The organism is Stenotrophomonas sp., from assembly GCF_035634915.1.
GTDB lineage: Bacteria > Pseudomonadota > Gammaproteobacteria > Xanthomonadales > Xanthomonadaceae > Stenotrophomonas.
In genome coordinates this window covers 1-224017 of the sequence record NZ_DASQCB010000009.1, presented here as the reverse complement: position 1 = coordinate 224017, position 224017 = coordinate 1, and the positions used below count along the sequence as shown (strand labels likewise).

Annotated in this window: 213 protein-coding genes, 1 tRNA gene and 5 pseudogenes; 126 read left to right on the top strand and 93 right to left on the bottom strand. The window is 66.2% G+C overall.

The genetic code is table 11. The features are described 5' to 3' along the window. Nucleotides 1–319 precede the first annotated feature (319 nt). Nucleotides 320–1690: a magnesium transporter gene (gene mgtE, locus VER16_RS07305; protein ID WP_324806735.1), complete on the top strand. Its 1371-nt coding sequence runs from the start codon at nt 320–322 to the stop codon at nt 1688–1690. Between the two features lie 157 nt (nt 1691–1847). Next, the gene (locus VER16_RS07300) at nt 1848–4568 is read left to right on the top strand and encodes a bifunctional acetate--CoA ligase family protein/GNAT family N-acetyltransferase (RefSeq protein WP_324806733.1); all 2721 of its coding nucleotides are present in this window, start codon (nt 1848–1850) and stop codon (nt 4566–4568) included. A 63-nt stretch (nt 4569–4631) separates the two neighbouring features. On the opposite strand, the gene VER16_RS07295 is transcribed toward VER16_RS07300, so the two are convergent. Further along, nucleotides 4632–5012: a YbjQ family protein gene (locus VER16_RS07295; RefSeq protein WP_108754558.1), complete on the bottom strand. Its 381-nt coding sequence runs from the start codon at nt 5010–5012 to the stop codon at nt 4632–4634. Between the two features lie 167 nt (nt 5013–5179). On the opposite strand from VER16_RS07295, the gene VER16_RS07290 reads away from it, so the two are divergent. After that, on the top strand, nt 5180–5887 hold the full coding sequence (locus tag VER16_RS07290; RefSeq protein WP_324806730.1) for an alpha/beta hydrolase: 708 nt from the start codon (nt 5180–5182) through the stop codon (nt 5885–5887). A 576-nt stretch (nt 5888–6463) separates the two neighbouring features. Here the strand turns inward: VER16_RS07290 and dkgB are convergent. Both dkgB and VER16_RS07280 read right to left on the bottom strand, forming a co-directional pair. After that, the gene (gene dkgB / locus VER16_RS07285; protein ID WP_324806728.1) at nt 6464–7273 is read right to left on the bottom strand and encodes a 2,5-didehydrogluconate reductase DkgB; all 810 of its coding nucleotides are present in this window, start codon (nt 7271–7273) and stop codon (nt 6464–6466) included. Nucleotides 7274–7360: 87 nt separating this feature from the next. Then, nucleotides 7361–8575 (bottom strand): MFS transporter, encoded by a 1215-nt coding sequence (locus VER16_RS07280; RefSeq protein WP_324806726.1) that lies wholly within the window; start codon nt 8573–8575, stop codon nt 7361–7363. A 105-nt stretch (nt 8576–8680) separates the two neighbouring features. Between VER16_RS07280 and VER16_RS07275 the strand changes: the two genes are divergently transcribed. Next, a complete protein-coding gene (locus tag VER16_RS07275) occupies nt 8681–9583 on the top strand; it encodes a LysR family transcriptional regulator (protein WP_324806724.1) in 903 nt (300 codons plus the stop codon). A gap of 72 nt (nt 9584–9655) precedes the next feature. On the opposite strand, the gene VER16_RS07270 is transcribed toward VER16_RS07275, so the two are convergent. Further along, nucleotides 9656–11779, bottom strand: coding sequence for a methyl-accepting chemotaxis protein (locus VER16_RS07270; protein WP_324806721.1), 2124 nt, complete (start codon nt 11777–11779; stop codon nt 9656–9658). 180 nt (nt 11780–11959) lie between these two features. Between VER16_RS07270 and VER16_RS07265 the strand changes: the two genes are divergently transcribed. Next, nucleotides 11960–12415, top strand: coding sequence for an Rrf2 family transcriptional regulator (locus tag VER16_RS07265; RefSeq protein ID WP_324806719.1), 456 nt, complete (start codon nt 11960–11962; stop codon nt 12413–12415). Continuing rightward, nucleotides 12405–13310, top strand: coding sequence for an NAD(P)/FAD-dependent oxidoreductase (locus tag VER16_RS07260; RefSeq protein WP_324806717.1), 906 nt, complete (start codon nt 12405–12407; stop codon nt 13308–13310). Before VER16_RS07265 ends, VER16_RS07260 begins: the two co-directional genes overlap by 11 nt. 104 nt (nt 13311–13414) lie before the next feature. On the opposite strand, the gene VER16_RS07255 is transcribed toward VER16_RS07260, so the two are convergent. Then, nucleotides 13415–14371, bottom strand: coding sequence for an aldo/keto reductase (locus tag VER16_RS07255; protein WP_324806714.1), 957 nt, complete (start codon nt 14369–14371; stop codon nt 13415–13417). A gap of 170 nt (nt 14372–14541) precedes the next feature. On the opposite strand from VER16_RS07255, the gene VER16_RS07250 reads away from it, so the two are divergent. Beyond that, complete coding sequence (locus VER16_RS07250; protein WP_324806712.1) at nt 14542–15399, top strand: methyltransferase; 858 nt, start codon at nt 14542–14544, stop codon at nt 15397–15399. A gap of 147 nt (nt 15400–15546) precedes the next feature. Then, nucleotides 15547–16086, top strand: coding sequence for a pseudouridine synthase (locus tag VER16_RS07245; RefSeq protein WP_324806710.1), 540 nt, complete (start codon nt 15547–15549; stop codon nt 16084–16086). 109 nt (nt 16087–16195) lie between these two features. Here the strand turns inward: VER16_RS07245 and VER16_RS07240 are convergent, their stop codons facing one another. Both VER16_RS07240 and hrpB read right to left on the bottom strand, forming a co-directional pair. Further along, complete coding sequence (locus tag VER16_RS07240) at nt 16196–16585, bottom strand: hypothetical protein (protein ID WP_108770423.1); 390 nt, start codon at nt 16583–16585, stop codon at nt 16196–16198. Between the two features lie 137 nt (nt 16586–16722). Then, nucleotides 16723–19227, bottom strand: a complete 2505-nt coding sequence (gene hrpB / locus VER16_RS07235) for an ATP-dependent helicase HrpB (RefSeq protein ID WP_324806707.1) — start codon at nt 19225–19227, stop codon at nt 16723–16725. Nucleotides 19228–19294: 67 nt separating this feature from the next. On the opposite strand from hrpB, the gene VER16_RS07230 reads away from it, so the two are divergent. Then, nucleotides 19295–20092, top strand: a complete 798-nt coding sequence (locus VER16_RS07230) for a TatD family hydrolase (protein WP_324806705.1) — start codon at nt 19295–19297, stop codon at nt 20090–20092. Nucleotides 20093–20184: 92 nt separating this feature from the next. Here the strand turns inward: VER16_RS07230 and VER16_RS07225 are convergent, their stop codons facing one another. From VER16_RS07225 to VER16_RS07210, 4 genes are all read right to left on the bottom strand, one after another. Then, entirely contained in the window at nt 20185–21099 is a 915-nt protein-coding gene (locus VER16_RS07225) for an NAD-dependent epimerase/dehydratase family protein (protein WP_324806703.1), read from the bottom strand. Next, a complete protein-coding gene (gene panE / locus VER16_RS07220; protein WP_324806701.1) occupies nt 21099–22040 on the bottom strand; it encodes a 2-dehydropantoate 2-reductase in 942 nt (313 codons plus the stop codon). The genes VER16_RS07225 and panE overlap by 1 nt, the downstream gene beginning before the upstream one ends. Nucleotides 22041–22437: 397 nt before the next feature. Beyond that, nucleotides 22438–23247, bottom strand: a complete 810-nt coding sequence (locus tag VER16_RS07215; RefSeq protein ID WP_324806700.1) for an ABC transporter permease — start codon at nt 23245–23247, stop codon at nt 22438–22440. After that, the gene (locus VER16_RS07210) at nt 23244–24212 is read right to left on the bottom strand and encodes an ABC transporter ATP-binding protein (RefSeq protein WP_324806698.1); all 969 of its coding nucleotides are present in this window, start codon (nt 24210–24212) and stop codon (nt 23244–23246) included. Before VER16_RS07210 ends, VER16_RS07215 begins: the two co-directional genes overlap by 4 nt. Before the next feature lie 84 nt (nt 24213–24296). On the opposite strand from VER16_RS07210, the gene VER16_RS07205 reads away from it, so the two are divergent. From VER16_RS07205 to VER16_RS07185, 5 genes are all read left to right on the top strand, one after another. Beyond that, entirely contained in the window at nt 24297–25046 is a 750-nt protein-coding gene (locus VER16_RS07205) for a ferredoxin--NADP reductase (RefSeq protein WP_324806696.1), read from the top strand. Between the two features lie 355 nt (nt 25047–25401). After that, on the top strand, nt 25402–26562 hold the full coding sequence (locus tag VER16_RS07200; RefSeq protein ID WP_324806694.1) for a GGDEF domain-containing protein: 1161 nt from the start codon (nt 25402–25404) through the stop codon (nt 26560–26562). A 118-nt stretch (nt 26563–26680) separates the two neighbouring features. Then, nucleotides 26681–28219, top strand: a complete 1539-nt coding sequence (locus VER16_RS07195; RefSeq protein ID WP_324806692.1) for an alpha/beta hydrolase — start codon at nt 26681–26683, stop codon at nt 28217–28219. After that, entirely contained in the window at nt 28216–28962 is a 747-nt protein-coding gene (locus VER16_RS07190) for an ATP-binding cassette domain-containing protein (protein WP_324806689.1), read from the top strand. Before VER16_RS07195 ends, VER16_RS07190 begins: the two co-directional genes overlap by 4 nt. Further along, nucleotides 28959–30143 carry an ABC transporter permease gene (locus VER16_RS07185; protein WP_324806686.1) on the top strand — a complete coding sequence of 395 codons (1185 nt, stop codon included), beginning with the start codon at nt 28959–28961 and terminating at the stop codon, nt 30141–30143. Before VER16_RS07190 ends, VER16_RS07185 begins: the two co-directional genes overlap by 4 nt. Nucleotides 30144–30248: 105 nt before the next feature. Here the strand turns inward: VER16_RS07185 and VER16_RS07180 are convergent, their stop codons facing one another. After that, complete coding sequence (locus VER16_RS07180) at nt 30249–31037, bottom strand: helix-turn-helix transcriptional regulator (RefSeq protein WP_324806683.1); 789 nt, start codon at nt 31035–31037, stop codon at nt 30249–30251. A gap of 77 nt (nt 31038–31114) precedes the next feature. Here VER16_RS07180 and VER16_RS07175 point away from each other — a divergent pair, with 77 nt between their 5' ends. After that, nucleotides 31115–31369 (top strand): hypothetical protein, encoded by a 255-nt coding sequence (locus tag VER16_RS07175; RefSeq protein WP_324806681.1) that lies wholly within the window; start codon nt 31115–31117, stop codon nt 31367–31369. A gap of 76 nt (nt 31370–31445) precedes the next feature. Here VER16_RS07175 and VER16_RS07170 read toward each other — a convergent pair whose 3' ends face one another. Continuing rightward, nucleotides 31446–32450, bottom strand: coding sequence for a TonB family protein (locus VER16_RS07170; protein WP_324806679.1), 1005 nt, complete (start codon nt 32448–32450; stop codon nt 31446–31448). Nucleotides 32451–32648: 198 nt separating this feature from the next. Further along, complete coding sequence (locus VER16_RS07165) at nt 32649–33275, bottom strand: TIGR00645 family protein (protein ID WP_324806677.1); 627 nt, start codon at nt 33273–33275, stop codon at nt 32649–32651. Nucleotides 33276–33386: 111 nt separating this feature from the next. On the opposite strand from VER16_RS07165, the gene VER16_RS07160 reads away from it, so the two are divergent. The 17 genes and pseudogenes from VER16_RS07160 to VER16_RS07090 all read left to right on the top strand — a co-directional run bounded on the left by VER16_RS07160 (nt 33387) and on the right by VER16_RS07090 (nt 50944). Then, entirely contained in the window at nt 33387–34076 is a 690-nt protein-coding gene (locus VER16_RS07160) for a glutathione binding-like protein (RefSeq protein WP_324806675.1), read from the top strand. A 218-nt stretch (nt 34077–34294) separates the two neighbouring features. Next, on the top strand, nt 34295–36520 hold the full coding sequence (locus tag VER16_RS07155) for a S9 family peptidase (RefSeq protein ID WP_324806673.1): 2226 nt from the start codon (nt 34295–34297) through the stop codon (nt 36518–36520). Nucleotides 36521–36545: 25 nt separating this feature from the next. After that, entirely contained in the window at nt 36546–37061 is a 516-nt protein-coding gene (locus VER16_RS07150) for a cytochrome c oxidase assembly factor Coa1 family protein (RefSeq protein WP_324806671.1), read from the top strand. Between the two features lie 360 nt (nt 37062–37421). Then, the gene (locus VER16_RS07145) at nt 37422–38828 is read left to right on the top strand and encodes a DUF6531 domain-containing protein (protein WP_324806669.1); all 1407 of its coding nucleotides are present in this window, start codon (nt 37422–37424) and stop codon (nt 38826–38828) included. Between the two features lie 154 nt (nt 38829–38982). Next, a pseudogene (locus tag VER16_RS07140) lies at nt 38983–41799 on the top strand (RHS repeat-associated core domain-containing protein); the annotation flags it as partial. Nucleotides 41800–42308: 509 nt separating this feature from the next. Continuing rightward, the gene (locus VER16_RS07135) at nt 42309–42686 is read left to right on the top strand and encodes a DUF6869 domain-containing protein (RefSeq protein ID WP_324806668.1); all 378 of its coding nucleotides are present in this window, start codon (nt 42309–42311) and stop codon (nt 42684–42686) included. A gap of 246 nt (nt 42687–42932) precedes the next feature. Next, nucleotides 42933–43781 (top strand): annotated as a pseudogene (locus tag VER16_RS07130) (RHS repeat-associated core domain-containing protein); the annotation flags it as partial. A 921-nt stretch (nt 43782–44702) separates the two neighbouring features. After that, nucleotides 44703–44787, top strand: a pseudogene (locus tag VER16_RS19410) (RHS repeat protein); the annotation flags it as partial. Between the two features lie 216 nt (nt 44788–45003). Then, nucleotides 45004–45210 carry a hypothetical protein gene (locus VER16_RS07125; RefSeq protein ID WP_324806666.1) on the top strand — a complete coding sequence of 69 codons (207 nt, stop codon included), beginning with the start codon at nt 45004–45006 and terminating at the stop codon, nt 45208–45210. A gap of 379 nt (nt 45211–45589) precedes the next feature. Further along, nucleotides 45590–46009 carry a hypothetical protein gene (locus VER16_RS07120; RefSeq protein ID WP_324806664.1) on the top strand — a complete coding sequence of 140 codons (420 nt, stop codon included), beginning with the start codon at nt 45590–45592 and terminating at the stop codon, nt 46007–46009. A gap of 231 nt (nt 46010–46240) precedes the next feature. Continuing rightward, complete coding sequence (locus VER16_RS07115; protein ID WP_324806662.1) at nt 46241–46735, top strand: hypothetical protein; 495 nt, start codon at nt 46241–46243, stop codon at nt 46733–46735. A gap of 181 nt (nt 46736–46916) precedes the next feature. Next, complete coding sequence (locus VER16_RS19405) at nt 46917–47213, top strand: hypothetical protein (RefSeq protein WP_414716030.1); 297 nt, start codon at nt 46917–46919, stop codon at nt 47211–47213. After that, nucleotides 47191–47643: a hypothetical protein gene (locus VER16_RS07110; RefSeq protein WP_324806660.1), complete on the top strand. Its 453-nt coding sequence runs from the start codon at nt 47191–47193 to the stop codon at nt 47641–47643. Before VER16_RS19405 ends, VER16_RS07110 begins: the two co-directional genes overlap by 23 nt. 65 nt (nt 47644–47708) lie before the next feature. Continuing rightward, the gene (locus VER16_RS07105; RefSeq protein WP_324806658.1) at nt 47709–48173 is read left to right on the top strand and encodes a hypothetical protein; all 465 of its coding nucleotides are present in this window, start codon (nt 47709–47711) and stop codon (nt 48171–48173) included. Between the two features lie 32 nt (nt 48174–48205). Continuing rightward, nucleotides 48206–48568 (top strand): hypothetical protein, encoded by a 363-nt coding sequence (locus VER16_RS07100; RefSeq protein ID WP_324806656.1) that lies wholly within the window; start codon nt 48206–48208, stop codon nt 48566–48568. A 64-nt stretch (nt 48569–48632) separates the two neighbouring features. Further along, nucleotides 48633–48971: a hypothetical protein gene (locus VER16_RS07095; RefSeq protein ID WP_324806655.1), complete on the top strand. Its 339-nt coding sequence runs from the start codon at nt 48633–48635 to the stop codon at nt 48969–48971. A 170-nt stretch (nt 48972–49141) separates the two neighbouring features. Next, nucleotides 49142–50944: a DUF885 domain-containing protein gene (locus tag VER16_RS07090; RefSeq protein WP_324806653.1), complete on the top strand. Its 1803-nt coding sequence runs from the start codon at nt 49142–49144 to the stop codon at nt 50942–50944. 95 nt (nt 50945–51039) lie between these two features. Here VER16_RS07090 and VER16_RS07085 read toward each other — a convergent pair whose 3' ends face one another. After that, complete coding sequence (locus tag VER16_RS07085) at nt 51040–51498, bottom strand: hypothetical protein (protein ID WP_324806651.1); 459 nt, start codon at nt 51496–51498, stop codon at nt 51040–51042. A 183-nt stretch (nt 51499–51681) separates the two neighbouring features. Between VER16_RS07085 and VER16_RS07080 the strand changes: the two genes are divergently transcribed. The 4 genes from VER16_RS07080 to VER16_RS07065 all read left to right on the top strand — a co-directional run bounded on the left by VER16_RS07080 (nt 51682) and on the right by VER16_RS07065 (nt 54309). Next, the gene (locus VER16_RS07080; RefSeq protein ID WP_324806649.1) at nt 51682–51930 is read left to right on the top strand and encodes a hypothetical protein; all 249 of its coding nucleotides are present in this window, start codon (nt 51682–51684) and stop codon (nt 51928–51930) included. Between the two features lie 152 nt (nt 51931–52082). Next, nucleotides 52083–52997 (top strand): bestrophin family protein, encoded by a 915-nt coding sequence (locus VER16_RS07075; RefSeq protein ID WP_324806647.1) that lies wholly within the window; start codon nt 52083–52085, stop codon nt 52995–52997. A 19-nt stretch (nt 52998–53016) separates the two neighbouring features. Further along, nucleotides 53017–54006, top strand: a complete 990-nt coding sequence (gene hemB, locus VER16_RS07070; protein ID WP_324806645.1) for a porphobilinogen synthase — start codon at nt 53017–53019, stop codon at nt 54004–54006. Between the two features lie 33 nt (nt 54007–54039). Then, complete coding sequence (locus VER16_RS07065) at nt 54040–54309, top strand: SHOCT domain-containing protein (protein WP_324806643.1); 270 nt, start codon at nt 54040–54042, stop codon at nt 54307–54309. A 102-nt stretch (nt 54310–54411) separates the two neighbouring features. On the opposite strand, the gene VER16_RS07060 is transcribed toward VER16_RS07065, so the two are convergent. Beyond that, nucleotides 54412–55284 (bottom strand): hypothetical protein, encoded by an 873-nt coding sequence (locus tag VER16_RS07060; RefSeq protein WP_324806642.1) that lies wholly within the window; start codon nt 55282–55284, stop codon nt 54412–54414. A gap of 48 nt (nt 55285–55332) precedes the next feature. Between VER16_RS07060 and aroE the strand changes: the two genes are divergently transcribed. From aroE to dinG, 3 genes and pseudogenes are all read left to right on the top strand, one after another. Further along, a complete protein-coding gene (gene aroE, locus VER16_RS07055; protein WP_324806640.1) occupies nt 55333–56178 on the top strand; it encodes a shikimate dehydrogenase in 846 nt (281 codons plus the stop codon). 3 nt (nt 56179–56181) lie between these two features. Then, a complete protein-coding gene (locus VER16_RS07050) occupies nt 56182–56547 on the top strand; it encodes a hypothetical protein (RefSeq protein ID WP_324806638.1) in 366 nt (121 codons plus the stop codon). Between the two features lie 336 nt (nt 56548–56883). Then, nucleotides 56884–58941, top strand: a pseudogene (dinG, locus tag VER16_RS07045) (ATP-dependent DNA helicase DinG); the annotation flags it as partial. A 57-nt stretch (nt 58942–58998) separates the two neighbouring features. On the opposite strand, the gene VER16_RS07040 reads toward dinG, so the two are convergent. After that, nucleotides 58999–59610, bottom strand: coding sequence for a hypothetical protein (locus tag VER16_RS07040; protein WP_324806635.1), 612 nt, complete (start codon nt 59608–59610; stop codon nt 58999–59001). 123 nt (nt 59611–59733) lie between these two features. On the opposite strand from VER16_RS07040, the gene VER16_RS07035 reads away from it, so the two are divergent. After that, nucleotides 59734–60024, top strand: coding sequence for a hypothetical protein (locus VER16_RS07035; protein ID WP_324806633.1), 291 nt, complete (start codon nt 59734–59736; stop codon nt 60022–60024). 55 nt (nt 60025–60079) lie between these two features. Here VER16_RS07035 and ilvD read toward each other — a convergent pair whose 3' ends face one another. After that, complete coding sequence (gene ilvD / locus VER16_RS07030; RefSeq protein WP_324806631.1) at nt 60080–61918, bottom strand: dihydroxy-acid dehydratase; 1839 nt, start codon at nt 61916–61918, stop codon at nt 60080–60082. 448 nt (nt 61919–62366) lie between these two features. Here ilvD and VER16_RS07025 point away from each other — a divergent pair, with 448 nt between their 5' ends. Genes VER16_RS07025 through VER16_RS07015 form a run of 3 tightly spaced genes read left to right on the top strand, consistent with a single transcriptional unit; the run spans nt 62367 to nt 64778 of the window. Further along, the gene (locus tag VER16_RS07025; protein ID WP_324806629.1) at nt 62367–62936 is read left to right on the top strand and encodes a DUF1190 domain-containing protein; all 570 of its coding nucleotides are present in this window, start codon (nt 62367–62369) and stop codon (nt 62934–62936) included. 7 nt (nt 62937–62943) lie between these two features. Then, complete coding sequence (locus VER16_RS07020; protein ID WP_324806627.1) at nt 62944–64122, top strand: glutathionylspermidine synthase family protein; 1179 nt, start codon at nt 62944–62946, stop codon at nt 64120–64122. Then, on the top strand, nt 64122–64778 hold the full coding sequence (locus VER16_RS07015) for a hypothetical protein (protein ID WP_324806625.1): 657 nt from the start codon (nt 64122–64124) through the stop codon (nt 64776–64778). The genes VER16_RS07020 and VER16_RS07015 overlap by 1 nt, the downstream gene beginning before the upstream one ends. Nucleotides 64779–64863: 85 nt before the next feature. Here the strand turns inward: VER16_RS07015 and VER16_RS07010 are convergent, their stop codons facing one another. The 10 genes from VER16_RS07010 to VER16_RS06965 all read right to left on the bottom strand — a co-directional run bounded on the left by VER16_RS07010 (nt 64864) and on the right by VER16_RS06965 (nt 76564). Further along, nucleotides 64864–66162, bottom strand: coding sequence for a DUF58 domain-containing protein (locus tag VER16_RS07010; protein WP_324806623.1), 1299 nt, complete (start codon nt 66160–66162; stop codon nt 64864–64866). Then, the gene (locus tag VER16_RS07005; RefSeq protein WP_324806621.1) at nt 66159–67145 is read right to left on the bottom strand and encodes a MoxR family ATPase; all 987 of its coding nucleotides are present in this window, start codon (nt 67143–67145) and stop codon (nt 66159–66161) included. Before VER16_RS07005 ends, VER16_RS07010 begins: the two co-directional genes overlap by 4 nt. Beyond that, nucleotides 67142–68332 carry a DUF4350 domain-containing protein gene (locus VER16_RS07000; RefSeq protein ID WP_324806619.1) on the bottom strand — a complete coding sequence of 397 codons (1191 nt, stop codon included), beginning with the start codon at nt 68330–68332 and terminating at the stop codon, nt 67142–67144. Before VER16_RS07000 ends, VER16_RS07005 begins: the two co-directional genes overlap by 4 nt. Next, nucleotides 68329–69969: a DUF4129 domain-containing protein gene (locus tag VER16_RS06995; protein ID WP_324806928.1), complete on the bottom strand. Its 1641-nt coding sequence runs from the start codon at nt 69967–69969 to the stop codon at nt 68329–68331. Before VER16_RS06995 ends, VER16_RS07000 begins: the two co-directional genes overlap by 4 nt. Further along, complete coding sequence (locus VER16_RS06990; protein ID WP_324806617.1) at nt 69959–70951, bottom strand: stage II sporulation protein M; 993 nt, start codon at nt 70949–70951, stop codon at nt 69959–69961. Before VER16_RS06990 ends, VER16_RS06995 begins: the two co-directional genes overlap by 11 nt. Next, complete coding sequence (locus VER16_RS06985) at nt 70948–71637, bottom strand: RDD family protein (protein WP_324806615.1); 690 nt, start codon at nt 71635–71637, stop codon at nt 70948–70950. Before VER16_RS06985 ends, VER16_RS06990 begins: the two co-directional genes overlap by 4 nt. Nucleotides 71638–71760: 123 nt before the next feature. Then, nucleotides 71761–72291, bottom strand: coding sequence for a gamma carbonic anhydrase family protein (locus VER16_RS06980; protein ID WP_324806613.1), 531 nt, complete (start codon nt 72289–72291; stop codon nt 71761–71763). A 228-nt stretch (nt 72292–72519) separates the two neighbouring features. Next, nucleotides 72520–73338 carry a nucleotidyltransferase domain-containing protein gene (locus tag VER16_RS06975; RefSeq protein WP_324806611.1) on the bottom strand — a complete coding sequence of 273 codons (819 nt, stop codon included), beginning with the start codon at nt 73336–73338 and terminating at the stop codon, nt 72520–72522. Nucleotides 73339–73573: 235 nt separating this feature from the next. Next, nucleotides 73574–75463 carry a tRNA uridine-5-carboxymethylaminomethyl(34) synthesis enzyme MnmG gene (gene mnmG, locus VER16_RS06970; protein ID WP_324806609.1) on the bottom strand — a complete coding sequence of 630 codons (1890 nt, stop codon included), beginning with the start codon at nt 75461–75463 and terminating at the stop codon, nt 73574–73576. Between the two features lie 600 nt (nt 75464–76063). Then, nucleotides 76064–76564 carry a hypothetical protein gene (locus VER16_RS06965; RefSeq protein ID WP_324806607.1) on the bottom strand — a complete coding sequence of 167 codons (501 nt, stop codon included), beginning with the start codon at nt 76562–76564 and terminating at the stop codon, nt 76064–76066. Nucleotides 76565–76721: 157 nt separating this feature from the next. Here VER16_RS06965 and VER16_RS06960 point away from each other — a divergent pair, with 157 nt between their 5' ends. Next, nucleotides 76722–77684 (top strand): pyridoxal-phosphate dependent enzyme, encoded by a 963-nt coding sequence (locus VER16_RS06960; protein WP_324806605.1) that lies wholly within the window; start codon nt 76722–76724, stop codon nt 77682–77684. Beyond that, nucleotides 77669–78313 carry a YdcF family protein gene (locus tag VER16_RS06955; RefSeq protein ID WP_324806926.1) on the top strand — a complete coding sequence of 215 codons (645 nt, stop codon included), beginning with the start codon at nt 77669–77671 and terminating at the stop codon, nt 78311–78313. The genes VER16_RS06960 and VER16_RS06955 overlap by 16 nt, the downstream gene beginning before the upstream one ends. Nucleotides 78314–78615: 302 nt before the next feature. Here VER16_RS06955 and bioC read toward each other — a convergent pair whose 3' ends face one another. The 5 genes from bioC to bioB form a co-directional block, all read right to left on the bottom strand. Next, a complete protein-coding gene (bioC, locus tag VER16_RS06950) occupies nt 78616–79500 on the bottom strand; it encodes a malonyl-ACP O-methyltransferase BioC (RefSeq protein WP_324806602.1) in 885 nt (294 codons plus the stop codon). Nucleotides 79501–79512: 12 nt separating this feature from the next. Beyond that, nucleotides 79513–80292, bottom strand: a complete 780-nt coding sequence (locus VER16_RS06945) for an SDR family oxidoreductase (protein ID WP_324806600.1) — start codon at nt 80290–80292, stop codon at nt 79513–79515. 29 nt (nt 80293–80321) lie between these two features. Continuing rightward, nucleotides 80322–81101 (bottom strand): pimeloyl-ACP methyl ester esterase BioH, encoded by a 780-nt coding sequence (gene bioH / locus VER16_RS06940; RefSeq protein WP_324806598.1) that lies wholly within the window; start codon nt 81099–81101, stop codon nt 80322–80324. A gap of 18 nt (nt 81102–81119) precedes the next feature. Continuing rightward, the gene (gene bioF, locus VER16_RS06935; RefSeq protein ID WP_324806595.1) at nt 81120–82343 is read right to left on the bottom strand and encodes an 8-amino-7-oxononanoate synthase; all 1224 of its coding nucleotides are present in this window, start codon (nt 82341–82343) and stop codon (nt 81120–81122) included. 67 nt (nt 82344–82410) lie between these two features. Next, nucleotides 82411–83454: a biotin synthase BioB gene (gene bioB, locus VER16_RS06930; RefSeq protein ID WP_324806593.1), complete on the bottom strand. Its 1044-nt coding sequence runs from the start codon at nt 83452–83454 to the stop codon at nt 82411–82413. Between the two features lie 160 nt (nt 83455–83614). Between bioB and VER16_RS06925 the strand changes: the two genes are divergently transcribed. The 4 genes from VER16_RS06925 to VER16_RS06910 all read left to right on the top strand — a co-directional run bounded on the left by VER16_RS06925 (nt 83615) and on the right by VER16_RS06910 (nt 85806). Continuing rightward, nucleotides 83615–83923 (top strand): hypothetical protein, encoded by a 309-nt coding sequence (locus VER16_RS06925; RefSeq protein ID WP_324806591.1) that lies wholly within the window; start codon nt 83615–83617, stop codon nt 83921–83923. 55 nt (nt 83924–83978) lie between these two features. Then, complete coding sequence (locus VER16_RS06920) at nt 83979–84524, top strand: CbrC family protein (protein ID WP_324806589.1); 546 nt, start codon at nt 83979–83981, stop codon at nt 84522–84524. 411 nt (nt 84525–84935) lie between these two features. Next, nucleotides 84936–85253 carry a hypothetical protein gene (locus VER16_RS06915; protein ID WP_324806587.1) on the top strand — a complete coding sequence of 106 codons (318 nt, stop codon included), beginning with the start codon at nt 84936–84938 and terminating at the stop codon, nt 85251–85253. A 4-nt stretch (nt 85254–85257) separates the two neighbouring features. Then, nucleotides 85258–85806 (top strand): HAD family hydrolase, encoded by a 549-nt coding sequence (locus tag VER16_RS06910; protein WP_324806585.1) that lies wholly within the window; start codon nt 85258–85260, stop codon nt 85804–85806. A gap of 44 nt (nt 85807–85850) precedes the next feature. Here VER16_RS06910 and VER16_RS06905 read toward each other — a convergent pair whose 3' ends face one another. Continuing rightward, nucleotides 85851–86600 (bottom strand): SDR family NAD(P)-dependent oxidoreductase, encoded by a 750-nt coding sequence (locus VER16_RS06905; RefSeq protein ID WP_324806582.1) that lies wholly within the window; start codon nt 86598–86600, stop codon nt 85851–85853. A gap of 126 nt (nt 86601–86726) precedes the next feature. Here VER16_RS06905 and VER16_RS06900 point away from each other — a divergent pair, with 126 nt between their 5' ends. The 5 genes from VER16_RS06900 (at nt 86727) to VER16_RS06880 (ending at nt 90161) form a co-directional block, all read left to right on the top strand. Continuing rightward, nucleotides 86727–87638 carry a LysR family transcriptional regulator gene (locus tag VER16_RS06900; RefSeq protein ID WP_324806580.1) on the top strand — a complete coding sequence of 304 codons (912 nt, stop codon included), beginning with the start codon at nt 86727–86729 and terminating at the stop codon, nt 87636–87638. Nucleotides 87639–87718: 80 nt separating this feature from the next. Then, on the top strand, nt 87719–88183 hold the full coding sequence (locus VER16_RS06895; RefSeq protein ID WP_324806578.1) for a DUF4265 domain-containing protein: 465 nt from the start codon (nt 87719–87721) through the stop codon (nt 88181–88183). A gap of 75 nt (nt 88184–88258) precedes the next feature. Further along, nucleotides 88259–88936, top strand: a complete 678-nt coding sequence (locus tag VER16_RS06890) for a ComF family protein (protein ID WP_324806576.1) — start codon at nt 88259–88261, stop codon at nt 88934–88936. A gap of 197 nt (nt 88937–89133) precedes the next feature. Next, on the top strand, nt 89134–89694 hold the full coding sequence (locus tag VER16_RS06885) for an HdeD family acid-resistance protein (RefSeq protein ID WP_324806575.1): 561 nt from the start codon (nt 89134–89136) through the stop codon (nt 89692–89694). Beyond that, nucleotides 89691–90161: a SecDF P1 head subdomain-containing protein gene (locus tag VER16_RS06880; RefSeq protein WP_324806573.1), complete on the top strand. Its 471-nt coding sequence runs from the start codon at nt 89691–89693 to the stop codon at nt 90159–90161. The genes VER16_RS06885 and VER16_RS06880 overlap by 4 nt, the downstream gene beginning before the upstream one ends. Before the next feature lie 52 nt (nt 90162–90213). On the opposite strand, the gene VER16_RS06875 is transcribed toward VER16_RS06880, so the two are convergent. The 6 genes from VER16_RS06875 to VER16_RS06850 all read right to left on the bottom strand — a co-directional run bounded on the left by VER16_RS06875 (nt 90214) and on the right by VER16_RS06850 (nt 97532). Beyond that, nucleotides 90214–91992 carry an MFS transporter gene (locus VER16_RS06875; RefSeq protein ID WP_324806571.1) on the bottom strand — a complete coding sequence of 593 codons (1779 nt, stop codon included), beginning with the start codon at nt 91990–91992 and terminating at the stop codon, nt 90214–90216. 155 nt (nt 91993–92147) lie between these two features. After that, a complete protein-coding gene (gene nagA, locus VER16_RS06870; protein ID WP_324806569.1) occupies nt 92148–93275 on the bottom strand; it encodes an N-acetylglucosamine-6-phosphate deacetylase in 1128 nt (375 codons plus the stop codon). Continuing rightward, on the bottom strand, nt 93272–94048 hold the full coding sequence (locus tag VER16_RS06865; protein WP_324806567.1) for a DeoR family transcriptional regulator: 777 nt from the start codon (nt 94046–94048) through the stop codon (nt 93272–93274). Before VER16_RS06865 ends, nagA begins: the two co-directional genes overlap by 4 nt. 34 nt (nt 94049–94082) lie before the next feature. Further along, entirely contained in the window at nt 94083–95417 is a 1335-nt protein-coding gene (locus tag VER16_RS06860) for a D-tagatose-bisphosphate aldolase, class II, non-catalytic subunit (protein ID WP_324806565.1), read from the bottom strand. A 17-nt stretch (nt 95418–95434) separates the two neighbouring features. Beyond that, complete coding sequence (locus VER16_RS06855; RefSeq protein ID WP_324806563.1) at nt 95435–96373, bottom strand: ROK family protein; 939 nt, start codon at nt 96371–96373, stop codon at nt 95435–95437. After that, nucleotides 96366–97532, bottom strand: a complete 1167-nt coding sequence (locus VER16_RS06850) for an SIS domain-containing protein (protein WP_324806561.1) — start codon at nt 97530–97532, stop codon at nt 96366–96368. The genes VER16_RS06855 and VER16_RS06850 overlap by 8 nt, the downstream gene beginning before the upstream one ends. Nucleotides 97533–97855: 323 nt before the next feature. Here VER16_RS06850 and VER16_RS06845 point away from each other — a divergent pair, with 323 nt between their 5' ends. The 4 genes from VER16_RS06845 (at nt 97856) to VER16_RS06830 (ending at nt 106411) form a co-directional block, all read left to right on the top strand. Then, nucleotides 97856–101215: a TIM-barrel domain-containing protein gene (locus VER16_RS06845; RefSeq protein ID WP_324806559.1), complete on the top strand. Its 3360-nt coding sequence runs from the start codon at nt 97856–97858 to the stop codon at nt 101213–101215. Nucleotides 101216–101346: 131 nt separating this feature from the next. Continuing rightward, nucleotides 101347–104322 carry a TonB-dependent receptor domain-containing protein gene (locus VER16_RS06840; protein ID WP_324806557.1) on the top strand — a complete coding sequence of 992 codons (2976 nt, stop codon included), beginning with the start codon at nt 101347–101349 and terminating at the stop codon, nt 104320–104322. A gap of 65 nt (nt 104323–104387) precedes the next feature. Next, complete coding sequence (locus VER16_RS06835; protein WP_324806555.1) at nt 104388–105743, top strand: Gfo/Idh/MocA family protein; 1356 nt, start codon at nt 104388–104390, stop codon at nt 105741–105743. A 332-nt stretch (nt 105744–106075) separates the two neighbouring features. Continuing rightward, nucleotides 106076–106411, top strand: a complete 336-nt coding sequence (locus VER16_RS06830) for a hypothetical protein (protein ID WP_324806553.1) — start codon at nt 106076–106078, stop codon at nt 106409–106411. 62 nt (nt 106412–106473) lie between these two features. On the opposite strand, the gene VER16_RS06825 is transcribed toward VER16_RS06830, so the two are convergent. From VER16_RS06825 to VER16_RS06790, 8 genes are all read right to left on the bottom strand, one after another. Further along, nucleotides 106474–106550: transfer RNA gene (locus VER16_RS06825), tRNA-Arg, on the bottom strand. A 127-nt stretch (nt 106551–106677) separates the two neighbouring features. Beyond that, nucleotides 106678–107844: a nucleotide sugar dehydrogenase gene (locus VER16_RS06820; RefSeq protein WP_324806552.1), complete on the bottom strand. Its 1167-nt coding sequence runs from the start codon at nt 107842–107844 to the stop codon at nt 106678–106680. Between the two features lie 98 nt (nt 107845–107942). Further along, nucleotides 107943–108428 (bottom strand): glycosyltransferase, encoded by a 486-nt coding sequence (locus tag VER16_RS06815; RefSeq protein ID WP_324806550.1) that lies wholly within the window; start codon nt 108426–108428, stop codon nt 107943–107945. Beyond that, nucleotides 108425–108880 carry a hypothetical protein gene (locus VER16_RS06810; RefSeq protein ID WP_324806548.1) on the bottom strand — a complete coding sequence of 152 codons (456 nt, stop codon included), beginning with the start codon at nt 108878–108880 and terminating at the stop codon, nt 108425–108427. The genes VER16_RS06815 and VER16_RS06810 overlap by 4 nt, the downstream gene beginning before the upstream one ends. Continuing rightward, nucleotides 108873–109832, bottom strand: coding sequence for a hypothetical protein (locus VER16_RS06805; RefSeq protein WP_324806546.1), 960 nt, complete (start codon nt 109830–109832; stop codon nt 108873–108875). Before VER16_RS06805 ends, VER16_RS06810 begins: the two co-directional genes overlap by 8 nt. Nucleotides 109833–109846: 14 nt before the next feature. Continuing rightward, a complete protein-coding gene (locus tag VER16_RS06800; protein WP_324806544.1) occupies nt 109847–110386 on the bottom strand; it encodes an acyltransferase in 540 nt (179 codons plus the stop codon). Next, nucleotides 110383–111768, bottom strand: coding sequence for a hypothetical protein (locus VER16_RS06795; RefSeq protein WP_324806542.1), 1386 nt, complete (start codon nt 111766–111768; stop codon nt 110383–110385). The genes VER16_RS06800 and VER16_RS06795 overlap by 4 nt, the downstream gene beginning before the upstream one ends. Further along, nucleotides 111761–113023 (bottom strand): oligosaccharide flippase family protein, encoded by a 1263-nt coding sequence (locus VER16_RS06790; RefSeq protein ID WP_324806540.1) that lies wholly within the window; start codon nt 113021–113023, stop codon nt 111761–111763. Before VER16_RS06790 ends, VER16_RS06795 begins: the two co-directional genes overlap by 8 nt. A 776-nt stretch (nt 113024–113799) precedes the next feature. Between VER16_RS06790 and VER16_RS06785 the strand changes: the two genes are divergently transcribed. Continuing rightward, entirely contained in the window at nt 113800–116028 is a 2229-nt protein-coding gene (locus VER16_RS06785; RefSeq protein WP_324806539.1) for a polysaccharide biosynthesis tyrosine autokinase, read from the top strand. Between the two features lie 68 nt (nt 116029–116096). Here VER16_RS06785 and VER16_RS06780 read toward each other — a convergent pair whose 3' ends face one another. After that, entirely contained in the window at nt 116097–117299 is a 1203-nt protein-coding gene (locus tag VER16_RS06780; RefSeq protein WP_324806536.1) for an alginate lyase family protein, read from the bottom strand. A gap of 115 nt (nt 117300–117414) precedes the next feature. Between VER16_RS06780 and ubiA the strand changes: the two genes are divergently transcribed. Then, nucleotides 117415–118308 (top strand): 4-hydroxybenzoate octaprenyltransferase, encoded by an 894-nt coding sequence (gene ubiA / locus VER16_RS06775; protein WP_324806534.1) that lies wholly within the window; start codon nt 117415–117417, stop codon nt 118306–118308. 234 nt (nt 118309–118542) lie between these two features. Beyond that, nucleotides 118543–119934 (top strand): short-chain fatty acid transporter, encoded by a 1392-nt coding sequence (locus VER16_RS06770; protein ID WP_324806532.1) that lies wholly within the window; start codon nt 118543–118545, stop codon nt 119932–119934. A 142-nt stretch (nt 119935–120076) separates the two neighbouring features. Here VER16_RS06770 and VER16_RS06765 read toward each other — a convergent pair whose 3' ends face one another. Continuing rightward, nucleotides 120077–121738: an AMP-binding protein gene (locus VER16_RS06765; RefSeq protein WP_324806530.1), complete on the bottom strand. Its 1662-nt coding sequence runs from the start codon at nt 121736–121738 to the stop codon at nt 120077–120079. A gap of 306 nt (nt 121739–122044) precedes the next feature. On the opposite strand from VER16_RS06765, the gene VER16_RS06760 reads away from it, so the two are divergent. Then, a complete protein-coding gene (locus tag VER16_RS06760) occupies nt 122045–122212 on the top strand; it encodes a hypothetical protein (protein ID WP_174208973.1) in 168 nt (55 codons plus the stop codon). Between the two features lie 57 nt (nt 122213–122269). On the opposite strand, the gene VER16_RS06755 is transcribed toward VER16_RS06760, so the two are convergent. Further along, nucleotides 122270–122893: a YiiX/YebB-like N1pC/P60 family cysteine hydrolase gene (locus VER16_RS06755; protein ID WP_324806526.1), complete on the bottom strand. Its 624-nt coding sequence runs from the start codon at nt 122891–122893 to the stop codon at nt 122270–122272. 156 nt (nt 122894–123049) lie between these two features. On the opposite strand from VER16_RS06755, the gene VER16_RS06750 reads away from it, so the two are divergent. From VER16_RS06750 to VER16_RS06740, 3 genes are all read left to right on the top strand, one after another. Continuing rightward, complete coding sequence (locus VER16_RS06750; protein WP_324806524.1) at nt 123050–123571, top strand: hypothetical protein; 522 nt, start codon at nt 123050–123052, stop codon at nt 123569–123571. A gap of 94 nt (nt 123572–123665) precedes the next feature. Next, nucleotides 123666–125501, top strand: a complete 1836-nt coding sequence (locus VER16_RS06745; protein WP_414716028.1) for a M3 family metallopeptidase — start codon at nt 123666–123668, stop codon at nt 125499–125501. A 22-nt stretch (nt 125502–125523) separates the two neighbouring features. Then, nucleotides 125524–126903, top strand: coding sequence for a TPM domain-containing protein (locus tag VER16_RS06740; RefSeq protein ID WP_324806522.1), 1380 nt, complete (start codon nt 125524–125526; stop codon nt 126901–126903). Between the two features lie 81 nt (nt 126904–126984). Here VER16_RS06740 and VER16_RS06735 read toward each other — a convergent pair whose 3' ends face one another. After that, nucleotides 126985–127653 carry a VOC family protein gene (locus tag VER16_RS06735; RefSeq protein ID WP_324806520.1) on the bottom strand — a complete coding sequence of 223 codons (669 nt, stop codon included), beginning with the start codon at nt 127651–127653 and terminating at the stop codon, nt 126985–126987. A gap of 224 nt (nt 127654–127877) precedes the next feature. On the opposite strand from VER16_RS06735, the gene VER16_RS06730 reads away from it, so the two are divergent. The 6 genes from VER16_RS06730 to VER16_RS06705 all read left to right on the top strand — a co-directional run bounded on the left by VER16_RS06730 (nt 127878) and on the right by VER16_RS06705 (nt 134463). Next, nucleotides 127878–130283, top strand: a complete 2406-nt coding sequence (locus tag VER16_RS06730; RefSeq protein WP_324806518.1) for a TonB-dependent receptor — start codon at nt 127878–127880, stop codon at nt 130281–130283. Further along, nucleotides 130283–131584, top strand: coding sequence for an aminotransferase class V-fold PLP-dependent enzyme (locus VER16_RS06725; RefSeq protein WP_324806516.1), 1302 nt, complete (start codon nt 130283–130285; stop codon nt 131582–131584). The genes VER16_RS06730 and VER16_RS06725 overlap by 1 nt, the downstream gene beginning before the upstream one ends. Before the next feature lie 222 nt (nt 131585–131806). Beyond that, complete coding sequence (locus VER16_RS06720; protein WP_324806515.1) at nt 131807–132133, top strand: DUF7668 domain-containing protein; 327 nt, start codon at nt 131807–131809, stop codon at nt 132131–132133. A 9-nt stretch (nt 132134–132142) separates the two neighbouring features. Beyond that, nucleotides 132143–132469 (top strand): DUF2185 domain-containing protein, encoded by a 327-nt coding sequence (locus VER16_RS06715; RefSeq protein ID WP_324806513.1) that lies wholly within the window; start codon nt 132143–132145, stop codon nt 132467–132469. A gap of 250 nt (nt 132470–132719) precedes the next feature. Beyond that, nucleotides 132720–133160 carry a DUF2231 domain-containing protein gene (locus tag VER16_RS06710; protein WP_324806511.1) on the top strand — a complete coding sequence of 147 codons (441 nt, stop codon included), beginning with the start codon at nt 132720–132722 and terminating at the stop codon, nt 133158–133160. Next, nucleotides 133153–134463: a sorbosone dehydrogenase family protein gene (locus tag VER16_RS06705; protein WP_324806509.1), complete on the top strand. Its 1311-nt coding sequence runs from the start codon at nt 133153–133155 to the stop codon at nt 134461–134463. The genes VER16_RS06710 and VER16_RS06705 overlap by 8 nt, the downstream gene beginning before the upstream one ends. 174 nt (nt 134464–134637) lie before the next feature. Here the strand turns inward: VER16_RS06705 and VER16_RS06700 are convergent, their stop codons facing one another. Then, on the bottom strand, nt 134638–135300 hold the full coding sequence (locus VER16_RS06700; RefSeq protein ID WP_324806507.1) for an exopolysaccharide biosynthesis protein: 663 nt from the start codon (nt 135298–135300) through the stop codon (nt 134638–134640). A gap of 166 nt (nt 135301–135466) precedes the next feature. Here VER16_RS06700 and yidA point away from each other — a divergent pair, with 166 nt between their 5' ends. The 4 genes from yidA to VER16_RS06680 all read left to right on the top strand — a co-directional run bounded on the left by yidA (nt 135467) and on the right by VER16_RS06680 (nt 139902). Then, nucleotides 135467–136300 (top strand): sugar-phosphatase, encoded by an 834-nt coding sequence (gene yidA, locus VER16_RS06695; protein WP_324806922.1) that lies wholly within the window; start codon nt 135467–135469, stop codon nt 136298–136300. Between the two features lie 361 nt (nt 136301–136661). Then, nucleotides 136662–138968: a TonB-dependent receptor gene (locus VER16_RS06690; protein ID WP_324806505.1), complete on the top strand. Its 2307-nt coding sequence runs from the start codon at nt 136662–136664 to the stop codon at nt 138966–138968. A gap of 191 nt (nt 138969–139159) precedes the next feature. Then, on the top strand, nt 139160–139543 hold the full coding sequence (locus VER16_RS06685) for a hypothetical protein (protein WP_324806503.1): 384 nt from the start codon (nt 139160–139162) through the stop codon (nt 139541–139543). A gap of 62 nt (nt 139544–139605) precedes the next feature. Then, nucleotides 139606–139902, top strand: coding sequence for a hypothetical protein (locus VER16_RS06680; protein ID WP_324806502.1), 297 nt, complete (start codon nt 139606–139608; stop codon nt 139900–139902). 403 nt (nt 139903–140305) lie between these two features. Here VER16_RS06680 and VER16_RS06675 read toward each other — a convergent pair whose 3' ends face one another. From VER16_RS06675 to VER16_RS06665, 3 genes are read right to left on the bottom strand one after another with little or no spacing between them, the layout of a single operon-like run. Next, nucleotides 140306–140782, bottom strand: a complete 477-nt coding sequence (locus VER16_RS06675) for a hypothetical protein (RefSeq protein WP_324806500.1) — start codon at nt 140780–140782, stop codon at nt 140306–140308. 52 nt (nt 140783–140834) lie between these two features. Further along, nucleotides 140835–141881 (bottom strand): hypothetical protein, encoded by a 1047-nt coding sequence (locus VER16_RS06670; protein WP_324806498.1) that lies wholly within the window; start codon nt 141879–141881, stop codon nt 140835–140837. After that, nucleotides 141878–142933: a radical SAM/SPASM domain-containing protein gene (locus VER16_RS06665; RefSeq protein ID WP_324806497.1), complete on the bottom strand. Its 1056-nt coding sequence runs from the start codon at nt 142931–142933 to the stop codon at nt 141878–141880. Before VER16_RS06665 ends, VER16_RS06670 begins: the two co-directional genes overlap by 4 nt. Nucleotides 142934–143439: 506 nt before the next feature. On the opposite strand from VER16_RS06665, the gene VER16_RS06660 reads away from it, so the two are divergent. From VER16_RS06660 to VER16_RS06645, 4 genes are all read left to right on the top strand, one after another. Beyond that, nucleotides 143440–143793, top strand: coding sequence for an aldehyde dehydrogenase family protein (locus VER16_RS06660; RefSeq protein WP_324806921.1), 354 nt, complete (start codon nt 143440–143442; stop codon nt 143791–143793). A gap of 157 nt (nt 143794–143950) precedes the next feature. Then, complete coding sequence (locus tag VER16_RS06655; RefSeq protein ID WP_414716029.1) at nt 143951–144469, top strand: DUF6622 family protein; 519 nt, start codon at nt 143951–143953, stop codon at nt 144467–144469. A gap of 224 nt (nt 144470–144693) precedes the next feature. Further along, nucleotides 144694–144996, top strand: a complete 303-nt coding sequence (locus tag VER16_RS06650; RefSeq protein ID WP_324806495.1) for a hypothetical protein — start codon at nt 144694–144696, stop codon at nt 144994–144996. Between the two features lie 124 nt (nt 144997–145120). Further along, nucleotides 145121–145444: a hypothetical protein gene (locus VER16_RS06645; RefSeq protein ID WP_324806493.1), complete on the top strand. Its 324-nt coding sequence runs from the start codon at nt 145121–145123 to the stop codon at nt 145442–145444. A gap of 155 nt (nt 145445–145599) precedes the next feature. On the opposite strand, the gene VER16_RS06640 is transcribed toward VER16_RS06645, so the two are convergent. After that, a complete protein-coding gene (locus tag VER16_RS06640) occupies nt 145600–146508 on the bottom strand; it encodes an AraC family transcriptional regulator (protein WP_324806491.1) in 909 nt (302 codons plus the stop codon). A gap of 137 nt (nt 146509–146645) precedes the next feature. Here VER16_RS06640 and VER16_RS06635 point away from each other — a divergent pair, with 137 nt between their 5' ends. The 5 genes from VER16_RS06635 to VER16_RS06615 are packed head-to-tail and all read left to right on the top strand — an operon-like array spanning nt 146646 to nt 149667. Continuing rightward, on the top strand, nt 146646–147389 hold the full coding sequence (locus VER16_RS06635) for an SDR family oxidoreductase (protein ID WP_324806489.1): 744 nt from the start codon (nt 146646–146648) through the stop codon (nt 147387–147389). A 19-nt stretch (nt 147390–147408) separates the two neighbouring features. Then, nucleotides 147409–147813: a VOC family protein gene (locus tag VER16_RS06630; protein WP_324806487.1), complete on the top strand. Its 405-nt coding sequence runs from the start codon at nt 147409–147411 to the stop codon at nt 147811–147813. Then, on the top strand, nt 147806–148159 hold the full coding sequence (locus VER16_RS06625) for a nuclear transport factor 2 family protein (RefSeq protein ID WP_324806485.1): 354 nt from the start codon (nt 147806–147808) through the stop codon (nt 148157–148159). The genes VER16_RS06630 and VER16_RS06625 overlap by 8 nt, the downstream gene beginning before the upstream one ends. Nucleotides 148160–148177: 18 nt before the next feature. Beyond that, nucleotides 148178–149185, top strand: coding sequence for a saccharopine dehydrogenase family protein (locus VER16_RS06620; RefSeq protein WP_324806483.1), 1008 nt, complete (start codon nt 148178–148180; stop codon nt 149183–149185). A gap of 11 nt (nt 149186–149196) precedes the next feature. Beyond that, nucleotides 149197–149667 (top strand): nuclear transport factor 2 family protein, encoded by a 471-nt coding sequence (locus tag VER16_RS06615; RefSeq protein WP_324806481.1) that lies wholly within the window; start codon nt 149197–149199, stop codon nt 149665–149667. 99 nt (nt 149668–149766) lie between these two features. On the opposite strand, the pseudogene arsH reads toward VER16_RS06615, so the two are convergent. Continuing rightward, a pseudogene (gene arsH / locus VER16_RS06610) lies at nt 149767–150496 on the bottom strand (arsenical resistance protein ArsH). Nucleotides 150497–150513: 17 nt separating this feature from the next. On the opposite strand from arsH, the gene VER16_RS06605 reads away from it, so the two are divergent. From VER16_RS06605 to VER16_RS06590, 4 genes are all read left to right on the top strand, one after another. Further along, nucleotides 150514–150843, top strand: a complete 330-nt coding sequence (locus tag VER16_RS06605) for a metalloregulator ArsR/SmtB family transcription factor (protein WP_324806479.1) — start codon at nt 150514–150516, stop codon at nt 150841–150843. A gap of 37 nt (nt 150844–150880) precedes the next feature. Continuing rightward, nucleotides 150881–151384, top strand: coding sequence for an arsenate reductase ArsC (locus VER16_RS06600; protein WP_324806477.1), 504 nt, complete (start codon nt 150881–150883; stop codon nt 151382–151384). A 14-nt stretch (nt 151385–151398) separates the two neighbouring features. Further along, a complete protein-coding gene (arsB, locus tag VER16_RS06595; RefSeq protein WP_324806475.1) occupies nt 151399–152430 on the top strand; it encodes an ACR3 family arsenite efflux transporter in 1032 nt (343 codons plus the stop codon). Between the two features lie 138 nt (nt 152431–152568). Beyond that, on the top strand, nt 152569–153783 hold the full coding sequence (locus VER16_RS06590) for a GAF domain-containing sensor histidine kinase (protein ID WP_324806473.1): 1215 nt from the start codon (nt 152569–152571) through the stop codon (nt 153781–153783). Nucleotides 153784–153822: 39 nt separating this feature from the next. Here VER16_RS06590 and VER16_RS06585 read toward each other — a convergent pair whose 3' ends face one another. After that, nucleotides 153823–155328, bottom strand: coding sequence for a YifB family Mg chelatase-like AAA ATPase (locus tag VER16_RS06585; RefSeq protein ID WP_324806471.1), 1506 nt, complete (start codon nt 155326–155328; stop codon nt 153823–153825). 206 nt (nt 155329–155534) lie between these two features. Between VER16_RS06585 and VER16_RS06580 the strand changes: the two genes are divergently transcribed. Then, on the top strand, nt 155535–156089 hold the full coding sequence (locus VER16_RS06580; RefSeq protein ID WP_324806469.1) for a hypothetical protein: 555 nt from the start codon (nt 155535–155537) through the stop codon (nt 156087–156089). A 34-nt stretch (nt 156090–156123) separates the two neighbouring features. On the opposite strand, the gene VER16_RS06575 is transcribed toward VER16_RS06580, so the two are convergent. The 3 genes from VER16_RS06575 to VER16_RS06565 all read right to left on the bottom strand — a co-directional run bounded on the left by VER16_RS06575 (nt 156124) and on the right by VER16_RS06565 (nt 158674). Next, a complete protein-coding gene (locus tag VER16_RS06575; RefSeq protein ID WP_324806468.1) occupies nt 156124–156903 on the bottom strand; it encodes a hypothetical protein in 780 nt (259 codons plus the stop codon). Between the two features lie 260 nt (nt 156904–157163). Continuing rightward, nucleotides 157164–158063, bottom strand: coding sequence for a hypothetical protein (locus tag VER16_RS06570; protein ID WP_324806466.1), 900 nt, complete (start codon nt 158061–158063; stop codon nt 157164–157166). A 2-nt stretch (nt 158064–158065) separates the two neighbouring features. Continuing rightward, nucleotides 158066–158674: a helix-turn-helix transcriptional regulator gene (locus VER16_RS06565; RefSeq protein ID WP_324806464.1), complete on the bottom strand. Its 609-nt coding sequence runs from the start codon at nt 158672–158674 to the stop codon at nt 158066–158068. A 275-nt stretch (nt 158675–158949) separates the two neighbouring features. On the opposite strand from VER16_RS06565, the gene VER16_RS06560 reads away from it, so the two are divergent. Continuing rightward, entirely contained in the window at nt 158950–160053 is a 1104-nt protein-coding gene (locus VER16_RS06560; RefSeq protein ID WP_324806462.1) for a hypothetical protein, read from the top strand. A 299-nt stretch (nt 160054–160352) separates the two neighbouring features. Here VER16_RS06560 and ubiK read toward each other — a convergent pair whose 3' ends face one another. Continuing rightward, the gene (gene ubiK / locus VER16_RS06555; protein ID WP_324806460.1) at nt 160353–160604 is read right to left on the bottom strand and encodes a ubiquinone biosynthesis accessory factor UbiK; all 252 of its coding nucleotides are present in this window, start codon (nt 160602–160604) and stop codon (nt 160353–160355) included. A gap of 135 nt (nt 160605–160739) precedes the next feature. Here ubiK and VER16_RS06550 point away from each other — a divergent pair, with 135 nt between their 5' ends. After that, on the top strand, nt 160740–161078 hold the full coding sequence (locus VER16_RS06550) for a P-II family nitrogen regulator (RefSeq protein ID WP_079223976.1): 339 nt from the start codon (nt 160740–160742) through the stop codon (nt 161076–161078). Nucleotides 161079–161206: 128 nt separating this feature from the next. Here VER16_RS06550 and VER16_RS06545 read toward each other — a convergent pair whose 3' ends face one another. Together VER16_RS06545 and VER16_RS06540 are read right to left on the bottom strand one after the other, a co-directional pair. Continuing rightward, nucleotides 161207–161866 carry an RIO1 family regulatory kinase/ATPase gene (locus VER16_RS06545; protein ID WP_324806457.1) on the bottom strand — a complete coding sequence of 220 codons (660 nt, stop codon included), beginning with the start codon at nt 161864–161866 and terminating at the stop codon, nt 161207–161209. Nucleotides 161867–162052: 186 nt separating this feature from the next. Then, nucleotides 162053–163024, bottom strand: a complete 972-nt coding sequence (locus tag VER16_RS06540; RefSeq protein WP_324806455.1) for an alpha/beta hydrolase — start codon at nt 163022–163024, stop codon at nt 162053–162055. A 222-nt stretch (nt 163025–163246) separates the two neighbouring features. Between VER16_RS06540 and VER16_RS06535 the strand changes: the two genes are divergently transcribed. Beyond that, nucleotides 163247–164152: an aspartyl/asparaginyl beta-hydroxylase domain-containing protein gene (locus tag VER16_RS06535; RefSeq protein WP_324806919.1), complete on the top strand. Its 906-nt coding sequence runs from the start codon at nt 163247–163249 to the stop codon at nt 164150–164152. A 91-nt stretch (nt 164153–164243) separates the two neighbouring features. Here the strand turns inward: VER16_RS06535 and speE are convergent, their stop codons facing one another. Further along, the gene (gene speE, locus VER16_RS06530; protein ID WP_324806454.1) at nt 164244–165098 is read right to left on the bottom strand and encodes a polyamine aminopropyltransferase; all 855 of its coding nucleotides are present in this window, start codon (nt 165096–165098) and stop codon (nt 164244–164246) included. Nucleotides 165099–165277: 179 nt separating this feature from the next. Here speE and speA point away from each other — a divergent pair, with 179 nt between their 5' ends. After that, entirely contained in the window at nt 165278–167167 is a 1890-nt protein-coding gene (gene speA, locus VER16_RS06525; RefSeq protein ID WP_324806452.1) for an arginine decarboxylase, read from the top strand. A gap of 43 nt (nt 167168–167210) precedes the next feature. Further along, nucleotides 167211–167531, top strand: a complete 321-nt coding sequence (locus tag VER16_RS06520) for a DUF6122 family protein (RefSeq protein ID WP_324806451.1) — start codon at nt 167211–167213, stop codon at nt 167529–167531. 142 nt (nt 167532–167673) lie between these two features. Here the strand turns inward: VER16_RS06520 and VER16_RS06515 are convergent, their stop codons facing one another. From VER16_RS06515 to VER16_RS06505, 3 genes are read right to left on the bottom strand one after another with little or no spacing between them, the layout of a single operon-like run. Continuing rightward, nucleotides 167674–168993: a sensor histidine kinase gene (locus tag VER16_RS06515; RefSeq protein ID WP_324806449.1), complete on the bottom strand. Its 1320-nt coding sequence runs from the start codon at nt 168991–168993 to the stop codon at nt 167674–167676. Further along, nucleotides 168990–169649, bottom strand: coding sequence for a response regulator transcription factor (locus tag VER16_RS06510; protein WP_324806447.1), 660 nt, complete (start codon nt 169647–169649; stop codon nt 168990–168992). The genes VER16_RS06515 and VER16_RS06510 overlap by 4 nt, the downstream gene beginning before the upstream one ends. Then, entirely contained in the window at nt 169649–169945 is a 297-nt protein-coding gene (locus VER16_RS06505) for a PepSY domain-containing protein (protein ID WP_324806445.1), read from the bottom strand. The genes VER16_RS06510 and VER16_RS06505 overlap by 1 nt, the downstream gene beginning before the upstream one ends. Nucleotides 169946–170093: 148 nt before the next feature. Between VER16_RS06505 and VER16_RS06500 the strand changes: the two genes are divergently transcribed. After that, a complete protein-coding gene (locus tag VER16_RS06500; RefSeq protein WP_324806444.1) occupies nt 170094–170528 on the top strand; it encodes a PepSY domain-containing protein in 435 nt (144 codons plus the stop codon). Between the two features lie 73 nt (nt 170529–170601). On the opposite strand, the gene VER16_RS06495 is transcribed toward VER16_RS06500, so the two are convergent. From VER16_RS06495 to VER16_RS06485, 3 genes are all read right to left on the bottom strand, one after another. Beyond that, nucleotides 170602–171090 (bottom strand): hypothetical protein, encoded by a 489-nt coding sequence (locus VER16_RS06495; RefSeq protein WP_324806443.1) that lies wholly within the window; start codon nt 171088–171090, stop codon nt 170602–170604. A 210-nt stretch (nt 171091–171300) separates the two neighbouring features. Beyond that, the gene (locus VER16_RS06490; protein ID WP_324806441.1) at nt 171301–172512 is read right to left on the bottom strand and encodes an FAD-dependent oxidoreductase; all 1212 of its coding nucleotides are present in this window, start codon (nt 172510–172512) and stop codon (nt 171301–171303) included. Nucleotides 172513–172521: 9 nt separating this feature from the next. Next, nucleotides 172522–173016, bottom strand: coding sequence for a lipocalin family protein (locus VER16_RS06485; RefSeq protein WP_324806439.1), 495 nt, complete (start codon nt 173014–173016; stop codon nt 172522–172524). 182 nt (nt 173017–173198) lie between these two features. Between VER16_RS06485 and VER16_RS06480 the strand changes: the two genes are divergently transcribed. Further along, on the top strand, nt 173199–173447 hold the full coding sequence (locus tag VER16_RS06480; RefSeq protein ID WP_313437170.1) for a hypothetical protein: 249 nt from the start codon (nt 173199–173201) through the stop codon (nt 173445–173447). A gap of 241 nt (nt 173448–173688) precedes the next feature. Then, nucleotides 173689–176067 carry a DUF3772 domain-containing protein gene (locus tag VER16_RS06475; protein ID WP_324806916.1) on the top strand — a complete coding sequence of 793 codons (2379 nt, stop codon included), beginning with the start codon at nt 173689–173691 and terminating at the stop codon, nt 176065–176067. 457 nt (nt 176068–176524) lie between these two features. Here the strand turns inward: VER16_RS06475 and VER16_RS06470 are convergent, their stop codons facing one another. Continuing rightward, complete coding sequence (locus VER16_RS06470) at nt 176525–178630, bottom strand: phosphoglycerol transferase I (protein WP_324806436.1); 2106 nt, start codon at nt 178628–178630, stop codon at nt 176525–176527. Between the two features lie 232 nt (nt 178631–178862). After that, complete coding sequence (locus VER16_RS06465) at nt 178863–180506, bottom strand: ABC1 kinase family protein (protein WP_324806915.1); 1644 nt, start codon at nt 180504–180506, stop codon at nt 178863–178865. 225 nt (nt 180507–180731) lie between these two features. On the opposite strand from VER16_RS06465, the gene VER16_RS06460 reads away from it, so the two are divergent. Next, nucleotides 180732–181658, top strand: coding sequence for a DUF808 domain-containing protein (locus VER16_RS06460; protein ID WP_324806434.1), 927 nt, complete (start codon nt 180732–180734; stop codon nt 181656–181658). Nucleotides 181659–181780: 122 nt separating this feature from the next. Here the strand turns inward: VER16_RS06460 and VER16_RS06455 are convergent, their stop codons facing one another. Continuing rightward, entirely contained in the window at nt 181781–183319 is a 1539-nt protein-coding gene (locus VER16_RS06455) for a diguanylate cyclase domain-containing protein (RefSeq protein WP_324806432.1), read from the bottom strand. 105 nt (nt 183320–183424) lie between these two features. Between VER16_RS06455 and VER16_RS06450 the strand changes: the two genes are divergently transcribed. The 6 genes from VER16_RS06450 to VER16_RS06425 all read left to right on the top strand — a co-directional run bounded on the left by VER16_RS06450 (nt 183425) and on the right by VER16_RS06425 (nt 187603). Next, on the top strand, nt 183425–184060 hold the full coding sequence (locus VER16_RS06450; RefSeq protein WP_324806430.1) for an NAD-dependent dehydratase: 636 nt from the start codon (nt 183425–183427) through the stop codon (nt 184058–184060). Further along, complete coding sequence (locus VER16_RS06445) at nt 184060–184767, top strand: YafY family protein (RefSeq protein ID WP_324806428.1); 708 nt, start codon at nt 184060–184062, stop codon at nt 184765–184767. The genes VER16_RS06450 and VER16_RS06445 overlap by 1 nt, the downstream gene beginning before the upstream one ends. A gap of 178 nt (nt 184768–184945) precedes the next feature. Next, on the top strand, nt 184946–185332 hold the full coding sequence (locus VER16_RS06440) for a VOC family protein (RefSeq protein ID WP_324806426.1): 387 nt from the start codon (nt 184946–184948) through the stop codon (nt 185330–185332). 287 nt (nt 185333–185619) lie between these two features. Beyond that, nucleotides 185620–185961: a hypothetical protein gene (locus tag VER16_RS06435; protein ID WP_324806424.1), complete on the top strand. Its 342-nt coding sequence runs from the start codon at nt 185620–185622 to the stop codon at nt 185959–185961. A gap of 3 nt (nt 185962–185964) precedes the next feature. After that, nucleotides 185965–187020: a hypothetical protein gene (locus VER16_RS06430; RefSeq protein WP_324806423.1), complete on the top strand. Its 1056-nt coding sequence runs from the start codon at nt 185965–185967 to the stop codon at nt 187018–187020. A 25-nt stretch (nt 187021–187045) separates the two neighbouring features. Continuing rightward, complete coding sequence (locus VER16_RS06425; protein WP_324806421.1) at nt 187046–187603, top strand: hypothetical protein; 558 nt, start codon at nt 187046–187048, stop codon at nt 187601–187603. 77 nt (nt 187604–187680) lie between these two features. Here the strand turns inward: VER16_RS06425 and VER16_RS06420 are convergent, their stop codons facing one another. Genes VER16_RS06420 through pdhA form a run of 4 tightly spaced genes read right to left on the bottom strand, consistent with a single transcriptional unit; the run spans nt 187681 to nt 191569 of the window. Continuing rightward, nucleotides 187681–189075, bottom strand: coding sequence for a dihydrolipoamide acetyltransferase family protein (locus VER16_RS06420; protein WP_324806419.1), 1395 nt, complete (start codon nt 189073–189075; stop codon nt 187681–187683). Further along, nucleotides 189072–189425 carry an SH3 domain-containing protein gene (locus tag VER16_RS06415; protein ID WP_324806417.1) on the bottom strand — a complete coding sequence of 118 codons (354 nt, stop codon included), beginning with the start codon at nt 189423–189425 and terminating at the stop codon, nt 189072–189074. Before VER16_RS06415 ends, VER16_RS06420 begins: the two co-directional genes overlap by 4 nt. 1 nt (nt 189426) lies before the next feature. Further along, complete coding sequence (locus tag VER16_RS06410; protein WP_324806415.1) at nt 189427–190494, bottom strand: alpha-ketoacid dehydrogenase subunit beta; 1068 nt, start codon at nt 190492–190494, stop codon at nt 189427–189429. Next, nucleotides 190487–191569 carry a pyruvate dehydrogenase (acetyl-transferring) E1 component subunit alpha gene (gene pdhA, locus VER16_RS06405; protein ID WP_324806413.1) on the bottom strand — a complete coding sequence of 361 codons (1083 nt, stop codon included), beginning with the start codon at nt 191567–191569 and terminating at the stop codon, nt 190487–190489. The genes VER16_RS06410 and pdhA overlap by 8 nt, the downstream gene beginning before the upstream one ends. Nucleotides 191570–191904: 335 nt before the next feature. Here pdhA and VER16_RS06400 point away from each other — a divergent pair, with 335 nt between their 5' ends. The 4 genes from VER16_RS06400 (at nt 191905) to VER16_RS06385 (ending at nt 196390) form a co-directional block, all read left to right on the top strand. After that, complete coding sequence (locus VER16_RS06400) at nt 191905–192780, top strand: tryptophan 2,3-dioxygenase (RefSeq protein WP_324806411.1); 876 nt, start codon at nt 191905–191907, stop codon at nt 192778–192780. Between the two features lie 180 nt (nt 192781–192960). Next, nucleotides 192961–194460 (top strand): oligopeptide:H+ symporter, encoded by a 1500-nt coding sequence (locus VER16_RS06395; protein WP_324806409.1) that lies wholly within the window; start codon nt 192961–192963, stop codon nt 194458–194460. Between the two features lie 18 nt (nt 194461–194478). After that, the gene (locus VER16_RS06390; protein WP_324806408.1) at nt 194479–195090 is read left to right on the top strand and encodes a thioredoxin family protein; all 612 of its coding nucleotides are present in this window, start codon (nt 194479–194481) and stop codon (nt 195088–195090) included. Between the two features lie 172 nt (nt 195091–195262). After that, nucleotides 195263–196390, top strand: a complete 1128-nt coding sequence (locus VER16_RS06385; protein WP_324806406.1) for a hypothetical protein — start codon at nt 195263–195265, stop codon at nt 196388–196390. A gap of 78 nt (nt 196391–196468) precedes the next feature. On the opposite strand, the gene VER16_RS06380 is transcribed toward VER16_RS06385, so the two are convergent. Both VER16_RS06380 and VER16_RS06375 read right to left on the bottom strand, forming a co-directional pair. Further along, nucleotides 196469–196705: a hypothetical protein gene (locus VER16_RS06380; protein ID WP_324806405.1), complete on the bottom strand. Its 237-nt coding sequence runs from the start codon at nt 196703–196705 to the stop codon at nt 196469–196471. Between the two features lie 362 nt (nt 196706–197067). Continuing rightward, on the bottom strand, nt 197068–197562 hold the full coding sequence (locus VER16_RS06375; protein ID WP_324806403.1) for a MarR family winged helix-turn-helix transcriptional regulator: 495 nt from the start codon (nt 197560–197562) through the stop codon (nt 197068–197070). 129 nt (nt 197563–197691) lie between these two features. Between VER16_RS06375 and hppD the strand changes: the two genes are divergently transcribed. Next, nucleotides 197692–198804 (top strand): 4-hydroxyphenylpyruvate dioxygenase, encoded by a 1113-nt coding sequence (gene hppD / locus VER16_RS06370; RefSeq protein WP_324806401.1) that lies wholly within the window; start codon nt 197692–197694, stop codon nt 198802–198804. A gap of 101 nt (nt 198805–198905) precedes the next feature. Next, the gene (gene hmgA, locus VER16_RS06365; protein WP_324806399.1) at nt 198906–200204 is read left to right on the top strand and encodes a homogentisate 1,2-dioxygenase; all 1299 of its coding nucleotides are present in this window, start codon (nt 198906–198908) and stop codon (nt 200202–200204) included. A 42-nt stretch (nt 200205–200246) separates the two neighbouring features. Here the strand turns inward: hmgA and VER16_RS06360 are convergent, their stop codons facing one another. Beyond that, entirely contained in the window at nt 200247–200786 is a 540-nt protein-coding gene (locus tag VER16_RS06360) for a hypothetical protein (RefSeq protein ID WP_324806397.1), read from the bottom strand. Nucleotides 200787–200909: 123 nt separating this feature from the next. Between VER16_RS06360 and VER16_RS06355 the strand changes: the two genes are divergently transcribed. Both VER16_RS06355 and VER16_RS06350 read left to right on the top strand, forming a co-directional pair. After that, nucleotides 200910–201548: a hypothetical protein gene (locus VER16_RS06355; RefSeq protein ID WP_324806395.1), complete on the top strand. Its 639-nt coding sequence runs from the start codon at nt 200910–200912 to the stop codon at nt 201546–201548. Between the two features lie 74 nt (nt 201549–201622). Next, entirely contained in the window at nt 201623–202576 is a 954-nt protein-coding gene (locus VER16_RS06350) for a sodium:calcium antiporter (protein ID WP_324806394.1), read from the top strand. Between the two features lie 48 nt (nt 202577–202624). On the opposite strand, the gene VER16_RS06345 is transcribed toward VER16_RS06350, so the two are convergent. The 8 genes from VER16_RS06345 to VER16_RS06310 all read right to left on the bottom strand — a co-directional run bounded on the left by VER16_RS06345 (nt 202625) and on the right by VER16_RS06310 (nt 210450). After that, on the bottom strand, nt 202625–203014 hold the full coding sequence (locus VER16_RS06345; RefSeq protein WP_313205588.1) for a Na+/H+ antiporter subunit G: 390 nt from the start codon (nt 203012–203014) through the stop codon (nt 202625–202627). Beyond that, on the bottom strand, nt 203011–203295 hold the full coding sequence (locus tag VER16_RS06340) for a K+/H+ antiporter subunit F (protein WP_006399171.1): 285 nt from the start codon (nt 203293–203295) through the stop codon (nt 203011–203013). Before VER16_RS06340 ends, VER16_RS06345 begins: the two co-directional genes overlap by 4 nt. After that, entirely contained in the window at nt 203292–203798 is a 507-nt protein-coding gene (locus VER16_RS06335; RefSeq protein WP_324806388.1) for a Na+/H+ antiporter subunit E, read from the bottom strand. The genes VER16_RS06340 and VER16_RS06335 overlap by 4 nt, the downstream gene beginning before the upstream one ends. Then, entirely contained in the window at nt 203795–205330 is a 1536-nt protein-coding gene (locus VER16_RS06330) for a monovalent cation/H+ antiporter subunit D (protein WP_324806386.1), read from the bottom strand. Before VER16_RS06330 ends, VER16_RS06335 begins: the two co-directional genes overlap by 4 nt. Beyond that, nucleotides 205327–205704, bottom strand: a complete 378-nt coding sequence (locus VER16_RS06325; protein ID WP_108766605.1) for a Na+/H+ antiporter subunit C — start codon at nt 205702–205704, stop codon at nt 205327–205329. Before VER16_RS06325 ends, VER16_RS06330 begins: the two co-directional genes overlap by 4 nt. Further along, nucleotides 205704–208532 (bottom strand): monovalent cation/H+ antiporter subunit A, encoded by a 2829-nt coding sequence (locus tag VER16_RS06320; protein WP_324806383.1) that lies wholly within the window; start codon nt 208530–208532, stop codon nt 205704–205706. Before VER16_RS06320 ends, VER16_RS06325 begins: the two co-directional genes overlap by 1 nt. A gap of 353 nt (nt 208533–208885) precedes the next feature. Beyond that, nucleotides 208886–209371, bottom strand: a complete 486-nt coding sequence (locus VER16_RS06315; RefSeq protein ID WP_324806381.1) for a DUF962 domain-containing protein — start codon at nt 209369–209371, stop codon at nt 208886–208888. A gap of 152 nt (nt 209372–209523) precedes the next feature. Beyond that, nucleotides 209524–210450, bottom strand: a complete 927-nt coding sequence (locus VER16_RS06310) for a phosphoribosylaminoimidazolesuccinocarboxamide synthase (protein ID WP_324806380.1) — start codon at nt 210448–210450, stop codon at nt 209524–209526. 141 nt (nt 210451–210591) lie between these two features. On the opposite strand from VER16_RS06310, the gene VER16_RS06305 reads away from it, so the two are divergent. The 10 genes from VER16_RS06305 (at nt 210592) to VER16_RS06260 (ending at nt 219310) form a co-directional block, all read left to right on the top strand. After that, nucleotides 210592–210921 (top strand): J domain-containing protein, encoded by a 330-nt coding sequence (locus VER16_RS06305; RefSeq protein WP_079223907.1) that lies wholly within the window; start codon nt 210592–210594, stop codon nt 210919–210921. Nucleotides 210922–210951: 30 nt separating this feature from the next. Further along, nucleotides 210952–211626, top strand: coding sequence for a ribulose-phosphate 3-epimerase (gene rpe / locus VER16_RS06300; RefSeq protein ID WP_108766603.1), 675 nt, complete (start codon nt 210952–210954; stop codon nt 211624–211626). Nucleotides 211627–211687: 61 nt separating this feature from the next. Then, nucleotides 211688–212170 carry a GNAT family N-acetyltransferase gene (locus VER16_RS06295; protein WP_324806376.1) on the top strand — a complete coding sequence of 161 codons (483 nt, stop codon included), beginning with the start codon at nt 211688–211690 and terminating at the stop codon, nt 212168–212170. Nucleotides 212171–212518: 348 nt separating this feature from the next. Beyond that, entirely contained in the window at nt 212519–213469 is a 951-nt protein-coding gene (gene yegS, locus VER16_RS06290) for a lipid kinase YegS (RefSeq protein WP_324806374.1), read from the top strand. A 290-nt stretch (nt 213470–213759) separates the two neighbouring features. Beyond that, a complete protein-coding gene (trpE, locus tag VER16_RS06285; RefSeq protein WP_324806372.1) occupies nt 213760–215235 on the top strand; it encodes an anthranilate synthase component I in 1476 nt (491 codons plus the stop codon). 67 nt (nt 215236–215302) lie between these two features. Further along, complete coding sequence (locus tag VER16_RS06280) at nt 215303–216073, top strand: SIMPL domain-containing protein (protein WP_324806370.1); 771 nt, start codon at nt 215303–215305, stop codon at nt 216071–216073. A gap of 19 nt (nt 216074–216092) precedes the next feature. Next, entirely contained in the window at nt 216093–216680 is a 588-nt protein-coding gene (locus VER16_RS06275; protein ID WP_049448425.1) for an anthranilate synthase component II, read from the top strand. 16 nt (nt 216681–216696) lie between these two features. Then, nucleotides 216697–217728, top strand: a complete 1032-nt coding sequence (gene trpD, locus VER16_RS06270) for an anthranilate phosphoribosyltransferase (RefSeq protein WP_324806366.1) — start codon at nt 216697–216699, stop codon at nt 217726–217728. Nucleotides 217729–217802: 74 nt separating this feature from the next. Beyond that, nucleotides 217803–218597: an indole-3-glycerol phosphate synthase TrpC gene (trpC, locus tag VER16_RS06265; RefSeq protein WP_049443903.1), complete on the top strand. Its 795-nt coding sequence runs from the start codon at nt 217803–217805 to the stop codon at nt 218595–218597. Then, nucleotides 218594–219310: a haloacid dehalogenase-like hydrolase gene (locus VER16_RS06260; protein ID WP_324806363.1), complete on the top strand. Its 717-nt coding sequence runs from the start codon at nt 218594–218596 to the stop codon at nt 219308–219310. Before trpC ends, VER16_RS06260 begins: the two co-directional genes overlap by 4 nt. 75 nt (nt 219311–219385) lie before the next feature. Here VER16_RS06260 and VER16_RS06255 read toward each other — a convergent pair whose 3' ends face one another. Both VER16_RS06255 and crp read right to left on the bottom strand, forming a co-directional pair. Continuing rightward, nucleotides 219386–220147, bottom strand: coding sequence for a sulfite exporter TauE/SafE family protein (locus tag VER16_RS06255; protein WP_324806361.1), 762 nt, complete (start codon nt 220145–220147; stop codon nt 219386–219388). A 76-nt stretch (nt 220148–220223) separates the two neighbouring features. Then, on the bottom strand, nt 220224–220913 hold the full coding sequence (crp, locus tag VER16_RS06250) for a cAMP-activated global transcriptional regulator CRP (protein ID WP_324806359.1): 690 nt from the start codon (nt 220911–220913) through the stop codon (nt 220224–220226). Between the two features lie 149 nt (nt 220914–221062). On the opposite strand from crp, the gene speD reads away from it, so the two are divergent. Together speD and VER16_RS06240 are read left to right on the top strand one after the other, a co-directional pair. Then, nucleotides 221063–221857, top strand: coding sequence for an adenosylmethionine decarboxylase (speD, locus tag VER16_RS06245; RefSeq protein WP_006473908.1), 795 nt, complete (start codon nt 221063–221065; stop codon nt 221855–221857). 165 nt (nt 221858–222022) lie between these two features. Continuing rightward, a complete protein-coding gene (locus VER16_RS06240; RefSeq protein WP_108747533.1) occupies nt 222023–222343 on the top strand; it encodes a DMT family transporter in 321 nt (106 codons plus the stop codon). Between the two features lie 56 nt (nt 222344–222399). Here the strand turns inward: VER16_RS06240 and coq7 are convergent, their stop codons facing one another. Beyond that, complete coding sequence (gene coq7, locus VER16_RS06235; RefSeq protein WP_324806353.1) at nt 222400–223044, bottom strand: 2-polyprenyl-3-methyl-6-methoxy-1,4-benzoquinone monooxygenase; 645 nt, start codon at nt 223042–223044, stop codon at nt 222400–222402. 197 nt (nt 223045–223241) lie between these two features. Between coq7 and rplM the strand changes: the two genes are divergently transcribed. Both rplM and rpsI read left to right on the top strand, forming a co-directional pair. Further along, the gene (gene rplM, locus VER16_RS06230) at nt 223242–223670 is read left to right on the top strand and encodes a 50S ribosomal protein L13 (protein WP_005414692.1); all 429 of its coding nucleotides are present in this window, start codon (nt 223242–223244) and stop codon (nt 223668–223670) included. Nucleotides 223671–223672: 2 nt separating this feature from the next. Then, nucleotides 223673–224017, top strand: a 345-nt coding sequence (gene rpsI / locus VER16_RS06225) for a 30S ribosomal protein S9 (RefSeq protein ID WP_324806352.1), incomplete at its 3' end; no start/stop codon positions are given.

The following is a 224017-nucleotide window of genomic DNA, read 5'->3' as shown; positions in this document are numbered from 1 at the left end:
CGGCGGGGGGAAGCGCGGCCGTGCAGGCCGCCCCTGCATTATGCGCCCCCCGGGGTCAGTTCCCCTTGCGGCGCAAGGGGAACTGACCCCACGGGCGCCTGACTGCGAGCCCACGCCAGGGTTGACCCGGCGTGCCGGCAGGTCCAGACTGCCCGCCGCTGCCGGCGCGTCTGGCAGTACACCCATCCGGAGTCCCCAACCCATGTCCAGCGACAGTAGAAGTCGACCTCGTTCGACGCCAGCGATGGCCACCGCCTGACATCGGGACGGTTTGCCTGCGTTGGCGTTGCGCGAGGTCGCACCCCCACAAGGCAAGCCCATGAACCAGAAGCAATTGCTGCGCCCGGTGGCAGACGCCGCAGCGTTGGCCGCACCCTTGGCCAACTACAACACCGCCGACGCGGTGGAATTCCTCAACACGCTCGACCTGGAGCGCGCCGCTGAAACGCTGGCCGCGCTGTCGCTGCCGCGCGCGGTGAAGATGCTCGAAGCACCCGAACTGCATCGCAGTGGCGAGCTGGTGGCCGCCTTGCCGCCGGCCCGCGCCGCCGCGCTGCTGGGGCTGATGGCCGACGACCGCGCCACCGACATCGTCCACGAGCTGGACGAGGAGGAACGCGCGCGGCTGATCCCGCTGCTGGGCAGCGATGCCCGCCAGGCCATCCAGACGCTGCTGAGCTACCCGCCCAACACCGCCGGCGCGCTGATGACCACCGAGTTCGTCGCCGTGCCCGCCACCTGGACCGTGGCCCAGACCCTGCAGCACATCCGCCAGGTCGAACGCACCCGCGAGACCGTGTACGCGATCTATGTGCTGGACCCGGCCAGCCAGCAGCTGCAGCAGGTGGTGACCATGCGCCGGCTGATCACCGGCCTGCCGGAGGAATCCATCCTCGACGTGGCCCAGGTCAATCCTCCGGTAACGGTGGATGCCCTGCTGGACCAGGAAGAAGTGGCGCGGCTGATCCGCCGTCACGACCTGCTGGCCATTCCGGTGGTGGACGCGCAGCAGCACCTGCTGGGCATCGTCACCGTCGACGACGTACTCGATGCACTCATCGAGGAATCGACCGAGGACGCGCACAAGTTCGGCGGCATGGAAGCACTGGACAAGCCGTACATGCAGATCGGCTTCTTCGAGATGCTGCGCAAGCGCGCCGGCTGGCTGAGCGTGCTGTTCCTCGGCGAAATGCTCACCGCCAGCGCGATGCAGCACTACGAGGACGAGCTGGCACGCGCAGTGGTGCTGACCCTGTTCATTCCGCTCATCATGAGTTCGGGCGGCAACTCCGGCTCGCAGGCGACCTCGCTGCTGATCCGCAGCCTGGCCCTGCGCGAGCTGCGCCTGCGTGACTGGTGGCGCGTGGCCCTGCGCGAGGTGCCCACCGGCATGGTGCTGGGCGCCATCCTCGGCTGCCTGGCCATCGTGCGCATCGTCATCTGGCAGCTGGGCGGCCTGCACGACTACGGCGAGCACTGGATCCTGCTGGCCATCACCATCGGCGCGGCCCTGGTGGGCATCGTCACCTTCGGCTCGTTGTCCGGCTCGATGCTGCCCTTCATCCTCAAGCGCCTGGGCTTCGACCCGGCCAGCGCCTCGGCACCATTCGTGGCCACGCTCGTGGACGTGACCGGCCTGGTGATCTATTTCAGCATCGCCGCCCTCATCCTGCACGGCACGCTGCTGTAACAAAAATGTGTGGGCCGGGGTCGGATCCCCGTGCTCTGGTAGGTGCCCACCTTGGTGGGCACACAAGGGTCATGCCGGGGTCAGAGCCCTTTCCTGCGGAAAGGGATCCGACCCCGGCCCCAACCCCATCGCCACGGAATTTGGGTACCGTAGGCGCATGAGCACCTACCACCTGCAGTCCGTGTTCCGTCCGCAGTCGGTCGCGGTGATCGGCGGCAGCCCGCGCGAGCGCTCGGCCGGCCGCGCGGTGATGCGCAACCTGCGCGGCACCGGTTTCCCCGGCAAGGTGGCGTGGATCAACCCGCGCCACGCCGAGATCGATGGCATCCGCACGGTCAAGCGGCTGAAGGACCTCGACTGGGTGCCGGACCTGGTGGTCATCACCGCGCCCGCGGCGATCGTGCCGCAGGTGGTGCGTACCGCTGCCGAGCGCGGCGTGCAGGCGGCGATCATCCTCACCGCGCATCTCGGCGAAGGCCCGGGCTCGCTGTCCGAACAGGTGGAAACGGTGGCGCGCAAGCACGGCCTGCGCATCCTCGGCCCGCACTGCCTGGGCGTCATCGCGCCGCATGCGAGGCTCAACGCCAGCATCGCCGCACACTTCCCGCAGGCCGGTGACCTCGCGCTGATCTCCGAATCCTCGGCCATTGCCGCCGCGCTGGTGGAGTGGGGCGTGGCACGTTCGGTGGGTTTTTCCGCCGTGGTTTCGCTGGGCGACACCATGGACGTCGACTTCGGCGACCTGCTCGATTACTTCGCCACCGACTACCGCACCCGCGCCATCCTGCTCTACGTCGAACACATCAAGGACGCGCGCAAGTTCATGTCGGCCGCCCGTGCCGCCGCGCGCGCCAAGCCCGTGGTGGTGGTCAAATCCGGCCGCGCCGAGCGCGTGCAGCCCGGCAGCGCCGACACCCACGTGCAGGCGCTGGCCCGCGCCGATGATGTCTACGGCGCCGCTTTCAACCGCGCCGGCCTGCTGCGCGTGAATGCACTGGACGAACTGTTCACCGCAGCGGAGACCCTCGGCCGCCTCGGTACTTTCCCCGGCCGCCGCCTGGCCGTGCTCAGCAACGGCGGTGGCGTCGGCCGCCTGGCGGTGGACCAGCTGGTCGCGTTGCGTGGCACCCTCGCGCAACTGTCCGACAGCACGGTGGAGACGCTGGACAAGGTGCTGCCGCAGGGCTGGTCGCGCAGCAACCCGGTCGACATCGTGGTCGACGCCGATGGTGATCGCTACGCAGCTGCCATCGAGGCGCTGCTGGCCGACAACGAGAATGATGCGGTGATGGTGGTCAACGTGCCCACCGCATTCACCTCTTCGGCCGATGCCGCGCAGGCACTGACCCGCACCCTGGGCCTGCGCCCGCGCCACCACCGCGACAAGCCCGTGTTCGCGGTCTGGCTGGGCAACGATGACCAGGCCACCGCCACGCTCAACGCCGCGCGCGTGCCGACCTATCCGACCGAGGCTGAAGCCGTGCGCGGCTTCCAGCATCTGGTGCGCTACCGCGAGGCGCAGAACGCGCTGATGGAAACGCCGCCCAGCCTGCCGCAGGATTTCAGCGTGGATACCGCGCGTGCGCGCGCGCTGGTCGACGCCGCACTGGCCAATGGCCAGCAGTGGCTCGATCCGTTGGCCACCCACGATCTGCTCAAGGCCTACGGCATTCCGTCGGCGCCGGTGATGCATGCGCGCGACGCGCACGAGGCGATGGACCTGGCGCAGCCGCTGCTGGAGCGCGGTGCCACGGTCGCGTTGAAGATCCTGTCGCCGGACATTCCGCACAAGTCCGAAGTGGACGGCGTGCGCCTGAACCTGGCGACGCTGCCGGCGGTGCAGAGCGCGGCCAACGCCATCCTCGAACGCGCCCGCCAGCTACGCCCGGATGCGCGCATCGACGGCCTGCTGGTGCAGCCGACCATCATCCGCCCGAAGGCGCGCGAGATCATCGTCGGCATCGCCGATGACGCCACGTTCGGCCCGGTCATCGTGGTCGGCCGCGGCGGCACCGCAGTGGAAGTGATCAATGACAAGGCGCTGGCGCTGCCACCGCTGGATCTTCGCCTGGCCCACGAACTGATCGGCCAGACCCGCGCTTCGCGCATCCTCAAGGCCTATGGCGATGTGCCGGCCGCCGACGAGCGCGCGCTGGCGCTGGCCCTGGTGAAGCTGGCGCAGCTGGCGGCCGACATTCCCGAAGTGCGCACGCTGGACATCAACCCGCTGCTGGTGGACGGCAAGGGCATCCTCGCCCTCGACGCACGCGTGGCCATCGCGCCCTCGCGCATCCTGCACAAGGGCCGCGGCCATCCGCGCTTCTCGGTGTTCCCGTACCCGAAGGAGTGGGAGCGCACCCTCGAGCTGTCCGATGGTGGTCGCGCCTTCGTGCGCCCGGTGCGGCCGGAGGACGATGCGCTGTTCCGCGCGTTCTTTGCCCGCGTCAGCGATGAAGACCTGCGCCTGCGCTTTTTCCAGTCGGTGAAGCACTTCAGCCACGAGTTCATCGCGCGGCTGACCCAGCTCGACTACGCGCGCTCGATCGCGCTGGTGGCGATCGACCCGCGCAACGGCGACATGCTCGGTGCGGTGCGCCTGCATGCCGACGCCGACTACCATCGCGGCGAGTACGGCATCCTGATCCGCTCCGACCTGAAGGGCCACGGCATCGGCTGGCGCCTGATGGCGATCATGATCGAGTACGCCAAGTGGCTGGGGCTGGATGTGGTGGAGGGCCAGGTGCTGCGCGAGAACAGCACCATGCTGGCGATGTGCCAGAGCCTGGGCTTCAAGACCCGGCTGGACCCGGACGACCCGACCGTGATGATGGTGACCCTGCCGGTGCAGCAGGTCGAAGTGCCTGCCCCGTCTGCGTAGAGTCGAGCTTGCTCGACTGTCTCCATCGCAAAGCAGTCGAGCAAGCTCGACTCTACGGCCAGATTACCGCAGCGGTTCCACCACCACCGCCGTGCCATAGCACAGCACTTCGGTCAGCCCGGTCATCACATCGGTGGCGTCATAGCGCATGCCGATGATGGCATTGGCCCCCAGCTGCCGCGCGTGCTTGACCATGTCGCGGTAGGTTTCCTCGCGGGCCTGCTCGCACAGCTCGGTGTAGATGGTGATGTTGCCGCCGAAGATCGTCTGGATGCCGCCGAGGAAGTTGCCGACGATCGAGCGCGAGCGCACGGTGATGCCCCGCACCACGCCCAGATTGCGCGCCACCCGGTAGCCGGGCAGCTCGAAGGCAGTGGTGACCAGCGAATCCTCGAAGCGCAGCGCCGGAGGGGAGGGGATACCGCTGTTGTAGGGGTCTGCCATGATCGCGTCCGTGTCCTTGCCTTCTGTAGAGTCGAGCTTGCTCGACTGGTCTTTGTAGAGTCGAGCCATGCTCGACTGGCTGTGTGGCGGTCGAGCAGGCTCGACTCTACAGCGCAATCGCCCGTTGCGGCATGGCCTGACCCACCCCGCCGCGCGACAATGCCCCCATGACCGAACGCATCCCCCTGCTGCTGCTCCCCGGCCTGCTCAACGATGCCGAGCTGTGGCGCGCGCAGCTGGCCGACCTGGCCGACATCGCCAACTGCACCGTAGGCGACCAGACCCGCGGCGAGACCCTGCAGGCGGTGGCCGACGACGTGCTGGCGCAGGCGCCGGAGCGCTTTGCCCTCGCAGGATTCTCGTTGGGCGGCTTCGTCGCCCAGCAGATCCTGCGCACCGCGCCCGAGCGTGTGCTGCAGCTGGCGCTGATCGATACGTCCATCCATGCCGACTCGCCAGAGCGTGCCGAACAGCGCCGCAGCCAGCGCGCCAGCGTGCGCCTGCCCGGCAAATTCCATGGCTTTGGCGATGCACTGATGCGCAGCTACATCGATGCCTCGCGGCTGGACGACTACGTGCTGGTGCAGCGCGTGCGTGACATGACCGCACGGTTGGGGGCGGAAGTATTCCTGCGCCAGAGCGGGCTGGAGCGCGCTGATGGCCACGACGTACTGGCGTCCTACCGCGATCCGCTGCTGATCGTGTGCGGTGCCAACGACCGCATCACGCCGCTGGCAGTGAGCGAGGAAATGCACGCGCTGGTGCCGCACTCGCATCTGGTGGTGGTGCCCGATTGCGGGCACTTGGCACCGATGGAAAAGCCGGATGAAGTGAGCGCGGCGATGCGCGGCTGGCTGTTGCACAGCAGGGGGTGAACCCCGCTTCTGGTAGGTGCCGACCTTGGTCGGCACGGTGTTTCAACGATCGATCAGAGGCCAGTGCCGACCAAGGTCGGCACCTGCCGACTCCAGTCCCTAACCGCAGTCGGGATCAATCCCAGGCCGGGGCAATGCCTTCCGGATTGGCCAGGCGCTGGCCACGCAGGGCGTGAACCCCGCTTCTGGTAGGTGCCGACTCCAGTCCCTAACCGCAGTCGGGATCAATCCCAGGCCGGGGCAATGCCTTCCGGGTTGGCCAGGCGCTGGCCACGCAGGGGGTGAACCCCGCTTCTGGTAGGTGCCGACCTTGGTCGGCACGGTGTTTCAACGATCGATCAGGGGCCAGTGCCGACCAAGGTCGGCACCTGCCGACTCCAGTCCCTAATCGCAGTCGGGATCAATCCCAGGCCGGGGCAATGCCCTCCGGATTGGCCAGGCGCTGGCCACGCAGGGCGTGAACCCCGCTTCTGGTAGGTGCCGACCTTGGTCGGCACGGTGTTTCAACGATCGATCAGGGGCCAGTGCCGACCAAGGTCGGCACCTGCCGACTCCAGTCCCTAACCGCAGTCGGGATCAATCCCAGGCCGGGGCGATGCCTTCCGGGTTGGCCAGGCGCTGGCCACGATCAAGCGTGGCGATCTGCGCCATGTCGTCGTCGGTCAGGCGGATCGCCGCCGCTTCCAGGTTGCTGGCCAGGTTCTCGCGCCTGGTCGACGACGGAATGACCGCAAAGCCCTGCTGCAGCGCCCAGGCCAGTGCGACCTGTGCCGGGGTGGCCTGGTGGCGGCCGGCGATGGCCTGGATCACCGGGTCCTTCAGCACTTCGCCGTAGGCCAGGCTCATGTAGGCGGTGATGCGGATGCCGTTGTCCTGCAGGAACTTCACCAGCAGGCGGTTCTGCAGGTACGGGTGGATCTCGATCTGGTTGGTGGCGATGGCATCGGCACCGAGGATCTCGATCGCCTTGCGGGTCTGCGCGATGGTGAAGTTGGAGATGCCGATCTCGCGGGTCAGGCCCTGTGCCTTGGCCTCGGCCAGCGCCGGCAGGTATTCCTCCATCGGCACGTCCACCTGGTCATTCGGCGAGGGCCAGTGGATCAGGGTCAGCTCGACATGGTCGGTGCGCAGCTTTTCCAGGCTGGTGCGCAGGCTGGCCAGCAGCGCATCGCGCTTGAACTCGGTGATCCACACCTTGGTGGTCAGGTAGATGTCGTCGCGCGGCACGCCGGATTCGGCGATGGCCTGGCCGACCTCGGCTTCATTGCCGTAGATCTGCGCGGTATCGATGGCGCGGTAACCGACGTCCAGCGCATTGCGGACGGAATCGATCACGGTCTGGTCTTTCAGGCGGAAGGTGCCAAGACCAAAGGCGGGGACAGTCATGGGAAGCTCCAACGGGGGGAAAGGAGTGAACAGGAAGGGTAGGTCAGGGACCGTGTGCATGCCGGCAACGGTGCATTGCGTTGCCGGTCAGTGGGCGGTAACGGCGATGCCCTCGGCACGGTGGTCGACGCCATCGCGGCGATCCAGGCGGCCACTCAGCACGGTCAGGGCGTAGGCCAGCACGACCACCAGCGCGCCCAGCCACGGCGTGTGCATCAGGCCGATGTGCTCCACCACCAGGCCACCCAGCGAGGCGCCCAGCGCGATGCCGATGTTGAAGGCGGCGATGTTCAGGCCCGAGGCCACATCAGTGGCCTGCGGCGCGTAGCGCTGGGCCTGCTTGACCACGTACACCTGCAGGCCCGGCACGTTGCCGAACGCCACCGCGCCCAGGGCCAGCACGGTCAGCAGCATCAGCCAGGTGGTGTAGGCGGTGAAGGTCAGTACGAACAGCACGATGGCCAGCAGCGCGAAGATGCGCTTCAGGGCCGGCACCGGGCCGAGGCGGTCGGCCAGGCGGCCGCCCCACAGGTTGCCGATCGCCACCGACACGCCGTACACCAGCAGCACCAGGCTGACCGCATTGGCCGAGAAACCGGTGACGTCCTGCAGGATCGGCGCCAGGTAGGTGAAGGCCAGGAACGTACCGCCATAGCCCAGCGCGGTCATCGCATAGACCAGCAGCAGGCGCGGCTGGGCCAGAACGCCCAGCTGCTGGCGGAAGCTGGCCGGTGCGCTCTGCGGCACGTTGCGCGGCACGAACAGCAGCGCACCCAGCAGGGCCACTACGCCCAGGCCGGCCACGGCCAGGAAGGTCGCGCGCCAGCCCAGGTGCTGGCCGATGAAGGTGCCCAGCGGCACGCCGGTCACCAGCGCCACGGTCAGGCCGGTGAACATGATGGCGATCGCACTGGCGGCCTTTTCTTTCGGCACCACCGCGGTGGCGATGATCGAGCCGATGGAGAAGAACACGCCATGGGCCAGGCCGGTGAGGATGCGGGCGACGATCAGCGAGGTGTAGCCCGGTGCCATCCAGGCGATGACATTGCCGAGGGTGAACATCAGCATCAGTGCGACCAGCAGCTGCTTGCGCGGCACGCGGCCGGTCAGTGCGGTCAGCACCGGCGCGCCGATCGCCACGCCCAGCGCATACAGCGAGACCAGCAGGCCGGCCGAGGGCAGGCTGACATGCAGGTCGGCGGCGATGGTGGGGATGAGGCCGACGATGACGAATTCGGTGGTGCCGATGGCGAAGGCGCCGAGGGTCAGCGCCAGCAGGGCGAGGGGAATGCCACGGGTCATGGCAGGCTCCGGAGGGAAGGAAGGCGCGCAGTGTGCGCGGCGCACCTTTGCCGAAAAACACGTCTTCACGCCAATCACTCTTGCCTGCTGGTCAATAATGGCGCCATGAAGACCACCCTCGACGAAATGCAGGCCTTCCTGGCCGTCATCGACAGCGGCTCGATCAGCGCCGCCGCCGAGCAGCTGGGACAGACACCCTCGGGCGTCAGCCGCGCGCTGGGCCGGCTGGAAGAGAAGCTCGGCACCACCCTGCTGACCCGCACCACCCGTCGCCTGCACCTGACCGCCGAGGGTGAGGCCTACCTGCGCCATGCGCGGGCAATCATCGATGCGGTGGAATCGGCCGAGGAACAGATGGCCGCCCGCCGCGAGCGCCCGGCCGGGCGGCTGCGGGTGGATGCGGCCATGCCCTTCGTGCTGCACGTGATCGCGCCGCTGGTGGCCAGCTACCGTGCGCGCTACCCGGAGGTGCAGCTGGAACTGAACAGTTCCGAGCGTTACATCGACCTGCTGGAGCGGCGCACCGACCTGGCCATCCGCATCGGCCCGCTGGCCGATTCCACCCTGCACGCGCGCTCGCTGGGGCGCTGCCGCCTGCAGCTGGTGGCCAGTCCGGCCTATCTGGCCGCGCACGGCGAACCGGCCAGCGTGGCCGCGCTGGGCCAGCACACGCTGTTGAGTTTCAACGAACCGGAATCACTGAACCGCTGGCCGCTGCCGGGCGATGCCGACGGGCAGTTGCTGGTGCGCCCGGATATTGCCGTTTCCAGCGGCGAGACCCTGCGCCGCCTGGCGGTGGAAGGCGTGGGCATCACCTGTCTGTCCGACTTCGTCACCGACCGCGACCGCGCCGCTGGCACGCTGGTACCGGTGCTGGCCGCGCAGACGCTGGATGTCTACCAGCCAATCCACGCGGTGTACTACCGCAACACCGCCGTGTCGGCGCGCATCAGCTCGTTCCTGGATCATCTGGGCGAGGCGATGGCGCAGGGCGATTATCTGCGCTGAGGTGAGCCGAGCGTAGCCTCGGCTCTACAGAGCCCGCGCGATGGTAGTGCCGGGCCATGCCCGGCGGATCTCTCATGCGGCGCGCGGCAACCCGCTTCTGGCCACCGTCGCCGCACTCGACAGATCAAACACATCCACCGCTTCGATCAGGCGGTCAGCCTGCTGTTCCAGGCTGCGCGCGGCAGCGCTGGCTTCTTCCACCAGCGCGGCATTCTGCTGCGTGGTGCCATCCATCTGGATGACGGTCTGGCTGACCTGTTCGATACCCGCGCTCTGCTCCTGCGAGGCGGCGGAAATCTCGGCCATGATGTCGGTCACCCGCTGCACCGAGGCGACGATCTCGGCCATGGTGTCACCGGCCTGGCGCACGCGCTGCGCGCCGTGGCCAACCTGTTCCACCGAGGCTTCGATCAGCGTCTTGATTTCCTTGGCTGCCGCCGCCGAGCGCTGCGCCAGCGTGCGCACTTCGCTGGCCACCACCGCAAAGCCACGGCCCTGTTCGCCGGCACGCGCGGCTTCCACCGCCGCGTTCAAGGCCAGGATGTTGGTCTGGAAAGCGATGCCATCGATGACGCTGATGATCGCGGCGATCTGCCGCGAGGACGTCTCGATCGCGTCCATGGTCGCCACCACCTGGCCGACCACTTCACCGCCCTCCGAGGCGACGCTGTGTGCGCCGATTGCCAGCTGGTTGGCCTGGCGCGCGTGTTCGGCGTTCTGGCGCACCGTGGAGGTCAGTTCCTCCATCGACGCGGCGGTCTCTTCCAGGTTGGCCGCTTGCTGTTCGGTACGGCGCGACAGATCGTTGTTGCCCGCCGCGATCTCGGCGGCCGCTGCGTGGATGCTGCCCGAGGTGTGCTTGATGTCGGTAACTATCGTTGCCAGCTGCGCCGCCGTGGTGTTGGCATCGCCGGCGATGCGTGCGAACACGCCCTGGAAATCGCCGTGCATGCGTGCACCCAGGCGGCCGTCGGCAATCGCCCGCAGCATCGTCGAGACTTCGCCCAGATTCTGCTCGGTGCCCTGCATCAGCTGGTTCAGGCCATCGACCATCGCGCGGAAATCATGCTCGAAGCGCGCGCTGTCGCCGCGCTGGCTGAAGTCACCGGCGGCGGCCGCCCCGGCCAGGCGGCGGATCTCGCCGTTGATCGCGCCGAGATTACGCTTCACCGCATCCAGTGCTTCGGTGATCACCGCCTTCTCGCCCGGCAGGCGTTCCATGTCCAGGCTGAGGTCGCCCACCGCATAACGGCCCATGATGGAAATCGCGCGCATCTTCACCTGGATGTGCGCGTCGACCAGCGTATTGGTGTCGGCCACCATGCGCCCGTAGGCACCGGGGAAGGCGCTGGCCTGCATGCGGTGGCTGATGGTGCCGGCCTCGTGCGCCTGCGCCATCGCCGCCTGCGCGGCCAGCACGTCGCGCAGCGTGCCCTGCACGGCCTGCATGGCCTGCGCCAGGCGGCCGATCTCATCGCGGCTGCGCACCTGCACCACATGGTCAAGATCGCCAGCGGCGACCGCGCGCGCAGCGGCTTCCACCGCCAGCACCGGCTGCACCACCGCGCGCCGCAGCCACCAGCCCAGGCCAGCCAGCAGCAGAACGGCGGCCGCGATGGTCAGCGCGGCCGACAGCACCAGCGTGCGCCTTGCCTGCTGCGAACGCGCGCTCACGGCGGCCTCGGCCACCTGTGCGGTGTGCGCACCCAGCGCATCCAGCGCGGCGGCCACGGGCCGATCCTTGCCGCGCACCAGGGTGTCGCCGGCAGCCGGGTCGTAGCCGGCCTCGGCAAATGCCTGCAGGGCGGCGTGGTAATCCTTCTGCAGCTGCGCGTGCAGGCCACTGAACGCCTGCGCCATGTCACGGGTGCGCGCATCGGGGCTGTCGGCCAGGCCGCTGGCCAGCGTCTCCACCAGCTTCCCTTCGTCATCGAAGGCCTGCAGATGGCGCTGGCGCAGCGCGTCGTCGTGGCCGCGCAGCAGCACGTTCTTCCATTCCTGCACCTGGCCGCGGAACTCGCGCTGCAGGCGTTCGGCGTCGCGGCTGTGCGCCACCTCCGCGGGCACGTCAGTGGACAGTTTCAGCCACGCCGAGGCCAGGCCCGCCAGCGCACACAGCAGGACGATGGCCAGCCCAACGGAAACAGCACCGAGCAGCTTCGACTGCAGCCGCGGCGCAGGGGAGGAGGCATTCATGGGGGATCTCGGAAGGGGAGCAATGCGGTATCGACCCTCCTTGAGGTCTCTGAAGTGCGAAGCAGATCACATTACTGTCGCGTTCAAAGAGGTGAAGGAAATGTTTCATAGGACGCATGTGGCCAGATGGAACGAAAGCGGACCCTCGACAGCGGGTTTAAATGTAACTATCGTAGTTACATGAAATCCGCGAACCCGCTTTCCGACGCCCTGCATGTCATGGCCCATCTGGTCGGCCAGGACGGCCCGCGCACCTCCGAGCAGCTGGCCACCTGCCTGCCGACCCACCCAGTGGTGATCCGCCGCCTGCTGGCACAGATGCACAAGGCCGGCCTGGTGCGCAGCACGCGCGGTCATGGCGGTGGCAGCCAGCTGGCGCGCGCGGCGTCGCAGATCAGCCTGCACGACATCTACCTGGCCGTCGGCGCACCGCCGCTGGTGCAGGTCGGCCAGCGCGACAACGGCGGTGGCTGCCCCATCCAGCACCTGGTCAACCAGGCCCTGCAGGACGGCGCGCGCGAGGCCCAGCGCCTGCTCGAAGCGCGCCTGCAGGCCAGCACCCTGGACCAGCTGGGCGCCGATTTCGCCCGCCATCTTGCCCATCACCGTTCCCTGGAAGGCTCCCATGAATCCTGATGTCCTCATCGTCGGCGGCAGCTACGCCGGCATTGCCGCCGGCCTGATCCTGGCCCGCGCCCGCCGTCCGGTCACGATCATCGACAGCGGCCTGCCGCGCAATCGTGCCGCCAGCCATTCGCACGGCGTGCCCGGCCAGGACGGCATCAGCGGCGCCGAGCTGCTGAAGAACGCGCGCCAGCAGCTGCTCGATTACCCCACCGTGCGCTGGCTGCAGGGCGAGGTGGTGCACGCCCAGTCCGCGGCCGAAGGCGTGGAAGTGCGCACCGCCGATGGCCAGGTGCTGGCCGCGCGCAAGCTGCTGCTGGCCACGGGCATCGCCGACCAGCTGCCCGAGCTGCCGGGCCTGGCCGAACGCTGGGGCAGCACCGTGCTGCACTGCCCGTACTGCCATGGCTACGAAGTCGGCGGCGGTGCCATCGGCCTGCTCGGTGGCCACCCGATGTCGGCGGCCAAGGCGACCCTGTTCGCCGACTGGGGCAATGTCACCTTCTTCAGCCAGGGCCTGCCGATCACGGATGAAGAGCGGGCCGCCATGCAGCAGCGCGGCGTGCAGATCGAGACCACCCCGGTGGTGGGCGTGCAGGGTGAGCAGCCGACGTGGCTGGAAGTGGAACTGGCCGATGGCCGCCGCATCGCCCAGCGAGCGCTGTTCGTGCCGGCCATGCAGCAGATGGCCACGCCGCTGGTGCAGCAGCTCGGCTGCGCGCTGGTGGAAAGCCCACTGGGCGTGCTGGTGGAGGTCGACATGATGAAGCAGACCTCGGTGGCGAACGTGTACGCCGCGGGCGATGCGACCACCGTGGGCAACATCACCCTGGCGATGGCCGAAGGCGTGCGCGCGGGCATCGGCGTGCACCACGCGCTGGTGGGCGAGGACAGCGTGCCGCGCTGAAGGGCGTTGCCCTGGTAGATGCCGACCCTGGTCGGCACCGCTCCATCCACGCATGGCGTGGAACTACTGCCGTAGTAGATCCACGCCGTGCGTGGATGACGCCATCAACCCTCGATGCTGGCCGCATCCAGCTGCGCGATGTCCTGCACGCTCAGGCCGACATTGGCGGCCGCCAGCAGATCCTGCAGCTGCTCCACGCTGGTGGCGCTGACAATCGGCGCGGTGATCGACGGCCGTGCGATCTGCCAGGCCAGCGCGATCTGAGCAGCGCTGGCGTTGTGCTTGCTGGCCACATCGTCCAGTGCCTGCAGGATGCGCAGGCCTCGCGGGTTCAGATAGCGCTTGACCACGTTCTCGCCGCGCGCCGGGCTTTTCGCGGCATCGGCCGGCGTGCGGTACTTGCCACTGAGGAAGCCACTGGCCAGTGCGTAGTAACCGATCACGCCGATCTGTTCGCGCTGCACCAGCGGTTCCAGCTCCTTCTCGTAGCCGGCGCGGTCATACAGGTTGTACTCCGGCTGCAGCGTCTCATAGCGCGGCAGTTTGTAATCGCTGGAGACCTTCAGTGCATCGGCCAGGCGCGTGGCGCTGTAGTTCGAAGCACCGATGGCGCGCACCTTGCCCGCTTCGATCAGCCGGCCGAACGCGGCCAAGGTTGCTTCAAGCGGCGTGGATTCATCGTCCTCGTGGGCCTGGTACAGATCGATGACATCGGTCTGCAGGCGGCGCAGCGAATCTTCCACCGCCGCATTGATGTTGTCCGGGGTCAGGCCGGGGCGCTCGGCCCACTTGGCCACCTTGGTCGCCAGCACCACCTTGTCGCGCTTGCCGCTGCGAGCGAACCACTTGCCGATCAGCGTTTCCGATTCGCCGCCTTCATTGCCCGGCACCCAGGCCGAATAGACATCGGCGGTATCGACCAGGTTGAAGCCGGCGTCGACGAAGGCATCGAGCAGGGCGAAGCTGGCCTTTTCATCGGCGCTCCAGCCAAACACGTTGCCACCGAAGGCGAGCGGACGGACATGCAGGCCGGAGCGGCCCAGTTCGCGGGTTGCCGTCATGGGCACGGACTCCTTGGGGGGTAGTCCTGCAGCATAGAACGCGTTGTGTGACCGCGCTGCGGCGCTGCACACAAAACAGTGTTCCGTCGCGCGCGCGCAGCTAACGTTTTGTGAACACCTTGCCTGCGGCGGCTGCTAGTCTCGCCGCATCTTCCGCTGGAATCGCCCCGATGATCGCTGCTCCGTCCCTGCGTGGTTGCCGCCTGCTGCTTGCATCTGCCCTGCTCGTCGCTGTTCCCGCCTTTGCCGCACCGGCCACGGTGGCACCGGCGAAGATCCAGGTCTCGCCGGCCATCGATGCGGCCGTGAAGGCAACGACCCGCGACCCCGCCAATGTCAAACGCGACAACTACCGCCATCCGGCGCAATCGCTGGCCTTCTTCAAGATCGCACCGGAAAAGACCGTCATCGAGATCACGCCCGGCAATGGCTGGTATTCGGAAATCCTCGCTCCGCTGCTGCATGACAAGGGGCATTACATCGCCGCCGTGGTCGATCCGGCCGCCGTGCCCGAAGGCCGGGGCCGCGATTACCAGCAGCGCAGCCGCGATGGCCTGGAAAAGAAGTTCGCCGGCGCCCCGGCCCAGTTCGGCAAGGCAACCGTGGTCGGCTACGACCCGGCCAGGCCGGTGTTCGGCTCGGCCAATTCGGCCGACGTGGTGCTGACCTTCCGCAACGTGCACAACTGGCGCAAGGCCGGCCAAGCGCAGGGCATGTTCCAGGGCTTCTTCAACGTGCTCAAGCCGGGTGGCGTGCTGGGCGTGGTCGAGCACCGCGCCAAGGCCGACGTGGCTGACGACGATGACACCGGCTATGTCGGCCAGCAGCAGGTGATCGCCATGGCCGAGGCCGCTGGCTTCAAGCTGGACGCCCGCACCGAGGTCAACGCCAACCCGCGTGATACCAAGGACCACCCGAACGGCGTCTGGACCCTGCCGCCGACCAACCAGCATGACAAGGCCGATGATGCGAAGTACCAGGCCATCGGCGAAAGCGACCGCATGACCCTGCGTTTCGTGAAGCCGTGAACGTAGAGCCGAGCCCATGCTCGGCTACGCGCGCGACCAGACAGCAGCCGAGCGTAGGCTCGGCTCCACAATCCCGGGCCGCCACGCCCGGCGGGCGCGCAGCGCGGCGTGGGACAATGCATCACCCCGCCGCCTGCCGCGTCCGCAATGCTCATCGCCTTCAACAAGCCCTTCAACGTGCTGTGCCAGTTCACCGACCGCAGCGTGCCACCGCGTCCGACGCTGGCTGGTTTCGGCCTGCCGCCGCGCGTGTACGCTGCTGGCCGGCTCGACCATGACAGCGAGGGCCTGCTGCTGCTGACCGACAACGGCACGCTGGCGCACAAGCTGACCGACCCCAGGCACAAGGCTGACAAGACCTACTGGGTGCAGGTGGAAGGCACGCCCAGCGATGAGCAGCTGCAGCAGCTGCGCGATGGCGTGGTACTGAACGATGGGCCGACCCTGCCGGCGAAGATCGAGCGACTGGATCCGGCCCCCGACCTTTGGCTGCGCGATCCACCGGTGCGCTTCCGCAAGACCGTGCCCGACAGCTGGCTGGCGATCACGATCCGCGAGGGGCGCAACCGCCAGGTGCGGCGGATGACCGCAGCGGTGAACCTGCCGACCCTGCGCCTGGTGCGGGTATCGATGGGCCCGTACCGACTGGATGATCTGCAGCCGGGGCAGTGGCGGCAGATCGGCTGAGCGGGACTGCAGAAACGAAAAGGGTCGGAGCCCTTCCTGCGGAAGGGATCCGACCCTGGATCGCGGTCAGACCCCTTCCACAGGAAGGGCTCTGACCCGCAGGCCGACCTCAAGCGTCGCTGCCGATATCGCTGTGCTCGTCCACCACGGTGTGGTTGCGGCGGTCACGCGCGTTGATGCGCTTGGCCTGCCCATTCACCACCTGGCCGTTGGCCGCCTTCTTCTTCTGCTGCTTGCGGTACAGCGCATAGCCCAGCAGGCCCACGCCCACGGCAGCGGCAGTGATGGCCACCGCCGGGTTGCGGCGCACGAACTTGGTGGCGACCTTGCCGCCGGTCTTCACCGCACCCACGGCAGCGCCGGTCTTGATCCAGTCACTGGCCTGCGGGCCGAAATGGCGCAGGCTGCCACCGGCGCTCTTCAGGCCGTCTCCGGCGGTGTGCGCCAGTTCCAGGGCGCGCTCCAGGGCGCGGTCGGTGATTACGGTCAGCTTGCTCATCGGTGGGGGTCCTTTGCCTCGGGTCGAAGTCCAGTGTGTCGTGCGGCCTGTAAACGGTATGTCAGTCAGAGCCGTCGATGAGGTGACTCTACCGCAGCCATTCAGGAACAGGCAGGGTCTGCGGCCGGCACGACCGGTCACGTCCCGCGCGGCTTGGCCCGGTGCGTGGCGGTGGCCGTCCACGGGTCGTCCGGCCAGGGATGACGCGGGTAACGGCCCTTCATTTCCTTCTTTACCTCGGCGTAGGTGTTTTCCCAGAAGTTGCGCAGGTCCTGGGTCACCTGCAGCGGGCGGCCGCCCGGGGACAGCAGGTGCAGGGTCAGCGGCACGCGGCCATCGGCGATGCGCGGGGTATCGGCCAGGCCGAACAGCTCCTGCAGCTTCACCGCCAGCACCGGCGGCAGCGGCTCGCCGCTCTCGCTGTCCAGTGCGTAGCTGATCGGCCGTTCCAACCCCGAGGGCACGGTGATGCGGGTCGGTGCATGGCGCTCCACCAGCTGCCGCTGCGACCATTCCAGCGGCGACTTCAGCGCTTCACCGAAGCTGCTCTCGTCCAAGGCATCCAACCGGGTCTTGCCAGCAAACGCCGGTTGCAGCCACTGCGCACGGCTGGCCAGCAGGGCCTCATCACTGCAGTCGGGCAAACCAAGCTCGGGCATCCAGCGGCGCAGCGATTCCACCCGCGCCTGCCACTGGCGCAGGCCCTCGGTCCACGGCAGCGAGGACAGGCCGAGTTCGGCCACTGCATCAGTCAGTGCCTGCGCGGCGTGCTGCGGGTCGACGCGGCCGGCCGAGCGGCTGTCCAGCACGATGCGGTCGAAGCGCGTTTCGCGCAGGGCCACCAGGGCGCGGCGCTCGCTGTCCCAGCGCACGGTGTCTTCGGTGACGAAGCGCTCCGGCCACGCGGCGCGCAGGTAGCCTTCATCCACCGGTGCAGCGCGCAGCAGCAGCGCATCGCGCGATTCGAAGCGCAGCTCGCTTGCCACCAGCCACGGCTCGGCGCGCAGGTCGCTCAGTTCGTGCAGGCGCGCGCTGCGGCCGTTGGCCAGCAGGTAGCGCAGCGGATCGCTGGGGTGCTGGAAGCCGATGCGGTCGGGGAAAGCGTGGGCCAGCAGATCACCCAGCGCATGTGCTTCGACACTGCTGGGCGGGGTCGCCTCGCAGCGCAGGCGCCGACGCCACTGCTTGGCGGCCGCATCGATGGCGGCCAGGCCGCTGCGGTTGGCATCCGACGGGGCACGACCGCTGCGGAACGCCGCCAGCGCACGCCAACGTGCGGCCAGCGCATCGCCACCCTGGCGCAACGGATCGCGTGCTTCCAGCAGTGCGGCCAGATCGGCAGCCAGCGCCTGTGCGCGCGCATCGGGCGCGGCCAGCAGCATCGCCGCCATGCGCGGGTGCGTGCCCAGCGCCAGTACGCGGCGGCCAAGTGCGGTGATCGCGCCGGTGTCCGACAGCGCACCCAGGCGCTGCAGCAGTTCGCGTGCGGCGGCCATCGGGCCGGCGGGGGGCGGGTCGAGGAAGCGCAGATCGCTGCTGCCCCACGCGGCCAGTTCCAGTGCCAGTCCGGCCAGTTCCACCTGGTCGATCTCGGCGCGGCGCTGCGGCTCCAGCCGCTGCGACTGCGGCCACAGCCGCCACGCCACGCCCTCGGCCACGCGTCCGGCACGGCCGGCGCGCTGGTCGGCCGACGCCTGCGCGATGGCCACCACGTCCAGCCGGGTGAAGCCGCTGTTGGGGTCGTAGCGCGGCTCGCGCGCCTGGCCGCTGTCGATCACCACGCGCACGCCGGGCAGGGTCACCGAAGATTCGGCCACGTTGGTGGCCAGCACTACGCGGCGGCGGCCATCACTGGCGGCCTGCAGCACGCGTGCCTGCTGATCCACCGGCAGCTCGCCGTGCAGCGCGAGCACCTCTACCCCGTCGTCGAGCGATTCCTGCAGACCCGCCTGCACGCGCGCGATCTCGCGCTGGCCGGGCAGGAACACCAGCAGGTCGCCGGGATGCTCGGCCAGGGCCTGCTGCACCGCGCGGCGCACCTGCAGTTCCAGCGCCTCATCGCGGCGTGCCGGGAAGTGGCTGATCGCCACCGGGTAGCTGCGCCCCTCGCTGCTCAGGCGCGGCGCATCGAGGAAGCGGGCAAGGCGCTCGCCATCCAGCGTGGCCGACATCACCACCAGGCGCAGGTCGTCGCGCAGCTGCGCCTGCACGTCCAGCGCCAGGGCCAGGCCGAGATCGCCACTGAGGTGACGCTCATGGAATTCATCGAACAGGATCGCGCCGACCGTTTCCAGCATCGGGTCGTCCTGCAGCATGCGGGTCAGAATGCCCTCGGTGACGACTTCAATGCGGGTGCGCGCCGAGATCTTGTTCTCGAAGCGGATGCGGTAGCCGACGGTGCCGCCCACCTCTTCGCCCAGCTGCCGCGCCATGAACAACGCGGCGCTGCGTGCGGCCACACGGCGCGGTTCCAGCAGGATGATCTTCCGGCCCTGCAGCCACGGCGCATCGAGCAGGGCCAGCGGCACCTGGGTGGTCTTGCCGGCGCCGGGCGGCGCTTCCAGCACCAGCCGCGGCTGCGCGGCCAGGTGCTGCTGGATCTGCGGCAGCAGCGGGGAAATCGGGAAGAGCGGGGCGTTCATGTGCAAAGGATAAGGGGCCATGGCCGGCGCGGGTACAATGCGCGGGCACTTTTCCCCCGCGATGACCATGCACCTGATCGATATCGGCGCCAACCTGACCCACGATTCCTTCGACCGCGACCGCGATGCCGTCCTGGACCGCGCACGGCAGGCCGGCGTGGTGCAGATGGTCATCACCGGCGCCAGCCGCGAGCACTCCCCGCTGGCCGTGCAACTGGCCCAGCAGCATCCGGGTTTCCTGTACGCCACCGCCGGCGTGCACCCGCACCATGCGGTGGAGTACACCGAAGAATGCGACGCCGAAATGCGCGCGCTGCATGCGCATCCGGAGGTGGTGGCGGTGGGTGAGTGCGGTCTGGATTACTTCCGTGACTTTTCGCCGCGCCCGGCCCAGCATCGCGCCTTCGAGCGCCAGCTGCAGCTGGCGGCGGACAATGGCAAGCCGCTGTTTCTGCACCAGCGCGACGCGCATGCCGATTTCATGGCGCAGATGAAGAATTTCGAAGGCCGCATCGGCCCGGCGGTGGTGCACTGCTTCACCGGCGAACGTGACGAGCTGTTCGAATACCTGGACCAGGACTGGTACATCGGCATCACCGGCTGGCTGTGCGACGAGCGCCGCGGCGCGCACCTGCGTGAGCTGGTGAAGAACATCCCGGCCAACCGCCTGATGATCGAGACCGATGCCCCGTACCTGTTGCCGCGCACCCTGAAGCCGATGCCGAAGGACCGCCGCAACGAACCGATGTTCCTCCCGCACATCGTCGAGGAACTGGCCCGCGACCGTGGCGAAGACGTGGCAGTGACTGCGGCCAATGCTACGGCGGCCACGCGCGCGTTCTTCCGCCTGCCCGACGCAGGCTGACCCTGTAGAGCCGAGCCCATGCTCGGCTCTACAAGAGCGGTGGACACAGGACGGTAGCGCCGGGCCACGCCCGGCGAGCGAAGCGGTGGGAATCAGAAGTCGCGCGGTGGCGCCGGGCCACGCCCGGCGAGCGCAGCGGCCAGATCTTTCAATCCCTCCCGATACGTCGCAAACTCCGGCACCCACCCCAGTGCCTGGCGTGTACCTCGGCTGTCGATGCGCTTGTTGCTTGCGTAGAAGCGTCGCAGCGTCGCGCTCACCGCCGGGTCATCCCAGGCCATCGCCGGTGGCAGCGTGAATCCACCCAGCTGCGCGGCATGGGCCAGTACCTCCTGCGGTGGCGCGGGTTCGTCATCGGCGGGCAGGTACAGCCCGTCCCGCGTGGGCCGCTGCATCGCCGCGATGACCACCGCCGCCAGATCCTCCACATGCAGCCGGTTGAACACCAGTCCGGGCCGTACGACATGGCGCGCGCGGCGCTCGGCCAGCTGCAGCAGCGCATTGCGGCCAGGCCCATACAGCCCCGGCAGACGGAACACCGCCGAGGCGATGCCACGCGCGTCGGCCAGGGCCCGCCACTGCGTTTCGGCCAGGCGGCGCTGCACGCCAGCGGTTTCGCTGGCATCGGCCTCGCTGTTCTCGTCCACCCAGCCACCGTCACGATCGGCATAGACCGAAATCGACGACAGATAGCCCACCCAGCGCAGCGCCGCACTGGCCTGCAGCGCAGGCAGCAGCTGGCGCAGTGCAGGATCGCCCTGCGCATCCGGTGGCACGCAGCACAGCACGGCCTGTGCCTGCGCGATGGCCTCAAGCAATGCCGCTGACGGCGCGGCATCGGCATGCAGGCGGTGGCGCTGCAGTCCATCGTCGGTGACCGCCGATGGATCGCGCACCGTGCCCGACACCTGCACGCCACGCGCCTGCAGCTGCGCGGCGAGCACGCGCCCACTCCAGCCCATGCCGAGAATCAGCGCCGGCGACGGCAGTGGCGTGGCTGCCACCATTACGCGCTGCGCTGCGCCTGGTAGGCCTGCAGGCTGCTGTAGGCCACCTGCAGCAGCAGGCCTTCCTGGTCGGCCGTGCGCGCACGCACCAGCATGTCGCCCACGATGTGCGCGGCTTCCACCTGCTGGCCGGCTTCCAGGTCACGCAGCATCGAAGCCTTCAGCGCAGAACCGGCCTGGGTCAGCGTGCCGCGTGCCGTGTCCTGTGCGGCCTGCGGCACCGGTTCACCGGCCGCCTCGGCCACGGCCAGGCACTCGTCATACAGGCCGCGCACGATGGCCTCGCCATCATCGGTGGCGACGATCGTGCCGATGTCCGCGCGCAGCAGGCAGGTCGCGGCCGCAAGCGCGGTCAGGAAGGTGTACTTGATCCACTGCTCCCGGCCGATGTGCTCGCTGGCCAGGTGGTCCAGGTTGGCCTGCGCGCACGCGGCGGCGAAGGCACGCACGCGCTCGGAGATCGCACCACCACCATCGCGCTCGCCGAAGGTCAGCTTGGCCGGCTTGCCCAGGTGCAGCACTGCGCCATCGGGCGCCTTGGTGGCGCTGATGAAGCACAGGCCGCCAAGCACGGCCTCGCGACCGAAGCGTGCATCCAGCGCGCCGTAGTGGTGCAGGCCGTTGAGGATGGGCAGCACGGTGGTGTGGGCGCCCACCGCCGGTGCGATCGCTTCGATCGAGCTGTCCAGGTCGTAAGCCTTGCAGCTGAGGATGACCAGGTCGAAGGGTTGCTGCGTGGCAAGCGCGGGCAGGGCGTCGGCAGTGACGTGCTGCACCGGGAAGCTGGCGTCACCTACGGGGCTGCGGATGACCAGGCCATCGCGGTCCAGCTGGCTGGCGCGGGTCGGGCGGACCAGGAAGGTCACGTCCACGCCGGCCTGGGCGAGGCGGCCGCCAAAGTAACCGCCGGTACCACCGGCGCCGAGAATCAGGATGCGCATTGCACGTTCACCGTTTTCTGGGGGAGTGTTCGATCCCCGATTGTGCCGGAGATTGCAGGCAAAAAAAGAGCCGAGCATAGGCTCGGCTCTACGGGTTTACGCCTCGTCCTGGCCACCGGCCAACTGTCGAAGGCGGGGTGGGTCCGGTGGCAGGGGTGTGAGCCGCATGGATGCGGCGACCAAGCCCCCATGGGTGAGGGCGCTTTGCTTGCGAAGCACTGCTTCGCAAGCGCCCGAACGCACAGCCGCCAGCGGCTGGGCCGGACTGGGGGTTTACGGCGTCCCCTGCCACCGGACCCGCCCCGCCATCCCACGGAATGCCAGCTGTTGACGTTGACGTTGACGTTGCTCTGGCTTGTTGCAGCGGGTGCAGGGCCGCAGGCCCTGCAGGCCACCCTCAGCTGCGCATGCCCACGCCACGGCGCAGTAGCCACAGCGCCAGTGCCGTCAGCACCACCACGAAGCCGAGCATCAGCGCATACGCCACCCACACCGGCACATCGCTGCTGCCCAGCAGGCCGTAGCGGAACGCATTGACCATGTAGAAGATCGGGTTGGCATGGGTGGCCGCCTCGGCCCAGCCCGGCAGCAGCTTCACCGAATAGAACACACCGCCCAGATAGGTCAGCGGGGTCAGGATGAAGGTCGGCACGATCGCCACGTCATCGAACTTCTTGGCGTACACCGCATTGATGAAACCGGCCAGCGAGAAGATCGTCGCGCCGAGAATGACCGTGGTCAGCGTCACCAGCGGGTGCGGGATACGCACCGGGGTGAAGAACATGGCGATGATCAGCACGATCACGCCGACCATCAGGCCGCGCAGCACCGCACCTGCCACATAGCCCCACAGGATCACCCAGTTCGGCATCGGGCTCACCAGCAGCTCTTCCACGTGGCGGCCGAACTTGGCGCCGAAGAAGGAGGAGCTGATGTTGCCGTAGCTGTTCTGGATCACGCTCATCATCACCAGGCCCGGCACGATGAACTGCATGTAGCTGTAACCGCCCATGTCACCCACGCGCGAACCGATCAGGCCGCCGAAGATGAGGAAGTACAGGGTCATGGTGATCGCCGGCGGCACCAGGGTCTGGCCCCAGATGCGCAGGATGCGCGCCACTTCGCGGCGCACGATGGTCATCAGGGCGATGCGGTTGCGCTGGCCGTCGGTGATCGGCGCAGCGGGCGTGTTCGGGGTACCGCTCATGCGGAGGTCTCCTGGTTGCCGGTGAGGCGCACGAACAGCTCCTCCAGGCGGTTGCTCTTGGTACGCATCGAACGCACGCGGATGCCAGCCTCGTTCAGCGTGGCGAACACGCGGTTGAGGTCCATCGCGCGCGGCATGTCGATGTCCAGGGTGTGCGGGTCCGGCGCGGTCAGGGTGGCGCCCTCGATCACCGGCAGCTGCGCGGGCAGGTCGCCGTCGATGTCCAGCAGGAAGCCTTCCACATCGAGCTTGGCCAGCAGCGAACGCATCGGGCCTTGGGTGACGATCTGGCCGTGGTTGATGATCGCCAGGTTGCGGCACAGGTACTCGGCCTCTTCCAGGTAGTGGGTGGTGAGGATGATCGTGGTGCCGGCGGCATTGATCTCCTTCAGCACCCGCCACATGTCGCGGCGGATCTCGATGTCCACGCCGGCGGTCGGCTCGTCGAGGATCAGCAGGCGCGGGCGGGTCATCATCGCGCGGGCGATCATCAGGCGTCGCTTCATGCCACCGGACAGGGTGCGGCTCATCACCTGCGCTTTTTCCCACAGGTGCGCGCGCTTGAGTTCCTCTTCGGCGCGCTTCTCCGCTTCCTCGCGGGCCACGCCATAGAAACCGGCGTAGTTGACCAGGATGTCGAAGGGCTTTTCGAACAGGTTGAAGTTGATTTCCTGTGGCACCAGGCCGATCAGTCGCATGGTGGCGCTGCGGTTGCGCACCAGGTCGCTGCCGAACACTTCCACCTGGCCCTCGCTGAGGTTGACCAGGGAGCTGATGATGCCGATCAGGGTGGACTTGCCGGCGCCGTTGGGGCCGAGCAGGGCGAAGAAATCGCCCGGGGCGACCTCCAGGGAAACCCCTTTCAGGGCCTGGGTGCCGTTGTCATAGGTCTTGCGCAGGTCGCGCACGCGCAGGGCGGGCGCCGTATCGTTCAGGGAAGCCAAGCTCGAAGCCTTCGCGCCCATGGGCTGGCGCTGGAGAGGGGCGGGGAGGAGCTATTATAGAAGACCCCGAGGGCTTGCCCCGGCTACACACTGTCCCGAAAAGTCGTGCCTGTCCAATTCCCCATCAAGCTGGTCGGCCGCCGCATGCTGGCGCCCACCGTCGGCCATTACCAGTTCGTGCGTGATGACGGCCAGCCGCTGGATTTCCAGCCCGGCCAGTTCATCCAGGTCCATTTCAGCTACGCCGATGGCACCGAAACCAAGCGCAGCTACTCACTGGCGACCATCCATGACCACGCGCTGGGCCCGGGCGAGGCGGTGGACATCGCCGTCAGCTTCGTGCCCGGCGGCGCCGCCACCGCCCTGTTCGAGGCGCTGGACCTTGGCGGCCAGGTCAGTGCGTCCGGCCCGTACGGCCGCTTCTGCCTGAACCCCGGCGACCACAATGCCCGCTACCTGCTGATCGCCACCGGCACCGGCGTCACCCCGTACCGGTCGATGCTGCCGCTGCTGGAAACAGCCATGGCCGAGCGCGGCGTGCAGGTGGTCCTGCTGCAGGGCGCGCGCAGCCCGGGCGAGCTGCTGTACAGCGAAGATTTCTACAGCTTCGCCGAAAAGCACCCGAACTTCCGTTATGTGCCGTGCCTGTCGCGCGAACTGCCGGCCGACCCGCACCCGGACGTGCACCACGGCTACGTCCAGCAGGCCCTGGCAGGCTTCACCCCGGACCCGGCCACCGACATCGCCTACCTGTGCGGCAATCCGGACATGGTCGATGCCTGCGCCGAGGCGCTGAAGGCTGCCGGGCTGGGCAACCCGCAGATCCGCCGCGAGAAGTACGTCAGCAGCAAGTAAGGCCGGCACCCTCCCGCAGCAACATGCCGACCGGCCCCGGGGCAGGGTCATCTACGAGGTGTCATCCGCACCTGTCACCGCACTCGCGCTCCTGCATGGCCGACGACCGCTTGAGTCGGCGCAGGATCGCCTGCCGTAGGCAACCACCCGTGGAAGACCCAGGGAGTCTCTGCACAGAGCAGTGCATCCACCCTGCAGACATTCCGAAAAACGCACGAATGACATCGCGCCCCTGGTTTCCATGCAAACGGGTCAGCGGGCATCGCGTGCATCCTTGCCTGCGTATTCCCGCCCGCGACAGCGGATCGGCCAGAACGCGCTAGGATGCGGGCATCGCCCGGCCTGCACGGATCGCATGTCCCTGGACCTTCCCACCATCGGTGTACTCGGCCTGCTGCTGTGCATGGGTATCGCCACGGGCTTTTCGCTGCTCCTGGTGGTGCTGCGCGGGCAACCGGTGCTGCGTTTGTGGACGACCAGCCTGTGGCTGCTGACCCTGGGCGTGATCCTGCTGGGGCTGCGCCCATGGCTGCCGCAGGCGCCGGCCATCCTCGGCGGCAATGCGGCCATGGCCGCCTCCAGCGTACTGATGCTGCTCGGCATGGCCCTGCACCTGGGCCAACCGATGCCGCTGTGGCGCGCGCTCGGGCTGGCGGGGGCGTTCCTGGCGGGCATCTTCCTGTTCCTGGTGCCGTGGCCCAGTCTGGAAATCCGCCTGCACGTGTTCAGCGTGTTCACCATTGTCATCAACAGCTGGATCGCTGCGCTGCTGCTGCGCAACGCGCCACCGGCACAACGCATCAGCTGCCGGCTGGCCGCAGCGGTATTCCTGGCCGAGGTGCTGGTCTATGTCGTGCGCCTGTTCCTGCCGGTGGATGCCGACGCGGGCGAGGACATCATGCGGTCGGGCTCACCGATGTTCCTTACCTATCTGGCCGGGGTGATGCTGGAACTGGCGCGCTGCTTCGCGCTGGTCCTGCTGCTGCTCGAGCGCCTGATGGTGGATCTGCGCCGCGCTGCCCGCACCGACGGCCTCACCGGCCTGCTCAACCGCAGCGCGGTGCTGGCCGATGGGGCCGACCAGCTGCAGCAGGTGCGCCGCCTGCAGCGTCCGCTGGCGGTGCTGCTGCTGGATGTGGATCACTTCAAGGCGATCAATGACCGCTGGGGGCATCTGGCGGGCGACCAGGTACTGCAGCATTTCACCGGTGTGTTGCAGCAGTGCGCGCGCCGCCACCCGCACCTGCTCAGTCGCTATGGCGGCGAGGAGTTCCTGTTGTTGCTGCCCGGCAGCGCCGGCGAAGCAGAACGTCTGGCGACGGTCATCCGTCATGCACTGCAGCAACGGCCGGCCCCGCTGGACACTGGTCCGGTGGCGGTCACCGCCAGCATCGGCCTGGCCATGGATGACGGCCATAGCGATCTGGCCGACCTGATCGCCCGTGCCGACAACGCGCTGTACCGGGCAAAAGCCGAAGGCCGCGACCGGTTGGTGGCATCTGCTGTGTCGGCCTAGCCAGATTGCCCATCGCCGCCAGCATCAGGGCCGTGTAAGTTTGTTCAACGAGTTGGTCACATCTGCCGCGGCAACCCGTCGTGGTCGACAGGAACGTCCTCCAGGGGAATCAAGCACGATGCAAAAACACCATTTCGGACTGGCCGGTCTATCGGCCAGCATGCTGTTGGCCAGTGTGCTGCTTGGCGGGTGCAGTGCCCCGGCGCCGGGGGCCGCCGAGGGCAGGGACACGCCCAGCCAGCACTACGGGTCGATTGAATTCCGTCCCTGCACGCTGACCACGGTTGGCGCCAGCGCCAACGTCGAAGCCCAGTGCGGCACCCTGCAGGTGCCAGAGGACCGCGCCCACCCCGAGGGCCGCAGGATCAACCTGCGCATCGCCTGGCTGGAATCGGACGAAAGCGGCAACGCCCAGCCCGACCCGGTGTTCTTCCTCGCCGGTGGCCCCGGCCAGGCGGCCAGCGAAGTGGCGGTCGTTGTCGATACCGCGCTGCGCCAGGTGCGCAAGCAGCGCGACGTGTTCCTGATCGACCAGCGTGGCACCGGCGGTTCCAACCCGCTCAGCTGCCTGGCGGCCGACGGCACCCCGCTGAAGATGGACGAGGATGCGGCGCCGACCGAAGCGGTGATGCGTGACTATGCGCAGCAGTGCGCGGCATCGCTGCAGGGCCGCGCCGACGCGCGCTTCTACACCACCGCCGAGGCCATCGCCGACCTGGACGCGGTACGCCAGGCGCTGGGCGCCGACAGGCTGAACCTGGTCGGTGGCTCCTACGGCACCCGCGTGGCCCAGCGTTACGCGATCGCCTACCCGCAGCACACCCGCAGCCTGGTCATCGATGGCGTGGTACCCAACGACCTGGTGGTCGGCGGTGACTTCGCCAGCACCTTCGACAACGCCATCACGCTGCAGTCGGCGCAGTGCCGCAAGGATGCCGCCTGCAGCAAGCGCTTCCCGGTCGATGCCCGCGAGCAGCTGCGCACGGTGGCCGCCACCCTGCGCCGCGCGCCGGTTACCGTCGATTACCGCGACCCCGGCACCAACGCGCCGCGCCAGGATGTGCTGACCCCGGACAGCGTGGTCGGCCTGGCCTTCGCTTTCTCCTACGTACCGCAGTACTCATCGCTGCTGCCGCTGGTGCTCGATGAAGCCGCGCAGGGCCGATACGCACCGCTGGCCTCGCTGGCACGTGGCGCCACCCGCACCATGGATTTCCAGATCAACCGCGGCATGCAGTGGTCGGTCATCTGCAGCGAGGATGCGCCGCGCTACCAGGCCCCGGCAGAGAACGACGATGCGCTGTTCGGCCCGGAGGCGGCGCGTGCATTCTTCGCTGCCTGCCCGGTGTGGCCGCACCAGCCGGCCGCCACCACGCTGGCCGCTCCGCTGAAGAGCGACCTGCCGGTGCTGCTGCTGTCCGGTGAACTGGACCCGGTCACCCCGCCGCGCTATGCCGAGCAGGTGCTCAAGGGCCTGCCCAACGGTCGCGCGCTGGTCGCCCGCGGCCAGGGCCACGGCACCCTCACTGCTGGCTGCATGCCGCGCCTGCTGGGCCAGTTCATCGATGCCAATGATGCCAAGGCGCTCGATACCAGCTGCCTGGACACGCTGACCCACGTGCCGGCGTTCACCTCGTTCAACGGATGGACCCCATGATCGTCGCCGACAATCTGCACAAAGCCTTCGACACCCGCACCGGTCGCGTCCAGGCGGTGGCCAACGTCGGCTTCCGCGCCGCCGATGGCCAGATCACCGGACTGCTCGGCCCCAATGGTGCCGGCAAGACCACCACCATGCGCATGCTGTACACGCTGATGACGCCCGACCAGGGCAGCATTACCGTCGACGGCATCGATGCCGCGCGCGACCCGGTGGAGGTGCGCCGCCACCTGGGCGTGCTGCCCGATGCACGCGGTGTGTACAAGCGCCTGACCGCGCGCGAGAACATCACCTACTTCGGCGAACTGCACGGCCTGTCGGCGCAGCGCATCCGCGAACGCATCGAGGTGCTGTCGCACGCGCTGGACATGGCCGACATCCTCGACCGCCAGACCGATGGCTTCTCGCAGGGCCAGCGCACCAAGACCGCGATTGCCCGCGCACTGGTGCACGACCCGCGCAACGTCATCCTCGATGAACCCACCAACGGCCTGGACGTGATGACCACCCGCGCGCTGCGCCGGTTCCTGCTGGGCCTGCGCGAGGAAGGGCGCTGCGTGATCCTGTCCAGCCACATCATGCAGGAGGTGGGCGCGCTGTGCGACCACATCGTCATCATCGCCAAGGGCACCGTGATGGCCGCCGGCAGTGCCGATGAACTGCGTGCGCAGGCCGGTGAAACCAACCTGGAAGACGCGTTCGTGAAACTGATCGGCAGCGAAGAGGGCCTGCACGCATGAGCAAGATGTCGACCCTGATGACGGTGATGCGCAAGGAACTGCGCGACCTCTCGCGTGACCGCCGCACCCTCGCGCTGACCCTGCTGTTCGGCCCACTGCTGTACCCGCTGCTGATCCTGGGCATGGGCAAGCTGTCGGAAAGCCGCTTCCGCACCCAGATCGAACAGCCGCTGGACATCCCCACCATTGGTGCCGAGCACGCGCCGAACCTGGTCCGCTTCCTCGCCGCGCAGGGGCTCAATGCCACCACCGCGCCGAAGGACCTCGCCGACGCCATCCGCGCCCAGGACATCGATGTGGCGTTGCGCATCAGTGCGGATTTCGGCAAGGACTGGGCCGATGGCAAGCCGGCCCTGGTGGAAGTGATCCGTGACAGCACGCGCCGCGCCGCCGAGGTTCCCAGTGCGCGCCTGCAGGCGGCGCTGTCGACCTACAACGGACAGGTGGGCGCCCTGCGCCTGATGGCCCGTGGCGTGGATGCGCAGGTCGCGCGGCCGCTGGACGTGGCCACCCAGGACATGGCCAGTACCGAGGCCAAGCGCGGCATGATGCTGTCGGCCCTTCTGCCGATCCTGCTGACGTTGACCTCCTTCATCGGCGGCGCCTACCTGGTGATGGACACCACGGCGGGCGAACGGGAGCGGCAGTCGCTGGAGCCGCTGCTGGCCACGCCCGGATCACGCAGCGCGATTGTCAGCGGCAAGATCGGCGCTGCCTGCGTGGTCGGGTTCGTGTCGCTGCTGCTGACACTGGTCGCGTTCAAGGTCAGCGCCCAGTTCGCCTCGGGCAACGTCGGCCGGCAGCTCAACATGAACATCCTCTCGATGGTGCAGATGCTGCTGGTGATGTTGCCGATGCTGCTGATCGGCACCTCGCTGCTGACCTACCTGTCGGCCGCCGCCAAGAGCATGAAGGAAGCCCAGAGCCACATGACCTGGCTGGTGCTGATGCCGATGCTGCCGGGTTACGCGTTGATGGCCTACCCGGTGAAGAGCCAGCTGTGGCAGTACGCGGTGCCGTTCCTGTCGCAGAACCAGATGCTGCTGAAGGTGATCCGCCACGAAGTGATCACCCCGACCATCTGGGCGATCTACCTCGGCGCCAGCCTGGGCCTGGCGGCCATCCTGTGGTTCGCCGCCGTGCGCCGCTACCACCAGGAACGCCTCGCCATCTCCGGCTGAAAAAAAGGGGACGGGCAAACGGTAGCGCCGGGCCACGCCCGGCGGATGTGCAGCGAGGCCCGGTCATGCCGGGCCTCGTTGTTTTCCGAACTGCGATGGCAGACCTCACTCCACGCCATATCGCGCCGGGGTCACCCCCATCTCACGCTTGAATACGGCAATGAAGGCACTGGGTGTTTCGTAACCCACTGACAGGGCGACCTCGATGACGGTCTCCCCTGCCAGCAAACGAGGCAGCGCAAGCAGCACACGCAAGCGCTGCCGCCACTGGCTGAACGTCATGCCTGTTTCGGCCAGCCAATGGCGGGCCAGGGTACGGCCGGACAGCGCACTGGCAAGTGCCCAATCTTCAACGCTGCGGTTGTCATGCGGTGCGCGCGCCAGCGTGGCGGCAATGCGTCGCAGGCGACGGTCGAGCGGTTGCGGAAGTGCAAGCGGCAGCGGCGTGCTGCTGCCAATCTCGTCGCCAATCACGCCCGCCAGCCTCAGCTGCGCATCCTCCAGAGCGCCATGCGGCCACTGCAGGGCGCGCGGTACCGCCGCCTGCAGCAGCACGCTGGGCTGGAATACACGCGGCGCAGTGGGCAATGCGATGCAGGCCGCAGGACTGAAGTAGAGGCTCCAACCATCGAAGACACCGATGCTGGCCAGTGCGTGTGGTAAATCAGGCGGCACCCAGGCGACGTGCCCGGCAGGCAACAGCCAATGATGGCTACCCACTTCAATGCGCAGCAGGCCGTGATGTGCACCCAGCAACTGGCCGCGTGCGTGCCGGTGCCGCGCGGTGCGGCGAGGTCCTGTCATTGCCAGCTGCGCGCCCAGCAGCCACTGCCCGGTGCCAGCGTCGGCCAGTGCGGGTTCGATCAAGGGCGTCGGGTTTGGCTGGTCTGCCATATCAGTTGGCAGTTATACGGCAGAACGGTCGTGCCGCAAGCCTGACACTGGGCGTCCATTCCCAGAGAGCACTTCCCATGAAACCGCAGGACATCCTTCCCGGCCAGCAGAACGACGTGCAGGTGAACGGGCTGACCGTGCGCAAGGGCAGCGTCGGCGCCTTCCTCGCCAGCGCCCGCGACTGGCAGGATCCGACAGTCAGCGATACCACACGTGCCGCGGCCGAGGCTGATCTGCGCAGCTTGTTGCCGGCATTGCACGCGCTCGGCCTCTTCCAGGTCCTGACGGCGCGTGATCCGGCGCTGCAGCAGCTGATCGACGGCGAGCGCTGAAACAAGCAAGGCCCGGATCGCTCCGGGCCTTGTGGGGGTGTCTCGCCGGGCATGGCCCGGCGCTACCGTGACGCCATCAACCACCCGGTGCGAACACCAGCGTGCGGCGGGTGGTGACCGGGGCGGCCACCGGTTCGAAGCGCCAGCGCTTCACCGCGTTCAGTGCTTCGCGGTCGAATACGCGCGAAGGTGTCGCACGCAGGACGCGGGCGTTGGTCACCGAGCCGTCGGTTCCGACGGTCAGCTCCATCAGCACTTCGCCCGAGGTGCCCGAGCGAAGTGCCTCGGCCGGGTAACGCGGTGCCGGGGTGCTGACCGGCCGCAGGGTCGGCGCGGCGGTCGCCGCAGCCGCACGGGCGGCGCTGGCCTGCTGGGCAGCGGCCTGCTGCTGCTTCTGCTCGGCCTCGCGACGCGCGGCGGCCTGGCGGTCTGCCTCCACGCGTTCGCTTTCGCGGCGCGCCGCATCCTGCTGGGCGGCAATCTGCTTGGCCGCTTCGGCTTCCTTGGTGCGCTGCTCGGCCAGGCGCTGCTGTTCGACCAGCTGCTTGGCACGGTCCTCGGCATCCTTCTTGACCTTGGCGGTCTCGTCCTCGGTGCGCTTGGCAGCGACCTGCACGCCCTTGGTCAGGCCTTCCTTCAGGCGCGGCAGGGCCGGTGCGCTCGGGTCCACCTTCTCGATCAGCGCCACCAGGCGCTGGGCCTCGGTGAAGTCCTCGCGGCCGAGGTGCTGTTCGGCGGCAATCAGGGTGTAGGGCAGCAGGTCGGTCAGCGCGCTCTTCACCGAGGCGTCGTCCGGGGTCTTGTCGCGCAGCGCGAGGTAGTACTCGATGGCGTTGTCGCCAGCCGGGGCGTACATGCGGTTCTCGGCAAGCGCCTGGCTGGCCGAATCGCGCAGCTGTTCAGTGCCCATCGACTGCACCTTGGCCGCCACGGCCGGTGCTGCAGGCGCGGCGGCGGGCGCGGTGGCACCTGCGGCAGCCGGTGCCGGCGTTTCTTCCTTGCCCGAACAGGCGGCAAGGGCCAGTACCAGGGCAACCGGCACCCACCGGCGCGCGGCAGCGATCGTTGTGACGTGCGACATCCTGCTCCCCTTTAGAAGACGACGTTACGTAAGCCGTGGATCTGCATGGCCCGGACCGGGGTCCAGGCGTGGCGGCTGGCGTTTCCCGACGCCGCCGCCGACAACGGCGAGGATGCAATCTAGCATCCCGCCTACCCTTGCGTACAAGGGCAGGCTGGAGGCGATAGCGACATCAGGGGTCGCTATCGCCCCTGCAGGTCAATGCGCGGAGGGCTTGCCGTGGCCCTCGGCCTTGTCGTGGCCGCCCGACATCAGCTTGTCGGTCCAGGCAATGCCGATGGCCGACAGGATGAACACGCAATGGATGATGGTCTGCCACAGCACGCCGTCGGCGGTGAGGGTGGAGCAGGTCTGCTCGCCAATGTTGGCAGCCGCGGTGGCGATGCGCTCCGGCGGGCACAGCGGAATGCCGCCGAGCGCACCAGAACCGATGAACGTCTTCAGCAGGTGGATCGAGGAGATGCCGATGATCGCCATCGCCAGCTTTACCTTCAGCACGCTGGCGTTGACGTGGCTCAGCCATTCCGGCTGGTCCGGGTGGCCTTCCAGGCGCAGGCGTGACACGAAGGTCTCGTAACCGCCGACGATCACCATCACCAGCAGGTTGGAAATCATCACCACGTCGATCAGGCCCAGCACGATCAGCATGATCTGCTGCTCGCCCATCGAGGCCGAATGCGAAATCAGGTGCCACAGTTCCTTGCCGAACAGGAACACGTAGACGCACTGCGCCACGATCAGGCCCAGGTACAGCGGCAGCTGCAGCCAGCGCGAGGCGAAGATCAGGTTGGACAGCGGGGAGGGCGGCAGGCGGTTTGCACTCATGCGGGGGATGCTGCGTTTCGAGGGAGAAGCGAGGTTACCGGGCCTCCATGACGGTGCCAAGCCAACTCACGCACTAGACTTCAGGTTCCTTCCGAACCCCGAGCCGACGCCATGATCGACCTGTATTACTGGCCCACCCCCAACGGCCACAAAGTCACCCTGCTGCTGGAGGAAGCCGGCCTGGAATACCGCATCCACCCGGTCAACATCGGCTCGGGTGACCAGTTCAAGCCGGAATTCCTGGCCATTTCGCCCAACAACAAGATGCCGGCCATCGTCGACCATGCCCCGGCCGATGGCGGCGCGCCGCAGAGCGTGTTCGAATCCGGCGCGATCCTGCTGTACCTGGCCGAAAAGACCGGCCAGTTCCTGCCCAGCGACCCGCGCGGCCGCGTCACTACCCTGGAATGGCTGTTCTGGCAGATGGCCGGGCTGGGCCCGATGAGCGGCCAGATGGGCCACTTCAACGTCTACGCGCCTGAAAAGATCCCCTATGCCGTTGAGCGCTATGACAACGAAGTGCGCCGCCTGCACGGGGTGATGGACAAACGCCTGGCCGACCACGCCTTCCTGGCGGGCGATGAATACACCATCGCCGACATGGCCAGCTACCCGTGGATTGGCGCCTACGACAAGCTTCCGGTCGATTTCGCCGCCTTCCCGAACCTGAAGCGCTGGCACGACGCCATTGCCGCGCGCCCGGCCACCCAGCGCGCCTACGCCCTGCGCCAGCAGGTGAACCCCAACGCAGGCAAGCCGCTCAGCGAGGAAGAGCGCAAGCACCTGTTCGGCCAGCGCTGACCGGCCCTGGGGTCGGCATCATCCACGCATGGCGTGGATCTACTGACGGCAGGTGTCCCGCCCGGGGTCAGATCCCTTTGCCACGCAAAGGGCTCTGACCCCAGCAACTGGGCATGGGCAGAAGGTCATGCTGCCTTCGCTCACTGGCTTGGTTAGGATGGGGGTACGACCGCTGCGCGCCTGGCGCGCGGTGGACCTGCCGTTTGCCGGGATCTTCCATGCGCCATCTGTTCGCCTCGCTCGCCCTCATGCTCGCCACCAGTACCGCCGCCCACGCTGAAAAACTCACCCTGGAAGCCATCACCGGCCCGCTGCCGCTGTCCGGCCCGACCCTGATGAAACCCAAGGTGGCCCCGGATGGCTCGCGCGTGACCTTCCTGCGCGGCAAGGACAGCGACCGCAACCAGCTGGACCTGTGGAGCTACGACATCGGCAGCGGCCAGACCCGCCTGCTGGTCGACTCCAAGGTAGTGCTGCCCGGCACCGAAACCCTCAGCGATGAAGAAAAGGCCCGCCGCGAGCGCCAGCGCATCGCCGCGATGACCGGCATCGTCGATTACCAGTGGTCGCCGGACGCGCAGCGCCTGCTGTTCCCGCTGGGCGGCGAACTGTACCTCTACGACCTGAAGCAGCAGGGTGCAGCGGCCGTGCGCCAGCTGACCCACGGCGAAGGCTTCGCCACCGATGCCAAGCTGTCGCCCAAGGGCGGCTTCGTCAGCTTCATCCGCGGCCGCAACCTGTGGGTGATCGACCTGGCCAGCGGCAAGCAGCTGCAGCTGACCACCGATGGCAGCACCACCATCGGCAACGGCGTGGCCGAGTTCGTGGCCGACGAGGAAATGGACCGCCACACCGGCTACTGGTGGGCGCCGGACGATTCGGCCATTGCCTTTGCCCGCATCGACGAAGCACCGGTGCCGGTGCAGAAGCGCTACGAGGTCTACGCCGACCGCACCGATGTGGTCGAACAGCGCTACCCGGCGGCCGGCGATGCCAACGTGCGCGTGCAGCTGGGCGTGATCGCACCGGCCGCCGCGGCCAAGACCCACTGGGTCGACCTGGGCAAGGAACAGGACATCTATCTGGCCCGCGTCGACTGGCGCGATGCGCAGCACCTGAGCTTCCAGCGCCAGTCGCGCGACCAGAAGCTGCTGGACCTGGTGGAAGTGGCGCTCGATTCCGACCGCCAGCGCGTGCTCGCCCACGAGACCAGCCCGACCTGGGTACCGCTGCACAACAGCCTGCGCTTCCTCGACGATGGCAGCGTGCTGTGGTCGTCCGAACGCACCGGCTTCCAGCACCTGTACCGCATCGATGCCAAGGGCAAGGCCACCGCACTGACCCACGGTGACTGGTCGGTGGACGAACTGCTGGCCGTCGACGAAAAGGCCGGCAAGGCCTACTTCCGTGCCGGCATCGATTCGGCGCGCGAAAGCCAGATCTACGCCGTGTCGCTGCAGGGTGGCCAGCCGCAGCGCCTGTCCCAGGCGCCGGGCATGCACACCGCCAGCTTTGCGCACAACGCCAGCGTGTATGTGGACACCTGGTCCAACAGCACCACCCCGCCGCAGATCGAACTGTTCCGTGCCAACGGCGAGAAGATCGCCACCCTGCTCGAGAACGACCTAGCCGACCCCAAGCATCCCTATGCGCGCTACCGCGATGCGCAGCGCCCGATCGAGTTCGGCACGCTGACCGCCGCCGACGGCAAGACCCCGCTGAACTACAGCCTCATCAAGCCGGCCGGCTTCGACCCGTCCAAACGCTACCCGGTGGCGGTGTACGTGTACGGCGGCCCGGCCAGCCAGACCGTTACCGACAGCTGGCCTGGGCGTGGCGACCACCTGTTCAACCAGTACCTGGCCCAGCAGGGCTACGTGGTGTTCTCGCTGGACAATCGCGGTACCCCGCGCCGCGGCCGTGATTTCGGCGGCGCGCTGTACGGCAAGCAGGGCACGGTGGAAGTGGCCGACCAGCTGCGTGGCGTGGCGTGGCTGAAGCAGCAGCCGTGGGTCGACCCGGCGCGCATCGGCGTGCAGGGCTGGTCCAACGGCGGCTACATGACCCTGATGCTGCTGGCCAAGGCGTCGGACAGCTATGCCTGCGGCGTGGCCGGCGCACCGGTCACCGATTGGGGCCTGTACGACAGCCACTACACCGAACGCTACATGGACCTGCCCAAGCGCAACGAAGCCGGTTACCGCGAAGCGCGCGTGCTGACCCACATCGAGGGCCTGCGCTCGCCGCTGCTGCTGATCCACGGTATGGCCGACGACAACGTGCTGTTCACCAATTCGACCAGCCTGATGAGCGCGCTGCAGAAGCGTGGCCAGCCGTTTGAACTGATGACCTATCCCGGCGCCAAGCACGGCCTGTCCGGTGCCGATGCACTGCACCGCTACCGCGTGGCCGAAGCCTTCCTGGACCGCTGCCTGAAGCCCTGATCGACCCACGGGAAGGAGCCCGCCGATGCACCTGCCACCTCCGATTCCCGGCCACCGCCCCGCCAGCACTGGCTGGTGGCGGCGCAACTGGCGCTGGGCGATGCCGCTGTCGGTCCTGCTGCTGCTGGGGGTGATGGGCGGCATGGTCGCCTGGAGCCTGCTGCGCTGGAGCGACGCCGCGCACGAAAGCCCACCGATGCGCGAGGCCATGCGGCGTGCCGGCTGCAACATCGAACTGGTGCAGGTGCTGGGCGAGCCGCTGCGCGCCGGCGCGATGCCGCTGGGCAGCATGCAGACCGGCTTCAACGGCCAGCGCGACGTTGCCCTGACCGTGGCCCTGGAAGGGCCGCAGGGGGAGGGACGATTGATCGTGCAGGGCACCCGCCGCGACGACGTCTGGGACTACCCGGTGATGTACGTACTGGGCGAGGACAAGAAGACCTTCGACCTGACCGCGCTGGATGATGCCGAAGCGGCGGGGGAATGCGCGCTGCAGGCATGCCGGGAGCACGGCGACTGCCCCCACACCCTGGCCTTGTGATCGCGCCGTAGCGTCGACCCTGCCCGACAGAGCACCTGCTTCTGTAGCGTCGAGCTTGCTCGACGGATCACCTGCTCTTGTAGCGTCGAGCTTGCTCGACTGCCATCCGCGCGGCAGCCCCACCCCTGCCAGCCTCAACGAGCACGAATGACGCTTTCGGCACCTTCCCGCGTCAGCGATGACGCCGCCGCAGCGCGTCGACCTCCCAGGAAGCCTGGTTCTTCCCTGATAACTGCAGAATGTGCGGCTGGTCCCTTGCACCCGCCCGAATCATCTGGTTTTCTTTCGCCTTCGGATGCAATCGCCCGGTTCGGGCTGTGAGATCTGCGCGCGCAGCGCGCTCAAGGACGAGGAATGCCAATGAAGGAACATTCATGGGCCCGGCAGCGCGCCGGGTGGGTTGCCCTTGCGTTGTCCGCCGTGTGCGCGGGCGGGGCGTCGGCACAGGAAGTCACCCACACCTGGTACAGGATCGGCTCGCCCGCCCCGCTGGAATACAGCAGCGAGCGCGACGCGCAGGCTGCCATTGAAGCGATGGGCGAGCGTATTGGCTTTGCCGCCGAGCCGGTGAAGTGGGGCGTGCGGGGGCACGCCATGACCCGGGACGATCTGGTGACCTACTACGGCGTGAAGCCTACGCCGCTCAACAAGGCGGATTGGAGCTATTCCTACGGTGGAAACACCTTCACCTCCGAGGAAGCGCTGCTGGCCAGCATGCGTTCGGGCACTGCCTCGCTCTGCCCGGTCAGCGTGCCAGCGCCGGAATGGGTCAGCCAGCAGGGTGTTGGAAAGGATCCGGAAAACAGCAGCAGCGGCCTCTGGACGAAGGGGGTCACCCTCTCTTTTGTAACCGTGAGAGGCGGCTGCACCACGCCCACCCCATCGTATGCCACGCGCTCCAGAAAAGTGGCCTGTCCGAATGTGGGCGATCTGAAATGGGATGAAGAGGCGGGGGGCTGTCTGTTGTACGGCAATACCGAGGCGACCTACCGATCGCTCATGTCCTACACCACCCGACAGTCGCCCAAGCAGTGCCTGGCCATGGAAGGCAACCCCTGCAACGCCGCAACGGGGGAGAAAGTGCAGCACGAACCAGAAGTCGACCTGCCCTGGATCCAGCTGATGCGGCACTACCATTCGAAGTCGGCGATGGCCGGCGGCGGCTTCGGGTCCAACTGGACCCACTCCCACAACATCCGCATCGCCAACGGCCTGGTCACTTCGTACATTCCAACGGTGGTTGGCCTCATCGATGAAGATGGCAGCCACGTCGCCTTCCAGCAGAAGACCAGCTACTACCTGGCGACAGACGGAAGTGGTGATCGTGCGGACCGCACCAATGACGGCTGGATTGTCAGCAGGCGCGGTGAAGTCCTGCGCTTCAATCGAATGGGGCTGCTCCAGCGGCGTGAATTCGAAGACGGTACGACGCTGGCCTATACCCACGATGGCGCAGGCCGGCTGAAGGAGATCAGGCACTCCACGGGCCGCACGCTTGAGTTCGCATACGCAGATGCCACCGACGAGAAGATCGCGGCGATGACGATCAACGGGGTGCCCTATGCGCAGTACGCCTACGGTGAGCACGGGCAGCTGGTGAGCGTCACCCACGCTGATGGGCTGTCGCGGACCTACCACTATGAAGACGCCCGTTTCCCCTGGTACCTCACCGGCGTCACCCCGGAGGATGGTCGTCGCTTCAGCTGGTTCGGCTATGACGACAAGGGCAGGGTGACGTGCAGCCGGCATGATGCCGGTTGCAATTGAAGGATCGTTGCTGAAGCGCGCTACGGCGCGTTCATAAGGAGATACACGGATGTTGCGAACACAGAAGCGGGTTGTCCGCGCGACGGCGGCAGTGGTGTGCTGCCTGTTCTGGCCGGTGGGCATGGCGCTGGCCGCAGAGCCGCCCGCAGCACCCAGTGCCGGTATTGATGGCGTGCGACTGCAGTACGCGGCCGACGGCACCACCACCATCACCGACGCGCTGGGGCACCAGACCTTCTACGCGCTCAGCCCGGGTGAGCAGCAGGACCCGGCGCGCAAAGTGACGGGCCGCAGCGACAGCCGTGGCACGGAATCGTACGACTACACGCCGGTGTACTCCGATCCTGCACGGCGTGTCAGTACCTCGCAGGATCGCAGCGGCGCTCGCACCACCTATGCCTACAGCGAGATCAGCGATTCCCCACTGGGCGCAGTAAGCGTCACCGCCCGGACCGAAGCGGTCGGAACGCCGCAGCAGCGCGTCTCCGAAACACGGACCTCTGTGGCGACCAATCGCCTGCTGCAGCAGACCATCGGCGCGCAGGAAACCACCCTCACGCGCAACACGCGCCATCAGCCGACGGTCATTACGGTTCGTGATACCGCGACGGGCACGACGCGCGTAACGACGAATGGCTATTGCGACGCCATCAGCCCTGAATGCCCGCAGATCGGTCTACTGCTCAGTGTGGATGGGCCTCGCACGGATGTGGCCGATACGACAACGTTTGCCTACTACATGGCGGATGATGCGGGCTGCACCACCGGGGCAAGCTGTGCCTATCGCAAAGGCGACCTTCGCCGTGTGACCAACGCGCTGGGTCAGGTGGTGGAGACCTTGGCCTACGACCCGGCCGGGCACCCGCTGTCCATCCGGGATGCCAACGGTGTGGTTACCGACTTCACCTACCATGCCCGCGGCTGGCCGACCTCGGTCACGGTACGTGGGGCCAGCACGGCTGAGGATCGTGTCACCCAGATCAGCTATTGGCCGACCGGCCAGGTGCAGCAGATCACCGAGCCCGATGGCAGCAGCGTGACCTATGTCTACGACGCCGCACAGCGGCTGACCGACGTGGCTGACAGTGCTGGCAACACGATTCACTACACGCTGGACAATGCCGGCAACCGCCTGGACGAAAGCACCGTGGATGCAGGTGGCACGCTGCGGCGTACCTTGGCCCGTACCTACAACACCCTGGGCCAGCTGACCGCCTTGAAGGATGCCAGCGGCCATGCCACCGGTTTCACCTACGATGCCAACGGCAATCCGCAGACGGTCACCGACGCCCTGCAGCGCGTGACCCGCCAGCAGTACGACCCGTTGAACCGTCTGGCGCAGACCCTGCAGGACGTAGGCGGCGTGGAGGCGGAGATCGGCAGCCAGTACAACGCCTTGGACCAGGTTACCCAGGTGACCGACCCCAAGGGCCTGCACACCACCTATGCCTACAACGGCTTTGGTGACCTGACCGGGCAGGTGAGCCCGGACAGCGGCACCAGCAGCTTCACTGTGGACGCGGCGGGCAACCGCAAGACGCGCACCGATGCGCGGGGCATCACCGCCACGTACACCTACGATGCGCTCAACCGTTTGATCGGCGTGGCCTACCCGGACCCCAATCTGGATATCGGCTACAGCTACGACGTGGCCCCGGCTGCCTGTGCCGCCGACGAGCGCTTTGCCAAGGGCCGCCTGGGGCAGGTGCTGCACGCCAATGGCAGCACCCAGTACTGCCATGACCGCTTCGGCCAGGTCACCCGCAAGGTGCAGACGATCAACGGTGTCGCCAGTGCGCTGCGCTACGCCTACAGCAAAGCGGGTCGCCTCACGGCGCTGACCTATCCCGATGGCAGCGTGGCCGACTATGTGCGCGACACGCTGGGCCGCATCAGCCAGATCGGCCTGACCCGGCCAGGGCAGGCAAGGCAGGTCGTGGTCAACGACGTGAGCTATGCGGCATTTGGCCCGGCCACCGGCTGGACCTACGGCAACGGCCGCCAGCTGCAGCGCCCGCTGGATCTGGACTACCGCCCGCAGGCCGTGCACGACCCGGCCGCCGGTGGCCTGTCCCTGGGCTTTGGTTACGACGCAGTGGGCTCGATCACCGAGTTGAAGAACGGCACCGGTTCAGCCGTGCTTGCAAAGTACGCCTATGACACGCTGGGCCGCCTGACCCATACCCAGGACGGTGCAACCGGTACGCCGATTGAAACCTATGCCTACGATGCAACGGGCAACCGCACCGCGCTGACCACGTCGGCCGGTACAACCAGCTACACCTACCCCGCCACCAGCCACCGCTTGACTGCGGTGGATGGCGAGGCGCGCAGTCATGACGCAGTGGGCAACACCACCAGCATCGGCAGCAAGGCGTTCACCTACAACGATGCCAACCGCATGAGTGCGGTGAAGCGGAGCAGTGCGGTTCTGGAAAGCTATGGCTACAACCATCGCGGCGAGCGTGTACTGCGCGCGGCCGAAGGCGGAAATGCCCAGATAACGGTCTACGACGAAGCCGGGCAGTGGCTGGGCAACTACTCGGCAACGGGCGTGGCGCAGCAGCAGGCGATCTGGCTGGATAGCTACCCGGTGGCCTTGATCAATGTGCCGAGCACGGGTGCGCCGGAGCTGGCCTACATCCAGCCCGATCACCTGGGTACGCCGCGCGTGGTGATCGACCCGGTGCGGGATGTTGCAATCTGGGAATGGAGCAGCAAGAGCGAGGTGTTTGGCGATCAGGCGCCGACCAATGATCCCGATGGGGATGGTGTGGCGTTCGACGTAGCGTTGCGCTTCCCAGGCCAGCAGGCGACGGCTGCGAGTGGGTTGTTCTACAACTATCAGCGTGAGTATGACCCGGCGGTGGGGCGGTACTCGCAGAGTGATCCTATTGGGCTGGAGGGTGGAATAGCTACCTTCAGTTATGCACTGAATGATCCAAACTCACAGGTTGACCTGTACGGACTTCAGGCGTTGCGCAGCGGTATGCAAATCGGTTCGCGCGCGATTATGGAGTCGAGTCAAGCATACTCATCGGGTGGTCAATCCGACTTCCGTTCATCTAATCCACGAGGCAATTTACCTTCTGGCTTTGCGGCCATGGGCAATGCGCTGAATATCCTGAGCCTGACTCATTCAAGCAGCGTAATTAACCCGCAGAGCAATGCATCAATTCTTGTAGGTAGCATTGTCTCGACGGCCTGTGAGAACGACGATGAAGACTGCAGTCGTCTTGTCGCAAAGATCGATTCTCTGGTAATTGAGCTAAGGAAGAGGTACTGGGATCTTAAGCAGGATAAGCTTGGACTTCCTGCTACTGGCCGCATGTCGATAGATGGACATGTCCAACAATTTCAGAACAAGCAGGCGCAGCTGAGGCGATTGCTTGCTGAAGCTTCGACAAAGCGCTGCGCTGGTTACAGCAATGAAGCTTGGTCGTGGGCTACCATGTCTCAACCAATGTGAGAAGACAGATGATGTTTGATTCAGAAAAAGTGGAAAGGATCGCTAACGCTTGGGTCCAGTTCACCAGACTTGCAGTGGATGCAAGCGAGCGAGATTCGCTTGCAAAGGTCCTGGATGAAGTTGATGACATAATTCAGCGGGATTCTGTAGAGGGTTGGGCGTTTATCGAGGCAGTTAGAAATATGAAAGTGGACCTTTCACTGCTTTCCAATCTCGCTGCTGGTCCCTTGGAAGACTACCTCGTTGTTCATGGAGAGAGCGAGATTGCAAGGCTTGAAAGCCTTGCGAAGCATGACGTGTCCTTTCGCCAATTGCTCGCTCAAACCTGGAAGAATTCGATGTCGGACGAGGTTTGGGAGCGCGTCCAACTTGCTGCCAAATCAGGCTAGGTTGCCTTATACAAGCCTTGCGTCTCCAATTGTCGTGTGTCAGAAACCCCCGTGCGACCATGAAATCTTTGCAGCAGTCGCAGCCGATGTCGCCTGCAGCAGCGCTGACCGCCTCGGTGAGCTGCAAGCAAACCTTGTTCCCAGCCTCCCGTGCGCGGACTACTACGGTGGGTACAAGGCCGCGGGAGCAAGGTCGAACGGCTTCCAAATGCTAGATCCATCCGGTTCCGCAGTGCGTCCGGTGATTCCGGCACCGTCGTGCAAGCCAAGTATGCGTACGACGCACTGGGCCGCCTGACCCAGACCCAGGACGGTGCAACCGGCACGCCAATTGAAACCTATGTCTACGATGCAACGGGCAATCGCACCGCGCTGACAACGTCGACCGGTACCGCCAGCTATACCTACCCCGCCACCATCCATCGCTTGACTGCTGTGGATGGCGAGGCGCGCAACCATGACGCCGCGGGCAACACTACCAGCATCGGCAGCAAGGCGTTCACCTACAGCGATGCGAACCGTATGAATGCGGTGAAGCAGGGCAATGCGGTGCTGGAAAGCTATGGCTACAACCATCGCGGTGAGCGTGTGCTGCGTACGCCCGAAGGCGGAAATGACCAGATCACGGTGTACGACGAAGCCGGGCAATGGCTGGGCAACTACTCGGCAACGGGCGTGGCGCAGCAGCAGGCGATCTGGCTGGACAGCTACCCGGCGGCCTTGATCAATGTGCCGAGCACGGGTGTGCCGGAGCTGACCTACATCCAGCCCGGTCATCTGGGTACGCCGCGCGTGGTCTTCGACCCGGTGAGGGATGTTGCGATCTGGGAATGGAGCAACAAAAGCGAGGTGTTTGGCAACCAGGCGCCGGCCAATGATCCTGACGGGGATGGTGTGGTGTTAGAACTGGCGTTGCGCTTCCCGGGGCAGCAAGCGACGGATGCGAGTGGCATGTTCTACAACTACCAGCGGGAGTATGACCCGGCGGTGGGGCGGTACTCGCAGAGTGATCCTATTGGGTTGGCAGGTGGGATTTCGACTTTTGTTTACGTAACTGGCAACTCCATCTGGTTCATTGACCCTTTGGGATTGAATAGCCAATATGGAGCGGGTGCCTCGGGCTCGGCAGCCGTGCCTGGGTTTGCAGGGAACTTCTCTGGAACTTTGGGAATTTCTGTCCCTAAGGATTGGAAGGATGTTGGCTGCTATCAGCTTTATGGTTCATTGCAATTGGGTGCAATGTTGGGCGGTGGAGCATATCTTGGCGCAGGCACGTCAGTAAGTGCGTCGGAGAGCTCGGCTCCATTGCCTGAAAAATCCTGGGGTGTCTATAGATACTCGGAAGTCGCAGGGGGTTGGGGGCCGTCGGTTGGCGTGTCTGTGCAAGGTGCCGACAACCTAATGAAGGGGAATAAGGATGGCGACAATTGGGCTTGGTTGCGCCGCTTATTTTCGCTAGAAGATATGGAGAGAGATAAAGTTGGTGGCGGGTCGGCTTCCTTCCCTCCGCTGCCTGGGGTTGGATTCGGCGTTATGTCTGCATCTGGCTACGCAGTTTCAGGGCAGTTAGCTACGCCGACTGGCAAAGGATGCGGGTGTCCCTGATATGAGTGCATACAAAAGATTTCTTCGAGCGTACTACATCATGTTTTTCTGGGCATTGAGAGTGGTTGGTTTCCTGGGAATTGCTGTGAATTTGACAATTCTATACTTTGTTGTTGTTGACATTTATGATGGTGGTGGAAAGTACGGGTACTCGGGTTTGATTTTCGTGGCCGTCTCTCTGGTTTGGTTTTCTGCCACATTGAAAGCTGGATCTATTGGCCTGAGCCGTCTCCGGCGAAAAGGCGAGTCGTAGGCGTCGCCAGGCTGTAGCGGCGGCATCGCGGAATGGTTCGCACAGTAGATGGGATGGCTGCCACCCACGGCTATCCAGCGGTCAAGAGGTGCTCGTCGCGGGAAGGGTGCCCTCAGTACAAGTCGCTGAATGAATTCGCAGAGCATCCATAGATCGTACAGATGCTGGCCAATGATCCTGATGGGGATGGTGTGGCGTTCGAACTGGCGCTGCGTTTCCCCAGGGCAGCAGGCGACGGATGCGGGTGCAACTACCAGCGATGTGGTGTCACTCCTGGTTTCGACACCCCCTCCCATTTGGACAGACTCTATAGAGCCAACCAGAATTCGAAGAACTGCCAGTGCTTCTGGCAAAGTGTTGGAGCTGCTGATGCGGCAGGTGACATGTCGCCACCTCCAAGCTCGATACCCGTAGGCGAATTTGTGAGGTGGCTTCAGTGAAATATCTGGATGGAAGAAAGTGTTTCTGGGTGATTTGGTTGATATCGGCGGCGGGATGAGTGGGGTGGTTGTTGCTGTGATTGATGATGGGGCCTGCGCGAGCGGGATTTCGGCGAAGGAATGGCAATATCTTGGACAAGGGGTATTGCTGGATGCGCCAGGCTTTGGGATCCTGCACTATTCGAATGCCGAGCATGATTTTACTCTAGTAAGAAGGGCTCGTTGAGAAAGTTCTGATGCCGTCATGGGGGAGTCTAATCTCGAAGCTGCGGCTGTCGAGTTCGGTCGCTATCGTTGCGCTCCGGGGCCGGAGGTCCAACAGTCGAGTCGAGCTTGTTCGACTGATACGCCGATGCCCGATCACCAAGCACACTCCCGACGATTCCGCGTGCGTGATCGTGAGTTGCAGCGCCCTGCCTACGACCCGTTCGAACCCCTAATTGAGAGATGGCGATGGTAGGGTCGTGCAGGCAAAGCATGCGTACGACGCACAGGGTCACCTGACTCAGACCCTGGGTGACTGGTGGTGGCGCTTGCCAGCAGCAATGCACTCAGTTCATCGTCGATGGAATCAATCCGAAGTACCTGCCTGGAGGGCCATGGCGATGAGGAATGGGTTCGGCGTGGCGACACTCTTTGCGTTGACTCTGGGGGCGCTCTGCGGATGTTTGGATCGGTCTGATGAGTACGACAGCATAAACGAGGCTAGAAGTGAGCGGGTTTTTGAGAAAGGATGGCTCCCAGGCTTTCTACCGGAAACTACGCGCGATTTGAAAGTTGTGACTACTGTTGATGTTTCAGCGGGGCGCGGAAGATTCATCTTCGATCCCGAGGAGTATCCCTCGTTCTCCGCTAGATTGTCGGACTATGACGGCTCCATGCCAAAGATTGATGGCGATGCCAAGGCGGCCAGAAGGCTTTTGTATGAGGGTTACGAAGCGCGAGTGTATTCCTCCGGCGGCACGTACTGGCTGTTCTTGTGCGAATCGGGTGAAGGGGTTTGCGAATTCTTTGTTTGGCAGTAGCTGGTGTGGCGAGTTGCGTCCAATGCATGTGTGCAAGACCTGCCGGTGACGTACTAAGCCGGCACTCGCCTACATCCAGCCCGATCATCTGGGCAGACAACGAGGGTCACAAGGTTGCTAATCGGCAAGCTGCGGCATGTGAACTTGGCGAGAGTTGCGCAAAACGTTGTGCCAGCTATGTGCCCACTTCATTTCGTCCCTTCTTGAATAACTACATTTCGGAGTGGTAGCGTGCAGATGTGGTTGAAAGCTATGGGGCTTCATGTGATCGGACTTGCAGTCTTGATTTCCGGATGCGGCTACGAGGAAAGATCCTATGATTCTCTTTTGAATGTACATGATGAAGGCGATCTTTCTATGGCAATCGCGCTGTCGACGCCGAAAGATGCAGTGTCGATTACGTTCATTTCAGACGTTGAATCTGGACTTTATTTTGCTTCATACGAGACGCAGAGCCCAATAGGCCAGATCAAAATGGCTGGCATGTCAGTATCTGCGGCGCCACAGATCGGGCTTATTCGCGATTCGGTTGGTTTCGGTGTTGACCTGCCCTCAGACGTCGAAGTCTTCTACAAGTGCATGGATCTCCCCGAGTACCAGGCTGGGGTGACTGAAGGCCGCGGCGAGATCGCCTTGGCAGGAATCTCCAGCAAACGTATCTATCAATGGAACCAGCGTCACAATGACAGGTTGGAGGAGAGGTTGTGTCGAAGGAACGAAAAGTAGAAGAGCAATCAGCTGAAACGACGGCACGCAGGTCTGAAACTGATGTAAAGATTGACTGACTGGGCATCCACTCGATCCACATTCTGGCCCACAGACCACGCCGCTGGAGAGCGCGAGTGCGTACACAGTCGACTGGCGGTGCTACGTTGGTGGAACATTGAATACCCTTGGATTCGTTGGCGTGTCTGTCTCAGGAACTGACGACTCTGGTGGGCCGTACGCAGATCAATGGCCAGCCACACATGTGGTTGGCGCCTCTCACGATGGATGGATCGGCCAAGACGACGACTTCCGCTGCATGACATACCGCCAAGTCGCCCAGCGAGGAATGGACGGTGCGGCGGCTGCGCAGTGCGTGAGTGACGGGCGCGAATGGTTTGACCAGATCGTCAAAGGTAACTCAGCCGCTGAGTGCGCAGCGGATCAATCGGCAACTTCCCCTACTGATGACTGGCATGCCTCCGATGAACACTCCTAAAATTCTCCTGACTTCTGCGCTGGCACTCACCGTTGCTGGTTGCATGGAGGTTGCAAGCACAGAATACGCGGACCGGGATCAAGCTGTTTCCAGGAACGCAATCGGTGAGTCGAAGTGGCTACCTGCGTGGTTGCCCGAGGATGCTGTTGATATACGCGAGACGCACGACATGGACACCAACGAAACGTGGTTGGTCTTCCATCCAGCCAGCGGATTTTTTGTTTTTCCAGAAGACTGCAGGCCTGCAAGCAAGCCCGAGATGTCGGACGCGCGAACCATGCGCCGGTTTCCCAAGTTCGCCCGCAGTGCGTGGTCGCGCGCGTCGGGATACACCGGCGAGTTCCGCCTGTGTCCGGAGGGCGGTGCTGATCGCTGGATCATCCACGATGAGGAACTACGCCTTGTCTACAGCAGCGTAAAGTTCGAGTGAGCTACGGAGGCATTTTGCATAAGACGTCATTGAACAATGTGGGTGAATGTCATGTCGGCTCAAGGATGAACATCTATCCAATCGGAATCGCCAGTGGCGAGAGTGTCGTCTGGTTTGCATGGGTGTCAGATGAGCATGATCATCTGATGTCAATTGATGGAGCAGCTGTCCGCGCTTCCAGCCGGCATGATCTGAACCTGGCGGTCGCGAGTGCTGGAGGTTCTTTGGACTGGGAGGGTGAGTCAGCATTTGATGTTGACGCACTGATATCTTCAGCTCGCTCGGGTGTCGGGGTTGACCCTGAGGCGGTCATCGACTTCTGGAACTTCATGACGGATCTTTTCAGAGTCGTTGAGAATGCGCCGATGGAGATGTTTTATTCTGAGTTGATTGATACGTATGACGTATTCTTCTCGCAGTGTGGCATCGCAGGAGCAGTTGGTCTGGAGCCAGTTTCCATCTCAAGGCGGGATCTCGACGCATTGCTGATCGTCCTGCATGATGGATTGCAGATGGTGATCAACCGATAGTTGGACACTTGGTCGTTCGTACTGGAGTTTCCGTGGCGCGCCTGCTGACCTTCACCTGCCCGCTCTTTAGAGCACCCGGCCAGCGCTTTCCCCTGCGTTCGGCAGATGAGCGCCAGGCGCAGGCACCGTGTACTGCGTGCGGCGTCGTCCTACGCTCTGACCCACCGTTGGGCATGCACTCGCTCTATCTGGTGTGCACCCAGATCCTGCTGATGCTGGCGGTGTTGCCCTTGATCTGGGCGATTGCCACGGGCCAATGGGTCTGGGCAGGAATGATCTGGCTGGTGCTGTATGTGCTGTGTTGGTTCCTTGGCGCCGTCAGGCACGCACGAAGCAAGATCGTCCGTGCCGTGCGGGATCCCAACTACAGCTACGCGCGCAGGCCGAACGCTTGACTGGCCTGCACCCTGCCGGGTATCCGGGATCCATATGAGACGCGAACTTCTCATGATGTTTGGCATGGCGTCAGCCCTGGCGGCCTGCAACAGCAGTGACCGCTTGGGTGAGCTGCAGACGAAGCCCGTCTTCGCGCTCCTGAGCGGCGCCTATTACGGTGGGATGTGCGAGGGCGCGCCGAGTACTGACAAGCAGGTCGCAGAAATTCGCGCCATCAAAATCCATAACAATGCCGGTCATTGCCGAGTGATTTACTTGGATGGTGTGGACCGGGCCGGCGAGCTTCTGATCTACGCGGAAAGGCCAGGCGAGCGCCTGGCATGCAGCGGGTTGCTTCAACGGCTGAAGGCGAAGGATGCCAATGCGGCGGTCATTGCCAAGGCCGGCGAGCGCTGCGGCTGATCGATAGTCCTTGCCCCGGTAGAGGCCAACTTTGGTTGGCCCCCTCGAAAACCGCCCACCAAGGTGGGCATCTACCAGAGCGGTTGCCCGCCCCAGCCTATGACCTCCAGCCGATTGTCGCCATCGCCCTGAGCGCGTAAGTTGCGGGCAACCCTTTCCCGGAGTGCCCCATGAAGCCGATCGCGCTGGCCGTTGCCCTGGCCCTGACCGCCGCCCCGCTGCTGTCCGCCCCGCCGGCGCTGGCCGCACCCGCTGCCAAGGCCGCCACCCCGGCCAGCCCGGCCTGGGTGGCCCGCAGCAATGCGCTTGCGCAGATCCTGCTGGACGCGCAGGGGCCATTCCAGCCGGAAGAGACCGGCTTCTTCGGTGTGCCCGGCTACGACGACAAGGTGGCCGATCTCGGCCCCGACAACGGCAAGCGCTACCGTGCGGCGATGGCCAAGGCCCGCGACGAGCTGAAGGCGAAGCTGGCCACGGAGAAGGATCCCAACGTTCGCCAGGATCTGGCGATCATGATCCACGCCGCCGACCAGAACATCGAAGGCAGCACGCTCAACGAGAAGTACCTGCTGCCATGGAGCGACGCACCGCAGACCGTGTTCAGCGGCCTCAACCTGCTGCTGTCCGACCAGGTGCCGGCCGAGCGCCGGGCCAAGGCACTGGACCGCCTCAAGGCCTATGCCGGCCTGCAGCCGGGTGGCACCGCGTTCACCACGCTGGCCCGCCAGCGCTACGAGGAACGCCTGAAGGACAGCGCGCTGCTGCAGCCCACGCAGATTGAAGTGCAGCAGTCGCTGGACAATGTCGAGACCTACATCAGCGGCATCGAGTCGCTGCTGAAGAAGTATCAGATTGCCGGCGCCGATGAGGCGATGCAGACCCTGGCCGGGCAGATGAAGGACTACGCCGCCTGGACCCGCAGGGAAGTGCTGCCGAAGGCGCGCACCGATGCCCGCCTGCCGGCCCCGCTGTATGCCTTCCAGCTCAAGCAGGTCGGCATCGACATCGACCCGAAACTGCTGATGCAGCGCGCGCAGCTGGAATTCATGGAAACCCGCTCGGCGATGCAGCAGCTGGCGCCGCTGGTGGCCAAGGAGAAGGGCCTGAAGGTGGCCGACCCGAGCGACCCGGTGGCGGTCATCCGCGCGCTGAAGGCCGACAAGATTGCCAATGACCAGTTGGAAGGCCACTACCGCAAGGTGATCGATGCCATCGATCCGCTCATCCGCGAGCACGGCATTGTCGATGTGCCCAAGCGTGCCATGCAGATGCGCCTGGGCTCGGCGGCGGAAAGCGCGGCCAGCCCGGCCCCGCACTTCCTGCCGGCACCGCTGGTCAACAACACCGGGCAGCAGGGCACCTTCGTGCTGCCGCTGGGCAACCCGGCCGCCGGCGAGGGCGCGCAGTACGACGATTTCAACTTCGGCTCGGCGGCGTGGACGCTGAGCGCGCATGAAGGCCGCCCCGGCCACGAGCTGCAGTTCACCGCGATGGTCGAGCGTGGCGTGTCGCTGGCACGCACCATGTTCGCGTTCAATTCGGTGAACGTGGAAGGCTGGGCGCTGTACGCCGAGGCCGAGATGGTGCCGTACGAGCCGCTGGACGGTCAGCTGATCGCGCTGCAGTTCCGTCTGCTGCGCGCGGCCCGCGCCATGCTCGACCCGATGCTCAACCTGGGCCTGACCGATCGCGCCAACGGCGAGCGCGTGCTGATCGATCAGGTCGGCCTGTCCAAGGCGATGGCCACCCAGGAACTGGACCGCTACACGGTACGCATGCCGGGCCAGGCGGGCAGCTACTTCTATGGCTACACCCGCATTCTCGAGCTGCGCATGCAGACCGAGCTGGCGCTGGGCGCGAGGTTTGATCGCCTGGCGTTCAACAACTTCCTGCTCGACCAGGGCCTGCTGCCGCCGGACCAGCTGGCTGAAGCGGTGCAGCAGCAGTTCGTGCCGAAGTACCAGAAGAAGTAAGCGCCGGGGCGGGGTCGGATCCCTTTCCGCAGGAAAGGGCTCTGACCCCAGAGAGTGCCGGGAAGGCCCATCCACGCATGGCGTGGATCTATTGATCAGCGCTGCGGGGTAATCGTCTGCGTCGGCAGCCGCGCCGGCGCTTCCGGGTTCGGCACCCAGATCGCGACACCGGCCGCGCGCTTCTGCGTGGTCGGAATGCCGATGCCCACGCCACCGCCCACGTGCGAGCCGTAGCTGCCGGCACCCACGGACATGCCCACCGGCGAGCCGCTGCTGCCCACGCCCATCAGGATCACGCCGTTGGCACCCAGTGCCGCCGCTTCGCGCTTGAGCCGTGCGACGGCTGCGTCGGTCTGGCCCTGGGTACCGAAACCGACCGCCGAGGACGATTCCAGCTGGGCGATTTCCAGCGAACCGGCCGGTGGCGTCGAATAGATCTGCACCAGCGCCGGGTCGATCGGCGCGCGCGCGCGGCCCAGCATGACCTTGGAGGTGCTGGCGCAACCGGCGGCGGCCAGCAGCATGGCGGTCAAGGCGATCCAACGGATGTTCATGGCATTTACCCCTGTAGGACAGTTCGGATCATCGGGCGGGAAGTCTGAATCGGCGCCAACATCCGCGCCCGGGCCATGGCCGCATGCTGGCACGGGGCGGGTGAGCGTGTCGCCAACGACGGTAGGCGGCAGCACCCGGAACGGCTACTGTTGGGGGAGAAACCAACCACAGGGGTGTGCGGCATGGGTGTGATCAGTCTGTTGTGGGGGATCGTGGCACTGCTGTGGATGATCCTGGCCCTGATCCCGCTGCTGGGCTGGGGCAACTGGTTCCTCATCCCGTTCGCGGCGGTGGGCGCGGTCATCGCCGCGCTGGGCATCCTCTTCACCCACCCCAGCAAGCGCGGCCGGGCCAAGACCGGGCTGGTCCTGAACGGCATCGTGGTGCTGGTCGGCATCATCCGCCTGAGCCTGGGCGGCGGGCTGCTCTGAGCGGCATGCTCTGAACAAGCTGCTCCGAGTCGCGCCTGCGGGTGCGACCGGGCGTCGCAGCCCCACGGCCCGGGGCCGGGCAGGGGAGTACAATCCCGGGCTGCGCGAGCTTCCCGCGTGCCTGTGAAACCGCGCCCGGCGCGGCTGACCCCATGATCATTCGTCCCCGCCCCCACGGCTGGCAACTGCTGTACATCCTGCGCGGCTCCATCGTGCCGGCCATCGCGCCTAAGGTGCTGGCCATCCTGGTGCTGTCGATTGCCGTCGCCGCCGTGGTGGAACTGGCCCCGCCCATCGGCATCGAACGGGTGTCGGTTACCCCGTTCACCCTGCTCGGCCTGGTCCTGTCCATCTTCCTCAGCTTCCGCAACAGCGCCTGCTACGACCGCTGGTGGGAAGGCCGCAAGCTGTGGGGCCAGCTGATCTACGAATCGCGCTCGCTGGCGCGGCAGGTGCATCTGCTGCTGGACGATGGCGATGTCCGCCGCCGCATTGCCTACCTCACCACCGCCTTCGCCCATGCCCTGGCCGCACGCCTGCGCGGGCGCGTGGTGGCCCTGGTGGCGTTGCCGTGGCTGGACAAGCCGCAGCGCGAACAGCTGGCCGGGCGCGAGAACGTGCCCGACGCGCTGCTGTCGATGATCGCCGCCGAGCTGGCCCAGGCGCTGCGCGCCGGCGCGCTGGAGCCGATCCTCTACACCCAGCTGGAAGACCGCCTGCACGCGATGTCCTCCATCCAGGCCGGCTGCGAGCGCATCCTCAGCACGCCGCTGCCGTTTGCCTACACCCTGCTGCTGCACCGCTGCGCGTGGATGTTCTGCGTGCTGCTGCCGTTCGGCCTGGCCAGCTCGCTGGGCTGGGGCACGCCGGTGCTGTCGGCGGTGCTGGCCTATGCCTTCTTCGGCCTGGACCAGCTGGGCGAGGAAATGGAAGAGCCCTTCGGCCTGGAGCCGAACGACCTGCCGGTGGATGCCATGGTGCGCACCATCGAGATCGACCAGCTCGACGCGCTCGGCGAACACCCCCTGCCCGAACCCCTGCTGCCGCAGGGCTACCTGTTGCAATAGCCCCTCCCCGGAGCCTGCCATGCCTCACCCCCATTACCGCCCGCGGCGCATGCGCCATGACGAATTCTCGCGCCGCCTGATGCGCGAAAACACGCTTACCACCGACGACCTGATCTACCCGGTGTTCGTGCACGAACTGGCCGGCCGCACCGCCGTGCCGTCGATGCCAGGCGTGGAGCGGCTGTCGATCGAGGAGCTGCTGAAAGTGGCCGAAGAGGCGCTCGAGCTGGGCATTCCGGTGATCGACCTGTTCCCGGTGATCGACAGTTCGCAGAAATCGCTGGATGCGGCCGCCGCCTGGGCCGAAGACGGCCTGGCGCAGCGTGCGATCCGTGCGCTGAAGACGCGCTTCCCGGAGCTGGGCGTGATGACCGATGTGGCCCTGGATCCGTACACCACCCACGGCCAGGACGGGATCATCGATGACAAGGGCTACGTGCTCAACGACATCACCGTCGAAGCGCTGGTCAAGCAGTCGCTGTCGCATGCCGAGGCCGGCGCGGACATCATCTCGCCCTCGGACATGATGGACGGCCGCATCGGCGCGATCCGCCGCGCGCTGGACGCCGACCACCACCTCAACGTGCGCATCATGGCCTATTCGGCCAAGTACGCCTCGGCGTTCTACGGCCCGTTCCGTGATGCGGTGGGCAGCGCCGGCAGCCTCGGCAAGGCCGACAAGAAGACCTACCAGATGGATCCGGCCAACGGCGACGAGGCCCTGCGCGAGATCGCGCTGGACCTGGAAGAGGGCGCGGACATGGTGATGGTCAAGCCGGGCATGCCTTACCTGGACCTGGTGCGCCGGGTGAAGGAGAAATTCGGCGTGCCGACCTTCGCCTACCAGGTCAGTGGCGAGTACGCGATGATGAAGGCCGCCTTCGCCAACGGCTGGCTGGATGAACGCGCCTGCGTGCTGGAATCGCTGCTGGGCTTCAAGCGGGCCGGCGCCGATGGCGTGCTGACCTATTTCGCGCCGCAGGTGGCGCGTTGGCTGCGCGAGCGCTGACAATAGCGCTCACGACGGACGGAGGGACACGCGATGGGACCGGAAATGGGATGGATGCAATGGCTGATCTGGGGCACCGGCACGCTGGTGTTCGGCGCCATCATCGTCGGCGTGTTCGTGGCTGCGTGGCGGGCCAGCCGGCGCCCGCCGGAGCAGCTCTCCGCTGCCGCCCGCGTGGCCCGTGAGCAGGCCCTGCCGGAAAGCGTGCAGGCTGAACTGGCCGCGCTGAACCGCCGCAAGGACAACGGCCAGCTGAGCGAGATCGAGTACGAGAAGCAGCGCGCCCAGGTGTTGGCGCGCTGACGGGTGGGTGCCAACCTTGGTTGGCACTTTCCCGCATGCCAACCAAGATTGGCATCTACCAGACGATCATCCACGCATGGCGTGGATCTACCGGCAGCGCCGTCACCGAGCGGCAGGCACGCACCCGGCCACGGCCGCCACCTTCGGCACCGCCAACCGGTACACATCCACGCCACCGGCACGCGGTGCCTTCGCTGCACTGCTGGCCACCATCATCTCGCCCGGCTTGGCGTTGTCGACCACCGGCGCGCCGGTCCAGCCGCCGGTCTGGTTGAACGACAGCCCCAGCGGCTGCAGCGCGGCACCGGTCCAGGCGCAGGCGCTGGTCATCACCTGCGCGGCTTCACCGTTGCCACGGCTGAACACCACCGCGCCGTCGTTGCCCAGCCAGTCGCCGTCGGTCTCGTCGGCAGCGGTGTTGAGGGCAGCAAGGGCCACGCCAACACCCCGCACGCCCTGCGCATCCAGCGGCGCCACGAACAGATCCCAGCCCGCGCCACGCCCCTGGTCGCGCGCGAACAGCAGCCGACGCCCATCGGCACTCAGCGCCGCGCCACGCTCGGCACGGCTGCCGTCCTTGCCGGCCAGTGCCTGTGGCCGGCCCACGCTGCCATCGGCGGCCACCGCTGCGCGGTACAGCGCCCATTTCCCCGCGCGGCCGGCGGCGAACAGCAGCCAGTGGCCATCGCGGCTGAAGTAGGGGTCCAGCGCCTCGCCGGCCACGTCCACCGGCAGGGCCTGGGCCTGCTGCCAGCGGCCGTCCACCACCCGTGCCTGCCACAGCCCCCAGCCTGCCTCGCCACGGCGGGCGAAGACGATGCGCTGGCCGTCGGCACTGATCGTCGCCCGGCCCTCGTCGGCGCGGGTGGAGACCACGCCCATGCCCTCGATGCCGTACTCGTTCAACGCCATCGCCACGGGGGCAGAGAGTAGACTGGCGGCCAGCACCAGCAGGGTCGGGGTGATGCGCATCATCCGGGTCCTTGCACGAAAGTGCACCAGTCTAGCCAGCTTGAGGATTCCATGACCGATCGTTACGCCGTCTTCGGACACCCCGTTGCCCACTCGAAGTCGCCGCTGATCCACGCGACCTTCGGCCGCCAGGAAGGCATCAGCATCGACTACCGCGCGATCGACCTGGCCCCGGATGCCTTCCTGGCTGGTCTGGAAGCCTTCGCCGCCGAAGGCGGTGTCGGCGCCAACGTCACCTCGCCGCACAAGGAAGCCGCGTTCTCGGTATGCACCACGCTGACCGCGCGCGCGCGCCGTGCCGGCTCGGTCAACACCCTGCTGCGCAAGGGCGACCGCTGGCACGGCGATACCACCGATGGCATCGGCCTGGTGCGTGACCTGACCGACCGCCACGGCCTGGACCTGCGCGGCCGCCGCGTGCTGCTGATCGGTGCCGGTGGCTCGGCGCGCAGCGTCGCCCCGGCGCTGCTCGATGCCGGCATCACCGAACTGGTGGTGGTCAACCGCACGCCGGAGCGCGCCGACGAACTGATCGATGCCATGGGCGAGCCGGGCCGGGCCATCAGCCGCTACTGGGAAGACCTGCGCGAGCTGGGCGATTTCGAACTGATCCTCAACGCCACCTCGGCCGGCCGCGACCGCGACGTGGAGTTCAAGCTGCCGCTGTCGCTGGTCAATTCGATGACCACCGCGGTGGACCTGAACTACGGCGAGGCGGCCATCGCGTTCCTGGCCTGGGCGCGCGCGGCCGAGTGCCGCAACACCGTCGATGGCCTGGGCATGCTGGTCGAGCAGGCGGCCGAGAGCTTCCTGCAGTGGCACGGCGTGCGCCCGCAGACCGACGAGGTCTACCAGCAGCTGCGCGCCGGTGCCGGTGCCTTTGCCGGCCAGGACTGAACCATGGACAGTTCATCGCTGCTGCTGGGCGTGCTGAGCATGATCGGTGTGCGCCTGCCGGTGCTGATCGCCCTGTGCGTCGGCCTGGTCTGGGTGGTGGGCGCGCCGCGTGATGCGGCCCGCAGCGGTGCGCTGGCCGGGCTGGTGCTGCTGCTGGTGGCCAACCTGGGCGGTGTGGTCGCCAACGTGGTGCCGCTGTGGCTGGTCAGCAGCGGTGATTTCAGTGCCATTTCGACGATGAGCGCGGTGCTGGGCGGCGTGCAGTTCGTGCTGTCGCTGCTGACGGCCTTCGGCATCGTGCTGGTGATCTGGGCCCTGGTGCGCGTGCTGCGCAGCCGGCAGGTTCCGCCGCCGCCACCGGTGCAGTAACGCCGGGCGCCGGCTGCTTTGGGTAGCGGCCGACCTTGGTCGGCGCTGTGGCAGGTGTGCCAACCAAGGTTGGCACCTACCAGAGCGGTGGGCCGGTAACGCCGGGCCACGCCCGGCGAGCGCGGCGGTTGATGGGCCGGCAACGCCGCATCTGCCCCGACCCTGTGCGGCCATCCAGTCCATGACCGCCACACCCCGACGCCGCTGACCCTGTTCAGCGCCCGCGCCTCGGTCCCGGTGGCCGGGCCATGCGACAATGGCCGGCCTGATCCAGCCACGGTAATTCCCGGCGTGACCGAAACCGTCGCCGCCCCGCGCAAGCTCGATGACGCCTTGAAGGATGCGATCCGCAAGGCGTACACGACGCTGCAGGCCAACACCCCCGGCTTCTCCACCCGCCGCTCGCAGAGCCAGATGATCGGCGTGGTGTCGCGTGCGCTGTCCACCAGTGGCGGCGTCGGCGTGGTCGAGGCACCGACCGGCGTCGGCAAGAGTCTGGGCTACCTCACCGCGGGCGTGCCGATCGCGTTGGCCAGCAAGAAGAAGCTGGTCATCAGCACCGGCACCGTGGCCCTGCAGTCGCAGCTGGTCGAGCGCGATATTCCCAATTTCCTCAAGGCCACCGGCCTGGAAGCGACCGTGGCCCTGGCCAAGGGCCGCACCCGCTACCTGTGCACGCGCAATGCCGCTGAAGCGCAGGGCGAGGGCGCGCAGGGCGGCATGTTCGAGGACGAAGCGCCGCTGTACGACCGGCCGCTGGCGCCCATCGAAATGGACATCGCCAAGCGCCTGTCCGATGCCTTCACCAGCGGTACGTGGGACGGTGACATCGACAACGCGCCGGAAACCATCAGCCCCGGCCTGCGCAGCCGCATCACCACGCCCGCCTCGGCCTGTGCCGGGCGCCGCTGCGCGTATTCGGCGCAGTGCGCGGTGCTGCGTTCACGCAACACCGTGCGCGATGCGCAGATCGTGGTGACCAACCACGCGCTGCTGCTGTCGGCGCTGTCCATTGGTGACAGCGACAACGGCCAGCCGATGATCGCCGCGCCGTCGGACATGCTGCTGGTGCTGGACGAAGGCCACCACATCGGCAACGTGGCCATCGACCAGGGGGCGGCCAGCCTGGCCCTGGACGAGATGGCCAAGCGCACCGGCCGCCTGCAGATCCTGATTGCCGGTGCCTACCGCGCCGTCGACAAGGACCGCCTGGGCAACCTGCTGCCGAACGAAGCCATCGACGTGGCCAGCAACGTGGCCAAGCAGCTGCGTGCCTTCCGTGATCACATCGAAGCGGTGTGGATGCCGGCGCCGGCCGATGAAGACCCGATGTGGCGCGCTGCCAACGGGCGCCTGCCCGAAGCGTGGCGCGAGCCGATCGAAGCGCTGGCCGATGATACCCGCAGCCTCTACAACTGGGCCCATGCCGCCAACGCACAGGTGGCCAAGGGCAAGCCGGACGACGCCGCGCGCGAGCGCCTGCAGCGCAACCTCGGCATGGCGCTGGAAATGATCGAGCAGCAGTACAACCTGTGGCAGGCCTGGCGCCGCGAGGACAAGGACGGCGCGCCGCCCACCGCGCGCTGGGTCACCGCCACCCGCGACGGCGACCTGGTACTGCACGGCTCGCCGGTCTCGGCCGCGCATGTGCTGCGCAAGCTGCTGTGGGATGAAGTGGATTCGGTGGTGATGACCTCGGCCACGCTGACCGGCGGCGGCGACTTCCAGTCGCTGGCCATCGACAACGGTATCCCGCCGGACGCGGAGATGGTCTCGCTGGCCTCGCCGTTCGATCTGCCCAACCAGGCCGAATTGATCATTCCGAAGTTCCCGGTCACGCCCGATGACCGCGAAGGCCATCCGCGCGAAGTGGCGCGCTACCTCGACCAGGAACTGGACTGGGCCAAGGGCTCGATGGTGCTGTTCACCTCGCGCTGGAAGATGGAGAAGGTGGCCGGCCTGATGTCGACCGCGCGCCGCAAGCAGGTGCTGGTGCAGGGCGACATGTCCAAGACCCGGCTGATCGACGAACACCTGCGCCGCGTCGCCGCGGGCGAAGGCTCGGTGCTGTTCGGCCTGAACTCCTTCGGCGAAGGCCTGGACCTGCCCGGCGAAGCCTGCACCACGGTGGTGATCACCCAGGTGCCGTTCGCGGTGCCGACCGACCCGCAGACCGCCACGCTGAGCGAATGGGTGGAAGCGCGCGGCATGAACGCCTTCAACCTGATCGCCATCCCGCACGCGCTGCGCACGCTCACCCAGTTCGCCGGCCGCCTGATCCGCACGTCCACCGACACCGGCCGCGTGGTCATCCTCGACTCGCGGCTGCTGACCCGCCGCTACGGCAAGCGCATCATCGACGCGCTGCCGCCGTTCAAGCGCGTGATCGGCTGAACCGGGGTCGGATCCCTTCCGCAGGAAGGGCTCTGACCCCAGCACGCGCGCTGGCGCTCAACCGCCCTCCGGCTTCCGGCAGGCCTGGTTGCCATAGGCGTTGTGGTAATCGTGATCAAAGCAGCGCAGGAAGCCATCGAGCACATCCAGGTTCGGTGGCCAGGCCACATCCACCTTCTGCCCGCCTGCCGTCGTGAAGTGGTAGCGACCATCCTTCAACGCCCCCGCGAACTCCTCCGGTGTGGGAATCGCGACCAGCGCCGCGCGGGCCTTCTCCAGTGCTGCACGGTCGTGCTGCAGGAACGCAACCGTGCCGTCCACGTAGGCATTCCAGTAACCGGGATCCTTGTCCTTCGGCTTGTAGGTGCGCTGCATCAGCGCAATCGCCTGGACCGTCTGCCCGAGCTCGGCGCGCAGCTGGCCTTCGTGCCAGATGATGGTGGTGTTGCCCGCCGCCTTGGGCAGGGCGCTGTAGGCGGCAAGCAGATCGGCCGCTTCGCGCTGGCATTCACGCTCGGCCAGTGGGCGCCAGCCGCCTTCCAGATCCTGGTCGAAGGCATCCGGTTCCATTGCCAGCATCGCATCGCGGTCGTAGCTGCAGTCTGGCGCCTTCGATGGTTCGGGCGCGGCGCCCAGCGCAGCGGCCAGGGCAAGCGAAAGCAACGTCATCACAACCTCCGTGTCAGTGAGTACCCCGACACCGTAGCAGATCGCGCGGGTAGTGCCGGCCGCTGGCCGGCAACCTCGAAGATCGGGCTACCATGGCGCAACTGCACACGGGCGGAGAGCCACATGCACGACTGGACCATCATCGCGACCCACAGTGACTGGATCGCCGCCACGTTTGAACTCGTTCTGCGCGATTCAACTCAAGCCGAGCGCCGCCTGCAGTTCGATGCGGTGGAGCACGTGATGCTGGACAGGAGCGAACCCTGGGGACCAAGTGCATCGATCAACGACGTGACGGCGAGCGAAGATCGCGCCGAAGGTCTCATCCGCGTGGTGTTTGAGCTGCAGTCGGGCGGTGCGATCCACATTTCAGCAGGGGCGTGCCGCCTGGAGGGCGAGCCGTTCGTGTTCTGAGTGCTGTGCTGGGGTCGGAGCCCTTTCTGCGAAAGGGATCCGACCCCACGGCGATTCAATCGCCGAGCAGGGCGGTGTTGCGGACGGCGCCCTTGTCGGCGCTGGTCGCCAGCAGGGCGTAGGCCTTCAGTGCGCTGGTGACCTTGCGCGGGCGGGCCTCACGCGGCTTCCAGCCACGGGCATCGGCGTCGGCGCGGCGCTGGGCCAGGGTGGCGTCGTCCAGCAGCAGGTCGATGCGGCGGGCAGGGATGTCGATGCGGATGCGGTCGCCGTCCTCCACCAGGCCGATGGTGCCGCCGCTGGCGGCTTCCGGCGAGACGTGGCCGATCGACAGGCCCGAGGTGCCGCCGGAGAAACGACCGTCGGTCAGCAGCGCGCACTGCTTGCCCAGCCCCTTCGACTTCAGGTAGCTGGTGGGGTAGAGCATTTCCTGCATGCCCGGGCCGCCCTTCGGGCCTTCGTAGCGGATGACCACCACGTCGCCGGGCTGCACTTTGTCGGCCAGGATGCCGGCCACGGCTGCGTCCTGGCTCTCGAACACGCGCGCGCTGCCCTCGAACACGTGGATGGATTCGTCCACGCCGGCGGTCTTCACCACGCAGCCATCGACGGCCAGGTTGCCGCGCAGCACGGCCAGGCCGCCTTCGGCGGAGTAGGCGTGTTCGACGCTGCGGATGCAGCCTTCGGCGCGGTCCACGTCCAGCGTGGGCCAACGCGTGGCCTGGCTGAAAGCCACCTGGGTGGGAATGCCGGCCGGGCCGGCACGGAAGAAGTCGTGCACGCTGGATTCGTCGCTGACCGCCACGTCCCAGCGCTCGATGGCATCGGCCAGGGTGCGGCTGTGCACGGTCGGCACGCGGGTATCCAGCAGGCCGCCACGCGCCAGTTCGCCGAGGATGCCGTACACGCCGCCTGCGCGGTGCACGTCTTCCATGTGGTACTTGGGCGTGTTCGGCGCCACCTTGCACAGCTGCGGCACGCGCCGCGACAGCGCATCGATGTGGGTCAGGTCGAAGTCCACTTCGGCTTCCTGCGCGGCGGCCAGCAGGTGCAGGATGGTGTTGGTCGAGCCGCCCATGGCGATGTCCAGGGTCATCGCGTTGGCGAACGCGGCCTGGGTGGCGATGCCACGCGGCAGTGCGCTTGCTTCCTCGCCGCCATACCAGCGGTGGCACAGTTCGACGATCAGGCGGCCGGCGCGCAGGAACAGCTGCTCGCGGTCGGCGTGGGTGGCCAGGGTCGAGCCGTTGCCGGGCAGCGACAGGCCCAGCGCTTCGGTCAGGCAGTTCATCGAGTTGGCGGTGAACATGCCCGAGCAGGAACCGCAGGTGGGGCACGCGCTGCGCTCGAATTCGGCCACTTTCTCGTCGCTGGCGTTTTCGTCGGCGGCGATGACCATCGCATCGACCAGGTCCAGCTTGTGCTCGGACAGCTTCGTCTTGCCTGCTTCCATCGGGCCGCCGGAGACGAACACCACCGGAATGTTGAGGCGCAGTGCGGCCATCAGCATGCCGGGGGTGATCTTGTCGCAGTTGGAAATGCACACCAGCGCGTCGGCGCAGTGCGCGTTGACCATGTACTCGACCGAGTCGGCGATGATCTCGCGGCTGGGCAGCGAGTACAGCATGCCGTCGTGGCCCATGGCGATGCCATCGTCGACGGCGATCGTGTTGAATTCCTTGGCGACGCCGCCGACCTTCTCGATCTCGCGCGCGACCAGCTGGCCGAGATCCTTCAGATGCACGTGGCCGGGCACGAACTGGGTGAAGGAGTTGGCGATGGCGATGATCGGCTTGTGGAAGTCGCCGTCCTTCATGCCGGTGGCGCGCCACAGGGCGCGGGCGCCGGCCATGTTGCGGCCGGCGGTGGAGGTGCGGGAGCGGTATTCAGGCATGGCTGGCGGAACGGGCGGGCCGTACAACGTGGGGGTCGCTCGATCATGGACAATTTTTTCGGTTGCTGCTGCAACCACCGAAGGTGGTCCGGCAGGGCTTGCAGCCCTGCACCTGCGGAATCAACGTCAACGTCAACGGCAAAAGCTGGCTTTCCGTGGGATGGCGGGGTGGGTCCGGTGGCAGGGGACGCCGTGAACCCGTCCTTGGGGGCTTGGTCGCGGCATCCATGCGGCTCACACCCCTGCCACCGGACCCACCCCGCCTCCGACAGTTGGCCGCGACCTGACGGGGTCGGATCCCGTTGCTGCGCAACGGGCTCTGACCCCAGGTTGGTGATCAGGCTGGCGAAAATGAAATTCCGTTCATCTTTCCCACTTTGCCGATTCCGGTTGTTGGTGCGGATTTGGCATCATTGGGGGAATTGATCCGATTCCGAGGCATGACGCCATGAAGCGTTCCCGCACCACCGCGCTGCTGCTGATGAGCGCTGCACCTCTGCTGTTCACCGCCTGCCAGAAGGAAGAGCAGGTGCAGGTGCAGGAAGGCCTGTACACCTCCGTGCAGGCCTGCACCGAGGCGACGGGCGACCCGTCCTCGTGCCGCAATGCCTTTGCCGAGGCCCAGCAGAAGGCGGCCGATGCGGCGCCGAAGTACGCCAGCAAGGAAGCCTGCGAGCAGGACTACAAGCCCGAGCAGTGCGTGCAGCAGCACACCTCGGCCGGTACCTCGTTCATCGGCCCGATGATGATGGGCTTCTTCATGTCGCAGATGCTGAGCAACCGCGGCGGCCTGGCCCCGCAGGCGCCGGCCTCGGCCCCGGCCTACCAGGACAAGAACGCTGGCTGGGCACGCCCGGCCCCGGGCGGCACCGGTGGCATGAACACCGCCAGCGGCATCGGCGCCGGCAAGGCCGGCCTGGCCCCGGTCAGCAGTGAGCCGAACCGCGCCGTCACCTCCAGCCGCAGCGGCTTCGGCAGCACCAGCGCCCGCCGCAGCGGCGGCAGCTTCGGCGGCTGATCGACCCATGCAGCGTATCCGTATTGCCGAGCGCGCCCAGTGGCGGGCGCGCGCGGAGGAAGCCGGTTTCCGCTTCCACACGATTGATGGACAGCCGTACTGGGATGAAAGCGCGTATTACGCCTTCACCCTGCGCCAGATTGAAGTGGACATCGAAGACCCGAGCGCCGAGCTGCACCAGATGGCGCTGGACCTGGTGGGCGATGTCATTGCCAGCGAGCGCCTGATGGACCAGCTGGCCATTCCGGCGCACTACCGCGACTGGATCGCCGAGAGCTGGCGCCAGCGCCAGCCGCACCTGTACGGGCGCCTGGACCTGGCCTACGACGGCAGCGGTCCGGCCAAGCTGTACGAACTGAACTACGACACGCCGACTTCGCTGTTCGAGGCCAGCTTCTTCCAGTGGCAGTGGCTGGAGGACCAGCGCAACGCGGGCCGCCTGCCGCAGCACGCCGACCAGTTCAACGGCATGCACGAGGCCCTGGTCGAGCGCTTCGGCGAACTTGCCGCGCGCCTGCCGCCGCCGCTGTACTTCAGCGCGGTGGGCAGTTCGGACGAAGACCGTGGCACCGTGGATTACCTGCGTGACTGCGCGGCCCAGGCTGGCCTGCAGGGCCAGGCCATCGCGATCGAGGATATCGGCCTGTCGGTCGATGGCCGCTTTACCGCGCTGGACGACACGGTGATCGGCACGCTGTTCAAGCTGTATCCGCTGGAAGACCTGATGGCCGAGGAGTTCGGCCGCGCGCTGCCCGGCTCGGGCATCCAGCTGCTGGAACCGGCGTGGAAGGCGGTGCTGAGCAACAAGGGCATCCTGCCGCTGCTGTGGCAGCGCAACGTCGGCCACCCGAACCTGCTGGAAGCCCACTTCGATGACGGCAGCGCGCTGGCCTCGGGCTGGGTGCGCAAGCCGCTGTTCTCGCGCGAAGGAGCCAACATCGAGATGCATCTGGCCGATGGCAGCACCCAGCGCAGCGAGGGCCCGTACGAAGGCCCGGCGATCATCCAGCGTGCGCACCCCCTCACCCGCTTCGAAGGGGGCTACCCGCTGGTCGGCAGCTGGGTGATCGGCGACCACGCCTGTGGCATCGGCATCCGCGAGGACGACAGCGCGATCACCCGCGACAGTGCGCGCTTCGTGCCGCACGCGATCGTGGACGAGGCGCCGACGCGGATCTACGTCTGATGGCGGTGCGGCGGCCGCTGGGCCGGCACGGGCGACCGACGCCGGTGCCGGGTCGGCATTTCGATGATGGCCGCACGTTGCATGCGTTCGCCGGGCATGTGGCGGTGCGCTGCCATCGCTGTGATACGCCGGGCTGGGTGATCGCCAGCTGGCAGCCCTACCGCTGGACCGCGCGCTTTCGCTGCAGCGGCTGCAGCGTCGCGCTGGACAGCGGTGCCTGGGTGGGCGCGGTGCGCATCGATGGCCGGCGCCCGTGCGGTTACTGCGGCCATCAGTGGGTGTGCGTGCACCAGCAGCGGCCGTCTGCGACGACGACGGTGCCCGAGGTGCTGCCGGCCAAGTGTGCGCAGTGCGGGCGCACCAGTGAAGTGAAGGTCAGCGTCTGCCCGCTGCGCGACGCCGAGCCGGCGGATCCGCATTTCGGTCTGCCGCTGCGGTTGGTGGAAGCCACCCGTGCCGGACTGCTGTGGGCCTACAACGCCGAGCACCTGCAGGCGCTGCACGACTACGCGACGTCGGCGCTGCGGGAGCACGGCGGCGTGCGCAACGCCTCGATGTTCTCGCGCCTGCCGCAGTGGATGAAGCTGGCCCGCAACCGGGTGCTGCTGCAGCGTGCGGTGGAGCGGTTGCAGCGGCGGTTGCTGGCGGCCGCGTAACGGTTCCGGTAGATGCCAACCTTGGTTGGCGCCGTGGGTTTCGTGCCAACCAAGGTTGGCACCTACCAGAGCGGTTGCGAACCGCTCAGAGCAGCCCTTCGCGCTTCACGGCCAGATACCGTTCCACCAGCGCGGCAGGCAGGGCGTCGGCGGTGACGTCCAGCACCATCACCTTCTCGCTGCGCAGCGCCTCGTGGGCTTTCGCGCGCTGCTGCAGGTACAGCGCGGCAGCACCGGCCTGGGCGGCGTCTTCCAGTGTGTGCACCTCGCCTTCCAGCGCGGTATCCAGTTCGCGTTCGCGCAGGCTGGCCACGCACACCAGGTGGCGGCGCTGCAGCAGGCGCACGGCGGCCAGCAGATCCTCGATGTCCTCATCGCGCACGTTGCTGACCAGCATCACCAGTGCCCGCCGGCGCTGCCGCAGCGAAACCTCGGTGGCAGCGGCCAGGTAATCGGTGGCCACCGCCTGCGGCTGCAGGTCGTAACTGGCGCGCAGCAGGTGTTCCACCGTGCCCATGCCGCGCTGCGGCGCCACCCAGCGGCGTTCGCCCCCCACCGCGAACAGGCCGGCGGCATCGCCCTGGCGCAACGCCAGATACGCCACCACCAGCGACGCGTTCAAGGCATGGTCGAAATGCGAAAGGCCGCCTTCGCTGGCCAGCATGCGCCGGCCGCTGTCGAGCATCAGCAGCAGCTGCTGGTTCTTCTCGTCCTGGTATTCGCGCGAGATCAGCTTGCGCGCGCGGGCGGTGGCCTTCCAGTCGAGCTGGCGCAGGCTGTCGCCGACGCGGTATTCGCGCATCTGGTGGAAATCGGTGCCTTCGCCACGGCGGCGCTTGACGTGCGCGCCGACCAGCCGCGAAGCCTGGTCGGCACTGAACAACGCGAAGCGGGTGAGCGGCACGAAGTTGGGATAGACCCGCACTTCCAGTGATGGCGGCAGCGTGCGCTGCTGCCACCACAGCCGCCACGGCGAGCGGATGCGAACGTCCACGCCGTCGAACTGGAAGCGTCCGCGCTGCTGCGGCAGCACCTGGTAGTGCAGGGTGCTGGCGTGGCCGGCGCGCAGGTGCAGGCGCTGCGGCAGCGCTTCCAGCAGCCAGCCACCGGGCACGCGATCAAATACCTGCACGTGCATCGGTTGTTCGGCCAGCAGGCGCAGGCCGACCTCGCGGCGCACGCCCAGCGCCAGGGCTTCGGGGACCTGGCGCTGCACCTGCGGCGAAGGGCGTCGCCACTGCCGCCACAGGTCGGCCAGCGCCATCGCAGCCACCACGGCGCCCCCCAGCGCCCAGCCCCAGCGCGGCAGCAGATCGCCCAGCACCAGGCCGCCCAGCGCGGCCCAGGCAGCCAGCAGGACCAGCAGCAGCGGCGCAGGCCTCATCGGCGCGGCGCTTCCACCTTGGCCAGCAGTGCGCCCAGCACGTCGTCCGGGCCCTGGCCTTCAATCTGCAGTTCCGGAGCCAGCGCAATGCGATGGCGCAAGGCCGGGCGGGCGATGTCGCGCACGTCATCGGGGGTAACGAAGTCGCGGCCGGCCAGCACCGCCTGCGCACGGGAGGCACGCACCAGCGCGATGCTGCCACGCGGGCCGGCGCCAACGGCGATGCCCGGCCAGGAACGCGTGGCCGCCACGATCCGCACCGCGTAGTCGATCACTTCGTCATCGACCGTGATGGCGGCGGTGGCCTGCTGCAGGGCCAGCAGTTCGCCGGCGCCAAGCACGCGCGGCACCTGGCTCAGGTCGAAATCGCTGGCGGCGCGGCCGTGGGTGATGGCGGCGACCATGCGCTTCTCGTCGTCCAGCTGCGGGTAGTCGATCAGCACCTTCAGCAGGAAGCGGTCCAGCTGCGCTTCCGGCAGCGGGTAGGTGCCTTCCTGCTCCAGCGGGTTCTGCGTGGCCAGGGCCATGAACGGCGGCGCCAAAGTGAAGGCCTTGCCTTCGATGGTCACCTGGCCTTCCTGCATCACTTCCAGCAGGGCCGACTGGGTCTTGGCCGGGGCGCGGTTGATCTCGTCGGCCAGCAGCAGATTGGTGAACACCGGGCCGCGGCGGATCTTGAAGCTCTCGCTCTTGGGGTCGTATACCGCGTGGCCGCTGACATCGCTGGGCATCAGGTCGGGGGTGAACTGCACGCGCCCGTAATCGAGTTCCATGGCCTGCGCCAGCGCACGTACCAGCAGGGTCTTGCCCAGCCCGGGCACGCCTTCGATGAGCACGTGGCCGCCGGCCAGCAGCGCCACCATGATCTGGTCAAGCACGTCGGCCTGGCCGATGAAGGCGCGGCCGACGGCATCGCGGATGGCATCGACGCGTTCGATCAGGCGGGCGGCAGCGGCCGCCGGAAGCTCAGGGGCATCGGTCATAGCAGGGATCTCATCTGGAGCAGCAAGCGGATGCGCTCGCGCAGGGCGGAGGAATCGTGCGGCGAAGGAGCGGTAAGGGCGGTGGCCACGCGGCTGACCGGCCACTGCAGGACTTCGGCAATGGCCTGGTCGCGGGCGGCGCCATCGAGCGCGGCCGCCACCGGCGCGCGCAGGCGCAGGCGATGCAGGAACAGCGCCTGCACCGCGTTGTACAGCGGCGCAGCGTGGCCGAAGCGCAGCAGCAGTTCGCCACTGGCGCGCACATGTTCCAGCAGCGAGCGGCGCTCGACCACCGGTGAAGGCAGCACGCTGCCCAGGCGCTGCGCGCGCGCCCACAGCCAGCCCAGCACGGCCAGCAGCAGCGGGATCCACACCGGCCAGCCCTGCAGCACGATGCGCGCGAACAGCGTGGGCGGGCGGCTGCCGTACACCAGCCACACCGTGCCGCGCCCGTAGTTCGGGTCCAGCAGGTGGCGGGTCAGGTCGCGGTGGGCGAAGTCGTGCAGGCCATCGCGCGGCGGTGCATCCTTGGCCGGCGCGTGCTTGCGCGGTGGCGGGCTGGTACCGGCACCGCGCATGAAATCCATGTCGGCCAGCACGTCGATGCGGCCCTTGCCGTGGCGCAGGCGGACGAACACCAGATCATCCTCCGGGCCCCAGCGGCGTTCGGCACTGGCGTGGGCCTGGAAGCCGAGACTGAAGCGGCGGCCGCGGCAGAACTCCACGTGGCGTGGGTCATCCTCGACGTGGAAGCGCTGGCAGCTCGCTTCATGGAACAGGCTTTCCACGCCGATGCGATCCAGCAGCGGGCCCTGGGTGGTGCTGGCCGTGTCCTTGCCCGGTGGCGGCGTGCGCAGCAGCAGGTGGCCGCCACGGGCGACCCAGTCCAGCAGTGCCTGCGCGGTGCCCGGCGGCATCTCGCGGGTGTCCTGCAGCAGCACCACGGTATCGGTGTCGGCCAGTGCCATCTTCGCCAACTGCAGGCGCGGCCGCGACTGCACCTCGATGCCGTCGGCACGCAGCGCCTGCCCCAGCACGTACAGCGGGTTGTAGCTGGCCTCGCCGCGCGGCGGCAGCACCACGGTCTCGGTCACCTTTTCGTGCGTGCGCAGGAACAGGATGGTCAGCGGCACGCCCAGCAGGACCAGCAGGCCCAGCAGCAGGGACCAGAAAACGCGCGGGCTCATGCCGTCCACCCGAACTGCTGGCGCAGGGAGGTGGCCAGTGCATCGAATGCCTCGCGCGTGGGAAGGTGCCCGCCATACGCGGCGTACTGCCACATGCGCACGATGCGTGCGAACAGATCACGGTCAGCCGCCTCCGGCAGGCGTCGTGAGGCGCGCAGGCACTGCGCCTCGGTGGCACCCGGTGGCAGCGCGGTGCCGGTGCGCTCGACCAGGGTGCGCACGCTGGCGCGGTACAGCAGGGCCAGCGCTTCGCGCGGACGGCCCTGGTCCCACAGCAGGCCGGCCTGGGTGGCAACGTCCGGCGGCAGCACCACCGGCATCTGCACCGCTTCTTCCTGCACGCGTGGCGCGTCCTGCCTGGCCTTGCGCCGCCCGGTGCCGCGCAGCCAGGGCCACCACAGCCGGGCAGTCAGCAGCAGCACCAGCAGTACCGCGCCGAGCAGGCCCCACAGGCCCCACTCGGCGGCGCGCGCCAGCAGCTTCAGATTGCGGTGGCGGTTGCTGCCGGGTTTGGCTTTGTCGTCCTTGCGGTCATTCTTTTCCTTGTCCTTCTCCGCAGCATCGTCGATCGGCTTCCACTCGGTGACCTGGCGCAGCGGCCGCTGCAGCGGATCTTCGTAGGCACGGTTCACCGCCTGGCGGAAACCGGCCGTGTCCACCGGCGCCTCGCCGAAAATGCCGACGCTGGTATTGGCCGGATCGTTGCTGGCGTTGGCTTCTTCGCCTTCGTTTTCGTCCTCGCCCGCAGCGTCGTCGGCCTGCCCGCCAGCCCAGGCTTCGTCTGCGGCCTGGCGGGCAGCGTCCGCCTCCGCATCCTGTGCATGGGCCGGGGCCAGCGGCAGCACCAGGCACAGCAGCAGGGCCAGCGTCGATGCGGCCGGCAGCAGGCGCTCGCGCAGCCGGCGCAGGGCGATTTCCACGTCCCAGGCTTCCATCTGCGTACGCCGGTTGAGGTACAGGCCGAAGCCGGCGCCGATGTAGAACGGCCCGATCAGGGCTGCGGCCAGCCAGCTCAGCAGGTTCAGCACCAGATCCGCCCACGGCGGAACTTCAACGCCCAGCAGCGCCCATGCGGCGCGCCATGAATCGGGCAGCAGTTCCAGCGGAATGAACATGAAGACGGCTGCGATCGCGCCCACCACCAGCACCAGCTCGAAGGCCAGGCAGATCAGCGCCAGGGTCATGGCCGAGCCGGCGGCACCGGCGGCCACCGCGCGGCGGCGCGGGCCACGCTGCGCCGGTGCGTTGCCTTCCAGCAGGTTGACCGGCAGGCACAGGCTGCGCAGCAGGCTGAAACGGCGCCAGCCCAGGTAACCCCAGAAACCGCTGTTGCCCCAGTGGCGCTGCGCGGCCAGCGCCGCGCGTGCGCCCACCTGCTCGCCGAAGATGCCACGCGACAGCACGTACAGCGGCGCGCGTTCGAACAGCGGCTTGCACCACCACATTGCCAGCCACGCCCAGGCGAAGCCGTCCAGCCACCAGGCCAGCGCGTTGAACAACACGAACAGCGGTGCACTGGCCAGCAGCCAGCTGCCCCACACCGCCCGGGCATGGCGGCGGGCCAGGGCGGTGCCCAGCTCCATGGCTTCCCAGCCGCTGCGCGCGCGCAGGGCCACGTCCAGATGGTCAATCCGCACGTTCACCCCCGCGGCCACCGCGCCACAGCCACAGCAGCACGCCGGCCCACAACACACCGGCCACGCTGTACTTGACCCAGGCCGGGATCTGCGCGATCGACGACCAGAACGCTTCCAGGAAGGCCGCCAGCAGCAGCATGAAAGCCACGCCCAGACACAGGCGCGCACCGATGCGGCCACCTTCCACCAGGGCGTCGATGCGCCGGCGGCGACCGGGCGCCAGCAGCTTCATGCCCAGCTGCAGGCCGGCACCGCCCGCGATCACGATGGCGGTCAGCTCGAAGGCGGCGTGGCCGACCACGAAGCGCCAGAACGGATCGCCATGGCCGATCTTCTGCAGGTGGCCCGCCAGCGCGCCCACGTTGACGCCATTCAACAGCAGCACCAGCAGCGTGCCCAGCCCCGCCAGCAGGCCGCCGGCAAAGGTGCGCAGGGCAAGGCTGATGTTGTTCAGGATGTAGAAGCCGAACATCATCCAGTCGGTGCCGCTGTCACGCCCCAGGCGGTCGGCCGCCGGGTCGTACATGCGTTCCTTTGCGGCGATCTCGCTGTTGTCCAGCAGCAGATGGATGCTGTCCGGGTACAGCTGCACCAGTGCGAAGCAGGCCAGGGCCGGCAGCGCGAACATCGCCAGCGCCACCCACATGCTGGGTGCCTGGCTGCGCACCAGCCGCGGGAAGTCGGCCACCAGGAATTCCAGGGCACGCCGCCAGCGCGCCGGCGGGGTGCGATAGAGCACGCTGTGGCCCTGCTGCATCAGCTGCTGCAGGCGCTGCACCAGCGGTGGGCTGTAGCCACGTTCGCGGGCCAGTGCCAGCTGCTGGCACAGGCGGCGGTAGCGCTGGGGAAACGCGACATCGCCAGGGTCACTGGCCTCGGGCCTGCGTCGCGTGCGGCGCGAGGCACCGGCACGCTGCTGCAGCCACTGTTCCAGATCCTGCCACTCCTGCTGGTGGCGGGCGACGAACTGCTCCTGCTTCATCGGCGGCCCAGCAGCCAGTTGGCCATCGCATACAGGCGCAGTACGCCGACCTGGCCGGACGTGCCGGTCAGCGGTTCGGCAATGCCGGCCAGTTCCTGCTGGCGGCCCGGCGACAGGCGGGGGGCGCGTTCGGCGAAGGCCAGCACTGCGGCCTGTTCCTGCGGGCGCAGTGGCTGCGGGGGCACCAGCACGCTGTCGATGGTGGCCGGCGGCTGCAGGAAACGCATTGGCTCGTGCACCACCACGGTGCCGGCCACCAGGTCGCCCAGGCGGCGGCCGTAAGGATCGAACAGGCTGCTGATCAGGCCCAAGGCATAGGCGAACGGCAGCATGTCCACGGTGCGCAGCAGGTTGCGGGTGATCGAGGCCATCCAACCCACGGGCGCGCCATCGCGTGACAGCACGCGCAGGCCGAGTGCCCGCTTGCCCAGGGTGCGGCCCCACAGTGCCTCGCAGACGATGGGGTAGGCCCACATCAGCAGGAACATCACCGCCATGTAGATGCCGCGGCCGAACTCATCGAGCAGCGCCAGCGGAATGGACAGCATCACCAGCGCGCCGCAGCGGATGACCAGATCGACCAGCCACGCCAGCGCACGCGCCATCGGCCCGGCGGTCGGCAACTGCAGCGGCACGCCTTCCGGCGTTACCACCTCGCGGTAGGTATCGAGCATCGGCGTGGCCATCAGGGCGATGGCCTGGATCGTGGGCGCTGGAGTCCTCTCCGGCGTGCTGCCACAGGCATGGGGGTCTCGACGGTTCCTGGTCGGGCCCCGACTTTAGCAGAGCACAGCGGCCGGCGACGCGGCTCAGCCCAGGTATTCGTCCTTCAGGCGTACGTAGTGTTCGGCCGAGTAGTGCAGCGACTCGATCTCCTTGTCGCTGAGCGTGCGCGCCGGGCGCGCCGGGTTGCCCACCCACAGCTCGCCCTCGCCGACCACCTTGCCGGGCCCGACCACCGCGCCGGCACCGACGAAGGCATGGCGCTCGACGCGCGCGCCATCGAGGATGCAGGCGCCCATGCCGATCAGGCTGTAATCGCCGATGGTGCAGGCGTGGATGATGCAGCCATGGCCGACGGTCACGCCTTCGCCGATCAGGGTCGGGTAGCCGGCCTTGTTGAACGGGCTGTGGTGGCTGACGTGGATGATGGTGCCGTCCTGCACGTTGGTGCGTGCGCCGATGCGGACGAAGTTGACGTCGCCGCGGATGAATGTGCCCGGCCAGATGGAGACATCGTCGGCCAGGTCGACATCACCGATGAGGGTGCAGGCGGGGTCGACGTACACGCGCTGGCCAAGGATGGGCATCTTGTCGCGGAAGGGGCGCAGGGGATTCATCGCGGTCTCCAGGGTGGGGCAAACACGACGATGATACCTGCTCCGTCGATGGCGGCTCTGTGGGCACCTGATGCTGTGTGTCGACCAAGGTCGACACCTACCAGAGCGGCGGTCGACACCTACCAGAGCGGCGATTGCAGTAGATCCACGCCATGCGTGGATGGAACCCGGTTCAGGCCGGCGCGGCGATTGCAGTAGATCCACGCCATGCGTGGATGAGCACCCGGTTCAGGCCGGCGCGTGCGTGGCCAGCATCTGCCGGAACAGCCCATCCAGCCACGTGGCATCACCGTGCCCGGCGGGCAGCTGCGGGCCCTCGGTGCGCTTGGCCAACGTCGCGTCGATGTAGTCGCTGATGGCCGCGATGCGCGGGCCTGCGGCGATCTCGGCACTGGCACGCTTGACCACCAGCAACGCGTCGATGGCCTCGCGCACTGCACCGTCCGGCAGCAGCCGCTGCAGCAGGTCTTCGAAGGCCATCGGTGGCGGTGTTCCTTCGTGCTCGATCCACTGGCACGCCAGCAGCGGGCGCAGCACGTACAGGTACTTCTTGGTGCGAACGGTTTCGCCGCGCAGGTAGCCACGGTGGTTGGAGCACGCCATGTTGTAGTAGTGCCACCAGGTGCCCAAGGGCGAGTAGAAGCGCTCGGCGGCGTCCCACAGGTCGCGCACGGCGTCGGCATCGTGCTGGTAGATGATGGGCGAGCGCAGCCACTCGATCAGCGTCGGATTGGATTTGGACACCAGCCGCAGCGCCTTGCGCAGGTCCCAGCCGCTGACATCCAGCTCGTCATCGATCGGCAGTTCGATCACATCGCGTTGTGCCTGGCCGGGGCCGGTGGATTCATTGACGCTCAGGTACCACGGCTGGCGATGCACGTAGATGAAGCGCGCATCGTAATCGCTGTCCGGCGAGGAAAACCCCCAGCCGCGGCTGCCGGATTCACAGGCCAGCAGCACGCGTACGTCGTGCGTGCGTTCGATGTCGGCCAGGGTGGCGAGGATGGCGGCGCGCTTGTCCGGCGCGATCGGGTGGATGTCGTCCATGCAGTGCAGATTCGTAGAGTCGAGCGTGCTCGACTGTAACGCACGCGTGGCGCATGCATGCGTGTCGACCAAGGTCGACACCTACCAGGGTAGGGATCGTGTCGACCCAGGTCGGCACCTACCAAGGCGGGGATCGTGTCGACCCAGGTCGACACCTGCCAACCGGTTCCGGTAGGTGTCGAGCTTGCTCGACACGCAGGCAGGCGCGCCAGCCAAGGTTGGCGCCCACAGGGGGTTACGCCACGCGGCCGCGGCGGGCGCGTTCCAAATGCACCAGCAGCAGCGAGATCGCCGCCGGGGTCATGCCGGGAATGCGCTGCGCCTGGCCGATGGTCTGCGGGCGCACGCGTTCCAGCTTCTGCAGCACTTCAGCCGACAGCCCACGCACCGTGGCGTAGTCGAAGCCTTCGCCGATCGGCGTCGCCTCGTGGCGCTGCTGGCGTTCGATCTCATCGCGCTGGCGGTCCAGGTAGCCGGCGTACTTCACGCCGATCTCCACCTGCTCGGCCACCTTGCCATCGGCCACGGCCGGACCCAGCGACGGCACCTGCATCAGCTGCGCGTAATCGAGTTCCGGACGCTTGATCAGGTCCAGCACGTTGGTTTCGCGGCTGACCGCCACGCCCAGCGTTTCCTGCACTTCGCGGCCCAGCGCATTGGCCGGGGTCGCCCACAGCGCACCCAGCCGCGCACGCTCGGCGGCGACCGCAGCCTGCTTGGTCTCGAAGGCGCTCCAGCGGCGGTCATCCACCAGGCCCATTTCGCGGCCGGCCGGGGTCAGGCGCTGGTCGGCGTTGTCCTCGCGCAGCTGCAGGCGGTACTCGGCGCGGCTGGTGAACATGCGGTACGGCTCGTTGGTGCCGTGGGTGATCAGGTCATCCACCAGCACGCCCAGGTAGGCCTCGTCGCGGCGCGGGCACCAGCCGTCCAGCCCACGGACCTGGCGTGCGGCGTTGAGGCCGGCCAGCAGGCCCTGTGCGGCGGCTTCTTCATAGCCGGTGGTGCCATTGATCTGCCCAGCGAAGAACAGGCCGTTGACCAGCTTGGTCTCCAGCGAAGCCTTCAAGCCGCGCGGATCGAAGAAGTCATATTCGATGGCGTAGCCGGGGCGGGTGATGTGCGCGTTCTGGAAACCGCGGATGCTGCGCACCATCTCCAGCTGCACGTCGAACGGCAGCGAGGTGGAGATGCCGTTGGGATAGATCTCGACGATGCCCAGGCCTTCGGGCTCGACGAAGATCTGGTGGCTGGCCTTCTCGGCGAAGCGCACCACCTTGTCCTCGATGGACGGGCAGTAGCGCGGGCCGATGCCTTCGATCTGGCCGCTGTACAGCGGCGAACGGTGCAGGGCGTCGCGGATGATCTGGTGGGTCTGTTCGGTGGTGTGGGTGATCCAGCAGCTGACCTGCTGCGGATGCTCGTCCACCGAGCCGAGGAAGGACATCACCGGGCGCGGCGTGTCGCCGGGCTGCTCGTCCATCACGCTGTAATCGAGCGAGCGGCCATCGATGCGCGGCGGCGTGCCGGTCTTCAGGCGGTCGACCTGGAAGGGCCGCTCGCGCAGGCGCGCGGCCAGCGTGGTCGCCGGCGGGTCGCCCATGCGGCCGGCGGCGTACTGGGTGGGGCCGACGTGGATCTTGCCGGCCAGGAAGGTGCCGGCGGTCAGCACCACGGCTTCGGCGTCGAAGCGCAGGCCGGTCTGGGTGATGACCCCGCGCACGGCGTCGCCTTCGATGACCAGGTCATCGACGGCGGCCTGGAACACTGTCAGGTTGGCCTGGCCTTCGACGATGGCGCGGATCGCCATGCGGTACAGATTGCGGTCGGCCTGGCAGCGGGTGGCGCGCACGGCCGGGCCCTTGGAGGCGTTGAGCGTGCGCCACTGGATGCCGGCGCGGTCGGCGGCATGCGCCATCGCACCGCCGAGGGCGTCAATTTCCTTGACCAGATGGCCCTTGCCGATGCCGCCGATGGCCGGGTTGCAGCTCATCGCGCCCACGGTTTCGATGTTATGGGTCAGCAGCAGGGTGCGCACGCCGGTACGGGCCGCGGCCAGCGCGGCCTCGGTGCCGGCGTGGCCACCGCCGATGACGATGACGTCGTAACGATGGAAGGAGTGGGTCATGGGGGCAGGTCGGCAGGGGGCGGGCGCGGCCGGAGGCAGCGCCGGGGTGGCGATTTTAGCGCCATTCGAAGGGGGCCGCCGGGCCCGATCCGGGGTCGGGATGAAATCGGCCCTAAAGTTGGCAGGATTTTTGCAGATAACCCAATAGCACCCATCGTGGCTGGCGCCGCAGGCGCCGTTGACCGGAATTGGAACAGGGGCCGGTACATGCGCACGGTGGGGAAGCAGAGGGCCGGCAGTCGGGGGACTGTCCGGCCCTGTTTTTTTGGTGGTTGCCGGGAGAGGCCCATCCACGCAAGGCGTGGATCTACTGGAGCCGGCCAGACTTGGCGACCCCAAAAACAAACGGCCCCGCATTGCGGGGCCGTCTGCTTTCAGAGGTGCCGACATCCGACAGGGCCGGAACAGGGGGGATCCAGATGTTCCTGTCGGATATCGACGTAGAGCTGTTTGGGACCGGCCCTTAACACTTTTGTCACTTTGTGACGCGGGCCGTCACCACCCGCGTAGAGTGCGGTCTGAACCGCGTGAAATGCAAGATGGATCAGGGCTCAACTGTGCGCTGCGTCCCATGATCCATGTTCTGCCACAGGGAACCGTTCATCGTTCCAGGTTGCGCCACGGGGACCCGTTGTTGCGGGGCGCACGCGGTGCCGGTGCCGGACGCGCCTGGGGCGGGGCCGAGGGACGCGCCTGCGGCGGAGCCGACGGACGGGCCGACGGCACGCCCGACTGCGGCGGTCGGCGCATCGAGTCCATGTTCCGCCACGGCGAGCCGCCATTGTTCTGGCGCGGCGGCGGCGGCGGACGGTTCTCGCCGCCATTGCCCGGACGCGGCGGCGGCGGGCGGTGATTGTTGTGCGGCGGACGGTAGACCGGACGCCCGTAGTACGGGTTGCCGTAGTAGCCGTAGCCATAACCACCATAGCCACCGTAGTAAGGGTAGCCATAGGTGGACGGGTAGCCGTACGGATAGTTGTATTCCGTCGACGGCGCACCGTGATAGTAGCTGCCGCCGCCACCACCGCCGACATAGTCGTACGTGGAGCAGCCGGTCAGGGCCAGCAACAGGCCGCCGGCAAGCAACAGACGCATCTTCATGAGGGTCCCCCCAAGGACGGGTGTACGGCCAGCTTCATGCGTGGGCATTGAATCGCTCCTTAATTGACCCGGCCAGGATGAATGGCGGTGAAGGCCTGCATGCTGGCACGACGGGATGCGTGGTCGCCAGCACGGGGGCATACGTTAATCTTGCGTCATGAGCGATTCACTGTTGCCCCGCGCCGAAGACGTCCTGGCCGCCGCTGCGCGGATCGCGCCGCATGCCCACGTCACGCCGGTCCTGCGCTCGCATGCGCTGGACGGCCTGGCCGGTGCGCAGCTGGCGTTCAAGGCCGAGCACCTGCAGCGCGGCGGTGCGTTCAAGTTCCGGGGTGCCTGCAATGCGGTGTGGTCGCTGGATGCCGACCGCGCTGCGGCCGGTGTGGTCACCCATTCTTCGGGCAACCATGGCGCCGCGCTGGCGCTGGCCGCCCGTACCCGCGGCATTCCGTGCCATGTGGTGGTGCCCGAAGGGGCGGTGGCGGCCAAGCTGGCCAATATCGCCCGCCACGGTGCCACCCTGTGGCGCTGCCCGCCGACGATCGCCGACCGCGAGGCCACCTGCGCCCGGGTGCAGGCCGATACCGGCGCGACCCTGGTTCATCCTTATGCCGACCCGGCCGTGATGGCCGGGCAGGGCACCGCCGCGCTTGAACTGCTGCACAGTGATGGACCGTTCGATGTGCTGGTGGTGCCGGTGGGCGGTGGCGGCCTGGCCAGTGGTACCGCCCTGGCCCTGCAGCACGCCAGCCCACAGACGCAGCTGGTGCTGGCCGAGCCGGCCGGTGCCGACGACACGGCGCGCTCGCTGGCTGCCGGCCAGCGCGTCACCGGTTTCACCCCCGACACGATCTGCGATGGCCTGCGTACCCTGATCGGCGCGCCAAACTTCCAGCTGCTGCAGGCCGCCGGTGCCGAGGTGATCGTGGTGGACGACGATGCCACCCGGGCGGCAATGCGCCTGCTGTGGGAGATCCTGAAGCAGGTGGTGGAACCGTCCTCGGCCACGGTGCTGGCCGCGGTGCTGGCCCAGCCGGCGCGGTTTGCCGGCCAGCGCGTGGGCCTGGTGCTGTCCGGCGGCAACGTCGATCTGCCAGCGCTGCGCTGGGAGGTGGCGTGAGCCGCGGCCGTCATCGACCGCGCACCGGCCTGCTGGGCTGGCTGTGGCGCCTGTTCGTCCTGGTGCTGGTGTGGCTGCTGGGCGTGACCGCCTGGATCGTCTGGGTGGGTGAGCGCGACCAGGCCGCCAAGGCCGACGCGATCATCGTGCTGGGCGCGGCGGCCTACGATGCCAAGCCCTCGCCGGTGTTCGAAGAACGCATCCGCCATGGTCTGGATCTGTACCAGGCCGGCTATGCGCCGCTGCTGATCTTCACCGGTGGCTACGGTGGTACCGGTGCGCGCTTTTCCGAATCGCAGGTGGCGCGTCGGTATGCGCTCAAGCATGGCGTGCCCGATGACGCGATCCTGATCGAGACCGCCTCGCGCAATACGGTGCAGAACCTGGTGGAAGCCAAGCGGCTGATGGAGCAGCGCAGCCTGCACACGGTCATCATCGTCAGCGACCCGCTGCACATGGCGCGCGCGCTGCGCCTGAGCCAGGCCCTGGGCATCGACGCGCTGGCCTCGTCCACACCGAGCACGCGCTTCCGCAGCTTCCACACCAGCTGGCGTTTCCTGGTGCAGGAAATCTATTTCTTCCACCGCGACCTGGTGCGCCCGCCGCTGAGTTCGACGGCCAATACCTGAGCGCCAGGTTCGGCGGCGTCTTGGGTGGATGCCAACCTTGGTTGGCACGATGCCGGCAGTACCGCGATCTGACGGAGTGCTTTGGTAGGTGCCAACCTTGGTTGGCACGATGCTGGCCGTAGCGCGATCTGAGAGGCTGTGCCAACCAAGGTTGGCACCTACCAGAGCGGATCGCGGGCGGTCGGCAGAAGCGGATCGTGGGCGGTCGGCAGAAGCGGATCGCGGGCAGTCGACAGAAGCGGATCGTGGGCAATCGTCATAAGCGGGCCCGGGCGGTCGTCAAAACGGATCGTGGCCGACGGTCAGGTCTGCTTGCGGCGGATCGGGATGGCCGACACCGGCACCGAGGCGATGTCATGCCCGCCTTCGCGGATCGGCGCACCCGGGTCCGGCGCCCATGCATGGGCGTAGATCACTTCCCAGCTGCTGGGCAGCTTGCCGTCGGCACGGCGCATCGGTTCGTACGCTGCCGCAGCAGCGGCAAAACGACCGCGGCCGGTCAGCGTGTGGCGGCGGTCCACCCGTGCGTTGGTCGCGCCCATCGCGCGCAGCTCGCGCATCAGCGCCGGCAGGTCGTCATAGGTCAGGGTGAACAGGTCGCGGTCCAGCACCGGGTCGCGGAAGCCGGCCATCATCAACGCATCGCCGAACTGGGCGATCTGCGCGAAGCGGCTGACATGCGGGCGGTCGTCGGCGGCGGCGAACGCTTCGTTGAGTTCCACCAGCGTTTCCGGGCCGAAGGTGGAACACAGCAGCAGGCCGCCGGGCTTGAGCACGCGACGGAAACCGGCGAACACCGCCGGCAGGTCGTCCAGCCACTGCAGGCACAGGTTGCTGAAGATCACATCGACGCTGTTGTCGGCCAGCGGCAGCGCGGCGGCATCACCGCACAGGCGCTGGAACGGCTTCCACCAGCCGGCCTGGCGCTTGGCCTGGTCCAGCATCGGCAGGGCCACGTCCATTGCGATCACCTGCGCCTTCGGCCAGCGCTTCTTCATCAGCGCGCTGGCGTGGCCGGTGCCGGCACCGATGTCCAGCACCACCTCGGGCTTGCGCGCTTCCAGGTAGTCCAGCGATTCGATCAGCCGCGACTGCACCTCGCGCTGCAGGGCAGCGGCGGCGTCATAGCTGTTGGCGGCGCGGGCGAACGCGCGGCGGACGTGGCGGGCATCGAAGTGGGACGGCATTGCGGAAGTCTCTTAGAACGTACCGGGGTAGGCGCCGCCGTCGATCAGCAGGTTCTGCCCGGTGAGGTAACCGGCCTGTGCGCTGCACAGGAAGGCGCAGGCGGCGCCGAATTCGTCCGGCGTGCCGAAGCGGCCGGCGGGGATCTGCTGGCGGCGGCGGTCGGCTACCGCCTGCACGTCGCCGTCCTGGCCCGCAGCGTGGGCGAAGTTGGCGCGCAGGCGGTCGGTGTCGAACTGGCCGGGCAGCAGGTTGTTGATCGTGACGTTGTGGCCGACCGTGCGCCGCGCCAGCCCGGCGACGAAGCCGGTGAGGCCGCTGCGCGCGCCGTTGGACAGCGCCAGCGTGTCGATCGGTGCCTTCACCGAGGACGAGGTGATGTTGACGATGCGACCGAAGCCGCGCGCGATCATCGCGTCCACCGTGGCGCGGATCAGCGCGATCGGGGCCAGCATGTTGGCATCCAGCGCGGCGATCCAGTCGTCGCGCTCGAAGGTGCGGAAATCGCCCGGCGGCGGGCCACCGGCGTTGGTCACCAGGATGTCGACCTGCGGGCAGGTGGCCAGTGCCTGCGTGCGCCCAGCCTCGGTGGTGACGTCGGCGGCGACCGTGCGCACCTCGGCGGCACCGGGCAGGGCGCGCAGTTCCTCAGCGGCAGCCTGCAGGGCGGTTTCGCCACGGGCCACGATCACCACGTTCACGCCTTCGGCCACGAGCGCGCGCGCGCAGCCCAGACCGAGGCCCTTGCTTGCGCCGCAGACCAGTGCCCAGCGGCCGGAAATACCCAGATCCATGCGTCAACCCTGCCGAATGCGGAAAGTGCTCATTGTCCGCCATCGGCCGGTGACAGGCCGGCAACGAAGTGTTGCAGGGCAGCGGCCACCTCGTCGGCGTGGCCGAGGAAGGGCGCATGGCCGCCGTGGGCGACGGTCAGCGCCTGCGCACCCGGGGCCAGGGCGGCAGCGGCCTGCATCGCGGCGGGCGACACCAGGCGGTCGCGCTGGCCGGCAATCCACAGGCTGGGTCGGCCCAGCGTGGCCAGGGCGCCACGCAGGTCGGTGCCTTCCAGCAGGCGCAGGCCTTCCAGCAGGGCACGCTCGCTGGGCGCCCCGCGCTCGACCAGGCGCTGGCGCAGGGTGCGCAGCTCCTCGCGCGCATGCGCCGACCCCATCACGTCCAACGCAAGGAAGCGCTCCAGGGTGCCGCCGAAGTCCATGGCCAGGTCACGCCCGAACTGCTCGAATACTGCCGGTTCCACCGCGTGCGGCCAATCCTCGCCGCGCACGAAACGCGGCGTGGCGGCGATCATCGCCAGCCCGCGCACCTTCGGCAGGGTGGCTGCCGCGTGCAACGCGAACAGCCCGCCCAGCGACCAGCCACACCACACCGCCGGCGGCGTGGCCGCGGCAATGGCGTTGACCACGTGCGGCAGGCGCAGCGGCGTGCTGTCATCGCGGCTGTGGCCATGGCCGGGCAGGTCGAGCAGATGCAGGGTGAAACGGTCGGCCAGGCGCTGCACCAGGGGCGCGAACACGCCGCCCTGCAGGGCCCAGCCGTGGATCAGAACCAGGTCCGGCCCGTGGCCGGTGACATCGATATGCATGGGTACGACGCGTGCAGGTCAGGCCAGCGCAGGCAGGGCCGGCGGCAGCGCCTCGCTTGGCCCGGCAGCGACGCGGTCGCGCGCCTGGGCGATGGCGTCGACCAGCTCGCGCACCTGTTCCGGGGTATGCAGTGCCGACAGGGTGACGCGCAGCCGCGCCTTGCCTTCAGGCACCGTCGGCGGACGGATCGCGCCGACCAGCCAGCCGGCCTGCTCCAGCGCCTGCGACATCGCCACGGCGGTGTGGTCATCGCCACACAGCAGCGGCTGGATCGGGGTCTCCGAGGCCATCAGGTCCAGGCCATGGCGGCGCGCTTCGCCGCGGAACAGGGCGATCAGATCAGCCAGCTTGGCCCTGCGCCAGTGGTCGCGGCGGGCCAGGCGCACCGCTTCCAGGGCCGAAGCGGCCAGGGCCGGCGGCAGGGCGGTGGTGTAGATGTAGGGGCGCGCGGTTTCAGCCAGATGCTCGACCAGGTCCTCGCGACCCAGCACCAGTGCGCCGGAACTGCCCAGCGCCTTGCCCAGGGTGACCAGCTGCAGCGGCACGTCGTCAACGCCCAGGCCGGCCGTGGCGACGGCACCACGGCCATCGCCGAGCACGCCCACGCCATGCGCGTCGTCCACGTAGAACAGCGCCTGCTGCAGGCGCGCGACCAGCGACAGCGCACGCAGCGGTGCAACATCGCCGTCCATGCTGAAGACACCATCGGTAGCCAGCATCGCCACACCCTCGGGTGCGTGCTTGAGCTGGCGCATGGCGCCTTCCGGATCCAGGTGCGGGTAGCGGCGCAGGCGCGCACCGGCCAGCCGCGTGGCATCGAGCAGGCTGGCGTGGTTGAGCTTGTCCTGCACGCAGACGTCGTTCTCTTCGCTCAGCAGCGCCTGCTGCACCGCAAGGTTGGCGGCGAAGCCACTGCCGAACAGCAGGGCGCGCGGGTAACCGAGCCAGTCGGCTACTTCGCGTTCCAGCGCGTCGTGCAGCGCGTGGTGGCCGCAGACCAGGTGCGAGGCACCGGCGCCTGTGCCATCGCGTGCGGCCGCATCCTGCAGCGCGTTGACCACGCTGAACTGCTGGGCCAGGCCCAGGTAATCGTTGCTGCAGAACCCGGTCAGCCAGCGCCCGTCAATTTCCAGGCGCACACCATCACGACGGGTGACCGTTCGCCGCGGGCGGCGACGGCCTTGTGCATCGCGCAACGCGCGCTGGGCTTGGAGGCGGGCGGTCAGGTCGGGGCGGGCCATGTTGGCTTCAGGCGACGACGGGGCGGCTAGGGTAGCGCGTTGCCGCCACGCCTGCTCGGCCCCCCGCTCAGGCCGCGTGGGCGCAGCCGCAACCGGAGACATCGGCGCTGATATCGGCGTGCACGGTGCCGCCATGGTCGTGGCCATCGGCATCCACCTGCACCGGCATGGGCTGCAAGCCCAGGCGCGCGAACAGGGCCCGGTCGCGCTCGCTTTCCGGGTTGCCGGTGGTCAGCAGCTTTTCACCGTAGAAGATCGAGTTGGCGCCGGCCAGGAAGCACAGCGCCTGCAGCTCATCACTCATGGCTTCGCGACCGGCTGACAGCCGCACCATTGAACGCGGCATGGCGATGCGTGCCACCGCGATCATCCGTACGAACTCGAACGGGTCCAGGTCCGCGCTGCCATGCAGGGGCGTACCGGCCACCTGCACCAACTTGTTGATCGGCACCGAATCGGGGTGCGCCGGCAACGTCGCCAGCGCCAGCAGCAGGCCGATACGCTGCGCGCGCGTTTCACCCATGCCGACAATGCCACCGCAGCAGGTCTTCAGCCCGGCATCGCGCACATGGCCCAGCGTATCCAGGCGATCCTGGTACTGGCGCGTGTGGATGATCGAATCGTAGTAGTCCGGCGCGGTGTCCAGGTTGTGGTTGTAGTAGTCCAGGCCGGCATCCTTCAACGCGCGCGCCTGCTCGCCACTGAGCATGCCGAGGGTGGCGCAGGTTTCCAGGCCGAGCGCTTTCACGCCGGCAATCATCGCAGCCACCTTCGGGATGTCGCGGTCCTTCGGCGAACGCCATGCCGCGCCCATGCAGAAGCGCGATGCACCGGCGGCCTTGGCCTGGCGTGCCTTGGCCAGCACGGCCTCGGTATCCATCAGTTTCTGCGCGCTCACGCCGGTGTTGTAGCGCTGCGCCTGTGGGCAGTACGCGCAGTCTTCCGGGCAGCCACCGGTCTTCACCGACAGCAGCGTGGATACCTGCACCTGGGCCGGATCGAAGTGCGCGCGATGCACGCTGGCAGCGCGGAACAGCAGTTCGGGCAGTGGCAGGTCGAACAGCGCCTGCAGTTCATCGTGCTGCCAGTCGTGGCGGATGGCAGGAGCCATGGCGGGACCTTGGAGGGGCGTGGAGCGAGGGCGGCAGTGTGGGTGGGTTGGTGAAGGCTGTCAACTGAAATGTATTACCAGTGGTTTACAGAACGGCGCTGCCAGAAGTTCGCGCAACGGTGTAAGTTCATGACTGCATACGGACTTGCGAACACGTGCCATGAACCCCTACCAGCCCTATTCGATCCGTCGCGATGCGGTGCTGTGCAGCTTGGCCGAACTGCCTGATGGCGGCCTGCGCGTGGTGATGGATGATCTGCGCCAGACTGATCCGCCCGGACTGTGGAAGCACCACGCGCTCGTGACCTTCAAGGACTACCCGGCGGGGCAGCTCGATCCGTCGATCCTGTCGAACGAGGAACTGCAGGCATTCGGCCACTACGTGCTGGTTCGCCTGCTGGCCATCAACGGCTGCCTGCCTGCCATGGAAGGCGGTCCCGAACGCGATGCGCCGCTTGCCGGCCCGTAGCGGCTGCAGGCACGAGCGGGCCGCTACACTGGGCCGCCCAGCAACGGAACTTGCCATGGATCTGCCGCGCTTCACCTACCACCCCGATCCCATCGCCACCGGCAGCGTGGTGGCCGCCGATACGCCGTGCGTGTGCTGCGGAAAGTCGCGCGGCTACGTCTACACCGGCCCGGTCTATGCCGAAGAGGAATACGGGCACGAAATCTGCCCGTGGTGCATTGCTGATGGCTCCGCGCATGAGCGCCTCGGCGTCACTTTCAGTGATGAGGAAGGCGTCGGTGGTGGCGGCGAGTGGGATGAAGTCGATGAGGAGATCATCGACGTGATCGCGCAGCGTACGCCCGGCTTCAATGGCTGGCAGCAGGAACAGTGGTGGACCCATTGCGGGGATGCCGCGCAGTTCATCGGCCGCGCCGGTCGCGCCGAACTGAAAGCACACGGTGAAGCCGCGGTGGCGGCGATCCAGGACAGCACCGGGCTGGACGACGGGCCGCAGTGGCAGCACTTCCTTGCTGCGTTGGACAAGGACGGATCACCGACGGCCTACCTGTTCCGCTGCAGGCACTGTGGCGTGGTGGGTGGTTACCAGGATTGCGACTGACAGGAGCGGGATCAGATGCAGGGACGATATCCGGGATGAGCCGCGACGTCGCAGGGCAAAGCCTCGCGAGGTGCGGATGGCTGATCCCCATGCTGGCAGGCATGGCACTTATAGGCGGGTGCAGCACCCGGCCCTACGCGCGGGTTGATCCCAGAGCGTGCAGCGCCGAGGGAGGTGTGGTGCGCGACGTTGGCATGTTCGCCACGCCTGCATGTGTGAAGCCCTACCTCGATGCGGGGAAGGCCTGCAGGGGAAAGCTGGACTGCCAGGGCGCATGCCTCGCTGGACATGATGCCGTGATCGGCGAAGCCACCACTGGCACCTGCCAGAAGGACACGCACGACATATTTGGATGCCAGGACACCGTCGAAGACGGGCGCGCGGCAGCCGGTACATGTTGGGACTGATGGCATGACGGACACCTGGCAACCGCTCACGCTGGTGGAAATGGAAGCGCTGGTCGCGGAGCAGCTGGGCAACTGCACGCCTGACCAGCAGGCCGTCTTCGCCGCCCGGCGCGTGGCGTTCCACACGGTGCCACTGCATCGCCTGGGTGAGGTCGAGCCGGTCTGGGTCGTCGCCCATCTCGCTGACGGGTGGCTCTACTACGAGGATGTGGAAGACGGATTCGAGGTGGGGGTCCCCGGCGAAGACGGTGCGCTGCCGGAGCGAGGCTGCAACCAGCTGGAACTGACCCACGTCCTGCATCGACTGGGATACGTTGGATGAGACCATGAGTAGACGCGAGCGGAAGCTGCTGGTCCTGGATCTGGACGAAACCCTGGTGCATGCCAGTGCGCACGAACTGGATCGCCCGGCTGACGCGCGGGTGGTCGGTTACCACGTCTACAAGCGCCCCCACGTCGATGCCTTTCTCGATTTCGCGTTCGCGCACTTCGATGTGGGCGTGTGGACTTCATCTGGACAACTATATACCGAGCCGCTGGTGGCCTGGTTGATGCCAGGGCGGACGCTCGAATTCCTGTGGTCATCACAGCGCTGCTCGATCGCGCGTGACTGGGAAACGGGCGGGCATTCCAGCGAGAAGCGGCTGTACAAGCTGAAGCGGCTGGGGTTCTCGCTGGAGCAGGTGGCCGGCATCGACGACACGCCGGAGAAGTACGCGAAGAACTACGGGAACCTCGTGCAGGTGCAGGAGTTTGTCGGCGACCTGGGCGACGACGAACTGCTGCATCTCCCGCGTTACTTGGAACTGCTGCGGCAGGCGCCGAACATCCGGGCCGTGGAAAAGCGCGGATGGCGCGAGCGCATGCCGGCCTGAGCCGGCAGCGCTGATGCAGCCGTGGCCGCACGGGCCACCGCGCCTCACACCTGGGCCATGCCGCCATCGACGAAGAACTCGATGCCGTTGACGAAGCTGGACGCATCCGAGGCCAGGAAAGCCACGGCATTGGCCACTTCCTGCGGTTCGCCGAGGCGGGCCAGCGGTACCTGCGCGGCGAGGTGATCGAACAGGCCCTGGCGTGCTTCGTCGGGCACCAAGTCGGCCAGGCCGGGGGTGCGGATCGGGCCGGGGCTGACCACGTTCACCCGGATGCGGCGCTCCTTCAGGTCCAGCGCCCACGAGCGGGCGAAGTTGCGCACGGCGGCCTTGCTGGCGCTGTACACGCTGAAGTTGGCCGTGCCCTGGATCGAGACCGTCGAGCCGGTGAGGATGACCGAAGCGCCATCGACCAGCAGCGGCAGCGCCTTCTGCACTGTGAACAGCACGCCACGCACGTTGGTGGCGAAAATACGGTCGAAGTGTTCTTCGGTGATGGCGCCCAGCGGCAGCATGTCACCGCCACCGGCGTTGGCGAACAGGATGTCGAGGCGGCCGGCCTGGCGGGCGATCTGCGCGTAGACCGCATCGAGGTCGCTGGGCTGTGCGGCGTCGGCGCGGATGCCGGTGGCCTGTGCGCCGATGGCGGCCACGGCGGCGTCCAGCTCCGGCTGGCGGCGGCCGGTGATGAAGACCTTGGCGCCGAGGCTGGCCAGGTGCTTGGCGGTGGCCAGGCCGATGCCGGTGGTGCCGCCGGTGACGAGGGCGATCTTGCCGTTGAAATCAGTGCTCACGGTGTTCTCCTGTAAGGGCTGCCGGGGGAGGGGTGGCAGCGGGTGGGAGAATGATCGGCGGCGGCGCGGCTGCGATAAATAATGCGCAATGACAATAACTGTGCACGTGCATGCATAATCGGCGGCATGAACCAGCTCACTGCCATCCGTGCCTTTGCCCGCGTCGTCGAGGCCGGCAGCTTTACTCGCGCCGCCGATTCGCTGGACATGCCCACCACCTCGCTGAGCAAGCTGGTGCGCGAACTGGAAGCGCATCTGGGCGTGCGCCTGCTGCAGCGGACCACGCGGCGTGTGGCGGTCACTGCCGAAGGCCAGGCGTACTACGAGAAAGCCGGCCGCCTGCTGCGCGACCTCGAGGATGTCGACGCCTCCTTCAGCGCCGCACGCGGTGCACCGCGCGGGCTGCTGCGCGTGGACATCGGTGGATCCACCGCGCGTGATGTGCTGATTCCCGTGCTGCCTGATTTCATGGCGCGCCATCCGGACATCCGCATCGAACTGGGTGTGTCCGACCGAACGGTGAACCTGATCAGCGAGAACGTCGACTGCGTGATCCGCGGCGGCGCACTGGATGATTCGTCTCTGGTCGCCCGCCACCTGGGCGATGCGCACCTGATCACCTGTGCCAGCCCGGGCTACCTGAGGGCGCATGGCATTCCTGCCTATCCCCAGGAGCTGCGCAACGGCCACCGCCTGGTCAGCTACCTGCTGCCGTCCAGTGGCCGTGCGGTCCCTTTCCGCTTTCGTGGCGAAGACGGTGCGTTCGAGATCAAGGCCGAGCACCGCATCGGCATCAACGAAAGCAATGCGCATCTGGCTGCCGCCGTTGCAGGCATGGGCCTGGTGCAGACCTTCAGCTACGCGGCCAGCGCTGCGTTGCGCAGCAAGGCGCTGGTGGAAGTGCTGCAGCCATGGCGGCCTGCGCCGTACCCGTTCCATGTGGTGTACCCGAACAACCGCCATGTGACGCCACGGCTGCGGGTGTTCATTGATTGGTTGGCGGAGGTGTTACCGCCGTTGTTGGCGGGTGAGGCGTAGCGACACCTGGCGTGGGCCGGGCTTGCAGGTGGGTCTGTGCGCCATGATGATGGCCGGGCACGAGACGAATGGAATCGCCGATGAACAATCCCAATGCGAAAGTGTTGTTCCGGGTGCCGGATGGAGACGGTGGCGATGGCGCGATCGTTGAGACCCTGTGGGCGGAGTCGCTGGGTGATGGTCGCTACAAGCTCGACAACGTTCCCTTCTACGCCTACGACGTGTCCTGGAATGACATCGTACTGGCGCCCTTCAACGAAGCCGAAGGCCTGCCGACGTTCGAGGCGGTGGTCGTGCGCGCGGGCCACCGCACCGTCCGCGTGAAGTTCGAAACGCCCGCGATTCCGGGGAATGCTGCCGACGGGGTACTCACGCAACTGGTAGCGCTGGGTTGCAGCTATGAGGGTGCTTCGAAGCACTATCTGGCTGTGGACATTCCGCCCGAGGTGGATGCAGAGCAGGTGTTCGCCTATCTGGCGGGGCAGTCCGTTGCGGAATGGGAGCATGCTGATCCCAGCTACGAGCGGCGCTATCCCGAGGGTTGAAGTTCGGTCGTTCCTGACCTGTGCAAGCGATGTATCCCGATGGCACTTGCCCGCCGATGGCGGCAAACCTGCGTCATGCACGTTTTCGAACTCACTTCCCGTGCGCTGCGCCTGCTTCTGCCGCTGCGCTGCCTGGTCTGCGACGATCCTGGCCACGATGGCCTGGACCTGTGCGCCGCCTGCCTGGCCGATGTTCCCTGGTCTCGCCGTGCCTGCCTGCGCTGTGCGCTGCCATTGCCCGACAGCGCGCTGCCGGTCTGCGGCACCTGCCGCGAGGAGCCGCCGCCGCAGGCTGCCACCCATGCCAGCCTGCTGTACCTGCCGCCGGTGGACCAGTTGCTGGTGCGCTACAAGTTCCATCAGGACCTGGCGGCGGGTCGCCTGCTTGCGCAGCTGATGCAGCGCAGGCCGCCACCGTGGGCGTGCCCGCCGCTGGTGGCGGTGCCGCTGCACGCGCGTCGGTTGCGCCAGCGCGGCTATGACCAGGCCGGGGAGCTGTGCCGCCTGCTGCGGCAGCCGGTGTGGCGTGGCCTGTACCGCCGTCGCCATACCGCACCGCAGTCGGAGCGCACTGCCGAACAGCGCCGCGACAACCTGTTCGACGCCTTCGATGTGCGCGGTGCGGTACCGCCACGGTTGACCGTGGTGGACGATGTGATGACCACCGGCAGCACCGTGCTGGAAGTGGCGGAAACGCTGCGGCTGGTGGGGGCAAGAGACGTGCGTGTATGGGTGTGCGCGCGGGTGCCGTGAGCGCTCGCGCCTGTGATGCACGCCGGCAGAGTCGACTGTTAGTCGACTTCCCTCCCTTCAGATCGCGAGAAACCTCGCGCTGCGCGCGATAGTCGACTAACAGTCGACTCTACCCAGCCGGCGCGCGGCTGCCGTGATGGAGCCGTCGACGGCGCTGGCGCTAGGATGGGGCACGGAACCTGATCGAAGGAGTGGTCATGCTGTCTCCCGAATCCTCACCGTCGCCGTTGTTGTCGGCCATCGGCCGCAGCTGGTCGATCCTGCTGCTGTATGGCGTGGTCGCGCTGGGCTTCGGCATCACCGCGATCGGCTGGCCGATGGCGGCGGCTACGGCGCTGGCTTGGGCATTGGGCCTGATGGCCATCGTCGAAGGTGTCATCAGCATACTGGCGTTGATCGGCGGAGGCAGCGGGGCGCCGCGCGGCTGGCTGTTGCTGTACGCGTTGGTGTCGCTGGGGTTCGGCACGCTGGCGGTGATCAACCCGCTGGCCACCGCCAGCGTGCTGGTGCTGCTGCTGGCCGCCTGGCTTCTGGTGGCGGGCATCTACCGCATCGTGTTCGCCGTGCGCGTGCGTAGGCACATCCAGGGCGAATGGGTGCTGATCCTCAGCGGCATGCTGGCCATCGTGCTGGGCCTGCTGTTTGCGGCCAACCCGCTGGCCGGGGTGGCTGTCACCACGTTGTGGATCGGTATCGGTAGCCTGTTGTATGGGCTGCTGCAGATCGTGGTGGCACTGAAGTTGAGGAAGCTGAAATGAGGGGCGCGCGAGCACTGTTGCTGAGCGCGGCGCTGGCCCTGACCGGATGCATGCCGGCGGCAACGCCTGAGGCGATGACGGGCCCGGCGCATGCACCGCGTTCGGGCGTGGACGTACGCCTGAGCGCGGTCGACGCGGCCGGCAAGGGCACGCCCGCGCAGTGGCAGGGCGGGACCATTGCCCTGCGCGAGCCGCCGATCGCCAGCAGTGCCGATATCGCCGATGTGCGCTATGTGCTGGACCAGGCCAATCAACCCGGCCTGCAGATCCGCTACCGGCCCGAGGCGCGCCAGCGCATCCATGCTGGCACGGAGGCCCTGGTGGGCCAGCGTGCGGCGATCAGCGTGGACGGCCGCGTGCTGATGGTGGCAACGGTACAGGGCCCGTTCGGCGAATCGATGATGCTCAGTGGCCTGCCCAGCGTGGCCGAAGCGCAGGCGCTGGAGAAGCACATCACCGGCCAGTGATCGGCGCACCGATACCCCCGCGATGTCCACGGAGGTCGACCAAGGTCGACCGCTACCTGGCAAACCGCGCCTCGATCTCCTCCAGCGATTTGCCCTTGGTTTCCGGCAGCCACAGCGCGGCCACCAGGAAGAACACGAACGTGCAGCCGGCCCAGAACAGGAACATGCTCGCGTAGCCGTAGTGGCCGACGGTGGGCAGGAACAGCGCGGCGATGGTGGTGGACACGAACTGGTTGATGAGCAGGGCGATGCTCATGCCGTTGGAACGGATGCGGTTGGGCATCAGCTCCGACAGCGCCAGCCACACGCAGACACCGGGACCGACTGCGAAGAACGCCACGAACACCAGGATGCACGTGGCCACCGCCCAGCCATGGGCCGGCGGCGGCACCGGACCGATGCGCGCCTGTTCGATGCGCAGCGGTGCCTGTGCGGCGCTGGCCGGGTCGGCGAAGGGGTTCAGGTGCAGGTGGCGGAAGAAGGCGCCGATGACGCTGTCCGGCTGCACGGTTCCGGAGCGTTCGATGCGCAGTTCGCGGTCACCCAGGTTGTCGCTGCGCAGGGCGCGCACGTTGGTGAAATCACCATAGGCATAGGACACGGTCAGCTGCAGCGGCCGGCCTTCGCGGTCGGTGCTGCCCGCCAGGCGCTGCCACTGCGCGTCATCCAGGACCAGCTGCAGGCCGTCACCACTGACCGCGGCCTGCAGCTGCGGCTGCACGTCGGCGCGGCCGCGCTCGGCCTGGAAGAACAGCGTGGCGGCGGCCAGCAGCGCCACGCAGATGCCGCCGCTGCCCAGCATCAGCAGGAACTTGCGGCCCTTGCGGTCGACCAGCAGCAGGGCGACCACGGTCATCACCGCGTTGAGCAGCTTGATGGCCACATCCGCGCCGTTGGCCACCGAGCCGGACAGGCCGGCCTGGTTGAGGATGTTGACCGCGTAGGCCAGCACCGAGTTGATGCCGGTGGCCTGGGTGCAGGCCAGCACCACGCAGGCCAGCAGGAACGGCACGACATAGCGGCGGCTGAGCAGCGGATCGCGGCGACCGTCGCTGCTGCTCGATTCCGGTGCCTGGATCTGCGCCAGCGTGGCCTCGACGTCGGCAGCGGGCAGTACGCGCTGCAGGCTGCGGCGCGCATCCTCCACGCGACCACGGCGTACCAGCCAGCGCGGTGATTCGTACAGCCAGAAGATCCCGGCGCAGAACAGCAGGCCCGGTGCCAGGCAGCTCCAGAAGATGGTGCGCCAGGCGTGGTCCTTCACCACGAACAGTTCCTGTGCCTGCTGCGCCAGCGGCAGCGAACGCACGGCCTCGGCGGCGGCGTCCACGGCATGCGCCTGGTACAGACCGATGAGTGCGGCCAGCACCAGGCCGATGGTCAGCAGCAGCTGGAACATGGCGGCGCCGCGCCCGCGCCGCTCGGGGCTGAGCACTTCGGCCAGGTACAGCGGCACCACCACGCCGATCAGGCCGCCACTGACGCCCTGCAGCAGGCGGCCGAGCAGCAGCGGCGTGTAGCCCGAAGCCAGCGCCATGATAGGGATGGACGCGGTGAACAGCAGGCCGGCCAGCAACATCGCGCCGCGGCGGCCGATCAGGTCGGCCACCATGCCGGCGAACAGCGAGGACAGCACGCTGCCCAGCAGCACGGCGGCGACGACGAAACCGAGCTGCTGGCTGCTGAGCTGCCAGGCATGGCTGGCCGTGGCTTCGAGGTAGGGCAGGGCACCGGCGATGATGCCGATGTCGATGCCGTACAGCAGGCCGCCGAGGCCGCCGATGAAGAGCAGGTAGCGGACGGGCCAGCGCGGGGCGGTGCGTGCAGTCATCGACAGGTTTCCTGTGCGGCATTTCGGTGCGGATTGCTTTCGTAGCGTCGAGCTTGCTCGACTGAGCGCGCACGGCGTGGAAGAGCAGTCGAGCAAGCTCGACTCTACGAGAGGCGGTACGTCAGACGTTTTCGGTTGTTGCGAGCGGCGGTATGTCAGGCGTGTGCAGCGTTCAGATCGACCACGCGCCCACCCACCACCACCTGCTGCAGGCGCAGGCCGGCGTCGAGCACCACCAGATCGGCACGGGCGTCGGGCGCGATGCGGCCGCGATCCTCCAGGCCCAGGTAGGCGGCGGGGAAGGTGGACACACGCTGCGAGGCATCGGCCAGGTCCAGGCCCACCTGCACCAGGTTGCGCAGCGCCTGGTCCATGGTCAGCGCGCTGCCTGCCAGCGAGCCGCTGGCCAGGCGCACGCAGCCGCCGCACTTGTGCACGCGCTGTTCGCCCAGCGCGTACTCGCCATCGGGCATGCCGGTGGCGGCCGTGGCGTCGGTCACCGCGTACAAGCGCGGAATCGCGCGCGCGGCGAGCCGGATCACACCGGGGTGGATGTGCTGCAGGTCGGGAATGATCTCGGCGTACTGCGCATGCGCCAGCGCGGCGGCGGCAATGCCCGGGCGGTAGTGGTCCACGCCGGTCATGCCATTGAACAGGTGGGTGAAGCCGGACGCACCGGCCTGCAGCGCGGCTACGCCTTCTTCGTAGGTGCCGGCGCTGTGGCCCAGCTGCACGCGGATGCCCATGGCCGCCAGCGCGGGAATCAGCGCGGTGTGCTCGCCGATTTCCGGCGCCAGGGTCATCACCCGGATCGGTGCCAGTGCGTGCAGCTGCTGCACCAGCGCCAGCGTCGCCTCGATGGTGCGGTTGGGCTGCGCGCCCAGCCGCTGCGGGCTGATGAAGGGGCCTTCCAGATGCACGCCGGCGATGCACGCGGCCTCGGCATCGGGCGCCGCCATCGCTGCGGCCACGCCCTGCAGGGCATGCTGGATCTCATCCAGGCCGGCGGTCATGGTGGTCGCCAGCAGGGTAGTGGTGCCGAAGCGCAGGTGGGTGCGGGCGATGGTGCGGGCCACGTCGCCGCCCTGCATCAGGTCCACGCCGGCCGCGCCGTGCACGTGCAGGTCGATGAAGCCGGGCAGGATCACTGGCAGCTGCAGGTCGTCGGCGCCGCTGTGGTCATCGACCTGCAGCTGGCGGATGTGCGAATCGAACTGGACATGGCCACGGCGCCAGCCCAGCGGGGTGAGGATGCGGCCGTGCAGGCGGCGGGTGTCGGTCATGGCGGTGTCTCGGCGATGATCACTTCGATGCCCAGCCGCTGCAGCCCCTCGCGGGTGGCATCGTCGATGCCGGCGTCGGTGATGATGGCGTGGATCTGGTCCAAAAGCGCGATGCGGTGCAGGCTGACGCGGCCGAACTTGGAGGCGTCGGTGAGCACCACGATGCGCCGCGCACGCTCGACCATGCGGTGGTTGAGGCGGGCTTCGGCTTCATCGTGGGTGGTCAGGCCGAACTGCAGGTCCAGGCCGTCCACGCCCAGGAACAGGGTGTCGAAGCTGTAGGAGTTGAGGCTGGCTTCGGCCTGGCTGCCCTGCAGCGAGAGCGACTGCTGGCGCAGCAGGCCGCCGGTCAGCAGCACGTTGATGCCGGGTGCGTTGGCCAGTTCCCAGGCGATGTTCAGGCCGTTGGTCATCACCGTCACGTCGCGGTGGTCGCGCAGGTGGCGGGCCAGGGTCATGGTGGTCGAGCCGGAGTCGATGATGATGTTGTCGCCGGCCTGCACCAGCCGCGCGGCGGCGGTGCCGATGGACTCTTTCAGCGGCAGGTTCAGCGCATCCTTTTCGTGGATGTCCTGTTCCTGCGGCGGCGTGCGCACCAGGGTGGCGCCACCGTGGGTACGGGTGGCCAGCCCCTGCGCTTCGTAGTGGGTGAGGTCGGCACGGATGGTCACCGCCGACACGCCGAAGCGCTCGACCAGATCGGCCACCTGCACCGAGCCATGCTCGATCAGCAGCTGCAGGATCTGTTGCCGGCGGGAGCGGGTGTTGCGCATGGCCATCTCTCGGTTTCGTCTGGAAAGGTAGAGATTAGCCGTTCGCAAGAACGGAGGCAGCCGAACTTGCGTTCTGCTTGCGGCTGCCAGCCTGGTTGGCGCTGCAGGCGCGGGCATATTCGCCCAGGCACTGGCCGATGCGGTGCTGCACCAGCGCGCTGGGGGTATTGGCCAGGGCGCCTTCGCGCACGGCGCGGTACTGCCCGGGCAGGTACTGGCTGAGCAGCACCAGCGGCGGTGCCTGCCGGTCCAGGTTGGCGAACAGGGTCTGCACCGCCTGCAGCAATGCGGGTTCGCCCCAGTAGTAGCGGCAGCGGTCGCTGAAGGAGAAGCGGCGCAGCAGGCGCAGCTCGGCTTCGTCGCCCTGGTAATACGGCTGCCAGTACTTCGGCTGCGCCTGCATCACCTCGTCCAGCACCTGCGGCAGGCGCGAGCAGTGCGCTTCCGGCAGCAGTTCGGCCTCGATGGCGGCCAGCGCGAACAGCGCTTCGCGGTAGGCGAAGGTCGCCGCCGGGCCCACCTTGAGGATCGCGAAGTGGTCGCGCACCAGTGCGTGCAGGCCGCTTTCGCGCTGGTAATCAGTGGAATGCGCTTCAAACACGATGCGCGGCTGCTGTTCGAGGAAATCCGCGAGCGCACTGGCGGCCGCCGGGTCATACTCGTGCACGCTGCTGTGGTCGAAATCCACGCCCGGCTGCACCACCATCGCGATCACGCGCTGCCAGGCATCGCGCAGCTGTGGCGTATCGAAGGCCTGCTGGTGGACGGCCAGGGTCTGCGCGGCAGCGGCCGGCGTGGTCACCTGCAGGCCACCGGCCAACGAGGCTTCGCCGCCGGGCACCGGCACTTCGGTGCCGATGACATAGACCGGCGGCGGCAGGCCGTGTTCGGCGGCGGTGCGCTCGGCGATCCCGGCCAGTTCGGCCGAGCGCGCGGCGACAATCGCATCGGGCAGCGGCACCGGATCATCGGCGCAGGACATGCTGCAGTCCAGGTGGATCTTGTGGAAGCCGGCGGCCACGTAGGCCTCGATCAGCACGCGCGCGTGGGTCATCGCTTCGGCGGCCGGGCGCTTCTGCCAGGCATTCGGGCCGAGATGGTCACCGCCTAGGATCAGCCGCTCGCGCGGGAACCCCTCTTCATCGGCCAGCGCGCCGACGTAATCGCGGTACTGCGGCGGGGTCATGCCGGTGTAGCCGCCGAACTGGTCGACCTGGTTGGAGGTCGCCTCGATCAACAGCACGGTGCCGTGCGCCAGCGCCACGTGCATGGCCGCGCGCAGCACCTGTTCGTTGCTGCAGCAGACGCTGTACAGGCCAACGTTGGCGCCGGCACGGTGGGAAGCAAGCAGGGTCTGCAGCGGGGACATGGTCAGGCTCCAGTCAATCAGGAAAACGAGGGTTGGCAGGCGAGCAGGGCGGCACCGCGGGCACCGCCGGCATCGCCGAAGCGCGGCGGCACGATGGGCGGCACCTGTGCGCCGTTGAACAGATGCGCGGCAACGGCGGTGGGCAGCAGCTGGTACAGCGGCGCGTACTGCGAAAGGCCGCCACCGAGCACGATGACGTGCGGGTCCAGTGCCAGCACCAGTGCAGCCAGGCTGTGGCCGAGCAGGTCGCGGTGGATGTCCAGCGCCTGCCGGGCACGCACGTCGCCGGCCTCGGCCAGGGTGATCACCGCGCTGGCGTCGCGCGCGCTGCCGCCGAGATGGCGTTCGATCATCGCCACGCCGCTGCCGGACACGTAGCGCTCCACGCAGCCCTGCAGGCCACAGCCGCAGTCCAGCAGGGGCAGGCCGTGGCGCTGCAGCAGGTGGCCGGGCACGCTCCAGTGGCCCCACTCGCCGGCCAGGCCGTTGAAGCCGGTCAGCAGGCGGCCCTGCAGGCAGAAGCCACCACCGGCACCGGTGCCGAGAATGGCGCCGAACATGCTGGGGTAACCCTCTGCAGCACCCCCGTGCGCCTCGGACAAGGCGAAGCACTGCAGGTCATTGCCGAAGTGCAGCGGACGCTGCAGGCGGGCCTGCAGGTCCTGCGCCACGCATTGGCCGGTCAATGCCGGCACGTTCGCGCTCAACTGGCGGCCGCTGCGGCGGTCGCGCACGCCGGGCAGCGCGATGCCGATGGCGGCGTCACTGCGCCCCAGCGCGGCATCGGCCTCTTCCACCAGCGCAACGACGGCCTGCAGGAAGCCGGCGTAGTCGCCCTGCGGCGTGGCCACGCGGCGGCGCCAGGTAACCTGCATCGCCGCATCGCACGCCACCAGCTCGATCTTGGTGCCGCCGATGTCGATGCCGTAGCAGGCGTGGGCGATCAGCTCAGCCATGGTGGATGGTGACGCCCTGGACGACGCGGTTGACGGTGCCGTCCGGGAACGGATTGTCCGGGGTCAGGCCCAGCGCGGCCGAACGCTGCAGCGCGAACAGCTGGGCAAAGCCCAGCCACACCGGCGCCAGCCACGGATCATCGAGCGCCGGTTCAAGCATGGGCACGCTGAGGGTATGGTCATCCTCGGCGGCGGTATCGGCATGCGGGCCGATGGCCAGCACCTGCCCCGCCACGCCGTCGCGGCGCAGCTCTTCCAGCAGGTCCTGTTCGTAGCGGCGCGCCAGCGGCTGCACGCTGCGCAGTACGACCACCAGCGTGTCGCCATCCAGCGTGGACTTGGGGCCGTGGCGGAAGCCGAGCGGGGTGTTGGCCAGCGCCAGCACGCGGCCGGCGGTCAGCTCCAGCACCTTCAGCGCGCACTCGCGGGCCAGCGCTTCCAGCGGCCCGCTGGCCAGGTAGATCACCCGGTTGAACGGGCGCTGCGCCAGTGCCGCCACCGGCGCATCCCACTGCGCCAGGCCTTCGCGGCCCAGCGCGGCGATCTGCTTCAGGCGTGCGCTGCGCGCCTCCCACGGCGCGCGGTCGAACACGGTCAGCGCGGCCAGCAGCATGCAGGTCAGGCTGCTGGTCATGGCGAACGCGCGGTCGCAGCTGGCCGAGGGCATCAGCAGGGTGCAGGTATCGCTGCGGCCGGCGCCACGGCGGGCCAGTTCGCCATCGGCGTTGCAGGTGATGTCGAGGAAGCGGGCATCGGCCACGTCACTGCGCACGCGGTCGACCGCGGCCACGCTTTCCGGGCTGGAACCGCTGCGGCCGAACGACACCAGCAAAGTGGGGCGGTCGCGCTGCAGGTACAGCGCCGGGTGGGTCAGCAGGCTGGTGGTATGCACCACGCGCACTTCGGCCGGCCACTGCGCATTGATCGCATCGGCCACCATTTCGGCGATGAAGCCGGAGCTGCCGGCGCCGGTGAACAGCACGCGCTGGTTCGGATCGTTGAGGCTGTCGCCGAGGAAGGCCTGCAGGCGGTCGCGGACACGCGACAGGTCCTGTGCAAGGGCTTCCCACAGCGCCGGCTGCTGGGCGATTTCGGTGGCGGTATCGGCTCCGCCGCAGCGCTGCCAGGCGGACACATCGGAAAGCAGGGTGACGTCCATTCGGAGGTTCCAGTTGGGCCAGCGCACCATCATCGTTTTCTTTCGAAATGTCAAACATCGAAAGAAAAAAAGAAAGAAATAGCGCCGCCCCGTCCGTCTTCGTCGCCCTGATCGAGAAACGAAAGAATCGCGCGAGTGCCGTATCGCACAATGCTTAACAGGCGTTTGCAAGCGATTACACAAAGTATTGCGACGCACAAACTTTCGTTTCAATCAAATATATCTTCCTTTTTCCTTTCAGTTTATTGACATCTTTCGAATCCCTGCCCTAGAGTCGGCCGCAACTGCTTTCGAAACGCCCCGTGAACGGGTTGGGAGTTCGTGTGGAGAACCGCATTCGTCGCTCGCCGCTGCTGCTGGCCCTGCTGCCGGCCGTGATGCTGGCCGCGACATCGGCCCAGGCCGAACCGGTCGGCAACCTGCGCTCGGTGAGCGCCAGTGACAGCCGCGAGGGCGTGCAGGGCTGGGATCTGCAGACCGACAGCGGCGCGCGCATCCGCATCGAACTGCCGGCCGCGGACATCATCCGCGTGCAGGCCGGCCGCAAGGGCACCCTGACCGGGGGCGGTGACAAGGCCGCACCGATCGTGCTGCCGCAGCCCAAGGCGAACGTGCAGGCGCAGCTGGAAGAAGACGCACAGGAAATCCGCGTGCGCACCGAAGCGCTGGTGCTGCATGTACAGCGGCAACCGCTGCGGCTGCGCCTGGAGCGTCTGGACAACGGCCAGCCGACCGCGCTGTGGCAGGAACTGCAGCCGCTGGACCTGGATGCCACGCAGAGCGTGCAGGTGCTCTCTTCGCAGGCCGATGAAGGCTATTTCGGTGGTGGCCAGCAGAACGGCCGTTACCAGTTCAAGGGTCGCGAACTGGAAGTGTCCTATTCCGGTGGCTGGGAAGAAGGCGATCGCCCGAGTCCGGCGCCGATGCTGCTCAGCAGCCGTGGCTGGGGCATGCTGCGCAACACCTGGAGCGATGGCAGCTACGACCTGCGCCAGGCCGACCAGGCCACCCTGCTGCATCGAGAAGATCGCTTCGATGCCTATTACTTCGTCGGTGCCGATCTGCCGAAGCTGATCGAGCGCTACACCCAGCTGACCGGCCGCCCGAACATGGTCGCGCGCTGGGCGCTGTCCTACGGCGATGCCGACTGCTACAACGACGGCGACAACAGCAAGAAGCCCGGCACGGTGCCCGAAGGCTGGAGCGACGGCCCGACCGGCACCACGCCGGATGTGATCGACAGCGTGGCGAAGCAGTACCGCGAACATGACATGCCCGGCGGCTGGATCCTGCCCAACGACGGCTACGGCTGCGGCTACCAGAAGCTGCCGGAGACCGTGCAGGGGCTGGCCAAATATGGCTTCCGTACCGGCCTGTGGACCGAGAACGGCGTCGACAAGATCGCCTGGGAAGTGGGCAAGGCAGGTACCCGCGTGCAGAAGCTGGACGTGGCCTGGACCGGCAAGGGCTACCAGTTCGCGATGGATGCCAACCGCCAAGCCTTCAACGGCATCCTCGACAATTCCGACTCGCGCCCGTTCCTGTGGACGGTGATGGGCTGGGCCGGCATCCAGCGCTACGCCGTGGCCTGGACCGGCGACCAGAGCAGCAGCTGGGATTACATCCGCTGGCACGTGCCGACCCTGGTGGGTTCGGGCCTGTCCGGCATGGCCTACGCCAGCGGCGACGTCGACGCGATCTTCGGCGGCAGCGCCGAGACCTTCACCCGCGACCTGCAGTGGAAGGCGTTTACCCCGGTGCTGATGGGCATGAGCGGCTGGTCGTCGAACGCGCGCAAGCACCCGTGGTGGTACGACGAGCCCTACCGCAGCATCAACCGCGATTACCTGAAGCTGAAAATGCGCCTGACCCCGTACATGTACGGGCTGGTGCACGAGGCCGCGCAGACCGGCGCGCCGCCGGTGCGCGGACTGATGTGGGACAACCCGCGCGATCCGCATGCGCAGGATGAAACCTACAAGTACCAGTTCCTGCTCGGCCGCGACCTGCTGGTGGCGCCGGTGTACCGCAGCCAGGCCGCCAGCCGTGGCTGGCGCCGCGACATCCATCTGCCCGCCGGTGGCTGGATCGACTACTGGGATGGCCGCCGCGTGCAGGCCGGTGCTGACGGCCTGCAGCTGGACCGCCAGGTGGATCTGGCCACGCTGCCGGTGTTCGTGCGCGCTGGTGCCATCCTGCCGATGTACCCGTCGATGCTGTTCGATGGCGAGAAGCCGCTCGATGAAGTGACCTTCGACCTGTACCCGCAGGGCGATGCGCAGTACACCCTGTACGAAGACGACGGCACCACCCGCCGCTACCAGAAGGGCGAATCGAGCACGCAGGTGGTGCGCGTACAGGCCCCGGCGCAGGGCAGTGGCCCGGTGCAGGTGCAGATCGATGCGGTGCAGGGCAGCTACAACGGCCAGCTGGCACAGCGCCGCTATGGCCTGCGCGTACTCAGCCGGCAGGCACCGCGCGCGGTGCAGGCCGGTGGCCGCGCGCTGCCGGCGCTGGCCGATGCCGCTGCATTCAACGACGCCAGCGAGGGCTGGTACTTCGATGCCAAGGATCGCCGTGGCACGCTGCATGTGCGCACGGCCACGCAGGACATCCGCCAGCCGCTGCAGCTGCAGCTGGACTTCGCCGTGGCCGCCGCGGCCGCCGATGACGCCTTCCCGGCCGCACCGGTGCTGGGCCGCGAACTGCCGGCCGACAGCCTGCTGGTGGTCAACCGCCCGGCCGAAGAACCGGGCCACGCGCTGGAAAATGCTTTCGACGATGACCCCGACACCTGGTTCCGCAGCGTGCGCAACCAGGCCGTGCGTACCGGCGCGCACGAGTGGGTGGTCGGCTTCGGCGAGCGGAAGATGATCGACGGGATCGAGATTGCCCCGCGCAACGACAAGAACTGGAAGCACGGCCAGGTGCGCGACTACGAGGTCTACCTGGGCGACAGCAACGGCGAGTGGGGCGAACCCATCGCGCGTGGCCGCCTGCAGTTGAAGGAAGGCGTGCAGCGCATCGACTTCCCGGCCCATGCCGGCCGCCTGCTGCGCTTCCGCGTGCTGAGCGTGCAGAACCCCGAAGGCGACGGTGCCAGCAGCACCGATCCGATGGTCACCGCTGCACAGGGCAGCGCCCGCGCCTTCGATGCACTGCAGCCGCGCGATGTCGGCCCGATCGCGCTGTCCACCTTCCACATCCTCGAACACCAGGAACCGGAGCGACCGGCCCGGCAGCAGTATCTCTCCGAGCTGCCGGTGCCGGCCGCGCTGGCCAGCCAGGTCCGCGCCGACCAGTCCTTCCGTGGCGACGCCGGCCTGCGCATGAACGGCCTGCAGTTCCGCCGTGGCCTGGGCGTTGGTGGCAACAGCCGCATCGACCTGCGCCTGCAGGGCGGCTGGAACCTGCTGCGCGCCGATCTGGGCATCGACGATGCCTGCCGCACCGCCGGGGGCCTGCAGTTCCAGGTCTGGGGCGACGGCCGCCTGCTGTACGACAGCGGCCTGGTGAAGGCACCCGGCGTGGTCAAGCCGGAACTGGACATCCGTGGTCTTTCCACCCTGAGCCTGCGCACGCTGGGTGCGCAGGGCAGCCAACCCGCCCAGGTCTGCGCCAACTGGGCCAACGCCGTGCTGATCGGCCAGGAGGGCGACTCCGCCAGCATCGTCGCCCCATGACCCCCACGTAACACCGCTCCTCCCCCGCCCATTCCGACTACGGCTTTCGAGCCGTGGCCCGGGAGCGTTTTGCCCGCCAATCGCTTTCGCGCCGCCCACCCGCGCCGCACCCCTGCCAGGAGAGAACCCCGATGTTGCCCGCACGCCACCCCCGTCCGCCCTGTCGTTCCCTCGCCCCGCTGTCGCTGGCCATCGCCGGCGTGCTGCTGTCGATCGCCCTGCCTGCTGCCGCCCAGGACAGCAAGGACAACGCCACCGATCTGGCCCGCATCGAGGTCACTGGTTCCAACATCCGCCGCACCGATGTCGAAACCGCTTCACCGGTGCAGGTCATCAGCAAGCAGGACATCCAGAACATGGGTGCGCGCACGTTGCTGCAGGTTCTGGACAACCTGCCTGCGGCACGCCCGGCGCAGCAGGATTCGCGCTCGCTGTTCAGTGGTTCGGACGGTGCCTCGCAGGCCAACCTGCGTGGCCTGGGCGCGCAGGGCACGCTGGTGCTGTTGAACGGCCGCCGCCTGTCGTACTACGGTGCACCGGCCGGCTTCCAGACCCAGTTCGTCAACATCGATGCGATTCCGGCCGCGGCCATCGAACGCATGGAAGTGCTGACCGACGGCGCCTCGGCGGTGTACGGCACCGACGCGGTGGCTGGCGTCATCAACGTGATCACCAAGCGCAACTTCCAGGGCGCGGAGATCAACTTCACCAACGACACGTCTTCGCGCGTCGATTCCTACGGCGAACGCCAGGCCAGCATCACGGCAGGCTTCGGTGACCTGACCGAGAACCGCTTCAACGTTTATGGCGCGGTGAACATGTACCGCCGCGACGCGATTCCGCTCAGCGATTTCTACGACAAGCGCCCCGACCAGTTCTACGTCAACAACCCCAACTACCTGACCAACCTGCGCCTGGGCGTGGGCAGCAAGCCGGGCCAGTTCAACCCGGGCACCTACTTCGCCTTCGATCCGGTGACCGGCCGCCGCGTGCAGGAAGCCGCGCCGGGCTGCCAGAACGTGCTGCAGGGCCAGGCCGCCGGCCCCAGCTGCGTCTGGGAAACGTGGATGAACAACGAGATCGATGCCGGCGCCAAGTCCGAGCGCAACACCGCCTACCTCAACGGCACCTTCCTGGTGGGCGACAACACCGAGATCTTCGCCGAGGCCACGTACACCGATATCGACCTGCGCGCCAACGGCGGTACGCCGCGCGTCTACGGCACCACCACCGGCAACCCGACCAGCTGGTTCTCGCGCGATACCGGTACGTCGGTCAACCAGTTCCTGTACCCGTACCTGGGCCCGAACAACGAGTACAACCACGCCAGCCCCGAACTGAAAGCGATGATGGGTGGCGTGGTCGGCCTGCAGTACCTGCTGCAGGATGCAGGCGCCAATTACTTCGGCCAGCGCAACACCGACCAGAGCTACCGCGTGCTGACCGGTGCGCGTGGCAACGTGGGTGACTGGAACTGGGAAACCGCATTCGCCACCGCCGGTACCCATTCGGTCACCTACCAGACCATCAACGTCAACCTGAAGGGCTTCGAGAAGGCGTTCGGCCCATACTCGGTGGATCCGGGCACCGGCCGCGTCATCATCTCCGACCACCCCGCCTACAAATTCGGCGAGATCAGCGAGGCCAACGCGGCGCTGATCCGCGAGGCCTTCCCGACCTTCGACATCCAGTCCTGGACGCGCCTGCATACCCTGGACGGCAAGATCGAAGGCCCGCTGGCGCAGTTGCCGGCCGGTGAGATGCGCGCGGCGTTCGGCTTCAACGCCAGCCGCGAAACGTTCTATACCCCGGGTAATTCGGATGCGGCCGCTGGCCTGATCACCCAACAGGGTGGCTCGTGGTTCGATGGCGCGCGCAACACCTATGCGCTGTTCGCCGAAACGGTGGCGCCGATCACCGACAAGCTGGAACTGGACGCCGCACTGCGCGTGGACAAGTACCCGGATTTCGGCGCCAACATCGCCCCGAAGATCGGCTTCAAGTACCAGGCCTTCGACCAGCTGATGCTGCGCGGCACCTATTCCACCGGCTTCCGTGCGCCCAGCCTGGCCGAGTCGGGCAGTGGTGGTGTGTTCGCCCAGCTCGGTGGCTACCGCGATGAAGTGCGCTGCGCCGAAACCAATGCCATCGCCAACCTGCTGCTGAAATCGCAGCGTGCCGGTGATGTGGATCTGGGCAAGGGCCTGCTCAATGCCGACTGCAGCCGCACCGTGGCCCGCATGACCCAGCCCAACCAGGACCTGAAGCCGGAAAAGGCGAAGATCGCGACCCTGGGCTTCGTCTACGAGCCGGCCAGCTGGCTGTCGGTCTCGGCCGACTACTGGTTCATCTACCGCAACAACGAAATCGTGGCCCCGGATTTCAGCCGCGACACCGACATCATCTCGTCCTCGCGCTCGCCGATCACCGACGCTGACCGCGCCAACCTGGCCCAGCTGGCGGCGATGTGCGCCGACCCGGCCAGTGGCGTGGCCTGCCCCGGCGTTCTGCCCGGCTACAGCGTGGGCAACGTGGCCAGCGTGGTGGGCCAGTACAAGAACCGCGGCAAGACCCTGATCGACGGCTTCGATGTGGATGCGCGCAGCCGCTTCTCGCTGGGCGAGTGGGGCGGGCTGAACATCGGCCTGGCCGCCACCATCGCCAACCGCAACCGCTCCTACCTGGATGATGAAAGCGGCTGGTACTACGGCGACGTGGTGGGCTACTACAACAACCCGCGCCTGCGCGCCACGCTCAACGCTGACTGGACCTACAGGCAGGTGACCACCAGCATGTTCGTCAACTATGTGGGTGGCACCAAGTGGGCCTACGACCGCGTGGACGAGGTGGACAACAACAAGCAGACCTGCACCGCCGGCTTCCTGGCCCTGGAAGCCAGCAAGTGCGACGGCGCACCGTCGTGGTGGACCGCCAACCTGAGCGTGACCTGGCGCCCGGACGACGCCTGGAACCTCAGCTTCACGGTCAAGAACCTGTTTGATCGCCTGCCGTTCTACGATCCCAACAGCTTCCTGGGCGATTCCAGCGATTACGCCACCATCTTCGGCCGCGGCTACAGTGTGACCGTCGGCTACCGGTTCAAGTGATTCCGTTCGTGTGACCCAGGTGCGCCGGTCGTGGCCGGCGCACCTTCCAGAGGAGAGTGTTTGCCATGAAGCGTAGGGAGTTCATCGCGGCCAGTGCCGCCGTCGCCGCCAGCAGCCTGCTGCCGCAGACCCCCGCCTGGGCCGCCGGCCGCAAGGTGCGCCTGGCCCTGATCGGTACCGGCATGCGTGGCCTGGTGCTGCTGAAGGAGCTGGTGCGCCGGGACGATGTGGAGGTGGTCGCGCTGTGCGACATCGAGCCGATCATGCTGGGCCGCGCCATGGAGATGGTGGCCAAGGCCGGCAAGTCCGCGCCGAAGGCCTACGGCCAGGACCGCGACGTCAACGCGTGGAAGCGCCTGCTGGAACAGAAGGGCATCGATGGCGTGATCATCGCCACGCCGTGGGAGTACCACGCCCCCATGGCAATTGCCGCGATGCAGGCCGGCGTGGCCGTGGGCTGTGAAGTGGTGGCCGGCATCACCCTGCAGGACCACTGGGATGTGCTGAAGACCCAGCTCAACACGGGCACGCCCTACATGCTGCTGGAAAACGTCTGCTACCGCCGCGACGTGATGGCGGCGCTGCAGATGGTGCGGCAGGGCCTGTTCGGCGAACTGGTGCACCTGCAGGCGGGCTACCAGCACGACCTGCGCGGGGTGAAGTTCAACTCCGGCAACCCCAACCAGCCCTACGACAGCGGCGTGGAATTCGGGCCCAAGGGCTGGAGCGAAGCGCGCTGGCGCACCGAGCATTCGGTGCAGCGCAATGGCGAGCTGTACCCCAGCCACGGCATCGGCCCGTGCGCGATGTACACCGGCATCAACCGCGGCAACCGCTTCACCCACATCAACGCGTTTGCCAGCAAGGCACGAGGCCTGCATGAGTACACCGTGGCCAAGAGTGGCGGCACCACCCACCCCAGCACCAAGGTGAAGTTCAAGCTGGGTGACATCGTCACCACTACCCTGGCCTGCGAGAACGGCGAGACCATCATCCTGCAGCACGACACCTCGCTGCCGCGCCCGTATTCGCTGGGCTTCCGCGTGCAGGGCACCAAGGGCCTGTGGATGGACGTGAACCATTCGATCCACATCGAAGGCCGCAGCCCGCCGCACCAGTGGGAGGAGTTCAAGGCCTACCAGGACCAGTACGAACACCCGCTGTGGAAGCAGAACGCCGACACCGCCGCCAGCGCCGGGCACGGTGGCATGGACTGGTTCGTCATTCACGCCTTCGTGGAAGCCCTGAAGGCCAAGGCACCGATGCCGATCGACATCTACGATGCGGTGACCTGGAGCGCGATCACCCCGTTGAGCGAGCAGTCGATCGCCAACAGCTTCCAGACGCTGGAATTCCCGGATTTCACCGCCGGTGCATGGAAGCAGCGCAAGCCGATCTTCGCCTTCGACGGCAAGTACTGACCGGCCTTTGTAGAGTCGAGCCATGCTCGACTGCTTTCAACGCAACGCCGGGCCATGCCCGGCGTGCCTGCCGTAGAGTCGAGCTTGCTCGACTGCTGTTCCTGCCGCCCGCATTACACTCCCAACGTTTCATCGGTCCCTGTGGCATCGAATCCTCGGTTGTACGTAACGGCCAGGTATTCCACCAGAGCCGGCTGCGATGGATCGCGACAGCTTCCGCCAGTGCGGCGCGTAGTGGGTGGATAGCCACACCGTTGGTGGAGAGGGATGATGGGGGTGCGGGCGCGGTTTGGGTTTGCCGCAGTGCCCTGAAAGGCAGGAGATGGGGAGAGATGGTGGAGAATCGGGACGTGGTGGAACTCCAGGCAGACAGCGTGGTGTTCTACTCCAGGCATGATGAGGCGAACTTCTTCGCGTGGCTGCAGCAGCTGCCCTGCGTGGTCGACGTTGCCGGGAAGGGGCGGGTCATCCATGTCCAGGTGGAGCGAGGGCGAGTGGATGATGAGGCGCTGGGGGAACTCCTGGCGCTGTTCCATCGCTATCAGGTGGACCTGCGGCAGTTGCGGGTGTTCGACGAGCGGCGCTTCGCACGCTGGTTCCGGCGACGCCAGGGGTGGTGGTATCCGGCTGTGTTCGGGCAACCAGGATGCACGGGCGCGGTCGAATGAGATGGGAACGGGGGCTGATCGCCACTGCTCAACCGCGGCGTAAGGCGGTGACAGGGGGAAGATGGCGCGCCCGGAGGGATTCGAACCCCCGACCAATGGCTTCGGAAGCCACTACTCTATCCGGCTGAGCTACGGGCGCGTTGGACTGCCACGACCGGATTGCCCGGTGGTGGCAGGGAATTCTAGCGGACTCCGCGGCAAAAATCTGCCCTGGGGGGGCGCATGGCTTGCCAGGGAGGATCGCCTTGCCGTCCAAGGCCCTGAAGTCAGTCGTTTCCGAACAGATCCCGGGTATAGACCTTCCCGGTGACGTCCGAAATTTCCGGCGACAGGCGATTGGCCAGGATCACATCGCACTCGGCTTTGAAGCGCTCCAGGTCATTGATGACGCGAGAGTTGTAGAAGTAAGGTTCCTGCAGGACGGGCTCGTGGACGACGACCTCGATACCCTTGGCCTTGATGCGCTTCATCACACCCTGAATCGCAGAAGCCCTGAAGTTGTCCGAGCCTGACTTCATCACCAGCCGATAGATGCCGACCACCCTGGGCGAACGCCGGATCACTTCATCGGCAATGAAATCCTTGCGGGTGCGGTTGGCTTCCACGATGGCGTGGATCAGGTTCTGCGGCACATCGCTGTAGTTGGCCAGCAGCTGCTTCGTGTCCTTGGGCAGGCAGTAGCCGCCATAGCCGAACGAAGGATTGTTGTAGTGGCTGCCGATGCGTGGGTCCAGGCTCACACCATCGATGATCTGGCGTGTGTCCAGCCCATGCGACGCAGCGTAGGTGTCCAGCTCGTTGAAGTACGCAACACGCATGGCAAGGTAGGTATTGGCGAACAGCTTGATCGCCTCGGCCTCGGTCGAATCGGTGAACAGGGTGGGCACATCCTTGCTCACCGCGCCTTCCTGCAGCAGCGCGGCAAACGCTTCTGCACGCTCCGAGCGTTCACCCACGATGATGCGGCTGGGGTGCAGGTTGTCGTAGAGGGCCTTGCCTTCGCGCAGGAACTCGGGTGAGAAAATGATGTTACTGGTGCCGAAGCGCTTGCGAAGCTCGTCCGTGCAACCCACCGGAATGGTGGACTTGATGATCATCACCGCGTCGGGACTGATGGCCACTACATCGCGGACAACCGACTCCACCGAGCCGGTGTTGAAATAGTTCGTCTGCGGATCATAGTCCGTAGGCGTAGCGATGATCACGAACGCGGCGCCGGTGTAGGCGTCCTTCGGATCGAGCGTCGCCCGGAGATTCAGAGACCGCTGCGCCAGATACTCCTCGATCTCGCGATCTTCGATGGGAGTCTTGCGGGAGTTGAGCAGCTGGACACGACCTGCGTCGATGTCGAGCGCCACTACCTCGTGATTCTGCGCAAGCAGGACGGCATTGGAGAGGCCAACGTAGCCGGTGCCGACGACGGAAATTTTCATTTAAGTTTCCCAGATACCATGGCGCCAGGTGAACTGCGCATTCAGAGAAATTGAAAGCTGAGGATCAAGAATCCATCCGGATCCCCTGGCCGGAGCAACTAGCCAGCTGAAAGAAAGTCCCTGATCGATTGGAGGAGTTTTTCTTTTTCCAAAGATCCCGCCTTTGCGGGACCACGGTCGTGGGCTAGCGCGTTCTTCATCGCCTTTGCAAACTCATCAGCGGAGGAGCATACAAAAATACCCGGAACCATCGAAAATTCAGCGGCAGTATCAACCTGATGATCATTGACGTGTTCGCCGAGCCTGTGCTGCCGAGGGATGATCACCGCAGGTACACCTTCCTCAAGCGCGCGAATGATGTTTCCCATTCCCGCATGCGTAACCAGCACATCACACTCTGAAATCCTCTTGGAAAACTCTGGCATGCTGATCATTGCTGCGCCGCCGAAAGACGGAGCACTCGAGGACGGCCCCGATTGCGCATATCCAACAGCTTCGCTGTTCGCGGAAAGCCACTGGGAAACGTACTCGATGAGCCTCGGGAAAGGTGCTTGAGTGCCCACGGAAGCAAAGATCTGGATCATATTATTCTTCCGCTGTAGAGCACCTTGTGACCGTCAGCAAGGCTTGGCCACTGCGTGAACACCTGATGAGATACTCGAAGGGCAATTCTACCCGATACCGACAATCTTCGGGTGTTGGCTATGCTGTCAATCCACAGCGTTCTTGCGCCAACGAATCTACCGGCAATAATCCCGATGATGCCAGGGGCGGCCCCGGTAGATATGATGTGCGTCGGCCGAAGGAAAATGACCTTGAAGAAAACCTTCGGGATCCCCATCAGTGCCGCGAACGGGGATTGCCGGTTGAAATCAGGAAGAGACACCACGGCGTCGTAGACGTCGCCCTTCAATTCCTGCTCGGCAGCTACCGTGGCAAGAGTCAGCGTGCCAGTGGTCCTTGCCGCAACGGCGATGCGCTGCATCTGCACCAAGTGGCCTCCGCCCGAACAGATGAGCAGTACCCGCTTATCCATTGAGCACTCCGGAAAGTGCGCTTGCCTGGGAACGCCATCGCTCATTCTTCAGCTGTAGGCCACGCCTGGATGCCTCCTCAAATGCGGGGATATCAGAGAGTACCTCTAGAATTCCTTCTGATATCGATCGCGCGTCAAGTGTATCCACGAACTTTGCGCCAAGAAAAAGTTCCCGAAGTGTCGGTGTGTCGGAAAGAACCATGGCCTTCCGAAAGCTGATGGCCTCGTTGGCAACGCTGAGCTGGACATTTGATCGGGTAGTAAGGCCAAGGACCGCGCCGCAATTGGCCAGAAGGTCGTCGAAATCCTCCAGCGGCATGAATCCAGTGAATCTTACATTGCTCGGTGCCATCGCAATGGTGTCGTTTGAAATCTTTCCATCAAAACGCCCAGTCACATGGAATTCAACATCGGGGGTCAACCTGGCAGCCTCAAACACAACTTCTATCGGTTCATCCTCGTCAAACGAGCAAGGGAACAAAACGGATCGGATGAAGCCCTTTTTACCAGTTGCCACGGCTTCATCGGCCGCGCGATCCTCGAGTACGAAGATGTTATGCAGATTCGGGAAAATCGCTTGGCACTCATGGCGCACTTGCTCGTTGTGAACAATCACCGCATCCGCCTTCGACATGCAGAAATTCAAGCCGGGGAAGGCGAGCCATTTTTCTCGGAAATAGCTGTTGTGCACATCTATTGCTACTTTGACTTTCTCTCCATGAAGAATCTTGTACAGTGCAGCCAAGTAGACAAGGAAACTCGGTGGAGCCTGAATCCAGACTGTCTTCGGGGCTCCAATGAGCAGGTGCCACATGGTTTTGAGTATTCTGGCCATATAGTCAAAGGCCATGAGCTTTCGGCTTTTGAATACTTTTGGGAAATATGCGATGTCATAACCCCAGTGCGCCTTCATTGTCTCTGCGCGCCGCTGGAAGCCGACCCAGGCGATCATTGAGCTGCTTTTTTTCATATCGAGAAATGCACGGGGAATGAGGCGGTGTACTGAATGTCAGGTGATCTGCTTCCAATTCTACGCGCGGGTGAGCCGGCGACGATGGCAAAATCCTCCACCGGCTTGGTTACGATGCTGCCCGGATAGACAATTGCTCCGCGGCCGATGCTGGCCCCTGGCATGATTCGGACTCCCGGAAACAACCAAGCATCATCACCAATGGTGACTTCGCTACAGAATACCCGTGCATGAGGATCCTTCATGTCATGGCCCATCGTGTATATCCTGCAGTCATGGGAGATGTTGACGTTGGATCCTATGGTCACGCCGCCTCGATTATCAATGAAACACCACCTGTTGATGGTTGTGTTGCTTCCGATGCGAGACTTCCTGAGGTCAAAGAATCTCACGAACCCGTGAATGGTCGTCCCGCTTCCGATGGGGCCGAAAGCCAGGTAAACAATAAATCGTCGAACAGGGAAAAAGAAGGCTGCGCTGAGTACGACGTTGGCTAGTTCGACGACAAGCTTCTTGATGGTCAGCCGGGCGCTCAATTTTTGCCTCCATTGCAAGGTTTTGAAATTTCCATTCGGGTCGCTGTAAGCCGGGCTTTATTTTTTTCTTCAATTCTTCGGAACATGAAAACAGTAACGAGTGGTGCTATCAGGTACATGGGCTTGAAGATTCCGCGGTTCATCAGCTCCAAGGTGTAAAGGAAGCAAATGGTCAGCAGCGCAAGTGTCTTCGGATCGCGCGTGACGTTGAAACGCGCTGTGAGCTTTCCAAGCAGCCAGCCTGACAGGAGGAAGTAGACCACTACACCGATGTAGCCGTAGCCGATCATCAAGCCCCCAAGGATTGAGGGTGTCAGCGACGAGTCCTCTCTGCCGTTCACGACCATGCCAAGAATGCGCCCAGATGTAAGCGAGTAACCTGGCAGCATCGTCAAAAAGTCAGAGAAGAAGAACCACGACCGCTCAATATATGAGCTCATGTCATCGGCCCTTTCCATCGATGCCTCAGCAACGCCCATGCCCTCTCTGGAGGCAAGATGGAGTGGAATGTACGGCAGGCTGAACTCTGGCAGTTTGACGTCAAACTCGCGAATCATCCCCTGCCAGCTCAAGGTCCGGCCGATCGAGTTGTTGGTTCGAATCAGATATGAAAGACCAAAGGAAAACATCGCAACTGGCGCGATTGCAGCGAACGCCAGGCGAAAGCGCTTGACCTTCGCGTCATCCTTCAAAGACATCAGGACAATCAGCCCGATTCCCAGTACAAGCAGAATCGGCTGGTTTCTATAGCCCAAGCAAAGCAGCATGAGCAACGCGAGAGCCGGAAGTCCGAGCATGGACCAGCGGAAGCGCTGTTGACGGATCATGTCGATGCAGAATTTTGAAAGCACAACGGGAATTGAAAGTTCAACCAGGTAGGATGCCTTGGCAGATACCCCGAACCGAGCCTCTGGATTCAGCAGAACCAGCCCGTGCGTTGCCACAATCGAGAGGGCTGCGCCGGTTGAGGCAATCAGAATTCCGTAGCAGGCCCAACTCTTGAGGCGGTAGCTGGGTGCGTCCGTTGGCAATTGGCTGGTGCGCCGTCCGATCTGGCGGCCTATTAGATACGCGGCTGCTGCCAACAGCAGAATGCCCGCCCACATGTATTGATTTATGTATCCACGATACGTCGTGAAGGAAACAATTCCGAAGCCGTAATAGGCCACCAGTGCCGCCAGAAAGGCAACATCTGGCTTGCGTGCAACATCTACTGCCGCTGGGTACAGGATGAAGGAAAGAAGGAAAACAGGCACCAGACCTATTATCGATCCGGCCAATGAGGCGGTATCCTGGTGGCCTGCGGAAAAGAGTGTGAGTATGCCAGCAAAGCCTGCTGCAAGAGCAGTGGCTGCAATGACGTTCCTGAAGGTCTTAACCATGGGCGTTGCTCTCCCGATTGCGCAGTCCAACGGCCGTTGCATAGAGCAGCAGGCAAAGCACGGCATCGCAGGCGATCGACACGAACGCTGCACCCTTCCAGCCTAGTTGCGGAATCAGGATTATGTTGCCGACGATGTTTGCGCCGGCGACGATGATCTGTATGACGCTGCGAATCCCCTGGTAGTCGGCTCCCGTCATTGCATCTGCCATGAGGAAGTGGAATGATCGAAGCAGCGGAATTACTGCAAGATACTTCAGGATCGTGGCAGTCTGCTCATAATCCTGCCCAAGTATCCATGTTGCCATTCCGGAGCACGCAAATATTCCCATGCTGCCAATCAGTCCCAGGCCGACTGTGGCTGGGAGGTACTTTCTGGAGTAGGCGAGAGACTCGGAAATGCCATTGGCTCCGGCCTTGAAAAAGCCCGGATATGTAACCGTCAGAAGAGCGCGAACAGGCGAGAAGGCAACGTCGACGATCTTATAGGCCGCAGCATAGTTTCCGGATATGTCGGCTGATGCAAGCCTTGGCATGATCAGTTTGTCCGCATCGTTGTAGATTCCCTGGGACGAAATTCCAAGTGAGAACTTGAGTCCGTCGAAAATTTCAGTGGTGTGCAGGCGTCTTTTGATGCCGTAATTTTTTATGAATACAGACACGTAGATCGCGCATGGGATGATTGCGCTCGCCATGTACAGCGAAAGCCAGATCCCGAGGTTGTCTTCGGCAATCATGAAGCCAAGAGCAGCTGCCGCGATCCTGAAGAGGGACGTCAGGACTGTGGCGCCTGCCACCGCGTTGATCCGGCTTTGTGACTGGAATGCCTGAACCGTGATCTCCTGCAGCTTGGTTGCAAGGAGCTCCGAGAGAAGCACCGCTGTGGCAATCGCCCACCCTCCCGGTCCGAGGCTTCCATCTAGAATGAGCAGATAGGCGGGGCTGGCGATGAACAGCGTGCCAAGCGTGAAGGCAAGTGCACTTCCGTAGTAGGAAGAGAGTTTGCTTGGGTCGCGCGAACACCGTTTTACGATCAGCGCACCGCTGCCCAGTCCAATGAATGGAGACATGATGATCGAGAGTGCCATCGCGGCCGAAAAATGGGCAAAGCTGTCAGGGCCCACGGATCTCGCAAATGCGACAAAATAGAGAGCTTGTGCCGCGAGGCGTGCGACATTAGCCAAAACGACCGTTATCGCCGCCTTTGCAGTTTCTCCGCCTCCGCCTTTGAGCTTGTTGCGAATAAAGTCAATCATCAAGAGTGCTGCGCCAGTTCTTTGGTTGCTGTTCTTCTGTGCTTAAGGGGGCTGGCGCCATACGGTGCCTCTGCCTTGTGCGCCAAGGCATGCAGTCTGGCGCACCGTAATGCCATCTATCGGCGCGGGGTTGCAGTTGCACGGGAGGTCGACGAGAAAGCGCTCGTCCTGGCTCCCCCTGTGGCGTCGATGTAGGTGCGAGCATGCTGATGCGCCTTGTTGCGCCTTGGGCCTGATCAATTTGCTGCGCGATTAGCGGTCCTTCGTCCTTGAGGTGGTCTGCGGTAGCCGTTGGAACTGCGGGCCGTTCTTTTTGTGCATCGTGCACATCAGGAGTCCTCGTAAGCAGCTTCCTTGCTGTCTTTGGCCTGGGAACAAGAGGCCTTCTGGTTGCGAGGCGCTTCGGTGCATGGCGCCTAACGGCCCATCATAGCAGGTAGGGATTTCCGGGCGTTCGGCCTCCTGATCATGATGTTGGTCTGGAAGGGTGCCCGGCAGGGCTGCATGCCTGCTGCGCCGATGGGGTATCGGTTCACATGGCGGGCGGGCTGTCCGCATCGGGATCAGGATCAGGTACACTGTAAGGTTCTAGCCTGAAAAAACAGCATGGTCAATGCCGCATTGGCCTTGGACAGCGCGGGAGTTCCCCCTTGGGGAAGGGTAGGCGGGCCTTGATGTCGTATGCCGCTGGTTCGATTGCAATAGTGGGCGGGAGCGCTCGGCGCGCATCGCGTATTGATGGGCTTTGACGTCGATTTAAAACCTAAGTGGAAGCAATGAACAACAAAATGGAATCGCGGAATTCTTCTAGGGAAGACGACTTTGATCTGCGCGAACTTGCGGGCATCTTCCTTGATCGCAAGTGGTGGATCGTCGGCACTACGGTGCTCTTCTTCCTTGTGGGCGTTTCATACGCGCTGCTTGCGCCCCCCGTGTTCCAGGCGCAGGCCATGGTGCAGGTCGAATCCAAGGTTCCTTCCATCCCGGGCTTGGCCGATCTGGCTTCGCTTGGAGGAAGCGGGAGCACTGCTTCTACCACGGAGGTTGCGCTCCTGACGTCCAGGACTGTTGTTGGCACGGCCGTGGATGATTTGCAGTTGGACGTGACCGTGCAGCCCTACCGTTTCCCGCTCATCGGTGGCTTCATGGCCCGCCGGTTCAGTCCAGAGCTTCCCAATGAGGTTGCCGCTCCCTGGCTGGGCATTTCTCGATATGGCTGGGGCGGCGAAGAGCTTCGCGTCTCAAGCCTTGTTGTTCCCCAGTCGAAAGTGGGCTCGGCATTGACTCTGATTGCAGGGGAGGAGGCGGGCAGCTTTAGTCTTCTGGACGAAGATGGTGCGGAACTGCTGAAAGGAAAGGCAGGCACTACCGCTCAGGCCAAGAACCTGAAAATAGACGTTGCCGCTATTCGTGCAAACCCTGGAACGCACTTCCGTATCACCAAAGAGCGTCGCTTGGATGTCGTGGGCGAGGTCCGGGAGAATCTACAGGCCAGCGAGGACGGCAAGGATTCCGGGATTCTCCAATTGACGTATGAAGACGTAGATGCTGATCGCGCGCAGGCAGTCGTCCAGCGTGTTGTCGAATCCTATGTCAGGCAGAACGTGGACCGTAGTTCTGCGGAGGCTGCCTCGCAGCTGCAGTTCGTCAAGGAGCAGTTGCCCACTATTCGGCTGCAGGTCGAGCAGGCCCAGGCTGCAATGAGTGCATATCAATCCCGTTCCAACGCGGTTGATATCACAATGCAGACCAAGGGTTTGCTTGAACAGGAAGTTGCGGTCGAGGCCAGCATCCAGCAGCTTCGCTTGCGGCAGGCAGAGATGGATCGCAGCTTTACCCGTGAGCATCCAGCATATCGTGCCCTGCTTCGGCAGATCGGCGAGTTGGAATCCAGGAAGTCTGGATTCCAGCGCGAAGTAGGTAATCTTCCGAACACGCAGCAGGAGCTTCTCCGTCTTACCCGTGATCTTCAGGTCAGCAATGAGCTCTACACTGCATTGCTCAACCAGGCCCAGCAATTGGATGTCGCCCGTGCTGGTGCAGTTGGCAATGTTCGGATTGTTGACGCCGCTGTGGTCGATACGGCGAATCCGGTTCGCCCGCGCAAGGGCCTGGTTGTTATCATTTCGACCTTGCTTGGCGCGTTTCTGGCTGCCGGTGTAGCGCTGCTCCAGCGTATGCTGAATCCCGGAATCGAAGATCCTGCGGATATTGAAGCCCTGGGGCTGCCTGTCTACGCCGCGATTCCTCTCAGTGTGTCAACTACGCTGCCAAGGCTGCGTAAAAGCAGGCACGGTACGCGCGTAATCGCGGATGGTCGCCAGCACCTTCTTGCTCTCACAGCTCCCGCTGATCCAACTGTGGAGGCGTTGCGGAGCCTTCGCACCAGCCTGCATTTTGCAATGCTGGAAGCAAAGAACAACATACTGGCAATCTCCGGCCCTCGCCCCGGCGTAGGCAAGACTTTCGTCTCCACCAACTTGGCTGCAGTCATCGCCCAGGCTGGACAGCGTGTCTTGGTCATCGATGCTGATATGCGCAAGGGCACGCTGCACAAGATCCTGGGCGTGCCAGCGCAGTCCGGCCTGTCTGATGTGATCAGTGGGAAGTTGGCTGCAGATGACGTCATCCATCCAGTTTCCGGCCTGGACAATATGCACTACATGGTGCGAGGGGACGTTCCGCCTAATCCGGCAGAGTTGTTGATGCATCCCCGATTTGCGCAGCTGCTTCAAGATATGTCGAGCCGCTACGATCTGATTCTTGTAGATACCCCTCCAATTCTAGCGGTCACTGATCCGGCGTTGGTGGCAGCGCACGCCGGGTCCAGTCTCCTGGTCACTCGATTTGGCGTGAACCAGGTCAAGGAGATCGAGCTGACATTGCAGCGATTTGAGCAGAATGGCGTTCAGATCAAGGGCGCGATCTTCAATGCAGTGGAAAGGCGCGCAACTGGTTACTACAGCTACGGGTACTACGAGTACCAGTCGGATGGTAAGGAATAACGGATGTTGATACTGGAGCTGTGAAGACTTGCCCGTCTTCGCAGCTCCGCTCCTCGGATGGCTGCCAATCAGGGAGAGGAAGCGCCAGCTGCACCGGTGATTTCTATGCCGTGCGTCGCGGTCTCCCAGATGAAGTGTAGCTGGCCGCGGCTTGGCCGATTCAAAGAAAGCCACTTTCCCGTATTTGTCATCGGGCGCTTCATGCGGCCGTGAAGTTGGGCGTAGCCGATTTCCAGAGTGCCGGCCAGTGAGCCCTTCAGCTGGCCGCTGCAGAGCCATTTGGGTGGCGTAGGAGCCAATGCCATGCTCGTCTGGAACTCCATGGCTTGATGGAGTCGATCGGCATAGTCCGGATACAGCGTGCCGCCCTGGATCCTGTTTGTCTCTGCAGCATTTATAAACGCGGCCAAGCCAAAGGCAGTGTGTGGCAGGTCGCGGCAGGTTTCCTGTGCGAGTCCAGATGCCATCTGCTTCTGGTTGAACCAGTTCGATGGCGATGGTTTGCTGCAATTTGGTTGGGGTTTGGGCTTGGCGCCATCGGACTTCATGTACACGTACGCGGGGAACTGTGATTTCCAATCCATCACAGCACTGTCATAGATGTCCCTCCGGTTTGTGTACACGCCTATATTCATGCGAGCCTCAATGCCGCTCGCGTACCAATTGCCATTGACGCATTCGGGCATCGCGTCGATGTCGCCCAGGTACTGCTCAAGCAGCCATTCTCCAAATAGCTTTGCTCTATCTTCCGGCCAGGCCCGACTCGTATATCTCAGGATTTCAGCCGAACGCGTCCACAGTTCAGCTGCCCACGAAGCCTGCAACGATCTATTGGTTCCCAGATGGCGACCGGTGAGAGTCTCGGACCAGGAATCCATGATTTCTGCGGCGACCATGAAGTGACGCGAATCATTCAGATAGGCGCCCAGCAGTGCGTGGGTGTACGCTGCTTGGGCATCGCGCACTTCATCTGAGCAGCCAATGTCGGGTCGTGAGTATGGGCCGCACAATACCTGCGCATGCGGCTGGGATTTGTAAGTGAGTTTTGCCAGCGGAGACTTTTTCATGACCGCAATTGCTTGGGTCCGAACTGGGTCATTCCGCTTCAGAAGGGTCTGTGTGTCGATAATTGATTGGCGATCGACAAGAATTCCCGGATGAACAAAATCTGACGCGCCACAGCTGAATGTCGTTATCAAGGCCAGAGCCGCCGCAAAGCCGAGAAAGCGAACGTTCAAGAATGATGAGGGTGGTTTGGGATGGGCGGTCAACGTGTTTTCCCCTAACGATTGAGCCTGTGGTGGTCTTGATCGATATCTTGGTCGCGAAGACAATCGTAAGCAGTTTAGACGCCGGCACGCCACTGGACAGGAGTATCCTTGTCACATGGCTGACACCCCCCTTTCCGCGCCGCACCCGGCGCCGACGCCGCGCTGGCGTCATTACTGGTCCCTGATGCGCGCCGATCGCCCGATCGGCACCCTGCTGCTGCTGTGGCCCACCTGGTGGGCGCTGTGGCTGGCTGCCGGCGGCCTGCCGCCGCTGTGGACGCTGTTCGTGTTCACCGCCGGCGTCTGGCTCACCCGCTCGGCGGGCTGCGTCATCAACGATTACGCCGACCGCTGGCTGGACCCGCACGTGGAACGCACCAGATCGCGCCCGCTGGCGACCGGCGCGATCAGCGGCCGCGCGGCATTGGCGCTGTTCGCGGTGCTGATGCTGGTGGCCTTCGGCCTGGTGCTGACGATGAACGGGCTGACCATCGGCCTGAGCTTCATCGGCGTGTTCCTGGCCGCCAGCTACCCCTATCTGAAACGCTATACCCACCTGCCGCAGGTGTACCTGGGCATGTCATTCGGCTGGGGCATCCCGATGGCCTTTGCCGCCGTGCAGGGCGAGGTGCCGATGCTGGGCTGGCTGTTGTATGCGGGCAACATCCTGTGGTCCACCGCGTACGACACCTGGTACGCCATGGTCGACCGCGAGGACGACCTGAAGATGGGCTCGCATTCCACCGCCATCCTGTTCGGCGAGCTGGACCTTGTCATCCAAGGCGTGCTGTACGCGCTGTTCCTGGCCACCATGGCCCTGGTGGGCGTGCGCGGCGGGCTGGGCGGGTACTACCTGGCCGGTGTGGCCGTGGCCACGGTGCTGGTGGTGTACGAGTTCTGGATCTGCCGCAACCGTGAGCGCGGGCCGTGCTTCAAGGCCTTCCTGCACAACAACTGGGTGGGTGCGGCGCTGTTTGCCGGCATCGCGGTGGACCTCGCGCTGCGCTGAGAAGCGCAGCCGAGTGTGGGCTCGGCTCTACAGGGGGCAATCCCGGAGCCGCATATCCGTAGCGTCGAGCCTGCTCGACTGATCCGTGTAGCCAAGCCAGAGCAGTCGAGCAAGCTCGACTCTACGACCAATAGGTGGCTGACAGCCCGCACCTTCCCGCCCAGAATCGGTCCATCGAACCTGGGAGGGTAGGCGATGGCCTCGTCAGCAACGGCAGCAGTACAGGATGGCTGGATGGCGCGCGCAGCGCTGCGCTCGGCCGCCTGGGCGGAAAAGTGGTTCCCCGACGCGTACGTGTTCGCGGTGCTGGGCGTGGTCATCGTCGCGGTGGCGGCGATGGGCTTCGGCTCGACCCCGCAGGCCACGGCCAGTGCCTTCGGCGACGGCTTCTGGAGCCTGATTCCCTTCACCATGCAGATGGCCTTCGTGGTCATCGGCGGCTATGCGCTGGCCACCGCGCCGGTGGTGGCGCGTTTCATCGATTTCCTCGCGCGGGTGCCGCGCACCGGCCGCGGCGCCGTGGTCTATGTCGGCTTGGTCAGCATGCTGGCCTCGCTGCTCAGCTGGGGCTTCTCGCTGGTGTTCGGCGGCCTGCTGGTGCGCGCGCTCGCCCGCCGCACCGAGCTGCGCATGGATTACCGCGCTGCCGGTGCCTCGGCCTACCTGGGCCTCGGCGCCGTGTGGGCGATGGGCCTGAGTTCCTCGGCCGCGCAGCTGCAGGCCAACCCGGCCAGCATGCCGCCCGGCCTGGTGGAGATCACCGGCGTGCTGCCGTTCACCGAAACCATCTTCCTGTGGCAGTCGGTCGCGCTGACCGCGGTGCTGATCCTGGTGTCGCTGCTGATTGCCTGGATGACCGCGCCGGCCGCGGGCAGTGCGCGCACCGCCGAGAATTTCCCGGGCGCCGCGCAGGCCGAGCCCGAGCCGCTGCAGCAGCGCACGCGCCCGGGCGAATGGCTGGAATACAGCCCGCTGCTGACCGTTCTGCTCTCGCTGCTGGCCTTCGGCTGGCTGTTCAACGAGTTCGCCAACAAGCCGGTGGTCACCGCCATCGCCAACCTCAACACCTACAACTTCCTGTTCATCTCGCTGGGCCTGCTGCTGCACTGGCGCCCGCGCAGCTTCCTCAACGCGGTGGCCAAGGCGGTGCCCAGCACCACCGGCGTGCTGATCCAGTTCCCGCTGTACGGCGGCATCGCGATGATCCTCACCCATGCGGCCGGCGGCGACGGGCAGACTCTGGCGCATCGCCTGTCCAGCCTGTTCGTGCACGTGGCCAGTACCGATACCTTCGCCCTGGTGATGGGTGTCTACTCGGCGGTGCTGGGCTTCTTCGTGCCGTCCGGTGGCGGCAAGTGGATCATCGAAGCGCCCTACGTGATGCAGGCCGCCAACGAACTGAAGGCGCACCTGGGCTGGGCGGTGCAGGTCTACAACGCCGCCGAGGCGCTGCCGAACCTGATCAACCCGTTCTGGATGCTGCCGCTGCTGGGCGTGCTGGGCCTGAAGGCACGCGACATCGTCGGCTTCACCTTCATCCAGCTGCTGGTGCACATCCCGTTGGTGCTGGGCCTGCTGTGGCTGCTGGGCATGACCCTGACGTACGTGCCGCCGGTGATGCCGTAGCGGATCGCCCTGTAGAGTCGAGCTTGCTCGACTGCTTGCAACGCCTCCCTGTAGAGCCGAGCCCATGCTCGGCTGCTCGCAACAACAGCCGAGCATAGGCTCGGCTCTACAAAAACCAGCCGAGCGTGGGCTCGGCTCTACCTCAGCCCGCCGCCTGCTTCTCGATCTCCGCCTTGCGCAGCAGGAACCGCTGCACCTTGCCGCTGGGCGTTTTCGGTACCTGCGCCACAAATTCCACCTGGCGCGGGTAGGCATGCGCGGACAGCCGGTGGCGCACGTGCTGCTGCAGCTCGTGCGCCAGCGCGTCGCTGCCCTCGAACCCGTCGCGCAGGATCACGAACGCTTTGACGATCTCGGTGCGCTCCGGATCGGGCACGCCGATCACCGCCACTTCGGCCACCGACGGATGCTCCATCAGCGCGCTCTCTACATCGAACGGGCCGATGCGGTACCCGGACGAGGTGATCAGGTCATCGGAGCGGCCGATGAAACTGATCGAGCCGTCGTCCTCGCATTCCACCGAATCGCCGGTGCGGTAGTAGCCGTCGGCGATGGCCGGCGTCTCGGCCTGGTAGTAGCCGGTGAACCACATGATCGGCGACTGCTTCAGGTCCACCGCGAGGACGCCGGGCGTGCGCGGTGGCAGCTCGTGGCCCTGTTCGTCCAGCACCGCCACGCGGTACCCCGGCATCGCAAAGCCTGATGAACCCGGACGCACGCTGTGGGCCAGCGCGTGGTGGTTGTTCACCACCATGCCGGTCTCGGTCTGGCCGTAGTGGTCCAGCACGAGGGTCTGCAGGTGTTCGGCAAACCAGCGGGCGATCTCCGGGTTCAGCGGTTCGCCGGCGCTGCTGACCACGCGCAGCTGGCCCTTGATGCCGGCACTGGCCGCAGGGCCGGCGGCAATGATCTGCCGGTACGCAGTGGGCGACCCGGCGAGGTTGGTCACCCCCAGCTGGCCGATGATCGTGTTCAGGCCCTGCACGCTGAAGCCGGCTTCGCTGAAGGTGGTGGCATGGCCAAGCAGCAGCGGGCCGATCACCGCGTAGTACAGGCCATAGGCCCAGCCGGGGTCGGCGATGTTCCAGAACACGTCGTCCGCGCGCAGGTCCACGGCCAGTTCCATGTAGCTGGCAAAGGCCATCATCGCGCGCAGCGGTACGGGCACGCCCTTGGGGCTGCCGGTGGTGCCGGAGGTCGACAGCAGGGCCATCAGCGCATCGCCCGGCAGCAGCACGGGTTGCAGCGTGGGCGCGGCCGCCGCAGTGGCAGCACGCCAGTCGATGTCCCCGTCGCGCAGTGCCTGGCCGGGCGTCAGCACGGTCGCCACCTGTGGGCAGGCATCGAGTTCGTCCAGCTTGCTGCGGTGCGCGCTGTCGGTCACCACCAGGCGGGTGTGGCCGGTCTTCAGGCGGCTTTCGATGGCCTTGGGGCCGAACGCGGTGAACAACGGCTGGTAGACCGCGCCAATGCGCCAGGTGCCCAGGATGGTGGCCAGCAGGTCCGGCGTACGCGGCAGCAGGCCGGCCACTACATCGCCGGGGCCGACACCGGCCGCGCGCAGCACCTGTGCGGCGCGGGCGGCGGCATCGCGCAGGTCATCGAAGCTGTACAGGTGCAGTGCGCCCTGTGCGTCGATCCAGCGCAGGGCCAGGCGGTCGCTGCCGCAATAGCGGTCGCAGCACTCCACGCAGGCATTGATGCCCTGGTCCAGGCGGCCCTGGAAGCGGTGCTGCCACTGCGCGATATCGAAGCGGTCGCGGGCTTCATCGTAAGGCGGGCGTACTGCAGTCTGCGGGGCCATGCGCGTCTCCGGCGGGTGTCCGCCTGACCATAGCGGTGCTGCGCGCCGCTGCAAATGGGACCTTGGATGTAGGCTGTCATGCGCGTGCAACCTAGCGGCCAACCGCTGAATGCGGCTGTTGCCGCAGCGGCATGAGCACATGCAGATGCCGCATGAATCCTTCAGGGGCTTGTGCGGCAAGGGGCTTGGGGCGATTGCCGGCACGCGTGCACGCCAGCCTAGCTGCGTTGCAACGCGCGGTTAACCTTCGGCTGCAGACGATGGCCCCGTCCACCGCATTCCGCGCGTGGCTTCGGAGACACGGACATGGCACAGCAGAACCAGCAGAACCAGAAGGGTCAGCAGAACCAGCAGGGTCAGCAGAACCAGCAGGATCAGCAGCAGGGTCGCGGTCGTGACCAGCAGCAGCAACAGCAGCAGGACCAGCAGCAGAAGCGCAACCAGCAGCAGGGCAGCCACGACGAAGAAGAATGACCCTGGCCCCCCACCAGGTGTGAACACTGAAGCCCCGCCTCGTGCGGGGCTTCGTTGTTACAGCGTTCCGACGCGTTCGAGCACCGCGCTGGCCGCCATGTCATTGGGGTTGGTGCCGGGCAGGCCCTGTGGCACGTCCATGCCCATGCTGCGGTACAGATCCACCCAATGCTGGGAGATCTCCCCGGTCTGCGGGTTGCGGAAGTTCATCGGCTGCAGCGCGAACACATGATGTGCGCGGAAGGCACGCTCAATGAAATCCGAGCAGTAGTAGCTGTCCTCGTTCAACACGTAGGCCGTGTTGTACGGCTTGCCCAGCATCGTGCGTGCCTTGGCGACCGCATCGGCGATCGCACCGGCCGGCGCCGCACGCAGCCGGTACACGACGATCTGCCGCTGCTTGCTGCGCGCATCGCGCTGGAAGTCCACCAGCGTCTGCTGCCGCGAGCCCTTCTCATCGGCATGCAGCACTTGCCAGCCGTGCGCACCAGCCGCCACCAGGGCCACGTGGTCGAAGCTGGTCGCGCCCTGCGTGGCGGTGGCATCGTCGATGGCCGCACTCAGGCCGCTGTGCCCGGCGGTGACGAACAGCAGGTCGCCCTCGCGGACCTGGACGCCTGCGGCAAGCGCGGTCGAGAACGGGGAGAGCAGCAGGCCGATGACCAGCAGGAAGGTGCGCATGGGAAACCAGGGTCGGGCGGGAGCGGGCTAGTCTACTCCCGCCGCCCGCGGCGGTTCCCGCCCACGGATGTGGAAGCGCAGTTAACCCGGCCGTGGCTATGCTTGCCTGCCCCGCGCCAGGCACCCGCGCGACCGACCCGGAATCAGGAGGATCCCTTGAACCAGCTTCACTACGCCGCCCTGGCACTTGCCCTCGGGCTGGCGCTGTCGGCCTGCAAGCCCGCACCACAGGCCGCACCGGCCGAAGCTGCGGCGCCGGCCCCGACCAGCACGGCCGCCACTGCCAGTGCCCCGGCCGCGCCGGTTACGGCCATGGCCGATGCAGGCACGCAATGCCCCCACCCGGTCTTCGAGGAGTTCCTCGCGCACTTCGGTCATGAGATCGCCCTGCAGGAAGCGGCCACGGCCGATCCGCTGCTGGACAGCTACATCGATGCCGGTGCCGAGCCCGAACCGGCCACGGTTGAGCGCACCGTCGCGCTGGCCGAGGTCGAGTGGCCGGTGATGCCGGACCCGGCCACGCTGAAGGGCCGCGGCCGCGAAATGCAGGTCACCGCCCTCGCCGATGGCCAGATGCAGGTGCAGATGCGCACCCCTGATACCAGCGACCAGCAGACCTACACCTTCGCCCGCCGGCCGTGCTGGCAGCTGGTCAAGCGTGAAGACGAATCGATCTGACCCTGCCGCCGGTTGGGTCATGGCGTAGAGTCGAGCTTGCTCGACTACAGAAGAATCCAGTCGAGCATGGCTCGACTCTACAAAGGACGTTGTCATGAACACCCGCAGGATGCGATCGATCACCGCCAGCGTGCTGCTGCTCTCCACCGGCACGCTCAGCGCGCAGACGCTGCACGCCGACGACCGCAGCTGGTTCGCCGATGCGGCGGCCGAGCAGGCGGCACGCACCAGACTCTCCGCTGCCGTCGCCACGCTGCGTGATGCCGGCCCGACGGACCCCGCGACGCGCGTACAGCAGGCCGAGCGCCTGCTCGGCGAATGCCAGCGCCATCGCGCCTACCTGCACCTGCAGGCCGCCCGCAATGCACGTGACTCCCGCCCGGTGCAGGCGCAGCGGGCCGTCGCGGATGTGTGCGATGACGCCGCCGGCATCGCACGCAAGGCGCTGGTCGATGCACCGGCCGACGCGCGCTCGGTGGCACCCTACGCCTGGCTGCGCACGCGCGCGCTGGGCAACACCAGCACCTCCACGCCGCCGCCTGCTGCAGGCGTGGGAGATGTCGTGGACGAGGTGGCCAGCCCGGCCCTGGATGCATTCGCGCGCCTGCAGCGGCAGCTGCTGCAGCACGCCAGCTATCCGTCCATCCCTAGCAACGGCGGGCTGCTGGACAGCCGCAAGGACAGCACGGCGCTGTCACGGCACCCGGACCGTGCGCTGCGCGAGGCCGGCTGGAAGGGCTACTGGCAGGGCGTGGCATCGCAGCGTGAGGCCATGGCAAGCACGCTGCTGGCGCTGGTGCAGGTCAACGATCGCGCCTCGCAACTGCAGGGGGATGGCAGTGCCCCCGAGCACAGTTACCGCCGCATGGGCCTGGACCCGGACGCGGTGCAGGCAACCTTGGCCGCCGTGCAGCGCCATGCCCCACAGCGCCGCGCTTATCAGCAGGTGCTGCTGCAGCATGCCGGACGCATGGGCTCGTCGGACCCGCAGATCTGGGATCTCAGCCTGCCCGATGCAGGCTTCGTACCGCCGGTCCTCACCCTTGAGCAGGTGCGCGATACCGCCGCCGACGCGATGCGTGGGCTGGGACCCGAGTACGCCGGTGAAGTACGCGCGCTGCTCGACCCGGCGCAGCGGCGCATGGACATGGCCCCGACGCTGGGTCCGCGCAGCGCCGATGCCTTCCCGGTCGCAGCCCCTGGCGTGCCCTCCCTGCTGTTCGTCGGCCAGCGTGGTGGCACGCTGGAAAGCGATGTGGAGGTCGTGCATGAGGCCGGGCATGCCGTGCATGGGCAATGGATGGAGCGCGGGAACGTGTCGGCGTTCTATCGCAACGGCACCTCGTGGTTGAACGAGGCCTACGCCATCTTCAACGAGCTGGAATTCCGCGACCAGCTGTACCGGCAGGCGCAGGACCCGCGTGCCAAGGCCTATTACCTCAAGTCGCTGCTGGATGACATCGTGCTGCAGCTGTTCATCGCCTCCGAGGAGGCGCAGCTGGAGCAGTCGATCTACCAGGGGGTGGCCGCTGGCACGCTCGGCACTGCCGATGATCTCGATGCGCTGACCCTGAAGGTGCTGTCCGGCTACGGCATGATGGCCGAGCGCTACCCCGCACTGGGTGCCACCTGGGAAACCAAGCGACTGATGTACGAAGATCCGCTGTACCTGGCCAACTATCTGTTCGCCGGTCTCGTCGCCGTACAGCTGTACGTGCAGGAGCAGCAGGATCCGCAGGGCTTCCGCGAGCGCTATCTGGCCGTGTTGTCCGAAGGCTTCGACCGCGCGCCGCAGGAACAGGTGGCGCAGCTGCTGGGCCACGCACCGGACTGGTCGGCGCTGGTGGATGCGGACCTGCAGGTGTTCGACGCCCAGGTGGCGCGCCTGCAGGCGCTGCATGCGCAGATCGAAGCCGGGCAGGGCGGCTGAAGGAACGACGATGGAGAAACTGATGTCACGACCGCAACACATGCACCGGCATCTGCTGGCCTACCTGTGGTGCGCGATGCTGCTGTTGGCGGTGCCCCTGCTGGCCATGGCCCAGACCCAGATCCCCGTGCTGGATTCGCCGGTGGTCGATCCCACCGGCGTGCTTTCGGCCAGCACCACCGACCGCCTGCAGCAGCAGTCGCGCGCGCTGTTCGAGCGCAGTGGCGGTGCGCAGCTGCAGGTGCTGGTGGTGGGCAGTACCGGTGATGAGAGCATCGAAGCCTATGCCCAGCGCGTGTACGACCAGTGGCAGCTGGGGCGCAAGGGCGTGGATGATGGCGTGCTGCTGCTGGTGGCCGTGCAGGACCGGCACGTACGCATCCAGCCGGGCTATGGCCTGGAAGGCGCGATTCCCGATGCCTATGCCAAGCGCATCATCGAAGAAACGATCCTGCCGCGCTTCCGCGACGGCGATATCGACCAGGGCGTGATCGACGGCAGCGCGCAGCTGGTCCAGCTCATCGATGGCGAACCGCTGCCACCGCCGCCCAGCAACAATCCGTTGGACATCGCCTGGGGCAACTTCGATACGGTGGTGTTCAGTACCGCGTTGCTGGCGTTCTTCGTCGGCCTGTGGCGATCTCCGCAGATGATGGACCCGCCACCACTGCGGCGGCCGGGCGGGCCGCGCAGGAAGCGCCGGAAAGCCGCTGCAAAGACTGCGGAGGCAGTGGTGGGCGATGGCCCCAAGCCGCGCCGCTGGTGGCGCGCACCGCTGGAGTGGCTGGGCGTGATCATCGTGGGCATGCTGTTGACGACGATCTTCCAGCCGCGCGCGGCGCTCGGCATGGGCATGCTGCTGACGTTCTTCGTGCCCGTCACCTGGGGCTGCGGGCGCAGCTGGCGGCGCAGCCGCGGCACCCGCCGCACGCTGTTCGCCATGCTGGCCATCAGCGCGGTGCTGGCGGTGACCCTGCAGCTCACGCGCGGCGTGTTCCCCGGCCTGGTCATCCACGTAGCGGCTTACATCGCGCTGGGCGTGCTCGCGTTCCTGGTCATGCTGCCCTGCATCGTTGCCCGTGATTGCTGGCAGCGCAGCCGTGTCGAGTTCGCGGTGCGCCTGCTGGTGTTCCTCATCGTGGCCGGGTTGGCCGCGCTGTGGATCGTCGATGTGACACGCGATTCCGATGCCGGCATCTTCCTGTCGTCGGTGGCAGGATTTGCGGCGTACGTCGGCTGGATCCTGTTGATGTCCAAGGGCGGCGGTGGTGGCGGCGGCGGTTCGGGCGGCAGCTCGCGCTCCTCGTCGTCGTCGTCGAGTTCTTCGTCGTCTTCTTCGTCGTCCAGCTGGTCCGGCGGCGGTGGCAGCAGTGGCGGTGGCGGCGCGTCAGGCAGTTGGTAGGTGTCAACCTTGGTTGACACGTCTCTCCGCGCCGGGACAGCGTCCGCCGGGCATGGCCCGGCGCTACCGTGGACCGCGAATTTACGCGACCACCCGCCACCCCTGCGCGGCATCGGCAATCTCGCCGCTTCCCTGCACATCACCCACGCGCAGCAGCAGGCCCTGCGCGTTGGGCAGGTCCTTCTGCTCGGGGAACCAGCGGCGATCGGCGGCCACCACGATCAACAAGCCCTCGTCATCGCCCATCGGCGCGAAATGCGATGAGGGCAGGCTGAGCGGCTGCAATCCGAAACGCGCGCTGGCCTCCGCACGCACCGCATCCACGTCCGCGCTCGGCAGGCCCACTTCACTCAGGCAGGTCAGTTCGCTGCCGTGGAACGCGCCGCCATGCGTGCTGGCGGGCAGACGCTTGCGGCCGATCAGTTCCAGGATCAATCCATCAGGCCCGGTGAAATAGACCGACTGCGATTGCCAGCTGCTCTCCAGCGCGAAGTAATCGATGCCTTCGGGATTGCGCTGCAGCGGTACACGCTCGCGCAGCCACGTCATGGCCTCGTTGAAGCGGTTGTCGGGCACGTTGAAGGCCAGGTGCACGCCGCCCAGCGGCTGTCCGTTCGCCGCCTGCAGCTCGATCGTGCTCCAGCCGATGTACACGCGGTTGCCGACCACGCGCAGCTGCAGCACGTCGTGGAACCAGGCGGCGACAGTGCCCAGGTCGGACACCGGCAGGGTGAGGTGTAGCAGGCGCATGATGCGGTCTCCTTGCGTGCGCGATGCGTTGATTCTATTACGGGCGTTGTTCGCGTGCGGCCCATCCACGCATGGCGTGGATCTACTGGCCATCTCCCCGCGACTTCCTCCTGTCGCGTTCACGTCATGCCCGCTTCACACATCGCGTCGAGACTGCGCGGCTTGTCCAGGTCGGCCTTTCACAGGCGCGGCCCGGCCCTGTCGTGTATTCCTGGAGTCCTCCCGTGCACCGTTCCATGCTGTCGCGTTCCATCCTCCTCGCCCTTTCCATGGTCAGCGCAGGAGGCGCGATCGCAGCAGATGCCAGTACGGCAGACACCCCCGATGGCGGCACGCATGCCGCGCCGACCCAGCTGGACGCCATGCTGGTCACCGGCACCCGCGCCTCCAACCGCACCCAGTTCGAAACGCTGGCGCCGGTGGATGTGTTCACCAAGGAAGACATCAAGTCCGTCGATTCCACCGACCTGAAGGACGTGCTGGCGCAGCTGGTGCCGTCGTTCGTGGTGCAGCGCCTGCCGATGGCCGATGGCCAGGTGTTCGTGCGCCCGGCCACCCTGCGTGGCTTGTCCCCGGACCAGACCCTGGTGCTGGTCAACGGCCGCCGCTTCCACCGCAGCGCGCTGCTGGGCAACCGCGGTGCACAGGCCGCCGACCTCGCGCAGATTCCGACCAGCGCCATCAAGCGCATCGAAGTGCTGCGCGACGGTGCCTCGGCGCAGTACGGTTCCGACGCCATCGCCGGCGTCATCAACATCATTCTTGAAGACAGCCCCGGCACCGAGATCACCGCGGGCTACTCGCAGTACGCGCAGGGCGATGGTGCCTCGCGTGATTTCAGCGCCCGCACCGGCTGGGCGCTGGGCGACTACGGCAGCCTGGCGCTGTTCGCCGAATCGTCGAACTCCGATGCCACCTCGCGCACCCGCCAGCGCCCCGATGCCATCGCCTTCCAGGCCGCGCACCCGGATCTGGACGTGCCCAACCCAGTGCAGCGCTGGGGCCAGCCGGAGCTGGAAAGCCGCCGCGTGGGCTTCAACCTGAAGGCCAATGCCAGCGACACGATGGAAATCTATGCCTTCGGCCTGTACAGCCACAGCGATGGCGTCAGCGATTTCAACTGGCGCAACCCGGATACCACCACCGGCGCCTACCGCACCACCAGCATCTTCCCCGGCTGGGATCTGCGTTCGCTTTATCCGGTGGGCTTCAGCCCGCAGTACGGCAACGTGCAGAACGACCTGCAGCTGGTCGGTGGCCTGCGCGGCGAGATCACCCCCAAGCTGCGCTGGGATGCCAGCGCGTCGTATGGCCGCAATGCCATCGACTACAGCCTGGACAACTCCATCAATGCCTCGCTTGGCCCGGACAGCCCGACCTCGTTCGACCTCGGCCGCCTGACCCAGACCGAGAAGAACGCCAACGTCGATTTCAACTACGAGTGGGACGTCGCCGCGCTGGCCAAGCCGGTCAACGTCGCCTTCGGTGCCGAGTTCCGCCAGGAAACCTATGAAGTGCGTGCCGGCGATCCGGCCTCGTACGCGGTCGGCCCCGGCGCAGCGGCCGGCCTGGAGGCCAATGCCAACGGCGCACCGGGCTTCTCCGATACCCAGGCTGGCAAGTGGGACCAGCGCAGCCACGCTGCGTATGTCGATATGGAAGTGCCGCTGGGCGAGCGCTGGAGCATCGGTGCCGCCGGCCGCTATGAAGACTTCTCCAGCTTCGGCAACACCGTGGACGGCAAGCTTTCGGCGCGCTTTGCGATCACCCCGGACGTGGCCCTGCGCGGTACGTTCTCCACCGGCTTCCGCGCGCCCACCCCGGCACAGTTGAACACCACCAGCACCACCCAGGGCCTGGACACGCGCACCCTGCAGATCTTCACCAGCGGCCGCCTGTCGCCGAATGATCCGCTGGCGCAGCTGCTCGGCGCCAAGCCGCTCACCCCTGAAGAATCGCGCACCGCCTCGCTGGGCCTGACCTGGCGCACCGACATGGGCCTGTCCGGTTCGGTGGATGTCTACCGCATCAAGCTCAGCGACCGTTTCAGCCAGTCGGCCAGCTTCGCCATTCCGGCCGGCACGCCCAATCCGCTGGGCTACACCTCGGTCAACTACTTCACCAACGATTTCGACACCACCACCAGTGGCGTCGACGTGGTCGGCAACTATCTGCGCGACCTCGGCACCGGCCGCATGACGCTGACCCTGGCCTACAACTTCAACCGCACCCGCGTGGACAACGGCAGCACCTCGGTGGCCACCAACGAAACCCAGCGCGTGCTGTTCGAAGACCGCCTGCCGGAGCACAAGGGCAGTTTCACCGGTACGTGGGATGTGGGTGCGTGGTCGCTGATGGCGCGCGTGCGCTACTACGGCGCGTGGACCGATTCGACCGGCAATGCGACCGGTGATATCTACCAGCGCTTCGGTGACATGACCTTCCTCGACCTGGCCGCAGGCTATCGCATCAACGAGCACCACAGCCTGCGCGTGGGCGTGGACAACGTGTTCGACCGCTACCCGGACGAGGCGACCTTCCAGGCCAGCCGCGGCCTGATCTACTCGCGCAACGCACCCTACGACACCGACGGTGCCAACGTGTACGCGCAGTACCGGCTGACCTTCTGATGGACAGCCGCCGCCGTAACCTGCTGCGCGCCGGCACCCTGCTGCCGGCCGCCGCAGCGCTGTCTTCACTGCCTGCCATGGCCGCTGCACGCTACCCTGCGGCCATGGAGATTCCTGCAACGACCGTGGCGCCGGACGTGCTGGCCCGCGATGAAGGCTACTGGGCCGCCGTGGCCAGCCACTTCGACATCACCGATGAAGTGAACCACCTGGAAAACGGCTACTGGGGCGCGATGGGTCGCGAGACTCTGGCCAGCTACCAGCGGCACACTGCTGAGGTGAACCGCGGCAACGCCTGGTACGGACGCCACACCTTCCCCGCCGAGTACATGGCCGTGCACCGCCAGGTGGCCGACATGCTGGGCGTGGGCGCCGACGAGATCGCACTGACCCGTGGTGCCACCGAAGCGATGCTGGCCCTGATCGGCGGCTACAACCGCCTCGCGCCGGGCGACCAAGTGCTGTACGCCGACGTGGACTACGACAGCATGATCGGCGCCATGCGCTGGCTGCAGCAGCGGCGCGGCGTGCAGGTGAAGCGCATCGCCCTGCCGGCGGTGCCCGACCGCGCGCAGATCCTGCAGGCCTACGACGCGGCCTTCGCGCGGCTGCCGAAGCTGAAGCTGGTGCTGCTGACCCAGGTCAGCCACCGCCACGGCCTGGTGCTGCCGGTGGCCGAGATTGCCGAGCGTGCGCGTGCACGCGGTATCGATGTGATCGTCGATGCCGCCCATGGCTTCGGCCAGATCGCCTTCGCGGTGCCGGACCTGAAGGCTGATTTCGTGGGCATCAACCTGCACAAGTGGATCGGCGCGCCGGTGGGCGTGGGCGCGATGTACGTGCGCAAGGGCCGCGTGGCCGACCTCGACCCGTACATGGGCGAGACCGACGATGGGCGCGTGGGCAGCCGCGTGCATACCGGCACGGTCAATTTCGCCGCGTACCTGGCGTTGCCCGAAGCCATTGCCCTGCACCAGCGCATCGGATCTGCCAACAAGCAGGCACGCCTGCGCTACCTGCGCGAGCGCTGGACGGTGCCCGCGCGGCAGATGGCGCACCTGGAAGTGCTGTCCTCGCCGGACCCGGCATTGGCCAGCGCACTGGCCAGCTTCCGCCTGCGCGGTCGCACCAGCGTGGCCGACAACATGGCCCTGCAGAAGCGCCTGCTGGATGAGCATCGCGTGTTCACCACGCACCGCGACGGCCTGGAATCGGGCGCCTGCGTGCGGGTGACGCCGTCGGTGTTCACCCGGCCGCAGCAGATGGACGCATTGGTGGAAGCGCTGGCCGCGCTGGCCTGAGGCGCGTCGGCGTGGTGGGTGCCGACCGTTCGTCGGCACATCCACGCATGGCGTGGATCTACTGGTAGATGCCAACCTTGGTTGGCACATCCCTCCGGGCCATGAACCCCGGCACCCTCCGGGCGCGGCACGCCCACCCATGCCATCATGCATGGGCCATGTCTCGCGGCCCTTGCTCAAGGAAGACCGATGGTCAGGAAAGACCCGCATACCGAAACCCCCGTGGACGACGCATTCCGTCCCACCCTGACCTGGATGGCCAACGAGATCGCCGCCGGCCGCGCGCCGCGGGCTGCAAACGTGCCCCCATGCAGCGCCGACACCTGGCGCATCATCACCGGCATCCTCGAGGACTACGGCGGAACCCTGGTGCCGCTCCCCGAGGCCGCCTGGGAAACCTCGGTCAGCCAGTGGTATGGCGAGCGCTGGAAAGTCCTGGTCGACCTGCATACGGCTGCGGAAGGGCGAAGTGATCTGGTAATGGACGTGGATATCATCGAATCCGAGGCCGGTTTCGAGTACACCCTGCATCTGGTCTACGTTCCCTGAGGAGGCACGATGAAGCCGAAACAATTCCGTCTCACCGCCGATCAGATCAGCCCGCTGCTGGAGGGCTATGGCGCGTGCATCGCCACCGATCGCATCACCGTTGATGGCCAGCCCGTAGGCTACTGCTATCGCGAGGAGCCGGACAACGACGTGGACAGCGGCTGGCGCTTTCTGGCCGGCGACGAAACCGAGGATTACCTGGACGAACCGGGAAACTCTGGCGTGTACAACGTAAACACCATCGCCAACTACGATCGTGCCGTCCTGGCAGTGGTGGACGCCCCGGCGGGTGCCGCCTTCGAACGCAGTGAAGACGGAAGGCTGCTGCCGGCCTGATCGGTGATGCCACGACTGGCGGGTGTCGCACATCCATCCACGCATGGCGTGGATCTACTGGTAGATGCCAACCTTGGTTGGCACGTCCATCCCGGCAATTGATCCCGGCATCACCCATCCAGGTGGGTGCCGACCGTTGGTCGGCACATCCATCCAAGCCCGGCGTCACCCCCATCGACCATCATCGCGCGACCTCCCGGCCGGCTGTGCTACTACGGCCGTGTACCCCCTTCCTCTCCGGAGCACGACCATGGTCAACCCCGTCGCCCAGGCCCATCGCGGCTTGGGTACCACGCTTTTCAGCCTGCTGAATCCAATACCGTTCGGCTTCTTCGTCGGCGCCCTCATCTTCGACATCCTCTACCTCAACACCGCCGAGGTGATGTGGGGCAAGGCGGCCGCCTGGCTGATCACCTTCGGCCTGCTCATCGCCATCATCCCGCGGCTGATCAACCTGTTCGCGGTGTGGCGCCGCAACGGCACCGCCACGGGCACGGACCGCGTGGATTTCCTGCTCAACCTGGTCGCCATCATGCTGGCCATCTGGAACGCCTTCGTGCACAGCCGCGATGCCTACGCGGTGGCCGTACCGGGCACCATTCTTTCCGCATTGACCGTGGGCCTGATCGCCATCGGTTTCATCCTGCTGTCGCTGCAGCTGCCGGTGCTGCACGGAGGTCGTCATGGCTGATCGCATCCTGCCCACGCTGGGCATCCTCTCGCTGGCGGTGATGCTGGCCGCCTGCGCGGGCAAGGCCGAATACCACCCGGCCGACCAGTCCGGTGCGCAGCCACCGCTGCCCAAGCCGGCCAACTTCCTCATGCCGCCCATGCAGGTGCCCAAGGGCGTGGGCTGGGCCGACGGCCAGGCCCCCACCGTGGCCGAGGGCCTGAAGATCGAGCGCATCGCCGCCAACCTGCAGCACCCGCGCCGCCTGCTCACCCTGCCCAACGGCGATGTGCTGGTGGTGGAAGGCAATGGCCCAGGCGAAGAGCCGGTCACCACGCCCAAGCAGTGGATTGCGGGTAAGGTGAAGGCGCGCTCGGGCAAGGCCGGCAAGGGCGGTAACCGGGTCACGCTGCTGCGCCGCACGCCGGGCACCGACACCTGGACCCAGCACGTCTACATCGAAGGCCTGCATTCGCCGTTCGGCATCCAGCTCATCGGTGACACGCTGTACGTGGCCAACACCGGCAACATCATGCAGTACCACTACGTGCCCGGCGAAACCCGCATGACCGACAAGGGCCGCGAGTTCACCGACCTGCCCAGCACCATCAACCACCACTGGACCAAGGATCTGCGCGCGAGCGCCGATGGCAGCAAGCTGTACGTGGGCGTGGGCTCCAACAGCAACATCACCGAGAACGGTCTGGCCGTCGAGTACCGCCGCGCGGTGGTGCTGGAAGTGGACGTGGCCACCCGTGGCAGCCGCATCTACGCGTCGGGCATCCGCAACCCCACCGGCCTGGATCTGGAACCGAGCACCGGCAAGCTGTGGGCGGTGGCCAACGAGCGCGATGAGATCGGTGCCGATCTCGTGCCCGACTACCTGACTTCGGTAAAGGAAGACGGCTTCTACGGCTGGCCCTACAGCTACTACGGCCAGCACGTGGACGAGCGCGTACAGCCGCAGCGGCCGGACCTGGTGGCCAAGGCTATCGTGCCGGACTACGCCATCGGCTCGCACGTGGCCCCGCTGGGCCTGATGTTCTACACCGGCCAGGCGCTGCCGGCGAAGTACCACGGTGGCGCGTTCATCGGCGAACACGGCAGCTGGGACCGTTCACCGCTGAGCGGCTACGAAGTGGTGTACGTCGCGTTCAAGGACGGCAAGCCGACCGGCCGCCCGGAAGCGGTGGTGAGCGGCTTCACGTCCAAGGATGAAAAGACCCTGATGGGCGCACCGGTCGGCATGGCGATGGACGCCGACGGCGCGCTGCTGGTGGCCGACGACGTGGGCGATGTGGTGTGGCGGGTTTCCGCAAAATAGCCGGAGCGTTGTATTTGTAGAGCCGAGCCCACGCTCGGCTGCTCTGGCTCTGGCTTTTGTAGAGTCGAGCCATGCCCGACTGCTGTTGGTAGAAGCAGCCGAGCGTGGGCTCGGCTCTACAGAAGATCAGAAGCAGTCGAGCACGGCTCGACTCTACAAACGGCCAGCACGCGCTTACACAGACGCGGTGCTGCCACGCAGCCCGCTGAACACCGATTCGGCGGCCAGCCCCACGCCCCCCAGCAGCACGCCGAAGTACACCACCGTTGCCACCACAAAAGCATAACCCGCCGCCACCGCCGCGCCATCGCGCTGGATGAAGCCGATCGCAAACGCCATCAGCGCCAGCGCGGGCAAGGTATTGCTGAAAGGAATCGGCCCGGCCGGGGCCATCAGCAGCAGCGTGGCGAACACCAGCGCCAGGTTGTTCAGCCGCATCATCTTCTTCGACCGCACCATCACCGCCAGCCGCATCGGCTGCGACAGGCGCTCCATGCGGTGCACCCACTTCAGGGCGCGGCCCAGGTTGGTTTTCAGTTTCTCCGTCGCCACCTCGCGCTCGGCCAACCGGCGCGGCACCCACAGCGGGCGGTCGCGTACCCGGCTCAGGCCGATCAGCAGGATGGACGCACCGAATACGGTGCTCAGCCCGGGAATGGAGACCGGAATCAGGAAGATCGCCGACAGCAGGATCACGATCAGCATCAGCCCCTCATCGCCCAGCGCCTGCAGCAGGGTGCCCACGCGGATCTGCTCGCCGGGCAGGCCGTGGATCAGGTCCTCGATCTGCTCCGCCAACGGCGCGGTGTCGGTCGCCTCGGGGGCACGGTAGGTCATGCGTCTGGATCTCCAGGGTAGGGCGGTCATGGGGCCGTCCTGCGGTGTGGGCGCACAGGCTTCCAGAGTATCTCCGCAGCCGCGCCCGGCGGTATGAACCGCGCATGAGGCGGGCAGGCCCGCGACTGCCCTAAAATGGTGGGCCCACATGCAAGGTTGGACGTTGATGGACATGGGCCGCAGGCAATCGACCATCGCACTGGTCGCCATCGATATGGATGGCACCCTGCTGGACCCGGCCCACAAGCTCACTGTGCGGGCCAAGGCGGCCATCGCCCAGGCGCGCGCGCTGGGCGTGCATATCGTGCTGACCAGTGGCCGCCCCGTGTCCGGGCTGGCACCGTTCCTGGCCGAACTGGGCATCGACGGCGACGACGACTACTGCATCGCCTGCAACGGCGGCCTGGTGCGGCGCCTGGGTACCGGCGAGAACGTGGCCGAGTTCCCGCTCAGCTTCGAGGATTTCCGCTACTGCGAACAGGTCGCGCGCGATATCGGCGTGCACTTCCAGGCCCTCGACGGCCAGCGCCTGTACACCACCAACCAGGACATCAGCCGCTACACCGTCATCGACTCGCACCTCTCGCACGTGCCGCTGTCGTACCGCCGCGTGGAGGACATGGACCCGTCGATGTCCTTCATCAAGCTGATGATGATCGATGAGCCCGAGGTGCTGGATGCAGCCATTGCGCACCTGCCGGCCGCTTTGACCGAACGCTTCGCCGTGCTGAAGAGCGCACCGTTCTTCCTGGAAGTGTTCGACCACCGCGCGGGCAAGGGGCCCAGCCTGCAGAAACTGGCCGAGCACCTGGGCATCGACCGCGCCAACGTGATGGCCATCGGCGACCAGGAAAACGACCTGACCATGCTGCAGTTCGCCGGCACCAGCGTGGCGATGGGCAATGCCATCGACGCAGTGAAGGCAGTGGCGCGTTTTGAAACCACGACCAATGCCGACGATGGCGTGGCAAGGGCGATCGAGCAGTTCGTGCTGCAGTAACCCACTGCCCTGGTAGGTGCCAACCTTGGTTGGCACACGCAGCAGAGCCTTCAGCTCCGGTAGGTGCCAACCTTGGTTGGCACACATAGAAGCAAAGCGCCGACCAAGGTCGGCACCTACCAAGACGGCACGATACCTGCGTATATCCACGCTGCACCACGGTGCAATGGTGCACGCGCCGCAGCAGTGCAACACTTCCGCCCGTCGAAATCACGCACTGCTCCGGCCGCTGATTTCCACCCATCGGCGATCCTCCACCGCCGCTCCCACGCAGCCATGTTCCAGCCACAGCATCGCCACGCGCTGCTGCCACGCGCTGGGCATGCGCCTGCGTGTTCCCTCCCTGCACCTGGATCTGGCCATGAACACTCCACCCACGACCCTGCTCGCCCTGGCACTCAGCGCCGCCCTCGCCGCGCCGGCCTACGCCGCCGAAACCAACGACGCCCCCACCACCCTCAACGCCCTGCAGGTCATCGCCACGCCGCGCGGTGCGGCGGTCGCACCCACGCAGGTGGTCGGCCCCAACCGCTACATCATCAACGCTGCCGATCTAGATGCCATGGTCACCGGCAACAACGGCCTGGCCATGCTCAAGGCCGTGCCCGGCGCCAGCTACACCGCCACCGATGGCCTGGGCCTGGATATCTCCGCCACCAGCCTGTTCGTGCGCGGCTTCCGCATGAATGAAATGGGCATCACCTTCGAAGGCGTGCCACTGAACGACAGCGGCTTTCTTTCGCTCACCGGCACCAGCGTGGTGAACGTGGGTGTGCCCGATGGCATCGGCGCGATCACCGTCAGCCCGGGCGGCGCGCCGGTCAGTGTGTTCTCCAGCAGCGCCAATGGCGGCAGCCTGGAATACCGCCTGCGCGACCTGCAGGACACGCCCAGCCTGCGCATCACGCAGGGCGTGGGCAGCAACCGCACGCGGGTCACCACGGTGTCCGGGCAGAGCGGTCAGCTGGGCGAGCACGGCCCGAAAGTGCTGGTCGACCTGCAGCGCGTCTCCGCCGACAAGTACCAAGGCGCCGGCACGCAGGATGTCCTGCGCGGCAACCTGAAGGCACAGCAGGATGTGGCCTGGGGTGACTTCACCGTGTTTGTCTCCGACAGCAAGGCCAAGGTCTGGGGCTACAACAACATCTCCTTCGACATGATCCGCAAGCTGGGCTGGAAGGCCGACAGCTTCTATCCCGATTACGCATGGGCGTACCATGTCGCCTCGCCGGAAAATGCCGAAAAGTCCTGCGGCGCCTACACCTGTGGCGAGCTGTCCGAACTGATTCCCTACGACACCGGCCAGATCACCCGCGACCGCGTGGCGTCCATCAATCACCGCTTCCAGATCACGCCTGCGCTCAGCGGCAACGTGCAGCTGTACAACGCCAACAGCCGCACCCAGGCCACGTTGACTGATCCCACCGTGCCATCGCCCAACGGCGCGCCGTTCTCCGAACAGGTGCAGACCCCGCGCGTGAACCGTCTGGGTGGCATGGCCAACCTGCAGTTCGAGGCCGGCGCGCACACGTTCACCGCAGGCGTGTGGCAGGAAAAAAGCAAGGCCGCCGCCAGAACCGATTGGTACCAGCAGCCGCTGCTGGGGCAGGGCAAACCGTTGAAGGCCACCGGTCCATTCGATGTGTATGGCCCGGCCTTCCTCACCGGCAACGCCTCGCGCTGGGTCACGCGCTCGCAGCAGTTGTACCTGCACGATGACATCGCGCTGGGCGATACGTTGAAACTGGGCGTGGGCTTCAAGGCCGTGGATTTCCGCACTGAAGGCGGCGGCCTCGGCGATGCGCCGGATCGCCCGGTATATGGCGCGCTGCGCGCCAAGGACAACGTCCTGCCGCATGTCTCGCTGTTCTGGAGCCCCAGCGAATCGACCGATGCCTTCATCGACACCGCCAACACCCTGAACGGCTACCGCGTGGCTCAGCGCGGCAACATCGGCTACACCGCCTCGGCGTGGACCATCAGCGACCAGGACGAGTTCGACCGCGTGGCCGGCACGCTGCGGCCGGAGAAGAACTGGAACTTCACCGTGGGCGCAACGCACCGCTTCGAGCGGCTGACGTTGACCGGTGATGTGTTCTACAACGATATCCGCAACCGGTTGCTGTCAGCCGCCATCGGCACCCAGTTCGCGCAGATCAACACCGTGCGGCTGATGCCGAAGATGCATGTGATTGGTGCCGACCTGGGCATTACCGCCGACCTTACCGATCGCGTGCAGTTCTACCAGGGCGTGGCTGTGGCTCGCTCGTACTACGGCAGCGATTTCGTGGTGGGCGATACCGTGTACCCCATCAAGGGCAATGCCCAGCCCGGCTACCCGCAGGTTTCGCTGGTGAGCGATCTGTCCGCGCATTTTGGTGACTGGCGCTTTGGTGCCACCAGCACGTCGTACCTGCGCCAACCGTTTTCCTACGAGAACGATATCCGCGTGCCCACGTTCTGCCAGGTGAACACCTATGTCGCGTACACGCTGGGCGAGGGCAGTGTGCTGCCTGGGCTGGAGCTGCGGCTGGATGTGAGCAACCTGTTCAACCGCAACAACATCGGCACCGCCACGATCGCCGGCTCCTCGTTCTCGGGCGATTACCAGACGCTGCAGCGCAGCGCCCCACGGCAGGTGATGTTCAGCACCGCGATGCAGTTCTGAGGTTGGGTGGGGCAGGGGTCAGATCCCTCCGCGAATGCGGAGGGCTCTGACCCCATCACCGTGAGACCTGCACCCGGGGTCAGAGCCCTTTGCTCCGCAAAGGGATCCGACCCCTCTCTCGCTGTCGCACTTTGCACAACCCGCACTGATTTTCCGGCACCAACGCAAGGTTCCCACAATGTTCCTGCGGCATGCTGTCCACCATGGCCCAGCCCGACCCCGTCTTCCTGCCCACCCGCCCGCGTGCACACGGACGCCCGCGTCCGGTGCCCTACGCGGCGCCAACCGTCGATCTGCAGGCCGAATACCAGTTCTGGCAGGCCTACGAACGCCTCGTGCGCCCACTCCCGGGCGGCGGCCTGCGGCTGGCCTGGCTGGTCTTCCAGAACGTCTACCGCGCCCGCGAACGCTTCCCCGACGACACCCACGAAGCCGCGCTCGCCCGCGTGCTCTTCGGCAGCAACATGACGGCGAAGCGCGCCGCCGAGCTGCAGGACCTCTACGGCCTCGTCAGCCGCCGCCTGGCCACCGTCGCTGCCAGGGGTCAGATCCCTTTCCGCAGGAAAGGGCTCTGACCTTACCTCACGGCGTATCGTAGAGACGCGGCCACCCATCCGCGCCAACGCAGGAAACGCCGATGCCTCTGCCCCCAGGCCATTACCGCATCCTTGCCTATCGCGAGTTCCATGACCTGCCGCGGCTGATGTGGGTGGCCGATGAGGCTTCACGCCAGTGGCTGCTCGATTGCCCCTTTGACGATGCCCTGGATGACTACGCAGCCGAGTACCGCGTGCACACCGTGGGCACCGATGTGGAAGACGCAGTGGAACCGTGGGAGAAGCACCCACAAGGGCTGCTGCCCATGGTCGGTACCGTGCCAGTAGCTGCCCTCCACTTCGACGCCACCCACCGCGCCTCCTTCCACCTCACCTAGCATCCGACCCGTAGCGTCGAGCTTGCTCGACTACGCCTCACCTACCACCTATCCCCCAAACACGCACCGCTCCTCCTGCGGCACGCCCTCCACAACGTCCCGCAACCGCGCCTCCAGCCACGACGGCTCACCGCGCTCGCCCACCGATCGCGCATGGCTCGGCTCCTCCAACAGCCACTGCTGGAAGCTCTCCAGCAGCCGCGCAACATCCGGCGCACGCGTAAGCGCACCCGACGGCATCCGCAGCAACACACGAGCGGGCGCGTTCTCCACCTCCATCACCGCCACGCCCTTGCACCGAATCTCGAACGAGCCCGCGCCATCAGAGTGCGCATGGAACGAGAGCCCTTGCAGTGCCTAGCTCGACGCATAACCCATCGCCTCGCTGCGCAGCAGCCGGTAGCTAGCGGCTGGATTCGCTGTGAACACACTGAGCGATCTCATCAGCTGTCGACTGGTCCAGTACCAAGCTGAAGCCGCTGTTGGTGGTCAAAAGAACGGGGGTTCGCCCTGCGGAAAGTGCGAAGACACGCTTGCCGTTTGGATCCTCGAACCAGCCCGCATTGACACCGCGCGAGCTCATGCCATTCTTGCGCTTCCTTAGCGAATCGCTGACCTCTTCAGTTGCTCCTGCATTCACTAGCGCGGCCGTGGGCAACTTGGCTTTCCAGAAGCCCGCATGCAAGGTGGCAGTGCCCCCGTTGATATCGATCTTCGAACGCAGCGCCAGCATCGCCGTGGATGCCGAGGTCGCGCTTCCAACGACGCAAAGGATGGCGATTGCAAACAACTTCTTTCTGGGCTCCAGGCCGCCATAGAATGCGAGGCCTATAGCACAGATGAAGAGGACCGCCGCGGGGGTGAGCTCTTGGAAGAGCATGCCGCGATTGAACAGAGAGACGGGGATAGTGCATTGCATACGTCCGAAACTCCTAGCTCAATCCAACCGATTTATCGGTGAAGCTAAGCGTTGCTTCTACGAGATCGGGAAGCTCCGCTTCATCGTAGTCAAGTAGGCTGTGCTCCTTCATCGCTGCAAAGAACGCGCCTAGCTCCGCCTTGGCCAGCTCGTCCTTGGTCAGCTCGAAGACCCGAGTTGAGCCAGTAAGCTGAGCTAGTCGGCCCGCAATTTCGATGTTCTGCTGGGCGCCAGGATCCGAGCTTTGCAGCAGGTCTCCATATGCTCGGGCCGAGCGACTTTTCTCGTCATCATCTTCGCCGCCACCTTCAACTGTCACGCTCGACACGATTGCCAGCCAAGTGAAGGCAACCACCACGGAGTGCACACCCACAGCAGCACCAACGGCAGCAACAACCAGGGCGAAAGCGCCGAGTAGTAGCGATGCATCGTTGTTATCTCCGACCGCGGCTAAGGCAGCTGCGTCCAGGGGAGTGGCGCCACCATTTGAACTTGCGAGCAGTTTTTTGTAGGTCTTGAGATCAAGTTTGGTGCCGGGAGCCAACTTGAGGCCGCTGGCGATCTCATTCCGGTTGTGCTGGATAACGGTACCAACTCTCTTCGTGAGAGCGTCAGTAGACACAGGCGAGAAAGTGCCAGCTGCTTGCAGATAGGAGATAACTGCCCGGTAGTCCTTGTCCAAGACCGCCTGCTTTACCTCTGGCTGGGACATTGCAATCAACAATGCAACATTCGCATCGCCCTTTACGAGCTCCGAGCCGTCCATGCCTCGACTCTTGAGAAAGCCTGCAGGATCTTGATTGAATGCTGTACTGGCAGCACGGTCCTTCAACAGATCCTCGATCAGGGAACTGAACCTTGAGTACTCCAGCCAGCCTTCTACTGGAACGCCCGCTCTGGAGATGGGCAACATGAAGCGAGCGGCTCCCTGCGAGCCACCGGTCAAACTCCCTGGTTCACCATAGAGTCGCGTGCCGGCGTTGGAAGCAGCCAAACCTGCCGCAGCAGGGGCTGCGGTGGCAGCGACGAGGGTAGATTGGAGGAAACGACGACGCTTCATTGAATTGCCTCCATGGCAGGTTGACTTGCAACTCGCTTCAAGCCCACTTCATTGATAGCCTTGGCTAGGAAGAAGCGCGTCATGACAGACGGCATGAACTCCTTATGCCTTTCGAGCAAGCGATTGCGTACATCAGGGTTCTTGTGAAGGATTACGCAGGCTTGACAGATGTGGACGACGTCTTTGAGAAGATCGTTGGCGGATTGCTCTGGTAAGAGCTTTTCGATGATCTGGTACGGACCGTCAGCATGAATCCAGTACTTGAGGAAGTCATCTGTCTGCCTCTGGTAGATCTTTGATACCGCTTCATCATTGATGCTGCCGAGCTTCATCTCTGGAATGTGTTCCAGCGTCAGGCCGCAGCACGCCGAGACTTCTCTGTAGGGCGTCACAACGATGTTGTCGAAGATCTGGCCGCACCCCTTGCGCAGAGTCTGCTTCGCAACCGTTCCACCTCGCACATCGCCAGTCTCCTGGAAGGGCATCCAGGAGTTGGACTGAATGACCAGCTTTCTGTCCTGGACCAATGCCCGGACCTCTGGCTGCTCCACCACTGCGCGGAAGTGAGGATTTCCCTCGACGTCCGCTTCGACCGTGATCAAGCAGAAAAGCCCATGCTCGGCAGCAGCAACTGCGCAATGCATGATGCTCTTGGCAGGAACCCATTCCTGATGGTCCTTGCCGGTGCTGAGGTTCAGTTCTTTGAGTCCTGCGCCAGCCAGTTCAGCGACCTTTCTACGTGCGCTGGCCATTGTTTTCCCCCACGATCCGTTACTGACGATTCGTGTCGAAAGGCCTTCGTTAGTTGCATGCGCAATGGCTGCGGTAAGGTCAGCCTTGAGCATAGTGGCCTCGCCACCGCTGAAGACTGCAACCAGAAGAGAGGGGAAATTGCGCTTCGCGTCAGAGATTGACTGCGTCATCTCTTCGAGAGATAGGCGCCCCTTCACGCGGGGGCTCGACTCGAAGCAGCACTGCCGGCATTCCGCAGTGCAGCCGTACGTCGTGATCATCGTGATGGTGCGAGGAGCAAGATGCTCATCCAGAGACACGTCATAACCTCCTTTTCAGAAAGCGAAGATCCATTTCAGAGCGAGATCAGATCATCGCTCCGTCGCTACTGCTGGTTGCTACGATTCAAGTTCTAGCACAGCCATTCAGGCGCTGGCAACTCACTCCCAACTCAACTCATAACTTCTACCTTCGCACTCGGCCGACGGGCTTTCGGGTGGTGTCACATCTGTGCATCTATGTAGCCGTCGCGAGCATCGCCAGTCGCCAGTCTCCGCGATGACGATGACCGGCAGGCGGGCCCGGTGGACACGTACTCTTGGCCGCAAGCGACATCAGCAATACGAAAACAGCTGGCCCGGTGCTGACGTGGGCTTCTGACCCAGAGCAGAAAAATGTACTCAGGTCTTCAAAAGGCTGCACTGGTCTCCGAGTCCAGCGCTGGGTCCGGTTATAAGCTGGCTCGCTACCTGGAGTCCCCCGCTTTACGACTGAGCAGCATCACGTAGAGAGCTTCTACTCGTTGCGGTTGGGGTAACTCACTGTCATCGCCTATGGCGCTGCCGCGGATTCCACTGCCTACATCAACGCGCACCCGCGCCCATTGGCAGCCTATTACTTCGGCGACACCGCGGAAGGGCAGGCGGCATTTACCCAGCAGACCACGTCGGGCGCGCTGGTCATCAACGATGTGATGACACATGCATCGGTGGAAGAACTGCCGTTTGGTGGTGTGGGCGCGTCGGGCATGGGCGCTTACCACGGCGTGCATGGCTTCCGTCAGTTCAGCCATCGCAAGGCGGTGGTGGTGCAGGCCAAGGATGGGGCGTCGAACCCGCGGCTGCGTGCGCCGTATGGGGAGAAGCTCGAGTCTTTGGATGGGGCGCTGGCAATGCTCTGAAGAAGTGAGATCGGCCGTCCGACGCCCGTGCGCGGCGGCCGAACGCGTTGAAACAGTCGCTGACACCTGTCACTTGTCCAGCAGCTCCGGTCCGTCAATAGTGAGCGCCACCCACCGCCCTCCGTGCGGGCACTCACTGAAAGGACCTCTCGTGACCCTGCTGCTGCCCATCCTCTCGCACACCCCGATCTGGGTCTGGGTGATCCTGGCCTACCTCATCACCCGCGGCGTCGCGGCCATGCGGCCAGGGCAGACCTCGCTGCGGAGGCTGGCGATCGTGCCGGCGCTGTTCACGGTGTGGGGCATCTGGTCGATCAGCCACCGCTACGGCGGTTCGCTGGTGGCGTGGAGCGAGTGGCTCGCCGGCATCTGTGCGGGTGCGATGCTGGGCTGGGTGCTGCTGCGCCGGGCGACGCTGACCGTGGATGAAGCGACGGGCCGGTTGTGGCGCAGTGCGGACTACAGCCTGCTACCGCTGCTGCTGGTCACGTTCCTGGTGAAGTACGGGTTCGAGGTGGCGCTTGCGGTGTCGCCTGCGCTGAGCGCCAACGGCAACTTCAGTGCCGCGTATCTGCTGTTGTCCGGCGGGTTCACCGGCATCTTCGTTGGCAAGTACGTCCGGTATCTGTCGGTGCTGCGCAAGGGCATGCCCAGCAATCTGGGCCCGGCGCATTGAGGCAGGGGGGGCTGACGGCTCTTCGATCGAAGCTTTGGCCAAGCCCACGCTTGTCCATCGAGCCTGCTGGGACTGGTTGTACGCTGGCTTGTTAGCCGGACCCGGCCGCCCTACGATCAAGCTGTATCAAGGGGGAAGCCCACCATACGCTGCTCTGTGGGTAAGTCGTATGCCCCGACCCACGGGACCGTCTACCAGGTAGTTGGACCGCCAAGGATTGCTCAGTGAACGCTTTGGTCTCAGCTTTTCAGATTGAATTTCTAGCGACAGCGCTATGTGCATTTGTAATTCTTTACATGCAGGCGCGTGCCTATCGCAAACACAGGAAGCAGTTCTTCCTTACTTTGGCAATCTCAACTGTATTCGCGATAGCCGCCTTCCTTATGAGGGCGCTCCCGTATTTCATTCATATTCCTGAAAGCCAATCGGTCGTGCTGTACTGGCTATCTGTCCCGCTAGCTATTCTTGCCACTGCACTTGGCACATGGGGCAGCGTCCAATTCTTTCAGGCATTCGATGCTAAATAGCATCGCTGGCATCGCGGTCTAACCAAGGATCGCGCTGTACCAAGGGGAGAGCCCGCCATGGGGTGCTTTGTGGGTAAGTCGTGTAACCAGACTCCGGGGTCCGTCTAATAGGTAATCAAGCCGCATGGACAGCTCTGATCGCATATCGCTTGATGATCTCTCAGATGTCCGCAAGGCCGTATCGGTCATGCGTTTACGATCAATTCTTGCCGCAGGTGTCGGCGGAATCATCTTCAGCGCTTTCGTGCTCGCGGCATGGCTTTGGGTACGCCCTGGAGAGGTTTCTGCGGCCATCTTCCTGGCGGCGGTCAGCTACGTCCTGTTCGGCCTGCCGCTATTGGTGCATTGGGTGCGACACTGGCGCAGGATCTATCAGCGCCTTGCGGACGTTGAGCTACGAGTCCAGGCTGGTGAGGTCGTGTATGGGTCGCAAGTGAAGTTCCCATAGCTTGTGGCCTAACAGTTCATTCAAGCCGAGCCCGCCCCCCCGGTCGGCTTGACTCCAGAGTTGAGCGTCCGCTACTGGCCGAAAACGGACACCCCAGTAGCAAGCGCAGCAAGTCTACGGAACCGGGCCCCAAACACCTCCATTGTGGAGGGCAGCTACTCCGGCAACTGCATCCGCCGGCTCGCCAACATCCGTGCCATATCCTGCGAAGGCGGTAATCCAAACGCGCGTGCATATTCGCGGCTGAACTGTGTGGGACTCTCATAGCCGACTTCCATCGCGGTCGTCGTAACGCCTTTGCCATGGGTCGCCAGCATCTGACGCGCCCGCAGCAGGCGCAGTTGCTTCTGGTACTGCAGGGGGCTGAGCGCCGTCGCCGCCTTGAAGTGCCGGTGGAATGCCGACTCGCTCATTGCCACCTGCCGGGCGAGCGAGGCGACGCGCAACGGCTTTGAAAAGTCATGGCGGATGCGCTGGATGGCACTGCTGATGCGGGCCAGTGCGGAATCCGGCGTCGCCAGCTGGCGCAACATGCAGCCATGCGGCCCCTGCAATACGCGATAGAGGATCTCCCGCTCGTATACCGGAGCCAGCGCCGGAATGTCGGAGCGCTGCTCCATCAGGCGCAGCATCCTCACCCATGCGTCCATCAGCTCGGGGGTTACCGCAGCCACATTGAATGCCTCGGTCTGCGATGAAGGCACGCCGCGTCCACTGGCCTCATCGGTGGTGTCGCAGAGGAGAGTGGAAATGATGTCTGCGTCCAGGGTGAGACTCACGGCCAGGTAGGGCTCGCCCGTTGGCGCTGGGTGTACCGCGCCGACGGCGGGCAGGTCCACCGACATGATGAAGTAGGTCGCCGGGTCGTAGTGGAGGGTCTTCTCGCCCACCGTCATCGACTTGCTGCCCTGCAGGATCAGGTTGATCATCGGCTCGTACACGGCGGCCAGCGCATGCTCGGGAATCTCGCCCTGGACCATGGCAACGCGGGGAATCCCGGTTTCTGTCCGGCGATTCTCGGCCTTTGCCGCCAAGCGGCGAAGCTCTTGCAGGGCGTTGTCCATGCCGGCATTGGACACCCCCGGAATCGGCCTGGCAAGGCGGAAAGCAGGAATAGGCAAGAATCGGCGAGGATCTGAACGGCGCCGCCGGGCAGCCAGGCCTAGCCTGTGCATCAACACTCACCGCACAGGATCCCTGCATGAAACACGTACTGATCACCGGCGGCAGCCGTGGCATCGGCGCCAGTGCCGCCCTCAACTGCGCGCAGCAGGGCATGGGCGTCGTGCTCACCTACAACGCCCAGCCGGATGCTGCCCAGCAGGTCGTCGCCTGCATACAGGAAAAGGGAGGCAGCGCCGTCGCCCTGCAGCTGGACGTGAGCAGGACCGACAGCTTCGCGTCATTCGCTATGCAGCTGGCGCAAACACTGCAGGACACCTGGAGCGCAACCACACTTTCGGGTCTGGTCAACAACGCCGGCTTCGGGGTGTTCAATCCCATCGAGATGGTAAGTGAGGACCAGTTCGACAGCCTTTACAACGTGCATCTGAAGGGCCCGTTCTTCCTTACCCAGGCATTGCTGCCGCTGATGGCCACAGGTGCGAGCATCGTCAACATCACCAGCGCCACCACGCGTGTGGCAACCGCAGGAGTGGCGCCGTACGCCGCCTTCAAGGGCGGGCTGGAAGTGCTCACCCGCTACATGGCCAAGGAGTTCGGTGAAAGGCGAATCCGCGTGAATGCGGTGGCACCGGGTGCGATCCGTACCGAGCTGGGCGGCGGCCTGAATGACGAATTCGAAGCACTGCTGGCTTCACAGACTGCACTGGGCAGGGTGGGCGAGCCGGACGATGTTGGCCGGGTCGTGGCCGGGCTGCTGGGGGATGGGTACGGCTGGGTAAATGCACAGACGCTGGAAGTGGCCGGCGGCTACATCATCTGAACTTCAACGGGAGACAGACATGCTGGACCATATCTTTCTGACGGTGACAGACACCACGCGATCGATCGCCTTCTACACTGCGGCGCTGGCGCCGTTGGGCATTGTCAACCGGCTCGACTACGACGGTCACCAGGGTCCGCCTGGGCACCCTGACCTGAAGGGCTTCGGTGCGCATGGGCGCGTGTTCTTCTGGCTGCGGCAGGGAGTGGCCGCAGCGCAGGCCGTGCACGTCGGCTTCGTTGCCGACTCGACCGCCATGGTCAATGCCGCCTACGCCGCGGCCATCGCTGCGGGCGCTACCGAAATTCATCCCCCAGGCGCGCAGCTGCATTACGACCCGCGCTACTACGCCGCGCAGGTACGCGATCCGGACGGCTACAGCCTCGAGTTCGTCTACAAGCGCTGGCAGCACGGGCATGAATAAGGCTTTGGAGCTGCTGCCGTTGGAAGCCACCGTGAAAGCCCTCATTGCCGCGACCAACGCCTTCGACGTGCAGGCGGGCCTCGCGTTGTTCACCGCAGGCGCCGTGATCGATGACCCCTCGACCGGTCACACGTTCCGCGGACGCGCCGGCGTACGGGAGTACCTGCAACGCTACTTCGTCGGCTACCACACGGTCACCCGTCTGCTCTCGGTAACGGTATTGGGAAAGACCGGCATCCGCGCCCGCGTCGACTTCACCGGTGACTTCGGACATGAGATCGGTCGCCTTGACCTTGCCGTGGATGCGCACGGCAGGATTTCCCGCATTGATGCCGCACTTGAGTAGGGCGGCGAGGAACACACCATGAGCAAACTGATGATCTACGGTGCCCCCGGCTACACCGGGCGCATGGCAGCGGCACGCGCGAAGGAGGCCGGGCTGGACGTGGTCCTGGCGGGCCGTGACGAGGCACCGTTGCGCGCCTTGGCGACCGCGCTGGGCGTCGAGTACCGCGTATTTCCCTTGGATACGGTGACCGATGTGGAGCGCGGGCTGCACGGAATTGCCGTGCTGCTCAACTGTGCCGGTCCGTTCGTGCATACGGCTGCGCCGTTGATGGCGGCATGCCTGCGCACCGGTACCCACTATCTGGATATCGCCGCCGAGCTGGTCAGCTATGAGCTCGCTGCAGCGTTGGACCAGGATGCAGTGAAAGCGGGTGTGATGTTGATGCCGGGAAGCGGGGGCAGTGTGGCGATGCTGGGCAGCCTCGCCGCGCGCGCGATGGAACAGGTTGAACGGCCGACATCGCTGCGCATCGCGCTGCACGTTGCGGGTGCGATGTCCCGGGGTTCGGCAACCAGTGCCAGCCAGCAGATCACCGCGCACTGCCTGATGCGCAGGGGCGGCGAGCTTGTCCCCCGCGATCCGGGCGAGCTGCGCGACTTCGATTTTAGCAACGGTGCATCCAGCTGTTTCCCGGTGACCCTGCCGGATCTGATCACCATGGCCCGCCAAAGCGGCGTGGCCGATATCGAAACCTACGTGCACGTGTCCGGAACCGCATTCCCCGAGGGGGGAATTGAAGCATTGCCGGACGGACCCACCGAACAGGAACGCGCCGACAACCGCTACCACGCGGCAGTGGAAGTCATGGATGCCGACGGTTCGACCGCCTATGCCGTGCTGGATACCGTGAACGGATACACCTTCACCCCTCTGGCTGCGATAGAGGCCGCGCGCCGTGTGCTGGCGGGTGAGGTGCGTGCGGGATTCCAGACGCCGGTCGACATCTTTGGCAGTGGCTTTGCCGAATCCATCGCCGACACCCGCATCACTCTGCAGGGCGCGCGAGTTGCGCACACACTCTAAGGAATCATGACATGTCAGTTCCCAGCACTACCGAGCATCTCGCCAGCGACAAGCAATCCGTTCTGGAAGCGCTTTACCGGTTTGCCGCGGGCATCGACCTGCGGGATCGGACTCTGCTTGCATCTGCGTTCGCCGAGAACGCGATTTCCGATTTCCGACCAGCGGCCGCCAAAGCCGGATTCGAGTACCCGGTCCTGCAGGGCAGGGACATCATCGTAGAGGCACTGGCGAGCTCGCTCAGCCAGGTGGATACAACCCACTCCATCAGCAATCCGCGCGTGAGGATCGATGGCGACAGCGCCAGCGTAGACCTGCTGGTGGAGGCCCAGCATGCATCCCGCGACGACCCAGGCAGCCACTACCTGATGAAGAATCGCTACGACGTTGCGCTCTCCCGGAAGGGCGATGTGTGGGTGATCGAGCAGGTGACCGTAGACAACGTCTGGCGCACCGGGAATCCGCGGGTACTTGGGTTGGTCTGATGCGTGACTGTTTGTTGGCTGCGAATGGCCTCGGCTCGACAGCACGTCTCTCTGTGCAGCAGCAACGCCCGTGCGCGGCTGCTGCACAACCCCAGGCCATCAGCTGGCCGTAGCCCCCGCCGCTCGAGCCAACGCGGCCGCGACCTCGTCTCCCTTCCGCTCGCTGTAACGGTCCACCAGGTAGTCCGCGCGCCCCCGGGTCAGCAGCGTGAACTTCACCAGCTCTTCCATCACATCCACCACCCGGTCGTAGTAGGGCGAGGCTTTCATTCGGCCATGGTCATCGAATTCCTGCCATGCCTTGGCTACCGACGACTGGTTGGGAATGGTCAGCATGCGCATCCAGCGGCCAAGCACCCGCAGGGTGTTGACCGTGTTGAACGACTGGGAACCGCCGCTCACCTGCATCACGGCCAGGGTGCGGCCCTGCGTAGGGCAGCACACTGCCATCCTCCAGCGGCAACCAATCAATCTGGTTCTTGAACGCGCCGGTGATCGTGCCATGCCGTTCCGGGCTGACCCAGACCTGTCCCTCCGACCACAGTGACCACTCCCTCAGCCGCTGCACTTCAGGGTGGCGCTTGTCCACGCTGTCCAGCATCGGCAACAGGTGCGGATCGAATACGCGTGTCTCGCAGCCCAGGTGGCGCAGCAGCCGCTCGGCCTCCAGCGCCAGTTTGCGGCTGAACGACTGCGGCCTGAGGGAGCCATAGAGCAGCAGGATCCTTGGCGGCCCCGGATTACCGGCGGCAAGCAGGCTGTGGTCGGGCTGGGGCAGTGAGGCTTCCAGCAGGTTGGGAAGGTCAGGGCTTGTGATCGGCTCATTCATTCGATTATTCTAGAAATATGGAAACATCTAATGCAATCTCCGCCCTGACCGCCTTGGGCCATGGCACCCGCTTGGCCGCCTTCCGCCTGCTGGTGGAGGCCGGCCCGGCAGGCCGCATGGCCGGCGACATCGCCACGGCCCTGCAGGTCCCCCCGGCAACGCTCAGCTTCCACCTGAAAGAGCTGGTCCAGGCCAGCCTGGTGGAGAGTGAAAGCCAGGGCCGGAACGTCTGCTACCGCGCGAACTTCGCTGCCATGACGGGCCTGATCGAGTACCTCACGCACAACTGTTGCGCGGGCTCGCCCAGCGAGCAGTGCGCGCCAACGGCCCCGCAGTGCAAGCGCTGAAGCCACACCCACCCTCTTCAATCAAAGCGACGGCACCATGACCCGCAACGTCCTGTTCCTCTGCACGGGCAACAGCGCCCGCAGCGTTCTTGCCGAAGCCACGCTGCGCGCGTGGGGCGGCGGCGGCTTCAATGCCTTCAGCGCTGGCAGCCAACCTACGGGTCAGATCAACCCATTCGCGCTCGCGCAGTTGCAGGCCGAAGGCATGCCCATCGATGTGCTGCGCAGCAAATCGTGGGATGAACTCGCCGATGGCGCGCAGATGGACCTGGTGATCACCGTATGCGATTCAGCCGCCGCCGAATCCTGCCCGGTGGTCTTTGGTGATTTCATCCGCAGCCATTGGGGCCAGCCAGACCCGGCTGCGGTGGATGGCAACGATGCGGACAAGGCAGCGGCATTTGCACAGGCGCACATGCTGGTGAAGTCGCGCCTGCGCGCACTGCTGGACCTGCCCGAACACCTGTGGGCTGATCGCCCGGCGCTGCAGCGTGCGTTGGACGGCATCGGCCAGCTGCAACCGGCCGACAGCTCACCGTGAACGCACCAGCACAGATGCGCTTGTTCGAGCGCCACCTGACCCTGTGGGTTGCGCTCTGCATCACAGCTGGCACGCTGCTCGGCCACTTCCTGCCGGGCACGTTTGCAGCACTGGCCTCTGCCGAGGTGGCGAAGGTCAACCTGCCGGTGGCGGTGCTGATCTGGCTGATGATCATTCCGATGCTGCTGAAGGTGGACTACGGCGCCATCCGCCAGTTGCAGCAGCACTGGAAAGGCATCGGGGTGACGCTGTTCATCAATTGGGCCGTCAAGCCGTTTTCGATGGCATTGCTTGGGTGGATATTCCTGCGCCACGTCTTCGCGGATTGGTTGCCGGCTGGGCAGACCGACAGCTACATCGCGGGGCTGATCCTGCTGGCGGCTGCGCCATGCACGGCGATGGTGTTCGTGTGGAGCAACCTGTGCCGCGGTGATGCGAACTTCACCTTGAGCCAGGTGGCGCTGAACGACGCGATCATGGTGCTTGCCTATGCCCCGGTGGTCGCGTTGCTGCTGGGCATTTCAGCGATCACGGTTCCCTGGGCCACGCTGCTGCTCTCCGTAGGCCTGTACATCGTGGCACCTGTGCTGGTGGCTGCCTTGCTACGGCGTTGGCTGCTCGCCCGCAACGGCGCGGTCGGTCTGGAACGCGTATTGCGCATGCTCGGACCGGTGTCGCTGGCGGCATTGCTGCTGACCCTGGTGCTGCTGTTCGGCTTCCAGGGGCAGCAGATTCTCAGGCAGCCGCTGGTGATCGCCTTGATCGCCGTGCCCATCCTGGTCCAGGTTCATTTCACCTCGGGCCTGGCCTATCTGCTCAACCGTCAGCTTGGGGTGGCGCATTGCATTGCCGGGCCTTCGGCGTTGATCGGCGCGAGCAACTTCTTCGAGCTTGCCGTAGCAACCGCCGTAGGGCTGTTTGGTGTGCATTCGGGAGCGGCATTGGCGACTGTTGTAGGGGTCCTGATCGAGGTGCCGGTGATGCTGTCCGTTGTTCGGATCGTGAACCGCACCCAAGGTTGGTATGAGCGGAATGGGAGGATCTGAACGGGTTGCGGTTGGTCGACAACGACGATTCTGGCCGGCGGCGGACATCCATCCCCAGCCGAACACGCCGTTTGAGCCTTCCCGGCCGCCCCGGCGGTTTCATGGGATGATGCGCCACCGCGCCCCGACTGCCCCAACATGCACACCCTGACCGATCCCAATCTGCTGAACGACATCGCTGAGATCGGTCGTATCGAGGCGGTGCCGCGCATCCTCGAAACAGTGGCCCATATCACCGGTTCGCGATTCACGGCGATTGCCCGGGTGACCGAGACGACCTGGACGGCCTGCGCCACCTTGGACACGCTGGGGTTTGGGCTCGTTCCCGGCGGGCAACTGGTCCTGGAAACCACCATCTGCGACGAGATCAGGCAGTCGCCCACCTCGGTCGTGTTCGCGCAAGCCAGTGCACACCCGCTGTATTCCAAGCACCACACCCCGCGGATCTATGGGCTTGAGAGTTATGCGTCGGTTCCGATCCATCGGCCGGACGGCAGCTTCTTCGGCACCCTCTGCGCCATTGATTCAACGCCGGGCAACTTCGATGAAGCCCATGTCCGGCGCTCGATGGAGCTGCTTGCCGACCTTGTTGGGCACTACCTCGACAAGGAGGATCGCCTGCTGGAAGCACAGACAGCGCTGTCCGATGCGCAGCGGGATTCAGACCTGCGCGATCAGTTCATTGCGGTGCTGGGCCATGATCTTCGCAGCCCCCTGCAGGCGATCAGCGTTGCTGCGGATTCGCTGGACACGGAGGCAACCTCCGAGCGCCAGCAGCAGATGCTCGCGCACATCGCATCGGGCGTCACCCGCATGGATGGACTGATCAACGACGTGCTCGATTTCGCCCGCGGTCGGTTGGGCGGCGGCATTCCGATCTCGCTCCGCGAAAGCCACTCGTTGCAGGCAGACCTTGAACGCGTGGCGGAGGAGGTGGCGATCGCGACCGGTCGCCAGGACATCAGCGTCCAGATGCAGATCGAGGGCAGCGTGGTCTGCGACCCCAGCAGGCTTTCGCAACTGCTGGCCAACCTGCTGACCAATGCCGCGCAGCACGGTGAGCGCTCTGCGCCTGTCACGTTGAAGGTTCACGCCGCATCCAATGGTCTGGTGCTGGCTGTGCACAATGCAGGCTGCATCCCGTCGGAAAGGCTGGGCTGCATTTTCAGCCCGTTTTCCCGCGAGCAGGGCGAAGAGCCCAGGCCCGGCCTGGGTCTGGGCATCTACATCGCTTCGGAAATCGCCAGGTCTCACGGCGGGACGCTCGACGTGACATCGGATGAAGGCGCGGGAACTGTGTTCACGTTCCAGATGCCGAGCGCGGTGCGTTCGGAAGGACCGCGAGACGGCTGAGTTGGGTTAGTCGGGCTCTGGGCGTAAGCGAGAGCGCCCTCAGGCCCCCGCCTTCCCGCGATCCAACTGCCGATACCCGATCGCCTCTGCCAGGTGCGCCGTCCCGATCCCCTCGCACGCATCCAGATCCGCAATCGTGCGAGCCACCCGCAGAATCCGGTGCATCGCCCTCGCTGAGAGCTGTAAGCGTTCAATCGCCTGCTCCAGTAGATCCTGGTCGCCCTCGCTCAGCCGCGTGCACGCCCGTAGTGCTGCGGGCGGCAGATGCGCATTCAACCCGCCCCGCGCGCGCTGGCGCGCATGGGCCGCTTCAACCCGCGCACGCACCACCGCACTCGACTCGCCCAGCGGCGTGCTTTCCCGCAGCTCCACTGCATCCATCCTCGCCACGTTGATGTGCAGGTCGATGCGGTCCAGCAGCGGCCCTGAGACCCGCGCGCGGTAGCGGGTGATGCGCTCATCGGTGCACAGGCAGCGATTGCTGCGATCGCCCGCCCATCCACACGGGCAAGGATTCATTGCCGCCACCAACTGGAAGCGCGCCGGGTACTGCACACTGCGCGCCGCACGTGCGATGCGGATATGTCCGGACTCCAAGGGCTCACGCAGCGTCTCCAGGGCACTGCGGTTCCACTCCGGCAGCTCGTCCAGGAACAGCACGCCGTGATGTGCCAGCGAGATCTCGCCGGGGCAGGGGGGATTGCCGCCACCCACCAAAGCCGCCGCACTCGCGCTGTGGTGGGGCGCGCGAAACGGCCGTTGCCGCCAGCGCCGCGGGTCCAGCCCTTCGCCACTCACCGATGCAATTGCGGCCAGCTGCAGCGCTTCGTTCTGCTCGGTGTCCGGCAGCAGGCTGGGCAGGCGCGAGGCCAGCAGGGTCTTGCCGCAGCCCGGGCTGCCGATCAGCAGCAGATGGTGGCCACCGGCCGCGGCCACTTCCAATGCGCGACGCGCGTGTGCCTGCCCGCGCACGTCGGCCAGGTCGGGCAGGGGCATCGGCGTGGTGTCCACACGCTGCACCGGCGGCAGCAGGCGTGGGTTGCCCAGCCCGGCGCAGCACTCCAGCAGGGTGCGGGCCACGCGCACGTCGGCATGTTCGGCCAGCGCGGCCTCGGCGGCATTGCCCGGCGGCACCACCAGGATGCGCCCGGCCTCGGCGGCGGCAATCGCGGCGGGCAGCGCGCCGCTGACCGGACGCAGCTCGCCGGTCAGGCCGAGCTCGCCGAGAAACTCGTAACCCAGCAGCGATTGCGGTTCGACCTGGCCGCTGGCGGCGAGGATGCCCAGCGCGATGGCAAGGTCGTAGCGCCCGCCTTCCTTGGGCAGGTCGGCCGGAGCCAGGTTCAACGTGATGCGCCGCTGCGGGAAATCGAAGCGCGCGCAGAGCAGGGCAGCACGCACGCGCTCGCGCGATTCGCGCACGCTGGCTTCGGCCAGACCGACGATCTGGGTCACCGGGAGGCCGCCGGAGAGATGCACTTCCACCCGCACCAGCGGGGCATCGACCCCGGCGCGGGCACGGCTGTAGACCAGCGCCAGGCTCATGGATGGTCTCCTGCGAAAGGGCGCCTGATGGTGAGGCAGGCGTGCGGTTGGTCGCCATCAGGGCTTCCCTGCAATCTGCCTAGGGAGACCGGCCAGTTGACGCTGGGGCTCACGCGTGGCGGCCCGAAACCTCGCCATGCCATTATCCTTGCAGCAATTGAAGTGCGTAGGTTCGGTCCCCTCCTCTTTTGAATCAGACAAGCCCCATGAAGACGCGTACCCCTCTGTTTCTTGCCCTCGCACTGCTGACGTCGGCGGTTTCTTCCCACGCCGCGACCCCTGCCGTGGACTATGTGTCCAAGGCCTTCCGTGACGGTGATTTCGTTCCGCACGTCTACGATGAGAGCAAGCTGATCCAGCGGTATGGTGCAGGTGACAAAACCGTTGCCATGGGCCAGGTCCAGCGCCGCTACGCCGACCCGACCACGGGGCTGGAAGTGATGGTGATCGCCAACGCGGATGGCGGCGCAGAACACCGCACCGTTGATGTGATCCGGGTGTCGTCGATCACCACCGGCAAGCAGCCCGCAGGCAAGACCGAAAGTCTGCGCGGCATCACGCTGAAGGGTGTTGCTATCGGTGACCCGGCCGCCAAAGCCTTGGCTGAAGCCCGCAAAGAGGGCGAAGCGGAAACCGAGCAGGTGAAGCTGGGCTCAGTCGCGGTTGAACGCGTATGCAAGTACGCCGAAGACCTGTTGAATCTCTGCTACTACACCAAGGATGGGAAAGTGGTGGCGATGGAAGTGGGTGTGAGCGACTAGGGCACATGCAATGGCGAGGCGGTACTGTTCGTGCTCATAGCTTTACTGGATGGTCCCAGTAGCAGACCGCCATCGCTGGCCCGTAGCGCGCCACTAATGCATCCACCGCTTGCTGGCTGCGGGGGCCTTCGTTGCTCGACACCGGCGCGCCGATGCCGGCCAGTACCGCGTCAGAGAGCTGCATCAAGGTGATCTTGCGGTCGGTGGGGCAATGCCGCATGACAATGAGATTGGGCTGATTGAGTCGGTCCATCCATTCGAACAGCTGCGGATAAATTGACGCGCGGCGCAGGAACGCATCCTGCCGTTCGATGTTGCGCTGCAGGCGTTGCCTGCCTTCGGCGGTGACGTCGGGCAGATTCTTCATGCGGGGCACAATGCCGCCATGAAACAGCACGACGCTGTCGGCCATGACGTGGCGCGTGTGCGCGGGCAGGAACAGGTAGTTGGCGCAGGACGACACGCATACCTGATAGGCATGGACGCTGGCCTTGCGATCAAGAATTGCATCGCCCATGTCCATGCCCAGCTCGACGTCGCCGCCCAGCGAGCGCACGATCACCTGCGGTTTGATGTCAGCAGGGATGTTCGCCAGCGGCGTGAGGAACGCATCGCGGCTATCACTGGTCAGGCTGCTGGTGAAGTCGGCACAGAGCGTATCGGGTGCGACCGTGCGGACCTCGGCCGGTGCGCTGGATGGCCGTTCCTTCATCCAGGCCACGCAGCGCTCGGTGGCTGCTGGGTCAAGGCCGTCGGCGGCCATCGTGGCGCCGGGCAGGGCCAGCGCGAACAACACAGCAAGACATCGCAACATGATCGTGACTCCTGTCGGGATCCTGGAGAGGCATCCGGTGCACGGCGCGGCCTCTCAAGCGCTATTGTACCTGTGCCGGGCCGATAGCAGATCGAGGGAGCGGATACTGGTCCCTGCACTGGGAAGCGTTTCGGTGAAGGTAGATCGGAAGCGCAGAAATCCGGCCCATATGCGGTCCGGATCTCCACAGTGACTAGGTCGGATCAATCGAATTTCAGATCCGCGTCACTCTGACAACAGTCCAGGATCAGGGCCGAACGTCAAGCGGCACCCTTCTGCGGAGCAGCACAGTTGGGACAGAAATTCGCGGAACGCTCGATCACCGTCCCGCACCCTGCGCACGTCGCATATGTTTTCTTTGCGATGATTTTGTTCCGCATGTAGGCGATCTGAATCACGGCGGGCACGGTCACCCGATACGCCGGGCTGGAAAGGTCTGCCAGCGTCCACACCGCGGTAACCGCCCAACCGATGGGCCCCAACGCTACACTGACACCCTTGGTAATGATTGCGCCTGCTCCGAAAGAGAGGCCACGACCCAGGATCGCCTTTGCAACGGCATGGGCAACGATAGTGACGACCTTATAGGTGGCAAAGCCTCCCAGGCGAGCAGTCTGAATCAACAAGGCAAGTGCACCGGGCCCCTTCGGCAGGCTGCCCAGGCCCAGCTCGTCGGCAATCGTCTGTTTCTCTTCATCCGACATCTTTTCGACAGCTTTGCCGAGAATCTTTCGGATAATGACCAGCTCGACGTCCGCGACAGCGGAACCGGTGGGCATCTTCACCCCGAGATGGCTTGCTACATCATTGACGATCTCGCTGTATGCGATGGTCGGTGCGGCATTCGGAAGCACACTGTCGAGGAAGCTGCCCGCGAACATTCCGCGCGCCTTCCGGAAAGCATTGCTGACCGTGTTGCCGCCGAATTCCAGAATCTCCTGAGCGATCAGTGCACGTTCGGTCGAACCATAGTTCTGCTTCTCCTTTGCGTTCACCAAGATCCTGCACATGGCGCTGTCCAAGGTGAGCCGACCGGCGCCCCGGTCGGTGATGTAGTCGACCAGAATATCCAAGTCCTCGGCGTCAGCCTCGGCCAGGATTACGCCCAAGTCGTTGGTGGCACGGATGTCTTCGTTGGAGAGAGTTTCGGTGGCGATCATGATCAGTCTCGGAAGTTGGCGCCCATTGCGGCGCAGAGGGTAAGGAGGAGCGGGACGTACTCTGGATTGGACGTGTGCAACTGCTGTAGTGGTGGTGCGGCACTAGTCGCACCAATTCGGTACGCCTGAGCCTCGACGTTGCTTCTGACCATCTTGTCTGCGCCTGCAGGAAGTTCCTGCAGGTGATTGGTCAGTCGCGCCAGTTCGCGGCCGTTTTGGACGCTGGCGGATGGGCCATGGTCTTTGGAAGTGCAGAGACGCTTCGCGAAATCGTTGAACCTTGGGTCCGTTCGAGCCGCTTCATGCGTAAAAACTGCAGCGGCGAGTACCTTCCAGTCACGATCGCGCATCAATAGAAAAGCTGGAGGCACGCCAAGCGCATTGGCAATCTGGCAGATGGATTTGAGCGTCGGATTTGCCGCATCATCCTGCTTGAGCAGCTTCGTCAATGAAGATCTCGCCATGCCTGCATCTTCTGCAAGCTGCTCCTGACTCACGATGGTTCGTTCGCCTTCCTCGTCAATGGCGGGCCTTGCCCCTGAGATTCGCCTGATGGCCCGGATGAAGGCCTGTGCAACGCTTGCGTGTAGCGGCTTTTGTTGATCGAACATAGAGCACTCCATGCGTTGGATGGAATTCTCTCCGTCGCGCGTGATTCTGGCCAGTCCTTTTGAGTAATCGAGTAGACAACTGGGATCGAAGGTCCACTCGAGTAGACATGCCAGCAGGATAGGGTGCCAATTGGCGCGGAGTCGGTGAAGCGCCAGCCCGGACGGGGGCTGCTTCCCCGCAGCGGACGTGGAGTAGGTGTACTTCTTGACCTGGGTGGCAGGTGTGATTGTAGGATGCCCCTCAGGAGCTTCCACGGCAAAAGGAGTAGGCGGTAATGTCAGTTTTTTTCGGGCGTGAAAAAGCTAGGCGTTTTGAGTTTGGCCCGATTGAGGACCGTGATCGCATGCAGATCAGAGAGGAGATCAAGCCTTATCTTCTTCTTGATGATGGTGCGCTGCCTGATGACGTCCTTGAGAGTGGGGACACCAAGCTCCCCGTCCATGACGTAGCGAGTGGCGCATTCGAAATAATGCGATCCATGTTTGAACAGAAGAGTGCGAGGGAAGTTCTCAAGTACAGCCCTGTGATTGGCGTGATGACCAATTCGCTGGATATGAATGCATTCGCAATGATGCTTCATCTGGGCGAGAAGTTTCTGATTTCAGTCAATGCAGGGGTGGTGCTTCGTGTAACAGTTTCTGCCTACCGACTTGCCGGGTTCCAGGATGGAGAGCTTGGCAAGAATGTTGTCAATGCAAGTTCGCGCTTCAGCCCCGGGCAAGATTTTCCCTTGCCTGTTGATCCTGAGCGGCGAAAGCGAGCGCTGCGGTGCGCAATGTATGCGACAGTCGCCATCTTCTGTCACGAGATCGCCCACTGCTTCAGAGGGCATCTCGGAAAATCGAAGATGCGTCTTAATGAGGAGTTTCTTGGCTCTGCTGGCGAGGTCGGCCGCGCGGCGGATGAGGTCCGGTCGGCAATGGAGTTTGATGCAGATGAATTTTCCGGACGATTCTTGACAGATATATTTTTCCAAAAGCAGAAGGAGCGTGGCGACCTTCTTCATGATGCGGATAGAGTGGCTGAGTTCGAAAGTATCGCAGCTGGCGTTCTAATTGCCCTATGCCTTACGCGCAAAAGCTCTATATATTTGAGTGGAGTGACTCGCGCCTTCGTGATACTGATCGGCGTACTGACGAGCTGTGCATCTGCAGGCACGAGGGATGGTCAGCGTCCAATGAAGTATTTGAACGATCTGCTTGAACGGTTGCAAGCAGAGATGACTGCTGCTGGAGTTGAAATGAATGACAGCGGAGTTACGATGCTTGACGAGAAGGAGGAACTGAAGAGAAACATGGACGTTCGGGATGAAGCTGTTGCGTCGTGGTTGAGTAATCGGCCGGACTGGGGTGGGCGGGGGAAGCCCGAGCAGGAGTAACCAGGCAGTCTTCTTGATCGGAGGGAACCCTGTTCGCCTCAGAAGTCTTTCATTCACGAAGGACGCGAAAAGTGGATACGGGCCGAACTAACGAGTCTCAATCCATTGACTCCAAGGCGAGAGGAGGCGAAAGGCGGTGTGCAGAACCTCCATCTTCCACTCGATTGGGTGGGGCCGCGGGCTGCGCGATACGTGGCTGGAATCTAGTCTTGCCTGACCACAAGTAGCTCTCCGCGCCACGCCCAGAAACTGGAACTGCTTGAACTCGGGGCCGGGTCAGGGCGCGCATTGACGTTGTCTCAGCTGGCGTCGCGGCCCTGTTCCAGCTCACGCACCACCGCTTCCAGCGCATCCAGCTTCTCGCGCGTCTTCAACAGCACCGCACGCTGCACTTCAAATTCCTCGCGCGTCACCAGGTCCAGCTTGGCCAGGCCGGCCTGCAGCGCGGTCTTGAAGGTGGCCTGCAGTTCCTCGCGCGATTCGCGCAGGCCCGGCGGGACCAGGTCGCTCAGACGGCGGGCAAGGTCATCGAGGTGATTCAGGTCGATCATGGGGGTACTCCGTGGCCTGGCAGGCCGTTCTGCGCATAAGGATACCGCCGGCCCGCGCGCCCGCACAGGCGACGCTGGTTTCGCGCCGGGCGCGCTCAGGCGCTATCCTCCACGCCGTAATACAGGAGATCGACGATGAAGATGGTCATGGCGGTGATCAAGCCGTTCAAGCTCGACGACGTGCGCGAAGCGCTGGCCGAGCGTGGGGTTACCGGTATTACGGTGACCGAGGTGAAGGGTTTTGGCCGGCAGAAGGGCCATACCGAGCTGTACCGTGGCGCCGAATACGTGGTCGACTTCCTGCCGAAGGTAAAGCTGGAAGTAGCGGTGACCGACGACCAGGTGGAACTGGTGGTGGAAGCGATCGTGAAGGCGGCGGGCACCGGCAAGATTGGTGACGGCAAGGTGTTCGTGTACGACCTGGGCAGCGTGGTGCGTATCCGTACCGGTGAACTGGACGCGGACGCGCTGTAATCCGTTTTTGTAGAGCCGAGCCCACGCTCGGCTGCCGTTTCGCCGTTATGTAGAGTCGAGCCATGCTCGACTGCGTTTCGCGTGATGCAGGCAGAGCAGTCGAGCATGGCTCGACTCTACGCAAGCGCTTACCGCTGCTTCGCCCACTTGTAGAACCGCTTCCAGCCCTGGCGCACGGCGGCCACCCAGCCCGGGTCGGCGACCAGCGCGGCCTGCGCGGCGCTCGGCGCCTGGCCGGTGACGCGCTGGCGGATCTTCAGCAGGTTCTTCATGTCGCTGCGGCGCAGCTGACGGCTGATCGGATTGCGGCGCAGCCAGCGCGGGGCGCGCCACGCTGAAGTGAAATCCAGCAGCACCGGCACGCCACCGCTCACCACCACGTTGGTGCCGTGCAGATCGTTGTGGGTGATGCCGGCCGCGTGCAGGCGGCTGAGCGCGTGCTGCAGCTGGTCAAACACTTCATTGCCCACGGCCTGCGCGGTGCTCAGCGTCTGCCCGGGAATGAATTCCATGCCCAGGGCGAGGCCACCGAGGGTGCCGAGCAGGGCCGGTGCGTGCTTCCAGCCGCCCAGGCGCTGCAGGATGCGCGCTTCACGGCGCACCATCAGCCGGGCGATCAGCGAAACCGGGGTGCCGCGGTAGCGGGAATAGTCCTTCACCACCGCTGGACGGCCGTCCAGGCAGGTGCGGTAGACATCGGGGGCAAGGAAGCGATCGCCGCGCTTGAGCAGCAGCGGTGCCACGGCATCATCGCCGCAGGAAGGGGAGGGGGAAACAGAGGACGTCATGGCGGGGTCTCGGACGATCCGGTGGGCGGCGCTGAAGCGTCAAGCGAACCGGTACGACTGGGGGGAAGAGCTAAACTTTCGTTAAGCTAATTTTAGTACCGGCAAGTTTGCTAATCCACGTTTCGTCGGAGAAATGTCGGGGCCGTGGCTGGAACAGTTCGTCACGCCGGATCGGACAATGTCGTCTCACTTTGACGATTGGTCATTTTCAATCAATGGCTTGCCAGAAATATGAGGAGCAATGCGCTGTAAGAACGGCAGCAGTGCGTCGCGCATCTGGTCCAGCCCGGGCTGTTCGATGGGGAAGTGGCCGCACGCGTCCAGCAGGACCCGCTGCCTGGGGGCGGCCAGGCGCTCGAAGAAGCGATCGCTGATGGCCACTGGGGTCCAGTCGTCGCAGGCCGGGTGCAGCATCAGCACCGGGCAGCGCTGGAACTGCTCCGGTTCCAGCGCCGGGGCGGTGTCGAACAACGACGCCATCAGCCCCAGCGGCACGCGGTTGCCGCCGCCCAGCGGGTCGGCGCAGACCAGTGCGGTCAGGGCCGGGTCGCGCGACATGCGCTGCATGTGGGTGAACCAGCGCACCGGCAGGCGCAGGCCGCGGGTCAGGCGGCTGCAGGGACGCAGCGTGGGCAACAGGGCGCGCATCCACGGCCTGCGCACCAGCGCGGCCTGCACCACCGGGTCGCGCGGGTCGGCCAGGGTGGTCGCCACCAGGCCCCGCACCCACGGCGATTCGGCCGCCACGAGATAGGCCAGGTAGCCGCCGATACTGGCCCCCAGCAGCACGATCGGGCGCGGCCGTCGCCGGTGCTCGGCTTCGATCAATGCCAGCAGCGCCCGCTTCCATACGCTGTAGTCGATGGATGTCCACGGGGCCGCGCTCAGGCCATAGCCGGGCAGGTCCGGTGCCAGCACTTCATGCCCGGCCTTGGCCAACACGGCCGCCAGCGGCGCAAACATCCGGCCATAGCCGCCGGCGCCATGCACCAGCAGCACGGTCACGCCGGCGTCGGCCGAGCCGTGGCGGTCCAGGCGCACGCTGCCTCCGTTCCAGGCAAAGGCCTCGCTGCGCGGGTCGGCCGCCGGTTGGCCGGGGAAAAACGCCGCATAGCGGCCGCTGAGGGCGGGGTAGGGATCGAGGTCGCGGGCAGGCATCACGCCAGTGTAGGCCAGCCGTTCAGCGAGGTGATGCTGAACCGGGCGCACGGGCAACTTGACCGCGGCGCATCGGCTGCCGACCATAAGCTGTTAACCCGCGACATCGGCGGCCGCCCCCACCCGGCACGTCCCCGTCCCCTGCCGCGTCCCCCCTGGTGCAGGCCGCGCGGCCGCATCGTTCGTTTCCCTGTCCGGCGCCCGCTGGAGGAAAGTGTTTTGATCATCAAGATTGTCCTGGCAGCGCTGTTCGTGGCCTGCGTGCTGTACATCCATTACCGCGGCAAGGTCCGCGCGCGCTGGTCGCGCCAGTTGCTGGACCACTCCAGCTTCATGGCCCCGATCAACGTCATCATGTACCTGTTCTCGAAGGTGCCGACCACGCCGTTCCTGGACCCGGGCAAGGAGCTTCCGCAGCTGGAACCGCTGCGGCAGAACTGGCAGGTGATCCGCGACGAGGCGCTGGCCCTGCGTGACGCGCAGAAGATCGCCGCCTCCAGCAGCTACAACGATGCCGGCTTCAATTCGTTCTTCCGCCGTGGCTGGAAGCGCTTCTACCTGAAGTGGTACGGCCCGTCGCATCCGTCGGCCAAGGCCATGTGCCCGAAGACCGTGGCGCTGATCGAATCGATTCCCGACGTGCGCGCGGCGATGTTTGCGCAGCTGCCGCCGGGCAGCGAGCTGCGCCCGCACCGCGATCCGTTCGCCGGTTCGCTGCGCCTGCACCTGGGCTTGAGCACGCCCAACGACGATGGTTGCTACATCGTGGTGGACGGGGTGAAGAAGAGCTGGCGCGATGGCGAGTGGATGATGTTCGACGAGACCTACATCCACCACGCGCACAACGAAACCGACCAGGACCGCGTGATCCTGTTCTGCGATATCGCTCGCCCGCTGCGCTTCGGCCTGCCGGGCCTGTTCAATCGTGCGGTGGCGGCCACGCTGCTGGCCGGTGGCGCTTCGCCCAACCTGCCGGGTGACCCGACCGGTGGCGTCAACAAGGCCTTCGGTGGCCTGTACAAGGTGCGCCTGAAGGCCAAGGCCCTGCGCGAGCGCAGCGTGGTGGCCTACCAGGTGATCAAGTGGGGCCTGGTGGTGGCGGTGATTGCCGGTATCTGGGCGATCTGATCGCCGGTTTCACGGAAACGAAAAACCCGCGCTGTCGCCAGCGCGGGTTTTTTGTTGGGTAGGTGCCAACCTTGGTTGGCACGCTTTCCAATCAACCCTTCAATGCCGCCTGCACGAACGGCGGGGTCACCAGCACGCCGGTGTGCAGTGCGGCGGTGTAGTACAGGGTGTTGAAGGTCTTGGCAGCCGAATCGGCCTGGCGGAAGTCGAAGCCGCTCTCGCCCTTGCGCGCCATGGTCACGCTCCACCAGCCGGTGGGGTAGCACGGCTGCGGGAACGGCAGGGTCTTGAACGAGCCGAAGCCGGCCTTGCCCATCTCGGTGCGCATCTCGTTGATCAGCTCCAGCTGCATCAGCGGCGATTCGGACTGCTGCACCAGGATGCCGTCGTCCTTCAGGGCCTTGAAGCAGCTCTCGTAGAACGCCTTGTTGAACAGGCCTTCGCCGGGGCCGACCGGGTCGGTCGAATCGACGATCACCACGTCCACGCTGCCGGCCGGGCAGTTGGCCATGTAGGCCACGCCGTCGTCGAACAGCAGTTCGGCACGGGCGTCATCGTTGGAATCGCACAGTTCCGGGAAGTGCTTGCGCGCCATCACGGTGACCTGCTCGTCGATATCGCACTGGGTCACGCTCTCCACGCCCTTGTGCTTGAGCACTTCGCGCAGGGTGCCGCAGTCGCCGCCACCGATGATGACCACGCGCTTGGGCGCGGCGTGGGTGAACAGCACCGGGTGGCTGATCATCTCGTGGTAGAAGAAGTTGTCCTTGCTGGTCAGCATGATGGCCCCGTCGATGGTCATCAGGTTGCCCCAGTCGGTGGTCTGGAAGATCTCGATCTTCTGGAACGGCGACTGCACCTCGTCCAGCTTGCCGGTGATGCGGTAGCCGATGGCCGAGCCAGTGCGTTCGAAGTGTTCGATGTACCAGTTGCTGCTGTCAGTCATGGAGATACGGTCCTGTTCGGAGGGGATGGAGCCGGGCTGACGGCGGGGTGCCTCGCTTCCGGACGGATCGGCCCGTTCAGGTTCAGACCTGTCACGGGCGCGGGCGCGCATGATAACGAACCTGTGGGCATATAGGCGTTATCATGCCCCCCCTTTTATTGCCAACAAGGCCGACTGCAATGACCGATTGGTCCCTCGACCAAGCCCGCAAGACCTACTCGATCCCGCATTGGGCGGATGGTTATTTCGATGTGGATCAGGCCGGGCACATGGTGGTGAGACCGACCGGGGCAGACGGCCCGGTGGTGTCGCTGCCCAAGGTGGTGGACGCCGCACGTGCCGGCGGCGCCAAGCTGCCGCTGCTGGTGCGCTTCCCAGACATCCTCGGCCAGCGCCTGGGCAAGCTGCAGGCGGCCTTCGCCCAGGCCCAGCAGGACTGGGACTACCCGGGCGGCTACACCGCCGTGTACCCGATCAAGGTGAACCAGCACCGCGGCGTGGCCGGCACGCTGGCCAGCCACCACGGTGAAGGCTTCGGCCTGGAAGCGGGCAGCAAGCCCGAACTGATGGCCGTGCTGGCGCTGTCGCGCCCGGGTGGCCTGATCGTCTGCAATGGCTACAAGGACCGCGAATACATCCGCCTGGCCCTGATCGGCCGCAAGCTGGGCCTGCAGACCTTCATCGTCATCGAGAAGCCCTCCGAGCTGAAGCTGGTGCTGGAAGAATCCAAGGCGCTGGACGTGAAGCCGGGCCTCGGCGTGCGCATGCGCCTGGCCTCGCTGGGCGCCGGCAAGTGGCAGAACAGCGGTGGCGACAAGGCCAAGTTCGGCCTGTCCCCGCGCCAGCTGCTGGACCTGTGGAAATCGCTGCGCGATACCGAATACGCCGACTGCCTGAGCCTGCTGCACTTCCACATGGGGTCGCAGATTTCCAACGTGCGCGACATCGCCAACGGCATGCGCGAAGCCACCCGCTATTTCGTCGAGCTGTCACAGCTGGGCGCGAAGATCACACATGTGGACGTGGGCGGCGGCCTGGGCGTGGATTACGAAGGCACCCGTTCGCGCAGCTTCTGCTCGATCAATTACGGGCTCAATTCGTACGCCAGCAACATCGTGCAGCCGCTGGCCAATGCCTGCGAAGAACATGGCCTGGCCCCGCCGCGCATCGTCACCGAGTGCGGCCGCGCGATGACCGCGCACCACGCGGTGCTGATCGCCAACGTCTCTGAAGTGGAGCAGGCGCAGGAAGGCCGCGTGCCCGACCAGCACGACGATGAGCCGGCCTCGATCCGCCACCTGCGCGAGATCCACGAGGAACTGGATACGCGCCCGGCGGTGGAACTGTTCCAGGAAGCGCAGCATTTCCACGCCGAAGGCCTGGCCAGCTACGCGCTGGGCCAGATCGACCTGCCGCAGCGTGCGCGCATCGACGATCTGTTCTACGCCATCGCCCACGGCGTACGTGCGCGTCTGAGCTACGACGAAAAGAGCCACCGCCCGGCGCTGGATGAACTGAACGAGCGCCTGGTCGACAAGTATTTCGTCAACTTCAGCGTGTTCGAATCGATTCCCGATGCGTGGGCGATCGACCAGGTGTTCCCGATCGTGCCGATCGAACGCCTGAACGAGACCCCGGACCGCCGCGGCATCATCGCCGACATGACCTGCGATTCGGACGGCATGGTCAAGACCTATGTCGAGAACGAGAGCCTGGACACGTCGCTGCCGCTGCACGCGATCAAGCACGGCGAAAGCTACCGCATCGGCTTCTTCATGGTCGGTGCCTACCAGGAAATCCTGGGCGACATCCACAACCTGTTCGGCGATACCGACGCCGTGGAAGTGGTGGCCGATGCCGATGGCTACGCGATCACCCAGCAGCGCCGCGGTGACACCACCGACGTGATGCTGGACTACGTGGGCTACAGGCTGGACGAGCTGCGTGCGGCCTATGCCCAGCGCGTGGCCGCGGCCGCGCTGTCACCGGAACGTGCGCAGGAGCTGTCCGAAGCGCTGGAAGCAGGCCTGACCGGCTACACCTACCTGTCCGACGAACCGCTGGTGTGATGTTCATGGGAACGCTGGGCATGGCCCGGTGCTGCCTGATCTGATGAGCGCGCGCGCGATCTTCCACCTGTTCCTGCATGCCGCCGTGCCAGCCCTGCTGGCATGGCTGTTCTGGCGCAGGCGTTTTGCCTCGGCCTGGCTGTTGTTGCTGCTGGGCTGGATCATCGACCTGGACCATCTGCTGGCCGACCCGATCTACGCGCCGAACCGCTGCAGCATCGGCTTCCACCCGCTGCACACCGCACCGGCGATTGCGGTGTATGCCGGGCTGTGCGTGCCGAAGAAAACGCGGCTGGTGGGTGTCGGCCTGATGGTGCACATCGTGCTGGACGCCATCGACTGCTGGTGGATGCACCACCGCTGAGCTTTGGTAGATGCCGACCTTGGTCGGCACGGCGTGTCGACCAAGGTCGACACCTACCGGGCGTGGGCAGACCTTGGTCGGCATGGCGTGTCGACCAAGGTCGACACCTGCCGGGCGTGGGCGGGGCGCGCACAACGGCAGGTCACCCCATCGGCAACCACACCGTTGCCTGCAGCCCCGGCTCCGCGTTCTCCAGCACCAGGCGCCCGCCGTAGCTGGTGGCGATGTCTCCCACAATCGCCAGGCCCAGCCCGCTGCTGCCTTCGCGCTCATCCAGGCGCACGCCACGACGGGTGACCTCTGCAAGGGCCTCAGTGGCCAGCCCCGGGCCGTCGTCGCGTACATCCACGCGCAGTTGCCCTTGGTCACTCATCGCGCTGATCGTCACCCGCTGCCGTGCCCACTTGCCGGCGTTGTCCAGCAGATTGCCCAGCATTTCCTCCAGGTCCGCACGCGCACCGGCAAACTGCAATGCCGGGTCGATGCCTTCGGCAGTGAACCCAACGCCGCGCTCGCCATGCACGCGCGCCATCAGCCCGCACAGGGCCTGCGCGACGGCGGCCACGTTGGTGCGCTGGCGATGGTCGGCCGCCAGGCCTACCGCCAGATGACGGTCGACACTGGCCTGCATGCGCGCGCCCTGTTCGCGCACGGTCGTCCGCCATGCCGTCCCGTCACCATCGGCCTCGGCGGCCAGCACGCTCAGTGGCGTTTTCAGGGCATGGGCCAGGTCTTCGGCACTGGTGCGTGCGCGTGCCACCATGCGTTGCTGGTGTTCCAGCAAGGCGTTGAGCTCCTCACCGAGAGGCACGATCTCGCTGCCCAGGCCAGCGGTGTCGATACGTTGGGCCTGGCCGCGGCGCACGCGTTCCAGCTGCGTGGCCAGGCGCCGCAGCGGGCGCAGGCCGAACTGCACCTGGGTTGCCAGTACCGCCAGCCAGACCGCCACCAGCACCCCCAGCGCAAGCGCGCTGCGCTGGCGGAACGCGGCGACGTCGGTATCCAGTGCGCTGCGGTCGGTGGCCACGGTTACTCGATATACCTCGCTGGCGCGCGGCAGGCGCACCTGCTGTACACGCGCGCGCAGCGCCTGCTGCAGCGGACCGGGCAGGTTGCGGCTGGCTTCAACGGCCGCCGCAGCCGGCAGGGTTTCATCCCACAGCGAGCGCGACTGCAGCAGCACCTGGCCGTGGCCGTCGGTGATCTGCCAATACGCACCGGAAAACACCCGCTGGAAGCGCGCGTCGTTGGGTTCCTGGCGCAGCTGCAGGCGGCCGTCGGGCGTGGTTTCCATCTGCGCGACCAGGGTCAGCAGGTCCTGTTGCAGCTCGTGGTCCAGGCGGTCGCGCGCGCTGCGCTTGTACAGTTCGCCCAGCAACGCACTGGCCAGCAGCGAAACCACCAGCAGGCCGAGGCCGCCGGCCAGCAGCAGGCGACGGCGCAGCGAAGGTTGCCCGCTCACGGCGCGGCCAGCCGCCAGCCCTGGCCACGCACGGTCTGGATCAGGTCGTTGCCCAGCTTGCGGCGTACGCGCCCGAGCAGCACGTCCAGCGCGTTCGAATCCGGGTCCAGCCCACCCTCGAACACCTGTTCGCCCAGACGGTCGCGGCCGATCACCTGGCCGCTGTGGTGGATGAAGCAGCTCAGCAGGCGGAACTCCTGCGGGCTGAGCGCCAGCGCCTGGCCATCCAGTTCGAAGCGGCCGGCGTTGACGTCCAGCTGCAGCGGGCCGCACTGCAGGCGCGGGCTGGCGTGGCCGTGGCTGCGGCGGATGAGCGCGCGCAGGCGCAGCACCAGTTCGTCGGCCTGGAAGGGCTTGGTGAGGTAATCGTCGGCGCCGGCATCGAAGCCGGCCAGCTTGTCGTGCCAGCGCCCGCGTGCGGTCAGCACCAGCACCGGGAAACTGCGGCCATTGGCGCGCCAACGCTCGATGACGCTGAGGCCATCCAGCCCGGGCAGTCCGAGATCGACGATGGCGGCCTGCAGATCCTCGATCTGGCCGATCTCTTCGGCCTGGCGGCCATCGGCCACGATCTGCACGACGTAGCCAGCCTGTTCCAGCAGCGGCTGCAGGCGCTGTGCCAGCGCCGCGTCGTCCTCGGCCAGCAGGATGCGCATCAGTCGTCCAGCTCCGTCTTCAGCAGCTTGCCGGTGCGCGCATCATAGTCCAGCTCTACCACCAGGCCGTCGGCGCGCAGGATCTCGACCTCGTACACGCCATCGTCCAGTTCCACTTCGAGCAGTTGCCCGGCGTGGCGTTTCAGTGCATCACGCACCACGCTCTCCAGCGGCACATAGCGGCCCTGCTGCACCGCGCGGCGCGCCACCTGCTGTTCCGGGTCCTGGCTGGGCCCGGCGGCCACGGGGGCGCTGGCCAGGGCCAGCAGCAGGGACAGGGCAGGGAAGACGTTCACGGCGTGATGCGAAGGCTGGAGAGCGGGAGCTGGCGCGAGTGTGCCAGCGTTGGCTAACCATCGACTAACAGGCGCGGCTAAGGGCCTGTTAGGCAGCGTGGGCAAGCTGGTGTTGCCGGGCTGGTCCGGCCCCAACAGGAGAACCCCCATGCTGAAGTCCCTCGCCCTGGCCACCGTGGCCGCACTCGCCCTGGCCCCCGCCGCACAGGCCGCCCCGCTGGGCATCGCCCAGGTGGAACAGACCCTGCGCAAGGCCGGCTACACCCAGATTCACGAGATCGAGCGCGATGACGGCGTGTGGGAGGCCGACGTCAGCCGCGCCGATGGCCGTTTCAGCGAGGTCTACGTGGACCCCAAGACCGGTGAGATCTTCGATGAGCACAACGGTCGCGCGCTGCTGGGCACCGAGCAGGTGCTGGCCAAGGCACAGGCCCACGGCCTGCGCGAGATCCATTCGCTGGAACGCGATGGTGCAACCTGGTCGCTGGAAGCGCGCAATGCCCGCAACCAGAAGGTGGAAGTGCGCCTGAGCGGCTATGACGGCCGCATTCTGCACAGCGAGCGGGATGGCTGGCTGGATTGACCGGGCGTTGGTAGCTGCCGACCTTGGTCGGCAGAGCGTGTCGACCCAGGTCGACACCTGCCGGGTTGTTGGCTTACCAGCCGTACGGCGGCGGGTAATCCCAGTAACCCGGGCCACCGCCGTAGTAGCCACCGCCGTAGGGGCCGAAGAAGCCCGGGCCCTTGCCTTCGCTGACGTGGATGTTGAGGTTGACCCCGCGGGTCTTGCCCTCATCGGTGGTGTAGTTCTTGCTGAGGTTCAGCGTGGCGGCGTTGTAGTGGCTGTTGCCGTAGCCCTTGGAATAGCCGATGCCGGTGGTGAAGCTGCCGGATACCTTGACCTTGTCGTCGGTCACATCGGCGATCCTGGCGTCATCGTGCACACGCGGGCCGCTCTTGTCACCGTAATAGGTGCCCGGCGGGTCCTGCTGCACGGTCGGGTCGTTCAGATAGCGCATGGGCGCCTGCGGCACGGACAGGTCCAGGCCGTCGGCCTGCGGCGCGGTGGCGCCGGCGGCGGACTGGGCCAGGGCCGTCCCGGGCAGGCAGGCCAGGCAGAGCAGCAGGGGCAGGGGGCGGATCATCGCGACGCTCCAACAGGCAGGGACCGCGGCAAGCGCGGCGGGACAGGCCGACGCTAACAGGCGCTGTTTGAATGATGCCTGTCGCCGGGCCGTAGAGTCGAGCGACCGCCGCACTTGTAGAGTCGAGCCATGCTCGACTGCGGTTGGCAGAAGCAGTCGAGCAAGCTCGACTCTACCAAGGTTTCAGGCGCAGTCGAGCATGGCTCGCCTCTACGAGACCCGTTCGAACCCGAATAGTTCCTGCAGCGGGTGCCGCCGCCGCTCGATGCGCGCCCGCAGCAGCCCCGCACCGATCATCGAATAGGTGATGCCGTTGCCGCCGTAGGCCATCGCCAGCTGCACGCGCGGCCCCCACTGCGGGTGCGGGCCGAAGAACGGCAGGCCGTCGGCGGTCTCGGCAAAGGTGCCGCCCCAGGAAAATGCGGGGGTCGGGTCCAGCTGCGGGAACCAGTGCTGCAGCTGCTTCATCAGCTGCCTGGCCTTGCCCTGCACGCGCCGGTCGCGCCGCGCCGGGATGTCGATGGCATCATCCAGACCGCCCACCAGCAGCCGACCCTCGCCGGTGGCGCGCAGGTACAGGTAGGGGCGGGCGCTTTCCCACACCATCGTGCGCTGCAGCGGGCCCAGCACCCCGGCGTCGATGGGGTCGGTGATGAAGGCATAACTGCTGCGATTGCGGGCCACCCGCTGTTTGATCCAGTGCTGGTTGGCATAGCCCATGGCCAGCACCACGTGCCTGGCGTGGATCGTCGCGCCGGCCTCGGTACGGGCGACCACCCCACGCGCACCCGACTGCAGGGCCTGCAGCACGGTGCGGTCATGCACGGTGCCACCACGACGCTGCACCCGCTGCAGCAGGCCGTAGGTGAGCCGATACGGATCGACCCGTGCGGCCTGGCGGGTCAGCAGCGCACCGCCGCCGTCCACGCCGAAGCGCGCCTGCAGATCCTCCCGGCCCAGCCAGCGTGCATCCAGCCCGGCCTGGCGGCGTGCGGCACCCTCGGCCATCAGCACCGGCACGTCACGGTGGCGGCTGGCCAGGTACAGGCTGTCCATGCGCTTGAAGTCGACATCCTTCAGCCCGCGCGCCACCTGGCCCAGGGCCGGGATGGCCTCGGCGCAGGCGCGGTAGGCCGCTTCCGCGGCTTCGTTGCCGTACTGGCGGGCCAGATCCAGCAGGTGGGTGTCGATCTCGTACTGCAGCAGGGCGGTGCTGGCGGCGGTGCTGCCCCAGCCGATGTCACGCTGTTCAATCACCGCGACGTGGTGGCCATGGCCGGCCAGTTCGTGGGCGATCAGGGCGCCGGTGACGCCGCCGCCCACCACCAGCACCTCGCAGCGCAGGTCCTGCTGCAGCGGCGGGAAGGCATGGACCAGGCCATTGCGCACCGCCCACCACGGGTAACCGCTCTTCAGGTCCATGCGCAGGGCTCAGGCGGTGGGGTTGCCGGTGTGGGGGGTATGGATCAGTTCGGACAGATCGAAGCCCTGCTGCTGGGCCGTGGCCAGATAATGGTCGCGCACGGTGGCATCCAGCCGCGGTTCGCGGGCCAGCAGCCACAGGTATTTCCGATCCGGGCTGCCGACTAGGGCAACGCTGTAGTCCGGTGCCACCTGGATCACCCAGTAGTCGCCCTTGGTGAAGGGCAGCCAGCGCAGACCCTTGGGCAGGAAGCTCACGGCCAGGCGCGCGCTGTCATTGTCCACGGGGCTGGCTTCGCCGATGGCGTCTTCGACCTCGCCGTCCATGCGGCAGCGGTTGTGAACCTGCACGTTGCCGTTGTCCAGCAGCTGGTAGTGGGCTGATACGTCGGTGCAGCCTTCCGGCTCGTGACGCATGGGCAGGCGTGCGATCTCGTACCAGGTGCCCAGGTAGCGGGGCAGCTTGAGGTCGGCAACGGTCTTCAACGGCGGTTGGTCGGTCATGGACAGGCGGGTTGGGAACGGACCCCCACCATGCCGTCGTGCTCGCCATGGGCAGGTGAAGCCGGGGCGAGGGCTGCGTCCAGAACATTGCGTCGCCCGCGCGGCGTGCCAGCTGTCACCGGCGCGGCGCTATCCTTGCGCCAGCGCCGGGTTTTTCCCCTACAAGCGAAGTGGAGGTGCCGATGTACCAGGTGATCCTGTTGAAGAGTGAAAGCGCGTTTGCCCGCGAGCAGTGGCCGCAGGTGGACGATGTGGTCGATTACGAGGGCGTCAGCTACAGCCTGCGCGCGGGCCCGCGCCAGCCATTGCCGACCGACCACGACTGGCACCCCATCGCCGTGTACGCGCCCGATGAGATCAGCGAAGAGGAATTCCAGGACTGGTATGCATTGCAGCAGCCACAGGTGGAAGAGCTGCGGTTGAAGTACTGAGGGCGCGGGTAGAGTCGACCGTTGGTCGACTGCTCTTTGCGCGGTGCCGGGCATTCCGTCAGTCGAGCAAGCTCGACTGCTTTTCTCGTGGTGCCAGATATCACGCCAGTCGAGCAAGCTCGACTCTACGCGGGCGTGACCCGCCGTGCCGTATAGTCGCGCGCAGGCGCGGTGGTCCGCGCGAACCGGTGTGGCTGGCTTGCTTTCCTTCTTCAGAACGATCCTGGTGCGTGGCCCCTCGATGGCGCTGCTGCTGTGCGGGGCACTGCTGCTGGCCGCGCCGGTGCTGGCCCAGGATGACGACCCGACGCCGAAGCAGCAGCTGGCCCAGTTCGATGCCAGCCTGAAGGAGGTGGAGCGCAAGCGCGACGCCGCCGAGGCCACTGAAACGCTGGCGATGCTGTCCGAGACCGCATCGCAGGTGCGCCGCGATGCCGAGGCGCTGGACAAGAGCCTGCAGCCGCAGCTGGACCAGTTGAACGAGCAGCTGACCCAGCTTGGCCCAGCACCCGATGGCACCACCGAGCTGCCCGAACTGGCAACACAGCGCCGCAACCTGACCCGCCAGCGCGATGCGCTGGCCTCGTCCATCGCCCAGGCCAAGGCCAGCGGCGTGCGCGCCGGCCAGCTGGCCAGCGATATCGACAAGCAGCGCAACGCACAGCGCACCGAGGAACTGGGCCAGAAGGTCGATTCGCCGTTGTCGCCCGCGCTGTGGCGCAAGGTGGCAAAACAGCTGCCGGTGGACATCGCCCGTGTCACCCCGCTGGCCGCGCAGGGCCGCGATGCCCTGGCTGCCGCGCTGCGCAAGGAGGGCTGGAGCACGCCACTGCTGGGCCTGCTGGCCGCGCTCATCATGATGTTCCCGCTGCGGCTGTGGCTGCGCGCGCTGGGCCGGCGGTTCGCGGCCTCCGAGCGTGCGCCCGATGGACGCCTGCGCCGCTCGGGCCTGGCCATGTGGCTGTTGCTGGTCGGCACCCTGCTGCCGGGCTATGCGATGGTGGTGTTCATCGCCTCGCTCAACGCCATTGGTGGCATCGCCCCGCGCCTGCAGACCGTGGCCGAAGGCGTGCAGCAGGCGACCTTCGCCGCGGCCTTCATCGCCGCGCTCAGTGCCTGCCTGCTGGTACCCACGCGGCCCTCGTGGCGCCTGTTGAACCTGGATGACACTGCCGCACTGAAGCTGCGCAAGTACGCCTGGGGCGCTGCGGCACTGGCCTGGCTGAGCACGGTGCTGGTGGCCATCGACCGCGCCACGCGTACCAGCGACGTCACCACGGTGGCGCTGGACGGTGTGATCGCACTGACCTATCTCGGCCTGATCATGGCGATGCTGGTGACCCTGGCGCGCCTGCACCGGCGGCAGACGGCAGAAGCTGAAGCCAAGCTGGAGGCGCAGGCAGACGGTATGGGTGCGGCGGTGCCGGTGCGGCGCAGCAGCTGGCTGGTGCTGGCGCGGGTGGCGGGCAACATCGCGGTCACCGCCGCCATCATCGCCACCCTGCTGGGCTACGTGAACTTCGCCAAGTTCGTGAACCAGCAGCTGATCGGCGGCAGCATCGTGGTGCTGGCGGCGATGCTGCTGTTCAAGTTCGTCGATGACCTCTGCACCTGGCTGCTCAACGCCGACAGCAGGGTCGGCCAGACCATCCTGCTGAGTACCGGTCTGAGCGTGTCACGGCTGGAACAGGCGGGCGTGCTGCTGTCAGCGGTACTGCGTACGTTTGTCGTGCTGATTGCGCTGCTGGCGCTGCTCGCTCCCTTCGGCAACATCGGTTCGGTTGTCGAGCGCGTGGGTTCGCTGGCCAGCGGCATCGCCATCGGCAACATCACCCTGAAACCGGCGCGCATCGCTATCGCGCTGCTGGTGGTGATGGTGGGCCTGGCCGTGGTGCAGCTGCTGCAGCGCTGGTTGACCGACACGTATCTGCCAAAGACCGAGCTGGACCTGGGCGCGCGTAATTCGATCAGCATGATCACGCGTTACGTCGGCATCATCCTGGTGGGCCTGTGGGCGCTGACCGCGATGGGCCTGGACATGAAGAACCTGGCGCTGCTGGCCAGCGCCCTGTCGGTGGGTATTGGTTTTGGCCTGCAGGCGATCATCCAGAACTTCGTCTCCGGCCTGATCCTGCTGGCCGAGCGGCCAGTGAAGATTGGCGACTGGGTGAAGCTGGGGGACCAGGAAGGCGACATCCGACGGATCAACGTGCGTTCGACCGAGATCCAGGTGGGCGACAAGTCGACGCTGATCGTGCCGAACTCGGAGCTGATCACCAAGACCATCCGCAACATGACGATGGGCAACAACCAGGGCCGGATCCAGATCCAGTTCGCGGTGCCCACCAGTACCGATGTGGCGGGCCTGCGGCAGGCGTTGCTGGATGCCTATGCCGCGCACCAGGCGGTATTGAAGCAGCCGGCGCCGTCGGTGTTCATTGACAGCATTGCCGGTGGCCAGATCACCTTCAACAGTTTCGCGTACGTGGCGAGCCCGCGGCAGGTGTATGGCACGCGCAGTGATCTGTATTTCAGCCTGCTGCAGATCCTGGCCGAGCGGGAAATCCCGCTGTCGACCCCGACGGACATCCACCTGGTACGCGACACCCCGCCGGAATAGGTGGGGTTTTTGCAGGGCTTGCAGCCCTGCACCTGCAGAATCAACGTCAACGTCAAAAGCGGGCTATCCGCAGGATGGCGGGGTGGGTCCGGTTGAGGGGGACGCCGTAAACCCATCCATGGGGGCTTGGTCGCGGCATCCATGCCGCTCACACCCCCTCAACCGGACCCACCTCGCCTTCGACAGTTGGCCGCGATCTGTCAGTACGGCGTTCTGCTCTGGTGGGTGTCGACCTTGGTCGACACGGGGGCGGCTTTGGTAGGTGTCGACCTTGGTCGACACGGATGAATTCATTCGATATCTGACAGATGTGTCGACCAAGGTCGACACCTACCAACAGCCGCACAGTCGCAGTTGCCAACAGCCGCGTGCGGCGCCATCCCACGGAATGCCCGCTTTTGACGTTGCCGTTGCCGTGAGCAGGTGCAGGGCTGCAAGCCCTGCAAAAGAACACCCTTTACCCCCGCGGTCGCACGCGCGAGGGCACCAGGGCGAAGGTATCCACCGCCAGCTTCTCGGCATGGTTCAACCACGCGCGGATCTCCAGATCATCCACCTCGTGGTCCAAACCGAAGGAGACGTTGATCTTGCCGTCAGCATCGGGCTGCACCCACTGCTGCGCCAGCACCACCTTGCGCTGCGAGGATACCGCTTCGATCCAGAAGCCACGGTCCGGGCGCTGGCTCGCGACCAGCTCCAGCATGTACTGGCCGGCACGGGTACGGCGGCCCTTCTGGGTGATCATGTGCGCCTGGCGCACGCTCGGGCGCGGCCCCTGGAACGATTCCAGCGGTGCATCCACTGCGATGCCGCCCCGCAGGTCGTCATCGCGGAACAGTTTGATGCCGTTGTCGCGGTTCACCAGCAGCGCGCACCAGTCGCCGTCGGCCGAGCCATCCTCGAACGCCGTGCAGCGGTCCACGTAGGCCAGGGTGTTGTCCGGGTCGGCATCGTCGAACTGGCGCGAGGTGTTTTCCAGATACACCGACTTCAGGCCCCAGTCCTTGTCGTACTCCAGCAGCACCGGTGGCTGCACATGCTGCAGGCCGACCACCACCTGGTCATCGCCATCGATCTTCAGTTCGCGGGTCGGCTCGCCCAGCCACAGCGAGCGGGCGAAGGCGAGGTACTGCGGATAATCGCGGCCGCCATCGCGCTGGGTGGCCACGCTGGCGCTGGGCGCGCGCTGGGTGTCGATCAGCGAGCGGCCGAAACCCATCGTCTTCAACTGCGGGTCCAGCAGGCTGAGCAGGGTCGCGCCCGAATCCAGCGTGGTGCCTGCGTCGGCGGTCAGCTGGCGCGGGGCAATGCCATCGCCGAGGAACAGCAGCAGGTTCTCGCGCTTCTGCTTTGTGAGGATATCGGTGAGATCGTTGGGCATCGCCAGGTGGTCCGAGGCGATCACGATCAGCGTGTCCTTGCCGTAGGGGCTGGCCTGGATGCGCTGCACCAGCTGCGAGATCAGCCGGTCGCTGCACTTCAGCGCGTTGAGCATGTTGATGTTGCCGTACCTGCTTTCATAACGCTGGCCCTTGCACGCCACCGGCAGATGGCCGGCGGGGTGGTGGGTATCCATGGTCAGCGTGGTCAGCATGAAGGGCTCGCCCTTGCGCGAGAGCTGTTCGAAGCGCTGGTAGGCGGTGTCCAGCAGCACGTCGTCGTGCACGCCCCACGGCGAGTAATGCACGCGGCCGATCTTCCTCTGCTGCTTGAACCAGTCCAGGTCGTGCACTTCGTCAAAGCCGTGGCTGGCCAGGAACTGGCCCTTGCCGGCGAAGCGGCCGCTGGCGCCACCCAGGTAATGGTTGGTGTAGCCCTGCTGCTTCAGGTAGTCGCCCAGGCACACGGCCTTGGGCAGGAAGCTGCCCATGCGGTCCATGCTGTTTTCATCGCCCTGCGAGGTGGTCAGCGGCACGCCGCACATCGACGACACCAGGCCGGCGATGGTCCAGCCGCTGCCTTCGGCCGAGGCCAGCCCGCGCACGTCCAGCGACTGGCTGGCCAAGCGGTTGATGTTGGGCATCAGGCCCGGGAACACGTTTTCGTCCAGGTAGGTGCGTTCCAGGCTTTCGCCGTAGATCCAGACGATGTTGCGCGGGCGCTGAAGCGGCTGCGTCGGCACCTGGTACTCGGGGGCGATGCGGGCGAAATCGACCGGGCGCAGCTGCTGGTACAGGCGCTGGCCATCACGTGCCAGCGGGCTGATCATGATCGTGGCGATCCACACCACCGCAAAGCCGGCGAACCATGCGCCGCCATGGCCCGGGCGGCGCCAGCGCTTGACCCGTGTGGCAGACAGCGGCAGCAGCGATACCAGGATCAGTGCGACGTAACCGGCGATGTAGCCCTTGAAATCGGCGATGCCGGCGCCTTCCATGTCGGCGCCCAGGTGATAGAGCGTGGCGGCATTGAGGCCGTCGCCGGACAGCTTGTCGATCAACCACCACGTGCTGAGGCAGAGCAGCAGCAGCGAGAACGTGCTCGCCTTCCACCACACCCACTTATCGGAGGCGAGGAACAGCCAGGCCAACAGCAACAGCGACAGCAGCAGGATCCAGAGCATAAGCGGCTTCGGCAGTGACGGGAGGTGGTGATGGACGTCGTACCGACGCGTGTCCATCCGACCAGCGCTGCCTCAAGCACACATGCATGACAGGCTGATGACCCGATAGTGCATGTACGAACCTGACTGAAATGTTTGTTTGTTACATGAGGTGAAATCGCGCGCTGCAGGTAAAACCTACGTGAAAGCCACTACGCGATTTCATTAAAAACTCGCGTGACGTCCCGCTTCTTCAACGATGCCCGCGCTCCTCGCGCGCACGTGCGCGCCGATCGAACAGCAGGGCACTGGTCACGATGCCCAGCCCCAGTACGACGCCGATCAGCATCAGGAACAGGGCAATGGCGGGGTAGCCGAAGAGATGCCAGCCGGTCTCCAGTTTCATCATCAGCGATGCAGCCATGATGAGTGCAGCACTGATGATGCCGGCGGCGACGCGGTTGGCGATCTTCTGCAGGTTCTCCATCAACCGCGATTCTTCCAGCCCGGTCACCTTCATCTGCAGGCGGTTCTCGGCCAGCAGCGCCATGATGTCGGTCAGCTTGCGCGGCCCGTCACGCAGCAGCTGCTGCAGCTCCATGGCCTCGCTGGCCAGATTGGCCGCCGACAGCGATTTCTTCAGCCGCGCACGCATCACATGCTGCAGCTGGCGTTCGACGATGCGGCGCGTATCCAGATCCGGTGCCAGCAGGCGGCAGACGGTTTCCAGGTTCAGCAGCGCCTTGCCGACCAGGCTCAGTTCCGGCGGCGTGCGCAGGCCGGACGCGGTGGCGATGCGCACCATGTCCAGCACCACGCGGCCTTCGGAGAAGCTGCCGCTGGCCGCGTACCGCGCGATCAGCTGGCCGGTCTCGCGCAGGTAGCGCTCCTCGTCGAAGGCTTCCAGCCGCGTGCTGATGCTGATCAGGTCGTCGGCCACTTCCTCGCCGCGGCCATCGACGGCGGCAAACAGGATCTTCAGCAGGCGCTCGCGCAGGCGCGGTGGCATGTGCGCGACCATGCCCAGGTCGAAGATCGCCAGGCGGCCATCGGGCGTCACCCGCAGGTTGCCCGGGTGTGGATCGGCATGGATCTCGCCATGCACGAAGATCTGGTCCAGGTAGCCACGGATCAGCGCCGCGGCCAGCGGGTCCATCGCCTGTTCGGTGCGGCGCACCTCGGGAATGGCATCCACGCGCACGCCGGAGGCCAGCTCCATGGTCAGCACGCGCTGGCTGCAGTAGTCCCACAGCGGCTGCGGTACCCACAGGCGGCGGAACGGCTTGAGGTGGCGGCCGAAGCGCGCCAGGTTCTCGGCCTCGGCCTGGTAATCCAGCTCCTGCATGAGGGTCTTGGCGAACTCATTGAGCCAGTCGCGCAGGCGCACGCGGCGGCCAACCTGGGTCAGGTGGTCGGCGGCCAGTGCGAAGCTGCGCAGCGCTTCCAGGTCTGAACGCAGCTGCGCGGCCACTTCAGGCTTCTGCACCTTTACTGCCACCTGGCGGCCGTCATGCAGCACCGCCCGGTGCACCTGGGCGATCGATGCGCAGCCCAGCGGTTCCGGATCGAACGAGGCGAACAGCTTGTTCACCCCGGTACCCAGTTCCTGTTCGACGATGGCGTGGATGCGCTCGACCGGAATAGGCGCGACGTTCTCCTGCATGCGCTCCAGCGCGGTGGCGAACTCCGCTGGCACCATGTCCGGGCGCGTGGAGAGCATCTGCCCCAGCTTCACGAAGGTCGGCCCCAGCGCTTCGAGGTCGCTGACGAACTGTTCCGGGTTGCCGTCGGCGGGCACATCGGTGTGGCTGCCGGCCGCATCCAGGTTCATGCCGGAAAACACACCGGAATGGCGGTAGCGCATCAGCAGGCGCAGGATCTGGCTGCGCCGGTTCATGCCCGTGACCAGCGGAGGATTGGCCGTGGCGGTGGACGGATTGCTCAAGCGGAACTCCTCGGGGCGGTGCGCTGCTCTGGTAGCGCCGGGCCATGCCCGGCGGACATGCCCGGCAGAAGCGGGACCCTGCCAGTGTCCCTGCTGTGCGGTAGGCACGCGGTGAACCCGCTTCCGCAGCGGGCACCGGATCGGTCAGAATCCGTCCATTCCCTCTTTGGATCCACCATGGCCGGTGCCAGCCTGTTTGCCCTGCTCGACGATATCGCCACCCTGCTCGACGATGTCTCGATCCTCACCAAGGTGGCGGCGAAGAAAACCGCCGGCGTCCTGGGCGACGATCTGGCGCTGAACGCGCAGCAGGTGACCGGCGTCAATGCCAACCGTGAACTGCCGGTGGTGTGGGCGGTGGCCAAGGGGTCGCTGGTCAACAAGGTGATCCTGGTGCCGGCGGCGCTGGCGATCAGCGCGCTCGAAGCCTGGCTGCACAGCCGTGGCTGGAACGTGCCGCTGATCGTGCCGCTGATGATGATCGGCGGCGCCTTCCTGTGCTTTGAAGGCGTGGAGAAGCTGGCGCACCGCTTCCTGCACTCGGCCGACGAGGACGCCGAGCACCAGGCCGAGCGGCGCAAGGCACTGGCCGATGCGCAGGTGGACATGGTGGCGTGGGAAAAAGACAAGGTGAAGGGCGCCATCCGCACCGATTTCATCCTCTCGGCCGAGATCATCGTGCTGACCCTGGGCGTGGTCGCCACGGCGGCGTTCACCCAGCAGCTTCTGACCCTTTCGGTGGTGGCCGTGGCGATGACGGTGTTCGTCTACGGGCTGGTGGCCGGCATCGTGAAGCTGGACGACGTGGGCCTGTATCTGTCGCGCAAGGGCGGGGCGGTAGCGGCGTTCGGTCGTGGCCTGGTGGTGTCCGCGCCGTGGCTGATGAAGTTCCTGTCGGTGGCCGGCACCATCGCCATGTTCCTGGTCGGTGGCGGCATCCTTGTGCACAACGTGCCGGCATTGCATCACGCGGTGCAGGCACTGGGTGGCGAAGGGCAGTGGGGCTGGCTGATCAGCGCGGCCGCGAACATGGTGGTCGGCATCGTTGCCGGTGCGATCGTGCTGGCCGCGGTGACCGGCATCCAGAAGCTGCGCGGGAAGTAAGCGGCGGCGCACTTCCCGGTAGAGGCCGACCTTGGTCGGCGGTTTCATGCCATGGGTGCCAACCAAGGTTGGCATCTACCAAAGCGTGCTCCTGCCAAAGCGTGCTCCGGTGTGGTGCGGGATTACCCCGCCTGCACCCGGTTCTTGCCCTGCCGTTTGGCCGCATACAGCGCCTCATCGGCGCGCCGCAGCAGGGCTTCGGCATCATCGCCCGGCTGCCACTGCGCCAGGCCGGCGCTGAAGTGCACCGGCACGCGCTGGTTCTGCACGGTCAGCACGCGGTGCGCCAGCGAACGCTGCAGGCGCTGCACGGTGGCCATGCTGTCGGCACCCGGGGTTTCCGGCAGCACCAGCACGAATTCGTCACCGCCGAGGCGGGCGATGCCATCGGTGGCGCGCAGCAGCAGGCGGCAGATCGATACCAGGTGCTGCAGCAGCGCATCGCCGCCGGCATGGCCATGGGTATCGTTGGTCTGGTGGAAGTCATCCAGATCGATCACCGCCAGGCCCAATGGCGTGTTGTTGCGCGTTGCACGGGCCAGCTCACGCTGCAGCATCTCGTCCAGGCCACGCCGGTTCAGCGCCTGGGTCAGCGGATCGATGCGGGCCAGGTCGCCTGCTTCGCGCAGCTCCTGTTCCAGTTCGGTGATGCGCTGCTCGGCTCGCTCCACTTCCTGCCGGGCACTGGCCAGGTGGTCGCGGGCCTGCGCGGCCTGCTGCTGCACCTTGCCGGTGTCATGCATCACGTCCTGCAGCAGCTGGTTGAGGTCTGCAATGCTGCGCGCCTCGCGCAGCTGCAGGGCATAACTGCCGATGCGGTCGTGGTACTCCCCGGTGCTGGCGGCCATGCCGTCCATGCGTTCGATGAACTCGCCCATCAACCCGCGCATGGCCGCCTTGGAATCGTCGATGCCCTGGCGCAGCAGCCCTTGCTTGTAGATCACTTCGCGCAGTTCGGCGCGGGTACGCTCCACCGCATCGGCTTCCAGCGGCCCGGCCAGCAGCTGGCGCACCGCCGCGATCTGGCCCTGCAGCCAGCTGCGGTCATCCAGCAGCTCGCTGACGTTTTCCAGCAACAGCGCGAACAGTTCCAGCAGCAGGGCCTGCTGCTCCTGCCAGCTCTCCGCGCGCACGCCCACCTGATGGCCCAGCTCGCGCACCCCCTGTTCGATGGGGTCCAGCGCGGCACCGGGCTGCCACTGCCGCAGCTGCGTGGCCAGCGCCTGGGCCTGCCCGCGCAGATCCGGGTCGTGCTGCAGCAGCGATGCCACTGCACCGCCCAGCAGCAGCCGCAGCTGTTCGGACAGGCGCAGGCTGTCGGGCTGGCCATCGGGTGAATGTTGTTCGATGGTGCGGATGTACTTGTCGATCAGCTGGCGCATCGCCCGGCCGTAGCGTGGCCAATCGGCCGTGGCCTGCGCCGACTGCAGGCGGTCACCCATGTCGCCCAGCTCGCCCGGCAGCGTGGCCATGCCATTGGCGAAGGCCGCCAGCAGCGGTTCGGGGGTATCGGCGCCGGCAAACAACTGCTGCAGGGCCACGGCGGTGCCACCCTGCAGGACCACTCGGTCGCCGCGCCCATCGTCGGGCACGGCACGCACGCGCGCCAGCGGTCCCAGGGCAGTGCCGGGGGCAGGGCGGTGGTCTGGCTGGTCCGTCATCGGGAAAATCCTGGGGCTGGCAGGGGCTGGTGACAGCATATCGGCGCGCCCGCCGACGCCTTGAACGGCTACGATGGCCGACAGGATGCCGCAGTGGAGGTGGGGATGCGCGTGATGCTGCTCGGGGCGACCGGCCTGGTGGGCGGGCTGGCCCTGCCGATGCTGCTGGACGAGCCGCTGTGCCGCGCGGTGGTGGCCCCCACCCGGCGCGCACTGGGCCTGAGCCATCCAAAGCTGCATGCGCCGGTGCTGCCGTTCGATGCCCTGCCCGAGGGCCCCGACTGGGCCCAGGTGGATGCGGTGATCTGCGCGCTGGGCAGCACGATGGCCCAGGCGGGCAGCCGCGAGGCCTTCTACCGCATCGACCACGATTACCCGCTGGCATTCGCCCGGATGGCCCGCACCCAGGGGGCACGCGCCTTCGTGCTGAATTCGGCGGCCGGGGCCAGCGCGGACTCGGCCTTCTTCTACAACCGGGTGAAGGGTGAGCTGGAGCGCGATCTGCGCGCACTGGACTTTGCCTCGCTCACCCTGGTGCGGCCGGGCCTGATTGGTGGGCAGCGGCAGCAGGTGCGCCGTGGCGAGCACTTCGCCCTCCAGGTAGCGGGTGTGCTCGGGCCGGTGCTGCCACGGGCATGGCGGATCAACCCGGCCAGCCGCATTGCCAGGGCACTGGTGGACGCGGCGCTGGCGCCGCCGCCCGGCGAGCACGTGGTGGCATCGGGCGCACTGGTCGGCTGATGTCGCGCGCAGTACGCCTCACCCAACTGCTGCAGTTGCTGCGCCGGTACCGCCGACCGGTGGCCGGGCAGGCCCTGGCCGACGCGCTCGACATCAGCCTGCGTACGCTGTACCGCGATATCGAGACCCTGCGGGCGCAGGGCGCCGACCTGCGCGGCGAGGCCGGGGTGGGGTACCAGCTGGTGCCTGGCGACGTGTTGCCACCGATGACACTGCCACCGGCCGAGGTCGATGCGCTGGTACTGGGCCTGCGCTGGGTAGCCGCACGCACCGAGCCGGCCCTGGCGGACGCTGCGCGTGATGCGCTGGCGCGCATCGCACACGTGCTGCCCGCCGCACGCCGTGAGGCGCTGCGCGACAGTGGCCTGCGCGTGGGGCCTTCGCGTAACGCGGCCAAGGTGCCGCCGGCACGCCTGCAGACGGTGCGTGAAGCGGTGGGCGCACAGCAGCGGCTGCGGTTCGCCTATGAAGATGTGCAGGGCCGGCGCACCGAGCGCGTGGTCTGGCCGTTCGCACTGGGCTACTTCGATGAAGTGCAGGTGCTGGCGGCATGGTGCGAGGCCCGCGAGGACTTCCGCCATTTCCGCCTGGACCGCATCCGCCAGCTACGCACGCTGGCCGAGGGCTATGGCGTGCCACGCGCCACGTTGCTGCGCCGATGGCAGAAGGCGCAGGGCATCGCCCCGGATTGGCTGGACCGTTCGTGAGGTGGGCAACGGCGGCGGTAGAGTCGACTGTCAGTGGACTATCGCGCGCAGCGCGGGATTTTCCGGCCAGAGCAGTCGACTGACAGTCGACTCTACCAAGGCGACGGTGCGACGCTGCTGACAGGATCTGTCAGCAGGGCCGTACCACCATGGGCACTCCCAACAACGGAGGTTGTCCATGTTCAAGCCCAGTACCCTGCTGCAGTACGTGCGCGATGTCGCCAGCAGTGCCACGTTCTACAGCGCCATCCTCGGCACCGCGCCGGTCGAGCAGTCGCCCGGCTTCGCCCTGTTCCTGCTCGGTGATGGCGCGGCCCTGGGCCTGTGGCAGCGCGATGGCGTGCTGCCGCCGGTCACCGCGCAGGCCGGCGCCGCCGAGCTGGCGATGGTGGTTGCCGATCCCGCTGAAGTGCAGCACCTGCATGATGCGTGGTGCGCACTGGGGGTACAAATCACCCAGGCACCGGTCACCCTGGAATTCGGCCACACCTTCGTGGGTGTCGATCCCGATGGTCATCGGCTGCGCGTGTACAGCCGCGCGGAAAACCGGGTGGCGCGCGAGTGAGCAGAGGGGGACCACACCCGGTTTCTGTATGTGCGTCACGTTGAGGGATTTTCCTACGGATTTCCAGGAATTTTCCTGCGGTTCCCTCACCTTTCCGCCGAAGGTTCCATGCTAGTTTCTGCCCATCGACACTGCAGCGGGGTAACTCCAGCGTGGCTACCACCTTCCCCCGTCCCGGGCGCGCCCGGGGCAGCCGTGGGATACGTATCCCCGGGGCGACACGGTCCGCCGCCGTCCCGCTCCTGGTTTCCCTGTTCCTTCTGACATCTGCGACAGGATGTTCCGCCATGAATGACTCCGGACAGCAAGCCTCCCGTTTCCACGAACAGCAGTCCACGGCTGCGGGCAAGGCCCAGCTCGGCCAGTGGGCAGGCCCCGGCAGCGTACTGGCCGAGGCGGTGCAGCAGCTTCGCGCGAAGGGCTTTGACTGCCAGCCCTCGCAGCCGCAGGCGCCCACCATCAAGGCCGCTTTCTACTGCAGCCTGCAATCGCCACCGCCGCTGCCGGCAGACCAGCGGGTTACCGCGCCGCCCACGCCGGTGCACTGGATCGTGACGCTGGAATCGGAAGATGGCGTGCGTGTGCAGCACCTCGATGTGTCCCGTACGCCTGCCCATCTGGGAGATTGAGCCATGCCGGACGGCAACGCGAAGATCATCGTAGGGGCCAGCCCGGTTGCGGCCGGGCGGCGGCATACCTACCTGCTGTTCGAACATTCCGATGGCAGCCAGCAGGTGGTTCGCGGCGGCCCGGATACGCAGCCCGAAGGCAATGCGCTGTCCAACCTGGCCGGCAGCACCCTGCTGGGTTCGGACAACTACGGCCATATCCAGGTGGATGCAGCACCGTATGAACCGCCGCAGCAGTTCGTCAGCCAGCGCCAGGCCGATGGCAGCCATGTCCGGGTGCCACTGGACCAGGCGCGGCTGGATGATCCGGCACTGCAGCGCAATGCCGAGGGCAAGGTGCTGGTGGGCGAGCAGCGCTCACCCGACTGGCCGCTCCCCGGCGAGACCCATGAACGCCAGGTGGTCTGGCAGGGCAGCGACCAGGAACTGGAAAAGAAGCTCGCTGCGGCCAAGGCAGCCGGGCAGCAGATCAACGATGCGCAGATGGAGTATTCGCCGCTCTACAACAACAGCAACGGCGTCACCAGCACGTTGATGAAGGCGGCCGACATCACGCCATCGCTGCCCAGGGACAAGGATGGCAAGAGCGTGGACGCGCCGGATTTCGGCGAGAACCTGCACCAGGATGTCGGCCTCGGCTCGCATCGCAGCGGCTACTGGTTCGATGGCAAGCAGTGGTACGACGGCGACGACCGCAGGATCCAGCCGCCGCGCGATGGCGAGAAGACCGTGCCGCTGGACCCCGATGCGAAGTCGCATTCCGGTTCGGGCCCGTTGCGCATCAGTGCCAACGAAGGCGAGGCACCACGGCAGGGCGGCAATGCCGGCTTCTCCACCGGCGATGCGGACCTGGATCGCATGGCCAGTGCCTTGTATGCCGGCGACGATGCCGCATTCAATCGTGCCACCGCGAACATCGCACGGTCGCCGGAAGTGGCCGCGTTGGCGCAGCAGGGCCACGCAGCCGAGGAACAGGCGCAGGTGCAGGCCCAGAATGCTGACGCCGCACAGCGCCAGCCTCCGGCGCAGCAGCCGCACGCACGCAGCATGGACGCCTGAAGGGCGCAACGCAGGAGCAGACAGGGTGGGCGAACAGGACCCGGCCGCCGTGCTGGCGGCGCTTCAGAACTCGCTGCGGCTGCAGGCCGCCATGCTGTCCAGGTTCGAGCAGCGCGAGACGCGCATGCAGGCAACCTTTGACCAGTGCGTGCAATCGCTGCAGGCGGACATGGAGGCACTCAACCGCAAGGTCGAAGCCATCGTGGGCGGTGCCAGTGCACGCATCGCATCAGATGCGAAGGATGCCGTGGCACCCGTTACCGCACAGTACGGGCGCGACCTTGCCGCCGCTGCCACGGTCCTGCGGCGTACCGGCGCCACGCTGTGGATGTGGAGCATCGCCGCCGGTGGCCTGCTGGTGCTGGTGCTGATCGTCGGCTGGGCCGTGCTGGGCTATTACCGCGGCGAACTGGCAAGCAGCAAGGAAGCGCTGCAGCGCTATGACGACGCGTTGCCGGTGCTGCAGGCGTACTACGCTTCGGACGCGGCGATCTGCGATGGCCGCGTGTGCATCAACCCCGAAGCGGGCACACCGCGCGGGGGCGGCGACAAGCCCTACCGGCGCGCCAAGGCGCGTCACTGAAGCCGGCGCGCGGATGAAGAAAAGGCTGCGATCCCGGAGGATCGCAGCCTTCTGCGGTTACCAGCCTGGGCGGTGGATCAGTTCGCCAGCGCTAGGTCGTCCATCATCGCGCGCAGGAAGCGGGCCGCTTCACCGCCGGTGGCGGCGCGGTGGTCGAAGGTCACCGACAGCGGGATGACCTTGTGCGCTTCCACGCCACCCATCACCGGGGTCATCTGGTGGCGCGCACGGCCGGCACCGATGATGGCCACGCACGGCGGCACCACGACCGGGGTCGCGTAGCGGCCGGCGAACATGCCGAAGTTGGACAGCGAGATGGTGTAGCCGCTCAGTTCCGAGGCGGCGATCGAGCGTGCTTCCACCTGCTCACGCAGGCGGTTGACGCCTTCGCGGATGCCACGTGCATCGAGCATGTCGGCATTGCGCAGCGCCGGCACGAACAGGCCGTCGTCGGTGTCCACGGCAATGCCGATGTCCACCTGCGCGTGCAGGGTGCGGGTCAGCGCGTCGCCGTCGAACCAGGCGTTCATCGCCGGCACCTTCTGCGCGGCGACCACGATGGCGCGCACCAGGCGGGCGGTGACGTCGTTGCCCGGCAGCCAGGCGTGGATGTCGGCGTCGTCGTTCAGCGTGGTCGGCACGACCTTGCTGTGCGCGTCGGCCATCACCCGTGCCATGTTGCGGCGCACGCCCTTCAGCGGTTCCGGCTGGCCCTTGGCGACCACGCCCGGCGGCTGGGTGCGCATGGGCTTGCCGGCGGCCGAAAGCGGAGTGCGGGCTTCGCTCTGCACCGGGGCCGACACCTGCGCCGGGGCCGGCGCGGCATAGGCAGCGGCCGCAACGGGGGCCGGGGCGGCGCCCAGCTTGGCGCTGCCGTCGGCCGCGGCCTGCTTGACGTCGGCCATGGTCACCGCGCCATCGGCGCCGGTGGCACGCACGCGGGCCAGGTCCACGCCCAGCTTGCGCGCGGTGGCACGCACGGCCGGCACGGCCTTGACCCCACCGACGGCCAGCGCCTGTTCGGTGTGCACGGCATTGGAGCTTTGCATCGCGCCGACCACGGTGCCGGCGTCATCGCGCTCGGCCTTTTCCTCGGCAGCGGCAGCCACCGGAGCGGCCGCGGCCGGCAGCGGCGGCGGGTTCGGTGCGGCCGGGGCCGCCGGGGCCGCCGGGGCGTGCCCGTGGCTGTGGCCGGTGTCCTGGCCATCGGCGCGCTGCGGCAGGTTCGGGTCGATCTCGAAGCTGGCCAGCACGGCACCGGTCGGGATGATGTCGCCGGCCGCGCCGGACAGCTTCAGCACCTTGCCGGACACCGGCGAGGGTACTTCCACCACGGCCTTGGCGGTCTCCATCGACACCAGCGGCGCGTCCAGCTTGATCACATCGCCTTCCTTGACGAACCACTCGACGATGGTCGCGTCCGGCAGGCCTTCACCCAGGTCGGGCAGGTTGAAATTCTTGGTCTGGCTCATGTGCAGTTCTCTTCCAGCAGTTCCAGTTCGCGGGCCGGCAGCCAGCCCGTCGCGCCGTTCGCGCGCTCGGACCACCACCACCCACCATGTTCGTGATGCAGCTTCACCATCTCGCCGTTTTCCACATCCAGCTCGCGGGCGTCGTAGTCGCGCAGGGCTTCGGCGCGACCTTCATCCAGCAGCTGCAGCCAGGCGATGGGCGCCCATCCCGCGCGCCCATCGTTGGTGCGTACCCAGGCAAACGCCGGCCATTCCTCGTCACGAACACCTACCTCGACGATCTGGCCGGAGCGGAACCGGAGCGGATTGGAATACTGGCTGCGGTAAGCCCCAAGGAGGCGGGCCCGCATGTCAGCCCGCCGCCACCGCGCGCTTGGCCGCGGTCACGATCCGGTCCACGCTGGGCAGGTACTTCATTTCCAGGCGGAACAGCGGAATGTGGGTGTCGTAGCCGGTAACGCGCTCGACCGGGGCCAGCAGGTCGTACAGGGATTCCTCGGCAAGGCGCGCGGCGATCTCGGCACCGAAGCCCGCAGTCTTCGGAGCTTCCTGCACGACCACGCAGCGGCCGGTCTTGGCCACCGATTCGGCGATGGTGGCAAAGTCCAGCGGACGCAGCGTGGCCACGTCGATGACTTCAGCACTGATGCCTTCGCCGGCCAGCTTGTCGGCCGCTTCCAGCGCTTCCTTCACCTGTGCGCCCCAGGCCACCAGGGTCACGTCGGTGCCGTCGCGCAGCACGAAGCACACGTCCAGCGGCAAGGCTTCGCCGTCGTTGACGACCACTTCCTTGTACTGGCGGTAGATGCGCTTGGGCTCCATGTAGATCACCGGGTCGGGATCGCGCATGGCGGCCAGCAGCAGGCCGTAGGCACGCTGCGGGCTGGACGGCAGCACCACGCGCAGGCCCGGCACGTTGGTGAAGATCGATTCGTTGGCTTCGCTGTGGTGTTCCGGCGCGCGGATGCCGCCGCCCCACGGCACGCGCAGCACCATGGGGCAGTGCAGGCGGCCACGGGTACGGGTGCGCAGGCGCGCGGCGTGGCAGATGATGTGGTCCACCATCGGATAGACGAAGCCGTCGAACTGGGCTTCGGCCACCGGCTTCATGCCCTGCGCGGCCAGGCCGACGGTCAGGCCGGCGATGGTGGTTTCATCCAGCGGGGTGTCGAGGATGCGCTGCGAACCGAAGCGCTGCTGCAGGCCGGCGGTGGCGCGGAACACGCCGCCGTTGACGCCCACGTCCTCGCCCAGCACCAGCACCGACGGGTCGTGTTCCAGCTCCCAGGCCAGGGCCTGGGTGATGGCTTCGATCAGGGTGATGGGGGTAGCGGTCATTGCGATGTCTCCACCGGCGACAGCGGCGCTGTCGGCGGCATTGGCCCGGGAAGCGGAAGCGCCGTGCTTGATCTCATCCATGGCGCTGCTCCAGGGCAATGGCAGCCGCGCGCTGGGCCAGCAGGTCCGCCGGCGGGTCGGCATACAGGTAGTCGAACATGGCCTCGACCGGCTGCACCGGGGTGTTGAGGTACTGGTTCACTTCCTCGTCCACCTTGGCCGCGCACTGCTCGACCCAGGTCTTTTCTTCGTCGTCGCTCCACACGCCGTTGGCGATGAGGTACTTGCGCAGGCGCAGCATCGGCTCACGGGTCCAGGCGTCCTTCACCTCGGCGTCGTCGCGGTAGCGGCGGGCGTCGTCGGCGGTGGTGTGGTCGGACAGGCGGTAGGTCATCAGTTCCAGCACGGTGCCGCCTTCGCCGGCCAGGCCGCGTTCGCGGGCCTGTTCCATCGCGGCCAGCACGGCGATCAGGTCGTTGCCGTCCACCTGCAGGCAGTGCAGGCCGCCGGCCAGGCCCTTCTGGGCCAGGGTTTCGGCACCGGTCTGGGCCGAGCGCGGCACCGAGATCGCCCAGCCGTTGTTGACGATGCACAGGATCAGCGGGAGCTTGTAGGCACCGGCCGAGTTGAGCGCGGCATAGAAGTCGGTCTTGGAGCTGCCGCCATCGCCGCACACCGCCACCGCGATCTGCGGCTCGTTGTTGAGCTTGAACTTCAGCGCAGCGCCGGCAGCATGCAGGCACTGGGTGGAGATCGGCACGCAGAACGGGAAGTCCTTCACCGCGTTGCCGGTGTAGTCGTTGCCGCGCTCGTCACCGCCCCAGTACATCAGCACGTCGTACGGGCGCACGCCACGCATGAACATGGCGCCGTACTCGCGGTAGCTGGGGGCGAACACGTCACCCTGCTTCATCGCAGCGCCAATGCCCACGTGCGCGGCCTCGTGACCCAGGCAGGCGGCATAGGTGCCGAGCTTGCCGGTGCGCTGCAGCGCGATGGATCTGCTGTCGAACGTGCGCACGTACAGCATCTGCTTGAACAGCGGCACCAGGACGGCCGGATCCTTCAGGGAGGCGGGCAGGTCGTTGCGGACGAGCGTGCCGTCCGCGTCCAGGTACTGCAGGTATTCGATCTTGAACTCGGCGGCTACCGTCATTGCGTACTGCACCTTCGACAGAGAAGTTACAAATGATATGAATCGCCATGTTAAGGAAGGCGTACGAAATAGCCTTCCTGCGGCGCAACACGGCAATTCCCCGTTGTACCCCTGCCGACGGGTGGGGGGCCAATAACAACAACGTATTCAGTCGTTGCTGCAAAGCATCAGAATACGCCTTTGGCTGACTGCTGGCGCAACGGCGCAAACGGTTCCACGCGCAGCCGGAGGCTCGCGGCTGGCTCCACGGGCCACCGCACGCCCCGGTACGGTCTGCCTGCTGCCCGCACGGCAGGCAACGCGCTACCCTTGCCGCCCCTGTTCTGGTCCCGCCCATGTCCGTCGACAACAACCAACGCGATCTCGAAGCTGGCATCCACACCGACCTGCAGGGGCGCCTGACCTACGGCGGCTACCTGCGCCTGGACCAGCTGCTGACCGCGCAGCAGCCGCTGTCCAACCCGCCGCACCACGACGAGATGCTGTTCATCATCCAGCACCAGACCTCGGAGCTGTGGCTGAAGCTGCTGGGCCACGAGCTGCGTGCGGCGATCGGCTTCCTGCAGCGCGACGAGGTCTGGCAGTGCCGCAAGGTGCTGGCGCGCAGCAAGCAGGTGCTGCGCCAGCTGACCGAACAGTGGTCGGTGCTGGAAACCCTGACCCCGTCCGAGTACATGGGCTTCCGCGACGTGCTGGGCCCGTCCTCGGGCTTCCAGTCGCTGCAGTACCGCTACATCGAGTTCCTGCTGGGCAACAAGAACGCGCAGATGCTGCAGGTGTTCGAATACGACGTGGACGGCCAGGCGCAGCTGCGCAGCGTGCTGGAAGCGCCCAGCCTGTACGAGGAATTCCTGAAGTACCTGGCCCGCTTCGGCCACGATATCCCCGACCTCTACAGCGACCGCGACTGGACCCAGCCGCACGTGTCCGATGACAGCCTGCAGCCGGTGTTCGAACGCATCTACCAGGACACCGACCGCTACTGGCGCGAGTATTCGCTGTGCGAGGACCTGGTGGACCTGGAAACCGCGTTCCAGCTCTGGCGCTTCCGCCACATGCGCACGGTGATGCGGGTGATCGGCTTCAAGCGCGGCACCGGTGGCTCGTCCGGCGTGGGCTTCCTGCGACAGGCGCTGGAGCTGACCTTCTTCCCCGAGCTGTTCCAGGTGCGCACCAGCCTGCAGGCGGGGCCACCGGCAGACCCGGCCTGAGCCCCATTCAGCAAGGGCGCTGGCGATTGGCTGGATCGTTTCAGATGCAAGTTCAGCGAGCAGGCCGTGACCTGCCTCAAACGGCGTGTATTTGACGTGAACGCCACAAGTCGGTGATCCTCGCGCGTTGCTCCAGCGCACATCGGATGTGCCGTCCATCCACCGAACCAGGAAATCCGCATGAGCCTAAACGCCACTGCGAACACCCCAGAGCCGGCGCTGCCGGACTTCAAGACCACGATGGGCCACCCGCGCCCGCTGTGGATGCTGTTCATGACCGAGTTCTGGGAGCGCTTTGCGTTCTACGGCATCCGCTGGGCCTTGGTGCTGTACATCGTCGCCCAGTTCTACAACGGCAGTGCTGCCGGTGAAGGCGACGCCAGCCGCATCTACGGCGCCTACCTGGCCCTGGTGTACGCCGCGGCGATCTTCGGTGGCTACGTGGCCGACCGGGTACTGGGTTACCAGCGATCCATCCTGACCGGCGCGGTCATCATGGCCGCCGGCCTGTTCATGATCTCGCTGCCGCAGGAGCACATCTTCAAGCTCGGCCTGGCCACGATCATCGTCGGCAACGGCCTGTTCAAGCCGAACATCTCCACCATGGTCGGCAAGCTGTACGGCCTGAAGGATGAGCGCCGCGACTCGGGCTTCACCATCTTCTACATGGGCATCAACATCGGCGCGATGATCGCTCCGGTGCTGACCGAGTACCTGGCCCGCAAGGTCTTCGGTACCGATGCGATGCCGTCCTACAAGGTCGTGTTCATCGCTTCGGGCGTGGGCATGCTGATCTCGCTGGTGTGGTTCTACATCGGTCGCGCCGGCCTGAAGGGCATTGGCGCACCGCCGGCCGGTGCCGAAGGCTTCGGTCGCATCGTGATGGTGCTGGCCGGTGCCGTGGTCGCCATTCCGGTGGCCTACTTCCTGCTGGCCACCGGTGCTACGGCGCTGGCCTGGATCCTGGGCGCCATGTTCACCGCCCTGGCCATCCTGCTGCTGGTGGAAGGCATCCGCGAGGGCAAGGTGCAGCGCGACCGCGTGATCGCCATGCTGATCATCTTCGCCTTCAACGTGATGTTCTGGATGTTCTTCGAACAGGCCGGCAGCTCCTTCACCTTCCTGGCCGAGAACATCGTCAACCGCCAGATGGGCGACTGGACCTTCCCGACCGCATGGTTCCAGTCGGTCAACTCGGTGGCGATCATCGCCCTGGCGCCGATCATTGCCTGGATCTGGGTCAAAATGGGCAGCGCCAATCCGTCCATTCCGCGCAAGTTCGGCCTGGGCCTGCTGTTCAACGGCGCCGCCTTCGCCCTGCTGATGTTCGCCCTGTCGCAGATGGTCGTGGACGGCAAGATTCCGTTCTGGACCCTGTTCATGGTCTACGTCATCCAGTCGGTGGGCGAGCTGTGCCTGTCGCCGATCGGCCTGTCGATGGTGACCAAGCTGGCCCCGGTGCGCCTGGTCGGCTTCGGCATGGGGGGCTGGTTCCTGTCCACCGGCATCGGCAACAACCTGTCGGGCATCTTCGCCGGCGCGGTGTCCGGTGAAGGCGGCATGACGATCGAATCGGCGCTGAAGGGGTATACCTTCGGGTTCTGGGCCCTGATCGGCTCCGGCGTGGTGCTGTTCCTGATCGCCCCGCTGATCAACAAGCTGATGCACGGCGTCAAGTAAACACAGAGGGTAGCAGGCATGCGTACAACGTTCGGCGGTGCAGTGGTGGCAGTGGTGTGTGCGGCGCTGATCAGCGCCTGTTCCCAGCAACCGCCGCCGGCACCGGCCGAACCGACGCAGCCGCTCGATACCCGTCCCACCGAGCCACCGGCCGCTGACCCCAGCGCGCCGGTGGCCTCGGGCAACACCCCGGCCGCGGCCGACATCGCCGCCATCGCCGGCCTCAATGCCAGTTTCGACCCGGCGCGCGACCCGGCTGCCGATCTGGAAACCGCCAAGGTCGAAGCCCAGCGCGGCAACAAGCACATCATCCTGGACGTGGGCGGCGAGTGGTGCCCCTGGTGCCACCTGATGGACCAGTTCGTGGAAGGCGATGCTGGGATCCGCCGTTTCCGCGATGCCAACTATGTGTGGATGAAGGTCAACTACAGCGAAGAGAACGAGAACGCGGCGTTCCTTTCGCAGTATCCGCAGGTGAAGGGTTACCCGCACCTGTTCGTGCTCGATTCGGACGGCACCCTGCTGCAGTCGCAGTTCACTGGCGAACTGGAAAAAGCCAAGAGCGAAGGCAAAGGCTACAACCGCGCAAAGTTCATGGCCTTCCTGGAAAAGTGGGCGCCACAGCGCTGACCCCGAATGCCCTGCCTTTGTAGAGTCGAGCCATGCTCGACTGCCGTGCTCTCGTAGAGTCGAGCTTGCTCGACTACTCGGGTCGCTCGAATGCTTTAGAAACCCACCCCATGGCCGCTAACGGCAAGGACGTCAGTCGACAGGATTGTCGGCTGCCCCTACCGGAGCGCCCATGCACAGCGACCACGCCCAACGCCAGCCCGACGCGACCCGCGACGCCGCCCCCGAGGGGGTGAGCCTGCCGCCGCAGGATGCCCTGCTGGATGATGCGGGCACCGGCCAGGACAACGTGGAGCTGGCACCGCCGCGCCATCGCCTGCCGCAGATCGCCCTGCCGGACAACGTCGTGCTGAACGGCGCGGTGCAGAAGCTGGTCGAACAGAAATCCCGCCTGGATCGCCTGGCCACCGAGGGCCTGCTGGGGGGCCTGCTGCCGCAGGAGTGGCAAGGCAACGGCCTGCGTGCGATCGACCTGCCCAGCTTCGTGCAGGGCGTACTGCCCTTCCTGCAGACCGGCGAACGCGGCGAGACCGCGCCGGCCCGCGTGCCGGTACGCCATGTGCTGGGTGATGACAGCCGCTGGGGCGTGGACGACGTGGCCGAACCAAAATCGCTGGCCTGGTACCTGGCAGCAGACGACCGCGCGACCGCAGGCAGCAAGGATGTGGCCGACGCCTGGCTGGTCGGCGCGCTGGGCCTGGCGTGGATGCAGGAGGGGCGCAGCCGTCCCGGGTTCCTGCGCGCGATGAACCAGGACAGCCTTGCCGCGCGGGTGACCATGCTCGGCTACCCGGCGCCGGGCGAGCTGGCGCTGTACAGCGTGACCGCGCATGGTCTGGCCCAGATCTGGTGCGTGCATGGCCGACGCCGGGTGCGCCCGCTGCTGGCGCCGTGGCTGAGCGTGCCGCTGCTGACCGCCTATGGCGTGGCGGCGCCCGTGGCATGGCCGGCCAGCTTCCCGCCTGTGGACGCCGTGGCCGAAGCCATCGCCGCCGCCCGGCCGGGCCGGCTGGTGCCGGAAGTGGACCTGGGCAAGGTCGTGGCGAAGATCGCCGAAGACGCCGCCGCCGAGACCTGGCAGCCGGTCAGCCTGCTGCAGCTCAACACCTGGTCGCCGCGCTGGACGTTCTTCCTGGGCACCTTCGTGGGCCTGCCGTCCCTGCTGCTGGTAGCCGCTGCGCTGGCGTTGCCGGGTGCGATCGAGGCGGCGACAGTCGCGGCGTCGCTGGGCTTCGCAGGCGGTGCCATCGCCGCGTTGGCCGTGCCGTGGATCCATGCGCGACGCAAGCATTTGAGCTGATGCGCCGGGGTCGGATCCCTCTCCGCGGGAAAGCCATCTGACCCCGCCGGGTGAGCGTCATCCACGCAGGACGTGGATCTACTCGCGTACCACCCGCAACGCGGTCGCGTACGCCTTGGCGTAGCTGGTGAAATCGCGCAGCCGGTTCAGCGACAGCAGGAACCCGGGCGGGCAGGGCTTCAGCCGATGGTGCTCGAACCAGACCTCGGCGATGGATTCCACGGTGGCCAGCGCCTCATCGATGCGCTGCAGGTCGGCCTCGTGATCGAGGGCCGGGGCGGGCGCCGGAACCTTGCGGCGGGCGGATCGGGACATGGCGGGATTCCTGAGCCTGGATCGACGGGCGTTGTGCCCCGGCAGCGGTGCTCCGCTGCATGCCCAACCTCGCTCGGGTTGGGGTTTTCGTCCAATAGCCAGAACCACTCAATGCGAGTGGTTTGATAGGCCTGACCTGTCCTGAGCGATGCCAACGGGCCGATCCCGAAACATCGGGCGGCAAAGCCGACAGTTAGTGACGCGCGAGGCCCGAGTGCCGTTCGTCGGCAAAACCCCAGCCACGTGCATCCAGCGTCATCAACAACGGGCCTGCGCACCCTCGCAGGGTTAGCGACGACAGGTCGCGCATGGCAGGCAACATCCTCCACGCGTGGCGTGGATCTACCTTGGGAAAGGGGCCCTCAGACCCCTTCGCCCATCCGCTCCAGGCCGTCACCGGCCAGCCGCAGGATCAGCTTTTCCAGCAGCTGCTCTTCTTCCTCGCTCAGCACCGACATCAGCTTGCGGGTGATCTCGATCACCAGCGGCGCGATGGTCTCGTACACCTCGAACCCCGCCGCGGACAGCGCCAGCACCGAGCGCCGGCGGTCATCGCCGTGTGTCTCACGCTTGATGAAACCGCGCTCGAGCAGCCGCGCCACCGCCCGGCTGACCGCCACCTTGTCCATGGCCGTGCGGTCGGAGACCTCACTGGCCGACGACCCCGGGTACAGCGCCAGGATGGTGATCACCCGCCACTCGGGAATGGCCAGGCCATAGCGGTCGCCATAGAGCTTGGCGATGTTGCCGCTCACGCGGTTGGACAGCACGCTCAGCCGATACGGCAGGAACTGTTCCAGGTCGAGCAGGACGTGCGAGGCACGCACACGGGTGGAGGCGGGGTCGGCTGGGCTCATGCTGCGGTGCACCTTGCTGGTGGTTTCAAGTGTAACTATAAGTGGTATGTCCGGACCCTGCATTCTCGCCGGGTCCACCCCAGCCCGCACCTGGTTTGTACCGATGCGGTACCGATTCGGAGCCACGCCATGAATACCGCAGTCCCGACCGCCTCGCACCCGAACCCCGGCATGCAGGTCACCACCTTCGAAAACCCGATGGGCATCGACGGCTTCGAGTTCGTCGAATTTGCCGCCCCGGCCGGTCGTGGCCAGGAGCTGCACGAGTACTTCCGCAAGATGGGCTTCAGCGCGGTGCTCAGGCACAAGCAGCGTCCGATTACCGTCTATCGCCAGGGCGACGTCAACTTCCTGGTCAATGAAGACCCCGATTCGTTCGCCGCCGACTTCGCCGAAAAGCACGGTCCGTGCGCCTGCGGCTTCGCCATCCGCTTCAAGAAGCCGGGCCAGGAGGTCTACCAGACCGCCCTGGGCAACGGCGCTGAAGCCATCGCCTTCAAGCCGGACAGCAAGGCCGTCAACGCCCCGGTCATCAAGGGCATCGGCGATTGCATGCTGTACCTGGTGGACCGCTACGGCAGCGCCGGCAGCGTCTTCGATGGCGACTACGAAGCCGTGCCCGGCGCCGACCTGCATCCGTTCGGCTTCGGCCTGACCTTCATCGACCACCTGACCCACAACCTGTACTTCGGCAACATGCAGCAGTGGTCGGATTACTACGAGCGCCTGTTCAACTTCCGCGAGATCCGCTACTTCGACATCAAGGGCCTGAAGACCGGGCTGGTGTCCAAGGCGATGACCGCGCCGGACGGCATCGTGCGCATCCCGCTGAACGAATCGTCCGACCCGAAGAGCCAGATCAACGAGTACCTGGACGCGTACAAGGGCGAGGGCATCCAGCACATCGCCTGCTTCACCGACAACATCTACGAGACCGTCGAAGCCATGCGCGCGCAGGGCGTGGATTTCCTCGACACGCCGGAGACCTACTTCGATGTGATCGACCAGCGCGTGCCCAACCACGGTGAAGACGTGGCGCGCCTGGCCAAGAACAAGATCCTGATCGACGCCGACCCGGAAACCCACCAGCGCAAGCTGCTGCAGATCTTCACCCAGAACTGCATCGGCCCGATCTTCTTCGAGATCATCCAGCGCAAGGGCAACGAAGGTTTCGGCGAAGGCAACTTCACCGCGCTGTTTGAAAGCATCGAGCGCGACCAGATCCGCCGCGGCGTGCTGTAACGTTCATCGGCAGTGCCGGGCCACGCCCGGCGGCTGCTCACCCGTAGAGCCGAGCCATGCCCGGCTGCTTTCCGTTCCGGCATCGCGTTCCAGGAGCCACCATGTCCACCGCCCTCATCGCCCGCGGCTACCAGTCCGGTTTCGGCAACGAGTTCGCCACCGAAGCCGTCGCCGGCGCGCTGCCGGTCGGGCAGAACTCGCCGCAGAAGGTGGCCCACGGCCTGTATGCCGAGCAGCTGTCCGGCACCGCGTTCACCGCGCCGCGTGGCAGCAACCGCCGCAGCTGGCTGTACCGCATCCGCCCGGCGGTGACCCATGGCGAATTCACCCCGTTCGCGCAGTCGCAGCTGCAGTGTGATTTCAGCGCGCAGCCGGCTTCGCCCAACCAGCTGCGCTGGAGCCCGCTGCCGCTGCCGGAACTTCCGACCGATTTCGTCGAAGGCCTGTACACGATGGGCGGCAACGGCGCCCCCGATGCGCATGCCGGCGTCGGCATCCATCTGTATGCCGCCAACCGGGACATGGTCGGCCGCTACTTCTACAACGCCGATGGCGAACTGCTGATCGTGCCGCAGCTGGGCGCGCTGCGCCTGCTGACCGAACTGGGCGTGATCGAGATCGAACCGCAGCAGATCGCGGTCATACCGCGTGGCGTGCGCTTCCGCGTCGAGCTGCCCGATGGCCCCAGCCGTGGCTACATCTGCGAGAACCATGGTGCCCTGCTGAAGCTGCCGGACCTGGGCCCGATCGGCGCCAACGGCCTGGCCAACCCGCGCGACTTTGAAACCCCGCATGCCGCGTTCGAAGATGTGGACGGTGATTTCGAACTGATCGCGAAGTTCGAAGGCCGCCTGTGGCGCGCGCCCATCGACCATTCGCCGCTGGACGTGGTGGCCTGGCATGGCAATTACGCGCCGTACCGCTACGATCTGCGCCGCTTCAACACCATCGGCTCGATCAGCTACGACCATCCGGACCCGTCAATCTTCCTGGTGCTGCATTCGCCCAGCGACACGCCCGGCACCAGCAACATGGATTTCGCCATCTTCCCGCCGCGCTGGCTGGTGGCGCAGAACACGTTCCGCCCGCCGTGGTTCCACCGCAACATCGCCAGCGAGTTCATGGGCCTGGTGCACGGCGCCTACGACGCCAAGGCCGAAGGCTTCGTGCCCGGTGGCGCGTCACTGCACAACTGCATGAGCGGCCATGGCCCGGATGCGCCGACCTTCGACAAGGCATCCAACGCCGATCTGTCCAAGGCCGATGTCATCAAGGACACGATGGCCTTCATGTTCGAGACCCGCGCAGTGATCCGCCCCAGCGCCCAGGCCTTGGCCGCCAGCCACCGCCAGGGCGACTACCAGCAGTGCTGGAACGGCCTGCGCAACAACTTCCGTTGATCAAAAAAGGGGACGGAACAGTCGACCAACGGTCGACTCTACCTACGCCGTGGCCGCGAAGGCGTCGCAATGCTCGACCGGCAGCGCTTCCAGCAGGCGCAGCCGCACACGCTCGCAATAGCCGTCGGAGGTCATGCCCGGCAGCGCCTGCAGGGCCGCCTGCAGCACCTTCACCACGTCATCCTCGGCGCGCGCCTGCTGCAGGTCGCGAAACAGCGCCGCGGCCATCGGGTTGCGCTGCATTTCCAGGATGCCCAGCAGGTAGATGCGCGCGGCCACCAGCGAACGGCGGCGTTCCACCGGCACGCTGGGTGCTGGGGACTCGGGAGGCGGCGGTGCCGGCTGGGGTGTCGTTTTCGGCACGGATGGCGGTGCTGGCGATGCCACCGCGCCGGTTTCCAGGTAGCCCCCCTGGATCAGCTGGATCACCATGGCCGGCGCTTCCTGGCCCATCAATCCGGTCAGGTCGGCAATGCTGCGCTGGCCATCGCACAGGATCAGCAGCCGGCGCTGGCGCATGTCCAGCGGCGCGCGGTGGGCCTGCAGCGCGGTTCGGGCGAGGTCGGTCTTGCGCGGTTGCATGGGAGGGACAGCCAAGTCGGTGCACGCCGAGCCTGAACGCGGGGCATGTAACGGCGATGACAATGCAGCACCTGCACGCGCGCTGCGCTAGCGTGCAGCCATCCCGTGCCAAGGAACCGCGCCATGAAACACCTCCCGATTGCCGGCCTGCTGTTGTTGTCACTGGCCGCCTGTTCACGCAGCCCCGAGACACCTGATGCCGCCCCGGCTCCGGCCAAGGACACTGCATCGGCCACTGCCCCGGCCGATGCCGATCTGGCCACCACCTCGCCGGTCGACCCGCGCAGCGACAGCCCGGCACGCCTGGACGGCTTCGGCGGGGCCCGCCTGGGCGCGGCCATCGCCGATGTGCGCAGTGGCTTCGGCGCGCCGCTGCAGGGCTTGGGAACCGATGCGGCAGGCAAGCCGCTGCCGGCTGACGACAACAACGATGGCTGCTATTTCCTGCGCCCGCAGGATGCCGAAGACCCGCGCCTGATGATCGAGGGCCGCAAGCTGGTGCGCTATGACGTGCGCAGCACCGGCATCGTCGCCCCGGGCGGCGGCAAGGTCGGCATGACCCTGGGCGAACTGCAGCTGCTGTACCCCGAACGTGCTGACGTTGGCCCGGACAAGTACGACGAGAAGGCCCAGCACCTGCGCGTACGCCCGGCCCAGGAGGGCGCGGCCATCATCGATTTCGCGCTGGGCGCCGACGGCAAGGTCGGCAGTTGGCGGGTCGGCCAGACCCCGCAGGTGGATTACGTGGAAGGCTGCGGCTGACCACGGCGGGCGTGCCCCGCCCGCGATGGGTGGGGCACGCGTAGAATCGCGCCACGACCGCTGGGGAGTGCTCGATGATCGCCATTTCAATTGCTTGGTTCCTGCTTGGCCTGCTGCTGCTGGCGCTGGGCGGGGATTCCATCGTCAAGGCCGTGTCCGGTCTTGCGCAGCGCTTCGGCGCCAGCGCCTTCACTGCCGGCCTGCTGCTTCTGGGCGTCGCCACCTCGCTGCCGGAACTGGCGGTCAATGCGCGCGCGCTGTGGGTTGGCCAGCCTGAGCTGGCCCTGGGCAACGCCATCGGCAGCAGCGTCGCCAACCTGGGCCTGACCCTGGCCGTGGCCGCCATCGCCGCGCCGCTGCTGCTGCGCGCGCGGCTGCAGGGTGTGCTGTGGTGGTCGCTGCTGGCCGCCGGCCTGCTGCTGATCGTGTTCGGCCTGGATGGTCGCCTGCAGCGCTGGGAAGCCGGCGTGCTGGTGGCAGGCTTCGTGCTGGTGCAGATCGTGCTGCTGCGTCGCGGGCGCCTGGAAGCGCCGGACGTGCAGGCGGTCATCGCCGAATCCGCGCTGAGCCGCACCAGCCTGCCGCTGAACGTGCTGCGCGTGCTGATCGCCGCGTTGACCCTGTACTGGGGCGCGCGCCTGGTGGTGGGCGCTGCGGCGGATTTCGGTGCGGCCCTGGGCTGGACGCCGTTGCTGGTGGGCCTGCTGCCGGTGGCCATCGGCACCACGCTGCCGGAAGCAGCCGCGGCCATCGCAGCGGCGCGGCGTGGCCAGGGCGACATGGTGCTGGGCCACGTGCTGGGTTCCAGCGTGGTCAACCTGCTGCTGGTGATCGGCGCGATGGGGCTGCTGCAGCCGCTGGCCCTGCCGGCGTCGTTCGTGCGGCTGGAGCTGCCGGCGCTGCTGGCTTTCGCCCTGGTGCTGTACCCGATGCTGCGCGGCGATCTGAGGATCAGCCGCGCCGAAGGCACGATCCTGCTGGGCGCATTCGTGGCCTGGCTGGGGCTGGAGATCGCGCTGGTCATGTAGATCCACGCCATGCGTGGATGACGGGCCGTGCCGACCAACGGTCGGCACCTACCGGTTCTGTGCGGTTTCCTCTTCCCGCGCCGGTTCCGGCGGCGGCAGCTGCTCTTCCTTCGCGCGCTCGTTGCCCGGCAGGCTGGGGCGGGTTTCCATCAGCAGCGACAGCGCGGCCTTGGCCATCATGTGCGCGCTGATCGGCGCGGTGATGAACAGGAACACGGTGATCAGCAGCTCGCGCGGCTGCGGGTCCTGGCCCAGGAAGATGTGGTAGCAGACCGAGCACGCCAGTACGCAGCCCACGCCCAGCGTGCTGGCCTTGGTCGGCGCGTGCAGGCGCTTGAAGAAGGTCGACAGCTTCACCAGCCCCAGCGCACCCACCAGGATGAAGAAGCAGCCGAACAGCAGCAGCACCGACAGGGCGATCTGGATGAAGGTGATCATTCGACGATGTCCCGGCGCAGCACGAACTTGCTCAGCACCACGGTGCTGCCGAAGCCGAGCATGGCAATGACCAGCGCCGCCTCGAAGTAGATCGCCGAGTTCAGGTACATGCCGAACAGCATCAGTTCGGCGATGGCGGTCACCGACAAGGTGTCCAGTGCCAGGATGCGGTCGGGCACGGTCGGGCCGCGCAGCAGGCGCCAGGTGGCCAGCAGCATGGCCAGGCCGACCACGTGCATGCACACCACCAGGGTGGTCTGGATGATCTGGAATCCAGTCATGGGAAGATCTCCATCAACGGGGCTTCGTAACGTCGCTTGATCGTGTCGATCAGGTCCTGCGGGTCGTCCAGGTGCAGCACATGTACCAGCAGGTATCTGCGGTCATCGCTCAGCGCGGCCGACACGGTGCCCGGGGTCAGGGTGATCATGCTGGTCAGCGCGGCGATGCCGTGGATGTTGGCGATGTCCAGCGGCAACCAGATGAAACCAGGGTGGATGTTGCGTTCCGGGCCGAGCACCTGGATCGCCACGCGGATGTTGGACATCAGGATGTCCCACAGGGTGACGAACAGCAGCTTGGGCACCGGCCGCAGCGTACCGATGCGGGCGAATTCGCGGTCCAGGCGGGCGGCGAACAGCGGCACCACCACGCCCAGCACCACGCCCAGCACGATCTGGCCGAGGGTGAAGCTGTCGGACATCAGCAGCCAGAACGCCACCACCATGATGCTCAGGGCGGGCGAGGGGAACACGCGACGGCGGAGGGAACGCTTGGCGGTCATGGCTGGCGGATCTCCGGCGGGGTCGCCCGCAACTGCTGCACGTAGTCACCCGGCTGCAGCAGCTGGGCGGCGATGGCATCGGTGTGGCGCATCAGCGGTGCCGCGCCCAAGGTCATGCCGATGCCATAGGCCAGCAGCAGGCAGGCGGCATACAGTTCGATGCGGCGCAGCGGTGCCTTGCGCGGCGGCGGCGCGTCCGGGTCGGGCAGCGGCACGCGCCAGAACAGGCGGATGCCGCCGCGGGTCAGGCCCATGATGACCAGCAGGCTGCTGACCAGCACCGCCGTCCACACCGCGCCGGTGTACTGCGCCGGCATGCCGGCCAGCAGCGCGGCCTTGGCCAGGAAGCCGGACAGCGGCGGCAGGCCCGCCACCGAGACCGCACCGATCAGGAACAGCACGGCCGGCGTTTCCTTGCCGGGCATCGGTGCCACCACTTCCTTGCGGTCGCTGGCACCGCCGCGGCGGCGGCGGATCAGGTCGGCGACGAGGAACAGGGCGGCTGCCACGAACGTGCTGTGCGGCAGGTAATACAGGCCGGCCGACAGCACCTTCGGCGTGCCCACCGCGAAAGCGATGAACAGCGTCGCCGCCGAAACGATGACCAGATACGAGATCAGCACGCGCAGGCGGGCCGCGGCCAGTGCGCCCAGGCCGCCCAGCACCAAGGTGGCCACGCCGGCCCACAGCAGCCAGTCGCGGCCGTAGCCGGCCAGCGCGCCAGCATCTTCGCCGAACCACAGCATCTGCACGCGCAGCGCGGCGTACAGGCCGACCTTGGTCATGATCGCGAACAGCGCCGCCACCGCAGCCGGCGCGCGCGCATAGGACTCAGGCAGCCACAGGTACAGCGGCATCAGCGCGGCCTTGGCGCAGAACACCAGCAGCAACAGGCCGATGGTCGCCTTCACCAGGGTCAGCTGCGAGGCCGGTACTTCGGCAATGCGCTGCGACAGCTCGGCCATGTTCAGCGACCCCAGCGAGGCATACAGCAGGCCCAGCGCGATCAGGAACAGGGTCGAGGCGGTGACGTTGAACACCACGTAGTGCAGGCCGATGCGCATGCGCAGGCCACGGCCGCCGCTGAGCAGCAGGCCATAGGAGGCGATCAGCATCACCTCGAAGAACACGAACAGATTGAAGATGTCGCCGGTCAGGAACGCACCATTCAGGCCGACCAGCTGGAACTGGAACAGCGCATGGAAGTGCGGCGCACGCCGGTCCCAGCCCGAGCAGGCATGCATCAGGCAGGGAATGGCCAGCAGCAGGGTGGTCAGCAGCATCCATGCCGACAGGCGGTCGGCCACCAGCGCGATGCCCAGCCGCGAGGGCCAGTCACCCAGCAGGTAGACGTTGATGTCGCCGTCGGCAGTCTGCGCGAACAGCAGGCCCACCACCATTGCCAGCGCCGCCATCGCGGTCCAGGCCACGCTGCGCTGCACCTTGGGTCCGTAGCGGCGGTGTTCGACGAACAGCGAGAGGGCGGCGCCGAGCAGCGGAATCAGGATCGGCAGGATCACCAGATGGTTCATGCGTGGTCCTCGTCCCGACGCGGCGGGGCGTCCTCATCCGGTTCGTGCGCATCGACGTGGTCGCTGTGGTTGTCACTGCGGCTGCGCATGGCCAGCACGATGCTCACCGCGGTCATCGCAAACGCGATGACGATGGCGGTCAGCACCAGCGCCTGCGGCAACGGGTCGGTGTAGTTGCCCAGGTGGCTGTCCACGCCGTCCTTCAGCACCGGTGCCTTGCCCAGCACCACGCGGCCACCGGCGAAGATCAGCAGGTTGGTGGCATAGGACAGGAAGGTCATGCCGAGGATCACATCGAAGCTGCGCGCGCGCAGCAGCAGGTAGATGCCGATGGCGGTCAGCACGCCGATCGCGGTGGCCAAGGCCAGTTCCATCAGTGCATCTCCCCGGTACGGGCCGAACGGCGTTGCAGGTCGATCTCGCCGCGCCGCGCGGTGCGCGTGCGCGACGGCTTGACCGTGCCCATCATCGACAGCATCAGCATGGCGCCGCCGAACACCACCAGGTACACGCCGATATCAAAACCAATCGCGCTGGCCAGCGGCACCTCGCCGATCAGCGGCAGGTGCAGGTCGAGGTGGCCACTGGTCAGGAACGGGACGCCGAACAGCATCGAGGCGCTGCCGCTGAGCAGGGCGATCAGCAGGCCCACGCCGATGCAGCGGATGTAGTCGAAGCCGAAGCGCGATTCGACCGAGGCGGTGCCCTGGATGACGTACTGGATCAGCAGCGGCACGGCCAGCACCAGGCCGGCGATGAAGCCGCCACCGGGTGCGTTGTGGCCACGCAGGAACAGGAAGATCGACACGGTCAACGTGAGCGGGAACATGATCTGGGCCAGATCGGCCGGCACCGGCAGCTTGATCGGCGGCCCGGGCATGATCTGTTCCGGGGCCATGCGCGTGCGCCGCAGCAGGGCATGCACCACCAGCGCGGCGATGCCGAACACGGTGATCTCACCGAACGTATCGAAGCCGCGGAAGTCGACCAGGATCACGTTGACCACGTTCTGCCCATAGGCCTCGGGCAGGGCGCGGGCGAGCATCTCGCCGGCCATGGTGTTCGGCGGCAGCGTCATCGCGCTGTAGGCCAGCGCGCCCAGGCCGGCACCGGCGATGATGGCGATGACCGCATCGCGGCGCTTGCGCCAGCGCGGCCGCTCCGGCCCGGACTGGGCGGGCAGGTAGTTCATGCCCAGCAGCATCAGCACCAGGGTCACCATCTCCACCAGCAGCTGGGTCAGCGCCAGGTCCGGTGCGGACAGGAACACGAAGGTCAGCGCCACCATCAGGCCGACGCCACCGACCAGCAGCACCGCCAGCAGGCGCTGCTTGTAGACGCGCAGGGTGGCTACGGCGCAGGCCATCATCACCAGCCACAGTGCCCAGCCCAGCAGCGGGATCGGCTGCGGTGCAGTCCAGTTGGGCGAGGCCGGGTTGGCCACGTAGGGCGCAGCGGCCACCGTGATCGCCACCAGCACCAGGCCCAGCAGCATGCGCTGCAGGCTGCCGTTGGCGATTCCGTTGGTCAGGCGCATCGCAAGCGCGGAAATCGTATCCAGCTGCGCGTGGAAGACGTTGCGGCCAGTGGCGGTGTTCTCCACGCCGTGCAGGTTGATCAGCTTGCGCAGGCCGAAGTACAGCGCCACGCCACCGACCACGCCGATCGCGCTCATCGCCAGCGGCAGGTTGAAGCCGTGCCAGACCGACAGGCTGTATTCGGGCATGGCGCTGCCGAGGATGGAACCGGCCGCCGCATGCAGCACCGGCGCGACGGTCAGTGCAGGGGCGATGCCCACCGCCACGCAGATCACCACCAGGATCTCCACCGGCACCTTCATCCAGCGCGGCGGCTCGTGCGGCACGCGGTCCAGATCGTGCGGGCCGGGGCCGAAGAACGTGTCGTGCACGAAGCGCAGGCTGTAGGCCACACCGAACACGCCGGCCAGCAGCGCTGCGATGGAGACTGCCGTGCGCATGGTGCCCGGGCCGCCAGCGGTCAGCGCTTCGGCAAACAGCATTTCCTTGGACAGGAAGCCGTTGAGCAGCGGGATGCCGGCCATCGCCAGCGAGGCGATGATCGCCAGCGCGCTGGTGAAGGGCATCAGCTTCCGCAGCCCCCCCAGTTTGCGCATGTCGCGGGTGCCGGTCTCGTGGTCGATGATGCCGGCGGCCATGAACAGCGAGGCCTTGAAGGTGGCGTGGTTGAGGATGTGGAACACGCCGGCCACCACCGCCATCGGCGTGGACAAGCCGAACAGCAGGGTGATCAGGCCCAGATGGGAAATGGTCGAGTAGGCCAGCAGGCCCTTCAGGTCGTGCTGGAAGATCGCGTTCCAGGCGCCGATCAGCAGGGTGAGCGCGCCGATGCCGCTGACCGTGTAGAAGAACAGGTCGCTGCCGGCCAGCGCCGGGTGCAGGCGCGCCAGCAGGAACACGCCGGCCTTCACCATGGTGGCCGAATGCAGGTAGGCCGATACCGGCGTAGGCGCGGCCATCGCGTGCGGCAGCCAGAAATGGAACGGGAACTGCGCGCTCTTGGTGAAGATGCCGGCCAGCACCAGGAACAGGGCGTAGGGGTAGAGCGCGCTGGCGCGGATCTGGTCGCCGGCGGCCAGCACCACGTCCAGGTCGAAGCTGCCGACGATGCGGCCGATCAGCAGCACGCCACCGAGCAGGGCCAAGCCGCCGCCACCGGTGATCACCAGCGCCATCCGCGCGCCCTCGCGGGCATCCCTGCGGTGCGACCAGAAGCCGATCAGCAGGAACGAGCTGATGCTGGTCATTTCCCAGAAGATCATCAGCAACAGCAGGTTGCCGGAGATCACCATGCCCAGCATGGCGCACATGAACAGCAGCAGGTAGCAGTAGAAGCGGTGGGCGTTGTCCTGGCTGCTGAGGTAGTAGCGCGCATACAGCACCACCAGCGCGCCGATGCCCAGCACCATGCCGGCGAACATCCAGGCCAGCCCATCCAGGCGCAGGGCGAAGTCCAGCCCGATCTGCGGCAGCCAGGGCACCAGGCTGCGAACGATCTCCCCGCCCATCACTGCTGGGGTCAGCCAGCCAAGGATGGCCAGTCCGCCCAACGGCGCCAGCGCCGCCAGCCAGGCGGCTGTCGAGCGGGAACTACGGGGGAAGGCCGCAACCGCCACTGCCATCAGGAACGGCAGGGCCAGCAGCAGGGGCAGGCTGGGGAGCATGCAGGGAATCCATGATTCACGAGCAGGTCATTGAGTCTAACAGTCAGCCAAATGTCGCCGAAACCCATGTAACGGCCACAAACAGCATGTAACGTGCGCTATTCATCTTTTTTGCGGTGCGGCAGGGCGATTTTCGTGCCTTGCAGGGTGTGGTCGCCGGCTTTGCCGGTTCGGCTCCCTACGCTCGCGCATGGGCACCTGCGGCCCCATGTGGCAACGGCTGGAAGCTGCTCGGCAGGCGCGCAGGCAGGCCGCCGCCACCCGTGAATCGCAGGCTGGCAGGTCGATCGTGGAGCAGGGGTGACGGAGCCGGCCCGTTCAGGAAACGACGGGCGGTGACGCGCAGAGAGCGGTCAGTAGCGCCAGTCCAGTTTCCGGTAGGCCTTGGCCATCACCCAGGCCGGGCCGATCAACAGGTAGGTGAGGTCGGTCAGGAAGCTGGGCTTGCGGCCTTCGAATTTGTGGCCGATGAACTGCGCCACCCAGGCCACCACGAACACGCCCAGCGCCAGCCACCGCAGGGCCTGCAGCCCGATTTCGGCCTCCAGCAGGCGGCACAGGCAGCCGAACACGAAGAACTGGATGAGCATGCCGATGCCCAGCGGGCGCGACAGCTTGTTGTAGAAGCACCAGGCGCTGAACATCGCGAAGGCCGACCAGATGCCGTACTGGAACCAGGTGATCAGCGGCGGCAGGCACCACAGCAGGGCCACCACCGACCACAGGATGGCCGGCACCGCCACCACATGGATGCGCTGGTTGATGACGTTGCGGTGGTCGTCTGAATAGCTGGCGAAGTAGCGGTCGATCGGCCGCGCAAGCTGGGTGGTGGTCTGCATGCGGCCAGCATACTCCGCCCGGGCCAAGCGGTGCGGGGGCAGGGCGCCGACCGGGTAATCCCGAACGGGCGGGGCCGACGCGGTGGGGCGGGCGTGTGGGGTTGCCGGCATCAGAACGCCCCCAGCCAGTCCGGCCGGGGGCGCTGGGGCAATCAGTCGACGCTGATGCCTGCCAGGCGCTGCAGCGCCTCGGCGTACTTGGCGCGGGTACGCTCGATGATGTCCGCCGGGATGCTCGGGCCCGGGGCGGTCTTGCCCCAGTCCAGCGTCTCCAGGTAATCACGCACGAACTGCTTGTCGTAGCTCGGCGGGCTGGTGCCCACTTCGTACTCGTCGGCCGGCCAGTAACGCGAGGAATCCGGGGTCAGCATCTCGTCCATGATGTACAGGCGGCCATCGGCATCGGTACCGAACTCGAACTTGGTATCGGCCAGGATGATGCCGCGCTCACGGGCGTAGTCCGCCGCGAACTTGTAGATGCGCAGGGTGGCATCGCGCACGCGCTCGGCCAGGTCCGCGCCCACCTGCTTGACCATCGCATCGAAATCGATGTTCTCGTCATGGTCGCCGACGGCGGCCTTGGTGGACGGGGTGAAGATCGGCTCGGGCAACTGCTCGGCCTGGCGCAGGCCGTCAGGCAGGTCGATGCCGCTGACCTTGCCGGTGCGCTGGTAATCCTTCCAGCCGCTGCCGATCAGGTAGCCGCGGGCGATGGCCTCCACCGGCACCGGCTTCAGCTTGCGGGTGACCACCGCGCGCTTGGCGTACAGGGCCGGGTCCACGCCCTCGGGCAGCACGCTGGCCACGTCGATGCCGGTCAGGTGGTTGGGCATCAGGTGCGCGGTCTTGGCGAACCAGAAATTGGACACCTGGCAGAGCATCTCGCCCTTGCCCGGGATCGGGTCGGGCAGGACCACGTCGAACGCCGACAGGCGATCGGTGGCCACCATCAGCAGGTAGTCGCCCGGCGGGGTCCCTGCAGGCAGCCGCTCGCGCGGGATATCGAACACATCACGCACCTTGCCGCGATGGCGCAAGGGCAGGCCGGGGAGATCGGATTGCAACAGCGTGGTTGGCACGGGCACTCCTGGGGCTTCGTCGATACGGCTGCCCAACGGACCCGGCGGGCCCGCTGACCAGCGGGCGGCCTAGTGTAAAGCGGTCCGGGCCCGCTGTGACGTAAAATGAGCGTCCATTTCGCCGGTCGACCCTGGGGCGCCATGCGCTGGTACGGAAAACTGCTCGGTTTCATCGCCGGCGCCCTGCTGTTCCGGCCCAACCCGCTGTTCGGGGCGGTCATCGGCCTGCTGCTCGGCCATGCGTTCGATTCGGACTGGTTCCGCCTGAACAAGGAAAACCCGTACCGGGAGCTGGGACTGACCTCCGAGGCCACCGACGCCGAGGTCGAGCGGGCCTATCGCAAGCTCATTTCCCAGTACCACCCCGACAAGCTCGGCGGCGCGGCCCCCGAGCTGCAGCAGCAGGCCGAGCAGAAGTCGCGGCGGATCAACGCCGCCTACGACCGCATCAAGACGCTGCGCAAGCGCTGACCCCTTTCCCTCGTCTCCAAGGCCCCGGCCATGTCCAACTGCCTCATCGCCCCGTCCATCCTGTCCGCCGATTTCGCCCGCCTGGGCGAGGAAGTGGACAACGTCCTGGCCGCCGGTGCGGACTGGGTCCATTTCGACGTGATGGACAACCATTACGTGCCCAACCTGACCATCGGCCCGATGGTCTGCCAGGCCCTGCGCAAGCACGGCGTCACCGCGCCGATCGACGTGCACCTGATGGTCGAGCCGGTGGACCGCATCATCCCGGACTTCGCCGAGGCCGGTGCCACCTACATCAGCTTCCACCCGGAGGCCAGCCGCCACCCGCACCGCACCATCCAGCTGATCCGCTCGCTGGGCTGCAAGCCGGGCATCGTGCTGAACCCGGCCACCCCGGTGGACATCCTGGACTGGGTGCTGGATGACCTGGACCTGGTGCTGCTGATGTCGGTCAACCCGGGCTTCGGCGGCCAGGCGTTCATTCCTTCGGCGCTGGACAAGCTGCGCGTGGTCCGCCAGAAGATCGATGCCAGCGGCAAGGACATCCGCCTGGAGATCGACGGTGGCGTGAAGGCCGACAACATCGGCGCGATCGCTGCTGCCGGCGCCGACACCTTCGTGGCCGGCTCGGCCATCTTCAACGCCAAGACCAGCTACCAGGACGTGATCGCGCAGATGCGCGCGAATGTCGCTGCCGCCCGCTGACAAAAAGGGGACGGAGGGGATTAAGCTCGATTAATCCCCTCCGTCCCCTTTTTTGATCTTCATGGCACTGTTGAACATCCGCGCGGCCACCGTGGCCGACGCCGGCCTGATCCTGCGCTTCATCCGCGAACTGGCCATCTACGAGAAGGCTGAGCACGCGGTGCAGACCGATGAGATCGGCATTGCCGAGAGCCTGTTCGGTGCCGATGCCAGTGCTCGCGCGCTGATCTGCGAAGCCGAGGGCGAAGCCATCGGCTATGCGGTGTACTTCTACAACTATTCCACCTGGCTGGGCCGCAAGGGCATCTACCTGGAAGACCTGTACATCAGCCCGGAAAAGCGCGGCGGCGGTGCCGGCAAGGCACTGCTGAAGTACATCGCGCGCCAGGCCGTGGCCGAAGGCTGCGGTCGTTTCGAATGGTCGGTGCTGGACTGGAACACGCCGGCCATCGCGTTCTACACCGCCGCCGGCGCAAAGCCGCAGGATGAGTGGACCGTGTACCGCCTGCAGGGCCAGGCGTTGCACGATTTCGCCAACGGTTGAGGCGCAAGGCAGCCACGCATGGCGTGGCTCTACTGGGCCGGCGCCTCAACCCGGGTGTGGTCGTTGCGAACCGCAACCCGGTGGGTGCGAACCTTGGTTTGCACTGCTCGAGCGTGCAAAAAAAAGCCGCGCCAATCCCCGGCGCGGCTTCGCTGCATTCGTGGGAGGCTGATCCTGCCTCCATCCATCGTCCCTGCTATGGCCTTCCATTCTCCGGGTGCGCGATGACACCTGCGTGACACCGCACCCAGGAGAGCCACGCCACGCGTGGATGCCTCCCGCGTTGCCTTTCACCGGCGGCAAACGCCGCGTTGATAGCCTGTGCCACCCTCACTGGAAGCATCCTGCATGACCACCCCGCGTTGGCGCCTGATCCTCAACGGAAAATCCGCGGGCGATGAAGCACTGCGCGAGGCGGTCGGCTACTGGCGCGGGCAGGGCGTGCAACTGGAAGTACGGGTGACCTGGGAAGAGGGCGATGCCGAGCGCTACGTGGCCGAAGCCATCGACCATGGTGTGGACGTGATCGTGGCAGCGGGTGGCGACGGCACGCTCAGTGCCGTGGCCGAAACCCTGGCCCATCGCGATGAGCCGGCCGACGCGCTGCCGTCGCTGGCGCTGGTGCCGATGGGCACGGCCAATGATTTCGCCACCTCGGCCGGTGTTCCCACCGGGCCCAGGGAGGCATTCGCGCTGATCGCGCAGGCGCCGGCACGGCCCATCGATCTGCTGCGGGTGGATGCCGATGGCAAACCCTGGTGGTGTGCCAACCTGGCCAGCGGTGGCTTCGGCACCCAGGTGACCGTGGAAACCGATGCGGGCCTGAAGAAAATGCTGGGCGGCTTGGCCTACGTCATCACCGGCATCGCCAAGCTGGGCCGCATCGAGCCGATCACCGCGCGCCTGACCGGTCCGGATTTCGCCTGGGACGGTGGTTTCATCGCCCTGGGCATCGGCAACGGCCGCCAGGCCGGTGGCGGCCAGCAGCTGTGCCCGCAGGCGCTGATCGATGATGGCCTGCTGGACGTCACCGTGGTGCCCCAGCTGGAAGGCGAGGTGGCCGCGACGCTGGGCCAGATGCTGACCGGTGGCAAGGAAGCCGCACTGGAGCGCGTGGCGACCCGCGCACAGTTGCCGTGGCTGCAGATTGACGCGCCGCAGGCGCTGACGCTGAACCTGGACGGCGAGCCGGTACAGGCCCGCCGCTTCCGCATCGATTGCGTGGCAGGTCGGGTGCGCATGCATCTGCCGGCCGGTTGCGAGCTGCTTTCCGGGGCAGGGGTAGCTTCGGCTGGGTAGAGTCGACTGTCAGTCGACTAACGCGCGTAGCGCGGGCATTTCCGCCACCGATGGAAGAGCAGTCGACCAACAGTCGACTCTACCGGCCTCCGCCCCGATCCCTGCAACCGGCACCGCGCTTGCCGTGGTTCAGTTTCGCAGGGTTTCCCTGCCGCCGAACCTGCGTTACAGTCAACGGGTGTCCAGCCTGACGACCCCGCATACCCTTTCTTCCGCACGCCGTTGGTGGCGATGGTGGCCCGTTGCCGTCGTCCGCCCCCATAACGCTGTGTCCCGGAAGGAAAGTCGTCTTGAACTCGCTCGCTCAGTTTCAGCAGCAGGCCGCTGAAGGCCACACCCATATCCCCGTTGTCCGCGAAGTGCTGTCCGACCTGGACACGCCGCTTTCGGTCTATCTGAAGCTCGCCGACGGCCCCAATACCTACCTGTTTGAATCCGTCGAAGGCGGCGAGCGCTTTGGTCGTTACTCGATCATCGGCCTGCCGGCCCGTCGCGTGTATGCCTTCCACGGCCACACCCTGACCGTGCGCGAGGACGGCGAGGTGGTGGAAACCCGCGAAGTGGCCGACCCCTTCGCCGAGGTCGAGGCGCTGCGCAGCGCCCACTCGGTGCCGAAGCTGGACGGCCTGCCGGGCTTCACCGGTGGCCTGGTCGGCTGGTTCGGCTTCGAATGCATCGGCTACATCGAGCCGCGCCTGGCTCCGCCGGCCGGCCGCGACGAACTGGGCACGCCGGACATCCTGCTGCTGGATTCCAACGAACTGGCCGTGTTCGACAACCTCAAGGGCCGGCTGTACCTGATCGTGCATGCCGACCCGCGGGTCGACGGTGCGTTCGACCAGGCCCAGGCCCGCCTGGATGCGCTGACCGCCAAGCTGCGTGCGCCGGGTGCGGGCTATCCCGCGCCGTTGACCAGTGACGTGCTGGACGAATCCGATTTCATCTCCGGCTTCACCCGCGAGGGCTTCGTCGATGCGGTCCAGCGCAGCAAGGAATACATCCGCGCCGGTGACATCTTCCAGGTGGTGCTGAGCCAGCGCCTGAGCGTGCCGTTCAAGGCGCGCCCGGTGGATGTGTACCGCGCGCTGCGTGCGCTGAACCCGTCGCCGTACATGTACTTCCTCGATGTGGGCGACCTGCAGGTGGTCGGTTCGTCGCCGGAAATCCTGGTGCGCCTGCAGGATGGCGAAGTGACCGTGCGCCCCATCGCCGGCACCCGCCCGCGCGGCGCCACGCCCGAGCTGGACCTGGCGCTGGAAGCCGAACTGCTGGCCGATCCGAAGGAACGCGCCGAGCACCTGATGCTGATCGACCTGGGCCGCAACGATGCTGGTCGGGTGTCCAGGGCCGGCACCGTGGAAGTGGGCGAGCAGTTCGTGATCGAACGCTACAGCCACGTCATGCACATCGTCAGCGAAGTGACCGGGCAGCTGCAGCCGGGCCTGAGCTATGCCGACGTGCTGCGCGCCACCTTCCCGGCCGGTACCGTCAGCGGCGCGCCGAAGATCCGTGCGCTGGAAGTGATCCGCGAGCTGGAACCGATCAAGCGGAATGTCTACGCCGGCAGCATCGGCTACATCGGCTGGCACGGCGATGCCGATACCGCCATCGCCATCCGCACCGCCGTCATCAAGGATGGCCGCCTGTACGTGCAGGCCGGCGCCGGCATCGTCTACGACTCGGACCCGGACAAGGAATGGGACGAGACGATGAACAAGGGCCGCGCGCTGTTCCGCGCTGTCGCCCAGGCCGCCAAGGGCCTGTAAGCCTCTCTGTGCCGTGGCCTGCGCTGCGGCACCCTCCGCTGTTCCCGATCAAGACAAGGAGTACCGCATGAAGCTGCTGAGCGCATTGCTGTGGTCGTCGCTGCTGGCCACGATGGCCCCGTCTGCGTGGGCGCAGGCCAACACCATTCCCTCCCAGCCACACCTGCTGGTGAAGGGCAGCGCCGAGCGCCAGGTCATGCCGGATCGTTTCGGTGTCTCGGTACGCCTCAATTCGGTGGACCTGAAGACCGAGGCGGCACGCCGGCGCGTGCAGGACAACGGTCGCCAGGTGCTGGCTCTGTTCAAGCGCAGCGATGCGCTGGCCGACACCATCAAGTCCGAGAATCTGCAGGTGAGTCCGCAGAGCCGGTACAAGGATGGTGAGAGCGTCTTCGTCGGCGTCTCGGTCAGCCAGTCACTGAGTGCGAGCTTCGCTGATGGCGCGAGTCTGCAGCGCTTCCTGGGCGCGCTGCAGGCGAGCAAGGAAGTGCAGGTCACCACCCAGAACCCGGCCTATTCGGCAGAGGGAAAGCTGCGTGCCGAGCTGAAGGCCGAGGCGGCCCGGCAGACCCGCGAGTCGGCCGCCGGCCTGGCCGGTGCCTATGGCGCAAAGGTCATTGGCCTTTACAGCATTTCCGATGTCTCGCCGGACTTCGCCTACGGCGTGCAGGCCGGCGACTGGCCGCGCGGCCAGAACGGGCCGCCTGCGCTCAAGAACCTTTCCCCGCCCAAGCCGAGCCCGGTGTCGGCGCCGCCGCAGGATGGTTTCAATGAGAGTGGCGAAGTCATCGCCTCCGGCCCCATCACCTACACCGAAACGTATACGCCATTTTCCTGATAAGCGACGGAACCTGACCATGTTGTGGATGATCGACAACTACGACAGCTTCACCTACAACCTCGTGCAGTACCTGCAGACGCTGGGCGCCGAGGTGAAGGTGGTGCGCAACGATGCGATGAGCGTGGACGAGATCGCCGCGCAGAAGCCCGAGCGCATCGTCATCTCGCCCGGCCCGTGCACGCCCAACGAAGCGGGCGTGTCGCTGGAGCTGATCCAGCGCCTGGGCCCGACCACGCCCATCCTCGGTGTCTGCCTGGGCCACCAGGGCATCGGCCAGGTCTACGGCGGCACGGTCATCCGCGCCGGCAACATCATGCATGGCAAGACCTCGCCCATCCGCCATGAAGGCAAGGGCGTGTTCGCCGGCCTGCCGGACCGCTACCAGGCCACCCGCTACCACTCGCTGGTGGTGGACAAGCACAGCCTGCCCGACGCGCTGGAAGTGACCGCCTGGACCGAGAACGAGGACGGCTCGATCGAAGAGATCATGGGCCTGCGCCATCGCCAGTTCCCGGTGGAAGGCGTGCAGTTCCACCCCGAATCCATCCTCACCGAACACGGCCACGCCCTGCTGCGCAACTTCCTGCAGCGCCCGGCGGCCTGATCCAAGGAGCATTCCCATGAGCTTCTCCCCCCAGGAAGCCCTGCAACGCACCATCGAGCACCGCGAAATCTTCTTCGACGAAATGGTCGACCTGATGCGGCAGATCATGCGCGGCGACGTCTCGCCGATGATGACCGCCGCCATCCTTACCGGCCTGCGGGTGAAGAAGGAAACCATCGACGAGATCGCCGCGGCGGCCACGGTCATGCGCGAGTTCGCGCTGGCGGTGCCGGTGGCCGATACCACCCACCTGGTCGACATCGTCGGCACCGGTGGCGATGGCTCGCATACCTTCAACATTTCCACCTGCGCGATGTTCGTCGCCGCCGCCGCCGGTGCGCGCGTGGCCAAGCACGGCAACCGCAGCGTGTCGTCCAAGTCCGGCAGTGCCGATGCGGTGGAAGCGCTGGGCGCGGCCATCGAACTGCAGCCGGCACAGGTCGCTGCGGCCATCGAACAGACCGGCATCGGCTTCATGTTCGCGCCCATCCACCACCCGTCGATGAAGGTGGTCGCGCCGGTCCGCCGCGAGATGGGCGTGCGCACCATCTTCAACATCCTCGGCCCGCTGACCAACCCGGCCAGCGCACCGTCGGTGCTGATGGGTGTGTTCCATCCCGATCTGGTCGGCATCCAGGCGCGCGTGCTGCGCGAACTGGGCACCGAACGCGCCATGGTGGTCTGGGGCCGCGACAACATGGACGAGATCTCGCTGGGTGCCGGCACCCTGGTGGGCGAGCTGCGCGACGGCAAGGTGCGTGAATACGAGATCCACCCGGAAGACTTCGGCATCGCAATGTCGGCCAGCCGCAACCTGCGCGTGGACAGCCCCGAGCAGTCCATCCAGATGCTGCGCGCGGTGCTGGACAACACGCCGGGCCCGGCGCTGGACATCGTCGCCCTGAACGCTGGTGCGGCCCTGTACGTGGCCGGCGTGGCCAGCGACATCGGCGACGGCCTGGCCCGTGCCCGCGCCGCCATCGCCGATGGCAGCGCCCGCGGGCGCCTGCAGCAGTACGTTGACACCACCCGCGCGCTGGTTGCCTGAGCGCGCGGTTCAGCCTGACCCACCCGATGGCCGATAATGGCCGCACTCACCGCCCCCGCATTGAACCGACGACGATGAGCGACATCCTGCAGACGATCCTGGCCCGCAAGGCCGAAGAAGTGGCCCAGCGCCGCGCCCAGCGCCCGCTGGAGGCGCTGCAGGCCGCCCTGGCCAGTGCCCCGCCGGTCCGTGGCTTCGTGCGTGCGCTGCAGGCGGCCGTGGCCAACGGCGACCCGGCGGTCATCGCCGAGGTGAAGAAGGCCAGCCCGTCCAAGGGCGTCATCCGCCCGGACTTCCGCCCGGCCGACATCGCCGTCAGCTACGAGTTCGGCGGCGCCAGCTGCCTGTCGGTGCTCACCGATGTCGATTTCTTCCAGGGTGCCGATGCCTACCTGCAGCAGGCCCGCGAGGCCTGCACGCTGCCGGTGCTGCGCAAGGACTTCGTGATCGACGCCTACCAGGTGTACGAGGCGCGCGTGCTGGGCGCCGACTGCATCCTGCTGATCGTCGCCGCGCTGGACGATACCCAGCTGGCCACCCTGTCCGAACTGGCCCTGTCGCTGGGCATGGACGTGCTGGTGGAAGTGCATGACATCGACGAACTGGAGCGCGCGCTGCAGGTGCCGGCGCCGATGATCGGCATCAACAACCGCAACCTGCGCACCTTCGAGGTCTCGCTGCAGACCACCCTGGACATGCAGAACGCCGTGCCGCGCGACCGCCTGCTGGTGACCGAAAGCGGCATCCTCGGCCCGCAGGACGTGGCCCTGATGCGCGACGCCGGCATCCACGCCTTCCTGGTCGGCGAGGCCTTCATGCGCGTGGAAGAGCCGGGCGAGGGCCTGCGTCAGCTATTCTTCGCGGCATGACAACGCACTATCCAACGCCGCGCGAGGATGCGCCGCTGGTGGTCTTCGACTTCGACCACACCCTCTACGACGGCGATTCGGGCACCCATCTGTTCGCCTCGCTGATCAAGCGCAACCCGCTGCGCATGCTGGCCGCGCTGCTGGTCACGCCCATTGCCGGGCCGATGGTGGCCCTGCTGCCGACCCGCCGTGCCGGCATTTCGGTCTATGTGTGGATCGGCAGCTTCGGCCTGCACCGGGCGCGTGACTTCAACAAGGTCATCGACGCCTACGTGCTGCGCAACGAGGCGCAGATGCGCGCCAAGCTGCTGCCGCAGGCGCTGGAGGTGTTTGCCGCGCACCGCGCCAAGGGCGACCGCGTGGTGGTTGCCACCGGCGCACCGCCGGAGCTGGCCCGCGCCATCCTCGGCTTCGTGGCCCACCAGGACGTGCCGGTGATCGGCACCGAGGTCGGCCCGCGCCTGGGCGGTGTCGGCCCGACCCGCCACTGCCACAACGAAGAAAAGATGCGCATGCTGCGCGAGCGCGGCTATGGGCAGATCGACATCGCCTATTCCGACAGCACCGCCGACCTGCCGCTGCTGCTGGCGGCCAAGGCCCCGGTGGTGGTGAACCCGAAGCGCTCCAAAGTGGACTTCTTCCGCAGCGTGCTGCCGGCGGGCACCCGCATCCTCAACTGGGGCTGCGTGGACCGCGGCGGCGAGAAGGCCTGACCGGCGCCTGTTGTAGCGTCGAGCCATGCTCGACTGCGTTTCGCGAAGAGCCGCCGGGCATGGCCCGGCGGGCAGTCAGCGCCCCAGATACCCGCCTACCGCATGGCCGATCTGGAACAGGCTGATGGCCAGCACCAGCACACCCACGGCGATCAGCACCCAGCGCTCCTTCAGCCGCTTCACCAGCAGCGCCGCCACCGGTGCGGCCATCATGCCGCCGATCAGCAGGCCGGCCACGATCTGCAGGTGATGCAGGCCCATCGACATCAGGAACGTGGCTGAAACCGTCAGCGTGACCACGAACTCCGAGGCGTTCACCGTGCCGATGGTGGTACGTGCCTGGCCGCCCCGGGCGAGCAGGGTGGAGGTGGCCACCGGCCCCCAGCCACCGCCGCCGCTGGCATCGAGGAAGCCGGCCACGAAGCCCAGCACGGGCACCCGCTTGACCTCGCCCTTGGGCATCAGCCGCCCGGCAGCGCGGGCCAGGATGATGATGGCCAGCACCAGCAGGTAGAGGTAGATGAGCGGGCGGATCACGTCGCCCGGCAACTGTGTGAGCCCGTAGGCGCCCACCGCACCGCCCACCGCGCCGGGAATGGCGAGGCGGAAGAACAGGCGTTTATCGACATTGCCGGCGACCAGATGCGACACACCGGAGGCGCCGGTGGTGAACACTTCGGCGGTATGGATGGCCGCACTGGCCTGCGCCGGCGGGATGCCCATGGCCAGCATCACCGACGAGGACACCAGACCAAAGGCCATGCCCAGCGCCCCATCGACCAGCTGTGCGCCGAGGCCGATGAGGATGAACCACCAGAATTCGCTGCTCAGTTCCATGCACCGAGCCTAGCGGATGCGCGTGTGCGGAACGTGCGAGGGCGTGCGGACCAAGGTCCGCACCCACCGGGCGTGGTCAACGGGTGCCGTACAACACCACGGTCTTGCCGCGGGCATGCAGCAGGCCATCGGTCTGCAGCTTCTTCAGTACACGGCCGGCCATTTCACGCGAGCAGCCGACCAGGCGGGCCAGTTCCTGGCGCGAGACGCGCAGCTGGCTGCCCTGCGGGTGGCTCATCGATTCCGGCTCCTGGGCCAGATCGTGCAGGGTGCGCACGATGCGGTCGGTCACGTCTAGGAACGCCAGGCGGCTGGCCTTGCGGCTGGTATCGAGCAGGCGCTTGGAAATCTGCTGGCCCAGCGCAAACAGCAGGCGCGGGGCATCGGCCGAGAGCGGGCCCAGGAACAGCTGGTGCAGGCGCTCGTAGCTGATTTCAGCCAGTTCACAGGCGGTGCGCGTGCGCAGGATCACCTCGCGGCGGTCCGATTCCACGAACAGGCCCATCTCACCGACGAACTCGCCGGCGCCGAAGTAGCCCAGGACCAGCTCGCGGTCGTCATCTTCCTCGGCCATGATCGAGACCGAGCCGCTGATGACGTAGTACAGGGTTCCCGCCGGGTCCCCAGGGCGGAAAACGTCGGTCCGGGTGGGGTAACGCCGCCGGTGGCTGTGGGCCAGGAAGCGGTCGATGGTGGCGATGTCCAAGGCCAATGGGCTGCTAGCTAGGCGCACGGTTGACACGATAGGGGCGCTCCCTCTGCGCATGAACGGATTCACAGGTTCGATGGCGGAGCTTAACCAGCGCACCTGTTAAGGGCAAATAGTGTGCCAGAGTCGTGACCTCTTCACGTTCCCCCCGGGGGCACTTTGCCCCATAATTCACCCTTTCCCTTCTTACACAGGAATCGACCGCCGTGGTCAAGCCGTTGCCTCGCCTGAGGCTGCAGGGTTTCAACAACCTCACCAAGGCGCTGAGCTTCAACATCTATGACGTGTGTTACGCGCGCACCGAAGAGGAGCGTCAGCGTTACATTGAATACATCGATGAAGAGTACAACGCCGACAGGCTGACTCAAATCTTGACCGATGTCGCCGAGATCATCGGCGCGAACATCCTGAACGTGGCCCGCCAGGACTACGATCCGCAGGGTGCCTCGGTGACGATCCTGATCTCCGAAGAGCCGGTGATCGACAAGAAGCAGGCCGGCAAGGAGCTGATCTCCGACGCCGTGGTCGCGCACATGGACAAGAGCCACATCACTGTCCACACCTACCCGGAGACCCATCCGCAGGAAGGTATCGCGACGTTCCGCGCTGACATCGACGTGGCCACCTGTGGCGTCATTTCGCCGCTGAAGGCCCTGAACTACCTGATCGAGAGCCTGGAATCGGACATCGTGATCATGGACTACCGTGTCCGTGGCTTCACCCGTGATGTGAAGGGCAAGAAGCACTACATCGATCACAAGATCAACTCGATCCAGAACTTCCTGGCCAAGAACATCAAGTCGCGTTACGAGATGTTCGACGTCAACGTCTACCAGGAAAACATCTTCCACACGAAGATGCACCTGAAGGACTTCGACCTGGACCAGTACCTGTTCGAGGAAAAGGCCAAGAACCTGTCGTTCAAGGAACGCATGAAGATCGAAGCGCTGCTCAAGCGCGAGATCGAAGAGCTGTTCCACGGGCGCAACCTGTCCGAGTAAGACCCGTGTGCGATGCCCTCGGCATCGCCACCCAGGCGGGACGACCCGCCCCGTGGAACGCGCTTCCCGCGCAGTTTCCAGTTCCACGGTGATGTACCGATCCACGGCCCGGTGTGAAAACACCGGGCCGTTTTGTTTTTCTTCAACAAGGTGAGGAGTGCCCCCATGCCCTGGATCTACCTGTTGCTGGCCGGTCTGTTCGAGATCGGCTTCGCGCTCGGAATGAAGTACTCAGAGGGCTTCAGCAAGCCGCTGCCCACCGCCGCCACCGTCGTGTCGGCGCTGATCAGCCTGTATCTGATGAGCCAGGCGATGAAGTCCATCCCGGTCGGCACGGCCTACGCCATCTGGACCGGCATCGGCGCCATGGGCGTGGCGGTGCTGGGCATCTTCCTGTTCAACGACAGCGCCTCGCCGGCCCGCCTGGCCTGCGTGGGCCTGATCGTGGCCGGCGTAATCGGCCTGAAGCTGGTATCGCCCAATTAAGCAGTCGAGCAAGCCCGACGCTAGCGTCCGGTAGCGCCGGGCCATGCCCGGGGGCCTTACAGCCGGTAAGCGATGTGCTTCATCACCTTCGATGCCAGCGCCATCGCGCCCGGAATCGGGAACGGCAGGCGGCGGGCGCCGGCCTGCTCGGCATGGTCCGCGTGGCGGGCCTCGTCTTCCTTCATCACCCGGATGACCGCGCGGCTGCGCAGGTCACCGGCCGGCAGATCGACCAGATGCTCGTCCAGGTGGGCTTCCACCTGACGCTCGGTTTCGACCACGAAGCCCAGGTTCCAGCCATCGCCGCGAAGACCGGCCAGGGTGCCGATGGTGTAGCTGCCGGCGTACCAGAGCGGGTTGAACAGGCTGGGGCGGCTGTCCAGCTCGCCCAGCCGGGTCGCGCACCAGGCCAGGTGGTCGGTCTCTTCCTGGGCCGCTTCCAGCAGGTGCTCGCGGGTGGACGGGTCGCGGGCGACCGCGGCCTGGCCGAAGTACAGGCCCTGCGCGCAGACCTCGCCGACGTGGTTGATCCGCATCAGGCCCGCGGCATGACGGCGCTGCGCGGTGTCCATGCCAGGCTCATCGGTATCGGCGGCCGGGTAGGGCCGCGATGCCGGCGGGTTGCCGAACACCGTGTCCAGGGCGCGCTGCGCCTCGGTCAGCAGGTGGTCCAGCGGGGTGGTCTGGCGGAGCACGGTCATGGCGGCACGGCGTGGGGCGGGAGACCCCCGATTCTCGCCCGGCCCCGGCCCCCTGCCAACCCGGTGCAGGGTCTGGCTTGCGCCCGGCCGCCGGGGTAAGTACAATCCCGCCTCTTACGCTTCACCTTTTCACAACGCGTGGCAGAGTTCCGGCGAGTCTTTCGCCGCAATGAGCCCGACCTAACCTAGAGTTCTTCATGAGCACTTTCACTGCCAAGAACGAGACCGTCCAGCGCGACTGGTACCTCGTCGACGCCGAGGGCAAGACCCTGGGCCGTCTCGCCACCGAGCTGGCCCGCCGTCTGCGCGGCAAGCACAAGCCGGTCTACACCCCCCACGTTGATACCGGCGACTACCTGGTCGTCATCAATGCAGAAAAGATTGCCGTCACCGGCAAGAAGCTGCAGGACAAGATGTATCACCGTTTCACCGGTTACATCGGCAACCTGAAGACCGAATCCCTGGCCCAGGCGCTGGAGCGCCACCCGGAGCGCGTGATCGAGATCGCCGTGAAGGGCATGCTGCCGAAGGGCCCGCTGGGTCGCCAGATGTACCGCAAGCTCAAGGTCTACGCCGGCACTGAGCATCCGCACGCCGCACAGCAGCCGCAGGTTCTGGATATCTAATCATGGCTATCACTCAAAACTACGGCACTGGCCGCCGCAAGTCCTCCACCGCTCGCGTGTTCCTGCGCAAGGGTTCGGGCAACATCACCGTCAATGGCCGTCCGCTGGACGAGTTCTTCGGTCGTGAGACCGCGCGCATGATCGTGCGCCAGCCGCTCGAGCTGACCAAGAACACCGAAAGCTTCGACATCCTGGTCACCGCCGCTGGCGGCGGCACCACCGGCCAGGCCGGTGCGATCCGTCTGGGCATCGCCCGTGCGCTGGTCGAGTACGACGAAACCCTGAAGTCCGAGCTGCGCAAGGCTGGCTTCATGACCCGTGACGCCCGTGAAGTCGAGCGTAAGAAG

What these genes read in the sequence shown, in the direction of transcription:
- mgtE (WP_324806735.1), top strand. Translation starts at nt 320, where the DNA reads ATGAACCAGAAGCAATTGCTGCGCCCGGTGGCAGACGCCGCAGCGTTG.
- VER16_RS07300 (WP_324806733.1), top strand. Translation starts at nt 1,848, where the DNA reads ATGAGCACCTACCACCTGCAGTCCGTGTTCCGTCCGCAGTCGGTCGCG.
- VER16_RS07295 (WP_108754558.1), bottom strand. Translation starts at nt 5,012, where the DNA reads ATGGCAGACCCCTACAACAGCGGTATCCCCTCCCCTCCGGCGCTGCGC.
- VER16_RS07290 (WP_324806730.1), top strand. Translation starts at nt 5,180, where the DNA reads ATGACCGAACGCATCCCCCTGCTGCTGCTCCCCGGCCTGCTCAACGAT.
- dkgB (WP_324806728.1), bottom strand. Translation starts at nt 7,273, where the DNA reads ATGACTGTCCCCGCCTTTGGTCTTGGCACCTTCCGCCTGAAAGACCAG.
- VER16_RS07280 (WP_324806726.1), bottom strand. Translation starts at nt 8,575, where the DNA reads ATGACCCGTGGCATTCCCCTCGCCCTGCTGGCGCTGACCCTCGGCGCC.
- VER16_RS07275 (WP_324806724.1), top strand. Translation starts at nt 8,681, where the DNA reads ATGAAGACCACCCTCGACGAAATGCAGGCCTTCCTGGCCGTCATCGAC.
- VER16_RS07270 (WP_324806721.1), bottom strand. Translation starts at nt 11,779, where the DNA reads ATGAATGCCTCCTCCCCTGCGCCGCGGCTGCAGTCGAAGCTGCTCGGT.
- VER16_RS07265 (WP_324806719.1), top strand. Translation starts at nt 11,960, where the DNA reads ATGAAATCCGCGAACCCGCTTTCCGACGCCCTGCATGTCATGGCCCAT.
- VER16_RS07260 (WP_324806717.1), top strand. Translation starts at nt 12,405, where the DNA reads ATGAATCCTGATGTCCTCATCGTCGGCGGCAGCTACGCCGGCATTGCC.
- VER16_RS07255 (WP_324806714.1), bottom strand. Translation starts at nt 14,371, where the DNA reads ATGACGGCAACCCGCGAACTGGGCCGCTCCGGCCTGCATGTCCGTCCG.
- VER16_RS07250 (WP_324806712.1), top strand. Translation starts at nt 14,542, where the DNA reads ATGATCGCTGCTCCGTCCCTGCGTGGTTGCCGCCTGCTGCTTGCATCT.
- VER16_RS07245 (WP_324806710.1), top strand. Translation starts at nt 15,547, where the DNA reads ATGCTCATCGCCTTCAACAAGCCCTTCAACGTGCTGTGCCAGTTCACC.
- VER16_RS07240 (WP_108770423.1), bottom strand. Translation starts at nt 16,585, where the DNA reads ATGAGCAAGCTGACCGTAATCACCGACCGCGCCCTGGAGCGCGCCCTG.
- hrpB (WP_324806707.1), bottom strand. Translation starts at nt 19,227, where the DNA reads ATGAACGCCCCGCTCTTCCCGATTTCCCCGCTGCTGCCGCAGATCCAG.
- VER16_RS07230 (WP_324806705.1), top strand. Translation starts at nt 19,295, where the DNA reads ATGCACCTGATCGATATCGGCGCCAACCTGACCCACGATTCCTTCGAC.
- VER16_RS07225 (WP_324806703.1), bottom strand. Translation starts at nt 21,099, where the DNA reads ATGGTGGCAGCCACGCCACTGCCGTCGCCGGCGCTGATTCTCGGCATG.
- panE (WP_324806701.1), bottom strand. Translation starts at nt 22,040, where the DNA reads ATGCGCATCCTGATTCTCGGCGCCGGTGGTACCGGCGGTTACTTTGGC.
- VER16_RS07215 (WP_324806700.1), bottom strand. Translation starts at nt 23,247, where the DNA reads ATGAGCGGTACCCCGAACACGCCCGCTGCGCCGATCACCGACGGCCAG.
- VER16_RS07210 (WP_324806698.1), bottom strand. Translation starts at nt 24,212, where the DNA reads ATGGGCGCGAAGGCTTCGAGCTTGGCTTCCCTGAACGATACGGCGCCC.
- VER16_RS07200 (WP_324806694.1), top strand. Translation starts at nt 25,402, where the DNA reads ATGTCCCTGGACCTTCCCACCATCGGTGTACTCGGCCTGCTGCTGTGC.
- VER16_RS07195 (WP_324806692.1), top strand. Translation starts at nt 26,681, where the DNA reads ATGCAAAAACACCATTTCGGACTGGCCGGTCTATCGGCCAGCATGCTG.
- VER16_RS07190 (WP_324806689.1), top strand. Translation starts at nt 28,216, where the DNA reads ATGATCGTCGCCGACAATCTGCACAAAGCCTTCGACACCCGCACCGGT.
- VER16_RS07185 (WP_324806686.1), top strand. Translation starts at nt 28,959, where the DNA reads ATGAGCAAGATGTCGACCCTGATGACGGTGATGCGCAAGGAACTGCGC.
- VER16_RS07180 (WP_324806683.1), bottom strand. Translation starts at nt 31,037, where the DNA reads ATGGCAGACCAGCCAAACCCGACGCCCTTGATCGAACCCGCACTGGCC.
- VER16_RS07175 (WP_324806681.1), top strand. Translation starts at nt 31,115, where the DNA reads ATGAAACCGCAGGACATCCTTCCCGGCCAGCAGAACGACGTGCAGGTG.
- VER16_RS07170 (WP_324806679.1), bottom strand. Translation starts at nt 32,450, where the DNA reads ATGTCGCACGTCACAACGATCGCTGCCGCGCGCCGGTGGGTGCCGGTT.
- VER16_RS07165 (WP_324806677.1), bottom strand. Translation starts at nt 33,275, where the DNA reads ATGAGTGCAAACCGCCTGCCGCCCTCCCCGCTGTCCAACCTGATCTTC.
- VER16_RS07160 (WP_324806675.1), top strand. Translation starts at nt 33,387, where the DNA reads ATGATCGACCTGTATTACTGGCCCACCCCCAACGGCCACAAAGTCACC.
- VER16_RS07155 (WP_324806673.1), top strand. Translation starts at nt 34,295, where the DNA reads ATGCGCCATCTGTTCGCCTCGCTCGCCCTCATGCTCGCCACCAGTACC.
- VER16_RS07150 (WP_324806671.1), top strand. Translation starts at nt 36,546, where the DNA reads ATGCACCTGCCACCTCCGATTCCCGGCCACCGCCCCGCCAGCACTGGC.
- VER16_RS07145 (WP_324806669.1), top strand. Translation starts at nt 37,422, where the DNA reads ATGAAGGAACATTCATGGGCCCGGCAGCGCGCCGGGTGGGTTGCCCTT.
- VER16_RS07135 (WP_324806668.1), top strand. Translation starts at nt 42,309, where the DNA reads ATGTTTGATTCAGAAAAAGTGGAAAGGATCGCTAACGCTTGGGTCCAG.
- VER16_RS07120 (WP_324806664.1), top strand. Translation starts at nt 45,590, where the DNA reads ATGAGGAATGGGTTCGGCGTGGCGACACTCTTTGCGTTGACTCTGGGG.
- VER16_RS07110 (WP_324806660.1), top strand. Translation starts at nt 47,191, where the DNA reads ATGCCTCCGATGAACACTCCTAAAATTCTCCTGACTTCTGCGCTGGCA.
- VER16_RS07105 (WP_324806658.1), top strand. Translation starts at nt 47,709, where the DNA reads ATGAACATCTATCCAATCGGAATCGCCAGTGGCGAGAGTGTCGTCTGG.
- VER16_RS07095 (WP_324806655.1), top strand. Translation starts at nt 48,633, where the DNA reads ATGGCGTCAGCCCTGGCGGCCTGCAACAGCAGTGACCGCTTGGGTGAG.
- VER16_RS07090 (WP_324806653.1), top strand. Translation starts at nt 49,142, where the DNA reads ATGAAGCCGATCGCGCTGGCCGTTGCCCTGGCCCTGACCGCCGCCCCG.
- VER16_RS07085 (WP_324806651.1), bottom strand. Translation starts at nt 51,498, where the DNA reads ATGAACATCCGTTGGATCGCCTTGACCGCCATGCTGCTGGCCGCCGCC.
- VER16_RS07080 (WP_324806649.1), top strand. Translation starts at nt 51,682, where the DNA reads ATGGGTGTGATCAGTCTGTTGTGGGGGATCGTGGCACTGCTGTGGATG.
- VER16_RS07075 (WP_324806647.1), top strand. Translation starts at nt 52,083, where the DNA reads ATGATCATTCGTCCCCGCCCCCACGGCTGGCAACTGCTGTACATCCTG.
- hemB (WP_324806645.1), top strand. Translation starts at nt 53,017, where the DNA reads ATGCCTCACCCCCATTACCGCCCGCGGCGCATGCGCCATGACGAATTC.
- VER16_RS07065 (WP_324806643.1), top strand. Translation starts at nt 54,040, where the DNA reads ATGGGACCGGAAATGGGATGGATGCAATGGCTGATCTGGGGCACCGGC.
- VER16_RS07060 (WP_324806642.1), bottom strand. Translation starts at nt 55,284, where the DNA reads ATGATGCGCATCACCCCGACCCTGCTGGTGCTGGCCGCCAGTCTACTC.
- aroE (WP_324806640.1), top strand. Translation starts at nt 55,333, where the DNA reads ATGACCGATCGTTACGCCGTCTTCGGACACCCCGTTGCCCACTCGAAG.
- VER16_RS07050 (WP_324806638.1), top strand. Translation starts at nt 56,182, where the DNA reads ATGGACAGTTCATCGCTGCTGCTGGGCGTGCTGAGCATGATCGGTGTG.
- VER16_RS07040 (WP_324806635.1), bottom strand. Translation starts at nt 59,610, where the DNA reads ATGACGTTGCTTTCGCTTGCCCTGGCCGCTGCGCTGGGCGCCGCGCCC.
- VER16_RS07035 (WP_324806633.1), top strand. Translation starts at nt 59,734, where the DNA reads ATGCACGACTGGACCATCATCGCGACCCACAGTGACTGGATCGCCGCC.
- ilvD (WP_324806631.1), bottom strand. Translation starts at nt 61,918, where the DNA reads ATGCCTGAATACCGCTCCCGCACCTCCACCGCCGGCCGCAACATGGCC.
- VER16_RS07025 (WP_324806629.1), top strand. Translation starts at nt 62,367, where the DNA reads ATGAAGCGTTCCCGCACCACCGCGCTGCTGCTGATGAGCGCTGCACCT.
- VER16_RS07020 (WP_324806627.1), top strand. Translation starts at nt 62,944, where the DNA reads ATGCAGCGTATCCGTATTGCCGAGCGCGCCCAGTGGCGGGCGCGCGCG.
- VER16_RS07015 (WP_324806625.1), top strand. Translation starts at nt 64,122, where the DNA reads ATGGCGGTGCGGCGGCCGCTGGGCCGGCACGGGCGACCGACGCCGGTG.
- VER16_RS07010 (WP_324806623.1), bottom strand. Translation starts at nt 66,162, where the DNA reads ATGAGGCCTGCGCCGCTGCTGCTGGTCCTGCTGGCTGCCTGGGCCGCG.
- VER16_RS07005 (WP_324806621.1), bottom strand. Translation starts at nt 67,145, where the DNA reads ATGACCGATGCCCCTGAGCTTCCGGCGGCCGCTGCCGCCCGCCTGATC.
- VER16_RS07000 (WP_324806619.1), bottom strand. Translation starts at nt 68,332, where the DNA reads ATGAGCCCGCGCGTTTTCTGGTCCCTGCTGCTGGGCCTGCTGGTCCTG.
- VER16_RS06990 (WP_324806617.1), bottom strand. Translation starts at nt 70,951, where the DNA reads ATGAAGCAGGAGCAGTTCGTCGCCCGCCACCAGCAGGAGTGGCAGGAT.
- VER16_RS06985 (WP_324806615.1), bottom strand. Translation starts at nt 71,637, where the DNA reads ATGGCCACGCCGATGCTCGATACCTACCGCGAGGTGGTAACGCCGGAA.
- VER16_RS06980 (WP_324806613.1), bottom strand. Translation starts at nt 72,291, where the DNA reads ATGAATCCCCTGCGCCCCTTCCGCGACAAGATGCCCATCCTTGGCCAG.
- VER16_RS06975 (WP_324806611.1), bottom strand. Translation starts at nt 73,338, where the DNA reads ATGGACGACATCCACCCGATCGCGCCGGACAAGCGCGCCGCCATCCTC.
- mnmG (WP_324806609.1), bottom strand. Translation starts at nt 75,463, where the DNA reads ATGACCCACTCCTTCCATCGTTACGACGTCATCGTCATCGGCGGTGGC.
- VER16_RS06965 (WP_324806607.1), bottom strand. Translation starts at nt 76,564, where the DNA reads ATGAAGATGCGTCTGTTGCTTGCCGGCGGCCTGTTGCTGGCCCTGACC.
- VER16_RS06960 (WP_324806605.1), top strand. Translation starts at nt 76,722, where the DNA reads ATGAGCGATTCACTGTTGCCCCGCGCCGAAGACGTCCTGGCCGCCGCT.
- bioC (WP_324806602.1), bottom strand. Translation starts at nt 79,500, where the DNA reads ATGCCGTCCCACTTCGATGCCCGCCACGTCCGCCGCGCGTTCGCCCGC.
- VER16_RS06945 (WP_324806600.1), bottom strand. Translation starts at nt 80,292, where the DNA reads ATGGATCTGGGTATTTCCGGCCGCTGGGCACTGGTCTGCGGCGCAAGC.
- bioH (WP_324806598.1), bottom strand. Translation starts at nt 81,101, where the DNA reads ATGCATATCGATGTCACCGGCCACGGGCCGGACCTGGTTCTGATCCAC.
- bioF (WP_324806595.1), bottom strand. Translation starts at nt 82,343, where the DNA reads ATGGCCCGCCCCGACCTGACCGCCCGCCTCCAAGCCCAGCGCGCGTTG.
- bioB (WP_324806593.1), bottom strand. Translation starts at nt 83,454, where the DNA reads ATGGCTCCTGCCATCCGCCACGACTGGCAGCACGATGAACTGCAGGCG.
- VER16_RS06925 (WP_324806591.1), top strand. Translation starts at nt 83,615, where the DNA reads ATGAACCCCTACCAGCCCTATTCGATCCGTCGCGATGCGGTGCTGTGC.
- VER16_RS06920 (WP_324806589.1), top strand. Translation starts at nt 83,979, where the DNA reads ATGGATCTGCCGCGCTTCACCTACCACCCCGATCCCATCGCCACCGGC.
- VER16_RS06915 (WP_324806587.1), top strand. Translation starts at nt 84,936, where the DNA reads ATGACGGACACCTGGCAACCGCTCACGCTGGTGGAAATGGAAGCGCTG.
- VER16_RS06910 (WP_324806585.1), top strand. Translation starts at nt 85,258, where the DNA reads ATGAGTAGACGCGAGCGGAAGCTGCTGGTCCTGGATCTGGACGAAACC.
- VER16_RS06900 (WP_324806580.1), top strand. Translation starts at nt 86,727, where the DNA reads ATGAACCAGCTCACTGCCATCCGTGCCTTTGCCCGCGTCGTCGAGGCC.
- VER16_RS06895 (WP_324806578.1), top strand. Translation starts at nt 87,719, where the DNA reads ATGAACAATCCCAATGCGAAAGTGTTGTTCCGGGTGCCGGATGGAGAC.
- VER16_RS06890 (WP_324806576.1), top strand. Translation starts at nt 88,259, where the DNA reads ATGCACGTTTTCGAACTCACTTCCCGTGCGCTGCGCCTGCTTCTGCCG.
- VER16_RS06885 (WP_324806575.1), top strand. Translation starts at nt 89,134, where the DNA reads ATGCTGTCTCCCGAATCCTCACCGTCGCCGTTGTTGTCGGCCATCGGC.
- VER16_RS06880 (WP_324806573.1), top strand. Translation starts at nt 89,691, where the DNA reads ATGAGGGGCGCGCGAGCACTGTTGCTGAGCGCGGCGCTGGCCCTGACC.
- VER16_RS06875 (WP_324806571.1), bottom strand. Translation starts at nt 91,992, where the DNA reads ATGACTGCACGCACCGCCCCGCGCTGGCCCGTCCGCTACCTGCTCTTC.
- nagA (WP_324806569.1), bottom strand. Translation starts at nt 93,275, where the DNA reads ATGACCGACACCCGCCGCCTGCACGGCCGCATCCTCACCCCGCTGGGC.
- VER16_RS06865 (WP_324806567.1), bottom strand. Translation starts at nt 94,048, where the DNA reads ATGCGCAACACCCGCTCCCGCCGGCAACAGATCCTGCAGCTGCTGATC.
- VER16_RS06860 (WP_324806565.1), bottom strand. Translation starts at nt 95,417, where the DNA reads ATGTCCCCGCTGCAGACCCTGCTTGCTTCCCACCGTGCCGGCGCCAAC.
- VER16_RS06855 (WP_324806563.1), bottom strand. Translation starts at nt 96,373, where the DNA reads ATGGCTGAGCTGATCGCCCACGCCTGCTACGGCATCGACATCGGCGGC.
- VER16_RS06850 (WP_324806561.1), bottom strand. Translation starts at nt 97,532, where the DNA reads ATGGACGTCACCCTGCTTTCCGATGTGTCCGCCTGGCAGCGCTGCGGC.
- VER16_RS06840 (WP_324806557.1), top strand. Translation starts at nt 101,347, where the DNA reads ATGTTGCCCGCACGCCACCCCCGTCCGCCCTGTCGTTCCCTCGCCCCG.
- VER16_RS06835 (WP_324806555.1), top strand. Translation starts at nt 104,388, where the DNA reads ATGAAGCGTAGGGAGTTCATCGCGGCCAGTGCCGCCGTCGCCGCCAGC.
- VER16_RS06830 (WP_324806553.1), top strand. Translation starts at nt 106,076, where the DNA reads ATGGTGGAGAATCGGGACGTGGTGGAACTCCAGGCAGACAGCGTGGTG.
- VER16_RS06820 (WP_324806552.1), bottom strand. Translation starts at nt 107,844, where the DNA reads ATGAAAATTTCCGTCGTCGGCACCGGCTACGTTGGCCTCTCCAATGCC.
- VER16_RS06815 (WP_324806550.1), bottom strand. Translation starts at nt 108,428, where the DNA reads ATGATCCAGATCTTTGCTTCCGTGGGCACTCAAGCACCTTTCCCGAGG.
- VER16_RS06810 (WP_324806548.1), bottom strand. Translation starts at nt 108,880, where the DNA reads ATGGATAAGCGGGTACTGCTCATCTGTTCGGGCGGAGGCCACTTGGTG.
- VER16_RS06805 (WP_324806546.1), bottom strand. Translation starts at nt 109,832, where the DNA reads ATGATCGCCTGGGTCGGCTTCCAGCGGCGCGCAGAGACAATGAAGGCG.
- VER16_RS06795 (WP_324806542.1), bottom strand. Translation starts at nt 111,768, where the DNA reads ATGGTTAAGACCTTCAGGAACGTCATTGCAGCCACTGCTCTTGCAGCA.
- VER16_RS06790 (WP_324806540.1), bottom strand. Translation starts at nt 113,023, where the DNA reads ATGATTGACTTTATTCGCAACAAGCTCAAAGGCGGAGGCGGAGAAACT.
- VER16_RS06785 (WP_324806539.1), top strand. Translation starts at nt 113,800, where the DNA reads ATGAACAACAAAATGGAATCGCGGAATTCTTCTAGGGAAGACGACTTT.
- ubiA (WP_324806534.1), top strand. Translation starts at nt 117,415, where the DNA reads ATGGCTGACACCCCCCTTTCCGCGCCGCACCCGGCGCCGACGCCGCGC.
- VER16_RS06770 (WP_324806532.1), top strand. Translation starts at nt 118,543, where the DNA reads ATGGCGCGCGCAGCGCTGCGCTCGGCCGCCTGGGCGGAAAAGTGGTTC.
- VER16_RS06765 (WP_324806530.1), bottom strand. Translation starts at nt 121,738, where the DNA reads ATGGCCCCGCAGACTGCAGTACGCCCGCCTTACGATGAAGCCCGCGAC.
- VER16_RS06760 (WP_174208973.1), top strand. Translation starts at nt 122,045, where the DNA reads ATGGCACAGCAGAACCAGCAGAACCAGAAGGGTCAGCAGAACCAGCAG.
- VER16_RS06755 (WP_324806526.1), bottom strand. Translation starts at nt 122,893, where the DNA reads ATGCGCACCTTCCTGCTGGTCATCGGCCTGCTGCTCTCCCCGTTCTCG.
- VER16_RS06745 (WP_414716028.1), top strand. Translation starts at nt 123,666, where the DNA reads ATGAACACCCGCAGGATGCGATCGATCACCGCCAGCGTGCTGCTGCTC.
- VER16_RS06740 (WP_324806522.1), top strand. Translation starts at nt 125,524, where the DNA reads ATGTCACGACCGCAACACATGCACCGGCATCTGCTGGCCTACCTGTGG.
- VER16_RS06735 (WP_324806520.1), bottom strand. Translation starts at nt 127,653, where the DNA reads ATGCGCCTGCTACACCTCACCCTGCCGGTGTCCGACCTGGGCACTGTC.
- VER16_RS06725 (WP_324806516.1), top strand. Translation starts at nt 130,283, where the DNA reads ATGGACAGCCGCCGCCGTAACCTGCTGCGCGCCGGCACCCTGCTGCCG.
- VER16_RS06715 (WP_324806513.1), top strand. Translation starts at nt 132,143, where the DNA reads ATGAAGCCGAAACAATTCCGTCTCACCGCCGATCAGATCAGCCCGCTG.
- VER16_RS06710 (WP_324806511.1), top strand. Translation starts at nt 132,720, where the DNA reads ATGGTCAACCCCGTCGCCCAGGCCCATCGCGGCTTGGGTACCACGCTT.
- VER16_RS06705 (WP_324806509.1), top strand. Translation starts at nt 133,153, where the DNA reads ATGGCTGATCGCATCCTGCCCACGCTGGGCATCCTCTCGCTGGCGGTG.
- VER16_RS06700 (WP_324806507.1), bottom strand. Translation starts at nt 135,300, where the DNA reads ATGACCTACCGTGCCCCCGAGGCGACCGACACCGCGCCGTTGGCGGAG.
- yidA (WP_324806922.1), top strand. Translation starts at nt 135,467, where the DNA reads ATGGACATGGGCCGCAGGCAATCGACCATCGCACTGGTCGCCATCGAT.
- VER16_RS06690 (WP_324806505.1), top strand. Translation starts at nt 136,662, where the DNA reads ATGAACACTCCACCCACGACCCTGCTCGCCCTGGCACTCAGCGCCGCC.
- VER16_RS06685 (WP_324806503.1), top strand. Translation starts at nt 139,160, where the DNA reads ATGCTGTCCACCATGGCCCAGCCCGACCCCGTCTTCCTGCCCACCCGC.
- VER16_RS06680 (WP_324806502.1), top strand. Translation starts at nt 139,606, where the DNA reads ATGCCTCTGCCCCCAGGCCATTACCGCATCCTTGCCTATCGCGAGTTC.
- VER16_RS06675 (WP_324806500.1), bottom strand. Translation starts at nt 140,782, where the DNA reads ATGCTCTTCCAAGAGCTCACCCCCGCGGCGGTCCTCTTCATCTGTGCT.
- VER16_RS06670 (WP_324806498.1), bottom strand. Translation starts at nt 141,881, where the DNA reads ATGAAGCGTCGTCGTTTCCTCCAATCTACCCTCGTCGCTGCCACCGCA.
- VER16_RS06645 (WP_324806493.1), top strand. Translation starts at nt 145,121, where the DNA reads ATGGACAGCTCTGATCGCATATCGCTTGATGATCTCTCAGATGTCCGC.
- VER16_RS06640 (WP_324806491.1), bottom strand. Translation starts at nt 146,508, where the DNA reads ATGGACAACGCCCTGCAAGAGCTTCGCCGCTTGGCGGCAAAGGCCGAG.
- VER16_RS06635 (WP_324806489.1), top strand. Translation starts at nt 146,646, where the DNA reads ATGAAACACGTACTGATCACCGGCGGCAGCCGTGGCATCGGCGCCAGT.
- VER16_RS06630 (WP_324806487.1), top strand. Translation starts at nt 147,409, where the DNA reads ATGCTGGACCATATCTTTCTGACGGTGACAGACACCACGCGATCGATC.
- VER16_RS06625 (WP_324806485.1), top strand. Translation starts at nt 147,806, where the DNA reads ATGAATAAGGCTTTGGAGCTGCTGCCGTTGGAAGCCACCGTGAAAGCC.
- VER16_RS06620 (WP_324806483.1), top strand. Translation starts at nt 148,178, where the DNA reads ATGAGCAAACTGATGATCTACGGTGCCCCCGGCTACACCGGGCGCATG.
- VER16_RS06615 (WP_324806481.1), top strand. Translation starts at nt 149,197, where the DNA reads ATGTCAGTTCCCAGCACTACCGAGCATCTCGCCAGCGACAAGCAATCC.
- VER16_RS06605 (WP_324806479.1), top strand. Translation starts at nt 150,514, where the DNA reads ATGGAAACATCTAATGCAATCTCCGCCCTGACCGCCTTGGGCCATGGC.
- VER16_RS06600 (WP_324806477.1), top strand. Translation starts at nt 150,881, where the DNA reads ATGACCCGCAACGTCCTGTTCCTCTGCACGGGCAACAGCGCCCGCAGC.
- arsB (WP_324806475.1), top strand. Translation starts at nt 151,399, where the DNA reads ATGCGCTTGTTCGAGCGCCACCTGACCCTGTGGGTTGCGCTCTGCATC.
- VER16_RS06590 (WP_324806473.1), top strand. Translation starts at nt 152,569, where the DNA reads ATGCACACCCTGACCGATCCCAATCTGCTGAACGACATCGCTGAGATC.
- VER16_RS06585 (WP_324806471.1), bottom strand. Translation starts at nt 155,328, where the DNA reads ATGAGCCTGGCGCTGGTCTACAGCCGTGCCCGCGCCGGGGTCGATGCC.
- VER16_RS06580 (WP_324806469.1), top strand. Translation starts at nt 155,535, where the DNA reads ATGAAGACGCGTACCCCTCTGTTTCTTGCCCTCGCACTGCTGACGTCG.
- VER16_RS06575 (WP_324806468.1), bottom strand. Translation starts at nt 156,903, where the DNA reads ATGTTGCGATGTCTTGCTGTGTTGTTCGCGCTGGCCCTGCCCGGCGCC.
- VER16_RS06570 (WP_324806466.1), bottom strand. Translation starts at nt 158,063, where the DNA reads ATGATCGCCACCGAAACTCTCTCCAACGAAGACATCCGTGCCACCAAC.
- VER16_RS06565 (WP_324806464.1), bottom strand. Translation starts at nt 158,674, where the DNA reads ATGTTCGATCAACAAAAGCCGCTACACGCAAGCGTTGCACAGGCCTTC.
- VER16_RS06560 (WP_324806462.1), top strand. Translation starts at nt 158,950, where the DNA reads ATGTCAGTTTTTTTCGGGCGTGAAAAAGCTAGGCGTTTTGAGTTTGGC.
- ubiK (WP_324806460.1), bottom strand. Translation starts at nt 160,604, where the DNA reads ATGATCGACCTGAATCACCTCGATGACCTTGCCCGCCGTCTGAGCGAC.
- VER16_RS06550 (WP_079223976.1), top strand. Translation starts at nt 160,740, where the DNA reads ATGAAGATGGTCATGGCGGTGATCAAGCCGTTCAAGCTCGACGACGTG.
- VER16_RS06545 (WP_324806457.1), bottom strand. Translation starts at nt 161,866, where the DNA reads ATGACGTCCTCTGTTTCCCCCTCCCCTTCCTGCGGCGATGATGCCGTG.
- VER16_RS06540 (WP_324806455.1), bottom strand. Translation starts at nt 163,024, where the DNA reads ATGCCTGCCCGCGACCTCGATCCCTACCCCGCCCTCAGCGGCCGCTAT.
- speE (WP_324806454.1), bottom strand. Translation starts at nt 165,098, where the DNA reads ATGACTGACAGCAGCAACTGGTACATCGAACACTTCGAACGCACTGGC.
- speA (WP_324806452.1), top strand. Translation starts at nt 165,278, where the DNA reads ATGACCGATTGGTCCCTCGACCAAGCCCGCAAGACCTACTCGATCCCG.
- VER16_RS06520 (WP_324806451.1), top strand. Translation starts at nt 167,211, where the DNA reads ATGAGCGCGCGCGCGATCTTCCACCTGTTCCTGCATGCCGCCGTGCCA.
- VER16_RS06510 (WP_324806447.1), bottom strand. Translation starts at nt 169,649, where the DNA reads ATGCGCATCCTGCTGGCCGAGGACGACGCGGCGCTGGCACAGCGCCTG.
- VER16_RS06500 (WP_324806444.1), top strand. Translation starts at nt 170,094, where the DNA reads ATGCTGAAGTCCCTCGCCCTGGCCACCGTGGCCGCACTCGCCCTGGCC.
- VER16_RS06495 (WP_324806443.1), bottom strand. Translation starts at nt 171,090, where the DNA reads ATGATCCGCCCCCTGCCCCTGCTGCTCTGCCTGGCCTGCCTGCCCGGG.
- VER16_RS06490 (WP_324806441.1), bottom strand. Translation starts at nt 172,512, where the DNA reads ATGGACCTGAAGAGCGGTTACCCGTGGTGGGCGGTGCGCAATGGCCTG.
- VER16_RS06485 (WP_324806439.1), bottom strand. Translation starts at nt 173,016, where the DNA reads ATGACCGACCAACCGCCGTTGAAGACCGTTGCCGACCTCAAGCTGCCC.
- VER16_RS06480 (WP_313437170.1), top strand. Translation starts at nt 173,199, where the DNA reads ATGTACCAGGTGATCCTGTTGAAGAGTGAAAGCGCGTTTGCCCGCGAG.
- VER16_RS06475 (WP_324806916.1), top strand. Translation starts at nt 173,689, where the DNA reads ATGGCGCTGCTGCTGTGCGGGGCACTGCTGCTGGCCGCGCCGGTGCTG.
- VER16_RS06470 (WP_324806436.1), bottom strand. Translation starts at nt 178,630, where the DNA reads ATGCTCTGGATCCTGCTGCTGTCGCTGTTGCTGTTGGCCTGGCTGTTC.
- VER16_RS06465 (WP_324806915.1), bottom strand. Translation starts at nt 180,506, where the DNA reads ATGAACCGGCGCAGCCAGATCCTGCGCCTGCTGATGCGCTACCGCCAT.
- VER16_RS06460 (WP_324806434.1), top strand. Translation starts at nt 180,732, where the DNA reads ATGGCCGGTGCCAGCCTGTTTGCCCTGCTCGACGATATCGCCACCCTG.
- VER16_RS06455 (WP_324806432.1), bottom strand. Translation starts at nt 183,319, where the DNA reads ATGACGGACCAGCCAGACCACCGCCCTGCCCCCGGCACTGCCCTGGGA.
- VER16_RS06450 (WP_324806430.1), top strand. Translation starts at nt 183,425, where the DNA reads ATGCGCGTGATGCTGCTCGGGGCGACCGGCCTGGTGGGCGGGCTGGCC.
- VER16_RS06445 (WP_324806428.1), top strand. Translation starts at nt 184,060, where the DNA reads ATGTCGCGCGCAGTACGCCTCACCCAACTGCTGCAGTTGCTGCGCCGG.
- VER16_RS06440 (WP_324806426.1), top strand. Translation starts at nt 184,946, where the DNA reads ATGTTCAAGCCCAGTACCCTGCTGCAGTACGTGCGCGATGTCGCCAGC.
- VER16_RS06435 (WP_324806424.1), top strand. Translation starts at nt 185,620, where the DNA reads ATGAATGACTCCGGACAGCAAGCCTCCCGTTTCCACGAACAGCAGTCC.
- VER16_RS06430 (WP_324806423.1), top strand. Translation starts at nt 185,965, where the DNA reads ATGCCGGACGGCAACGCGAAGATCATCGTAGGGGCCAGCCCGGTTGCG.
- VER16_RS06420 (WP_324806419.1), bottom strand. Translation starts at nt 189,075, where the DNA reads ATGAGCCAGACCAAGAATTTCAACCTGCCCGACCTGGGTGAAGGCCTG.
- VER16_RS06415 (WP_324806417.1), bottom strand. Translation starts at nt 189,425, where the DNA reads ATGCGGGCCCGCCTCCTTGGGGCTTACCGCAGCCAGTATTCCAATCCG.
- VER16_RS06410 (WP_324806415.1), bottom strand. Translation starts at nt 190,494, where the DNA reads ATGGATGAGATCAAGCACGGCGCTTCCGCTTCCCGGGCCAATGCCGCC.
- pdhA (WP_324806413.1), bottom strand. Translation starts at nt 191,569, where the DNA reads ATGACGGTAGCCGCCGAGTTCAAGATCGAATACCTGCAGTACCTGGAC.
- VER16_RS06400 (WP_324806411.1), top strand. Translation starts at nt 191,905, where the DNA reads ATGTCCGTCGACAACAACCAACGCGATCTCGAAGCTGGCATCCACACC.
- VER16_RS06395 (WP_324806409.1), top strand. Translation starts at nt 192,961, where the DNA reads ATGAGCCTAAACGCCACTGCGAACACCCCAGAGCCGGCGCTGCCGGAC.
- VER16_RS06390 (WP_324806408.1), top strand. Translation starts at nt 194,479, where the DNA reads ATGCGTACAACGTTCGGCGGTGCAGTGGTGGCAGTGGTGTGTGCGGCG.
- VER16_RS06385 (WP_324806406.1), top strand. Translation starts at nt 195,263, where the DNA reads ATGCACAGCGACCACGCCCAACGCCAGCCCGACGCGACCCGCGACGCC.
- VER16_RS06380 (WP_324806405.1), bottom strand. Translation starts at nt 196,705, where the DNA reads ATGTCCCGATCCGCCCGCCGCAAGGTTCCGGCGCCCGCCCCGGCCCTC.
- VER16_RS06375 (WP_324806403.1), bottom strand. Translation starts at nt 197,562, where the DNA reads ATGAGCCCAGCCGACCCCGCCTCCACCCGTGTGCGTGCCTCGCACGTC.
- hppD (WP_324806401.1), top strand. Translation starts at nt 197,692, where the DNA reads ATGAATACCGCAGTCCCGACCGCCTCGCACCCGAACCCCGGCATGCAG.
- hmgA (WP_324806399.1), top strand. Translation starts at nt 198,906, where the DNA reads ATGTCCACCGCCCTCATCGCCCGCGGCTACCAGTCCGGTTTCGGCAAC.
- VER16_RS06360 (WP_324806397.1), bottom strand. Translation starts at nt 200,786, where the DNA reads ATGCAACCGCGCAAGACCGACCTCGCCCGAACCGCGCTGCAGGCCCAC.
- VER16_RS06355 (WP_324806395.1), top strand. Translation starts at nt 200,910, where the DNA reads ATGAAACACCTCCCGATTGCCGGCCTGCTGTTGTTGTCACTGGCCGCC.
- VER16_RS06350 (WP_324806394.1), top strand. Translation starts at nt 201,623, where the DNA reads ATGATCGCCATTTCAATTGCTTGGTTCCTGCTTGGCCTGCTGCTGCTG.
- VER16_RS06345 (WP_313205588.1), bottom strand. Translation starts at nt 203,014, where the DNA reads ATGATCACCTTCATCCAGATCGCCCTGTCGGTGCTGCTGCTGTTCGGC.
- VER16_RS06340 (WP_006399171.1), bottom strand. Translation starts at nt 203,295, where the DNA reads ATGACTGGATTCCAGATCATCCAGACCACCCTGGTGGTGTGCATGCAC.
- VER16_RS06335 (WP_324806388.1), bottom strand. Translation starts at nt 203,798, where the DNA reads ATGACCGCCAAGCGTTCCCTCCGCCGTCGCGTGTTCCCCTCGCCCGCC.
- VER16_RS06330 (WP_324806386.1), bottom strand. Translation starts at nt 205,330, where the DNA reads ATGAACCATCTGGTGATCCTGCCGATCCTGATTCCGCTGCTCGGCGCC.
- VER16_RS06325 (WP_108766605.1), bottom strand. Translation starts at nt 205,704, where the DNA reads ATGGAACTGGCCTTGGCCACCGCGATCGGCGTGCTGACCGCCATCGGC.
- VER16_RS06320 (WP_324806383.1), bottom strand. Translation starts at nt 208,532, where the DNA reads ATGCTCCCCAGCCTGCCCCTGCTGCTGGCCCTGCCGTTCCTGATGGCA.
- VER16_RS06315 (WP_324806381.1), bottom strand. Translation starts at nt 209,371, where the DNA reads ATGCAGACCACCACCCAGCTTGCGCGGCCGATCGACCGCTACTTCGCC.
- VER16_RS06305 (WP_079223907.1), top strand. Translation starts at nt 210,592, where the DNA reads ATGCGCTGGTACGGAAAACTGCTCGGTTTCATCGCCGGCGCCCTGCTG.
- rpe (WP_108766603.1), top strand. Translation starts at nt 210,952, where the DNA reads ATGTCCAACTGCCTCATCGCCCCGTCCATCCTGTCCGCCGATTTCGCC.
- VER16_RS06295 (WP_324806376.1), top strand. Translation starts at nt 211,688, where the DNA reads ATGGCACTGTTGAACATCCGCGCGGCCACCGTGGCCGACGCCGGCCTG.
- yegS (WP_324806374.1), top strand. Translation starts at nt 212,519, where the DNA reads ATGACCACCCCGCGTTGGCGCCTGATCCTCAACGGAAAATCCGCGGGC.
- VER16_RS06280 (WP_324806370.1), top strand. Translation starts at nt 215,303, where the DNA reads ATGAAGCTGCTGAGCGCATTGCTGTGGTCGTCGCTGCTGGCCACGATG.
- VER16_RS06275 (WP_049448425.1), top strand. Translation starts at nt 216,093, where the DNA reads ATGTTGTGGATGATCGACAACTACGACAGCTTCACCTACAACCTCGTG.
- trpD (WP_324806366.1), top strand. Translation starts at nt 216,697, where the DNA reads ATGAGCTTCTCCCCCCAGGAAGCCCTGCAACGCACCATCGAGCACCGC.
- trpC (WP_049443903.1), top strand. Translation starts at nt 217,803, where the DNA reads ATGAGCGACATCCTGCAGACGATCCTGGCCCGCAAGGCCGAAGAAGTG.
- VER16_RS06260 (WP_324806363.1), top strand. Translation starts at nt 218,594, where the DNA reads ATGACAACGCACTATCCAACGCCGCGCGAGGATGCGCCGCTGGTGGTC.
- VER16_RS06255 (WP_324806361.1), bottom strand. Translation starts at nt 220,147, where the DNA reads ATGGAACTGAGCAGCGAATTCTGGTGGTTCATCCTCATCGGCCTCGGC.
- crp (WP_324806359.1), bottom strand. Translation starts at nt 220,913, where the DNA reads ATGCGCAGAGGGAGCGCCCCTATCGTGTCAACCGTGCGCCTAGCTAGC.
- VER16_RS06240 (WP_108747533.1), top strand. Translation starts at nt 222,023, where the DNA reads ATGCCCTGGATCTACCTGTTGCTGGCCGGTCTGTTCGAGATCGGCTTC.
- coq7 (WP_324806353.1), bottom strand. Translation starts at nt 223,044, where the DNA reads ATGACCGTGCTCCGCCAGACCACCCCGCTGGACCACCTGCTGACCGAG.
- rplM (WP_005414692.1), top strand. Translation starts at nt 223,242, where the DNA reads ATGAGCACTTTCACTGCCAAGAACGAGACCGTCCAGCGCGACTGGTAC.